General features: G+C 35.7%; 155 protein-coding genes and 1 tRNA gene (1 of these 156 only partly in view). 60 read left to right on the top strand and 96 right to left on the bottom strand.

Translation table 11 applies throughout. The features are described 5' to 3' along the window. Positions 1 to 202: 202 nt before the first annotated feature. From ACFQ0R_RS05820 to ACFQ0R_RS05790, 7 genes are all read left to right on the top strand, one after another. Positions 203 to 418: a hypothetical protein gene (locus ACFQ0R_RS05820; RefSeq protein ID WP_379657435.1), complete on the top strand. Its 216-nt coding sequence runs from the start codon at positions 203 to 205 to the stop codon at positions 416 to 418. Then, positions 408 to 818: a putative toxin-antitoxin system toxin component, PIN family gene (locus ACFQ0R_RS05815; RefSeq protein ID WP_379657434.1), complete on the top strand. Its 411-nt coding sequence runs from the start codon at positions 408 to 410 to the stop codon at positions 816 to 818. The genes ACFQ0R_RS05820 and ACFQ0R_RS05815 overlap by 11 nt, the downstream gene beginning before the upstream one ends. Positions 819 to 988: 170 nt before the next feature. Next, entirely contained in the window at positions 989 to 1,663 is a 675-nt protein-coding gene (locus ACFQ0R_RS05810; RefSeq protein WP_379657433.1) for a hypothetical protein, read from the top strand. Positions 1,664 to 1,724: 61 nt separating this feature from the next. Next, positions 1,725 to 1,979 (top strand): hypothetical protein, encoded by a 255-nt coding sequence (locus ACFQ0R_RS05805; RefSeq protein ID WP_379657432.1) that lies wholly within the window; start codon positions 1,725 to 1,727, stop codon positions 1,977 to 1,979. 149 nt (positions 1,980 to 2,128) lie between these two features. Next, positions 2,129 to 3,367 carry a T9SS type A sorting domain-containing protein gene (locus tag ACFQ0R_RS05800; protein WP_379657431.1) on the top strand — a complete coding sequence of 413 codons (1,239 nt, stop codon included), beginning with the start codon at positions 2,129 to 2,131 and terminating at the stop codon, positions 3,365 to 3,367. A gap of 211 nt (positions 3,368 to 3,578) precedes the next feature. After that, the gene (locus tag ACFQ0R_RS05795; protein WP_379657430.1) at positions 3,579 to 3,875 is read left to right on the top strand and encodes a type II toxin-antitoxin system HigB family toxin; all 297 of its coding nucleotides are present in this window, start codon (positions 3,579 to 3,581) and stop codon (positions 3,873 to 3,875) included. Between the two features lie 10 nt (positions 3,876 to 3,885). Beyond that, positions 3,886 to 4,266 carry a helix-turn-helix domain-containing protein gene (locus ACFQ0R_RS05790; protein WP_379657429.1) on the top strand — a complete coding sequence of 127 codons (381 nt, stop codon included), beginning with the start codon at positions 3,886 to 3,888 and terminating at the stop codon, positions 4,264 to 4,266. Between the two features lie 101 nt (positions 4,267 to 4,367). Here the strand turns inward: ACFQ0R_RS05790 and ACFQ0R_RS05785 are convergent, their stop codons facing one another. Next, positions 4,368 to 4,514: a hypothetical protein gene (locus ACFQ0R_RS05785; protein ID WP_379657428.1), complete on the bottom strand. Its 147-nt coding sequence runs from the start codon at positions 4,512 to 4,514 to the stop codon at positions 4,368 to 4,370. A 270-nt stretch (positions 4,515 to 4,784) separates the two neighbouring features. Continuing rightward, positions 4,785 to 4,973 carry a hypothetical protein gene (locus ACFQ0R_RS05780; protein WP_379657427.1) on the bottom strand — a complete coding sequence of 63 codons (189 nt, stop codon included), beginning with the start codon at positions 4,971 to 4,973 and terminating at the stop codon, positions 4,785 to 4,787. Between the two features lie 232 nt (positions 4,974 to 5,205). Between ACFQ0R_RS05780 and ACFQ0R_RS05775 the strand changes: the two genes are divergently transcribed. From ACFQ0R_RS05775 to ACFQ0R_RS05755, 5 genes are all read left to right on the top strand, one after another. Continuing rightward, positions 5,206 to 6,291, top strand: coding sequence for an efflux RND transporter periplasmic adaptor subunit (locus tag ACFQ0R_RS05775; RefSeq protein WP_379657426.1), 1,086 nt, complete (start codon positions 5,206 to 5,208; stop codon positions 6,289 to 6,291). After that, positions 6,288 to 7,547 carry an ABC transporter permease gene (locus tag ACFQ0R_RS05770; protein WP_379657425.1) on the top strand — a complete coding sequence of 420 codons (1,260 nt, stop codon included), beginning with the start codon at positions 6,288 to 6,290 and terminating at the stop codon, positions 7,545 to 7,547. Before ACFQ0R_RS05775 ends, ACFQ0R_RS05770 begins: the two co-directional genes overlap by 4 nt. 1 nt (position 7,548) lies before the next feature. Next, positions 7,549 to 8,226: an ABC transporter ATP-binding protein gene (locus tag ACFQ0R_RS05765; protein WP_379657424.1), complete on the top strand. Its 678-nt coding sequence runs from the start codon at positions 7,549 to 7,551 to the stop codon at positions 8,224 to 8,226. Positions 8,227 to 8,592: 366 nt separating this feature from the next. Continuing rightward, positions 8,593 to 9,450, top strand: a complete 858-nt coding sequence (locus ACFQ0R_RS05760) for a hypothetical protein (protein ID WP_379657423.1) — start codon at positions 8,593 to 8,595, stop codon at positions 9,448 to 9,450. Positions 9,451 to 9,558: 108 nt separating this feature from the next. Next, entirely contained in the window at positions 9,559 to 11,406 is a 1,848-nt protein-coding gene (locus ACFQ0R_RS05755; RefSeq protein ID WP_379657422.1) for a cystathionine beta-synthase, read from the top strand. A 104-nt stretch (positions 11,407 to 11,510) separates the two neighbouring features. Here the strand turns inward: ACFQ0R_RS05755 and ACFQ0R_RS05750 are convergent, their stop codons facing one another. Then, positions 11,511 to 12,275, bottom strand: a complete 765-nt coding sequence (locus ACFQ0R_RS05750) for a hypothetical protein (protein WP_379657421.1) — start codon at positions 12,273 to 12,275, stop codon at positions 11,511 to 11,513. A 244-nt stretch (positions 12,276 to 12,519) separates the two neighbouring features. Between ACFQ0R_RS05750 and ACFQ0R_RS05745 the strand changes: the two genes are divergently transcribed. Beyond that, positions 12,520 to 14,259, top strand: a complete 1,740-nt coding sequence (locus ACFQ0R_RS05745) for a T9SS type A sorting domain-containing protein (protein WP_379657420.1) — start codon at positions 12,520 to 12,522, stop codon at positions 14,257 to 14,259. A 94-nt stretch (positions 14,260 to 14,353) separates the two neighbouring features. Here ACFQ0R_RS05745 and ACFQ0R_RS05740 read toward each other — a convergent pair whose 3' ends face one another. Continuing rightward, positions 14,354 to 15,253, bottom strand: a complete 900-nt coding sequence (locus tag ACFQ0R_RS05740; protein WP_379657419.1) for a zinc-dependent metalloprotease — start codon at positions 15,251 to 15,253, stop codon at positions 14,354 to 14,356. Between the two features lie 355 nt (positions 15,254 to 15,608). Here ACFQ0R_RS05740 and ACFQ0R_RS05735 point away from each other — a divergent pair, with 355 nt between their 5' ends. The 3 genes from ACFQ0R_RS05735 to ACFQ0R_RS05725 all read left to right on the top strand — a co-directional run bounded on the left by ACFQ0R_RS05735 (position 15,609) and on the right by ACFQ0R_RS05725 (position 18,462). Next, a complete protein-coding gene (locus ACFQ0R_RS05735; protein ID WP_379657418.1) occupies positions 15,609 to 16,010 on the top strand; it encodes a DUF2059 domain-containing protein in 402 nt (133 codons plus the stop codon). Between the two features lie 145 nt (positions 16,011 to 16,155). Next, on the top strand, positions 16,156 to 17,988 hold the full coding sequence (locus ACFQ0R_RS05730; protein WP_379657417.1) for a DUF885 domain-containing protein: 1,833 nt from the start codon (positions 16,156 to 16,158) through the stop codon (positions 17,986 to 17,988). A 75-nt stretch (positions 17,989 to 18,063) separates the two neighbouring features. After that, positions 18,064 to 18,462 (top strand): VOC family protein, encoded by a 399-nt coding sequence (locus tag ACFQ0R_RS05725; protein ID WP_379657416.1) that lies wholly within the window; start codon positions 18,064 to 18,066, stop codon positions 18,460 to 18,462. Positions 18,463 to 18,568: 106 nt separating this feature from the next. Here ACFQ0R_RS05725 and ACFQ0R_RS05720 read toward each other — a convergent pair whose 3' ends face one another. Further along, positions 18,569 to 19,795 (bottom strand): metallophosphoesterase, encoded by a 1,227-nt coding sequence (locus ACFQ0R_RS05720; RefSeq protein WP_379657415.1) that lies wholly within the window; start codon positions 19,793 to 19,795, stop codon positions 18,569 to 18,571. A 652-nt stretch (positions 19,796 to 20,447) separates the two neighbouring features. On the opposite strand from ACFQ0R_RS05720, the gene polA reads away from it, so the two are divergent. Continuing rightward, positions 20,448 to 23,267 (top strand): DNA polymerase I, encoded by a 2,820-nt coding sequence (gene polA, locus ACFQ0R_RS05715; protein ID WP_379657414.1) that lies wholly within the window; start codon positions 20,448 to 20,450, stop codon positions 23,265 to 23,267. A 41-nt stretch (positions 23,268 to 23,308) separates the two neighbouring features. Here polA and ACFQ0R_RS05710 read toward each other — a convergent pair whose 3' ends face one another. Both ACFQ0R_RS05710 and ACFQ0R_RS05705 read right to left on the bottom strand, forming a co-directional pair. Further along, positions 23,309 to 26,356, bottom strand: coding sequence for a leucine--tRNA ligase (locus ACFQ0R_RS05710; RefSeq protein WP_379657413.1), 3,048 nt, complete (start codon positions 26,354 to 26,356; stop codon positions 23,309 to 23,311). Between the two features lie 131 nt (positions 26,357 to 26,487). After that, the gene (locus ACFQ0R_RS05705; RefSeq protein ID WP_379657412.1) at positions 26,488 to 27,039 is read right to left on the bottom strand and encodes a hypothetical protein; all 552 of its coding nucleotides are present in this window, start codon (positions 27,037 to 27,039) and stop codon (positions 26,488 to 26,490) included. Between the two features lie 301 nt (positions 27,040 to 27,340). Here ACFQ0R_RS05705 and ACFQ0R_RS05700 point away from each other — a divergent pair, with 301 nt between their 5' ends. The 4 genes from ACFQ0R_RS05700 to truB are packed head-to-tail and all read left to right on the top strand — an operon-like array spanning position 27,341 to position 29,974. Continuing rightward, the gene (locus ACFQ0R_RS05700) at positions 27,341 to 28,219 is read left to right on the top strand and encodes a cell division protein FtsX (RefSeq protein WP_379657411.1); all 879 of its coding nucleotides are present in this window, start codon (positions 27,341 to 27,343) and stop codon (positions 28,217 to 28,219) included. Positions 28,220 to 28,222: 3 nt separating this feature from the next. Continuing rightward, a complete protein-coding gene (locus tag ACFQ0R_RS05695) occupies positions 28,223 to 28,486 on the top strand; it encodes a DUF3098 domain-containing protein (protein ID WP_379657410.1) in 264 nt (87 codons plus the stop codon). Continuing rightward, positions 28,486 to 29,283 (top strand): undecaprenyl-diphosphate phosphatase, encoded by a 798-nt coding sequence (locus ACFQ0R_RS05690; protein ID WP_379657409.1) that lies wholly within the window; start codon positions 28,486 to 28,488, stop codon positions 29,281 to 29,283. Before ACFQ0R_RS05695 ends, ACFQ0R_RS05690 begins: the two co-directional genes overlap by 1 nt. Continuing rightward, positions 29,276 to 29,974 carry a tRNA pseudouridine(55) synthase TruB gene (gene truB / locus ACFQ0R_RS05685; RefSeq protein WP_379657408.1) on the top strand — a complete coding sequence of 233 codons (699 nt, stop codon included), beginning with the start codon at positions 29,276 to 29,278 and terminating at the stop codon, positions 29,972 to 29,974. Before ACFQ0R_RS05690 ends, truB begins: the two co-directional genes overlap by 8 nt. On the opposite strand, the gene ACFQ0R_RS05680 is transcribed toward truB, so the two are convergent. Beyond that, positions 29,971 to 30,588: a thioredoxin family protein gene (locus tag ACFQ0R_RS05680; RefSeq protein WP_379657407.1), complete on the bottom strand. Its 618-nt coding sequence runs from the start codon at positions 30,586 to 30,588 to the stop codon at positions 29,971 to 29,973. The two genes, truB and ACFQ0R_RS05680, sit on opposite strands and share 4 nt — an antisense overlap. Before the next feature lie 46 nt (positions 30,589 to 30,634). Here ACFQ0R_RS05680 and ACFQ0R_RS05675 point away from each other — a divergent pair, with 46 nt between their 5' ends. Further along, the gene (locus ACFQ0R_RS05675) at positions 30,635 to 31,201 is read left to right on the top strand and encodes a DNA-3-methyladenine glycosylase I (RefSeq protein ID WP_379657406.1); all 567 of its coding nucleotides are present in this window, start codon (positions 30,635 to 30,637) and stop codon (positions 31,199 to 31,201) included. A 39-nt stretch (positions 31,202 to 31,240) separates the two neighbouring features. On the opposite strand, the gene ACFQ0R_RS05670 is transcribed toward ACFQ0R_RS05675, so the two are convergent. After that, positions 31,241 to 31,600, bottom strand: a complete 360-nt coding sequence (locus ACFQ0R_RS05670; protein ID WP_379657405.1) for a toxin-antitoxin system YwqK family antitoxin — start codon at positions 31,598 to 31,600, stop codon at positions 31,241 to 31,243. Between the two features lie 222 nt (positions 31,601 to 31,822). On the opposite strand from ACFQ0R_RS05670, the gene aspS reads away from it, so the two are divergent. From aspS to ACFQ0R_RS05650, 4 genes are all read left to right on the top strand, one after another. Further along, positions 31,823 to 33,571: an aspartate--tRNA ligase gene (aspS, locus tag ACFQ0R_RS05665; RefSeq protein ID WP_379657404.1), complete on the top strand. Its 1,749-nt coding sequence runs from the start codon at positions 31,823 to 31,825 to the stop codon at positions 33,569 to 33,571. A gap of 45 nt (positions 33,572 to 33,616) precedes the next feature. After that, positions 33,617 to 35,404, top strand: coding sequence for a chloride channel protein (locus tag ACFQ0R_RS05660; protein WP_379657403.1), 1,788 nt, complete (start codon positions 33,617 to 33,619; stop codon positions 35,402 to 35,404). 9 nt (positions 35,405 to 35,413) lie between these two features. Further along, the gene (locus ACFQ0R_RS05655) at positions 35,414 to 35,695 is read left to right on the top strand and encodes a hypothetical protein (RefSeq protein ID WP_379657402.1); all 282 of its coding nucleotides are present in this window, start codon (positions 35,414 to 35,416) and stop codon (positions 35,693 to 35,695) included. Between the two features lie 112 nt (positions 35,696 to 35,807). Continuing rightward, a complete protein-coding gene (locus tag ACFQ0R_RS05650) occupies positions 35,808 to 35,999 on the top strand; it encodes a cold-shock protein (protein WP_262901867.1) in 192 nt (63 codons plus the stop codon). A 387-nt stretch (positions 36,000 to 36,386) separates the two neighbouring features. On the opposite strand, the gene rpmF is transcribed toward ACFQ0R_RS05650, so the two are convergent. The 3 genes from rpmF to pdxA all read right to left on the bottom strand — a co-directional run bounded on the left by rpmF (position 36,387) and on the right by pdxA (position 38,242). After that, positions 36,387 to 36,590: a 50S ribosomal protein L32 gene (gene rpmF / locus ACFQ0R_RS05645; RefSeq protein WP_379657401.1), complete on the bottom strand. Its 204-nt coding sequence runs from the start codon at positions 36,588 to 36,590 to the stop codon at positions 36,387 to 36,389. 15 nt (positions 36,591 to 36,605) lie between these two features. Further along, positions 36,606 to 37,145, bottom strand: a complete 540-nt coding sequence (locus ACFQ0R_RS05640; protein ID WP_379657400.1) for a YceD family protein — start codon at positions 37,143 to 37,145, stop codon at positions 36,606 to 36,608. A gap of 71 nt (positions 37,146 to 37,216) precedes the next feature. Next, on the bottom strand, positions 37,217 to 38,242 hold the full coding sequence (gene pdxA / locus ACFQ0R_RS05635) for a 4-hydroxythreonine-4-phosphate dehydrogenase PdxA (protein ID WP_379657399.1): 1,026 nt from the start codon (positions 38,240 to 38,242) through the stop codon (positions 37,217 to 37,219). A 51-nt stretch (positions 38,243 to 38,293) separates the two neighbouring features. On the opposite strand from pdxA, the gene ACFQ0R_RS05630 reads away from it, so the two are divergent. Further along, on the top strand, positions 38,294 to 38,884 hold the full coding sequence (locus tag ACFQ0R_RS05630; protein WP_379657398.1) for a riboflavin synthase: 591 nt from the start codon (positions 38,294 to 38,296) through the stop codon (positions 38,882 to 38,884). A gap of 8 nt (positions 38,885 to 38,892) precedes the next feature. Here the strand turns inward: ACFQ0R_RS05630 and ACFQ0R_RS05625 are convergent, their stop codons facing one another. Genes ACFQ0R_RS05625 through ACFQ0R_RS05610 form a run of 4 tightly spaced genes read right to left on the bottom strand, consistent with a single transcriptional unit; the run spans position 38,893 to position 44,019 of the window. Continuing rightward, positions 38,893 to 40,311 carry a TolC family protein gene (locus ACFQ0R_RS05625; protein WP_379657397.1) on the bottom strand — a complete coding sequence of 473 codons (1,419 nt, stop codon included), beginning with the start codon at positions 40,309 to 40,311 and terminating at the stop codon, positions 38,893 to 38,895. Continuing rightward, complete coding sequence (locus tag ACFQ0R_RS05620; protein ID WP_379657396.1) at positions 40,308 to 41,678, bottom strand: HlyD family secretion protein; 1,371 nt, start codon at positions 41,676 to 41,678, stop codon at positions 40,308 to 40,310. The genes ACFQ0R_RS05625 and ACFQ0R_RS05620 overlap by 4 nt, the downstream gene beginning before the upstream one ends. Before the next feature lies 1 nt (position 41,679). Further along, positions 41,680 to 43,341: a peptidase domain-containing ABC transporter gene (locus tag ACFQ0R_RS05615; protein ID WP_379657395.1), complete on the bottom strand. Its 1,662-nt coding sequence runs from the start codon at positions 43,339 to 43,341 to the stop codon at positions 41,680 to 41,682. A gap of 3 nt (positions 43,342 to 43,344) precedes the next feature. Next, positions 43,345 to 44,019, bottom strand: a complete 675-nt coding sequence (locus tag ACFQ0R_RS05610) for a TetR/AcrR family transcriptional regulator (RefSeq protein WP_379657394.1) — start codon at positions 44,017 to 44,019, stop codon at positions 43,345 to 43,347. Positions 44,020 to 44,162: 143 nt separating this feature from the next. Here ACFQ0R_RS05610 and ACFQ0R_RS05605 point away from each other — a divergent pair, with 143 nt between their 5' ends. Further along, positions 44,163 to 45,119: a DUF3667 domain-containing protein gene (locus ACFQ0R_RS05605; RefSeq protein ID WP_379657393.1), complete on the top strand. Its 957-nt coding sequence runs from the start codon at positions 44,163 to 44,165 to the stop codon at positions 45,117 to 45,119. Here the strand turns inward: ACFQ0R_RS05605 and ACFQ0R_RS05600 are convergent. Genes ACFQ0R_RS05600 through ACFQ0R_RS05585 form a run of 4 tightly spaced genes read right to left on the bottom strand, consistent with a single transcriptional unit; the run spans position 45,090 to position 47,623 of the window. Beyond that, positions 45,090 to 45,731, bottom strand: a complete 642-nt coding sequence (locus ACFQ0R_RS05600) for a hypothetical protein (protein WP_379657392.1) — start codon at positions 45,729 to 45,731, stop codon at positions 45,090 to 45,092. The two genes, ACFQ0R_RS05605 and ACFQ0R_RS05600, sit on opposite strands and share 30 nt — an antisense overlap. Before the next feature lie 37 nt (positions 45,732 to 45,768). Beyond that, positions 45,769 to 46,779, bottom strand: a complete 1,011-nt coding sequence (arsB, locus tag ACFQ0R_RS05595; protein ID WP_379657391.1) for an ACR3 family arsenite efflux transporter — start codon at positions 46,777 to 46,779, stop codon at positions 45,769 to 45,771. 32 nt (positions 46,780 to 46,811) lie between these two features. Continuing rightward, positions 46,812 to 47,264: a DUF6428 family protein gene (locus ACFQ0R_RS05590; protein ID WP_379657390.1), complete on the bottom strand. Its 453-nt coding sequence runs from the start codon at positions 47,262 to 47,264 to the stop codon at positions 46,812 to 46,814. 29 nt (positions 47,265 to 47,293) lie between these two features. Further along, positions 47,294 to 47,623, bottom strand: coding sequence for an ArsR/SmtB family transcription factor (locus ACFQ0R_RS05585; protein ID WP_379657389.1), 330 nt, complete (start codon positions 47,621 to 47,623; stop codon positions 47,294 to 47,296). A gap of 129 nt (positions 47,624 to 47,752) precedes the next feature. Between ACFQ0R_RS05585 and ACFQ0R_RS05580 the strand changes: the two genes are divergently transcribed. Beyond that, positions 47,753 to 50,185 carry a DUF5916 domain-containing protein gene (locus ACFQ0R_RS05580; protein WP_379657388.1) on the top strand — a complete coding sequence of 811 codons (2,433 nt, stop codon included), beginning with the start codon at positions 47,753 to 47,755 and terminating at the stop codon, positions 50,183 to 50,185. Here ACFQ0R_RS05580 and ACFQ0R_RS05575 read toward each other — a convergent pair. From ACFQ0R_RS05575 to ACFQ0R_RS05435, 29 genes are all read right to left on the bottom strand, one after another. After that, positions 50,182 to 51,240, bottom strand: a complete 1,059-nt coding sequence (locus ACFQ0R_RS05575; protein WP_379657387.1) for an ArsO family NAD(P)H-dependent flavin-containing monooxygenase — start codon at positions 51,238 to 51,240, stop codon at positions 50,182 to 50,184. The two genes, ACFQ0R_RS05580 and ACFQ0R_RS05575, sit on opposite strands and share 4 nt — an antisense overlap. Positions 51,241 to 51,446: 206 nt before the next feature. Continuing rightward, positions 51,447 to 52,349 carry a DMT family transporter gene (locus tag ACFQ0R_RS05570; RefSeq protein WP_379657386.1) on the bottom strand — a complete coding sequence of 301 codons (903 nt, stop codon included), beginning with the start codon at positions 52,347 to 52,349 and terminating at the stop codon, positions 51,447 to 51,449. Then, positions 52,342 to 52,695, bottom strand: coding sequence for an arsenate reductase family protein (locus ACFQ0R_RS05565; protein ID WP_379657385.1), 354 nt, complete (start codon positions 52,693 to 52,695; stop codon positions 52,342 to 52,344). The genes ACFQ0R_RS05570 and ACFQ0R_RS05565 overlap by 8 nt, the downstream gene beginning before the upstream one ends. After that, positions 52,696 to 52,926: a hypothetical protein gene (locus tag ACFQ0R_RS05560; protein WP_379657384.1), complete on the bottom strand. Its 231-nt coding sequence runs from the start codon at positions 52,924 to 52,926 to the stop codon at positions 52,696 to 52,698. Between the two features lie 17 nt (positions 52,927 to 52,943). After that, on the bottom strand, positions 52,944 to 53,483 hold the full coding sequence (locus tag ACFQ0R_RS05555; protein ID WP_379657383.1) for a DUF420 domain-containing protein: 540 nt from the start codon (positions 53,481 to 53,483) through the stop codon (positions 52,944 to 52,946). Beyond that, positions 53,480 to 54,154: an SCO family protein gene (locus ACFQ0R_RS05550; protein WP_379657382.1), complete on the bottom strand. Its 675-nt coding sequence runs from the start codon at positions 54,152 to 54,154 to the stop codon at positions 53,480 to 53,482. Before ACFQ0R_RS05550 ends, ACFQ0R_RS05555 begins: the two co-directional genes overlap by 4 nt. Then, positions 54,154 to 54,792, bottom strand: a complete 639-nt coding sequence (locus tag ACFQ0R_RS05545) for a hypothetical protein (protein ID WP_379657381.1) — start codon at positions 54,790 to 54,792, stop codon at positions 54,154 to 54,156. Before ACFQ0R_RS05545 ends, ACFQ0R_RS05550 begins: the two co-directional genes overlap by 1 nt. A 74-nt stretch (positions 54,793 to 54,866) precedes the next feature. Beyond that, entirely contained in the window at positions 54,867 to 55,232 is a 366-nt protein-coding gene (locus ACFQ0R_RS05540; protein WP_379657380.1) for a cytochrome C oxidase subunit IV family protein, read from the bottom strand. 27 nt (positions 55,233 to 55,259) lie between these two features. Next, positions 55,260 to 56,246, bottom strand: a complete 987-nt coding sequence (locus ACFQ0R_RS05535) for a cytochrome c oxidase subunit 3 (RefSeq protein WP_379657379.1) — start codon at positions 56,244 to 56,246, stop codon at positions 55,260 to 55,262. Between the two features lie 44 nt (positions 56,247 to 56,290). Next, entirely contained in the window at positions 56,291 to 56,857 is a 567-nt protein-coding gene (locus ACFQ0R_RS05530) for a cytochrome c oxidase subunit 3 (RefSeq protein WP_379657378.1), read from the bottom strand. Beyond that, entirely contained in the window at positions 56,848 to 57,750 is a 903-nt protein-coding gene (cyoE, locus tag ACFQ0R_RS05525; RefSeq protein ID WP_379657377.1) for a heme o synthase, read from the bottom strand. Before cyoE ends, ACFQ0R_RS05530 begins: the two co-directional genes overlap by 10 nt. A gap of 80 nt (positions 57,751 to 57,830) precedes the next feature. After that, the gene (locus ACFQ0R_RS05520) at positions 57,831 to 59,900 is read right to left on the bottom strand and encodes a gliding motility protein RemB (RefSeq protein ID WP_379657376.1); all 2,070 of its coding nucleotides are present in this window, start codon (positions 59,898 to 59,900) and stop codon (positions 57,831 to 57,833) included. 102 nt (positions 59,901 to 60,002) lie between these two features. After that, entirely contained in the window at positions 60,003 to 60,722 is a 720-nt protein-coding gene (locus ACFQ0R_RS05515; RefSeq protein WP_379657375.1) for an energy transducer TonB, read from the bottom strand. A 50-nt stretch (positions 60,723 to 60,772) separates the two neighbouring features. Then, a complete protein-coding gene (locus ACFQ0R_RS05510) occupies positions 60,773 to 61,180 on the bottom strand; it encodes a VanZ family protein (protein ID WP_379657374.1) in 408 nt (135 codons plus the stop codon). Beyond that, entirely contained in the window at positions 61,149 to 61,526 is a 378-nt protein-coding gene (gene gcvH / locus ACFQ0R_RS05505) for a glycine cleavage system protein GcvH (protein WP_379657373.1), read from the bottom strand. Before gcvH ends, ACFQ0R_RS05510 begins: the two co-directional genes overlap by 32 nt. A 16-nt stretch (positions 61,527 to 61,542) precedes the next feature. Next, positions 61,543 to 68,757: a T9SS outer membrane translocon Sov/SprA gene (gene sov / locus ACFQ0R_RS05500; protein ID WP_449314342.1), complete on the bottom strand. Its 7,215-nt coding sequence runs from the start codon at positions 68,755 to 68,757 to the stop codon at positions 61,543 to 61,545. A 31-nt stretch (positions 68,758 to 68,788) separates the two neighbouring features. Beyond that, on the bottom strand, positions 68,789 to 69,370 hold the full coding sequence (gene ruvA, locus ACFQ0R_RS05495; RefSeq protein WP_379657372.1) for a Holliday junction branch migration protein RuvA: 582 nt from the start codon (positions 69,368 to 69,370) through the stop codon (positions 68,789 to 68,791). Between the two features lie 92 nt (positions 69,371 to 69,462). After that, positions 69,463 to 71,748, bottom strand: a complete 2,286-nt coding sequence (locus ACFQ0R_RS05490; protein ID WP_379657371.1) for an NADP-dependent malic enzyme — start codon at positions 71,746 to 71,748, stop codon at positions 69,463 to 69,465. 191 nt (positions 71,749 to 71,939) lie between these two features. Further along, complete coding sequence (gene queG, locus ACFQ0R_RS05485; RefSeq protein WP_379657448.1) at positions 71,940 to 72,866, bottom strand: tRNA epoxyqueuosine(34) reductase QueG; 927 nt, start codon at positions 72,864 to 72,866, stop codon at positions 71,940 to 71,942. Positions 72,867 to 72,869: 3 nt separating this feature from the next. Next, entirely contained in the window at positions 72,870 to 74,192 is a 1,323-nt protein-coding gene (locus ACFQ0R_RS05480; protein ID WP_379657370.1) for a cytochrome P450, read from the bottom strand. A 9-nt stretch (positions 74,193 to 74,201) separates the two neighbouring features. After that, positions 74,202 to 75,224 (bottom strand): Holliday junction branch migration DNA helicase RuvB, encoded by a 1,023-nt coding sequence (gene ruvB / locus ACFQ0R_RS05475; protein WP_379657369.1) that lies wholly within the window; start codon positions 75,222 to 75,224, stop codon positions 74,202 to 74,204. A 69-nt stretch (positions 75,225 to 75,293) separates the two neighbouring features. Further along, the gene (locus tag ACFQ0R_RS05470) at positions 75,294 to 77,114 is read right to left on the bottom strand and encodes a cytochrome c oxidase subunit I (protein ID WP_379657368.1); all 1,821 of its coding nucleotides are present in this window, start codon (positions 77,112 to 77,114) and stop codon (positions 75,294 to 75,296) included. A gap of 22 nt (positions 77,115 to 77,136) precedes the next feature. Next, positions 77,137 to 78,183, bottom strand: a complete 1,047-nt coding sequence (locus tag ACFQ0R_RS05465; protein ID WP_379657367.1) for a cytochrome c oxidase subunit II — start codon at positions 78,181 to 78,183, stop codon at positions 77,137 to 77,139. 24 nt (positions 78,184 to 78,207) lie between these two features. Beyond that, positions 78,208 to 79,515 carry a quinol:cytochrome C oxidoreductase gene (locus ACFQ0R_RS05460; RefSeq protein WP_379657366.1) on the bottom strand — a complete coding sequence of 436 codons (1,308 nt, stop codon included), beginning with the start codon at positions 79,513 to 79,515 and terminating at the stop codon, positions 78,208 to 78,210. Positions 79,516 to 79,544: 29 nt separating this feature from the next. Then, positions 79,545 to 80,132 (bottom strand): c-type cytochrome, encoded by a 588-nt coding sequence (locus ACFQ0R_RS05455; protein ID WP_379657365.1) that lies wholly within the window; start codon positions 80,130 to 80,132, stop codon positions 79,545 to 79,547. 4 nt (positions 80,133 to 80,136) lie between these two features. After that, entirely contained in the window at positions 80,137 to 80,664 is a 528-nt protein-coding gene (locus ACFQ0R_RS05450) for a DUF3341 domain-containing protein (protein ID WP_379657364.1), read from the bottom strand. Further along, positions 80,664 to 82,130, bottom strand: a complete 1,467-nt coding sequence (nrfD, locus tag ACFQ0R_RS05445) for an NrfD/PsrC family molybdoenzyme membrane anchor subunit (protein ID WP_379657363.1) — start codon at positions 82,128 to 82,130, stop codon at positions 80,664 to 80,666. Before nrfD ends, ACFQ0R_RS05450 begins: the two co-directional genes overlap by 1 nt. Positions 82,131 to 82,162: 32 nt before the next feature. Beyond that, the gene (locus ACFQ0R_RS05440) at positions 82,163 to 85,237 is read right to left on the bottom strand and encodes a TAT-variant-translocated molybdopterin oxidoreductase (protein ID WP_379657362.1); all 3,075 of its coding nucleotides are present in this window, start codon (positions 85,235 to 85,237) and stop codon (positions 82,163 to 82,165) included. Positions 85,238 to 85,264: 27 nt separating this feature from the next. After that, positions 85,265 to 86,593, bottom strand: a complete 1,329-nt coding sequence (locus ACFQ0R_RS05435) for a c-type cytochrome (protein ID WP_379657361.1) — start codon at positions 86,591 to 86,593, stop codon at positions 85,265 to 85,267. A 199-nt stretch (positions 86,594 to 86,792) separates the two neighbouring features. On the opposite strand from ACFQ0R_RS05435, the gene ACFQ0R_RS05430 reads away from it, so the two are divergent. From ACFQ0R_RS05430 to ACFQ0R_RS05385, 10 genes are all read left to right on the top strand, one after another. After that, on the top strand, positions 86,793 to 87,176 hold the full coding sequence (locus ACFQ0R_RS05430; protein ID WP_379657360.1) for an SPOR domain-containing protein: 384 nt from the start codon (positions 86,793 to 86,795) through the stop codon (positions 87,174 to 87,176). 99 nt (positions 87,177 to 87,275) lie between these two features. Next, positions 87,276 to 87,968, top strand: coding sequence for a DUF2064 domain-containing protein (locus tag ACFQ0R_RS05425; RefSeq protein WP_379657359.1), 693 nt, complete (start codon positions 87,276 to 87,278; stop codon positions 87,966 to 87,968). A 61-nt stretch (positions 87,969 to 88,029) separates the two neighbouring features. Continuing rightward, positions 88,030 to 88,365 (top strand): arsenosugar biosynthesis-associated peroxidase-like protein, encoded by a 336-nt coding sequence (locus ACFQ0R_RS05420; RefSeq protein ID WP_379657358.1) that lies wholly within the window; start codon positions 88,030 to 88,032, stop codon positions 88,363 to 88,365. Between the two features lie 46 nt (positions 88,366 to 88,411). Next, positions 88,412 to 89,464 (top strand): arsenosugar biosynthesis radical SAM (seleno)protein ArsS, encoded by a 1,053-nt coding sequence (gene arsS / locus ACFQ0R_RS05415; protein WP_379657357.1) that lies wholly within the window; start codon positions 88,412 to 88,414, stop codon positions 89,462 to 89,464. Between the two features lie 21 nt (positions 89,465 to 89,485). After that, positions 89,486 to 90,454: an arsenosugar biosynthesis arsenite methyltransferase ArsM gene (gene arsM / locus ACFQ0R_RS05410; RefSeq protein WP_379657356.1), complete on the top strand. Its 969-nt coding sequence runs from the start codon at positions 89,486 to 89,488 to the stop codon at positions 90,452 to 90,454. Between the two features lie 86 nt (positions 90,455 to 90,540). Then, positions 90,541 to 91,038 carry a rhodanese-like domain-containing protein gene (locus ACFQ0R_RS05405; protein WP_379657355.1) on the top strand — a complete coding sequence of 166 codons (498 nt, stop codon included), beginning with the start codon at positions 90,541 to 90,543 and terminating at the stop codon, positions 91,036 to 91,038. Beyond that, positions 91,038 to 91,661 (top strand): TIGR04282 family arsenosugar biosynthesis glycosyltransferase, encoded by a 624-nt coding sequence (locus ACFQ0R_RS05400; protein ID WP_379657354.1) that lies wholly within the window; start codon positions 91,038 to 91,040, stop codon positions 91,659 to 91,661. The genes ACFQ0R_RS05405 and ACFQ0R_RS05400 overlap by 1 nt, the downstream gene beginning before the upstream one ends. Positions 91,662 to 91,665: 4 nt before the next feature. Next, complete coding sequence (locus tag ACFQ0R_RS05395; protein ID WP_379657353.1) at positions 91,666 to 92,478, top strand: purine-nucleoside phosphorylase; 813 nt, start codon at positions 91,666 to 91,668, stop codon at positions 92,476 to 92,478. A 318-nt stretch (positions 92,479 to 92,796) separates the two neighbouring features. After that, positions 92,797 to 93,783, top strand: coding sequence for an acyloxyacyl hydrolase (locus ACFQ0R_RS05390; protein WP_379657352.1), 987 nt, complete (start codon positions 92,797 to 92,799; stop codon positions 93,781 to 93,783). A 31-nt stretch (positions 93,784 to 93,814) separates the two neighbouring features. Further along, positions 93,815 to 94,564, top strand: a complete 750-nt coding sequence (locus tag ACFQ0R_RS05385) for a GIN domain-containing protein (RefSeq protein ID WP_379657351.1) — start codon at positions 93,815 to 93,817, stop codon at positions 94,562 to 94,564. 12 nt (positions 94,565 to 94,576) lie between these two features. Here ACFQ0R_RS05385 and greA read toward each other — a convergent pair whose 3' ends face one another. Continuing rightward, on the bottom strand, positions 94,577 to 95,053 hold the full coding sequence (greA, locus tag ACFQ0R_RS05380; protein ID WP_379657350.1) for a transcription elongation factor GreA: 477 nt from the start codon (positions 95,051 to 95,053) through the stop codon (positions 94,577 to 94,579). Between the two features lie 109 nt (positions 95,054 to 95,162). On the opposite strand from greA, the gene ACFQ0R_RS05375 reads away from it, so the two are divergent. Next, the gene (locus ACFQ0R_RS05375) at positions 95,163 to 95,588 is read left to right on the top strand and encodes a hypothetical protein (RefSeq protein WP_379657349.1); all 426 of its coding nucleotides are present in this window, start codon (positions 95,163 to 95,165) and stop codon (positions 95,586 to 95,588) included. On the opposite strand, the gene ACFQ0R_RS05370 is transcribed toward ACFQ0R_RS05375, so the two are convergent. From ACFQ0R_RS05370 to ACFQ0R_RS05345, 6 genes are all read right to left on the bottom strand, one after another. Next, the gene (locus ACFQ0R_RS05370) at positions 95,581 to 96,549 is read right to left on the bottom strand and encodes an ABC transporter ATP-binding protein (protein ID WP_379657348.1); all 969 of its coding nucleotides are present in this window, start codon (positions 96,547 to 96,549) and stop codon (positions 95,581 to 95,583) included. The two genes, ACFQ0R_RS05375 and ACFQ0R_RS05370, sit on opposite strands and share 8 nt — an antisense overlap. A gap of 84 nt (positions 96,550 to 96,633) precedes the next feature. Then, the gene (locus tag ACFQ0R_RS05365) at positions 96,634 to 99,228 is read right to left on the bottom strand and encodes a T9SS-dependent M36 family metallopeptidase (RefSeq protein ID WP_379657347.1); all 2,595 of its coding nucleotides are present in this window, start codon (positions 99,226 to 99,228) and stop codon (positions 96,634 to 96,636) included. Positions 99,229 to 99,364: 136 nt separating this feature from the next. Further along, positions 99,365 to 99,949: a DUF3332 domain-containing protein gene (locus ACFQ0R_RS05360; RefSeq protein WP_379657346.1), complete on the bottom strand. Its 585-nt coding sequence runs from the start codon at positions 99,947 to 99,949 to the stop codon at positions 99,365 to 99,367. An 84-nt stretch (positions 99,950 to 100,033) separates the two neighbouring features. Continuing rightward, on the bottom strand, positions 100,034 to 101,296 hold the full coding sequence (locus ACFQ0R_RS05355; protein WP_379657345.1) for a BaiN/RdsA family NAD(P)/FAD-dependent oxidoreductase: 1,263 nt from the start codon (positions 101,294 to 101,296) through the stop codon (positions 100,034 to 100,036). Between the two features lie 94 nt (positions 101,297 to 101,390). After that, positions 101,391 to 101,987 (bottom strand): N-acetylmuramoyl-L-alanine amidase family protein, encoded by a 597-nt coding sequence (locus ACFQ0R_RS05350; protein ID WP_379657344.1) that lies wholly within the window; start codon positions 101,985 to 101,987, stop codon positions 101,391 to 101,393. 227 nt (positions 101,988 to 102,214) lie between these two features. Beyond that, a tRNA-Leu gene (locus ACFQ0R_RS05345) sits at positions 102,215 to 102,296 on the bottom strand. Between the two features lie 105 nt (positions 102,297 to 102,401). On the opposite strand from ACFQ0R_RS05345, the gene ACFQ0R_RS05340 reads away from it, so the two are divergent. After that, positions 102,402 to 103,799, top strand: coding sequence for a dipeptidase (locus tag ACFQ0R_RS05340; RefSeq protein WP_379657343.1), 1,398 nt, complete (start codon positions 102,402 to 102,404; stop codon positions 103,797 to 103,799). 252 nt (positions 103,800 to 104,051) lie between these two features. On the opposite strand, the gene ACFQ0R_RS05335 is transcribed toward ACFQ0R_RS05340, so the two are convergent. From ACFQ0R_RS05335 to ACFQ0R_RS05290, 10 genes are all read right to left on the bottom strand, one after another. Then, positions 104,052 to 106,016, bottom strand: coding sequence for a BspA family leucine-rich repeat surface protein (locus ACFQ0R_RS05335; protein WP_379657342.1), 1,965 nt, complete (start codon positions 106,014 to 106,016; stop codon positions 104,052 to 104,054). 250 nt (positions 106,017 to 106,266) lie between these two features. Then, positions 106,267 to 109,635, bottom strand: coding sequence for a GEVED domain-containing protein (locus ACFQ0R_RS05330; RefSeq protein WP_379657341.1), 3,369 nt, complete (start codon positions 109,633 to 109,635; stop codon positions 106,267 to 106,269). Between the two features lie 558 nt (positions 109,636 to 110,193). Further along, complete coding sequence (gene hemE / locus ACFQ0R_RS05325; RefSeq protein ID WP_379657340.1) at positions 110,194 to 111,216, bottom strand: uroporphyrinogen decarboxylase; 1,023 nt, start codon at positions 111,214 to 111,216, stop codon at positions 110,194 to 110,196. Positions 111,217 to 111,265: 49 nt separating this feature from the next. Further along, positions 111,266 to 112,252 (bottom strand): porphobilinogen synthase, encoded by a 987-nt coding sequence (gene hemB, locus ACFQ0R_RS05320; protein WP_379657339.1) that lies wholly within the window; start codon positions 112,250 to 112,252, stop codon positions 111,266 to 111,268. 4 nt (positions 112,253 to 112,256) lie between these two features. Beyond that, positions 112,257 to 113,033 (bottom strand): enoyl-CoA hydratase/isomerase family protein, encoded by a 777-nt coding sequence (locus ACFQ0R_RS05315; RefSeq protein WP_379657338.1) that lies wholly within the window; start codon positions 113,031 to 113,033, stop codon positions 112,257 to 112,259. Beyond that, positions 113,023 to 114,489: a sensor histidine kinase gene (locus tag ACFQ0R_RS05310; RefSeq protein ID WP_379657447.1), complete on the bottom strand. Its 1,467-nt coding sequence runs from the start codon at positions 114,487 to 114,489 to the stop codon at positions 113,023 to 113,025. Before ACFQ0R_RS05310 ends, ACFQ0R_RS05315 begins: the two co-directional genes overlap by 11 nt. Then, on the bottom strand, positions 114,489 to 115,034 hold the full coding sequence (locus ACFQ0R_RS05305; protein ID WP_379657337.1) for a CopD family protein: 546 nt from the start codon (positions 115,032 to 115,034) through the stop codon (positions 114,489 to 114,491). Before ACFQ0R_RS05305 ends, ACFQ0R_RS05310 begins: the two co-directional genes overlap by 1 nt. Before the next feature lie 56 nt (positions 115,035 to 115,090). Further along, positions 115,091 to 116,464, bottom strand: a complete 1,374-nt coding sequence (locus ACFQ0R_RS05300; protein ID WP_379657336.1) for an MATE family efflux transporter — start codon at positions 116,462 to 116,464, stop codon at positions 115,091 to 115,093. Positions 116,465 to 116,468: 4 nt separating this feature from the next. Beyond that, positions 116,469 to 117,503, bottom strand: a complete 1,035-nt coding sequence (hemH, locus tag ACFQ0R_RS05295) for a ferrochelatase (RefSeq protein WP_379657335.1) — start codon at positions 117,501 to 117,503, stop codon at positions 116,469 to 116,471. 235 nt (positions 117,504 to 117,738) lie between these two features. Beyond that, positions 117,739 to 118,218: a peroxiredoxin family protein gene (locus ACFQ0R_RS05290; protein WP_379657334.1), complete on the bottom strand. Its 480-nt coding sequence runs from the start codon at positions 118,216 to 118,218 to the stop codon at positions 117,739 to 117,741. 154 nt (positions 118,219 to 118,372) lie between these two features. Between ACFQ0R_RS05290 and ACFQ0R_RS05285 the strand changes: the two genes are divergently transcribed. Together ACFQ0R_RS05285 and ACFQ0R_RS05280 are read left to right on the top strand one after the other, a co-directional pair. Continuing rightward, the gene (locus ACFQ0R_RS05285) at positions 118,373 to 120,841 is read left to right on the top strand and encodes a ligase-associated DNA damage response DEXH box helicase (protein ID WP_379657333.1); all 2,469 of its coding nucleotides are present in this window, start codon (positions 118,373 to 118,375) and stop codon (positions 120,839 to 120,841) included. A 1,141-nt stretch (positions 120,842 to 121,982) separates the two neighbouring features. After that, on the top strand, positions 121,983 to 122,144 hold the full coding sequence (locus ACFQ0R_RS05280) for a hypothetical protein (protein WP_379657332.1): 162 nt from the start codon (positions 121,983 to 121,985) through the stop codon (positions 122,142 to 122,144). A gap of 146 nt (positions 122,145 to 122,290) precedes the next feature. Here ACFQ0R_RS05280 and pncA read toward each other — a convergent pair whose 3' ends face one another. The 21 genes from pncA to purN form a co-directional block, all read right to left on the bottom strand. Beyond that, the gene (gene pncA / locus ACFQ0R_RS05275; protein ID WP_379657331.1) at positions 122,291 to 122,881 is read right to left on the bottom strand and encodes a bifunctional nicotinamidase/pyrazinamidase; all 591 of its coding nucleotides are present in this window, start codon (positions 122,879 to 122,881) and stop codon (positions 122,291 to 122,293) included. After that, entirely contained in the window at positions 122,878 to 124,290 is a 1,413-nt protein-coding gene (locus tag ACFQ0R_RS05270; protein ID WP_379657330.1) for a nicotinate phosphoribosyltransferase, read from the bottom strand. Before ACFQ0R_RS05270 ends, pncA begins: the two co-directional genes overlap by 4 nt. 82 nt (positions 124,291 to 124,372) lie before the next feature. Continuing rightward, entirely contained in the window at positions 124,373 to 126,757 is a 2,385-nt protein-coding gene (locus ACFQ0R_RS05265) for a tetratricopeptide repeat-containing sensor histidine kinase (RefSeq protein WP_379657329.1), read from the bottom strand. A 64-nt stretch (positions 126,758 to 126,821) separates the two neighbouring features. Beyond that, the gene (locus tag ACFQ0R_RS05260) at positions 126,822 to 127,574 is read right to left on the bottom strand and encodes a glycosyltransferase family 2 protein (RefSeq protein ID WP_379657328.1); all 753 of its coding nucleotides are present in this window, start codon (positions 127,572 to 127,574) and stop codon (positions 126,822 to 126,824) included. Continuing rightward, positions 127,574 to 128,923, bottom strand: coding sequence for an undecaprenyl-phosphate glucose phosphotransferase (locus ACFQ0R_RS05255; RefSeq protein ID WP_379657327.1), 1,350 nt, complete (start codon positions 128,921 to 128,923; stop codon positions 127,574 to 127,576). Before ACFQ0R_RS05255 ends, ACFQ0R_RS05260 begins: the two co-directional genes overlap by 1 nt. 3 nt (positions 128,924 to 128,926) lie before the next feature. Further along, positions 128,927 to 129,913, bottom strand: a complete 987-nt coding sequence (locus tag ACFQ0R_RS05250; RefSeq protein ID WP_379657326.1) for a UDP-glucuronic acid decarboxylase family protein — start codon at positions 129,911 to 129,913, stop codon at positions 128,927 to 128,929. A 161-nt stretch (positions 129,914 to 130,074) separates the two neighbouring features. After that, on the bottom strand, positions 130,075 to 131,382 hold the full coding sequence (locus ACFQ0R_RS05245; protein WP_379657325.1) for a UDP-glucose dehydrogenase family protein: 1,308 nt from the start codon (positions 131,380 to 131,382) through the stop codon (positions 130,075 to 130,077). Positions 131,383 to 131,438: 56 nt separating this feature from the next. Then, positions 131,439 to 132,176, bottom strand: a complete 738-nt coding sequence (locus tag ACFQ0R_RS05240; protein WP_379657324.1) for a WecB/TagA/CpsF family glycosyltransferase — start codon at positions 132,174 to 132,176, stop codon at positions 131,439 to 131,441. A 117-nt stretch (positions 132,177 to 132,293) separates the two neighbouring features. Continuing rightward, positions 132,294 to 133,499, bottom strand: coding sequence for an O-antigen ligase family protein (locus ACFQ0R_RS05235; RefSeq protein ID WP_379657323.1), 1,206 nt, complete (start codon positions 133,497 to 133,499; stop codon positions 132,294 to 132,296). Next, the gene (locus ACFQ0R_RS05230; protein ID WP_379657322.1) at positions 133,465 to 134,259 is read right to left on the bottom strand and encodes an O-antigen ligase family protein; all 795 of its coding nucleotides are present in this window, start codon (positions 134,257 to 134,259) and stop codon (positions 133,465 to 133,467) included. Before ACFQ0R_RS05230 ends, ACFQ0R_RS05235 begins: the two co-directional genes overlap by 35 nt. 350 nt (positions 134,260 to 134,609) lie before the next feature. Then, a complete protein-coding gene (locus tag ACFQ0R_RS05225; protein WP_379657321.1) occupies positions 134,610 to 135,473 on the bottom strand; it encodes a glycosyltransferase in 864 nt (287 codons plus the stop codon). Further along, positions 135,466 to 135,954, bottom strand: a complete 489-nt coding sequence (locus ACFQ0R_RS05220) for a hypothetical protein (protein WP_379657320.1) — start codon at positions 135,952 to 135,954, stop codon at positions 135,466 to 135,468. The genes ACFQ0R_RS05225 and ACFQ0R_RS05220 overlap by 8 nt, the downstream gene beginning before the upstream one ends. 11 nt (positions 135,955 to 135,965) lie before the next feature. After that, on the bottom strand, positions 135,966 to 136,907 hold the full coding sequence (locus ACFQ0R_RS05215) for a sulfotransferase family protein (protein ID WP_379657319.1): 942 nt from the start codon (positions 136,905 to 136,907) through the stop codon (positions 135,966 to 135,968). A 155-nt stretch (positions 136,908 to 137,062) separates the two neighbouring features. Next, positions 137,063 to 138,361 carry an oligosaccharide flippase family protein gene (locus ACFQ0R_RS05210; RefSeq protein ID WP_379657318.1) on the bottom strand — a complete coding sequence of 433 codons (1,299 nt, stop codon included), beginning with the start codon at positions 138,359 to 138,361 and terminating at the stop codon, positions 137,063 to 137,065. 15 nt (positions 138,362 to 138,376) lie between these two features. Next, positions 138,377 to 139,588, bottom strand: coding sequence for a UDP-N-acetyl-D-mannosamine dehydrogenase (gene wecC, locus ACFQ0R_RS05205; RefSeq protein WP_379657317.1), 1,212 nt, complete (start codon positions 139,586 to 139,588; stop codon positions 138,377 to 138,379). After that, positions 139,585 to 140,721, bottom strand: a complete 1,137-nt coding sequence (gene wecB, locus ACFQ0R_RS05200; RefSeq protein ID WP_379657316.1) for a non-hydrolyzing UDP-N-acetylglucosamine 2-epimerase — start codon at positions 140,719 to 140,721, stop codon at positions 139,585 to 139,587. Before wecB ends, wecC begins: the two co-directional genes overlap by 4 nt. A 67-nt stretch (positions 140,722 to 140,788) precedes the next feature. Next, entirely contained in the window at positions 140,789 to 141,766 is a 978-nt protein-coding gene (locus ACFQ0R_RS05195; RefSeq protein ID WP_379657315.1) for a hypothetical protein, read from the bottom strand. A gap of 102 nt (positions 141,767 to 141,868) precedes the next feature. Then, positions 141,869 to 143,770 (bottom strand): amidophosphoribosyltransferase, encoded by a 1,902-nt coding sequence (locus tag ACFQ0R_RS05190; RefSeq protein WP_379657314.1) that lies wholly within the window; start codon positions 143,768 to 143,770, stop codon positions 141,869 to 141,871. A gap of 45 nt (positions 143,771 to 143,815) precedes the next feature. Beyond that, the gene (locus ACFQ0R_RS05185) at positions 143,816 to 144,739 is read right to left on the bottom strand and encodes a PfkB family carbohydrate kinase (RefSeq protein ID WP_379657313.1); all 924 of its coding nucleotides are present in this window, start codon (positions 144,737 to 144,739) and stop codon (positions 143,816 to 143,818) included. Between the two features lie 573 nt (positions 144,740 to 145,312). Continuing rightward, positions 145,313 to 145,933: a ribonuclease H1 domain-containing protein gene (locus ACFQ0R_RS05180; protein WP_379657312.1), complete on the bottom strand. Its 621-nt coding sequence runs from the start codon at positions 145,931 to 145,933 to the stop codon at positions 145,313 to 145,315. A gap of 3 nt (positions 145,934 to 145,936) precedes the next feature. Next, complete coding sequence (gene purN / locus ACFQ0R_RS05175; RefSeq protein ID WP_379657311.1) at positions 145,937 to 146,524, bottom strand: phosphoribosylglycinamide formyltransferase; 588 nt, start codon at positions 146,522 to 146,524, stop codon at positions 145,937 to 145,939. 153 nt (positions 146,525 to 146,677) lie between these two features. On the opposite strand from purN, the gene ACFQ0R_RS05170 reads away from it, so the two are divergent. From ACFQ0R_RS05170 to pyk, 5 genes are all read left to right on the top strand, one after another. Further along, positions 146,678 to 146,914: an acyl carrier protein gene (locus tag ACFQ0R_RS05170; RefSeq protein WP_093364943.1), complete on the top strand. Its 237-nt coding sequence runs from the start codon at positions 146,678 to 146,680 to the stop codon at positions 146,912 to 146,914. 13 nt (positions 146,915 to 146,927) lie between these two features. Further along, the gene (fabF, locus tag ACFQ0R_RS05165; RefSeq protein ID WP_379657310.1) at positions 146,928 to 148,181 is read left to right on the top strand and encodes a beta-ketoacyl-ACP synthase II; all 1,254 of its coding nucleotides are present in this window, start codon (positions 146,928 to 146,930) and stop codon (positions 148,179 to 148,181) included. A gap of 14 nt (positions 148,182 to 148,195) precedes the next feature. Then, positions 148,196 to 148,933, top strand: a complete 738-nt coding sequence (gene rnc / locus ACFQ0R_RS05160; RefSeq protein ID WP_379657309.1) for a ribonuclease III — start codon at positions 148,196 to 148,198, stop codon at positions 148,931 to 148,933. Positions 148,934 to 149,069: 136 nt separating this feature from the next. Next, entirely contained in the window at positions 149,070 to 149,552 is a 483-nt protein-coding gene (locus tag ACFQ0R_RS05155; protein WP_379657308.1) for an IPExxxVDY family protein, read from the top strand. Next, positions 149,552 to 150,982 carry a pyruvate kinase gene (gene pyk / locus ACFQ0R_RS05150; RefSeq protein WP_379657307.1) on the top strand — a complete coding sequence of 477 codons (1,431 nt, stop codon included), beginning with the start codon at positions 149,552 to 149,554 and terminating at the stop codon, positions 150,980 to 150,982. The genes ACFQ0R_RS05155 and pyk overlap by 1 nt, the downstream gene beginning before the upstream one ends. Before the next feature lie 175 nt (positions 150,983 to 151,157). Here the strand turns inward: pyk and rsmI are convergent, their stop codons facing one another. Both rsmI and ACFQ0R_RS05140 read right to left on the bottom strand, forming a co-directional pair. Next, positions 151,158 to 151,838 carry a 16S rRNA (cytidine(1402)-2'-O)-methyltransferase gene (rsmI, locus tag ACFQ0R_RS05145; protein WP_379657306.1) on the bottom strand — a complete coding sequence of 227 codons (681 nt, stop codon included), beginning with the start codon at positions 151,836 to 151,838 and terminating at the stop codon, positions 151,158 to 151,160. A 2-nt stretch (positions 151,839 to 151,840) separates the two neighbouring features. After that, positions 151,841 to 152,806: a hypothetical protein gene (locus ACFQ0R_RS05140; protein WP_379657305.1), complete on the bottom strand. Its 966-nt coding sequence runs from the start codon at positions 152,804 to 152,806 to the stop codon at positions 151,841 to 151,843. A 100-nt stretch (positions 152,807 to 152,906) separates the two neighbouring features. On the opposite strand from ACFQ0R_RS05140, the gene ACFQ0R_RS05135 reads away from it, so the two are divergent. The 8 genes from ACFQ0R_RS05135 to ACFQ0R_RS05100 all read left to right on the top strand — a co-directional run bounded on the left by ACFQ0R_RS05135 (position 152,907) and on the right by ACFQ0R_RS05100 (position 162,900). Then, the gene (locus ACFQ0R_RS05135; protein WP_379657304.1) at positions 152,907 to 153,545 is read left to right on the top strand and encodes a thymidine kinase; all 639 of its coding nucleotides are present in this window, start codon (positions 152,907 to 152,909) and stop codon (positions 153,543 to 153,545) included. Continuing rightward, positions 153,545 to 154,648 (top strand): alanine racemase, encoded by a 1,104-nt coding sequence (gene alr / locus ACFQ0R_RS05130; protein WP_379657303.1) that lies wholly within the window; start codon positions 153,545 to 153,547, stop codon positions 154,646 to 154,648. The genes ACFQ0R_RS05135 and alr overlap by 1 nt, the downstream gene beginning before the upstream one ends. A gap of 187 nt (positions 154,649 to 154,835) precedes the next feature. Further along, positions 154,836 to 156,641 (top strand): excinuclease ABC subunit UvrC, encoded by a 1,806-nt coding sequence (gene uvrC / locus ACFQ0R_RS05125; protein ID WP_379657302.1) that lies wholly within the window; start codon positions 154,836 to 154,838, stop codon positions 156,639 to 156,641. After that, the gene (locus ACFQ0R_RS05120; RefSeq protein ID WP_379657301.1) at positions 156,631 to 158,874 is read left to right on the top strand and encodes a patatin-like phospholipase family protein; all 2,244 of its coding nucleotides are present in this window, start codon (positions 156,631 to 156,633) and stop codon (positions 158,872 to 158,874) included. The genes uvrC and ACFQ0R_RS05120 overlap by 11 nt, the downstream gene beginning before the upstream one ends. Positions 158,875 to 158,991: 117 nt before the next feature. After that, positions 158,992 to 160,158, top strand: coding sequence for a homogentisate 1,2-dioxygenase (locus ACFQ0R_RS05115; protein WP_379657300.1), 1,167 nt, complete (start codon positions 158,992 to 158,994; stop codon positions 160,156 to 160,158). Positions 160,159 to 160,323: 165 nt separating this feature from the next. Then, the gene (hppD, locus tag ACFQ0R_RS05110; RefSeq protein WP_379657299.1) at positions 160,324 to 161,463 is read left to right on the top strand and encodes a 4-hydroxyphenylpyruvate dioxygenase; all 1,140 of its coding nucleotides are present in this window, start codon (positions 160,324 to 160,326) and stop codon (positions 161,461 to 161,463) included. A 143-nt stretch (positions 161,464 to 161,606) separates the two neighbouring features. Continuing rightward, positions 161,607 to 162,374: a DUF3108 domain-containing protein gene (locus tag ACFQ0R_RS05105; protein WP_379657298.1), complete on the top strand. Its 768-nt coding sequence runs from the start codon at positions 161,607 to 161,609 to the stop codon at positions 162,372 to 162,374. A gap of 37 nt (positions 162,375 to 162,411) precedes the next feature. Continuing rightward, positions 162,412 to 162,900 (top strand): UpxY family transcription antiterminator, encoded by a 489-nt coding sequence (locus ACFQ0R_RS05100; protein WP_379657297.1) that lies wholly within the window; start codon positions 162,412 to 162,414, stop codon positions 162,898 to 162,900. On the opposite strand, the gene ACFQ0R_RS05095 is transcribed toward ACFQ0R_RS05100, so the two are convergent. Both ACFQ0R_RS05095 and ACFQ0R_RS05090 read right to left on the bottom strand, forming a co-directional pair. Then, positions 162,897 to 164,258: a DUF5723 family protein gene (locus ACFQ0R_RS05095; protein WP_379657296.1), complete on the bottom strand. Its 1,362-nt coding sequence runs from the start codon at positions 164,256 to 164,258 to the stop codon at positions 162,897 to 162,899. The two genes, ACFQ0R_RS05100 and ACFQ0R_RS05095, sit on opposite strands and share 4 nt — an antisense overlap. After that, entirely contained in the window at positions 164,255 to 164,785 is a 531-nt protein-coding gene (locus ACFQ0R_RS05090) for a hypothetical protein (protein WP_379657295.1), read from the bottom strand. Before ACFQ0R_RS05090 ends, ACFQ0R_RS05095 begins: the two co-directional genes overlap by 4 nt. A 378-nt stretch (positions 164,786 to 165,163) precedes the next feature. On the opposite strand from ACFQ0R_RS05090, the gene ACFQ0R_RS05085 reads away from it, so the two are divergent. After that, positions 165,164 to 165,661 (top strand): hypothetical protein, encoded by a 498-nt coding sequence (locus ACFQ0R_RS05085; protein WP_379657294.1) that lies wholly within the window; start codon positions 165,164 to 165,166, stop codon positions 165,659 to 165,661. 246 nt (positions 165,662 to 165,907) lie between these two features. Here ACFQ0R_RS05085 and katG read toward each other — a convergent pair whose 3' ends face one another. Beyond that, on the bottom strand, positions 165,908 to 168,151 hold the full coding sequence (gene katG, locus ACFQ0R_RS05080; protein ID WP_379657446.1) for a catalase/peroxidase HPI: 2,244 nt from the start codon (positions 168,149 to 168,151) through the stop codon (positions 165,908 to 165,910). A 333-nt stretch (positions 168,152 to 168,484) separates the two neighbouring features. Here katG and ACFQ0R_RS05075 point away from each other — a divergent pair, with 333 nt between their 5' ends. Continuing rightward, the gene (locus ACFQ0R_RS05075) at positions 168,485 to 169,642 is read left to right on the top strand and encodes a serine hydrolase domain-containing protein (RefSeq protein WP_379657293.1); all 1,158 of its coding nucleotides are present in this window, start codon (positions 168,485 to 168,487) and stop codon (positions 169,640 to 169,642) included. Between the two features lie 166 nt (positions 169,643 to 169,808). On the opposite strand, the gene ACFQ0R_RS05070 is transcribed toward ACFQ0R_RS05075, so the two are convergent. The 4 genes from ACFQ0R_RS05070 to ACFQ0R_RS05055 all read right to left on the bottom strand — a co-directional run bounded on the left by ACFQ0R_RS05070 (position 169,809) and on the right by ACFQ0R_RS05055 (position 174,222). Continuing rightward, complete coding sequence (locus tag ACFQ0R_RS05070; protein ID WP_379657292.1) at positions 169,809 to 171,395, bottom strand: 4Fe-4S binding protein; 1,587 nt, start codon at positions 171,393 to 171,395, stop codon at positions 169,809 to 169,811. Continuing rightward, positions 171,392 to 172,702 (bottom strand): NAD(P)/FAD-dependent oxidoreductase, encoded by a 1,311-nt coding sequence (locus tag ACFQ0R_RS05065; RefSeq protein WP_379657291.1) that lies wholly within the window; start codon positions 172,700 to 172,702, stop codon positions 171,392 to 171,394. Before ACFQ0R_RS05065 ends, ACFQ0R_RS05070 begins: the two co-directional genes overlap by 4 nt. A gap of 78 nt (positions 172,703 to 172,780) precedes the next feature. Then, a complete protein-coding gene (locus ACFQ0R_RS05060) occupies positions 172,781 to 173,488 on the bottom strand; it encodes a TIGR04283 family arsenosugar biosynthesis glycosyltransferase (protein ID WP_379657290.1) in 708 nt (235 codons plus the stop codon). 5 nt (positions 173,489 to 173,493) lie between these two features. After that, complete coding sequence (locus tag ACFQ0R_RS05055) at positions 173,494 to 174,222, bottom strand: DUF547 domain-containing protein (protein ID WP_379657289.1); 729 nt, start codon at positions 174,220 to 174,222, stop codon at positions 173,494 to 173,496. Between the two features lie 251 nt (positions 174,223 to 174,473). On the opposite strand from ACFQ0R_RS05055, the gene cysQ reads away from it, so the two are divergent. Both cysQ and cysC read left to right on the top strand, forming a co-directional pair. After that, positions 174,474 to 175,274, top strand: a complete 801-nt coding sequence (cysQ, locus tag ACFQ0R_RS05050) for a 3'(2'),5'-bisphosphate nucleotidase CysQ (RefSeq protein WP_379657288.1) — start codon at positions 174,474 to 174,476, stop codon at positions 175,272 to 175,274. Next, positions 175,271 to 175,341, top strand: the 5' end (the start) of a protein-coding gene (gene cysC, locus ACFQ0R_RS05045; protein WP_379657287.1) for an adenylyl-sulfate kinase. The gene runs 523 nt beyond the window's last position; the window shows 71 of its 594 coding nt (coding positions 1–71); its start codon is at positions 175,271 to 175,273; its stop codon lies beyond the right edge, outside the window. The genes cysQ and cysC overlap by 4 nt, the downstream gene beginning before the upstream one ends.

The following is a 175,341-nucleotide window of genomic DNA, read 5'->3' as shown; positions in this document are numbered from 1 at the left end:
GTGCTTTTTCATGAATGCTAACAAAAATGGCGAGATTTGTGCAGAAACGAGAGTTTTGTGTATTTTTAGAAAATTAAAAGTTTAACCGAAAAACTTGCGCATTTTTGCCCGCCTCAAACCATATGCGCGAGACGTTGTACTACATACTGAAATAAACCCTAGTTTAAATTAATTTTCTTAGATTTAAACAAAATTTCTGGTCATGGAAACTATACAAATTGATATCCTAAATCCAAAGGCAAAAAAACTTTTGAGAGATTTAGCTGATTTAAATCTAATTAAAATCAATAAGCAAAAAAAGAAATCTGATTTTTCATCTCTTCTCCAGAAATTGAGATCTAAATCGACTGACGAAATTTCACTCGATGAAATTACAGATGAAGTCGAGCAAGTGAGAAAAGAACGCTATGAAAAATAAGAAAATAATCCTTGATACCAATCTATGGATTAGCTTTCTGATTTCAAAAAAATTCAATCAACTTGACCAATTGATTGAAGATAAAAAAATAACTTTAGTTTTTTCTGATGAGTTAATTGAAGAATTTATTGATGTTGTAAGTCGACCTAAATTCCAAAAATATTTCTCTAGAAAAGACATCGAAAAAATACTTAACTATTTTGACCAATTTGGAATATTAGTGAAAGTCAAGTCTACTATCGAAATTTGTCGCGATGAAAAAGACAATTTTCTATTAAATCTATCAGTTGATTCAAAAGCCAATTATCTAATAACAGGAGATAAAGATTTATTAGTTTTGAAAAAAATTGAGGCCACTGAAATAGTCACATTTACCGATTTTATTGAGCATATCGGCTAGGAGTACGTAGTACAACATCGCATATGTTTTATGGCTAAAGTTCTTGCTGAATGGAAAATTTTGATATGTTTATAAAAGAAAAAGTTTAACCGAATAACTTGCACTTGTTTACCCGCCACAAATACATATGCAAGCCCGTTGGGCTTAATTAAAACGACACCTGGAAAAGAATGGAATTATTAGTTTTATCTGATTATGGTTCAAGAGAAAATCTGAAAAAGAAAAATCCATCTGAATCGGACATCCTTGAGGCTATGAATTCTATTGATTGGAATTTATTTCATCAAGTTTGTCTAAGTAAAAATGGCTACGATTGGATTGAAGTTGGAGGAAATCTAAAAGAAGACGGACTTTCAGCTATGTACGAAAAAAACAATGAGCAATTTGTTATTGAGAAAGCTCCTTCTTCCATAAATCAACTGACTGAAATATTATTATCTTATTTCAACAATGATGGTAAGTTCAATAAAAAACACAAATTTACTGGAGAAAATAACAATTCGGAATCAACCTATGACGCTGAAAAAGTATACAAGATTTTTTTTGAAAATGAACGAAAAGAATCTTTTGAGAAAAACAGAACAGAAAGTTATTCAACGTGGGAAATGATTTTAATTTTCGTCTTTGGACCTTTAAAATTTTTTCGTCGTTATGATGATGTATTTACATCAAGAAAAGAAAATTATTTTTTAAAATTTAAACAGCGGATTGTAATTTTAACTTTAGGATTTATCAGTTGGTTTGTTCTTATTTATATCACATTTAATAATTATGAACAAAAAAGACTTGAAGAAATTGAAAAAATTGATATCTCTGATTGGAAGAAAAAACACGGATATGAATAAAAATAACTAAGCCCGCAGAATCTACATTGATGCCCATTAAAGTTTTGGGCTTTGTAAAGATGTGCTTACTTACCCGAGCAACTATGCCTCGTATCCTGTTCCTGCTTGGTTTATCCTGAGCCTAGACGAAGGGTCGGTTCAGACTTTTGTAGACTCGCTTACTTCACTTCTAAGGTCACCCTTAACAAGCTTGCGACTTATTAATGCTTCAGAGCGTTACCTCAGCGCATTGGGGACTTTCACCCGTTGGGACATTCTTGTAAAAGAACTATATTTACCATTCAAGGCACACACATCGCATATGTTTTATGCCTAAAGTTCTTGCTGAATCGAAATTTTCGGTATGTTTATAAAAGAAAAAGTTTAACCGAATAACTTGCGTTTGTTTTCCCATCACAAACACATATGCAAGCCCGTTGGCAGAAAGCTAAAAAAAAAACGTAACTAATTAAAATATAAATAAATATGAAAAGAATTCTATCTTTAATAATACTTGGAACTAGCTCAATGGCATTTGCGCAATTACAAGTAAACACTTTGAATTTAACTACAAATGATTTAGTTTATGATTCAGTAACTAACAAAATTTATGCAAGTATTCCGAGTGCTAATGGTTCAAATGGAAACAGTATTGGTGTTATAAATCCAAATACATACTTATTAGAAAATACAATATTCATTGGAAGTGAACCAACAATTCTTGCAATTTCAGATAATGGACAATATATATATTCTGGATTTAGTGGCTCTTCAACTGTAAGACGATTTGATGTTGCAAGTCAAACGGCAGGTCTCCAATTTAGTTTAGGAAGTGATTCCTCAACTGGGTCTTACTATGCCGAAGATATTGAAGTTATGCCTAGCCAGCCAACAACTATTGCTATTTCTAGAAAAAACAATGGCTTTTCTCCAAGACATGAAGGAGTCGTAATATACGACAATAATGTTATGAGACCGACAACAACTCCTGACCATACAGGAAGTAACAGAATAGAATTTACTAGTCAAAATTCATTAATCGGATACAATAATGAAACAACTGAATTTGGAATTAGAAGATTATCAGTAAATAGTAGCGGAGTTAGTAATGTTAGTGTAACTCAAAATGTGTTATCAAACTTTTATCTAGATTTTATATATAAAGACAATTATATGTATTCATTTGATGGTAAAGTTGTTGATGTTACAACAGCACCGTTTGTTATTGGTCAATTTTCAAATGCAACTGGTCCAGTAGTATATGATAGTTATTATAATCGTGTATGTTTTGGTAGTTATGATTTTTCTGGAAACATTACATTTAAGAGATTTAATCCAAATACTTTTTTGTTGTACGATAGTTTACCAATTTCACAAGCCTTTGGTTCAGTAAAAAACATAATCACTTGTGGAAATGGTTGTTATGCTTTTAACACAACTGACAACAAAGTAATTATTATAAAGGATTCAACTTTGGGCTTATCAGAATCAGAAGAAAAAAACAACATATCAATATATCCAAATCCAACTACTGATTATTTATTTTTAAAAAGTGGTTTTGACATAAAAGATGTACAAATTTCTGACTTGAACGGTAGAATAATAAATAATTTGGAATTTCAAGATAATAAAATGAACTTAACTAGTTTACAGACTGGTATTTATTTTGCAAAAATAAGTGATATAAATGGAAAAATATTAACTAAGAAAATCATCAAAAAATAGCCTTCTTCCAACAGCAGTTTGTAAAAATGCCGGGTTTTGGACTTAATTTAAAGTTGGTTTTGTACTTGCAAAGTCGGTGTTTAATTGAAAGTTTTGGAATCCTTAATCCGCCACTTCTGCAAGCTGCAAAACGTTACCCTTTATTATAAAAAAGATTCCCTTTAGTTCTAAATTAGAGAACTGATTGTATATTTGTTACATAATTTGATGAATGAAACAAATAATTGCGAAAAGTACGCTACGAGAATATTGGGAAAAACACGCTGACTCTGAACAGTATTTGAAAACTTGGTTCGATACAGCAAAAAGCGCAAAATGGTTTTCTCCAAACGATGTTAAACAAACTTACATTTCCGCAAGTATTCTAAAAAATGGTCGGGTTGTTTTCAATATTAAAGGAAACTCTCATCGACTTATTGTTAAATTTAATTACGAAAAGCAGTGGGCGTTTATCCGTTTTATTGGCACACACGCTGAATATGACAAAATAAACGCTGACACCATTTAAAAAAAGAATAATGAATTTAAGACCTATTAAAACCGAAAAAGATTACCGAAACGCTCTTGAACGATTGGAAGTGATTTTTGATGCACCTGTTGACACAAAAGAAGGTGATGAAGCAGAAATTCTCTCATTGATGATTGAAAATTATGAAAATGAGCATTATCCGATAGAAGCTCCAGATCCAATAGAAGCGATTAAAATCAGAATGGAAGAATTGAATCTACGCCAAAAAGATTTGGTAGGTGTAATTGGCGGTAAAAGTCGAGTATCCGAAATTTTAAATCGAAAAAAGAAATTGACTGTTGATATGATAAGAGAGTTAGAAAGATTACTTCAAATTTCTGCTTCAGTCTTAGTCAACAATTATCAACTCGCAAAAAATAACAAAGGGTAACAGCGCATCCTATGAAAAGCAATCGTCCTGATCTTAGTTCACATTTATGATATTTTTCTTTTAAGCCCTATCTCATTTATTACTAATTTTTAAATCATGTTTTATAAGCTTCGCATCTTGCTCTCCAGGCTTCCTTTGCCTGTCGGGTAATCAAACTCAAGGTTATCTATCCAGTTTCTAAAATCAAGGCTCCAATTACTATTATCGTACTTTTTTGGTATTGTAATGCCATAGAATAGAAACTTCATCTTTAACCGGCTCTTGATTTGACGGTAATGCTGAACCAGTTCATTACGCCTTCTAAATAAACTTCGGAACTCTTCACGTTCTTTATCTGGAATTACAATGCTTGTGAGCCGTCCATCTTTAAGCTCTCAGCTGATAAGTTGAGCATCTATCTTATCGGTCTTGGTAAAGCGTTCCTTGCCCTTACGGTGAATATCTGCCGGGTTAACTAACAATGAAGTCCAGCCATAACTTTCAAAACTCCTGTGAGCCTTGTATCCACAACACCCAGCTTAATAAGCTGTGGTAACTTCATGGCCTGGAAAGTGTTTAATGACATACTCATAAAGCTGGTCTGGAGAAGGTTCCATGCTAAAGGATTTGCCTGAAAACAAATCGGTGGAACAATGCACTTTCCAGCTTCGCTTGTGGATGTCAATTCCAATATATAACTTTAACTCGGCACTAAGTTCAGTTTTCATACTTTATATGTTTTAGTGAACTTTAAGGATACTGGACTTAGTGCTTTTTCATGGATGCTATGTTTTATGGCTAATTATCTCGCTGAATCCAGAAATTTAGTAAATTTATTATAGTAAAAGTTCAACCTGCCTTTGCCGGCAGGCAGGCTTAATAACTTGCGCTTGTTTCTCTTCTTAAAAATTTATACAAGCCCGTTATACGTCATATTATTAGTTCTTAAAAAGTTAATACATGAAAATTAGAATTTGGATAATTATTTTTTCTTCAATTTTCCTCTTTTTTTCATGCAATCGAAATAAAGAGACTATAACTCCTGAGATAAAAAACATTACAGAAAGTGTTTATGCTTCTGGTATTGTTTTGAGTAAAAATCAATATGAAGTATATACTAAAGTCAATGGAATAGTAGACGAAATAGTGATAAAAGAAGGCGCGCAAATAGAAAAAGATGACTTACTTTTTAAAATAGAGAATGAAAACTCTAAGCTATCTGCAGACAATGCAAGGCTGATTGCTGCTGCAAATGACTACACAGAAAACCTTGAAAAGCTGGATGATGCCCGTCACAGCATTAAGCTTTATCATAAGAGATTTCTAAATGATTCTTTGATGTATGAGAGACAGAAAAACCTATGGAAACAAAATATTGGCTCAAAAATGGAGCTCGAACAAAGAGAAATTAGTTTTGAAAAGTCCAAACTCAACTTAAATCAAGCCAAATCTGTTTTTGAAGACTTGCAACGCCAGTTAGACCTTGCTTCCAAACAAAGCAAAAATAATTTGAAAATTGCCCAAACCTTAGAAAAAGATCTGGAAATACGAAGTGCTGTAGATGGTATTGTTTATAAAATAAATATTGAAGAAGGTGAACTGGCTACTGCTAATAAACCTTTAGCTGTAATTGGAGAAAAAGAATTTATTATAGAACTCGATATTGACGAATTGGATATTGTGAAAATAGAGCAAGGCCAAAAGGTATTTGTCAGAATGGATAGTTACAAATCTCGAGTTTTTGAAGCTGTGATAACCGATATCTATCCGATGATGAACGATCGCACCCGAACTTTAAAGGTACAGGCTGTATTTACTCAGATACCCGAAGTACTTTACCCCAATTTAACTTTGGAAGCTAATATTGTTATCAATGAAAAACAAGACGTCCTAACCATTCCTACACGTTTCCTGCTGACAGATTCTACTGTAATGCTTAAAGATGAGAGCATAAAGAAAGTGAAAATTGGACTTAGTGATTATAACCTAACTGAAATTAAAAGTGGCATAAATATAAATTCTAAAATAATAAAGCCTAAAAAATGAGGGTTAAGCATATTTTCGAAATAGCTAAATCGCTTTTAATCGCAAGGTCTAAGCAAACACTAATAGCCGCAATCGGTGTGGCCCTGAGTGTAGCTTTTTTTATTTCACTATTAGGGTTTATGGAAGGACTAAATACTTTATTGGATGACCTGGTCTTGAATAGAACACCACATATAAGACTCTACAACGGCATTCGCCCTTCAGATTTTCAGCCCATTGACTTGTCTGCAACCTATACTGATCATTATAATTTTATAAGTTCTGTAAAACCTATAAATGCTAGAAAAGAGATACACAATGCTCTAGCCATTATTCCCTATCTTAATTCAGACAAAAGAGTACTTGGAGTGGCCCCCAAAGTGACAGCACAAGTATTTTTCAATCTCGGAAACATTGATCTAAATGGGGTTATAAATGGGGTGGACATTTTACAAGAAACCAAACTATTCAACTTTAAAGATTATGTAATTGGCGGTGATTTTATGGATCTGAAAAACAGGTCGAACAGTATTATCTTAGGAATTGATCTTGCTAAAAAAATGCTTGCTGAAAAAGAGGATATTATTACCATAACGACAGCGGATGGAAACCAATTCTCATTGAAAGTAATCGGTTTTTTTCAATCTGGTATTGCCGAATTGGATAAGGTACAAAGCTTCGTGAGCTTATCTACCGGACAAAAATTACTAGGAAAGTCTGGTAATTTCATAAGCGATATTCAGATAAAATTGAATGATATAAAAGAAGCGCCAGTAATTGCCAAAGAATATAGACAGCTTTTTGGTATCGATGCAGAAGATATCCAAACGGCCAATGCACAGTTTGAAACAGGAAGTAGCGTTCGTTCACTTATATCTTATGCAGTAGGCCTAACTTTACTTGTTGTGGCAGGATTTGGTATTTACAACATTCTCAATATGATGATTTATGAAAAAATGGATACTATTGCCATTTTGAAAGCTACAGGTTTTGCTGGCAGTGATGTAAAACAAATATTTATGGTTATTTCTTTAAGCATTGGTATAGGAGGAGCATTTGCCGGGGCACTTTTAGGCTACCTTTTCTCATTGATTATAGATGCCATTCCTTTCATTTCGGCTGCATTACCCACGATAGATACTTATCCTGTAGATTATGGACTGCAATACTATTCAATAGCGGTTTTATTTGCAGTAGCAACCACTTATTTTGCAGGGTGGTTTCCTGCTAAGAAAGCAAGTCAAGTAGATCCTGTAGAAATTATTAGAGGGAAATAACATGAAAGATAAAACTGCTTTAGTTGTTCAGTCGATATACAAGTCATTTTATGATCCTGTCAAAATTGATGTTCTAAAAGATATTTCATTTAGCATCAATAGAGGCGAATTTGTTTCCATTACAGGTAAATCCGGATGTGGAAAATCTACTTTGCTTTATATCTTATCAACTATGGACACCGACTACAAAGGAGAGCTTTTTATAGACGAAGAATCGATGGCTAATAAGACTGAAAAAGAATTGGCTTTTGTTCGAAATGAAAAAATTGGTTTTGTTTTTCAATTTCATTATTTGCTAAATGAGTTTAGTGTGCTCAAAAATGTGATGGTTCCAGGATTTAAATCCAGTAAAATAACGGAAGAAGAACTGGAGCATAAAGCTTATGAACTTTTAAAAAAACTGGGGATAGAAAAATTAGCTTCTAAAATGGCCAATCAAGTTTCTGGAGGAGAGAAACAACGAATAGCTATTGCCCGTTCCATGATAAACGACCCTATAATGTTAATGTGCGATGAACCCACAGGCAACTTGGATAGTAAGAATTCTGATATTGTGTTTGAAATATTCAATGAATTGGTGGATACTTTTCAAAAAACAATTTTGGTTGTGACCCACGATGAAAATTTTGCCAATAATACCCACCGGATTATTACAATGCAAGATGGAAAAATAGTATAGTGATTTAGAGTAAGACTTTCTTTTTTTCTGATTGAGCATTTCAAATCAAAATAGTGAATTGATAAAAAATAATTACGGCTGGTGGTTCTTAACCAAAAGTTGCGATTCTGTAGTTAAATCAAGCTTTGTAAGTCTATCGATGATTGCGCCTCACTGGGAAGTAAAGTGCTTCGAAATTACTGCTTTCGACTAACTATAAAGACCTCTTCCTATTCCGAAAAGATAAAATTATACAGTATTAAGATCCCAGGACTGAATGAAATAAGGAAAGAATATTTTAGGGATTAATACTTAAACTCCCTATTTTACGCTTTTTCCTGGCCACTTAATAATAAGTAGACCTGTTATTAATTTAATTCTTAACCAATGAAACCAAACTTTAGATTGATATTTACATTTATCCTTGCAATAAAATTTAGTTGTTTTTTCGGACAGAACTTTAAGACTTTGAACAATTTACCTCCAACAATTGAAGTAAGAGCTCCAGAATTTAATACAAGTAAAACCTTTTATTTCAAAGTTGACTCAATACATAATAATGTAATAATTCAGGATTTAAGAAGTTCAAAAAATGGAAAGGTTCATTTTTATCAGTGGCTTTATGAAATTCCGATTGAGGAGTTAGATAAAACTAGCTTCGAAGTTTCAAAGAGTTTTGAAAATGAATTACAATTGGTTATTAACACTAAATCTAATTCAATACTTAAGTATATGTTTCAAAACGGAAAAGTCGTATCCATAAGTACCGATAATAAATTAATTTTAGGTGACTGGAATAGTTCTCCTGATTTTCTTAATTTATTAAAAAGTAATGTTGAATCTGTTTTAGGCAACCTCCCTTTAGCTAAATCGAGTTTAGAAAAATCAAAGAATACAGATGTGAAATTTAAATATGTTGGAAATAAAGTTCGAGCAATAAATGCAGAAATGGATGAAGATCTATCTATTGGAAATGACTATTATTTTGGACAAATAGATGATATTAATTTTAATATGAGAAAATTTAAGAGGGCTTTGAAAGATCAAAATATAGATTATAAAGACCCTTTACCAATTATCATATATGCTGATAAAGAAGGAGGTATTGAATCAGTTTTTATAGGTAGCAAAAATGACAAAAAACATCCTCTAATAGATTTATCCAGCATTAAACCAATAAAGCCTCTAAGCTTTGAAAACAAAAATGTTCCAGCCAAATATGTTTTTTTAATAACTAATAATTAATGTACTGCAAAAACATGGCTCGACTAAGAACTTAGACAAAACATCTTGTTAAGACGTCTGGCATAAGCTTATTTAATCTTTATTTTCGTCCTTACAAAAGTCAAAAAGATGAAAAAAAATAAAGTGCTTAATTACGTTGAAGATGTATTGGAACACACCCCTTTGGATTGGTTAAAACTAACTACCCATCGGCTAGATATTTATGATGAAAGTTTAGCTAAAACCCAATTCATAGATCGGTTTGAAGACTTATACAAGGATAATGATTCATCAACATCTGCACTTAGTAAATTACCTACAGCTTTTGACTACATAAGATTAGGCCACCCGCTTTCTTCAGTTTTGGAATGGGCTATTGCTCATTTACATCGCCTCAAACCCGAAGAAGTCATCAGTTTTTCATCTCAAACTATGCCGATTTTAGCTGTACTTAGGAAGAATTTATTTGAAAATAAAAATACTCAAATCACGTACACCGGTGAGTTACCAGATTATTTTGATTTTGAAGCCTTAAGACAAGTTTACGGATACAACTTCGAGTTAAATCAAGTTGATAGTGTAGACCATATTCCTGACTTCAATGGTAGTACTGTTTATATTTCACAAGAAGATAACGTTGGAGAAGCTATCTTAAGCCCAACAATTGATTTCTTTATCACTATTCATCCAGGTTTAGGAAGTATTATACTGGTCAATGGAGAGCAAAACGACAGCTATATTTCTGAAATTCAACATGTCCGTAGAAGAGAATCTATCGCAATGACGCCTGCAGATTCTTTTTCAGCTTTACAAAGACTAATTGGAAAATCACCTTCTGTTCATGTAAAGAGTGATAAGGAAACGAATAAAGCAAGCGCCGTTGAGTCCGTTCAAAAAATTACGGCTACCAAATCGAATGTTCTACTAGGTTCCTGCGGACTCTCAGTTCAATACGCTATTATGATGGGGCTTATTGACGACGCCATGCAGAAACATCCCGGAAAAGCAATCAAAATTATAGTTCCACCAAATTGTTATGGCGGAACCAACGACCAGGCGAGGCGTGTTGTCGCAGCGGTAGGCAATGTGGATATTTTAGATTTACCAGTGGATAAGGATAATGATATGGTACAAAGCACTGATCAGGTCTTGGAACAAGTAGCACAAGAAGACGCCGTCCCTCTTATTATTGCTGAAATTCCGACCAATCCCAGAGTTGAAGTTCCAGACTTAGAGAAACTAAGGGATGCTTTGAGTAAATCCCGTAAAACACCTTCTGGTGAGTTAGCAGTTGATCCTGTTTTTATTTTGGATCAAACTTTTTGTCCAAATGTTCAGTTCTTAAGTAAGGACGGAATTTTTTCATCAATCAGAACAATTTCTTATGTAAGTGGGTCCAAATTTCCTAGTGGTGGAAAATGTACCGCAGGTTATTGTGTTGCCAACGAAAAAGCTGAAAATCTAATGTCAGCTATTGAAAAACATTTTAAGATTTGTGATAATGAAGCTACAGATTTGCAAGTTGAAATACTCGCAAAGCAACTACCTTCCATGAATCAACGCATTATTGATGCTTATAAAAATACACGTGAATTTGTTGATTTTATCGAAAAGACTTTACCTGAAGCTAAAATCAATTTTGTTTCTGAAGAAGTTGTTCGACAAGGATTTACACCCTCAGTTTTTTCCCTTGACCTTCCTACTAAAGGAAGTACAGATGAAGAAAAAGAAGCCTACAAAAGAGCTTTAAATCAGAAGCTGATCAACATGATGATAAGTAAAATACCAAACGAAAGTAAACACTGTGTAAGTTATGGCCAGTTGAAAGGATGCTACTGGACAATTCCTGCAACATCTACTCAAGGCACAACCAAGGAGGAGGACAAAGATTATATTGCTCGTGTGTCTGTATCACCAGATTTGAATCTTGAACTTCATAAAAAGGTTTTTTCAGATTTTGTTGAGGAAATTAAGTAAGTATCAAACTGAGAGTGGTTAAAATATTATTATATAATTACTCTCAGTACTTTAAATTCAAAATCTAGCCAGAAAATCCAGCTTTGTAAACTATACTTTTACTATTAATTTTTACTCAATCTTTCATCTATCTGTTGCTCTCTAAATTGAATCCCTAAATCATGGATAAAAAACTGAAGTTGAGAGTTATTATTTGATTTTATAGAATCCTGGATACGGCTATCGCTGATTAAGAAATAAACGAATCTACTGAATTCTTCTTCTGAAATTTCTAGTTCTTTTTTAATAAGATTTTCATGATGGTCTTTAATAAAATCGAAATAATCTTCATCCTTATCAAATTTGACGAGTTTTTTGATTCTATCTGTCTTCCCTGAAATTTTGTTGATAATTGGATCAACAGGTAATGAGCCTGCCAATAAACCTAATAAATGGATTGGCTTAAAATCTCCTGCAGTGCTTAGACGCCTCTGATTGGTTGTCAACTGTTCTGGTTGGTGGTCTAAAATCCCCAGACTCACTGCATTGATGTTTGGAAAAGCATTAACTTTTACTTCATCAAGCCTATTGACTTTGTCGGAAACCTGGATTTCAATAAGTTCCATATTCAAAATTTGACTGGATACTGTTTCCATAAATGTTTGAAAAGATAAATGGGTAAAACTAAGAGTATCCCCTGCTTTAGCCTTAATACTAAAAATGCCTTTACTATTTGTTTTAGAAAACTCACCTGTTGTTGAATTTGAAACTAAAACATCATCAATGGGTATGTTTTCATTTTGAACCTTACCATTTATCATTTTCAGTGATATAGATTGAGAATATAGCCCTATTGATATCAAGAAAAATAAGTAATAAATGGATTTCATTCTGTTTTAAAATAAAAATACTTAGATAAAGACCAAAACAGACATAATCAACTACATCTTAACTAAAAAAATTAAGTCTCATTTATATTATTAACTGAATGTGAGTAATCACTAATAAACAATCTCATCTCTACTAAAATATAATGCTTTAAAAACGTAGAATTAAATAAGTAAGATTACAAATTATAATAATTTCATAAATTTTTACTACCTTTCATCAATATTAACATATAAATTAGGCACTATGAAATTAAAACTACTTTTTATTTGTTATTTACTATTTTCAGTAACTGCAAATTGTCAACTACTGCAAAAAAATATTGAGTTTGCACAAGGACATCTTATCGATGCTAATTTAGCTCAGATCAATGATGGTAGTAACGATGTTATTATAGCTAGTAATGTGCAAAGTACGGCATCACCGGTACCAGTCCTAAAACGTCTGGAAGACGATGGCACTATAGTGTGGTCAAAAACCTATGATGATCCGACTCTGACAAATGCCAGAATATTTGATATTACCAATTATTTTGATCTCATTTTTATGACTGGCTCTATTGATGTAGGTGGTGTGAAAAAAGTATTTATAGCCAAAATAGAGGCTGCAACGGGAAATCTACTGGATGACCGATACTATGACATTGTCAATTCAAATTTCAATTCCACTGGATTTAAAGTTATTATCTCTGAGACTGATGCCAATGGAGACAACATCCTTGATGAAGGTTTATTGGTTACCGGTTTTTTCGGAAGTTGTCCGAATGCTGATCCAGGCTGCAACCTTAACATAGGGTTTGCCTTGAGAACAGATTTAAACTTAAACAATATATGGGTTGCTGAAGTTGATTCTTTTGTCTCTGGAGCTAATATTGACTATGATTTTGTGAATGGAGTTATCGAAACTAGCGACGGGTTTGTGCTTACAGGAAGCGCTACAGGACAAGGCAATACAAGTACCCAGGCTGGAGTTTTAGCTCACAAAATAGATTTTGAAGGACAATTTATTTGGGATAGCAGCTATATTTTTGGCAACTCCAGAGATGTAAGTGTAGATGCGTATTATGACACTACAACTGACGAAGTTTTTATACTCAATAATTATTCAAGCATACACCATTTTGGAGTAACTGTTCTGGATAACGCAAACGGAGCCATAAACAATACAAAATCATGGTACGCAAATGAATCAAATAACTCTCTGGATTTCTATGGATTCTCATTAGTGGAATCATTATCCTCACCCGGTAATTTAATCATTTATGGATACCGCAGAGGCTATTTCAATGGAACAAATACTGACCAGACTAATATATTTGTACACGAATTTGATAAAGCAACAGGAAATCAGGTTGGAACAAGTTATCAATATACTTTACCCTATCAGGAGCCGATGGGCGGTGTTTACGGGTTTTGGAGTTCACAATTGCCTTTAATCTATTACCCTGATATGGCTTTATATGACACTAGCGCTACAACTCCTACTCATTATGCTGTAGGATACAGAAATGGAGATCCTGCTAACGGTTCTTTTTCTAATATTGAGTTCATGAATGTAGATGCTCAAAAAATGAATGCTTGTGATAATTTGATATTAAATTTCAATACAAATACATTAGGAACTATAAATTCAATAGCAAACGTAACATCGGCACTAGCTTCTGCAAATGAAACCGTAATGGCTTTGGACGGGACATCAGTAACTTTAAATGAAGATTCTTGTAGCACGCAATTGTCTGTAAGAGATCAAAATAAATTCAACCTGGAGATTTATCCAAATCCAGCTTCTGATTATGTTTACTTAAACCAGAATACCGATGTGAACAAAATTCTTATAAGGGATATTACAGGAAAAACAGTATTTGAAACTAATGTTTACAATAAAAATGAAGGAATTTTTGTCGGTAATCTAAGTAAAGGTGTTTACTTTATTAGAATTAGAACTTCTGATAATGCAACCGGTAATCTAAAACTTATTAAAAACTAATTTCATAAACCACCTCTTAAATACAGTAGTTGTAGTCAAAAAAAATCACCTCCATGGCTTGGAGGTGATTTTAAGCTAAAACAAATATTCAATATTAGTAAAGGTAATTTAACGCAGTCACATCATTGGAGTTAAACTCTCCATCTTCATTATTGCTAAAGCAAGCCAGCATTATTGAAGTAGAATCATAACCACTAGGTGTTCCCGGGATATAGTTTGCACCTACACCAGCTGTTCCTTCATTAGTGTTTTGTCCACAACTTTGTCTACTAAAATAATCTGTATGTCTAAAGCCGACTGAGTGTCCAATTTCATGAGTCATTACATGCTCAATTACATTGGTATTGTAATTACTCAAGCCATAAATTTGAACAAATTTAAACGGTCTCCCATTACTTGGAAATCCTGCAGAACCTCCTGCCCCATTTGGATTGTTAACAGTATTGTTATAGACGACCATATCTTTATTTTGATAATTGGTGCCAAAAGTCAAATTGAAATTGATATTTAAATTCAATCGATTATAATTGGCAACTGCCCAGCTCAATGCCGTTCTTTCAGATGAAGTTAAAGCCTGACTTCCTCCTGTATAACCAATTACGTTTATGGTTCGCGGACTTACCAACGCATTGGTACTGTATTGTTTTTGATGGATGTCTTCATAACCATCAAAATCAAGTTGTTCCAGGTCTTCAGGAAACATAACAATATCACCTTCGACTCTTATAACCTCGCGCTTTTCTCCACCTGGAAGAACCATTTCTTCACGTTGAGCGCCCAAAGGACTTAGGTGGTTTTTTGAAATCAAGTCCAGTGTTTTCTGATCAAGATTAGTAGGTGTTTCAGAGGTATTGACTCCCAATACAATTCTTTCTGAGTTGTCAATTTGGTTGGTGTCTGCAACCTCATCTGTAACAGGTTTTTCATTTTCACATGAAGTGATAAACAATAATCCCAAAAATGCTGGAACTATAAATTTTTTAGTAATTGTCATAAAATTTAGATTAAGGGTTAGTAATACTTGCGCAAGTATTCATTTATTTTGCTTAAAGTTCATTTTTAGTGTTTAAATAGAGTTAATGGATGTGTTTTTTTAATATTTTATTAACTATCGTTAGTTAAAATGCGTCCGCCAGGTTTGATTATAAAGTTGAGTTATCTAAAAAATGTTAGTTAAGAAACGAGATTCTAAAACTGATTTTTAAAATACCTCTCTTTATGAGTTTGATCTTAATTAGGTGATCAAAAAGAAGTCTTATATGGCCAAGTTCTATATACCTTTGAAATATTATATAATCTATTGATTGTATATATTTATACCCTAAAAACTAACTTTTAATTTATCAATTATGAAAAAAACACTTTTAGTACTATTAATTTGTCTTGGAAATTACAGTATCAGTTTAGCACAAGATGATGCATTTAAAGAAGATGCCCTGAAACTAACTAAGTTGTCTAACGATGCTGTTGAAGCATCATTCGGGCAATTATATGCGATGATTCCCGCGGAGAATTTAGAAGCTTTCAAAAATGATTTAAAACCTATTATGAATGATTATTATTCAAAAGTCGCTGAAATGTCGATGGAATATTATAGCCATGAAGATGTTAAACGACTCTTAGAATTTTATAATTCAGAGCTGGGACAAAAGTTGCTAGATACCCAATCAAAGCTTACAGTTAAAACTTTACAAATGGGACAAGAACTTGGTATGAAATTAATGCCTTTGGTACAAAAGCACTCGAACTAGTTCTTTAATCAATCACCACTTCGATATATAGTCAATTCAAAGTAAATAATATCAAAACCAGGCGGTTCTCGCCTGGTTTTGATATCTAAAATCTATAAGTTGTGAAAAAATCTTAGTTTTAAATACTTAAACCTAAAACATCATTATGTCAACAAAATCACATTTATCTTCCCTTTTCATGCTATTCCTACTTATTGGGATATCGTGTCAAGAAGCTTCAGAAAAAGACGAAGACATCAACCAGGAATTAACCTCCTGGTTAGACGAAAAACATGAAGAATCTCTTCAGAAAAGCCCGCTTAGACTTACAGCTCTCGGAAGAAAAGATCGCTACGGAGAACTTGACGATATGAGTTTGGAAGCTTTAAAAGAAGAGGCTGAATGGATGCAGAAAAGCGTCGAAGAGCTCAAGACAGAATTTGATTATGAACAACTCGACCAGCAGGGTCAATTGTCTTACAATTTGTGGATTTATCAAAATGAAAGAAAACAAAAAGAAGTCAAATACGCCCCGATGGAATATGTGTTTGACCAGATGACTTCTATTCATACCCGCTTACCCAATATGCTTATCAACTTGCATAAAGTTGATAGCTTAGAAGATATGCAAGCCTATATAAGTCGTGTAGAAAAAATAGATCGAGCTACAAATCAATTGCTAGATCGTGCAAAATCTCAGGCCGAAAATAACATTCTCCCACCTCGCTTTGCCCTGGAAATAGTTCAAAAACAAAGCGAATCCCTTATTACGGGTCAACCTTTTGAAGAAGGCGAAGAGGTCTCTGCTATTTACAAAGACATGCTGAAAAAGATTGATGATTTAGTTGTAAATGAATCAATTTCTGAAGAGAAGGCAGATGAACTTGATATCGCATCCAGAAAAGCTTTACTGGAATCCTTTAAACCTTCTTACGAAAAACTCATAGCCTGGACAGAGAAAGAATTACCAAATACCGAAGAAACCCCAACGGGTGTAAGCCGTCACGAAAATGGTACTGAATATTACAGTTATAAATTGAATGCTTCTACCACAACAGATTTAACTGCAGACGAAATCCACAACATTGGCCTAAAAGAAGTAAAACGTATCAAAGAAGAAATGAAACTGATCAAGGATGAAGTCGGTTTTGAAGGCGATCTACAGGCATTTTTCAAATTTGTAGATGAAGATGATCAGTTTTATTTTCCAAATACAGATGAAGGACGACAGGCTTACCTTGATTTAGCCACCAAATACATCGATGAAATCACCAAAAAACTTCCAGACTATTTTGGGATCTTACCAAAAGCTGAGCTTCAAGTTAAACGAGTGGAGTCTTTCCGTGAACAAGATGGCGCACCTCAGCATTATATGGCAGGAACTCCAGACGGTTCAATACCTGGAACTTATTATGTTCATCTTTCTGACATGACTTCTATGGATAAAACTACTTTAGAAGGTGTGGCTTATCATGAAGGAAATCCAGGACACCACATGCAGATTTCAATAGCTCAGGAATTAGAAGATATTCCTAAATTCAGAACACAAGGAGGCTATAATGCTTATGTAGAAGGCTGGGCTTTATATTCAGAAAAACTGGCCAAAGAAATGGGGCAGTATGAAAATCCTTATTACGATTTTGGTCGATTGGTCAATGAAATTTGGAGAGCAATCCGATTAGTTGTCGATACTGGACTTCACTCCAAAGGCTGGAAAGAAGCAGATGCCATTCAGTATTTCAAGGAGAATTCATCCATTTCAGACAACGCCATAAAAGCAGAAGTCAGACGCTATATGGTCATACCTGGACAAGCTACAGGTTACAAAATCGGTATGCTAAAGATTGGTGAACTAAGACAAAAAGCTGAACAGGAATTGGGAGAAAACTTCGATATCAAAAGTTTTCACGACCTTATTCTTGGCAATGGTGCTTTGCCTTTGATCTACCTGGAAAAACAGGTCGACACTTGGATAGAAAAAAATAAAAAACAGGCTTAAGTCAAGTTTTAGGATAGATTTAAAAAAATTGAATCTTTAAAATTTTAAATTGACTTGAATCAAAAAATAAAACTAATGAAAATTCAAGCATATTTATCATTTAAAGGACAATGTCAGGACGCCTTAGATTTTTATCAATCCATTTTTGGTGGAGAAATTATCAACAGGCAAACCTACGATAATCAAAAAATGGACATTCCAGATCATTATAGAGACAAGCTGCAACACGCCGAGTTGAAAGGTAGTGGTTTTCATATTATGGGATACGACGCAGCGCCAGATACACCTATAACCAATGGAACTAATGTCCAAATGAGTATTGATCTGGAAAATGAAGAAAAAGGTAGTGAACTTTTTAAAGCCTTAGGAAAAGGTGGAAAAGTGCACTCCGAATTTCAAAAAACCAATTGGGGAGCCTATTATGGTCGCCTTACAGACCAATATGGCATCAATTGGATGATAAATGCTAAATAAAATTGATTAAAAGTATAATTCTAAAGCTGTCTTAAAACCTATCTGATTGATTGTCATTCTGAGTTTATTTCAAAGTGACAACCTAAAGGTTTTAAGACAGTTTTTTTTAAGCTTCAGATATGGATTTACGTTTCAGTTTGATCACTGTCACTTCTGGCCAAATCCCTACTCGACCTGGATACGCTAAGTAACCAAACCCACGATTCACATTGATGAAGCGCTTGGCATTTTGATAAATACCAGCCCATTGTTCGTAGCGGTATTGCACAGGACTCCACTTAAACCAACCTGGAATTTCAATCCCAAATTGCATTCCATGTGTGTGCCCGCTTAAAGTTAATTGAACATCTTTTTCGTGATGTTTGATTACTTCATCCCAGTGGGAGGGATCGTGACTCATCAAAATTTTAAAATCTTTAGAGTCTACACCTTCAGCTGCTTTTTCAAAATCTCCAGCTTTTTTAAAACCGCCTTTACCCCAGTTTTCAACACCAATAAGCTGCAGCTTACTTTCTCCTCTCTTTATTTCTCTATGCTCATTTCTAAGCAAATCCCAGCCTAAATTAGAATGAACTTTCACGAGGCTTTCAAAATTCTCCTGTTTTTCAACTTTGCTTTTAAAGTCATAGTAATCTCCATAATCGTGATTTCCAAGTATGGAATAAACACCATCCTTAGCCTTCAATTGAGAAAAAATTGGTGTCCAGGGCTTCATTTCTTCAGCTAAATTGTTGACCAAATCTCCAGTGAATAAAATCATATCAGAGCCTTGTTCATTGACTAAATCTATTGCATATTCAATTTCTTCTGTGTTGCCAAAACTTCCACTGTGAATATCACTAATGTGCGTCACGGTATAACCATCAAATTCCTCCGGCAGGTTGTCGAATTCCAACTCATAGGACAAGACTTTAAAGTTATATTTCCCCCGATACATACCATAAAGTAAGGACAGAAAAGGAATGGCGCCAAGTCCTATAGCAATCGTACTTATAAATTTGCGACGGGATGGAAGGTTTTCCACAGAAGATGTAAACAGTTTACTGTAGGCAAACATAAAAAGCCTCACGATATCCTCACCAAACATCCATACAATAACGCTAAGTTTCATGGCTACAACACTCAAGAAAATCCCAATCATATAGGCTCGAAATCCCGTCAAAGAACCATGCGGACTAGGTTGATAAAACGAATATATCATCAAGCCAACCACTACAACCGTAATAACTACATAAGCTGAAAGGCTCCACCAAAATTTAAAAAGTGTCTTAAACGCCTGAAAAGCATAAACTTCCAATGCCAGTAAAATGACAACAGTAATGATCCACCGCATCTTTTTTTTTGTGCAAATATAGACTTGGCGAAACAGCATGAGTCCTGTTTATATAAAGTTTTAGAAGTATTTATTCTGAGTTTAATCCTGCTAGATGAAATGTGTAGAAGACCATTTCATATTACTCTATAACTGATGCGGATGTCTGCCTCCGTATCTTACTGAAGGATACGATACGACTCTCAACTTTATAAAATGAAATAATACGTCAAATAAATAAGATGTCAGGGCTACGCCCCTTAATCCTAAAGGCTAATTCCAAGAATCAAGTTTTGAAGCAGAGCACAAAACATATGTAATAATTCCGCCATCTTACTTTAAAGGCTGGCAACCAAAAATCTTCGTAATACGTCCAGGAAATGATTAAACGACGTAACCCTAACACATTCCTAACTTTACTACATAACACATTTGAGGGGGCGTAGCCCATATATCTTCTTAACTCCTCTGCGAAATGATTAAAAAAAGAGCAGAGCCCTGACATCAAATCACCGCTCATCATTCACAAAGGATCACTTAAAACCAATCGTTTGTGAACTTATACTGATGTTAATCCAGATACTTTAGTCAGTAAATTGGCAAAACAAACACGAGCTTCAATTTTGGCTAAGCAATTATTTCAACTAAATTTACATTCAACAAAAATTGACTTATGGCTTCCAAAAAACGACTTTTCCTTGTAGATGCGTATGCAATGATTTTCCGTGGCTATTATGCCCTCATCAAGAATCCCAGAATCAATTCCAAAGGTCAGGATACTTCCGCCATCATGGGATTTATGAATTCCTTGTTTGATGTCATTAAACGAGAAAATCCTGACCATCTGGCGGTATGTTTCGATAAAGATGGGAGCAAGGAAAGAAAGGAAATGTACGAAGACTACAAAGCCAATCGCGACGAAACGCCAAAAGTTATCAAGGAATCTATTCCTATTATTCACGACATACTTTATGCTATGGAAATTCCTGTCATAGAAATCTCAGGCATGGAAGCCGATGATATTATAGGAACCCTCGCCAAGCAAGCCGAAGCAGAAGGTTACGAAGTCCACATGGTCACTCCAGATAAAGATTTTGCTCAGCTTGTGACCGAAAACATATTCATGCAACGTCCAGCCAGAATGGGTAATGGTGTTGAGAAATGGGGAATTCCGGAAGTGCAAAAGAAATTTGGTGTTGAACGCCCAGAACAAGTCATCGACTTTTTGGGAATGATGGGTGATGCCTCAGATAATATTCCAGGATTGCCAGGCGTAGGGGAGAAAACAGCCAAAAAGTTCCTCAAGCAGTTTGGTTCTATGGAAGCATTATTGGAAAATACCGACCAGCTAAAAGGTAAAATGAAAGAAAAAGTAGAAGCCAACGCCGAACTTGGTCGCATTTCCAGAAAACTTGCTACGATCATCACCGATTGTGATGTGGTATTTGATGAGGCAAAATATGAAGTCTCCCCTCCCAATGTTGAAAAAGTACTGGAGATATTTAAAGATTTGGAATTCAGAAGATTGACGGAACAATTTGTCAAGATGTACAACAAAGGAGAGGCTGCCACAGAAGAATCGCCTTCAAAAGCATCTTCCAAAACTGCAGGTGCAGGCCAGTTTTCATTGTTTGGAAACGATACCGATGCTTCCAACGTCGATCCAGCTGATTTTGACGGGTATAAAACTTTAGATAATACCGATCACCATTACCAGTATGTAAAAGGCAAAATGTCCGTCAAGTTATTTATGGACAGGCTGATGAAACAAAGCTCCGTGTGTTTTGATACCGAAACCACCAGTCTGAAAACGCTAGATGCTGAGCTGGTGGGTATCGCCTTTTCCTGGGAAGCTCACAAGGGGTATTATGTTGTCTTTCCAGAAGATCAAGACGAAGCTCAGGAGCTTATTGAATTGCTGAGGACCTTCTTTGAGTCTGAAGACATTGAGAAAATTGGCCAGAACTTGAAGTATGACATCAAAGTTTTAGCCAATTATAATCTAAAAGTAAAAGGCCCTCTGTTTGATACCATGCTGGCGCATTACATCATTAATCCAGACATGCGCCATAACATGAATATACTGGCGGAGACTTACCTCAACTATTCTCCGCAGCCCATTGAAGACTTGATAGGTAAAGGAAAAAATCAAAAATCCATGCGCACGGTAGATCTGGAAGACCAGACGCAATACGCCGTAGAAGATTCAGATATTACATTTCAGCTGAAGACCTTCTTTGAAAAGGAACTGAAAGAAGCCTCCAACGAACCTTTGTTTAAAGACATGGAAATTCCATTGCTTCGAGTTCTCGCCGCTATGGAAATTGAAGGCATCAACCTCGATAAATCCGCTTTAGAAAATATTTCAGAAAAGCTAAATGAAGATATCGAACGCTTAGAAAAATCGGTCTATGAAGCTGCTCAGGAAGAATTTAATATTGGCTCTCCTAAGCAACTTGGTGAAATCCTTTTTGGCAAACTAGAAATTGCTAAAAAACCTAAAAAAACCAAATCAGGTCAGTTTTCAACAGCCGAAGATGTTTTATCTCAATATACGAAAGAACACAAAATCGTGAGAGAGGTTTTGGAGTGGAGGCAACTTTCTAAACTGAAAAGCACTTATGTAGATGCGTTGCCCAAGCAAATTCATCCTAAAACTAAACGTGTACATACAGAGTTTATGCAGACGGTGGCAGCGACAGGACGATTGAGCTCCAACAACCCCAACTTACAAAACATTCCTATCCGCACCGAACGTGGGCGTGAGGTACGGAAAGCCTTTGTGCCAAGAGATGAAAATTATGTCTTACTTGCTGCCGATTATTCTCAGATAGAACTAAGAATTATCGCTTCTTTGAGTCAGGAAGAAACCATGATAGAGGCCTTTAAAAACGGTGAAGATATTCACGCTTCCACAGCTGCCAGAGTCTTTGGGGTTGACATAAAAGACGTCACCAGAGCACAGCGTAGCAATGCGAAGACCGTTAACTTTGGGATTATTTATGGAGTCTCAGCCTTTGGCTTAAGCAATCAAACTGACCTGAACAGAACCGAATCCAAGGAACTGATTGAAACTTACTACAAAACCTACCCTAAACTTAGAGATTACATTGACGAGCAAGTCGAATTTGCCAAAGAAAACGGCTATGTCAAAACAGTGATGGGCAGAAGACGCTATCTCAAAGACATCAACGCCAAAAATAATGTGGTTCGAAGCGCCGCAGAGCGAAATGCCGTTAATGCTCCAGTACAGGGAAGCGCTGCTGACATCATCAAAGTAGCAATGATCAATATTTATGAAGCGATGGAAGCCAAAAACTTCAAGTCCAAGATGCTGCTTCAAGTGCATGATGAATTGATTTTCGATGCCCATAAAGACGAATTGGAAGAACTTAAAACTTTAGTCAAAGACAAAATGGAAAACGCCTTCAAACTCGACGTTCCTCTGGATGTCGATATGGGTACCGGGCAGAATTGGCTGGAAGCGCATTAAAATATCATAGCCCACGATTTAAATCGAAGGCTATGAGAAATTTAACCCACAATATTAACAATCTTACCAGGGACAATAATTATCTTTTTAGGGGTTCTGCCGTCCAGTTGTTTTTGGGTGCGTTCGTCTTTCATAACGATTTCTTCGATCTGGTCTTTGCTCAAGTCTAAAGATAAATCCATGGTAAACCTCATCTTTCCGTTGAAGGAAATCGGATAGGTTTTGGAATCTTCTTTTAGGTATTTTTCCTCAAATTTAGGATAAAGAACTTCTGAAATACTTCCTGAATGACCCAAACCTTCCCATAGTTCTTCAGCAATATGTGGCGCATAAGGGGAAATCAAAACCGCCAGCGGCTCAAGAATTTCTCTTGCATTGCACTTCTGCTGAGTCAGTTCATTCACACAAATCATAAAGGTAGACACCGAGGTATTGAAACTAAAGTCTTCAATATCCTGAGTGACTTTTTTGATGGTTTTGTGCAAAGTTTTTAAAGACTCCTTGCTTGCAGGCTCATCGGAGACTAAAAGTTGGTCTTCATCCTGATACAACTTCCAGAGTTTTTTCAAGAAGTTATGCACGCCAGAAAGTCCTGCCGTATTCCAGGGCTTGGCTTGCTCCAGCGGACCTAAAAACATTTCGTAAAGGCGTAGACTATCCGCCCCGTATTCCTCACACACATCGTCTGGATTGACCACGTTGAATTTGGATTTAGACATTTTTTCGACTTCGCGTGAGACAAGGAATTTACCTGATTCATTATAAACTACCTCAGCTTCTTCAAATTGTTTTCCGAAAGGAGATTCCTTAAAGGCTTCTATTTTCAATTCGTTTGAAACATTTACAAAAGAGACATCTGCACGAGTAACAATTTTTGACGGATTCAAATATTCAATAATTCCGTGTTTATCGCTTTGCATTTGATTTTCTTTATCACAAATCTCTTGAGCTTTTTTCTTAATTCTATCAACTTCATTCTGAATATAGTCTGAGTCAATGTACTCCACTCCCATGTGAAAAGATTCAGCTATATCATTACTTAAAAGCACTTTAATTGGCTTAGGGATATCTTTTAGATTCATATCACTTTCAATGCTTCCTAAATTATTAGTAAAATTGATATTTAAATAAGTAACAAAAGCACTTTCTCCTAAAATCATTCCTTGATTAATCAGCTTTTTAAAAGGTTCATCCACCGGTAAAACGCCTCTGTCGTTAAGGAATTTGGTCCAGAAACGCGAATATAATAAGTGACCTGTAGCATGTTCACTTCCTCCAATGTATAGATCCACATTGTTCCAGTACTTCAAAGCTTCATCTGAAGCGATGTGCTGGTCGCGGTTGTTTTGCTCTTCCATATAACGGAACAAGTACCAGGAACTTCCCGCCCAACCCGGCATAGTATTTAATTCTAAAGGAAAAACAGTGTTGTGGTCGATCTTTTCATTAGACACTACCTGATTGGCTTCTGTATCCCATGCCCATTCGATAGCTCTGCCTAAAGGCGGTGCACCATCTTCGGTGGGAAGGTATTTTTCTACTTCGGGTAATTCTAAAGGTAGATGTTGTTCATCTATCATTTTAGGCAAGCCGTTCACATAATAAACTGGAAAAGGTTCTCCCCAGTAGCGCTGTCTGGAGAACACCGCATCCCGTAATCTGTAGTTGATTTTCTTCTCACCGGCACCAATTTTGGATAGGGCTTCAATCGCTTTGGGAATAGCTTCCAGAACGCCCAAACCATCCAGAAAATCGGAGTTGGCGATTTTGGTAGCATTGGTTTTATCTGCATAAGCTTCTTTAGAAATGTCGATGCCTTCAAAAACGTTAGGAATAGGAATGCCAAAATGCTTTGCAAAATCATGATCCCGTTGATCACCGCATGGCACGGCCATCACTGCCCCGGTTCCGTAGCTGGCCAGGACATAATCTCCAATCCAAATCGGAATAGGTTTTTTAGTCAGAGGATGCTCGGCATAAGCCCCAGTGAAAACACCTGTGATGCTTTTCACATCCGCCATACGATCACGTTCGCTTCGCTTGGCAGCGGCTTTGATGTAGTTATCCACCTCTTCTTTTTGCTCAAGGGTCGTGATTTGAGTGACTAAATCATGTTCTGGTGCCAGCGTGACAAAAGAAACTCCAAAAATAGTATCGGGACGAGTCGTAAACGCCGAAATGCCAAATTTTGAATTTTGAATTTTGAATTTCACCAGCGCTCCAACCGATTTTCCGATCCAGTTTTTTTGAGTTTCTTTAAGGCTTTCGCTCCAGTCTAAGTTATCTAATCCAGACAGCAGGCGTTCCGCAAAAGCTGAAATTCGCATGCTCCACTGCTTCATTTTCTTTCTGACGACAGGATGACCTCCACGTTCGGAGACGCCATTCACGATTTCGTCGTTAGCTAACACGGTTCCTAAAGCAGGACACCAGTTGACTTCGGTTTCTGCGAGATAGGTTAGTCTGTAATTGAGTAAATGCTGTTCTTTTTCGTCGTTTGAAAATCCATTCCAGTCTTTAGCTGTAAATTGAGCAGAATCTTCATTGCAAACGGCTTGTACTTTTGAATTCCCTTCCTTTTCAAAAATCTGAATTAAGTCTGAAATCGGCTTTGACTTTTGCTCTGCTAAATCGTACCAGCTCTCAAACAACTGAATAAAAATCCATTGCGTCCATTTGTAATACTTGGGATCGCTGGTGCGCACTTCCCGACTCCAATCGAAAGAAAACCCGATTTTGTCGAGTTGCTCTCTGTAGCGTTTAATATTCGTTTCGGTAGTTTTAGCAGGATGCTGACCGGTTTGGATCGCATATTGTTCTGCGGGAAGACCAAAAGAATCATAGCCCTGCGGATGCAGGACATTATAACCTGAATGTCGTTTATAACGTGCATAGATATCACTGGCGATATAACCGAGGGGGTGGCCCACATGCAGCCCCGCTCCCGAGGGATAAGGAAACATGTCCAACACGTAAAAGGGTGGCTTGGGATCTCCCTCAAACTCTTGTGGTTGTTTGGCTTTGAAGGTTTGTTCCTCTGCCCAATACTTTTGCCACTTCTGCTCTATTGCCTTATAATTGTATGCCATACTAATATCTTATTTGCAAATGGCAAAACTAATATATATGCGTTTAACTCCTAAGGAAGAATGAAATTAAAAGTTGAAGTCGTTTTTGAGTCGGGAGTCGGGAGTCGGGAGTCGGGTAATTAAAATACATTCTAAAATCTATAACCGATATAGAAATCTCCTTTAAATAAAGCCTGGAACTCTGATGCGCCAAACAAATTCCTTCCGGCACCAGCTTTAATCTCAAATACAAATCCTGCTGTATTGATCCACTTTTTACCCAGAGCCAAACCTATGGAAGCATCTACAAAATTTTCTTCTTCGTACATTCCTGTATTAGTATCGTAGGTATCGTAATTTTTACCAGCAAAGACCGAGGTAAATCCTTCGACAAAAAAGCCTTTCGCTCCATAGTCTTCATAAGTTTGAAAATACATTCTATAAAAAGGAGTAAGTGAATAATTTTCTAAATACTCGTTGGATTGATTCATATTGATAAGCAGACTTACACCGTAACCGGAATTACTGCTAAGAACTCTTTCGTAGGAGGTTTCAAAAATGACTGAACTCAGCATTTTTATTGCACCGAGTTTAAGCTCATGTTTGCGATCAAAAATAGAAGATGGTTCAGTTTTAGATTTTACAGCCTGAGCAGATCCTAAACTAAAGACAAAAAGACTCAAGAGGATTAAAAAGTGTTTCATGATAGGTATTGTTAGTTTCAGTCAACTAAAATAGACTTTATTTTGTTTTTAAATATACGCACTTATAAACTAAATGTTAAGTTTTAATTGCGCTCCCGATAGAAATGGAAAGCCCGGAAGGAGACAGATTTGCAAAACCTAGGCTCAAAAAGCGACCAAAGGAAGCTCTTTTGAGTCTTATGGTTTTGCAAGTTGACGAGTGAGGACTTGAAATGTATAGCGGGTAAAGGCGCCCATAAAATTAATCTCGCGCTTCAGCGTTATAATGCTATAGTTTTATATTTTTACCAAAATTTATAAAGTGGCTTCATCTTTTGAAAAATATCAAAAACGACGATTGATTACCTCCTACTTTTCGGTGGTCATCAGCATTGCTTTGGTGCTGTTTTTGGTTGGGTTATTGGCTTTATTGGTGCTTAATACCAAAAAAGTTGCCGATCATTTCAAAGAACAAATCGCCTTGTCTATCTACTTAAAAGACACGGCCAAAGAAGTTGAAATTGATCAATTACAGAAGTCGCTAGCCCTTTCTGAATATACCAAAAGCATAGAATTTGTTTCCAAAGAAGAGGCTGCCAGGGCTTATAGTAAGGAGATTGGTGAGGATTTTATGGAGTTTCTGGGATACAACCCGCTACAAAACTCGATTGATGTATATTTTAATGCAGACTATGTATCTGAGACGAAGATTGCCGAAATTTCCAGAGATTTGGGAGAAAAGGAGTTTGTGGACGAAATCATCTACGACAAACCGCTGATTGCCCTGTTGAATGACAACATTAAACGACTGAGCTTTTGGATTTTGGCCGTGAGCGGATTACTAACTTTTATTGCTGTATTGCTCATCAATAGTTCGATTCGTCTTTCGGTTTACGCTAAACGATTTACGATAAAAACCATGCAAATGGTAGGAGCCACTAAACGCTTTATACGACGACCATTTATCCTAAAGAGTGTAAAGCTTGGGATTATAGGTTCCTCGATTTCCTTGATTGGAATGGCTGTCGTTTTATATTACCTAGACAGGAGCTTTCCAGAACTGAAACTCATAAGCGACGAAATTTTGTTAGCAGCAATTTTTGCAGGTGTTCTGGTTCTTGGTATCCTGATTTCCTGGTTGAGCACATTCTTTGCGACTCAGCGCTTTTTAAATTTAAAAACTGACGAATTGTATTATTAAAATATGGGAGAAAGTAAACGTAAAAAAGAAGCTAAGGCGAACGAAAAGTTCATTTTCGAAAAGGAAAATTACAAGTTCATGATTATAGGTTTGGCTGTAATTGCCCTTGGATTTATACTTATGGCTGGTGGTGGTAGTGATGATCCTAATGTGTTTAACCCTGAAATATTTAGCTGGAGACGGATTCGTCTTGCACCAACTGTAGTTTTGATTGGTTTTGCTATTGAGATTTATGCTATCCTATTAAAGCCTAAATCTTCTAATTAATGGATGTTTGGGATGTGAGTATCCTTGGGATTATCCAAGGCTTGACAGAATTTTTACCCGTTTCCTCCAGTGGACATTTAGAGCTGGGAAAAGCGATTTTAGGAGATAATAGTTTACCAAAAGAGTCTTTATTATTGACTGTTATTCTTCATTTTGCGACGGCTCTAAGCACAATTGTTATTTTCAGAAAAGATATTGTTGAAATTCTAAAAGGCTTATTTTCTTTTAAATGGAATGAAGAAACTCGGTTTTCGTTAAAAATTATCATATCTATGATACCTGCTGGGTTGGTAGGCTACTTTTTTGAGTCTGAAATGGAAATGCTTTTTGGAGAAAACATAATTCTGGTTGGATTTATGCTAATTTTTACGGCGCTTCTCCTGTGGCTTACCGACAAAGCCAAGGCAACTCGAAAGCCTGTTTCTTACAGCAATTCTTTTGTGATTGGGGTTGCTCAGGCCATAGCCATTTTGCCTGGGATTTCACGAAGCGGGTCTACAATTGCTACCTCGGTTTTGCTGGGTAATGATAAGCCCAAAGCTGCTCGATTTTCATTTTTGATGGTGATTCCTCTTATTTTAGGAAAAATAGCAAAAGACATCACTGGAGGTGAAATTTCTTTAGAAAATACCAATATATTGATTTATGGTGTTGGATTTGTCACAGCCTTTGTCTCGGGATTATTTGCTTGTACCTGGATGATTTCTATTGTAAAGAAAAGCAAACTCAAATATTTTGCTATCTACTGTTTTGTAGTAGGTGTTGGAGCCATCATTTTCACTCAAGTCAATGGATAAACTTACTCTTGAACATATAAAAGAAGGACAGGTCTTATTATTTGACAAGCCTTTGCACTGGACATCTTTCCAAGTAGTCAATAAAGTAAGATGGCTTATCAAGCAAAAATTTGGACTTAAGAAAATAAAAGTGGGCCATGCAGGAACCTTAGATCCTTTAGCGACCGGACTTGTTATTTTATGTACAGGAAAAGCGACAAAAACCATTGAAACATTAATGGGACAAACCAAAGTATACACAGGTGAATTCACTCTTGGGGCCACCACTCCATCTTATGATATGGAAACGGAAGTTGATAATACTTTTGATATTTCACACATTAACGATGAGCTAATTGAAAAAGCACTCATCCAATTTCAAGGCGAAATAATGCAGCGACCTCCTATTTTTTCAGCATTGAAAAAAGAGGGAAAACGGCTCTATGAATTTGCCAGAAAAGGCGAGGAAGTTGACATCCCAAAGCGCCAAGTGAAGATTGATAATTTTGAAATCATTAAAAACAGCTTACCACAACTACAGTTTGAAGTCCAGTGTAGTAAAGGGACTTACATCAGAAGTTTAGCTTACGATTTCGGAATAGCATTAGATTCTGGAGCTTACCTTTCTGAATTGAGGCGAACTCAAATTGGTGACTATCAAGTTGAAAATGCTTTGTCTATTGAAGATTTTGAGAAGTTATTGAATAATTAGTCTGTTTGAACTAAGCAGTTCACTAAATCTTCTGCTATATTTTTTCCTTTGTCTTGATTATACCATTTCTGAAGCCTGATTTTAAATTCATCTCTTAATTCTCCAAATTCTGCTTTTTCATTAGTCACCATATCTGCTGCTTCCTGTGGTCTTGGCCCCCAAGTAAAAAATATTTTTTCTTCTTCGAGATTGAAGGAAATCAATTTTGGTATAGACTTGCCGCCATTGGTTAAGAACTCATCCATCAGCTCATCATTTTCATCTCTCAAAATCAGTCTGAAGTCTATAAGCGAGTTGTTTTCTGTAATTTTTTTTATGATTGGGAGAACAGGGGCTGCATCTCCACACCAACCTTCAGTGATGACTAGCCATGCTTGTTTCTGATCTACTCCCTGAATTTTATGAACTTGTTCTGAAGTTAATTCTGAAGTTTTTTCCCATCGTTTCATTCGGTTAAGACCTAGTTTGGAATAGTTAAGATAAGCCTCATTTTGAGTAAAGCCTGTTGACTTGCCTTCTAGTAGAAGATCTTCAACGAGCTTTTTATATTCAGAATATGAAAGAGTTTTATCTAGATGTTTTTTTATTATTTCAAGTTTATTCTGCTGGGACATAATCTGTATTTTTACTGAAGTAGTCAAAAATTAATTTTAATTAAAGATGGCAAAAGTAAGGTGTGACTGGTGCAATAATTCTGAAATCTATGTGAAATATCACGATGAAGAATGGGGAGAACCTATAATTGAGGATCACAAGCTTTTTGAAATGATTGTGCTTGAAAGTTTCCAAGCAGGCTTAAATTGGTTAACCATTTTAAAGAAGAGAGAAGGCTTTAGAACTGCCTTTGATAATTTTGATTATCAAGTAATCTCAAATTATTCTGAAGAGAAGATTTTAGAATTACTTCAAAATAAAGACATTATAAGACACCGAGGGAAAATTGAAGCTGCTATCAATAATGCTAATGCATTTATAAAAATTCAGAATGAATTTAATTCATTTTCGAAATACATCTGGGGTTTTGTAGCACACACTCCTAAAATCAATTCTTATACAAGTCTTGATCAAGTTCCTGCACAATCTCAACTAAGCATAGCTATATCCAAAGATTTGAAAAAAAGAGGGTTTAAATTTCTTGGACCTACCACAGTTTATGCGTTTATGCAAGCTGTAGGACTTGTGAATGACCATCTTACCTATTGTTTTAAGCATAAAAAAAGTGTTTGAGAAATCAAACACTTTTAAATTTATAGAATGTAAACTTAATTAGTTACTAACCAATTGAGTCTCTAATTTATCCCAAGTACTTACTTGAACAATTCTATTATTGCTGTAGTCTACTTCAGAAAGAATTCCATCATTCCAAAAAAACCATTTTCCAACTTTATTACCGTTTTCGTAATTTGCCTTGGCAAGTTTGTTTCCTTCTTTATCATAAGACTTCCATTCACCATGAAGTTTATCATTTAAAATATAACCAATTTGGTGTAATTCACCACTATCATAAAATATAGTCACCTTTTCTAAATCTCCGACTTTCTCTTTCTTCACTAGGTTATTTTCAGTCTGAGCAAAAAGTGTAAAACTCATTAAAAATACCATTAAAAGTGTGCTAAGTGCTTTCATATCTTTTTTATTTAGACACAAATATAAACATAATTTACGTTTAAAAAACATTTAGTTAACATTAAATTTACATACAACTCCTTAACCCCTTTACAAGCTCATTAGGTGCAAAACATATATGGAAGTATTCTTGACAATACTTTATTCAAAAATTTCTTTTACATATCTTAAATAAGACCTCTAACTTCTTATTTTTGCAAATCGTTTCATAAAACAGTTGACATGTATAGAGATCACAATAACAGCGAGTTAAACATCTTATCTTTGAATAAAAAGGTGACTTTATCTGGTTGGGTTCAGAAAATAAGAGATAAAGGATTTATCATTTGGGTAGACTTGAGAGATCGCTATGGTATTACTCAACTTGTGTTTGACTCTGAGCGGACTTCCAAAGAAATCATGGAGCAGGCTAGAGAATTGGGGCGAGAATTTGTGATCCAGGTCGAAGGACAAGTTTTGGAAAGAGAATCCAAAAATGAAAATATTGCAACAGGAGAAATTGAAGTTTTAGTAGAAAAACTTACAGTTTTAAATGCCTCTGAAACTCCTCCTTTTACTATTGAAGACAAGACAGATGGTGGTGAAGATTTGAGGATGAAATACCGTTACCTAGACATTAGAAGAAATCCAGTTAAAAACAAACTGATTTTCCGCAGCAAAGTCTCAATGGCCGTTAGAAACTATCTTTCACAACAAGATTTTGTAGAAGTTGAAACGCCATATTTGATCAAGTCCACTCCTGAAGGTGCCAGGGATTTTGTCGTCCCAAGTAGAATGAACGCTGGGCAGTTTTACGCCTTGCCTCAATCCCCACAGACCTTTAAACAATTGCTGATGGTTGGAGGTTTGGATAAGTATTTTCAGATTGTAAAATGCTTTAGAGATGAAGATTTGAGAGCAGACAGACAGCCTGAGTTTACTCAGATAGACTGCGAAATGACTTTTGTAGAACAGGAAGATATTTTAAACACTTTTGAAGGGTTGACCAAGCATTTGCTCAAAGAAATCAACGGTGTGGAGGTTCAAGAGTTTCCTCGTATGACTTATGATGAGGCTATGAAAACTTATGGAAATGACAAACCAGACATCAGGTTTGGGATGAAGTTTGGCGAATTGAACGCGGTTGCTCAACATAAAGAATTTAAAGTTTTTAATGAAGCTGAATTGGTTGTGGGTATTTCCATTCCAGGCGCTGCTTCTTATTCAAGAAAAGAAATCGATAAGCTTATAGACTGGGTTAAACGCCCACAAGTTGGCGCTAAAGGCATGGTTTACGTTAAATATAATGAAGATGGAAGCCTAAAGTCTTCTGTAGATAAATTTTATGACGAAGCTGATCTCAAAGCATGGGTAGACAAAACCAATGCTAAACCGAGTGATTTAATTTGTATTTTATCTGGCGATGCTAATGCTACTCGAGCACAATTGAGTGCTTTACGCATGGAGATGGGTAATCGACTTGGATTGAGAAAGCCAAACGAATTTGCTCCTTTATGGGTGATAGATTTCCCATTACTGGAATGGGATGAAGATACCAAGCGTTATCATGCTATGCACCACCCGTTTACATCACCAAAAGTTGGACAAATTCCATTACTAGCTACAGATCCAGGCGCTGTAAAGGCAAATGCTTACGATTTGGTTTTGAACGGAAATGAAATTGGCGGAGGTTCCATCAGAATTCATGACCAGAAAACACAAGCCTTGATGTTCGATTATCTTGGTTTTACCAAAGAAGAAGCTGAAGCTCAATTTGGATTTTTGATGAAAGCTTTTACTTATGGAGCTCCACCTCACGGTGGAATTGCATTTGGTTTGGATAGACTTGTAGCTATTTTAGGAGGTCAAGAAAGCATACGGGATTTTATAGCATTTCCAAAAAATAATTCTGGAAGAGATATCATGATAGATGCACCTGCACCTATTGATGAGGAACAATTGAAAGAACTTGACCTTAAGTTGAGAAGTTAAGTTTGAAGCTGAAACTTCTGAAGAACAGTTTTAATTAAAAAGTTGATGAAGTTTAATTTATCGCACTTGCTCACTAAAGTCACAAATTGGCTTGAAAAAAGCCTGTCTAAACAGCAGTTACTCATTCTTATAAGTGCTATTGTTGGTTTGCTTTCTGGACTTGTTGCGGTTCTATTAAAAAACCTAACTTATTTAATTCAATCCTTACTTGGTGGTGGTTATATTTCAAATTACCATAACGCCTATTATTTTGTTTTCCCTCTCATAGGGCTTCTCCTTGTTTATCTATTTTCAAAATACATTTTAAAAAAGGAGATTGGTCAAGGTATATCGACTACACTGTATGCCATATCGAGGAGAAATGGTTTTATGCGTAAGTTTCAAAATTACGCGTCTCTGATTACGGCTCCTATTACTTTGGGGTTTGGAGGGTCTGCAGGTCTGGAGGCACCAACTGTGGTTTCTAGCGCAGCCTTGAGCACAAGCTTTTCAAAATTTCTGAACCTGACTCAGGCTTCTAGAACCCTCATGATTGGTTGTGCAGCAGCTGGTGCGATGTCATCTATTTTTCAGGCACCTATTGCAGGAATTATTTTTGCGATCGAAATTTTTAGTCTGGATTTGACCTTAGTGTCCATGATTCCCTTACTAGTAGCTTCTGTATCTTCGATTCTAACTTCTTATTTTTTCTTTGGTTCAGATATTATTCTTCATACTCAACTAGGTGAAGCTTTTGAAATAAGTGATGTTCCGTTCTACATCGCTCTGGGAATTTTTACAGCGTTTGCATCCATTACATTTACCAAAGTTTACATCTATACCTTCAAAAGATTTAAAACATTCAAAAGTAAGTTCAATAAAATAATTGTTGGAGGTCTTATTTTGAGCGGAATTTTATTTCTAGTCCCACAGATTTATGGTGAAGGGTATTCAACCATCAATGAATTGCTGGCAGGAAATCATGAACTCGTTACCAAAAATAAATTTCTACAAGGCTGGGACATGACTTGGATGGTTATCGTCTTTTTATTACTGCTCATTATTTTCAAAATGATTGCGACCTCAGTTACCATAGCCGCAGGTGGTATTGGAGGTATTTTTGCACCAGTCCTATTTATAGGAAGCATGATTGGCCATTGTTATGGGCTTGTGATCAATGCGCTAGGCATCACAAAAGTACCAGTTTCTGTCAGTCAATTTACCCTGGTTGGTATGGCAGGACTTATGGCTGGTGTCATGCATGCTCCTCTCACCGCTATTTTCCTTATTGCTGAAATCACTAGTGGTTATAGCCTTTTTGTTCCTTTAATGATTACGGCAGCTATATCATACGGAATTACTAGTCGATTCCAACCAAATTCTGTTTATACTATGGAGTTGGCCGAACGAGGTGACTTGGTGACTCACAACAAAGATCAGGCTGTGCTAACCTTAATGGACATTCAGCAAGTGATAGAAGATAATTTCAAGGTACTTACTAATGACATGAATCTTGAACAAATCGTTAATGAAGGAGTTATCAAATCAAATCGAAATATTTTTCCAGTGGTAGATGAAAATCATATCTTTAAGGGAATCATTCTTTTGGATGACATCCGTACAATAATGTTTGACCAAAGTCTTTATCAAGAGATGACTGTTATAGAATTAATGCAAAAGGCACCAGACATCATTGAGATGAATGAATGTAAAATGAAAGATATCATGAAAAAATTTCAAGAGACAGGAGCTTGGAACTTACCTGTGGTAAAAGATGGAAAGTATGTAGGTTTTATTTCAAAATCTAAACTACTGACCGCCTACAGACAAAAATTAATAGAAGTAACTGTTTAGAAATACACTATGAGAGCATTAATAAAATTAGTTTTTATATTAATAGCAGCTGGCTTTGTACTAGGTGCCTACTATAAACTATATGATAACGAAATAATTGGAGAGCGAATTATCGGGATAAGTGTTTTAGCGAGTGCCTTTGTATTGATGCCTCTGTTTTTAGCTCATCGATGGAAAGGGAAACGCCTTCAAGACTATACTTTAACAAAAGAAAATATGGATAGGATGAATAAAAATAATTCTAACAAAGCCCCTGAAAACGGGCATGATAAGGATAAGGCATCTAATTAAATCTTCTACCCTATTGAAAATGATTTATTTAAGATAAAGTTTTTTAATAAAATGAATGCAGAACATTATTTTTGTTTACTTTTGTATTAATTATTAATTATTATTTATTATTATGCAAGGTAAAGTAAAATTTTTCAATGAGTCTAAAGGTTATGGATTCATTACAAACGACGAGACAGGAGAAGATATTTTTGTTCACGTCACAGGACTAAACGGAGAATCTCTAAATGAAGGAGACGAAGTTGAGTACACAGAAGAAGAAGGAAGAAAAGGAATGAACGCTACAGATGTACGTTTGATCTAATCATATAACATTTTTTTTTCAAAACCTTAAAATGCCACTCTTTCGAGTGGCATTTTTTTTATATCAATTTCTTATCGGGGGTTAGTCAATTTTGTTAGTCTGGAAAATGAATAATTTTCAAAAATCAATTATTCCTTAAGATTTTATTCAAAGACGGGATGCATTATATGATCAAAGCTCTAAGTTCAATACAACCTAACTTGGTAAAACTAACCTTTCAACTCTTATCTATTGATAAACAAGCTCATACCTAGAAAATTTGACTTTGGTATATTTTAAGTCTAGGTTGAGAACTTATTTATAGATAATCATCTTCACATTTCAGAAAACAAAAAAACTCCTTTAACTTAATAAAGGAGTGATAGTGATATCTTAAGACTCATAGATTTACTCTACAACCTCAGCATCTTCAGTATTGTCAATCAGAACCTGACCTCTGTAAAACATTTTACCTTCATGCCAGTGTGCTCTGTGAAATAAGTGCGCTTCGCCAGTTGTAGTATCTGTTGCGATTTGAGGCATTTTAGCCTTATCATGCGTTCTTCTCTTATCCCTTCTTGTCTTCGATATTTTTCTCTTTGGATGTGCCATTGCTCAAATATATATTTATTCGTTTAGTAATTCTTTTAATTTATCCCAACGAGGATCAATTTCCTCTTGTTTTTTCTCTTCTTCTTTAATTGATTTAGGCTTCAACTCTTCTAATTTTTCAAGAATATCAGATTTAATTGAACCATCTTCTAAACCTGGATGTATTCTCTTGGCTGGAAGACCTAAAACAACTCCTTCATAAATATACTGCTGCACTTCTACTTGATGATCTCCATGAGGTAATATTAATAATTCTTCGTTATCATCATTATATACATCACCAAACTTAATTACCAAAGATAAATGATTATCTATTTCCTGGTTATAAGGCTCGAGAGTTACATCGCAATTGATATTGACGTAGCCAGAAAAATTGAATTCCAGTTCAAGCATATTCGCTTTCTTGGTAAATTCTAAATCTACAGCAACTTCAGAACTATTAAATTCTTGAAAATCATAAAGGTCAAAGAACGCATTATCAATTTTATAATCAAATCTGTGCTGCCCTTCCTTCAACCCTACAAAGGGTATAGCATAAGCTTTAAACTTCCTCATACAACATCAGTTTTGAGCCTGCAAATATATTAAAAATTCGTAATAATCCTCACAAAAATTCAATAATGATTTTACAGTGGATTTTTAGTAAGCTCTAGGTATTCCATTCTATTCTTAAAAATCGAAATACCCATGAAAATAGCTTGAGTGAACGAGCTGCTTTCTGCAATGCCTTTACCAGCAATATCAAAAGCTGTCCCATGATCTGGTGAAGTTCTTATGCGATTAAGACCCGCAGTGAAATTTACTCCCTTGCCAAAAGATAAAGTTTTGAATGGTATCAACCCTTGATCATGGTATGCAGCGATTATTGCATCAAAGTTTGCATTGTTCTTGGAGCCAAAAAAACTATCTGCTGCATAGGGTCCAAAAACGAATTTTCCATTTTCAACAAATTTCTTAATCGCTGGCTTTATGACCTCATCATCTTCTTTACCTATCACTCCGCCATCTCCAGAGTGGGGGTTGATTCCTAAAACTGCAATTTTTGGTTCTCTAACATTGAAATCTTTTTTAAGTGATTCGTGAATAGCACTTACCTTTTTACTGATAAGCTCTTCATTGATTTTGGAAGAGACATCTTTCACAGGCACGTGATCTGTTAAAAGTCCCACTTTAATGTTATCAGAAACCATAAACATCAAGCTATCTCCTTTAAGTTCCTGAGCTAAAAAGTCTGTATGTCCAGGAAAATTAAACTCATTTGACTGTATACTATTCTTATTTATAGGCGCTGTGACGAGCGTATCAATATCTTTTTTGATTAGTGCCTGAGTCGCAGCTTTTAGAGATTTAATTGCATAACCTCCAATCTTTTTGTCTTCTTCTCCAAAATTCACTTTTACATTTTCTTTCCAGACATTTACTACATTGATTTTACCTTCGACGGCTTCATCAGCACTAGATATTCCGTGAAATTGTAATTTGATTTTGAAATAATTCCCAAAAAAAGACATCATTTTAGAGTTTGCAAAAATCACAGGTGTAAAAAGCTCGAGAATACGGCTGTCTTGTAGAGATTTTAGAATGATTTCTGGGCCGATACCATTCATATCTCCAATACTTATTCCTACTCGTATATTTGACTTAGTTTTCATAAAATTCGTCTATTTTTGTAGTAAACAAATGTAACGAAATAATCTACAATTATGTTCACAGGTATTATTGAGGAAGTAGGAACAGTCTCAAAAATTGAGACTTCTGGAGGAAATATTGATTATACAATTAAGGCCAATCTAGCAAAAGAATTAAAGGTAGACCAAAGTGTCGCTCATAATGGTGTTTGTCTTACTGTTGTAGATATTAATAGTGATACTTATAAAGTTACAGCCATAGATGAAACATTAAATAAAACCAATCTCAAGCATTTGGAAGAAGGGCATCAAATCAATCTAGAAAGAGGAATGAAGATGAATGCTCATTTAGACGGACATATTGTACAGGGCCATGTAGATCAAATCGCCACATGTGAACGTGCTGAAACAAAAGATGGAAGCTGGGAATTTACTTTTTCATACGACCCTAAACTAATGAATGTAACTATTGAAAAAGGCTCTATTACCATTAACGGTGTTAGTCTTACAGTGGTAAATTCAAAGTTGAATGAGTTTAGTGTTGCAATTATACCTTTTACTTATGATCACACTACATTCAAAAACCTAAAAAAAGGTGATGTTGTAAACCTTGAGTTTGATGTAATTGGTAAATATGTGAAGCGTTTGATGGAAATACAATCTTAATAAACCATCTAATCTATTTCTACATCGTTAATCAGAATATTGAATAGACTTGCTTTAGATTTAAGTAATTTTTCAAAGACTTTTATTTCTTTAAGTCTGGATTCAATCAACTTAGACTCTCTGGCATTGACTAAAAACACAGAGCTTTCTCCAAAGCTGAATTTCCTTTCTTCGGCTCTAAGTAAGCTGGAATAGTCTTTCACTATAGATTGAAAGGTATTAAGCTGATTTATATAGGATAAGATTTCGCTTCTTGAGGCTTGTATTTTATTCTGAAGTTGAAGCGACTCATAATCTAAATCCAGCTGTGCTTGGTTAACTTTAATTTTTGCCAACTTCAAATTTCCACGCTCTTTCCTTAAAAATAAAGGAAGTTTAAAGTAAATTCCAGCCTTATAGTCGTTGGTATTGAAATTTTCAAACTGACCTACTCGCTCATTGATGAAGTTGTACTCAAGGTCCAACTGGGGTTTTAACATTTCAGCTTTCAACCTTTGATTGACTTCTAATTGATCTATCTTGAAGTCTAGAGCTCTTATCTTGGGGTGGTCTTCGAGTACAAAGTTCTCCAGCTGAAGTAAGTTTGTTCCTAAAACAGAATCTAGGGAATTTTCGTCTAGCTGTTCTGGTAAAACAAAAGGTCCAAGCTCTAAGGGAATATTGTCTTCGAACCATAAAAAATTGGAGAGTTGAAGTCGACTTTTGATCAATTTCAAATTGGCCTGTTCTAAACTCAGCTTTCTGTTTTGAACTATTATTCCTGCTTCTAAAGTGTCGATGGTAGGAATATCGCCAGCAAGTGCGCTTTCCTTGATACCTTCAAATCTTATCTGTGCACGTTCCTCAAAGTTGCTAAATAAACTCACTTCTCTGTTGGCTAGATACCAATCTAAATATGATAAAACAGCATCAGATAATAATTGGTTAAGACGAATATCACGTTGAGCCTGACTCAAATCTTGCATAATTTTAGACTGTTTCAAATCTGCCATTCTTTGGTTGATAAATAAACCTTGCCCAATAGGAACAGAAACTCCAGCACTATACAAACCATCATCTGGGACGTTATTCTGAGGATTTAAGTATTCGCCACTATTCTGCCCAAAACCAGCCTTTACTTCAATACCATACCAGGTTGGAATTTTAAAAGTAGAGTTGAGAATATCATAATATTCTGTTCCCTTAAATTCTTTGTTTTTCCAATCTACCATCACTTGTGGATCAAAAGCACCTCGTGATCTGAGCAGTTCTGCTTGAGCAGATGAAATTTCAAAGTTAGCGAGCTTTGCTATAGGATGGTATTCTTTTACATAAGCCAAAAACTCATTAAGACTGAGAATATTTTTATCAAAATCAACTGGTTGATCCTGAGCAGAACTAAACATGCTAAAAAATAGACTTAGCACTAAAAGATAGAAGCGAATCATTTTTTGGAATTTTGATTCTTATTTACATTTGTGTTAGATTCCTGTGGAGTGTAATAGTCTGGAGGAAAGCCATTAATCTGCCTCCACATCTCATACCATACTGGCACATCATCAAGCAAAGCCATGGTTCTGGCTCCAGAGCCAGCACGTATTACATCAGGCCAAGGTTGTTCATCCGGATCCTCCTCTATTAAAACTCTGAATTTACCTTTAGATGGATTAATAGTTCTTTCTACAGCGACAATTCTTCCTCCATAAGTACCATAAGATAAATTTGGCCATCCGGAGAAAAATATAGCTGGCCATCCATCAAAAATTATTCGGATAGGCTCTCCAGGGTGAAGTAATGGAAGGTCTATTGGATCTACATATGTTTCTACTGCAAGGTCAAAATCAATAGGCATAATACTCACAATCTGCGTTCCTTCGGAAAAAGTCTCACCTATTCCATTTTGCAGGGCTCTGTTGATGAAACCATCTTGAGGAGCAGTAATGAAACGCATGCCAGAACGAACACTATAATTCGAAAATTCTGTTTCTAACTTGGTACGCTGAGCTTCAGTATCGTACTGACCAGAAAGCGCTGTGAATTTATTGCTCTCTGCTTTAGAAATTTTTTCTTGGTAATTTGCCTTTATACTAGAAATTTCTATCTGTGCATTGATTATTTTGTTTCTGCTAGCCAGTAACTTGTTTTTCTGAGAAACAATTTTAGCCTGGCTATTTTGCAATTTGAGCCTTTTTTCTTCAAGATCTGTAACTGCTTTTAAACCTTCTTTTTCAAGACTTTCTGTTCGTTCATATTGACGTTCTGCAATAATCAATTGTGTTTTCTCTGCTTCTAAATCGATGCTATCGCTTTCAACTTGTAAATTGGCTTGTATCAATTTATTTTTAGCCTGCTCTAGTTTAAGCTTTCGCTCTTCTTTAAGGGCCTCAATTTGAAAATTTAATGCTTTCACCTTTTCGGTATAAGACTCTAAGGAAAAATTCTTAGCAGTAATTTGAGATTGAGCTCTGTCAAGTAATTGAGGGTCGAAGTATTTATCTTTAATCTCAGAAATATGTAGGATAGTGTCTCCTTTTTTCACAATCTGTCCCTCTTTAACATACCACTTTTCAATTCTACCTGCTATTGCAGATTCAATAGACTGCGCTCTTTGACCTGGATTTAATGCAGTCACATAACCTTTACCTTGAACAATTTGAGTCCATGGTAAAAAAAGTATAGCCAAGAAAACAACACCAAAGATGGTCATGATCTTATTGAACGTAAGAAAACGGTCTTTGTGAAATGTAAATTCCATTGATTTATACTTAGATAAATCAACTTTTTCGTTCAGTTTAAGTTTTGATATATCTAGCATATTATTCTTTTATTGTCATTTCACCATTATCCATATAGAAAAAACGATTGCATTTCTTTGTCCAAATTTCTTTGGTACTTATTACTACTAAAGCCCAAGGTCTATCTGGCTCTGTAAGAAAGTCTATAATTGCTTTGGATTCATCTTCCAGCAAATCTTGTGTTGGATCCTTTAGAACAAGCAACTTCGGCTTGGATGCTACCGCCCTGGCAATCATTATTTTTTTATTGACTGTGTAAGGTAACTGTAAGCCTTCAGAATAAATTATTGTCTGTAGTCCTTTCTCTTGTGACTTTACAAATTCACTCAGTTGTAGTTTTTTGACAAGCATTTGCACGTACTCCATTGATATATCAGGATTATTCAATGTGATATTCTCAAATATAGTCCCTTCAAAAGTCTGGTTACTCGGAAAATAGTGACCTGCAAAATCTCTAAAATAAGTTAGGTCTATGTTTTTCAAATTAAAATCATTTACAAATATATTGCCATCTATATTATCTATTAACCCGACCATTGTCCTTAAAAGTGTAGACTTACCAGATCCAGGTGTCCCATTCACTAGAATTAAATCTTCAGGATAAATTTTAGTGTTTATGTTACTCAGTATTTTTCCTTTATCCAATTTGAGATTAATGTCTTTGTATTCAAAAATAAACTCTTGCTGCTTATCGAAAGGTTTATCTCCTCCTTGACGCTCTATCGGAATATCGGTAACTCTTCCAAGTTTTTCTATACCAGCAATAAGTACATATAAATCCTCTAGACCTTTAATCAGTTTTTCTACAGAATTTATCATTAAAACGATAATGATTTCTGCCGCAACAAACTGACCTATATTCATTTGTTGATTAATAACCAAAAGGCCTCCAACGATAAGAAGTGCAGCAGCAACAATTACCTTAAAAGCTATCATTTTAAAAAACTGAAACCTCAAGACTCGAAAATGTTTTTCTCTGGCATTGAGATACTTTAAGCTGGTTTCATCATTTCTTTGTGAGGCGTAGGAAAAACTTTCTGACACCTTAAACCCTTCAATACTTCTTGCGACTTCTTGGATCCAGTGGGCCGTTTTATATTTATAACTAGATTCATTTAAAGACTCTTTAACACCTTCTTTCAAAGACAACTTAAAAATCACATAAAACAGTAAAATCAATAAAAATCCAAAAAACACAAAAAAAGGATGATATAAAGAGAGTAAAATAAGACCAAAGCTAATTTGAATAAAAGCACTAGAAAATTCAATAAGCAATTTTGGTAATGCTTTTTGGATGGTCATCACATCAAAAAAGCGATTAGCTAACTCTGGAGGATATTCATTCTGAAGTGCAGAATATTTCATTTTCGGAAACCTATAAATGAGCTCAAAAGAAGAACGAGCAAAAATACGTTGTTGTAAATCTTCTCCAATCCTAAGCTGCATATATCTTAAAACACCACCAAATGCAACACTGAAAAGAACAACACCAGTCAGTAAAATAACCGAGGCATTGAAACTTCCTCCCACTATTATATTTACAATCGCTTGAATACCCAAAGGAAGACCAAGTTCTACGAGACCAGCGAATACAGCATAGAAAAGAATCTTAAAAACAGACTTTCTCTCCAGACTTAATAATCGGCCTAACCTTATCCAAGGGGTTTTAGTATCTGTTGCCATAAATTAAGACTTTAGGATTTTGGTCAATATATCTTTATAAAATATGTATAAATTATCTTTAGAATGACAATCGGTTAAATTCTTAAAATGTTCTGATAAAAAATATTGATTTAACGATCCTTCTATAATTAGTGATGATAAACTATTGCTGTACATATAATTTGAATTTACTCCTACAATCATATCGGATAGCCTTGACGCGAGTCTTTTATATATACTAAAATATCCAGCTTCATTTTCCTCATCAACGAGCTTATGATGATAGGCTTTTACAAATTCAGAATTGAGAATATGTCTCAATTTCTGACCCTCAACTTCAAAAGAAGTGCATTTGGTTTGTGGAGTACTGAATAAGGTTTCAACAGCTTTTAGCAATCTCTCCAAACCTTCAGGCATGTTGTTGGTTTGCATTACCATCTGAAACTCCATGATTCCCCAATACAATGAAGAAATATACAAAAGAAGTCTGTGCTTATTTTCAAAATATCTATAAATAGAGCTTTCAGTAGAACCTATTTTTTTGGCTAGTTTCTTAAAATTAAACTCTTCGATTCCATGTAGATCAATAAGATCGATACTTGATCTGACGATATTGATCCCCAAAGAAGAGCTCTCTGGATCTTTAAGATAGAGATTAGAATTAATATCTACCCGCAAATTAGATAGCAAATTGTGCATAGTTAGTAATTAGAAGCGCAAAGTTAATAGTAATACTATCAATAATTAATCAAACAAATTACTAAACAATGTTAAATTATATTATTATTTTTAGAATAGACAAAGCGAGATTTAATGTAATTTGCATCAGTTTTTTTAAAGAAATGAAACTTAACATAAAGTTCAAACCAAGACCTAAACGCTTTCAGTACAGAACAGAAAAGTGTTTAAATTGCGAACACGCTTTAGATATTTCAGATCGATTTTGTTCAAATTGCGGACAAAAGAACTCTTCTAAAGCTTTGAACCTTAAAGAGCTTATAACTGAGTTTTTCGCAGGATTAGTTTCTTATGATTCTCACTTTAGAAAATCTGTGAGTGCGCTTGCTTGTTCTCCTGGTAAACTCAGTCGCGAGTATATTCAAGGTAAACGCATAAAGTATGTCAATCCTTTTCGATTTTTTATAAGTACCGCAATTATATTCTTTTTAGCCGTTAGTTGGATCAACCGGGATGAACTTAGGGACATTAAAATCTTATCTAGCGAAGAGTTAGAATCTAATCCTGAAATCACCGATAACAATTTGGATTTTGTAACTAATTTACCCGACTCAAAAATCACAAATTACATCAAGGAACATCCAGATGCAAAATATTCTGAAGCTATTGAATCCACAGGGTTGGAAAAAAACATAATGAATCGATTGAAGTTTGAATTTATATTTGGTTACAGTAGACTTAAAGAAGACCCTGCTGGATTTATCAATTTTCTACTCCCTAAGTTGCCTTTTTTTCTCTTCTTTTTTATCCCTATCTACACACTTTTCAGCACTTTAATTTACATCAGAAGAAAAATTCCCTACACTCATCATCTCATCTTTAATTACAACCAACAAACAGTTTTTTTGATTTTACTTTTTTTAGCCTTTATAATTGACTTTATCAGCCTATGGATTTGGCTATTGATTTATGTTTTCTACTTGTATAAATCCATTAGAAAATTTTATTCACAAGGAAGATTCAAAACCATCCTAAAGCAAATTATAATTATGAACTTCTATTTATTTAGTAGTCTTTTAGTTTTAACCAGCTTAGCTATAGTGAGCATTATCTTTTTTTGAAGTCGTTAACGATAACATATAAAACACCTCTCTTCCAATTTCCAAAGCACGTTCCAGATACTTTTCATCTTGAAGTTTTGTATTGTCAAATAGTTTGGGATCTTCATAAGGAGTAGAAAATCTTGCAGTAGCACCAGGAATAAATGGACAATTTTCATCGGCATGAGAACATGTCATTATTGCAATAAAGTCTTTGTTTGGATTTTCAGTATCATCGTAAACTTTAGAGAAACAAGTGGTCGACAACTCATCTCCAAATTTCACTTCGTAGCGAGGATTACTCTTAGAGGAATCCGGAGTTATTTTAAAGCCTAAGGTACTGAGTGCATTTATAGAGTGAGGATGAAAAGCAGTCACTTCGGTGCCTCCAGAAAAGGCTTCAATTACAGATGACATCCCGTGAAATTCAGCTACAACATTAGCCCATATTTGTCCAAAATGGCTCCTTCTAGAGTTATGTGTACAAATATAAATCAATTTTGCTTTCCCATTTTTTTCAATTTCTGCATCTATCGTGCTAGCTATATTTTTTAAAATATTTTTTCTCTCTGCTGAAATTGAATCGCGTTCAAATTCAAATTTTCGACAAAACTTTTCAATATTAGGAAACATAAAACATGGTGTTTGGTTAGGAACAAGTTTTTAAAATTTAGTACCTCCATTTATTAGCCAAGGCAACTAATGATAACATGACTGGAACTTCTATAAGAATTCCAACTACAGTTGCCAAGGAAGCGCCAGAGTTAAGGCCGAATAACGAAATTGCAACTGCAACCGCCAATTCGAAGAAGTTGCTAGCGCCAATCATAGCCGATGGAGCACAAACATTATGCTTTAGCTTCAAATATCTACCAATAAACCAGGTGATAAAAAAGATAAAATAAGTTTGAATAGTTAGCGGCACAGCAATCAATAAAATATCAAATGGATTATCTAAAATTCTCTGGCCCTGGAAAGCAAATAATAAAACTAAAGTAGTGATTAATGCAATCATGGACATTGGTTTTAACTTTGCTAAAAAGACAGAATTGAACCATTCCAGCCCATATTTATTGATTAAATATTTATTGGAGATATAGCCGGCTGTCAGTGGGATTACCACAAAAATAAGCACCGAATAAATTAAGGTATCGTAAGGGATTTCAATATTGGTCACACCCAAAAGCAGTCTTACAATCGGAATAAAAAGTACTAGCAATATCAAGTCATTAAGCGATACCTGAACAAGTGTGTAGTTCGCATCACCTTTAGTCAAATACGACCATACAAAAACCATAGCTGTACAAGGCGCTGCTCCTAAAATGATAGCACCAGCGATATATTGCTGAGCATCTTCTGGATTAAGATAGGCACTAAATATCTGGTCTAAAAATAACCATGCGAAAAAGGCCATCGTAAACGGCTTGATAAGCCAATTGATGACCAACGTCAATCCAATGCCTTTACTGTTTTTAGTGACATTTTTTAGAGATGAAAAATCGATCTGAACCATCATGGGATAGATCATCATCCACACCAAAATAGCTACTGGAATATTCACTTTAGCTATTTCCAAATCACTCAAAAATTCTATTGAATCTCCTGCAAATTTTCCAATTCCAATACCTGCAATGATGGCCAAAGCTACCCACAGGGTCAAGTATCTTTCAAACTTTCCCATTTAGTTTTTATTCTGTGTTTTAGAAAAAAGGATTAGCAACATCCAGATCCTGGAGCACAAGATGAGCTTTGCTCTACCGTTTGAGGTTCTGGAATTCCACATTTGTCTTTGGCTAAGCAGTCTGTGAGCGTACTGACTAAATGAAATTTACCATCACTAAAATCTAAATGGTATTTGCCAATAGTGTTTCCTTGATACTCCACCTCAACTTCCAGTCTATCATCGATAAAAAGTTTCTTTTCAGAAAGTTGAATTATATTTTTTAGCTTTTTGGGTTGTAATCTATGGTCAATGTCATCTGCATTCCAAAGCTGAAAATTCACCACTTTTTCATGTCTTAAAGTTCCACCACAATCAATAAAATCTTTGGAAACCTGACCAACCTCCGTCACATGAAAGTGAGATGGAACTGTACTTCCATCAGGTAATTGAAATTGCAAAGTATCAATTACTGCTAAATGTTCTTTTACTTGTCTAAGTGTCATTATTATGTGTTTTTGTGTTTATTATATTTCTAGCAACAATCATTAGGATTGGGATAGCGATCAAAAAGCTCATTAAAAATCACCTTTAGTTCGTACCACTTCTCTTCATTGATACAATAGCAAACAGAAGTCCCTTCAATATTACCTTTGATGATTTCAGCGTTCTTCAATTCTTTCAAGTGCTGGCTAATTGTAGCCTGAGCTAAACCTAGTTCTTCAACCAAATCGCCACAGATACAGGTTTGAGATTTCAATAAATACTCCAAAATTGCCAGTCGTGCTGGATGCCCAAAGACTTTGGCTATTTTGGAAAATTCATTTTGTTTTTCTGTAAAAAGATCAGATCGTGTAACTCCCATATTTCCTTATTATATATTGCAATATTACGATGAATAAATTATATCACAAAATTATCATCCAAATTTGCAACTTATTAGCCTTTGTCAAGTCCTAAGTCTGTAATTTTGCAAATTAAAATCAAGTCACTTATGATTGGACGTTTTGTCTGTCTATTTCTGTATTTAGCTATTAGTTCAGGTGTAGCTCAAGAAAAAAAACAATATAATATCTTAAGGCAAAATGAATCAGCTGAAATTGATGGTGATTTAACTGACAATGTTTGGCAAAATTTAGACGTAGCTTCAGATTTTATGCAGTTTACGCCCAATCTTAATCTAGCTGCTTCGCCAGACCGAAGAACTGAAGTGAAACTTTATTACAACGATGAGGGTATTTTTGTCTCTGCGAAATTATATGACGATCCTAATAAAATCATGAGTCAAACTACCATCAGGGATGAGTTCGGCCAAACCGATTATTTTACCTTGGTTTTAAACCCCAATAATGATGCTCAAAACGATACTCAATTTGTTGTTTTTAGCTCAGGAACTCAAGCTGATGCTTTATCGTCTCCAAGTATTGGCCAGGATTTTGGCTGGAATGCCGTATGGGAAAGTGCAGTCAAGCAAACAAGTTATGGCTGGCAACTGGAGATGAAAATTCCTTATAGAACTTTACGTTTTCCAAAAACAGAGATTCAAACTTGGGGTGTCCAATTCCGAAGGTATTTTAGACGTGAACGTTCAGAATACGCATGGAATCCTATTGACAGAACCAAAGGTTATGAAGGGCTTTACCATGGAGAGTTGAAAGGTATACAGAATCTTGAACCTCCTTTAAGATTAAATTTGTACCCTTTCACGACAGCTATTGTAAACACTACTGGAAATCAAACTTCAACGGACTTTAAGTTGGGTATGGATCTTAAATATGGCATTACAGATAACCTTACACTCGATGCTACCCTTATTCCAGATTTTAGCCAAGCTAGGTTTGATGATGTGGTATTAAATTTAGGACCGTTTGAACAAACTTTTGCAGAACAACGCCAGTTTTTTACAGAAGGAATTGATCTTTTCACCAAAGGGAATTTATTTTTCTCAAGGCGTGTAGGAAGTGCCCCTGTAGGAAATACCGATCTTGAAGAAAATGAAGTTATAGAAAACAGACCTCAAAATGTAGATCTTATCAATGCTATAAAAATGTCTGGAAGATTAAAAAGTGGTCTCGGCATAGGAGTCTTTAACGCAGTAACAGAATCCACTAAAGCAACTGTTCTAGACACCCTTCAAAATGAGACAAGACAAACGGAAATTGAGCCATTATCTAATTATAATATTTTAGTTGTGGACCAGCAATTCAATAGAAATTCCTCTGTGAGTTTAATCAATACCAATGTAACTCGTTTTGGTGATGCTAGAGATGCAAATGTGACTGGAGCCTTGTTTAACCTCATCAACAAAAGTAACTCCTACCAACTTTCTGGTGAAGTAAAGATGAGTCATATTAATGAACTATCTGAGTCTAATACTGGTTTTAGTTCTGCATTGGAAATTGCTAAGGTCAGTGACAAACATCAATTTTCAGTAGGACATGATTATGCCGATAAAGAATATGACATCAACGATCTTGGCCTTTTACTAAGAAACAACTTCAATAACTTTCAAGGTCAAGCATCTTACCGAATTTTTGAACCGACGGATAATTTCCAAAGTTATAGAATTACTTTTTCTTCGCTATATAAACAGTTAGCTTCTCCAAATACCTACACAGGATTAGAACTAGCAGCTGACTTTTTTGCAACTTCATTAAGTCTGGACACCTATGGTTTTAATATTGGCATGGAACCTGGGCGGCAATACGATTATTTTGAACCTCGTGTAGATGGACGGTTTTTTATCTACGAGAACTTCACCAATTTGGGCGGTTTCCTTTCTTCAAATTATAACAGAACATTTGCTATAGATATCAGAACTAATGTAAATACCTACTTTGAAAGTGGAAGAGAATCTTATGGCTATAATTTGAATATTGAGCCCAGAGTTAGGTTTAATGATTTTTTCTTTATGGTCTATAATTTCAATTATGACCAGCGAATCAATGACAGAGGATTCTCGACTTTCCTTGATAATGAACCTGTTTTCGGTGAGCGCGATAGACAAATCTTGACCAATAGTGTTTCAGCAAATTATAATTTTAATCCATTTCATGGCCTAAAGCTTCAGCTTCGTCACTATTGGGATACTGTACTTTATGATGAGTTCATGTATAATCTCAATCCTAACGGAAGACTTTCTGAAAATGAAAATCTACCAAAATCTGCTTTAGCTTCGAGTCCAGATATCAACTTCAGTACCTGGAATCTAGATTTGAATTATTCATGGCAATTTGCACCAGGCAGTTTTTTGACGGCTTTGTACAGGAATCAGTTATTTACCAACAACTCTGAAGCACAGAATAATTTTGAAACGACTTTTACTAATTTATTCCAGCAAGACATACAGCATACAGTTTCGGTTAGACTGCAATACTTTTTTGATGTAAATACGGTTAAGTCTGTATTTACTTCTGAAGATAGCTAATCTTTCAAATATTCACTGACTTCTTTGATGGTTTGTTTTGCATAACGGCCAACACCAATCAAAGTAGCAGAAGCAAAGCCTGTCCAACCGCCATACCCTACAAGCCACAAACCATCAGTTTCTTTGGCTTTTGTATTATCAGTTGGGATTTTCCCTTTTTTATCTATAGATACTAAATTCTCCAAAAACCCAGTCGAGTAACCAAATCCTGTACACCAAATAATGACATCCACGTCTTGATGTGAACCATCTTCCCAAATCACTCCATCTTTAGTAATGCTTTGTATTTCACCTTCAGAATGAAGTACATCTCGTTCTCTGGCTTCTTTTACTGAAGGTACCATGACGACATTTCCTAAATTGAATTTAGAACTATCGTATTCTTCTCCTTTCTTTTCAGCGTAATATTTAGCTGAAGCCATATCGAACAATACTCTTCCATCCACATCATCTGGCAAATATTCTGGCTCTTGACGAGTAGACCAGAAGGTATCTGCTACTTTGGAAGCCTCAGCCAAGATTTGTGCTCCTGAATTCCCTTCGCCCACAATAACCACTTTTTTATCTTTGAAATCTTCAGGAGAGCTATAATCTGAAGAATGTAGTTGTTTACCTTCAAATTCATCTCGGCCAGAAACCTCAGGAATAAACGGATTTTTAAAAGTTCCTGTGGCTGAAATGATCGTTTTGGACTTGAATTGACCTTCAGTTGTTTCTAAAGTGAAAATGCCACCTTTTTTTTCTACCGAATTGACTTTAACTGGACGTTGAATAGGGAAATCATATCGGTTTTCATATTGACATAGATAGTCTATGGTTTCCTCTCTGGTCGGGAATTCACCTTCAGACTCTGGCATTTGCCACCCCGGAAGTGAACTGTGTTCTGGAGGAGAAAATAGGGTTAAAGATTCCCAAGTATGTTTCCAGGAACCACCACAATCGTCTTGATCATCTAGAATAATATAATCCAATTCTTCTCTCCTTAAAAAAAATGCACATGCTAAAGCGCTTTGTCCTCCTCCTATTATGATTAAATCAAAAGTTTTTTCTACCATAAGTCAAACTTACTTTTTACAAAATGAATGGGTTAAGAGTTCACAAAACCTTAGAGAAGATACTTCTGTTTCTTGTTATTTTTATAGCACTACTTAAAAGTTTCAGTTATATCTTTTGGCTAGACTAGAGAATTAAGTTTAGTTTAAACTAGTTTAAGTGAATTTCTAAAGGAATATAGTGAACGCTATCAAATTCAAAAGAACAACTAAGTCCTAGATCTCTTTCTAGCAGGGTTTTTAGTCACCATAAATACTCCCAAGAACACCAGAATTGAAGCTAATATTTTTAGAAAATTGAGTTCATCTGCTCCAGAAATGATAGCAAAGGCTATAGCAATAACAGGTTGCAGATAGGTAAATACTCCTATAGTAGATGCCGATAAATGCTTAAGAGCAAAAATATTGAGAAGGTAAGTTGTGAATGTAGTTCCTAGAACAACAAACCCAATTCGCCAAAGTGCTGAAAATGGCATATTAACCCAATCTACAGCTTGAAATTCTGTCCACCCAATAGGAAGATTGATAATAATAGCTGTTAGAAACAACCAGCGCATAAGGGTTATGGGGTGGTAAGTTTTGGTAAGAGGTTTAGCAACTATCAGAAACATACCGTAAGAGAGTGCATTAATCAAGAGTAAAGCATTCCCTAAAGGAATGTTAGGGGCACCGACTTCTCGCTGCACTCCAAAAAGGATAAGAGCAAGTCCGCCAAACAGTCCTATGATTGCCCCAGACCCCTTTAAAATTGTAATTTTTTCTCTAATCAAAACAGCTGACAACATAAACACCAATATAGGAGTAATAGTGACGATTACAGAACTATTAATGGGTGTTGACAGGCTTAAGCCTTTGAAGAAAAAAAGCATGTTGATAACCATTCCAAAGACTGCACTCAGAAGTAGTCTTGGCCAATGTTCACGCTTTATTTTTTCGTTTTTTATAAAAAAACTTACAAACCAAAACAGAATTCCTGCGCCAAGTACTCGAATAACAATAAACCCAAAAGGCTGCACAAATTCTGGCATGAGACCTTTAGCCAGAGTATGATTAATACCAAAAATAGAGGTTGCAATAAAAGCGGCAAGAAGTGCCAATACACGTTTACTCATTGAAAAAAGACTTCAAGGCATCTACAGTTTGCTTGTCGTTACCTATAAATATTTTATCGTTAAAAATAAATATCGGTCTTTTTAAAAAAGTGTAATGAGATAAAATACAAGATTTAATTTCTTCCTCGGATAGATTTTCATCCTTTAAGCCTTCTTCTGTATATTTTTTAGCTCTTTTATTTAGCAAAATTTCATATGACCTTGTATTCTTATATAAAAAATCTAAGTCGTCTTCGGAAATATGTTCCTTCTTAATATCCTGAAGAATCATATCTTCTGGTAAAGAAAGTTTGCCTAAAATACGTTTGCATGTATCACAGGTTGAAAGATGGAAAACTTTTTTCATTTAAGTATTTTGTTGAGATTTCTTTTTTTTGAACGATCTGTAAACCACATAAAGCACTCCTCCTACAAGAATGTAAGGGAAAGCCATAAGGTAAACAATACCATCGTTGATAGCTTCTGCTTGTCCTGTATCTTGTTCAGATTCTAATACTGCCCTACACATAGAACATTGAGAGGTAGAGTCCCAGATGGTGACAAGTATTAATACTAGAGCTAAAAAATATTTTTTCATCTTCATCATCTTTCAAATTAGTAATAAGGTAACATAAATAAATAAACTAAAACTCCTGTAATTGCGACATACATCCATATAGGGAATGTCCATCTAGCAATTTTTTTATGTTTTGCGTATTCGCCTGTCAACCCTCTGTACATAGTAAATAAAACTAGAGGTATAATTATAGCAGAAAGTGCTATATGTGTAATCAAAATAAAAAAGTAAATATACTTAAAGACTCCATCTCCTCCATAAGGAACAGGATCATTACTTATTTTTGAAATCACATAGCTCACCAGAAATAAAGCAGAAAGCCCAAAGGCAGTAATCATTACAGCTCTGTGAGCTGCCTTTTTCTTTTGTTTGATAAATGTATATCCTGAAAACAACAAAGCAGCTGTAAGTCCATTAATAACCGCATGGAAAAACGGAAAAGTTCCAACGTCTAGACCTAGCAAATTATAACGTGTAGGTAGGTTCATTAAAATAATTACAACAATAGGTACGACAATAGATAACCCAATGATGATGGGGATTATTTTTTTATCAGATGGAGTTAAGCTAGCTTTCATTTCAAAAGTATTTCTATGTCTTCTATCAAGATATCAATTTGTTGCGTCTCATGGCTTTCACCTGCAGATTCATTTCTGGGAATTGAACCTTGGTAGAAAATGATTGGATTTCCAGCTTCATCTTTTCTACTCCGAAGGTATCCTTCCTGGTCGATAAGCGCAAAAAAACCTGAATGTTCAAAACCGCCTTCCGCATTTTCAGATTCCTGAGCATAAATATTAAACCCTTTATTGGCAAGTTCATAAATTTTATCCTGGTCTCCAGTTAAAAAATTCCAATGCGGATGTTTTACACCTAGCTCTTCAGCATGTTCTTTAAGAATCTTGGGAGTATCATGTTCTGGATTAATTGTAAAAGAAGCAATCCCAAAATTCATATTTCCATAAAACTCATCTTGAACTTCAAGTAAGTTTTCATTCATGATCGGACAAATCGTGGGGCAAGTCGCAAAAAAGAATTCTGCAACATATACTTTGCCTAGATAGTCTTCATTAGAAATAGTTTCTCCATTTTGATTTGTAAATTCAAACTCAGGTACTTTTTTGGGTTCACCATTGATTTCAATATACGCTAAGCTTTCTTGAGAATTACGGGAGAGCATCTCATTGACGACCCATATACCAAATACCAAGATCACTAAAGATATGCCTACGTAAGAATATTTCTTCATCAGTTTTTTTCTCTTTGTGCGTTATTTTTCTTTAAAGCAAATCTATATTCTGCCAGAATAATCTTTACATCATCATTCATCTTATCACTTACTTCTTTAATGTTACTAAGATTGTATGCGTATTTTGTTCCTTCTTCTTCATCATCGCTACGACCTCTTAAACTCATCTTCTTATCGATTATAAACGCATAAGTCGATGATAATTTGTCGTCCAGTTTGAGATCAGAATCTAGACTATTGAATAATTCTTGAATTTTTTCATCTTCAAGTTCAAGAAATAACCAATCGGAGGCATCAGATGAGCTATTGATTTCACCTCTAAAGGTTTCAATATTTTCTTCTGAATTTAATTCCGTTACAGTTACAACTTGGAAATCATCAAACTCATGATAGCGATCGTAAATCTTTTCTTTCATGTTGAACGCATGAACTTTCTTAATGTTGAAATCCTTTCCGAAGAAAGTGAGAATAGTGATTTTATTATCAAAGGTGATTTCCTCGGTTTCAAAGGATTTTAAAACAGAAAGATCTTCATTCAGAACAGGAAGCCTGCCAAAGGAATTAATTCCACTAGAAAAGAATAGGTAAGCCACTAGTGGAAGTACAAATAAGACGATAAGAACAATGTACTTTTTCATATTTATAATATTTACAAAATTAAAAAAGGCGGTTTTAAGAAACCGCCTTTTGAAGTATATTTAACCTTTCTTTTTTAGAAATCCCAGGTGATATAACCATGTTCATATATCTCTTGAATATAAGTACCTTCTATCAATAATATCGCTATCAAATACGAAATTAAAAAAACAGATGTCCAAACAACAACTCTTCTTAAACTTGCTGCTTCATGTTCCATATGCATAAAAGCCCAGACAATATAATATGCTTTTACAATAGTTAAACCTATAAATATCCAGTTAAGCAAGGATAGTGAAACAAGGTCTGTGTGTACAAGAAAGTCTGGTTTAAAAATACCAAAAACAACTTCTACTATAGTTAATATAGACAAGATAATAAATACCTGCCAGATTCTTTTCTTTGCTCCTGAGTGTGCTCCGTGAGTTGTATCGTGTGCCATTAGATTATAAATTCAATAGTTTATAAATTATACCAGATAGAAAAAGGTGAATACAAATACCCATACCAAATCAACAAAGTGCCAGTATAGCCCTACCTTTTCTACCATCTCATAACTTCCTCGCTTTTCGTAAGTTCCTATCAATACATTGAAAAACACAATGATAAGAATAAGAACACCGGACAAAACGTGAAACCCGTGAAACCCTGTGATAAAGAAAAAGAAACCACCAAATAAAGGTGCGCCATATTCGTTTTGAGTCAAATTGGCTCCTTCAATAACTCCTATTCCTGAGGTATTTAAAGTTAAAAGAGATTCTTCTCTGTTAAGCACTTCTTTTTCACCTTCATCTGTAATTTGCATTGTTCTAACTCTAAGGTCTGGATTTGCAGCAAAACCTCTTTTTACATCTTCTATTCCTAAGGGATTATAAGAATCTTCAGATTTATACCATACTCCATTTTTATTTTGATGTTCAGACCTTATACCGGGTGTTGGAGTAGCGAATTCATCTAGAGCTACCCGATTACCATCAGCATCTGCAAATTGAATTATTTTTCCACTTCTAGTCTCAACAGCGCCATATTCTCCGTTGATGAAATTGTTCCACTCCCAGGCTTGAGAGCCTAAAAATATGAAACCACCCAAGATGGTCAATGCCATATAGGTAACTACTTTGTTCTTATTCATCTGATGACCCGCATCCACAGCAAGCACCATAGTCACAGAAGAAAATATCAAAATGAATGTCATCAAAGCCACATAATACATCGGTGCATCTACACCATGTAAAAACGGAAAGTGATTGAACACCTCATCTGCTATAGGCCATTCGTTTATAAATTTAAATCTTGTAAAACCGTAAGCTGCTAGAAATCCTGAAAATGTAAGAGCATCTGAGGTGATAAAAAACCACATCATCAATTTTCCATAACTAGCTCTTAGAGGTTTTTCTTCACCCCCTCCCCAAGCTTTTCCTTCGGTACCTGTTTTTGCAACGGTAGTAGCTTCCATAAAAGTCAAATATTAATGTCTCGCAAAAATAGACAATTTTCTTATTATCTAAAGAAATATAAAAACAAAAAGAGGTAAAGCCATAGTCCATCAACGAAGTGCCAAAAGGTAACCCCTAAACGCAATCCCAACATATTTCCTTTGGAATATTTCTTTTTAAAATGATTATAAATTACAACCAATAAGACAATAAGGCCTGCAACAACGTGAACAACGTGAGCTAAAACTAATAGATACACAAAGGACATTGTAATGCTACTTGCGCTTCCTGTGAAATAATAACCTGCTTCTACAATCTCATTGAATCCAATGAATTGCATTACTATAAAGAGAACTCCTAAGATAAAAGTAGTTACAATGGCTACATTAGCCTTTTTCATATCACCTTCAGCAGTAAATTTTTTGGTCAAATGAAAAGTGATACTACTTATAAAAATGACTACCGTACTCCAAATAAAAACATCTGGCAGTTGGTAGTCTGTAAGCCAATCTGGACGGTTTTTACTGACTACATAAGCACTTGTGAGGCCAGCAAACATCATCCCCATACTTATGATGCCAAACCACATCATCATCATCCTTGCTCGTTTGTGTTTTTCGTCTAAAGCCATATTCTGATATATTTATCTAAAACGTATATAATTTGTATTAAAGTAATATAAGACACACTCGCCAGCATAAGCTGTCTAGCATCTTTAGTTTCTCTGTTTTTGAAAAGTCGGATAGCAAAATACAACATCACCAACCCAAGACTAAAAATTAATACCGCTGAAACAATTGATAGTTTGAGTTCTCCAGTGACTCCCAACACAGGAACAATAGAAACAATAAGTGTCCAAATGGTGTAAAGTATAATTTGAATAGCAGTCCCTTTATCTCTTTTACCTGTTGGCAACATAAAGAAGCCACCTTCTTTATAATCATCGTAAAGCCACCAGCCAAGCGACCAAAAATGAGGAAATTGCCAAAAAAATTGAATCATAAACAAAGTTCCCGCTTCAATTCCAAATGATCCAGTAGCAGCAACCCAGCCGAGCATAAATGGAATAGCACCAGGAAATGCGCCTACAAACACAGATAAAGGTGTCATTGTTTTCAGGGGCGTGTAAACACTTACATACAGAAAGATGGAAATAGCGCCAAACATTGCGGTGATAGGATTGATCACAAAAAGTAAAGACAAGCCTATTATAGTAAGTATGGAAGCTATTACGAAGGCTGTATTCACAGTCATTGAACCTGAAGGAATCGGACGATTTTTTGTCCTTTTCATTTTAGCATCAAGATCTTTTTCAATAATTTGGTTGAATGCATTTGATGCACCTACCATAGCGTATCCACCTAATGCTAGTAAAATTAAATTTCCCAAATGGAATTCATCTACGCCTAGTAAATAGCCTGCTATGGAAGAAAATACTACACTTACAGCTAATCTAAATTTTGTAAGTTCTTTGAAGTCTTGTAACCAGGGGTATATATATGTATATGCTAAGGAATTTGACAATACTTGAAATTTTTGCAAAGATACGGCTAAAAAGTTTTTTTAAAGGAGCAGACGTTCGTTAATATTTACTAAGTATTGACTTAGTAATCATAATACCAATTGAAGATATCTGTTCTAAATCCAAGATTTAACCAAGTGGTATTTCTGTCAAGATTTAATGAGGTACTTTCAGAAACATCAAGCTTTCGATGAATGAGGTTGAGATAAACTTTAAGGTTTGTTGTAGGATTGACAATAAAGCCAGCTTCAAGCTCACCGTAATAAGAATTTCCTCTATTACCCTGCCCAATTTCTATACCTTCATCTGCTATTCTTAATCGTTCATCCCCAAGTAAATCTGTTCCATAAAAAGGGTCACTGTTTTCGTTGGTTTCAAAACCACGTTCACCAAAGATAAATTTAGCATGACCATAAAATCTGTCTTTTTTATATCTGGTAATAAGTAAAAGCTCTCTAAAATTCGCTCCCCACAAATGCGCCATGGATTGATTATCGTTCGTATAATGAAGGTTCAGAGTATTGTGAGAATACGTATAAGGCCTTACCTGATTGTATTCTAGCTGTAAAAAAAGGTTGTCTACTTTAAAAGCATTAGCATATTTTACACCCATTTGTAAACCAAATTTATTCTTCCAGCTTTTATTTCCAGCAGTCACATCGTCCACCGAAAACTCATCAATAAGAAGTTGACCATAACTGTTGATTTGGTCTGTCCATTTGTATTTATAACTTAGGCCAATTAGAGATTTTCCAGACCGAGAACCTGTGGTATATTCAACCATATTATAAAATAAGATTGGGTTTATAAAATTCCAATCAAAACCACGGTTTGGCTCACTTTCAAATAAAACAGATTCAAAAAGACCTATATTCAAACGCTTGTTAACATTAAAACTCAAATAATGAGTGGCCATATACTTGGTCAAAAACGCACCTCCATCAGTTGATGTGTTTGGGTTTCTTAATGAAGCCCAGGTGTTTGTATACTTAAATTTCCAAAAGGTAGTGTTCATTTTCACATAAGCGTTTGGGCTTGCATTATCACTTAAAAAAAGTGAACGATAACCGTCTCCAATGAAATTATTTCCTCTCCCAAATTGAATATCTAGAAAATCTGTGGCATTATAGGAAAGATACCCTTCAACAACAGGATAATCAAAACCATCACGATAAGGCTCTCCAATTCCCCGCCCAGGAATAGTAACCTGACTCGAATTTCTTCTTCCAAGGTCTGTAGCTAAGTCATTGAAGTAGCCTGCAAACTTTCCCTGACTTTCATAGATGACCGTAAAAAAGTTGAGTCGCTCTCCAAGACCACCTTGAAAAATTCCAGCTCTAGTATTATTGTAAGTTGTGAAAGACTCTTCAAAATCTCTTCCTACTTGTAAATCTGCAGCAATATCGAAGGTAAACCAATAATCTTCGCCCTGAATTTGGACTGTATTTTCATTAAATAATTTTCTACCAAACCAAGATTCTTTATCATAAAATAAAGCTCGATTTTCTTCCTCAAAATCATAATAAGGCTCAACATCTGTATATCTATAAGGCTTTGATGCAGTATGGGCATTAGTCCCTATCCTGTCCATTTTAGTTGTAAATCTATTATACAATTCATGAGAAAGGGGAATATTAAGACCACTTTTGTATTGAGGATAATTAAAGTCTTTTGTTTTAATATTATCATATTCACTCTGATAACTTTCTAATGGTTTTTCTTTTTCAATCGACTTGTGTTGAATTGAAGATTTCGAAAGAGGAATTTGAAGTGGCATTCTAAACTGAACATAGGTTGGCCTTCCATTGTATGTTGCAGGTCTTATTTGAGGAAAGCTATTAAATACCCTTTCGAGTTCTTCATTCAGTTCATTATATTCAGAATTCACGTATAATACCTGAAACACTCCTTCACTATCAACCTCAAAAATTACTGTAGCAATCCCATTATAATTTTCTGAAGTAATGATTTGAGGCTCATTGTAGGTCGAAAAAATAAGAGATTTAAGTTGGTTCTTAAAACATTTTTCCTGATCTGCATTTGGGATATTTTCACAAGAAGGAAAAGTGGGATAGCTTTCTGTTTTTGAAACGAAGTTTTGACTAAAGGTCGAAACAGAAATCAGAAATAAAATTAAAGGAAGACATTTCATAATTAACTAGTTGGAAAAACTATGCAAATGTGATTTAAAAATAGGAATAAAAAAAATCCCGAATGTGATATTCGGGATTTTGATATATTATAATGAATTTAATTAATCCTGTACTTGAAAAGTAATTGGTAAAGAGTAGAGAACACCAACGTTTTGACCTCTCTGTTGACCAGGCTTCATTTTTGGTAATTTTTTAATTACTCTTTCTCCTTCAGACTGAAGTCTTGGATGGGGAGCTCTAGCCGCAACGTCTACAATGTTACCGTTTTTATCAATTTTAAACTGCACATAAACTCTGTTGATACCACTTAAACCTAAATCAGCAGCAAGACCAGTATCAAAATTTTTGTTTACAAATTGACTTATTTTTTTACTCATACATTGCTTACGCTCCTCGTTGTTACTCAAGCCTTCGCAACCTGGAAAAATTGGTACACTTTCAATAACAGCGAAAGGAACATCTCCAATTTCTTCTTCAACTTCTTCAACTTCTTCAACTTCGACAACCTCATTTTGATCTGTCTCAGTAGACTCAATTACTACCTCTTCCACATCTTCGTCATCTTCAACAACCTCAATTACTTCCGGGGCTGGTGGTGGCGGTGGCGGTGGTGGCGGTGGAGTTTTCTGTATTTCAGTGATTGGCACATCTTCTTCATCTAACATGTCAAGATCTACAACACCAGTATCAATAGCGTCTCTGTCATATGTTTTCCACTCAATCATTGTCAATGTAATCGCTAATACAACTACAAGACCAATTTGGAAAAACAGAAGACTTCTTCTGGAAAGATCTTTCTTCGGATTCTTTTTTGGTTCCATATTATTATTTTAAATAGGTTACTAAAGTATAAAAAAATTAAAATTTACTTTCAATTTGAATTTATATTTTCAAAAATTCTTTTTCTGAATAATTCAAAACACAAATAACTCACTAGCACTCCAACACTATTAGCTAAAATATCGTAAAAATCAAAGACTCTATAATCTGTCATGATTTCTTGAAATATTTCAATAACGATGCCAAAACTTAAAATTCCTAAAGAAATCAAAATATTTGGTAACAAAGATTTTGATGAAATATGGACAATGGCAAATAACCAAATAGTGTTCAAAACAAAATATGAGACAAAATGATAGATTTTATCTTCATGTTTTACTTCAATCTTTGGAAAAGTGCTTATGTCTGATAGTGAGAGATAGCCAATTGATAGAGTACAAATAATAGCAAGTGGTAAAACCACTTTTCTATTCAATATGAGATTTATAAGTCTGTGCATCCATTAACTCTTTAACCTCATCTTGGTTTGCTATTTTCATTTTGATCATCCACCCCTTACCGTAAGGCTCTTCATTAACCATTTCTGGCTCGTCTTCCAGTTCCTCATTAAATTCAAGGATTTCTCCGCTTAGAGGTAAATAAAGATCGGATACTGTCTTTACAGCTTCCACTGTTCCAAAAACCTCATCTTTATCCAAAGTCTCACCAACGGTTTCTACTTCAACATATACTATATCCCCTAGTTCACTTTGGGCAAAATCAGTAATACCAATAGTAGCCGTGTCTCCATCAATTTCGATCCACTCGTGATCTTTTGTGTACTTTAAGTTGTCTGGTGTGTTCATTCCTAAGTTATTTTTTTTAATTACCAAAATTATATCTCAACGTCACTCCTGTCCTAATAGTGGTTTGAGGAAATATTGTTGAAATTGCATTTTGCGAAAATACGTGATCGTAGAAAAATAATGCCGTTAAATTCTTAGTAAATGCATAATCTGCTACAAAATTTATGGACCAGATGTCCTGACCCGAAGTTACACGGTTACTCAACACATCTAGATTTCTAATAATAGTTTCATTTCTTCTCAAAGAAATGTCCGCTTTGATGTTCAGATCACTACTCAATACTCTCCTATTGCCTTCAAATTGAGTTACAACTGTAAGGTCTTTTATTCTATATCCTAATCCCACAATATATTCATCGCCCTGCATTTCTGTAAGAAGGTTATTATTGAAGCTAAGAGACAAAGCCCTATCTTTTCTTACTTCAGCGACAACACTTATCGAGTTTTTCATCTCAAAATCAAACTTCACCAAGGGACTGAACTCTTCGATAAGATTGACATTAGAAACAAATAACTCTGGTCTAAAATTACCGTTTTGATCCCTGTTGAAATCCCCATAAGGATCTCTACTATTAAATTCTAAATTAGATTGAAATTGATTTATAGTGTAGGTAGACCTATAACCATGCTGAATAGAAAAGCGGTTGAAGTTTTCTTTAAACCAGTTCAACCTCATAAAGCCTGTATATTTCATATTCCAGCCAGGTATAGGTATATCTCTTAGTATTCCTAGACTTTCACTTTCTGGACTAGATCCAGTGTATGCTGATAAGAAAGACGGCAATAACACAGCTTGACTTGTTCTACCAAACCCAACAGGAAATCCGTTTTCGTCAATATTGTTTGGATCGTTAAGGTTTACACCTGCTTGCTCTGCCAATCTGTTAGCTATAATGAATCTATTTTGTCTAAATTGTTCAAAATTTTCTGAAATATCTCTCGTACTTGTACTGAATGAAGTTCTAATCATATTAGTGGAGATACTGAAATTTCCATAAATATTTGGGATTATAGAGTTGTATTCCATAGTTTCAGGATCTACCCTAAAGTTTTCTGTATAGGTATCAGAATACATTCTATTAGCATTAAAATCTACAGTAAGTCCTGGTAGGAGTTTTAATCCTGCTTGGATATCGAGCTGCTGATTGTCTGTTCTTGTATATTGCTCATTAAAATCCTGATACATGGTAAGCCAGCCTCTTCTTGCCGCTTCTCGTCTTACATCGTTTTGACTCCCAAAAGTGAAACCAGCAGTTGGTTTCAAAGTTCCACCAAAACCAATATTATTTGTATAACCTGGTAAGAAAATACCTTTAGTATCAGAATAATTGACTTGGACTCTATCTAAGGCAGTTACAATACCAATAAGTGTGTTCAGGGCTTTATCGCCAGTACTAAGCTCTTTATCAGCGTCTTGCTGGGAGTTATTCTCGCTTTCTTCCTGATTTTCCTCCTGTCCTTGACCACCTCTTCTCCTGCTAAGGTTTCTCTTGATCTGAGCAGCTGGATTTTGGACTCTCTTTTTTGTTAATCCCAAGTAGGAATAAAAGCTAGACATATTCAAGTTTCCATTGATTTGATGTCTTGCAGAATTTTGAACAGAATTACCTAAATCTGGTATTCCTTCCAGTCCTCGTAAAATTTCTGAGCCTTTGGTCCATAAAAAATCTCCTGTGTAAGAATACTGAGTTTGAACAAATTTTAAAAAAGGAATTTTATTAAACGGTAAAGTATAGTTAAGTTGTAGTTGTTGATAATGCCTGTTAGGAATTCCTATATCAAAAAAATCATCAAAAATGCCAACACTATTGTCTTGGACATTATTTTCATCTATATAATTTCTTACAATTCTATTCGTAGAGGCATTAAAGTTAAAATTTAGAGCTTTAGTTAAGCTATAATCTATTGCATATTCCCAATCGAAAAAATAATTTCTTTGAAATAATTTTGGAGTCCCTAAGCTTCCAGGAGGAAGGTTAAATTCTCTATACCTCAACTCATTGTATTGTCTGTTCACGTTTGATCCAGCAGTAATGCTATTCGGCAAAAGATTTACATTAAAATCTTTAAAAATTGCAAAATATGGACTTTCAAAAAGACCAACATTCTCTAAAGGTTTTACTTCCAGTGGCTGGAAATTAAAACCATAGGTAAGTGCTGCATCTACATTTTGATCCAGAGATTCCCTTATTTCAAAATCTCTGTAATCCGTTTGATTATAACTTGCAGATAAAGTGAAATTCTCGATATCATAAAGCATTGGTGTTTTATCATCATTGGTCCTGTCTTTTCTTAGACCAATAACACTAATTCCTTGCCTTCTGGTATATGTCTCTGCCTGTTCCTGAAATTCTGCTGTATCATTCTCATCAACAGTATTATCTAAAAGAGTTTCCAACTCTAAATCACCATAAACTGGATCAAATTGCGGAGTGATTAACTCTTCTCCCCTATTGTAATTAAGTGGAATTTTTACACCCCATTGTTCAGGTAGGACTTGACCTAAATTAAGTCCAGTTACAACATCATATTGCTGGATATCCTCTCGGCTTCTTTGATTAGGACCTTGTTCTATAGCTCCAAAACCAACAGTAGACCTTTTTCCACTTGCAGAAACATTAGCAAAATCTGCAAAATTGGTATCTAGATTTAGAATCGCAGCCCAACCACCTTCATTTTTTAATCCTGTAAGTCTCAACTCATTAAACCAAACTTCCCCAGATACATTTTGATTACTTGAATTCTTTAACCCTAGCATCATTACCCTAACATTTCCAAAACTAGGATTACCTATTATACCCACCTTAAGCTTTTCATTGAAGCTAGCATCAACAGGATTAAGAGATTCATCAAAGTAATTAAGTTCTAGATTACTCAGGTTGTCATCACCTATTACTCTAGATTTAATTTGCTGAAGTAATTCTAAAGGAAGATTCAAATCATTTTCCAAGGGCCAAACTCCTCTGGGAGAAAAATCTTGAGGATCTGAAACTTTTAAAGGAATTTCAATTTGGTAATAGTTGTTAGTGAAATCAATACCCATTCTTATGAAGGCGGTAAGCTGGTCATCTCGGAGCTGAGTATTTGGATCTGGTAAAGATTCTGCATGTAAATACATCTCTAAACGTTCATATTGACGCATATCTATTTGGTAGTTTTTAAAAACACCTCTAGAATCCTCAGGCTGTAAGTTGCTTACTCTTAAAGCAAGTGACTTTTCATCTTCCCGTATAGCTACGTTATTATTAACTAACTCTTCTCTTAAAACTCCAGGTGGAGTCACATAATTTGAAGTGATTTCTTCGCTTACTGCTTCAGAATTGAATTGAGTATTTCCAGTGTTTGGATTCGACCCATCTGGCAAAATCGGTAAGTCATATGTAAAATAATCACCTCTCACCAACTCTAGTGTTCCAAATCTAAGAATAGTTTCCTGACTGAAGTCTGTCATGAACATCCTCATGAATCGAATAGACCTAAGGTCACTTATTCCGCCAATAGCAAAATCTTCGCTAGTCCTCAACGGAACTCTAAACTGTACCCACCTTGCTTCCATTTCTTGCCCATTTTGAAGCGTTGTGATTACTTCCTGAACATCAGTAATATAATCTGAATTTATCCCTGGCCTAGAACTAGTGTTATTTTCTACACTCATATTTGGAAAAACAGGAACTTCATATTCAAAATAACTATCGATCGTATTCATGGTGTTATCCATATTTACGTCTTCGACATCAGGAAAAGCAGAATTTCCCCGATTATTTTCAGTCACCTCAACAGGATTATTTCCTTCAGTACCGTTGAAATTTCTGTAGCGGTTTAAAATATCCCCACTGCTATCTAAATAATATTGGTAATCATCATTGGAAGGATCTTCGAAGTTAGAAAAATCAGGGAATTTTTCTGCCTCATCTTGATTATCTAATCCATCAAATCCGACATCTTGATTGATTCTTTCTTGTCCATTGGTGTCAAAAGCATAGACTAAAGATTGATTACTTGGGACTTTAGCAAAATTGGTTGATACGGTATTGGAATTCCCGCCGTCTTCTGGTAAGCCGTTTTCAAACTGCTTTCTTCCGTCTTTTAGAATATCTTCGGATATGCTTCCAAAATTAAGCACAACTTTACCTCCCGTATTCCCTGTATTTTCTGGATAAATAAAAGGATCCATAACCCAAAACTCGACGTATTCTACATTGGATTGTTCAAAATCTGTAGTTTGTAAACCTCTCATTATACCTCCAAAATTTTGATTTGGATTGGGAAGTGTATTATCGCTGGCTGCAGCTGAATTATAATTATACATTCCTCTTTCATTTGGTCTGTAAACTAGATCCAATGGAAATAAGGTTTGGATTTGTCCTGGGACAATATCTATGTTCGGAAATATTTCATTGATAAGTATTCTTCTGGAATAATACTTTGAAAGGTCCTCGTCTGAAATATCCCCTGGTCTCTGGAAACTATAAAAAATTGGATCTATTGTATACCAGTTTAACTTAGCTCTATAATCATTTGTACTAAGATCATTATTAGCATCATAGGTGCCATTCGAGTCATTAGGCCCTCTGTAACCTACAGGAGCACTAGATAATTTCCAAGCCTGCGGATCAATAACTGAAATAGACGTTTGCGACCCTTCAAAATCGTCCACATAACTTGTAGCTTCTCCTTCAAAATCACTTGCATTTGGACTGCCAGGTAACAAATAAGCAAATTCTCCTCTAAGAGAAAAATTTGACTCTACATCCGTATCAATATTTGGGAGTTTGTTTACCATTCGTGTAAAAAATGGCACAGTTGTGTTATAATTGAAATTGACACCATAAATACTATTATTCACAGGTTCAGTCCCATAATCTGCTTTTTGTGTAATCGGTCTTTCATTCAGATTTAAAAATGTACCTCCTATTAATAATTCATCGCTAAATCTATGCTGAACATCAATTCCTGTGAATCTTTTGGTTTGCCTTCCAAACAAAGCATTGTTTTCTGTTGAAACTTGGATAGGAGTATCTGAGGCAAGCAAGGCTTCATCAAGAATATTTACTCTACCCAATTCATAATCCACTGTATAATCTATCCCTTCCTGAAGAGTCCTTCCCCCTGCTGTTACTGTAACGGAACCCCTCGGAACGTTGAAAGCTCCAATGGGAATTCCTCCTGTATTTGATGCTTTATAACGACCCGATAATTTGAACTTATTCTTATCAGCTCCTTCTTGTTGAGCCTGAATTTTGGTAGTTGAATAAAGACTTCGGAAAACATATTTGGATTGGTTTTCATTATAAGTCTGGGGATTATCATAGTTTTCTGAACCACTGTTTGGATTCAAATCTAATTTGTTGAAAAGGTGTTTTCCAAAAGGTTCTACTTTAGTAAACTTCAAAATCCCATTTTGAGGATCAATGGTAATATTTGGAACAAAATCAAAAAAACCATCACCGCCATTCACAGGATCATTATTGAAATTTAAGTTATCAAGATCTAAAACCTGTAAAAGGTTAGTTTCACTTACATCATCTGGAAGAGGAGTAGTGCTTCCTGGTGCTTCAGTAATAAAGTTTACGGGCTGTGGATCTGAATATAAAATATTAAATCTAAACCCATCTTGTTCTAGCCCGGAGGCTCCTAGACTATAGAAGTTTTTCATCATCAGATCCCAAATAGGTTCTTGAACAAAGGTGACTGGACTTTTAAGAAGCTTTACTATCAAGTTTTGATTAATTGCAATTTGCTCACCCTCTTGCTCTTGATTTTCTTGAGTTTCTGTTCCTGGAGGTCCTCCATTTCCAAATTCACCAACACGAAATACCCTTCCATCTGTAGTTGTATATTCAAAAGCAACACCAAGAACTTCATCATTATTAAGACGCTGGTTTAAAGAAATATATCCGAGCTGAGTGTTTAAGTTATATTCATTTGGTTGTAATTCTCTCGCATTTTCTAAAATAGCATAATCACGACCTTCAGAAACAGAAGGCTGAGCAGAACCAAAACCTTGCTGTATTGTTGCTAGATCTCTTATTTGACTGGTCAGTACGGACTGTCCACTACCAAGCGCACTTGGATTGAATAAGTTATTGGCATTGTTTGGTCTCCCATTTGGATTCAAAATGAAATTGGGAACAGGAGAAGGTATTGGATTACCTGAGTTATCTAGAAATAATCCTAAATTATCCGGTTCGCTTTCACCAAGGTCCTGCAATGCAATTATATTTCTTGCATTTGATGTAGTTGCTGAATTATTTGTTCTGTTGGTTACCCATACTTGAAGCCTTGTAATCTGAATCTTACTATTGATGAAAGGGTAATTTTCTAAAGCCCTATTGTATTCATCCCTAAAGTAATGAGCAAGAAAAAAGTGTCTATTTTCATCATAATCCAAAGCAAACTTGTCAAATTCTCTTATAGTTGCTCCACCCTGAATATTTACACTTTGTCGCTCTGAATTTAATTCTGAAAACACCCCGGTTATCGTTGTTTTTCCAAATTGAAGTTGAGTTTTTACACCAAACAGACTCTGTGAACCTTGTATAAGCGAACTATTTAAAGGCATCTGAACATTACCTACTTCAATATTCTGGATGATATCATCTTCAGTAGGGGTGTATTCTAATTTAATTTGATTCTGAAAATCAAAAGTTGATTCTGTATCATATTCAGCATTTACCTGAAGCCGTGTCCCTACAGAAGCTTGTAAGCTCATGCTAATACGCTGATCAAAATCGAAAGTAAGATTACTTTGATTCCTAGGCGATAAAGAAGGGTTGTCTTGTTTGCTATATAGGATCCCCATATCCACAGCAACTGAACCTCTGGGTTTTACATCGATTTTATTTCCACCAAAAACCGACTGGAAAAAAGAATTGTTTACGTAAAAAATGGGAATTAAGTTCTTTTGACTTTCTTCATCTCCTTTTCCTTGAGCTGCATCAGATTTTTCTTTGAAATATGCTTTCATCTGCTCTTCCAAAACTAAATCCTCAAATTCCTTTGGGGTGAGAACTAGTGGATATTTTGTATTTACGGAACCTATTTTTTCTGTGTAAATGTACCTATCTAAAAAAGGATCATATTCATATTTTGAAACAATACTTGAAGGATTAGGCATGGATATATTACCTAAAGTTGGTCCTTCAGGAATAGAATCTTGTTCTTCCTGAGCATAAATTTTGGTTGTAAATAATACAATTACAACTAGAAAAACTATAGGACAAGAAATTATGTTAAGGAGTTTTTGAGTAATCTTCAAAAGTTTATAGATTTTTTAAGGCTAGTTTGATTATCTCTTCAACGTTAGCATTAGAATTATTATTACAAATTTTTGAAATAATTTTTCCAGATTGTTTTCTAGTATACCCCAAAGTTTCTAGAGCAGATAAGGCTTCTTCCTTGTTGGCATGACTTGGCGATTGAACAATTTCAGTAAGGGCTTCTGTGCTCTGTAGCTTGTCTTTAAGGTCCAAAATCACCCGTTGAGCTGTTTTTTTCCCAATACCTTTTACACTTTGTATTGTATCTGTATCTTCAGTAGAAATAGCCTCTATAACTTGTTCAGGCGAAAGAGAAGACAGCATAACTCTTGCAGTACTTGCACCAATACCAGACACTGAAAGTAATTGTCTAAAAACTAAACGCTCTGCTTTATCTGTAAAACCATATAGCGTATGTGAATCTTCTTTAACTTGAAGATGTGTATATATCGTTATGAGCTCCTCGTCTTTTAAACGAGAAAAAGTATGAAGTGAAATGTTCACCTCATACGCTATTCCATTGCAATCTATAACGATGTGAGTTGGATTTTTTTCTAAAAGTTTCCCCCGAAGCTGAGTAATCATCTTAACTTAATTTTTAGAATCAAATGTAACAAAATTAAGTTAAGAACTTTGAGGCTTAGCGCCATTTAAAGCTTTTCAAAAATAAAATTGTTCTAAATTATTTTTCGTTTGCTTTTTTGTTGAGCATCAACGACTGCTACTGCAGACATATTTACCATCTCGTCAACACTTGCTCCTAGCTGGAAAACGTGAGCAGGCTTATTAAGCCCCATCAAAATAGGTCCTATAGATCCCGCACTGTTAAGCTCCTTCAATAATTTGTAGGTACTATTTGCAGAATCAAGGTTTGGATAAATAAGCGTATTGACTTTTTTTCCATTCAGTTTTGAAAATGGGAATTTATCCATTCGCATTTTTTTATTAAGAGCAAAATCAATTTGTAATTCTCCGTCGACTGCGATTTCTGGATAATTTTTATGTAAATAATCCACCGCTTCTTTGACTTTTAATGCATTTGGATTTTTGGAAGAACCAAAATTTGAATAAGATGCCATAGCTATGACAGGATCTATACCAAACATCTTCACTGTTTTAGCAGTCATCTGTGCAATTTTAGCAAGTACTGTTGCATCTGGATTAATATTAATAGAAGTGTCACTTATAAAAATAGGCCCTCTCTTGGAATTCATCAAGTTTGTGGCTGCTACATTTGTGACTCCTTTTTCTTTTCCTATCAATTCTAAAATTGGCTTTAAAACAGCAGGATAAGCTCTAGAGTATCCAGATAACATAGCATCTGCATCTCCATTTTCTACCATCATCGCTGCATAATAGTTTCGCTCTCTTATCAATTTTTTAGCATCGTAAAGCGTCACCCCTTTTCTACTTCTCTTTTTCCACAAAGCTTCTGCATATTCATGCCTCTGTTGTTGCTCTTCATCAGATTTTGGATCGATGATTATGATGTCGTCTCCTTCAAATTCAATTTCACTCATCAATTCCAAAATCACATCTCTTCTACCAAGAAGTATAGGTTTTGCTATTTTCTCATCATAAACTTGCTGAGCAGCTTTCAAAACATCCAGATGATCTGCTTCAGCATAAACTATACGTTTAGGATCCTGTTTTGCACGGTTAATGAGAAGTCGTGTTATTTTATCTTCACTCCCCATACGTTCCAGAAGGTCTTCTTTGTAAGCCTCCCAGTCTTCAATTGGTGTTTGTGCTACTCCAGAATCCATAGCTGCCTTGGCAACTGCTGGAGGAATTTCAGCAATGAGTCGAGGGTCAAAAGGTTTTGGGATGATGTAATCTCGACCAAAATTAAGACGGGTTTCTGCATAAGCAATATTTACCTGCTCTGGGACCGGTTCCTTTGCAAGTCTGGCTAGCGCTTTTACCGCTGCCATTTTCATCTCTTCATTTATTTGAGTGGCACGAACATCCAGTGCTCCTCTAAAAATGTAAGGAAAACCAAGAACATTGTTCACTTGGTTAGGAAAGTCGGTTCTTCCCGTTGCCATGATAATATCACTTCGGGTCTCAAGTGCTAAATCATAATCTATTTCTGGATCTGGATTAGCCATAGCAAAGACTATTGGGTTTGGCGCCATTTTGGACAGCATTTCAGGTTTAAGAACGCCCCCTACCGAAAGCCCAAGGAATACATCTGCATTTTCTACAGCCTCTGAAAGGTCTTTTACATTTCTAGAAGTAGCAAATTCAATCTGTTTGGTTGATAAATCATTCCTTTTTTGATCTACAATACCTTGACTATCAAACATCAAAATATTCTCCTTTTTTACACCAAGAAGAACATACAGTTTTGTACAAGCAATTGCAGCAGATCCCGCACCAGAAACAACCACCTGCACCTCGTCTATTTTCTTTTCAGCAAGTTCTAAAGCATTTAAAAGCGCTGCAGCAGAAATAATTGCTGTACCGTGCTGATCATCATGCATGACAGGAATAGGCAATTCTGCTTTGAGTCTTTCTTCTATTTCAAAAGCTTCTGGAGCTTTGATATCTTCAAGGTTTATACCACCAAAGGTTGGTGCAATATTTTTTACCGTTTCAATAAATGCATCAATATTCTTGGTGTCGACTTCAATATCAAACACATCAATATCAGCAAAAATTTTAAAAAGTAAAGCTTTACCCTCCATAACGGGCTTGGAAGCTTCAGCACCTATATCTCCAAGACCTAAAACTGCAGTTCCGTTGGAAATAACAGCGACAAGATTTCCTTTATTTGTATATTTATAAGCATTTTTCTTATCTTTTTCTATTTCCTTACAAGGCTCTGCCACACCTGGGGAATAAGCAAGACCCAAATCTCGTTGTGAAGTATGCTTCTTGGTTGGCACCACTTCAATTTTACCTGGTCTTGGTTTGGCGTGATATACTAAGGCTTCTCTCCTTTTTCTTGGTGAACTCATGAATTTTAAACTTACGCTGAAGTTATTTTCACTTCAGTATATATTGAATAACAAAGGTAAGCCTTATGTCTAAATTTGAAAGAAATCCTAAGTTATATTAGAACTGGAATTGAAACTTCAATTTCTAATTGTTCACTCAGGCTAGTCTCATGATTTAAATTTTAATCTTAAAAATCACTTTCAACAAAAAACTAAGTCGACTTGATGTAGTTAATATTTCTTCTGAGACCTTCAAACTTCGTACGTTTAACAGCTGATTTTCTGAAGATTTCGTTGAAAACATCTTTTGTAATTTCCTCCCAATCTTTTTTATCAAAGGAAAGCAAGTCTGGATGAGGATTGAACAAGGGTTCATTATGTGGTTTGCTAAATCGATTCCAGGGACAGACGTCTTGACAAATATCACAGCCAAACATCCAATCCTCAAATTTATCCTGGTAGCCATTTGGAATTTCGTTCTTCAATTCTATGGTGAAATAGGAAATACACTTGCTCCCATCTACTTTATAAGGTTCGTAAATGGCATCTGTAGGACAGGCATCTATACATTTGGTACAAGAACCACAATGGTCAGTGACTGGAGTATCGGCTTCTAATTCTATGTCTAAAATTAATTCGGCTATAAAATAGAAAGAACCTGTTTGCTTTGACAGTAAATTTGAATGTTTGCCTACCCAACCAAGTCCACTTTTTGCTGCCCAAGCTTTTTCCAAAACTGGCGCTGAGTCTACAAACACCCTTCCGCCTATTTCCCCAATTTTTTCAGTAAGGGTGTGCATCATTTCTTTCAATTTCGACTTGATGACGTGATGATAATCTCTGCCATAAGCGTATTTACTTATTTTATAAGTATCATCGTTTTGAGTCTCTTCTGGAAAGTAATTATACAACAATGAAATCACACTTTTAGAGCCTTCAACCAGTTTCGTTGGATCTAGCCGCTTATCGAAGTGATTCTCCATATAATGCATCTCGCCGTGAGCATTTTGCCTAAGCCAATCCTCCAGGCGCGGCGCTTCTTCTTCTAGAAATTCTGCTTTAGATATACCGCAAGATAGAAACCCCAAGCGTTCAGCTTCAGCTTTTATGAGTTGGCTATGGATTTGTTTTCTTGAGATAGGTTATCGTTTTGAAAATTTTACAAAGGCGTTTTTAGGCTTCAAACTTATTAAAGGTTGAATTTCAATCTCTTCATTTACCTCTTCAATATTGAACTTTTTTAAAAGTTGATGAATCGTAAGAGTGATTTCATACATAGCAAAATTATTACCTATACACTTACGGGGACCGGCACCAAAAGGAAAATAAAAATTACTTATGCTTCTTGAATCTTCGAAGCGCTCAGGTCTAAAATCAGTCGGATTTTCCCAATTTTCAGGATTTCGATGGATTTGATGTACAGAGAAAAGCAGGTTGGTATGTTTAGGAATTTGAAAACCTTTGAAAGCATCTTCTTCCATATTTTGTCTATCAATAAAATATACAGGAGGAAATAAACGCATGGACTCTTCTATCACATGCTGAGTATATTTGCTTTCTTTCAGGATATCAAAATAAGATGAGCCCTCGAGCCCCTCAATTTCGGATATTAATTTATTTTGAACTTCTTCTTTTTGACCAATTAACTGAATGGTAAAAGACAAGGCATTGGAAGTTGTTTCATGTCCAGCTATAAACAGAATCAAAATTTCATCAATGAGCTTTTCTTCGCTCATTTTGGAACCGTCTTCATAAGTCAAAGCCATCAACATATCCAAAAGATCTTTTCCTTCTTGATCAGAATTTTCTCTTCTTTTAATAATTCCAGACAACAATTCTCTTGCCTCTTGACTTAAACCAAGATTTCTTTTAAGTTCTCCACTTAATAGAAACCACCATTTTTTATAAGGCTGCCTTAACTCTTTGACGAGCATCTTCTGAGTTTCTTCTGTGATATGTTGCAGTCTTGCAATTTCTTCTGAATTTATAGCGTCGCTGAATAAACTTTTCACAACAACTTTAAAAGCTAAATCATTAAATATCGGAAAAATATCAATGGTTTTATCAACTTCAATTCTTCCGAGTTCTTTATCAATAGCTTCCACCATAAAATCTAAAAGCGTATAAAGATTTTTTTTATGAAAGGCCGGCTGGATTAATTTCCGCTGAAACTTCCAATTCTCTCCTTCAGAAGTCAGTAAGCCATGACCTACATATTTAGCAAGATCTTTGGTTTGGATCTCTGTTTTTCTAAAGTTTTTTTGATTGTCCCTTAATGCGTAAATAGCAAAATCTGGATCTCGAGAAAAGACCACCGAATTTCCAAAACCCAAATTCAACCTGAAGGTATCTCCAAGGGCTTCAAAATTTTTATGATGAAATGGTAAAGGATTTTTTAAAATGCTGCCTGCATGTTTAAAGAATTCAATAGAAGGAACTTCTGGAAGTTGTTTTAAAGTTGACATAAATAATGATTAAAATAATCCGCCTTGCTTACTCTCTCTAAGTTTTCCAAGGTGCTTGTAAGCAGAATCGGTGACTTCTCTTCCACGTGGTGTTCGGTTGATAAATCCTTTCTGAATTAAAAAAGGCTCGTAAACTTCCTCGATGGTTTCTGAATTTTCGCTGACCGCCGTAGATAAGGTAGAAAGTCCCACTGGACCTCCTTTAAATTTATCTATAATAGTGAGAAGGATTTTATTATCCATATCATCTAAGCCGAAAGCGTCTACATTTAAAGCTTTTAAACTGTATTTTGAGATCTCCATATCAATTTTGCCATTTCCTTTTATTTGAGCAAAATCTCTTACCCGTCTAAGCAAAGCATTAGCAATTCTAGGAGTTCCTCTACTTCTTCCAGCAATTTCAATAGCGGCTTCTGTTGTGATGGAAACGCCAAGTATAGAGGCACTTCTTAAGACAATATCACTCAAAAGCTCTGTTGTATAATATTCAAGACGGCTAGAAATCCCAAATCTGGCTCGCATAGGTGCCGTGAGTAAACCCGAACGTGTTGTAGCGCCCACTAATGTAAAAGGATTCAGATTGATTTCTACACTTCTGGCATTAGGTCCAGACTCAATCATAATATCAATCTTAAAGTCTTCCATAGCAGAATATAGATATTCTTCTACGACGGAGCTTAGTCTGTGGATTTCATCAATAAAGAGGACATCACGGGGTTCTAGATTTGTCAATAATCCGGCAAGATCTCCAGGTTTGTCTATAACTGGTCCTGAAGTAATCTTAATACCCGTCTGCAATTCATTGGCAAGAATATGAGCCAGAGTTGTTTTCCCAAGTCCAGGAGGACCGTGAAAAAGGGTATGATCGAGGGCTTCCCCACGTAAATTAGCGGCCTTTACAAAAACTTGTAAATTTTCTAGAACATGAGACTGACCGGCAAAATCATCAAAAGAAAGAGGCCTTAAAGCTCTTTCAACTTCTTGATCTTGATTTGATAAATTATCTCCCGAAGCATCTAAGTTTTCATTCATGATACAAAGATAAATAAAAAAGCCCCCAAGAAATTGATACTTGGAGGCTTCTGATTTTATATTGACAAATTATTCGTTCATCTCTTCTTCGTTCTCCTGAATAGGAACATTTTGAGGAACAAAATCTTGACCAGGTATAACATAGTCAGAATCATCTTTATTCATTTTACTGTAATCGTAAGACCATCTATAAACTTTTGGAATCTCTCCAGGCCAGTTCCCATGAATATGCTTCACTGGTGTAGTCCATTCAAGTGTATTGGATCTCCATGGATTTTTTTCTGCTTTCTTACCATAGAATATGGAATGAATGAAATTATAAACAAAGAACAATTGTGCAGCCGCAGTAATAAAAGCAAATACAGAAATTAAAATATTCGTATCCGCTAAATCATCAAAATATGGGAACTCTGTAAATTTATAATAACGTCTTGGAAGTCCAGCCATACCAATGAAGTGCATAGGGAAAAATATTCCGTAAGCTCCAATAGCAGTAATCCAGAAATGAATATAACCTAAATTTTTGCTCATCATTCGACCAAACATTTTTGGGAACCAATGATAAACTCCAGCAAATAGTCCATATAATGCTGAAATACCCATAACTAAGTGGAAGTGAGCGATAACAAAATAAGTATCATGGACGTTGATATCTAGTGTACTATCTCCTAATATAATACCAGTTAGACCACCGGTTACAAAAGTAGACACCAATCCAATGGAAAATAACATTGCAGGATTGAGCTGCAGGTTACCTTTCCAAAGTGTAGTAATGTAATTAAAAGCTTTTACGGCTGAAGGTATAGCAATTAATAAAGTTGTAAATGTAAATACAGATCCTAAGAATGGGTTCATACCAGACACAAACATATGGTGACCCCAAACTACAGTGGATAAGAAAGCAATTGCTAAAATAGAAGCAATCATAGCTCTATACCCAAAAATTGGTTTTCTTGAATTGGTTGCAATAACTTCAGAAGTGATACCAAGAGCTGGTAATAAAACAATATATACTTCGGGATGACCTAAAAACCAAAAAAGGTGTTCATATAAAACTGGTGACCCTCCTTGGTATGATAATACTTCTCCTTGAATATAAATATCACTTAAGAAAAAAGACGTTCCAAAACTCCTGTCCATCAATAGCAATAAACCGGCTGCCAATAAAACAGGGAAAGAAACTACACCAATGATAGCCGTTACAAAGAAAGCCCAAATGGTAAGTGGAAGTCTAGTCATGGACATTCCCTCTGTTCTTAAGTTAAGAACAGTTACAATATAATTTAGTGAACCCAGTAAAGATGATGCTATAAATACAGTAATAGCTACCAACCATAAGGTCATACCAAGTCCAGAACCACCGATAGCCTGTGGCAGCGCACTTAATGGAGGGTAAACCGTCCAACCTGCCGAAGCAGGTCCTGCTTCTACAAAAAATGAGGAAACAATAATTACTGATGATATAAAAAACAACCAGTAGGATACCATGTTCAAAAATCCGGAAGCCATGTCCCTAGCTCCGATTTGAAGTGGGATTAATAGATTACTAAATGTACCACTAAGGCCAGCGGTTAACACATAGAATATCATAATAGTACCATGTATCGTAGAAAGAGCTAAATATATTCCTGGATCCATTACTCCATCTTCTCCAAATCTTCCTAGCAAAACCTCGTAAATCCAGAAGGATTCGTTAGGCCAAGCCAACTGAAGTCTCATCAACATAGACATAGCTATACCAATAAAACCCATAATTAATCCTGTGATAAGATATTGTTTAGCGATCATCTTATGATCCGTACTAAAAATATACTTTTCTATGAAAGTTGGCTCATGATGACCTTCCTCGTGTGCATGATCGTTAGCAAGTGGTTGTGCAGCTACTGACATATATTCTTATTTATTTTTATAGTTAATTTTGGGCTGTTAATTCGCCAAATGTTTGTTGTTCTTTAATCCATTCCTGATACTCCTCCTCAGTCTCAACAACAATTTTCATTTGCATGTTATAGTGGGATACACCACAAATTTTGTTACACAGCAAATAATATTCAAATTCATACGACTTCTCGTCTTCACCTAAATTGTCGTTGTTTTTGCGAATTTCGTTGATATTTCTAACTTTATCAATCATGTATTCGCTATTTCGGATTTCTTTAGAAGTTGTTGTAGGTGTAAAACCAAACTGTGTGGTCATACCGGGAACGACATTCATTTGAGATCTGAAGAAAGGGAAATAAGCTGAATGTAAAACATCCTGAGATCTGAATTTAAATAAAACTGGTCTATCAACAGGTAAATGAAGTTCAGTAGTAATGATATCATCCTTAGCGTATGGATCTGATTCATTTAAACCTAACTGATTTACACCTTCAATAAATCTAACATTTGCCTCACCTAGAGTTCCATCCTCACCAGAATATCTTGCTCTCCAATCGAATTGATAAGCATAAATTTCAACAACGAGTGTATCATCAGTTTCCTCTACATTCATGATAGAAGACCAACTGAATAATCCATAAATAATTAATGCAGCTAAAGTAATTACTGGAATGATAGTCCATATAAATTCTAGTTTATCATTATCAGCATAAAACAAAGCTTTTCTTCCTTTTTGTCCTCTGTACTTATAGGCAAACCAGTGTAATAAAAACTGAACAATTATTTGAACGAACATAATCAGACCGAGAGATATAAAAAATAGTTGATCATAATCCTCTGAGTGTGCAGATGCTCCTGGAGCGTAGAATTTGCTTAATTCCCAGAAGGAATAAATCATAAGTCCATAAAGAAAAACAATAAACACCAAAAACAATTTACCTTGTTTTTGATTATCCTCGTTAGTTGCTATTTGAGAATCATCGCTTTCAACAGGCTGAGATAATTTGAAGATTTTGGAAATCTGCCAAATCGTAATTCCTAGTAAGGCTGCGACAATGATTATAAGTAATGCGATCATCTTCTATCTTTCTTTTTAATATTTTTAGTAATGATAATGTTTACTTTCTTCTAAGAAAGCGCTGTGTTTAACTGTAAGCGGAGCTTTAGCAAGTGCGCTGAAAACAGTATATATAAATATACCAGAAACAAGTAATACTGAACTGATTTCAGGGATACCGATAAACCAGGATTCTCCAACAGTACCAGGCATAATCATGACAAAGAAATTGATATAATTTCCTAACAAAATGATGATACCTGCAAAGACAACAATCCAATTAATTCTCTTGAAATCTGAATTTATAAGAATTAGCATTGGTAGTACCCAATTCAGAATAACTGTACCGAAGAATAATACTGGATAATCTTCAAGTCTGGAAGCGTAGTAAGTAACTTCTTCAGGAATATTAGCATACCAGATTAATAGAAATTGTGAAAACCATAGGTAAGCCCAGAATATAGAAAAGCCCATCATGAATTTAGCTAAATCATGAATATGACTATTGTTGACATATTCAAGGTAGCCTTTGCTTTTCAGATAAATAGTTACCAAAGCTATTGTAGTAACAGCAGAAACTAAAATACTGGCCAAAACAAACCATCCAAACAAAGTACTAAACCAGTGAGTATCGATACTCATGATCCAATCCCAAGACATCATAGATTCAGTAACAATAAAGAATACTAGGAAACCAGCTGATAACTTGAAATTACGTTTATGAAGTCCTAAGTCAAAACCGTCATCTAACTTTCTAGAGTTTTTTATGATCAATTTTGAGAATAAAATCCAACCAATGATATAAAAAGCAGCTCTTGCTAAAAAGAAAGGTGTATTTAAATAAGCAACCTTGTTTTGAATAATTTCATCGTGAGCAACAACTTCAGGATCCATCCAAACAAATAAATGGTTTAAATGTAAACTAGATAGAACTAATAGTATATATACTATAATACCTCCTGGTACTAAGTAAGAGGAAATTCCTTCCATAACTCTAAACAGGACTGGAGACCAGCCCGCTTGTGAAGCATTTTGCAAAGCATAGAATACAAAAACTCCTAGCGAAATCAGAAATATGAATAAAGCTGGAACATAAAGAGCTGCCCATGGTTTATTTAATAATTGATGATAAACATGTTCAGCGTGTTCATCTGCATGAGTATCTTCTTCTGACGCGTGACTACCTTCCATAGCAACACTTTCTGCACCATGAGACGCCTGGTCTGAATGAAGCATTTCCTTTACCTCTTCTACTGAGGAAGGAGCATCTATGAAACTGTAAATTAGACCTATAGCTCCTATGATTACAAGGATTAAAGAGAATAATTTTATTTTACTTGACATTGTGTACATAATATCTCAGCTATGTATTATAATTGTTCTTACTCTGATTCTGTTTCGAATTCTCTAGGTGCTTTACCTTCCAATTCTGCTTTTAATTTCATGACGTAATGATCTACAAGCCAAAGTTCTTTATTGTTCATTTGAGAAGCATAAGAACCCATTGTATTGATACCATACCACATCACATGGTAAACACTACCTTCTGTAATCGCCCTACCTTGATCGTCATAGCTTGGAACTCCAAGAATTTTTTCTCGTTCAACAAGATAGCCTTTTCCGTTACCATTTTCTCCATGGCAAGTAGCGCAATATATATCATAAAGTTCTTTTCCTTTAGCTAGATTTTCTTCTGTATAAGGAACTTCATTTGTCAATTCTTCTTTTGAAGTCTGGTAACCCTCTGGGGAATCTTCATATTCATATGGAGTGAACCCTCTTGATATAGTTCCTTCAGCTATCAATAATGCTTCTTGCTCTTGAGGAAATATTTCATATTCCCCATAAGTATCATAAGGAACAGACTCGTACATGTTTGGAAAATACTGATAGTTAGGCTCTCTTTTATCGGAACAAGAGATAAAAGCAAAAGAAAAAGCTATAAGTACTATGGTAAACAAACTTTTCATAAACTTATTTATTATCTATTAATTTAATTTCAGATGCACCGTTCTCATGAAGAACTTCAGCGATAGCTTGTACATTCCCTTCATTAACTGCTATCTCCATTAAGAATTTGTCATCTGTAGTTCTCACATCTGGGTTTTCAGCTTTCTTAAATGGCCACAACTTACTTCTCATATAAAAAGTAATAACCATGAGGTGAGCAGCAAAAAAAACAGTCATTTCAAACATAATAGGCACAAATGCTGGCATGTTTTCCAAGAAACTGAAACTTGGTTTTCCACCAATATTTTGTGGCCAATCTTCTATCATTATAAAATTCATCATCCACGTTGCGACTGCTAAACCAACTAAACCGTATAGAAATGATGTTATTGCCAAACGAGTATGCGGTAAACCCATAGCCTTGTCAAGCCCGTGAACTGGAAATGGACAAAAGACTTCGTTTATACTATATTTTTTCTCACGCAAAGCTTTAACGGCCTGCATCAATATATCATCGTCTGTAAAAATCGCATGTAAAAATTTTGATGCCATTATGAGTTTGATTTTGAATTAAACTGTGCTGAAAAATCTGGCAAAGGTTCCTGTTCTGGATCTTCATACAACTTCGCATCATCACCTTTTTCAGCTCTTATTTTTTTATATTTTTCTCCCGAAGATTTTAGTATAGACTTGACCTCTGCTTGCGCTATCACTGGAAAAGTTCTAGAGTACAATAAGAACAATACAAAGAAAAATCCAATAGTACCAACAAATATCCCAATATCAACAAAAGTTGGTGAGAACATCGTCCAGGCAGATGGCATATAATCTCTATGCAATGAAGTTACAATAATAACAAATCTCTCAAACCACATACCAATATTTACAACTATCGAAATAAAGAAAGAGAACATAATACTTCTTCTCAATTTAGGGAACCACATAAACTGTGGAGAAAACACGTTACACGTCATCATAGCCCAATATGCCCATGCATAGGGACCAGTAGCTCTGTTTAAGAAAGCATACTGTTCATACTCAACTCCAGAATACCAAGCCATAAATAACTCGGTGATGTAGGCAACACCTACAATAGACCCCGTAATCATAATCACAATATTCATCAATTCGATGTGCTGAATGGTGATATAGTTTTCAAGATTGGATACTTTTCTCATAATAATAAGAAGCGTGTTCACCATCGCAAATCCTGAGAAAACAGCACCCGCAACAAAGTAAGGAGGGAATATAGTCGTGTGCCATCCTGGGATGACAGAGGTAGCAAAGTCAAAAGATACAATAGTATGAACCGACAATACAAGCGGTGTAGCTAAACCTGCAAGTACTAAAGAAACTTCCTCAAATCGTTGCCAGTCTTTAGCTCTTCCACTCCAGCCAAAAGCTAATATTCCATAAATATGCTTTTGAAAAGGCTTAACTGCTCTATCTCTAATCATTGCGAAATCAGGCAGTAATCCAGTCCACCAGAATACCAATGAAACTGACAAATATGTAGAAATCGCAAAAACATCCCATAGTAATGGAGAGTTAAAGTTAACCCATAAAGATCCAAATTGGTTTGGTATTGGTAATACCCAATAAGCTAACCAAGGACGCCCCATGTGAATAATTGGGAAAAGACCAGCTTGTACAACAGAGAAAATTGTCATAGCCTCTGCAGAACGGTTAATAGCCATTCTCCATTTTTGTCTAAAAAGTAAAAGTACAGCAGATATAAGAGTACCTGCGTGACCGATACCTACCCACCAAACAAAGTTGGTAATATCCCAGGCCCAACCAATTGTTTTGTTGAGACCCCAAGTACCAATACCTTCTGAAACAGTGTAAACAATACAGCCTAAACCCCACAAAAAGGCGATGAGTGCAATTGAAAAAACAACCCACCATGATTTATTTGCCTTCCCCTCCACAGGTCTTACCACATCCAATGTAACGTCATGGTAAGACTTATCTCCTGTAACTAAGGGTTTTCTAATAGGCGATTCGTAATGAGACATAATTTATATTAAATTTATTCCTAGTTAGTTGATTATGCTTCTGTTGTATTTCGAACTTTAGTATGATACATCACATTTGGTTTAGTACCTAGATACTCTAGCAAATGATACATTCTATCTTCTTTTGTTTTCTCGTAAACAACACTTTCTTTATCGTTAATATCTCCAAAAACCATTGCACCATTGTCACAAGCTGAAGAACATGCAGTTTGGAATTCACCGTCTTTAATAACTCTTCCTTCGCGTTTAGCATCAAGAATTGTCTTTTGTGTCATTTGAATACACATAGAACATTTCTCCATAACACCACGAGATCTTACAGTCACATCTGGGTTCAATACCATACGACCAAGGTCATTGTTCATGTGATAATCAAATTCATCATTTTGGTTATATAAGAACCAGTTGAAACGTCTTACTTTATAAGGACAGTTGTTCGCACAATATCTAGTTCCTACACAACGGTTATAAGTCATGTGGTTTTGACCCTGACGTCCGTGTGCTGATGCAGCTACAGGGCAAACCGTCTCACATGGGGCATGGTTACAGTGCTGACACATAACAGGCTGAAAAATAACCTGAACATCTTCTGCTGAAGCAACCTCAAGATCTCCGTAAGTTCCAATAGCACTACTTAAACCTGAAATATCATTTTTCAATTCGTAATCTCCCTGAATAGTTTCTTCAGAAGAGTAGTAACGGTCAATTCTTAACCAGTGCATATCCCTACTCTTACGGATTTCACTTTTACCAACCACAGGAACATTGTTTTCGCTATGACAAGCAACTACACAAGCTCCACAACCAGTACAAGCGTTCAAATCTATTGACAAGTTAAAGTGATGCCCTATAGAACGATCAAACTCATCCCAAAGATCAACATCCGGGTTAGTAACCTCAACTTCTTGATGGTTTAAAGACACTTCTGGAGTTGCGTTCCAGTGGTGCTTATCTTTTGTATTGAAAATCTCCAAAGAAGTTTCCTTTACAATATCTCTTCTTCCCATCATAGTATGATGAAGCTGGACACAAGCAAACTCATGAACTCCACTTACCTTTTCTACTTTTACAGCTTGATTAGAATCAAAATTCTGGTATAACGGATAAGCATTAACACCAACTTGCATTTCTTCTTGAATAGCTTCTTTTTTACCGTAACCTAAAGCAAGTCCAATGGAACCAGGAGCTTGTCCCGGCTGAATAATAACAGGAAGTTTTTCTATTTTTTTATCACCCAAGGCAACAGTTATGTAGTTACCGTTAAGTGCCCCATTAGCAACATTAGTATTTTCAAGATCCAAAGCCTCAGCATCCACTTTAGACATGGTCACATAATTGTCCCATGACGTTCTAGTAACCGGATCTGGCATCTCTTGCAACCAAGGGTTATTGGCATGAGAACCGTCACCCATAGAAGTTTTAGTATATAAAGTCAGTTCAAATTCTTCTGAATCACTCTTAGCAACAAGTTTTCTAGCTCCTGCAGAAATATCTATAGCAGGAGTTTCGTCAGTTGATGGTAAGCTCATGTCGTACATGAAAGTTCCATCATGAAGCGATTGATTCCAAGACAATCCGTCGAAAGTTGATTTGAAATTATCTTTTACGTATTCGTAAAATTTAGTTGAATTTCCATTCAATTTTAACAGACAGTCTTCAAATTGTCTCGTATTGAAAAGTGGTTTTATAGTAGGTTGTACTAAACTAAAATCTTTCTTAGTGAATCGGATATCACCCCAAGACTCTAAATAATGAGGAGTAGCAGCGATGTATTTGCAAAGTGTTGCCGTTTCATCTTTCTTCATAGAAAAACTCACGGTGGTTTCTACATTTTCTAGTGCAGAAACAAACTCATCAGAATTTGGAAGAGAATAAACAGGATTAACACCAGCAATCATCAAACTTCCAACATTGCCAGCTTTCATTTCAGAAATCAAAGTCTGAACTTTAGAGTTTCTACCCTGACGAATCAAACGTGGATTTTCAATATTGAAAACCTCGCTAGATAATTTATCATTTATTTCTAAAGCCATAGCCTGAGCCTCGACAGAATCTAGTCCTGTAACGAAAACAGCTCCAGATGACATAGATTTCAATTGAGAAACAGCCTTATCAACCTGGCTTTTCAAAGCATCAGGCAGGTCGGTAGAAGCTACTCTTCCAACGATTTGGTTATAAACTTCTACAACAATTTGTTTTTGTAAAGAAGGTTTTACGGGCACTCTCTTGTCAGCATTCGCACCACTCAAACTCATGTTGGCTTCAAACTGAACGTGTCGAGACATCTTTCCATTCTTAGGAACTCTGCTCTTACTGTATCCAGAATCAAATGCACCTCCTTGCCAATCTCCAAGGAAATCAGCTCCAACAGAAACAATCATTTCAGATTTTGAAAAGTCATAATTTGGAAGAGCTCTATAACCATATTTAGCTTCAAATGCATTTAAGGCAGCTTCATCAGAAACGGTATCATAAACAACATGAACTACATTAGGATATTTCGCCTGAAATTCTTTAATGAGCTTGTCTGTAGAAGGAGAAGCAAAAGTTTGCGTCAAAAGATAAGTCTTCTTATCAGCATTAACTTTCAAATCAGCTTCTAAAGAAGCAAAAAATTCAGTCCATGTCACATCTCTGTTTTCAATTTGTGGATTTTGAAGACGTTTGATGTCATACAAGTCCAACACTGAAGCATGGACTCTAGCTTTACCAGCAGACAATCCATTAGATTCTTTGTTAGTTTCAATTTTGATAGGTCGCCCCTCTCTGGTTTTTACAAGAATACTTGCAAAATCAAACCCATTAGCAATTGTTGTTGCATAATAATCAGCAACACCTGGCACTATGCGCTCTGGCTGGACAACGTAAGGAATAGACTTTATAACAGGACCTTCACAAGCTGCTAAAGAAGCAGCTGCTGTGCTAAATCCAACATACTTTAAGAAGTCTCTACGTGAAGTTTGAGAACCTTCTAACTTATCCTTATCACCTAAAAACTCATCTGCAGGAATGTGATCTGCAAATTCATTTTGTTCAAGTGCTTCAACTAAAGGATTGTTATCCTCAAGCTGCTCGGCACTTTTCCAATATTTCTTTTCTGATGACATATTGAACTTTAATTTTCTATATTAATATTAATAATGACACTTTCCGCATTCCAATCCACCCATCTCTGCAGCGGTTAGCTGATCGACATCATACTTTTTGGAAAGTTCTTCATGTATTTTTTCGTAGTAAGGGTTACCTTCAACCTTGATATTGGTTTCACGGTGACAATTGATACACCAGCCCATAGTCAACGGAGCATGTTGATACATGATTTCCATTTCCTCAACAGGTCCATGACATTGCTGACATTCAATACCAGCTACCGAAACGTGTTGCGAGTGATTAAAGTAAGCAAAATCTGGCAAATTGTGAATCCGCACCCATTTAACAGGCTTAGTTTCACCAGTATAAGATTGTGTAGATGTATCCCATCCAGTAGCTTCATAAAGCTTTTGGATTTCATTATCGTAAAATTCTTTAGAGTATTCCTCAGTTGCTGTTTCAGGAGAAACTTCAGCAACCTGCTTATGACAATTCATACACACATTTAATGAAGGTATACCTGAATGCTTAGAAACCCTAGCTGAAGAGTGACAATACTTACATTCAATTTGGTTTTCACCAGCATGAATCCTATGTGAATAATGAATTGGCTGAATTGGCTCATAACCTTGATCTACGCCAACCTGCATAAGAAAACCATATCCACCCCAAGCCACAGCAAGAAGCAAGAAAACTACAGCTACCAAAACTAAAAATTGATTTTCAGCAAAAGCTACCCAGATCGGTTTCCCTTTAGGTTTATCAGCTCTTACCGGAACTCCATTAGCTTCTGCAAAACGATTTAATGTCTTGTTTACAAGATATAGAATAACGGAAAGGACAAGAAGCACAATTGCCAAAAGACCTAGAACAATTTCAGTAGAAATACCTCCACCACCTTGAGCTTCTCCTGCTGGAGCTGCTGCTACGTCAGTTTTAGGCTCTGGTTTTGGCTCTTCCGTATAAGCCAAAATATCATCAATATCTTGGTTACTCAACTGTGGGAAAGCATTCATTGCTACTTTATTCCACTCATTGTACAATTCAACGGCTTGAGAATCTCCAGATTTTATTAACTCTTGGCTATTTTTTATCCACTTGTACAACCAATCCATATCTCTTCTTTCGGTTACACCGTGAAGGGCTGGACCAACTGCATCTTTGTAGCGCTTATGGCAAGCCGCACAAAGTGAGTTAAATAATTCTTTCCCTTTTGCTGGATCCGCACCCTCAACAGCGACCTCTTCAGTGCCTGAATCCCCTTGAGAATCAGACTCTTCTGCATCTTGACCGAATGTTGTAAAAGTGAAAAGAAAAAGAAACACTAGAAAAAAATGTTTCAGAATAAATGGGCGTTCCATCGACTTTTTCATATAAAATATATTAACCTTTTTCAATCTGACGCCCATAAAAATACAGGTTTGAGCATCAAAAAATTGACTACAAAAGTAACACTTAAAAGACGTTTCTGGAATATCTACATATGTTAAATGGCAATTTATATTCTTTCTAAATTATAATTTGAAGGCTTTATTTTGCGTTATACTGTACATTTGCTTCAAAACCAACAAGATGTTAAAAAATATATTTTTTACCTTTTTCATAGTTGTCATTTATTTTTCTGCAAACTCGTGTTTGGCTCAAGATAAATTGAACGTATCCGAACTTAACACAGTAAAAAAATTAATCAAAGAAAAGCACAATTTAGAATCTGATAACGAATTAAAAAGCACTTATAAACTACAGATCTTTTCTTCTGGTTCACTAGAAGAAGCAAAAGAGACCCAACAAGAATTTGAATCGCTTGAACTTGAAATTGAGTCAAAAATTATTTACCAAACTCCTAATTATAAAGTATGGATAGGTAATTATAGAAACAGGATACAAGCGGATAGAGTTTTCGAAAAAGTAAAGTCTGAGTATCCAAATACCCTGATCATACGACCAGGCAAATAATTCTGGCTCTGTTAATTTGGATTTATTTATTTCGCCTTTCCCTTTGATAGAAAAAGTAAACCTTAGTAAGGTTTAATTCGTAATTTTGACTAAAGGAATATGAGAGAGAAAACAGGCATATTAATTTTTTCAAGATCGACAGATATAGAATGCTCTGTCAAAAAATTTGACGGTAATCAGAGTTTCTTTGAAAGTCAAAAAGAAAGACTTGAAAATTTATGCTCCAAAACAGGTCTTGATACCATTTGGTATAATGAACACCTTCAAGTGGGCGGCAATTTTGGTGAAAGATTTTGCAATTCAATCTCTTCAGTATTTTCTAAAGGTTACAATAGCCTAATTATAATAGGTAATGATTCCCCACAATTAAAGTATTACCACCTTCAATCTAGTATCGATTCTTTGCAATCTGGCAGAGTTTCTTTGGGTAAATCATTTGATGGCGGATTTTATCTGCTTGCCATTAAAAAGCAACATTTCAATTATCCTGAGTTTCTGAATCTTTCCTGGAATACTTCGAAGGTAAGTTCTGAAATTATTCAATTGCTTCAGACAAAAGCTAAAGTCAGTTTTATATCGACTTTAAAAGATGTTGACAATCAGTTAGATTTTTCAAGTTTACTTAATTTTTCAAAACAACTCTACACCGATGTTATTTTGATATTAAAAAGAATACAAAAGTTCTTCGATTTTAATTTCCAAAACCCTTCTTTGTTTAATGAAAAAATCATTTTTGGTTCTTTTCAGAATAAAGCTCCACCAATACTTTCAAGAGTTTGTAGAACATCATAATTAAATTTATTCAATTTTTATTAACATCACAGGGCAGCATTGCCCTATAAACCTATTATACATGGCAGATTCTTATTACGATCCAAAAGACCTTAGAAAATTTCCAAAAATCACTGACTGGAGTCAAGAGCTGGGAGACAAATTTTTTGATTACTACGGTAAGGTTTTTGAAAAAGGAGCGCTTTCTGAACGCGAAAAATCACTAATTGCTTTAGCAGTTTCTCATGTGGTGAAATGTCCATATTGCATCGATGCTTATACTCAAGACGGACTACAACGCGGCATCACCAAAGAAGAAATGATGGAAGCTGTACATACTGGTGCAGCGATAGAGTCTGGAGCAACACTGGTCCATGCCACTCAAATGATGAAAAAATACGACAAGTTGAGTCATTAAGATTAATAAATTGATTCTCGACTTCAAACTTTTAAAAGATTAAGAAATGGCAACGAAATCTCTGCTAGCTAGAAAGAAATTGATGGCGAAGGCCGAAGAGCAATTGAAATTCCTTTCCAACGGAATCTTCAAGGATGAGCTTCCTACCTTCAAAGATCAATTGGAAAAGATCAACGATTTCCCGCTTAAACCAAAATCACTTGAAATCCTACAGCTTAATCTTGGTTATATGTGTAACCAGGTTTGCGAGCATTGCCACGTGGATGCTGGCCCAGACCGAAAGGAAATCATGACCAAAGAGACCATGCAGCAATGCTTGAAAGTCATCAAAACCACCAAAGCTCATACGCTGGACTTAACTGGTGGTGCTCCAGAAATGAATCCAAATTTCAGATGGTTTGTTGAGGAAGCTTCAAAACTTGGCGTAAAAGATTTTATAGTAAGATCCAACCTTACCATCATAAGAGCTAATAAAAAATATCATGACTTGCCCGAGTTTTTCAAAAAGCATAACGTCCACGTCGTTAGCTCTATGCCACATTGGACCAAAGGCAAAACTGACAAGCAAAGAGGTAGCGGTGTTTTTGACAAGTCGATAAGAGCCTTACAAGATCTTAATGCTATTGGATATGGTTTACCGGATTCTCATCTTCAGTTGGATTTGGTTTACAATCCTTCAGGGGCTTTTCTGCCTTCCAATCAAGAAGCTATGGAGCAAGATTTCAAAAAAGCACTTAAGGATGATTTTGGGATTGAATTTAATAATTTATTTACCATCACCAATTTGCCAATTTCAAGATATTTGGATTACCTAATCGCTTCGGACAATTATGAAGATTATATGTATAAATTGGTAGATGCATACAATCCAGCAGCTGTCAAAAATGTAATGTGTAGAAATACGCTTTCCATAAGCTGGGATGGATGGTTATATGATTGTGACTTTAATCAGATGCTGGAAATGAAAGTAGAAAGTCCGGTACAGCACATCAGGGATTACAACGAAGAATTACTTCAGAATAGATCAATTTGCGTGTCACAGCATTGCTATGGATGTACTGCAGGTGCAGGAAGTTCTTGCCAGGGAAGTGTGGTTTAATAAATCAATTATAAAACTAAAATGAGTTACTTAGAAACAACCTACAATCTTTATAAAGATGCAGCAGTCACTCCAGATGTTGGCTTATGTTGCACAACAAACCCTGTGTGGGAATTACCTGGATTGAAAATCCCCAAAGTCATGCAGGAAATGAATTATGGCTGCGGAAGCACTGTTCATGCCAGGGACTTATCCAACAATCCGAAAATGCTGTATGTAGGCGTTGGTGGCGGAATGGAATTGCTACAATTTGCGTATTTCAACCGTCAGAAGGATGGTGTTTTAGGAGTAGATATGGTCGATGAAATGCTGGAAGCCTCCAGAAAAAACTTTTTGGAAGCAGAAAAAGTAAATCCATGGTTCCAAAGTGATTTCGTTAGTCTAAAAAAAGGCGATGCACTCCATCTACCCGTAGAAGATAATAGTGTTGATGTAGCTGCCCAAAACTGCCTCTTCAATATTTTCAAATCTGAAGATCTTAAAAAAGCCATAGAAGAAATGTACCGTGTGCTGAAGCCTAACGGTAAATTGGTGATGAGCGATCCTACCTGCGAGCAGGAAATGAACGAGACATTAAGAAATGATGACAGATTGAGAGCACTTTGCCTGAGTGGTAGTTTACCTCTGGCAGAATATGTGAAAGCACTTACTGATGTTGGATTTGGCACTATAGAAATAAGAGCTAGAAAACCTTATCGAATTTTAGATCCAAAACACTTTCCAACAGATGAATTGATTTATATAGAATCTGAAGAAGTCGCTGCTATCAAAGATCCTATGCCGGAAGATGGGCCATGTATTTTCACAGGTAAAGCCGCAATTTATTATGGTGATGATTCCTTTTTTGATGACCAGAAAGGTCATATTTTACTAAAAAACCAACCACTGGCCATTTGTGATAAAACTGCAAAAGCTTTATCAGATTTAAAAAGAGATGATATCTATATAAGTGAATCTACGTATCATTATGATGGTGGTGGATGCTGTTAGAAATAGTAAAAAAATTACTAAGTACGGAATGAGCTAAACAAAGCTTATAACTTTGCAGGAATAACATTTTCTTCAAGTCGATTTCAATGAAAACAAAATTTAGTATATTTTTATTTATTATCCCTTTGCTTTCTTTTTGTCAAAGTGAGATGGATAAAGCAATCCATAAATATAATGAGGGTAGTGTCGAATATATAAAAGTTGATCAACTAGCTCAGCTCAAAACTACTGGGAAGAACATTAAATTATTAGACACAAGACAGGCTTCAGAATATAGCATAAGTCATATCCGAAATGCAATTTATGCTGGATATGATGATTTTAAACTAAAGTCTATTCAAGATAAAATAAACACTCAGGACACTATTGTCGTCTATTGTTCAATAGGAGTACGTTCCGAAGATATTGGAGAACAACTTCAAAAAGCTGGTTACAAAAATGTTTTCAATCTTTACGGAGGTATTTTCGACTGGGTTAACAAGGAAAATCAAGTTTACAATCAACAAGGTGAGCCTACAGAGAAAGTTCATGCTTATGATTTGTTTTGGAGTAAATACCTCAAGAAAGGTCAAAAAGTATATTGATGGAAAAACTAGTTATTGTTTTTGCTAAAAACCCAGAACTTGGTAAGTGCAAAACACGTTTAGCCAAAAGCATTGGGGACAAAAAAGCTTTAGAGGTTTATAAAGAATTGATTCAACACACCGCCAAAACCATAGGCACCGTCAATGCTAGCCGAGCAGTATTTTATTCAGAAGAAATTCAAAATCGTGACTTTTGGGACGATACTTTATTTCAAAAAAAAGTTCAGGGAGATGGACATTTAGGACAAAAAATGCAAATAGCTTTTGAGTGGGGTTTTGAACAAGGTTACTCCAAGATTTGTATTGTAGGCAGTGACTTGTTTGAGCTGAGAACATCAGATATCGAAAAAGCTTTTCAGGAATTAGACCAAACCGATATGGTATTTGGCCCTGCAAATGATGGTGGTTATTATCTGATGGGAATGTCCAAACTTCATCAAAATGCCTTTTTGAAAAAAGCCTGGAGCACCGAAACTGTTTTAGAAAAAACCATACAAGATTTGCAAGGTCTAAACTTAACTTTTCTTGAAGCTAAAACTGATATTGACACTGTTGAAGACTTGGTTATATACTCAAATTTTCATAATTATATTCCAAATCAAATATTAAAAGAACTAACATAAACATATGAAAGATAGACTAGAAAAAACGGTAAGTTATTTAAAAGAAAAAGGATTTCTAAAACCCGAAATAGGCATTATTCTCGGGACAGGTTTAGGAAAACTCATAGACCAAATTGAAATAGAAAAAGAAGTTAGTTACAATCATATCCCATATTTCCCAACGGCAACTGTAGAATTTCATCAAGGTAAATTCATCTTTGGAAATCTGTCTGGAAAAAAAGTCGTTGTCATGCAAGGACGTTTTCACTTTTATGAAGGCTACTCACTACAGGACATCACCTATCCAGTCCGTATTATGAAAGAGCTTGGTATTGATAAATTACTCGTTTCCAATGCAGCTGGAGCAATCAACAAAGACTACAAAAAAGGAGATTTGATGCTTATTGACGATCATATCAATCTCCAGGGAGGCTCACCTTTAGCTTTCAAAGGTGTTTCCCAATTTGGAAAACGTTTTGTCGATATGCTTGCACCTTATGACAAGGATATGAATTCAAAATTTGAAGAAATTGCTGATAAAAATAACATCACACTTCACAAAGGTGTTTACGCTTCTGTTGTGGGTCCTCAGCTTGAAACTCGAGCCGAATATCGCTACCTGAGCATCATTGGCGCAGACGCTGTAGGCATGAGTACCGTTCCAGAAGTGATTGTCGCCAATCACCTCAACTTGCCTGTTGCCGCTATTTCTGTGTTAACAGACGAGTGTGATCCCGACAATTTACAGCCTGTTGATGTCGAGGAAATTATCGCTGTAGCTAACAAAGCAGAGCCAAAATTGGTGAAATTGTTCAAAGGCTTTATAGAAGGTATTTAGGGCGTTTACAAGCTTTCCGCTGCAAGTCCGCCTTTGGTTTTGGAGATCTGTAAGTTATAAAAAGAGCTTCTTAACAGTCGCTTTTTTATAACAACAGCTCTATTCCAAAATCTACTTGCGGGCTTTTCACTTCAATCCCTAACGCAGCTTACGTTTAGTTTCATCAAATAAAGTTTAAGTTTGCAGCATCCAGTTGACCAATTGATGAAACTAAACTATCTATTATGCTTGTGGCTTTTCATGTGCTTCACCCAAAGCATAGCACAGGAAAAAAACTATGCCGATGCCTTTCATGTCGACTATTTGCACGGGAGAATCATGAGGCACAGTCCTCAGATTTTGCAGCTCATTCAGGGGTCAACACAAGGCCTTTTATTTTCCTGGGAGCGCAAAACCTACGGAGACAAAGACTGGCAGCAGCTCTATAATTATCCGAGTTATGGCGCTTCTTTATTGGTTCAGGATATGGGCTCCCCAGAGCTGGGGAGAGTGTATAGCCTACACGGAGAGTACAGGTTTTTCTTTTGGGAGCGACAACTCAGCCTGAAAGCCGGACTTGGTGCAGGCTATATTCCCAAGACCTACGATCCTTTAACAAACCCTAGAAATACAGCCTACGGCTCGTCACTTACGGCTTCGATTATCTTTGGCTTGGAGTACCGACTTAAGCAAATTTTCGGCTCACCCATCGATTTTAAATTTGGTGGTTTTTTGGTTCATTATTCCAACGGAAAAACAAAGTCGCCAAACACGAGTACCAATAATTATGGGGTTCAAATCGGACTGAGTCATCAGTTTTCAGAAACAGAAAAGACCTATACAACCAGCGTTTTAGAACCAATCACTAAATCCTGGTCCTGGGATCTTGTAGCGGCAACAGGAGTAAATGACAGTGGCATCTGGGGAGAAGATAATGAGGCTTTTTTGACGCTAACGACTTCGGTTAACAAACGGCTTTCACAGCGCAGCGGGATAAGCCTTGGTATGGATGTGTTTTTTACGCCATCGGTCAAAACCTTTATACAATACAGAGCTGCAGCTTATCCAGAAGAGGATCAGTTTCAAGGGGATGAAGACTGGAGACGAGTTGGTTTATTTTTAGGTCATGAACTGTATTTAGGACAATGGAGTGTGTTGTCGCAAATCGGGTATTATGTGTATTATCCTATTGATTATCTTAACAGAGAATATTTGAAAGTTGGTGTAAGACGCTACCTCACAGATCAATTCTATGCCTCACTTTTACTCAAATCCCATTATTCAAAAGCGGAAGCCATAGAATTCGGAATAGGCATACGCTTATGAAACCCCGCTTAAATACTATTAATTGAATACAATGAAAAAAATCGTTTACATATTAGCTTCTGCGCTTATTCTCGCCGCCTGTGATATAGACAGCACAAAGGATTGCTTAGGTGGAGGGGGCAAAACTGAAACTCGCGATTTATCTATTTCAGACTTAAGGCGAATCACCATCAGAGAAAACATAACCCTTGAGATTACTTATAGTGATGAAGAAAGACTTGAAGCTGTTGGTGGTGCAGATCATCTGAATCAACTGGAAATCATTCAAGATGGAAACGAATATGAATTCAAGGCCAGTAGCCTTTGTACTACCGGATTCTCTGAGGCACCCATCGTCTTAAAATTAAAAAGTTCAAAACTAACTTATGTGAGGAATTCTTCACAATTCGAGGTGGTAAGCACCAATACCTTAGAATATGAGGAACTCTCTTTGATATCTGAAGATTTTAATGATTCTGATGCTCTGAATCTTGGGAACTTCAAAATAGAAGTAAACAACAAAAGACTAAGCCTGGTGGGGAATGGCATATCCGATTTTGAAATTTCAGGAAAAACCCAACAGTTTCGATTTAATACCGCCTCCGGCTCAGGGACTATTCTGGCAAGACATTTAGTAGCACAAGAAATTACTTTTTTCCATCGCTCCTTCAGAGATGCCATTGTAACTCCAGTCCAATCTTTAAAAGGAGAGATTCGATCTAGCGGAAATATGATTAGCACAAAAAAACCCCCACTAGTGGAAGTTAAAGAATTTTATATTGGTAAACTTATTTTTGAATAAGCGTATTGATTTTTAATCTCTGGAGACTTCAAGAATTTCAAAAGTGATTTTACCATTAGGCACTTCAATTTCGGCTGTATCCCCTGTTTTTTTACCTAACAATCCTTTTCCTATAGGTGAATCCACGGAAATTTTACCTGTTTTCAAGTCAGCTTCACTTTGAGCAACCAACTTATAGGTCATTTCCTTATTCATCTTCGTATTTTTTAATCTCACTTTGCTATGGATCAAAACTTTGGATGTATCTAGTTGAGACTCGTCTATGACTCTTGCATTAGCTACAACTTCTTCAAGTTTTGCAATACGCATTTCCAGCATTCCCTGAGCTTCTTTAGCGGCATCATATTCAGCATTTTCACTTAAATCTCCTTTATCTCTTGCGTCAGCAATGTCTTGAGAAGCTTTAGGTCGTTCTACATCTCTTAAATGATCAAGTTCTGCTCTAAGCTTTTTTAGGCCTTCTTCTGTATAGTAAGATACTTTACTCATAATCTAGTCTTTTATATATAACAAAAAAAGAATCCCGGACATTTCGAGATTCTATATTACAAATATAATATTTTTGTAGGTTCAAAGTCATAAACACCTAAAAATTAATATGAAAGCTATTTTTTTTCTTATTGGACTATCATTTTTGATAAGTTGTGAAAGTGATGATAACTTGAGGAGAAACCCCAACTTATTAAATATTAACGTGAATTACGAGGTAAATCTAAGTCTTCCTCAGTTCAATAACCTCAACTTTAGTGGTAATTCAGTTTATATTCCAGGTCAAGGTAATCTGGGCCTTATTATAGTTAATTCTGGCAGTAGTTATTTAGCATGGGACGCTGCGGATCCTAACCTCGTTCCCAATGAGTGTTCAAGACTTATCATTGATGGTTTAAATGCAGCCTCCATATGTGATGAGCCTCCAAATAGTTATAGCCTGATTACAGGTCAACCTTTAGTAGAAAATTTGAGATATCCTCTTTTTGCGTACAGAATAACAGAAAGTGGGGGTGTACTCAGAATATTTAATTAAGCCTCTGCTTAATTCTTTCAAAATCAAAGTCGAAATACACCTTATCATTCAGTTTTAAGTTGACTTGTGAAGTTGCAAAAATTGACTTGGAATTGAAATCTAATTCAATGAGGTAATGTGAGCCTTTAAAGTAGGTTGATTTTATTATACCTTGATATTCAGAAACTTTCTTAAAGCTAATTTCGTGAGGAAAAATTAAAACTTTATCATCTTCAAATTCAAGATTGAATTTAGTTTTTTCTATAACATTTATATCTCCGAAAAGTGAGGCACAATATTCGTTTTTTGGCTTATTAAAAACCAGTTGTGTAGTTCTAAAATCTTGAGCTTCTCCATCTTTAAGAACCATCGTATAGTCAGAAAATGGTAAGACATCATCAGCATCATGAGTAGCAAATATGCAGGTGATATCTTCTTTTTTTAAAAATTGAAAAAGACGGCGTCTCAATCTGTGTTTCAAAAATTGATCGATATGACTAAAAGGTTCATCGAGTAAAATCAATTCTGGTGGCTTTGCTAAAGCTTGTGCAATTGCTACTCTTTGTTTTTGACCTCCACTCAAGGTTTTTACTTTTTGATGCTTAACATCATCAAGGTCGAAGAGTGATATAAGCTCATCACTCCTTTTTTTATTTTTTTCTGGTGTTTCTCTTGATAAATATTTCTGAATGTTTTCTTCTGAGGTTGTGAAAGGCATTAAATCAAACTCCTGCGACAAGTGTTTAAATTTTGGATACCCTGGAACTAAGTTATAGGCTGGTCCTAAAATTTTTTGCTCATTCCATTGAATTGAACCTTTATCAAGATCAAAAAGACCGTAAAGAGATTTTATAAGGGTGCTTTTACCACAGCCACTTTCTCCTATCAGAGCTAGATGATCTCCTTTATCTAATTCAAAATGAATGTTTGAGACTCCCTTATCATTTTCATGTAGATAAGTAAGTCCATTGACTTTTAGCATGAATAACTATTTATACAAAAGTAGCTAAAGCAAAAAGACCGAAGTCAATATCACTTCGGTCTTTTTGCTTTTTTAAACTAATCCTTATTCAACTATTAATTTTTTAGTGTATGTCTTACTTTCAGATTCTACAAGTACGATATACATTCCAGAATTTAAGGTTTGAATATCAACTTTCTGATTATTATCAGAAGTCCTGGATAGAATTAATTTCCCATTCATATCGTAAATATTGACTAGAGCGTTCGCAAGATTTCCGTTTGTCAAGCTTAAGCTAAAGCTTTCCTTGGCTGGATTTGGGTAAATACCGAAAGTATTAAACCCAAAAGTATCATTAGATAGCGAACAACTCAAAACGTCGTTTGGCGGCAAGTCAAAGGCTTCAACTTGATCACTCCTACTAAAAGAACTACCTTGATCTGCGCCCCAACCTAAACCTCTACTGGCAAAAACTTCCCAGATTAAACATTGGTTAGCACCATCATTTGCTAGCATATCAGCTTCTAATATTGCATCACGTCCGTCAATAAAACCAGGTGAACAAGACTGTAATTTCATACCATCAATGACCAACTGCATGTTGATGTTGTTTCCTCCATTCCCATTATAAAGATCGGAATCAAAACCGTAGCGCTCTATAAGTGCCCAATTTAAATCCCAAAGCATAGTTGCCCATACAAAACCTATTCCGTGTGGTCGACTCAAACTAGGGTTATTTGTTAAACCATAAGTAGCGGGATTTAAGTTTCTATCTGTCGTGTAACGAAAAGGACGAATTCCTACTCCTTCTATAGGCTGAGAAGTTGCAAATGTTCCTATTCCTCTACCTTGAGTAGCAAGATCTTCTTGAGAAATTGTCATCATCAGTCCTAACCAATCACTCCAACCTTCTCCCATTTGTTCCTCATTTGTCAAACAAGATGCTGCACTTGCACCACCTGTTAAACGATTTGAAACTCCATGACCATATTCATGAGCTATAATTCCATTATCGAAATCTCCATCGATTTGGTAAGGTCCATTATTAGCTAAAACACCTCTTACTAAGTCACCGTTTTCAATTGCTTCAATTAAAGCTTCACCATCCGTTAAACTTATCATAATAGATGGTATGGTAATTCCAGTGTCCTCACCTCCCATTGCTATGGGATTTCCCAAAACATTATTTACCATAATTACTGCGACGGCACCTGCTGCTTGAGCTTTTTCAATCTTGCTTACAAAAGTACAAGAGCCTCTTCTCATGATTACTATTTTTTGACCTAATTCGTCTGAATTAATTAAATCCTCACAAATATCATTTTCATCTGGATCTGGATTAGAATCTACAGCTATAGCAATTTCTGAAGAAATAGGTTCTGCTGTAAGAGCGGGTCCAAAAGCTGCTGGTATCCCATCGTAACCTCCAGCCAAAGCTTCTGGAGCTTCAATAGTTAAAGGCTCTATAGGAGGACCTGGAGCTGACCAAAGAAACATTTGCATCCTTGGCCTTGCACCATCTGGAGGAGTACCAAAGTTTGCATTATTTATGCCAGCACCATCTTGAGCTTCAGCTCTTACGTAATCATTGCCATTACCTTCTCCAGTATAATTGGTCTGCTGAAAATTTCCAGAAGCTTCATCAAATCCATAGTGAGCCCACATGTCATGCACTACATTATTCCAATAAAATAAATTAGTAATTGCAGCGTCTTCATATAGTTGAGCAGGCTGATTAAAATCCAGAGGAAAATCAAAATTCAATTCAGCTCCTCCATCTGGTGAATAGCCTGGTGCATTGTTATTTCCTCTATCTTCATACGCATTTACATTATTCCCTCTAGTGATGGTATATTCTGCACCTTCAGCACCATCAACATCATGCCACCCAAATGGTGAAAACTCAGTATCCGCAGGGTTCGATATAAGACTTCTCGGTCCATGACTCGGAGATTCTATTGGATAAGGAAAGACATTATAAACTGGGCTATCTATAGATTCCGAAAAACCTTGCTCTGATTGTTTCGCCACAAAAGGCACTCTTAACTTTCTATTGATGATAGATGAATGATCAAAATTACAGTTAACTATCCAATCTTGTTTTTCTAAAATCCTCCCGTTTAAGGCATCTACTCTTAAGCTCCACCAGTGAGACCCATCTATCAAGTGAATTGATAAATCCCAAGCTAAGTATAGCAATCCATTTTCAGACTTGTGATAAACTAGTTTAATTGGAATTTCATCTATAGAGATTTCAGATTTTGAAAGTATTAAGTTATTAACTGAGTTAGTTTTCAATATAGAGGCATTACCTAGTTGACCAATGCCTAATTGTATGGAAGCAGACTTTAAAGCCTCCTGTGGAGTTAAAGATGGACTTTGACTATTAATTTTCGAAACTATATTAACTTCAAAATCATATTTAGCATATACTATCTCATTATTTCTTAAAGCAAAGTTTCCTATTGCATTAAAAATTGGAATTCCTGAATACGTCTGTTGAACATAAATATGGTTTACATCTGTGCTTTTTGAAAAATGCTTTGAATTTAACTTTAAATCTGAAAAATCGTTCAATAAAAGATAATTATCAGACTGTTTTTGCTCTAAATAATTTTTGATAAACTCAACTTCTGTTTGAGCATTAAGTTGAAAAAAAATCCCTGAAACAAATAAAAAATAGAATAATTTTGAATACATGTGAAGTTCTTAATAGATTTCAAGCAATCTAATTATAAAATTTAATAACTATTAACTAACAAGTGTTAATTTTTAGGCACAAAAAAAACCACAAGAAATAAATCAAGTGGCTTTTATACATTTATTTTAATAAAGCTTACTTAGCGTCAGCCCACATAGAGCTTTCATAATCTGCTACTTTACCTTGTAGAATAGCCATATTTTGTTCTTTAGAAGCTGTAGGATCCATTTGTATAGCTTCACCTTCCGGAGTATATACCATATAAAATCCGTCTTCCATAGAAGCTAACTTAATTAACTCTTCATTTTCATCGATAGCATTCCATGTTTTATTTTCTGGTGTATAGACCATCTCTAAAGTTTTACCTTTATTTTCTCCTGACAGTACTTCTACTGTGAAATGATTTTTGGTAGCTGTCATTTTAACATCCTGTCCTTCTATATTAGCATATTGAATATCTTCTTCACCTTCTGCCATAGCTATAGGATTATCGCCTGTCCAAAACTCTAGGACATTAAAAAATAATACATCTCCTGCGATAAATAAACCATATACAGGAACAATATTTAAAGCCCAGAAAATTAAGTTATCTAAAAATTTGTTGCTAGTCACTCCATCATTCCAGTCTCTTAAAGACTTGAATGCACTGAAAGAACCCAAGCAGCTAGTACTCAATAATGTCATTGATAAAGCTCCGCAAATAAAAATCTTCTTTCTCATTTTGTTTAGGTTTTTAAGGTTAATACTTCCAATTTATATTTAAATCATAGAATTAGCCTTTGACTCAACACAAATTTAACACTATTAAGACTGACTAAGTTGCTTAGCACAAACATAAGAACTCGTCCACGCGTTTTGAAAATTGAATCCACCTGTCACAGCATCTATGTTTAAAACCTCACCTACAAAATATAAATCATTATGAAGTTTACTTTGAAAAGTCTTAAAATCAATTTCTTTAAGATCTACCCCACCAGCGGTTACAAATTCATCTTTAAAAGTACTTTTCCCATTAACATGGTATTCACCAGCACAAATTTCTTTAGCCAAAGAATGAATTTGGAGCTTACTTAGATTAGACCAGTTAAGTTCTTGGTCGATATCAATGAAATCCAGAAGACTTTGCCATAATCGCTTTGGCAATCCTTCTATAGGGTTGGAATATAAAAATTGCTTTGGATGCGATATTTTCAGTTTTTCAAAAAGAGATTTTAAAGATTCTATGTTATATTGAGGTAGCCAATTTACTCTCAATTGAAATTGATGATTTAGTTCATGAAATACTCTGGCTCCCCAGGCCGAAAGTTTCAAAATACAAGGCCCACTTAAACCCCAATGAGTGATTAATAAAGGTCCTGATGATTGAAGATATTTAAGCTTTTGCTTAGACACACCTCTATTTTTAGTCGTGAAAACCTCAATTTCTGCATCTAAGCTTATACCAGGGAGATTCTGCAAACGTTTGTCTTTCACATTAAATGTGAATAAAGATGGGACTGGGTCAATAACATGATGACCAAGGGTTTGAATCATTCGCCACATTTTTGGGCTACTTCCAGAGGCTATGATTATTTTTTTCGCAAACACATGAAAATCTTTACACTGCAATTCCCAAGAAAACTCTTGCCCCTCTAATTTTTTAATAAAATCAACTCCTGCATTGGTTTTGACCTCAACACCAAATTTATTAGCCTCATTTTCGAAACAATCAATAATGGTTTGTGAAGAATTTGAAACTGGAAACACGCGTTGATCCTCCTCAATTTTAAGCTCGATTCCTCGATCTTCCAGCCAAGCAAACATATCACCTGTCATAAATTGATGAAAAGGACCTAAGAGTTCTTTATTACCTCTAGGATAATTTTTAGCCAGAGCTTTAGGGTCAAATTCCGCATAAGTGACATTACAACGTCCACCTCCTGAAATTTTAACCTTACTTAAGACTTGCTTGCCTTTTTCTAAAATAAGTATCTTTAGTGTTGAGTTTGATTCTGCAAGATTAATACCCGCAAAAAAACCTGCTGCACCTCCACCAATAATAGCTACATCTGTTTCAGTAATTTTCATGCAACAAAAGTAATTGAATAGATGCTTCTAATTATAAAAATACTTTTAAGATGTGTCTGAACTAAGGAAGAATCTATAAATAGAAATTCGTAGATTAATTTAAAGATGAAGCTATTTGCATCGCCAAGAATTTTTGACCAAATTCTGAATTTAGATATTTCATATCTTCAGCATTAGACAGAAAGCCAAGCTCAACGATTACCGCAGGGCATTTCAAATTCTTTAGTAAGTGAAAGTTTGCAGACTGTAAGGCTGAAGTTTTAAAATCCTTACGTTTAAAAGACTCAAGAATTTTAGTTCCGAAATAAGATGATTTGACTGTAAATTCATTTTCAGCAACAAAAACCTCAACTCCATTTCTATCTCTGTCTGATGAGTAATTGGCATGGAGAGAAATAACTAAATCTGGTGAAAGAGCTTCAATTTTAGCGATCCTATCTTGAAGAGACATAAATTTATCTTCAGTTCTCAAAAGAACAATTTCGATGTTTTTATCATTACAAAGTTCTTTAAGGTGAGAAGATACATCTGATACAATTTGTTTTTCTAGTATAGAATTGCTTTGTGCGCCAGCGTCTAGTCCACCATGACCAGCATCAATAACTACCTTAATTTTACTGGGATTTGTTGGATCTGCAGTTGCAAAATTAAACCCAACACATAAAACGAATAAAAAGCAAAACAATCTCATAACTCCCAATTATTATTATCACTAATGTAAGAAAATTATTTATAAAATTTAAGACTCGTTTATGCTAAAATTTTTTTTAACATTAAAAATCAAAAATAGCCTCTCAAAATAAGAGGAGCTTTATTAGTACAGCGGAGTTCGGGTAGTTATTGGAAAGAGTTCGCAAACACTCATTTGCTTCCATCAAAAAACCCAACAATCTGAAAAGATTGTTGGGTTTTTACAAGTACGGGCGGAGAGACTCGAACTCTCACACCTCGCGGCACTAGATCCTAAGTCTAGCGTGTCTACCAATTCCACCACGCCCGCATTTAATAATGGTAATTTTTGCGATTGCAAATATAAAGAATAAATACAACTTTCAAATTAAGTTTCAAGAAAATATTTTATATTGTGAAAACTCAAATAAATACTATGAACACTAGACCTTATATCGAAAAACACAGAGAAAGATTTATAGATGAACTCATTGAGCTTCTCAAACTTCCATCCGTAAGCGCAGATCCAAGCTTCAAAAAAGAGGTTCTGATGACCGCTGGAGCTGTTAAAATAAATCTGGAAGCTGCAGGTTGTGATAAAGTTGAAATTTGTGAGACACCTGGATTTCCAATTGTTTATGCAGAAAAAATCATAGATAAAAATCTACCAACGGTTTTGGTTTACGGTCACTATGATGTGCAACCACCAGACCCTGTAGATCTGTGGAATAGTCCACCTTTTGAGCCGGTTATCCAAAACACCGAAATTCATCCAGAAGGAGCAATTTTTGCCCGTGGAGCTTGTGACGACAAAGGGCAGATGTACATGCATGTGAAAGCACTAGAAGTCATGATTCAAAATGATGAGTTGCCTTGCAACATCAAATTTATGATCGAAGGTGAAGAAGAAGTAGGGAGCATAAGTCTAGAATGGTTTCTGGAAAATAATAAAGAAAAGTTAGCTAACGATGTCATCTTGATTTCAGACACGGGAATGATAAGCAAAGAGGTGCCTTCCATTACTACTGGCTTGCGCGGAATGAGCTATGTCGAAGTGGAAGTCGAAAGCCCTAACCGTGACTTGCACTCAGGTTTATACGGCGGAGCAGTGGCTAATCCTATCAATATTTTATCTAAAATGATTGCTTCACTACACGATGAAGATAATCACATCACTATTCCTGGTTTTTACGATAAAGTCGAAGAGCTAAGCGATGAGGAACGAGAGAAAATGGCCGAAGCACCTTTTGATCTGGAAGATTATAAAAAACACATCGGCATCCCCGATGTTCATGGTGAAAAAGGCTTTACAACCAATGAGCGCAATTCCATAAGGCCTACTTTAGACGTTAACGGCATTTGGGGTGGTTATATTGGGGAAGGTGCTAAAACAGTGATACCGAGCAAGGCTTTTGCCAAAATTTCCATGCGATTGGTACCAAACCAGGATTGGAGAGAAATCACAGAACTGTTCAAAACTCATTTCGAAAACATCGCTCCCAAAAGTGTAAAAGTAAAAGTAAAACCTCATCATGGTGGCCAGGGTTATGTCACTCCTATTGATGGGATCGAGTACCAAGCGGCAGATCTTGCCTTTCAGGAAGCCTTTGGTAAAAAAGCAGTTCCCCAGCGAAGCGGTGGCAGTATTCCTATCGTTTCTTTATTCGAAAAGTACCTCAGCAGCAAAACCGTTCTTATGGGATTTGGCCTTAATTCGGATGCGATACATTCTCCAAACGAACATTTCGGAATTTGGAATTACCTCAAAGGCATAGAAACCATTCCTTATTTCTATAAGCATTTTACAGAGTTGTATAAGGAAAGTAAAAAGTAAAATTTGGGCGTTACCTCGACAAAATCATCGAGGTCGGGCTATCCGTTACAAGCCATTTCAGTACAACCCAAAAAACTATAAGCCTGGCAGGAGCTTCCGTTGGTCGCTTCGCCAGGCTTTAGTTTTAAGATGGGTTTTACTTCATGGGCTTTCCACTGCTATCCCTAACGCTATTTTATTTCTTTATAAATAAGTTTTTATAGAAAATGTATCAATAAAAAACAGACGTAAAGTTTATAACGCACGTTAAACTTATTTGACTACTACACGTTTAGTAACCTGTTTTTGATTTACTGTAAAAATAGAGATTAAATAATTTCCAGAAGCTAAATCAGACATATCAATACTGTTATCTCTTTTGTCAAAATCTGAAATGATTTTTACAAGTTGACCTTGAATGTCATAAATTTTTAGTTGTTCTATTTTTTCGATATTATCTGTATCAATTCTTAAATAATTATTGGATGGATTGGGGTAAATAGTTATTGAACCTTGATCAAATTCAGACACCAATAAAGTTTCACAATTCGAGCCCCAATTCGGCATATAATTATTTTGTAAGGCGGAGTTTAAGGCGAACTCTATAGGTTCTTGTGGTATTTGCTCCACACACCACATAGAAATATCCTGATTGAATGATGATGCGTCTCTAAACATAAAACTCATATAAATAACATTAGAAACATCCCATAAATTTAAAGGTTGATTAAAAGATTCAGCGTTGAAGAACATCAAGCCCATACCTAACACATTTGAAACATCCCAGTTATTTAGAGATTGATTAAATACCATAGATCCCGAAAACCCAGCAAACATTTCATTCATGATAACAACATTTGAAACGTCCCATGAATTTAATTGTTGATTAAAGTTAGAAGCTCCTCTAAAAGTTGAATGCATGTCAGTTACATTACCTACATTCCAATTATCTATAGGCTGATTGAAATTAGTGGCATTATTGAACATAAAAGCCATCGTAGTAACTTTACTCACATCCCAATTATCAAGAGGCTTATTAAACCTACTAGCGCCTGAGAAAACAGAAACCATATCTTCAACATTACTTGTATCCCAATTATTAATTGATTGGTTAAAAGATGTAGCTCCAGAAAAAATCGACCTCATACTCAGTACATTATTGAGATTAGGAATTTCAGACGTATTTAAAACCATTTTTTTTGCGTCTCTAAAACTACCTTGCATGTTCCTCCACTCCTGATTGCCCCAGGAATCTATACTGCTCAATTTATCATCATTCTGACATGCTAAAAACTCTGGACCTACTGCAACTTTACAAGTTTTAAAGTAAGGAAATACACCAGTTATGCTTATAGTATAAGTACCAGGGTTAGCATAATTATGAGTTATGTCTGAAGTAACATTCTGATTTATCTGCCCGTCACCCCAATCAATAGTGAAATTATAGTCATATGCATTCACCGTATAAATATCTACACTTAAATCTTCCTGAACTGTCCATGTGGTCACAAAAGGGCTTGAAGATGGAGAAAAATTTTCACCGCATTGGCCAATTAAATCTCCTACTATAGTCCATCCTTTATTATCAATTAGATTACTACGGGTTTGTATATCACAATAACCAATACCATAAGAAATAAGCCTTAAGTCGGTTATGTTCTGATTGTCAAAACTCTGTAGAAGAAAATCATAATTTTGATTTGACAAAGCAGTATTACTAATAAAGTCATTCAGAGAAATGCTTGCATTAAAAGACCAGTCGCTTAAATCTTGATTAAAAGATGTAGCTTCATAAAACATACCAGACATATTTGTAACATTACTGACATCCCAATTATTTAAAGGTTGATTAAAAGATATTGCAGCTAAAAACATTTGACTCATATCTTTAACTTGACTTACATCCCAATAATTTAAGTTTTGATTAAAGAAAATACTATAGAAGAACAGTTCACTCATGTCAGTTATTCCACTAGTACAGGTTAAAGATATTTGAGGATCATTCTCATTATTGAAAATTATAGCACCAAGCTCTTGCCTTGTCCGTTTTGTAAAAACTTTCTCTACACCATTAATGATTACAGAGCCTGAGTCTCCATACTCAGCATTTGGACACATACACGTCTCGCCGTTTGAAGCCAGGTAAAAATTTGAATTCTCTTGAGAGTAAGAGTTAGTTAAACTGATCAAAAAGAAAACAGCACAACATATGCAGTAATTATTAAGTTTATTTTTCATTTATAGATAGTTAGTTAAGGTCTAACGAAAGTATTATAAATATGTCCAATTTAAAAACACCACTTCGACTTCAGTAGGATCGTGAACCCAAGATACTGCAATACTTTAGGATAGCGCAAAAGCTGAATATCGAAATGCTTTAAGCGTACAGAGTTAAAATCAAAAAATACTGAACTAAACTTTATTCTTATAACATAAAAAACCGTCCACCTGAGGCAGACGGCTTAGTCTTGATTTAAAAAATTAAGGATTATTCTTTAATCAATTTTTTAGTGAAGGATTTTTGACCGTCATCCAATTTGATAAGGTAAACTCCACTGGATAAATTTTCTAGAGGAATGCTCTGGTTAATTACTTTCCCGTGGCTTAATTGTCTGCCGGAAATATCGTAAAGCGTATAACTCAATGAAGTTCTAGAAGACACTTTTAAGTTAACAACTTCGCCTTTCACGGGGTTGGGATACAATTCCATATCGTATGTGCCTGTCTCTGCTTGACCAAGTCCTTCCGTATCATTCAAGGTGGTGTAATTGCTGGTAGCCTGGCCAACATTCACAGTATAATCCTCCACCTCTCCATAAGAAAAACTTTCACAAGCCGTTTGCGCAGCATTGTACTTCATAGAAACTCTCATACGAGTAGAACCTGAAACTGCTGTGGTTGGCACGGAAAAAGTTGCACTTAAATTAGCAGCGCTAGAAGACGAACCACTCACAACCAATTCATTGGTTTCAAAAACACCATTTTTGTTATAATCTATCCAAACTTTCCAATACTCAGTATAGGACTGTCCTGAGAATCCTGCACTGATCTGGATGGTGTTAGAGCCATAAGGCAGATTAGCCGTTAAGTTGGTGTTATCTGCATAACCAGAGTCGTTTGCACTTGTTTTGGACACATTGTTCAGCCCTACAAAATCAATCCACTCATAAGAGGAGTTGTTTCCTTTGGATTCACAGTAAGTTACAGAAGAAGAACTTGTAGTCACACTCAAAGTAGCACTTTCTGAAGTATTTCCTGCTGCATCTTTTGCTCTTACTGCAAATGTGTAAGTTGTTCCAGCAGAAAGACCATTTACCTCCACACTTGTATTGGCTGTGGTTCCTATAACACTAGAGCCTTGCAAAATTTCATAAACATCTACACCTACATTATCTGTAGAGGCATTCCAAGATAAATTGACTGAAGTCTCTGTTACATTAGATGTTGCTAATGCTGTTGGAGTACTTGGAGCTTGAGTATCTGCAGTGGATGCACTTAGATTCACTGTATAATCTTCTACTTCTCCATAAGAAAAGGTTTCACAAGAACTTGGTATACCATTATATTTCATAGATACTCGCATTCTCGTAGAGCCTTCTACAACTGTATTTGGAACTGTAAAACTCCCCGTAATTGAACTAGTTTTAGAGGCTGTTTTTGAAAACACAAGCTCGCCAGCATCTGCAAAATCTCCATCGTTATTGTAATCTATCCAAATTGCATAGCCTTCACTATAAACCGATCCTGTCCATGTAGAAGTTATTGTAAAACTATAAGCTTGACCATTAGCTAAGTCTGTAGAGATATTAGTAAAATCTGAATATCCATTTCCACCACCAGATGAATTAGTGATAGTATTCAATTCAAAATTCCCTATATATTCATCTGCAACACTATTTCCTTTAGAATCACAATACGTTAACTGTTGGTCTGTCGTTGTAAAACTTAGAGTTGTAGAATACGTTGAGTTTTCAGTATCACATTTACTTCTTACTTGAACGTCGTAACTAGTTACTGGACTTAAACTTTGTAATGTCGCCGCAGTATTAGCTGAAGAAATAGTTGTCCAAGTTGTAGTTCCAGAAGTTCTGTATCTCACATCATAGGTCGCAGCATCAACAGCATTCCAATTCATCATTGCTGAAGTAGAACCTATTCCTGAAGCTGCAAGTCCTGTTGGTGTAGTTGGATTACAAACCACTGGAGTTGAAGTTAAACCAGTAACTACCAAGCTATAATTTTGACTTCCACTACTTAATGAGCCTTTATGGCTTACTGTTACAGTGTAAGTTCCGGAAGCATTACTTACGTCCACACGTTCAAATGTATCTCTAGCATTATCACCTCTAGCATTTGTATTCACACCGGTTAATTTCCATGGGGAGTATGAGGTCGTGTTTTTGGTCACTCGTATGTCCAAATCGTTGACTAATTTAGCAACAGTTGAATTGGTAGCTGTTGTAGAAGTCCCAGCAGGATCAGTCCAGGAGACAGAAGCCAAAAGATCGTTGATTCCATCGCTTTCTATTTCTACAGAATAAGTCTCACCAGGCATTAACGTTAATTCACTTATAAGAGCGGCTTGTCCATTTTCTGAAATCGCTTCTGCAGCTTTCTTGGTATTCATCAACCCCCAGCCAAAGATAGCATCTGGACCAGTTTGTCCTGCATCATCTGCGGTGTGTAAAGCGATTCCCTTTAATGTAGCCGCCTTTAAATAATTTCCATTCGTATTATTGGCGTGTTGCTGTAATAAAAGCAAAGAACCTGCAACGTTTGGAGAAGCCATAGAGGTCCCGGAAATACTATTGTAAGCTGTATCACTATTATCATAAGTCGAATAAACACCCTGACCGTTTCCTGTGATATCAGGCTTGATTCTAAAATCATCTGTAGGCCCTTGACTACTAAATGAACTAATATTAACTGAAATAAGATTGCCATTGTCATCTATATTGGCATCCTTAGCACTGGCGACAACCATGGTGTTTTTGGAGACCGAATGTCCTGTAAGCTTATCATACTCTGGATTGGAAGAACTTATTGGGGAACCATTAAAAGTAGCAGTCCCGTCATTACCAGCGGCTACAACCATAAGGTAATAGGGAGCATTGTATTGCAGATTGTCCCAATCTCTAGAGTCATTGATATATGCACCAAAGTAATAATCTGGAACAGACTGTGAATTGAATCCATAAGAATGATTGGAGATCAACATGCCATTACTTGCTGCAGCTGTGGCTTCGGATAAATCGTTATTCCATTTGTAAGCTCTGGCCTTTGCCTGAGGAGCCATCCCCTTTGCATTGGCAACAACTCCAGAGGCTAGAATTGTTCCGGTTACGTGAGCGGCATGAAAGTTTAACTGAACACCACCTTCTGTTGTAGCATCCTGTATAGAAACTCTATTATTACCCCCTGGACCATCATATTCCTGATGAGTCACCCTTGGATGACCACCATCCCAGACGTAAGATATCATGTTTTGTCCATCTAGATTCAGGCCTAATGCCCCACCGGAATTCACGTGATTGGCTCTGGTAGATCTCGCTGCAGCGACGTTGTAAGTCGTGTAATAAATAAGACTTCCATCTTCTTCTATGCGCTGCAGCTCTGCATAACTCCCATCTTTCATTTTTAATTCTTTCTCAAAAGAATTGGATATTGCATATTGATTGATTCTTAATTTATGTTGTTTTGATTTTGTTTTAAATTCACTTTTCAGGCTAGATAAAGCCTTCTTATTGTATCTGGATGTAATTTCTTGTTGCTGTTGCTCAGTTTGAGCTAGCCCTATAAAAGAGAACCCAACTAAAGCAGCCAAAGTCGAAACTCGAGTAAATAATTTTTGATTCATTTGTTTGTTATTAAATTAATAGAAATGCTCTCAGTTGTGAGATTCAGGTTGGTCTAAGTAAAGAAGCTAGCGTCAGCGGAAACCATGTGAAAATATGTTCTTGAAATGAAGAACATGAAATAGAAAAAGAGCGTGAATAAAACTGTTCAAAATTGCGTTTATTTTACTTTTATTGTAAAAGACGCATTTTTTATTAAATATATGTTATGGTTCGACCGTACATTTACTACGGGGAAACCGTAAATTTTAAGGTTTTATTAAAAATTTATTGAGTGAAACTGAGGACCTATAACTTAAGACCCCTATCTAAAGTAATTTGGAGTAGTATCAAGGAGAATTACATTAAAGTAATTCATATATTAGTTCTTAATTTTCTTAAGATACCATAGAATACTTTAACGCCGACTTCAGTAGGATCGTGAACCCAAGATACTGCAATACTTTAGGATAGCGCAAAAGCTGGATGTCGAAATGCTTTAAGCGTACAGAGTTAAAATCAAAAAAAATCCCTCTTCTAATTAATTAAAAGAGGGAAGTATAAATTTTATCAGTGACAATCTACTTATATTCCTTGACAGCATCCACAAAAGCTTTGGCATTTTCAACAGGAATATTTGGTAATATCCCATGACCTAAGTTAACAATATAGCGGTCTTTACCAAATTCATCTATCATTTGATGCACCATCTTTTTGATGTCTTTTGGAGGAGAAAACAATCTAGAAGGATCAAAATTACCCTGCAAAGTAATTTTTCCACCAGAAAGATATCTGGCATTTTTTGCAGAACAGGTCCAGTCCACACCAAGCGCCGAAGCACCAGATTTGGCCATAGTATCCAAAGCAAACCAACAGCCTTTTCCAAAGGGAATCACTGGGATCTCATCCTTCAAAGCATCGATAATTTGTTGAATGTAAGGCCAGGAAAATTCCTGATAATCTACTGGAGAAAGCATGCCTCCCCAGGAATCAAATACCTGAACGGCATCCACTCCGGCTTCTACTTTACCTTTTAAATAAGCTATAGTAGTATCTGTGATTTTTTGAAGTAACTCGTGTGCCATTTGAGGTTCGGTAAAGCAAAATTCTTTGGCCTTGTCAAAGTTTTTGGAACCTTGTCCTTGAACACAATAACAAAAAATTGTCCACGGAGAGCCTGCAAAACCAATAAGAGGCACCTCATCATTGAGTTCTCTTTTAGTCATCTTGATGGCGTCATAGACATAACCAAGTTCTTCGTAAACATCAGGGACAATCACTTGATCCAAGCTTTTTCTATCTCTAATTGGATTTGGTAACCAAGGTCCAACGCCTGGTCTCATCTCCACTTCTATGTTCATCGCTTGAGGAACCACAAGAATATCACTAAATAATATCGCTGCGTCCGTCCCTACCTGATGAATAGGCATGACGGTGATTTCAGTAGCAAGCTCTGGAGTTCTACAACGAGTGAAAAAATCATATTTTGCTTTTAATTTCATGAAATCAGGCAGGTACCTTCCTGCTTGTCTCATCATCCAAACCGGAGGTCTTTCTACGGTCTCGCCTTTTAAGGCTTTTAAAAATAAGTCGTTTTTAATCATTTATTCTGAATTGGTATTCGATATTATTTTAATATACAAAACTAACTGCTTAAAGCAATTTAACGGCGTCCTTTGCAAAATAACTGGCAATCATAGTCGCCCCTGCCCTTTTGATGGCTGTTAATTGCTCGAGCATCACAGCATCGTGATCTAGCCAGCCTTTTTCTGAAGCTGCTTTGATCATCGCATATTCACCACTGACTTGATAGACTGCTACAGGAACTTCTACTTCATTAGCTAAGTCTCTCACAATATCAAGATAACACAAACCTGGCTTCACCATAACGATATCCGCGCCTTCATCAATGTCTGCGAAGGATTCTTTCAAAGCTTCACTTCTATTGGCAGGATCCATCTGGTAGGTCTTTTTATCTTTTGGAATATCTTTCGCATCGACAGGTGCAGAATCGAGAGCATCTCTAAACGGTCCGTAAAACGCTGAGGCAAATTTTGCTGAATAACTCATGATTCCCACATCGGTAAAATGTGCATCTTCCAACACACTCCGTATTTCGAAAATCCTGCCATCCATCATATCACTTGGTGCCACAAAATCGGCTCCAGCCTGAGCATGGCTCAATGCCATTTGGGCTAAGAAAGAATTCGTTCTGTCATTGGCGATTTTGCCTTGATCTACAATACCATCATGACCATAAATAGAATACGGATCTAAAGCCACATCGGTCATAACCAGCATTTCAGGCACAGCTTCTTTGACGGTTTTGATGGCTTTTTGCATCAATCCGTTTGGATTGACCGCTTCTTCCCCTCTATTGTCTTTTAATTTCTGATCGACCTTTACAAAAAGTAAAACTGACTTTAAGCCCATTTGCCAAAGCTCTTTGACTTCTTTGGATAACAAGTCTAGGCTGAACCTAAAATAATTCGGCATTGAGGCAATTTCATCCTTCACGCCTTTTCCTTCGACCACAAACAGAGGTACAATAAAGTCGTTCGGACTCAAGTAATGTTCTCTTGTTAATGCTCTTATGGATTCACTTTGTCTTAAGCGTCGGTGTCTTTGTAATGGAAACATATACTTATTTAAAATTTGCTTTTCTCTTATTCAGAAAGGCTTGAGTTCCTTCTTTAAAATCTTCGGTTCCAAAGGATTTCCCGAAGTTTTTAATTTCAGTATTAAAGCCATTCACACCATCTTTGTAAGAATCGTTTATTGCCATAATAGCAGATGAAATCGCTTGCATGGAGTTGTTCAAAATCTTGTTGGCAAGTTTTTCTGCAAGTGGTATTAGCTCCTCAATAGGTGTTACGTGATTTACCAAGCCGTAATCTTTTGCCGTTTGAGCATCTATCATTCCAGCAGTCATAATCATTTCCATAGCTCTGCCTTTACCTACCAATTGTGGTAAGCGCTGAGTTCCTCCATAGCCTGGAATCACGCCCAAAGAAGTTTCCGGAAGGCCTAGTCTGGCGTTATCACTTGCAATTCTGAAATGCGCAGACATGGCTAATTCCAATCCGCCTCCAAGTGCAAAACCGTTGACGGCTGCAATAACTGGTTTTGGGAAATTGGAGATATAGTCAAAAACCATCTCCTGACCCTTAGCAGCAAGATCTTCGCCTTCAGCAACACTATATTCAGAAAATTCTGAAATGTCTGCTCCTGCTACAAAAGCTTTCTCGCCACTGCCCGTTAGAATAATGACTGCTGCCTCATCATGGTCTAAAAGAAATTTAAAAGCGTCGTGAAGTTCTTCAATGGTAGCTCTGTTAAGCGCATTGAGTTTCTTCGGCCTGTCTATGTATACGGTCGCTATACGATCGTTGATATCTACTTTAAGGTTTTCAAATGTCATAACTGTTGGATTTTGGAAATTTTAATGTAAAGGTAGTACCTTCATCAGGTTTTGAAGTCAGTTTTATATCACCTTTATAAGTTTCAACTATATTTTTGACCATTCCAAGACCAAGCCCCATTCCGCTAGATTTAGTAGTAAATCTAGGTTCGAAAATTCGCTCTTGCATGTCTTTTGGAATTCCCTCTCCATTGTCTTCAACTTTGATGATAACATTATCATCTTCAGTAGAAATGCTTACTGAAATAACTGGAGATTTCAAGTGTTCTGTAGCCTGAATAGCATTTTTAACTAAATTGGTAATAATCCTTATAAGCTGACTTCTATCAAATTTAATCTGAATATCACTTTTTTCAGAATAAAATTGAATCTTATTATCATTGAAAATATCAAGTGCTAATTTGGTGATTTCAACAGCATTTAAACTTTCTTTTTGCTGTGCCGGCATCTTAGCAAAATCTGAAAAGGCTCCTGCAATAGCACTTAAATTATCGATTTGCTGAATGATGGTTTTCGAAAATTCTTTGACTCGCATTTGGATGTTTGGGTCGTTTGGGTCAAAATTTCGTTCAAAACTTTGCATGCTCAAACGCATGGGCGTTAGTGGATTTTTGATCTCGTGAGCTACCTGCCTTGCCATCTGCCTCCAGGCTTCTTCACGTTCAGTTTTAGCTAGCTTTATGGCACTTTCTTCCAGCTCATCGATCATTTCATTGTAAGCTTTAACCAGTGGTTTTATTTCATAGCTGATTTCGTTGTAAGAAATTTTAGGGTTGCTTTGATCCAATCTTGTCTTAGTGATTTTTTTACTGATGGTTTGAAGGGAACTTGTAATGTATTTAGATAAAAAGTAAGCCAAAATAATAGCTGCAATCAGCATAAATAAATACACTTGAGACAAGAGAATTAAGAAATCTCTAAGCTCTCTTTGCAGGAAACCATCATCTTCAATATAGGGCAGATTCAGAATTCCGATGGGTTTAAAATAATTATCTAAAATATAAGTGTAAGACGACTGGTAGTTTTGATCATTGACTTTAAAGTTTTCAACATACTTTTTATCAGCTGAGTTTTGAAGCGCTTCTACCTTTTCAGGATTCATTCGAGTTTGAACAGAATCCATATAAAATGTAGCATGAGAGGATTTTAAAAGATAGCCGTCTAAATCATAAATGTTGATTTCGGTATTATGAATATCCTGAATCTCATAGATTTTTTCTTTAAAAATAAGCGATAGATTTTCAGTATCTACAGGATAGGTCGTGGTTCTTAAAACATAATTGATATTAGCTCGAATGGCATTTTCCTTACGATTAAGTTTTTCTCTATGCAATTCTTTAGCCTCTTCCGTAAACTGATAAATAGTCACCCCTGCAATCAAAACGGAAGCTCCTACAACCAGGGCTATCATTGAGATGAAAATTCGAGTTCTTAAAGATCTTCTGTAATTAAACATCATGCAGAGGTGTTTCTATCCCTAAGGCGCTTGTATAACTTAATACCGAGCATCAGCACAACACCAAGCCCAATTAAACCCACCAAACCCCAAATCCAGCTGATGGCGCTTTTCAAAATCACTAAAAAAACAATGGCAAATAAAATAAGAGTAGCGCCTTCATTCCACAGTCGCATACCATTGGAAGACCACCTGATGTCATCGTTTTGAAATTGTTTGAAAATAAAATGATTTTTGATATGATAAGCAATTAATAAAACAACAAAAGCCAACTTCACGTGCATCCATCCCTGTTCTAGCCAACCAGGAACTAAAATCAGAAGCCATATAGCGAAAATAGTCGCTAAAATTGCTGAAGGCCAGGTGATGATATACCACAGACGCTTAGCCATGATTTTGAGTTGTTCACTCAAGATATCACTGTCGGGTTGTGGTTTTTGCCTAGCTTCAATGTGATAGATAAAGAGCCTAGGAATGTAGAACAAACCAGCAAACCAAGTAATCACAAAAATGAGGTGAAGCGACTTTATATAATTGTATTCCACTTGAAACTATTGAATTTATAATTCAAAGATAAACATTACAAAAAGACTTATTTCATTTAAGTCGATTCTACTTCTGCTGTGTTCTTATCTTCAATCAAGGTTGTTTTTACTTCCCTTCTAAGGAAATACCCTGTAACGATGGTAGATAATAGATCTGCCAGTGGAAAAGATAACCATACACCAAGTTCACCAAAATAATTTGGCAGAATAAGAACCAGTGGAATAAAAGCGAAACCCTGACGTGAAATAGTGAGAAGAAATGCGGGAACTGCTTTACCTATAGCCTGAAAATAAGCACTGCCTATCAACTGAATGGAAATAATTGGTATCGCTGCAAAAACCCAGCGCATTGCACTTGGTGTGTCTCTCAACACTTGTTCGTCTGTAGTAAAAACAGAAACTATAGCTTCAGGGAAAATCATGATTACTGCAAATACCAAAATGGCAACTCCAGAGGCGTAAATAATAGCTTTATTGATACTTTCCCTAACTCGCTGATACTCATTAGCTCCATAATTATATCCAGCAATGGGAAGAAACCCTTGTGTAACTCCAAGAACAGGAAACAAAGCAAACATGAGCATTCTTGCCACAATTGCATAAACTGCAACTGAAGATTCACCACCAATATCAAAGAGAATATTATTCAAAAGTAAATAGGTCACACTAACCACAGCTTGTCGAGAAAGAGTTACAAAGCCTAGAGCTCCCATCTCTTTCAATATAGAAAGATCAATTCCAAAATCAGAAAATCTAATTTTCAATTCTGAATTTTTTGAAAGAAAAAACCAAAGAATATAGCCCATGCACAATATGTAGGAGCCTGTCGTCGCCCATGCTGCACCAAGCATTCCATAATCTAGAACGTTTATGAACACATAGTCCATTATTAAGTTTCCAACCGATGGAATAATCATTGCCACCATGGCAAATTTAGGTTTGCCTTCTGCTCGTATTACCGTGTTTCCCATCATGGCTAAAGCCAATACTGGGACTCCATAAAGAACCACTCTGTAGTAAATTTTGGCAGGATCAAAAATTTCACCCTTACCTCCAAAGGCCGGGATCAATTCATTGATAAAGGTTAAGCCAATCACTACCATACTGATGGTAACCAAAAGCGTGATCGTGATTTGATTACCAAAAGTCTTTAAAGCCTTCTTGTCATCGTTTGAGCCTAATGCTCGAGAAATGATAGAAGAGCCTCCAATCCCAATTGCCATACCCAAAGCAGCAATAAAAAAAGATACGGGTAAAACGACATTAATCGCTGCAATTGCAGTAGAACCAATCCAGTTTCCTACAAAAATAGTGTCCACCAAAATATTGATGGACATGACCAAAATCCCTATAGATGCAGGAACAGCCTGCTGTATTAAAAGCTTGCCAATAGGTTTTTTACCTAATTCCTCTGAATTGGCTTTGTTCATTTTCTTATGCGTTTACCTTTTCGGATTGATGAGCCCATTCATCAATCCATCGGCTCATAGTTTTGACCCAGTCTTCACGATCATTTAGACATGGAATAAACATAAAATCATCACCGCCAGATTCTTCAAAAATCTCACGGGCTTCCATATTTATTTCTTCTAAAGTCTCTAAACAATCCGAAACAAAGGCTGGAGAAACCACTGCTAATTTTTTGGTACCTTCTAGTCCCAGTTTCTCAACGGTTCTATCTGTATAGGGTTTCAACCATGGATCAAAACCTAAACGAGATTGAAACGAGGTACTATAAGTGCCTTCTTTAAGACCTAGAGTTTTTGCAACTCCGCGTGTGGTTTCAAAACATTGGTGCCTGTAGCAAAACTGGTGAGCTTTGGAAGGTGTTTGGCAACAAGAGCCATCAATTTTGCAATGTGAGTTGGTAATATCACTTTTTCTAATGTGACGTTCAGGAACTCCGTGATAACTAAATAAGAGATGATCATAATCAAACTCATCTAATTTTTCTCCAATACTTCTGGATAAAACCGTCACGTAATCGGGATGATTATAAAACGGTGGTAAGGTGGTGAACGCCATTTCCGGGAAATGCTCTCTCCTTAATTCTTCCGCTAAGACCAAAATAGTTTCGGTCGTCGCCATGGCAAACTGCGGGTATAACGGCACCAATAAAACCTCATCCACACCTTTGTCGTGCAATTCCTGTAAACCAGATTTTATAGTGGGTTGTCCGTAGCGCATGGCAAGCGAAACAGGAACACTTGTTTGCTTATCAATTCCCTCCTGAAGACGCTCTGATAATACAATAAGCGGTGAACCTTCATCCCACCATATTTTAGAATAGGCCTCTGCTGATTTTTTAGGTCTTGTATTTAAAACAATTCCTTTTACGAGAATGGTTCTGAAAAACTTTGGTAAATCGATGACGCGCTCGTCCATCAAAAACTCTCCCAAGTAAGTTTTTACATCTTTGGGGTCTGTTGATTTGGGCGAACCTAAATTGACTAATAAAACTCCTTTCATAACATTTAATAATATGTTTCAAAATTAAAGCACTAAATTTTAACAATAGCCAATTTTGATAGAATGTTATGATAGGTGTAGTAGAAAGGGTTATTTGTAGAACTATATTTAATTGAATGAAGTAATATCAAACAATGCAGAAATGCGATAATAGAGAAAACCAATTATAAAGCAAAAGACTTAAAACTAGCCTGTCATAAATTATTAATCAAACGACTTAATTATTTTGTAATCGCTATTCTAATTCGTTTAGAAAAAGAACAGCTTCTGAAGCACCTTCAAATACTTTAACCAATTTACCATCTTGATCGTATAAGTATGAGGTAGGAAATGACAACACATCAAAGATTTCAGCAAACTTAAAATCGATATCTCTCAGGATATGAATATTTTCAAGGTTCTGGATTTTTGAAGCATAGGTACTAAAAAACTTGAGAGTTTCTTTTTCAGTATTAGAAGAGACTGGGTAAACTTGAACATCTGCACTTTCTAACTGATCCGCCTTGAGATTCAGAAATTTAAACGCGTCCTGACAATGTCCACAGGTTGGACTGAAGTATATAAAGTAAATATAAGAGTTCTTTTCAACTTGCTCTTGAGTGAACTTATCTCCTTCTAAAGTCCAGATTTCGAAATCTGGTATATTCTCAGGATAGTCTTGTACAAAACTTGTTTGAATAGTTATAAATGCTAAAAAAAGGAAACAATACTTCATTTGAATTAAGCTTAAAAATGCATGTAAAGTTAATTTAATTTCTAAAACCATTTCACTGATATTTACTTTTTGAAAATATCCTATTGAGTCCTATTTATGGTTAAAAATTTCTTTTGATAAAGACACAGATATAAGTTGATGGTGAAATATACTTATGTTTGTAAGTATGCTGAACTCCCCAGACATTTCCCTGTTTACCAATTGGTTTGTTTCCAAGGGCTGGACACCTTTTCAATTTCAAACGGAAACCTGGCAGGCCTACGCCGAAGGCAAACATGGCTTACTGAATGCACCGACAGGTAGTGGAAAAACTTACGCACTATGGGTGCCGATTTTTCTCGAAATTCTAAAACTTAAAGCGCAACAAAAACGAAAAACTTCCAGTCTAAAAGCAGTTTGGATCACACCACTTCGCGCCCTTTCTATTGAAATACAACAAGCCGCTGAACAACTTATCCTCGATCTGGATCTTGACATGAGCATTGGTATACGAACTGGTGACACACCCCAGAAAGAGCGAGCGAAGCAAAAGCGGAAAATGCCTGATCTTTTGGTTACCACTCCGGAAAGTCTTCAACTTTTACTGGCTTCTAAAGACTATCCGAAAACCTTAAAAGATTGCCAGGCCATAGTAGTTGACGAATGGCATGAATTACTGGGTACTAAACGTGGTGTCCAGATGGAATTGGCGCTTTCCAGATTCAAGACTATAAACCCTCAATTGAGGGTTTGGGGTATTTCTGCCACCATTGGAAATTTAGAACAGGCATGTGATGTGCTTTTAGGCGTGAATCCAAAAATGCTGGATAATTCAATCCTAATCAAAGCTGATCTTGATAAAAAAATCCATGTTCAAAGCATTATTCCCGAAACCATGGATAAGTTTCCATGGCGAGGACATCTGGGCTTGCACTTGCTGGAAGATGTTATTCCAATTATAAAAGCTTCCAAAACGACTTTACTGTTTACAAATACACGATCTCAATGTGAAATTTGGTTTCAAAAGATTTTGGAAAAACACCCAGAGTTTGCTGGAGAACTCGCCATGCATCACGGCAGCATCAATAAAGAAACACGCCTTTGGGTGGAAAGTGCTATAAGAAATGAAAGTCTTAAAGCTGTGGTTTGTACCTCAAGTTTAGATTTAGGTGTTGACTTTGCGCCTGTAGAAACTATCATACAAATCGGTGGTCCTAAAGGAGTAGCCAGATTTTTACAACGCGCCGGCAGGAGTGGTCACCAGCCTGGTAAAACCAGTGTAATTTATTTTTTACCAACTCATGCCATAGAATTGATTGAAGCCTCAGCTTTACAAAAAGCAGTAGAAAGTAAGACGGTAGAAGATCGCTTGCCTTACCTCAACAGTTTTGACGTATTGGTGCAATACTTAACCACTTTAGCTGTATCTGACGGGTTTTTTCCTCAAGATATTTTGCCTGAAATACAATCAACCTTTTGCTTCCAGACTCTTACTGAAGAGCAATGGAACTGGGCTTTAAATTTCATTACTAAAGGTGGTGAAGCACTTCAAACTTATGATGAATACAGAAAAGTAGAGGTTGAAGACGATGGACTCTACAAAGTCAACAGAAAAGGCATTGCCATGCGGCATCGCTTGCAAATTGGTACGATCGTGAGTGATGCCGTACTTACCGTGAAATACATAACTGGCGGTTTTATTGGTTCTATTGAAGAATGGTTTATATCCAAATTAAAACCTGGGGATGTGTTCACTTTTGCTGGTCGAAATCTGGAACTGGTGCGCATAAAGCAAATGCAGGTTTTGGTGAGAAAATCGAAATCCAAAACTTCCAAAGTGCCGAGCTGGATGGGTGGTCGATTGACGTTAACTTCGCAAATGAGTGAATTGCTAAGAGAAGAGCTTTACAATAGTGATGCTGAAGAGAAAAGCCCCGAATTGAAAGCCCTTGAACCCATTTTTGAACGCCAAAATCTGGAGTCCATCGTCCCAAAACCTCATCAGTTTTTGATCGAAACTTTTAAAACCCGGGATGGTTATCATCATATTTTTTACCCATTTGAGGGGCGATTTGTGCACGAGGCTATGGGAAGTCTTCTGGCCTATCGCATAAGTTTGTTATCCCCGATTTCGTTTTCACTGGCCTTCAATGATTATGGTTTTGAACTGCTGTCTGACCAAGCTGTGGATATGCAATCTGTTTTAGATAATGACCTGTTTACAGCAGATTATCTTTTGGATGATTTATCCAAAAGTTTGAATGCTTCAGAAATGGCAAGGAGAAAATTCAGAGACATTGCTGTGATCGCAGGTTTGGTATTTACTGGTTATCCTAACAAACTGATCAAAAACAAGCACCTGCAATCCAGTTCACAATTGATATTTGACGTGTTCAAAGATTTTGATCCTGATAATCCATTGTATCAGCAAGCTTTTACAGAAACTTTTGAACATTCATTGGAACAGGGTCGTTTACAAAAAGCTTTGGAGCGAATCGCCACTCAGGAAATCGTTTGGAAATGCTGCCAAAAACCAACGCCTTTTTCGTTTCCTATTATCACCGACCGACTGAGGGAAAAATTGTCTTCTGAAAAACTGAATGATCGCATTCAGAAGATGATTAAGAAGTTGCAGAAGAATTAGGTTTTAGGCTGTAGGTATTAGGTTGTAGGAAAAAAAATGAGCTTCCCTAAATAGCGTTGACCGCTTTTGAACTATAGTCAATATCTGATTATTTAAAATTGATGAATTTAAAAATTTACCATCTTAACTTTTATCAAAGGGAAAGTTTGGATGACATAGCTCTTAGATTTATACATAAGTTGGCTCCAGTTCAAATTGAGATGTCAGGGTTACACCCCTTTTTCCTCTATCCTACTGTTTTTTATGAAGATATCAGGGCTAACGCCCCTAATTGGAAATAATTTGAGAATTAAAGCATAAAATCTATAGGAGGATTAAACAAGATGATTTGAGGGAAGCGCTCTGAAATCTATGTATTCAATCAGATGTGTCTTGGCTACTTTCATCGATTAATAACTTAAGACTATAGACTGTCTTTTTGATGAGTCAAAACCATAAACCTACAAAGCTTCATTAAATTAATTTGACTCTTATCTTTAGACTACAAATGGTCAACCTATATCAGGGAGTGACAAGTTTGTGAGTTATGAGGGTTTAGGTCGTAGAGATTAGGCTTGAGGGGGCACTTTCAGTATTAGGTACTAAGTAAAAGAGAAAAGAAAATAGAACAAAGACTGGTCAAGGGGTCAAAAATTAAATTATCTGTGGTGAACTGGCAAATTTTGAAAGTTGAAATTCTGTGCCCAGTATTCGATATCTAATGGCTTTGAAGCTGTGTCCCGTTAGGGACTAAATTCGGGTAAAACAGTAAGTGAATCTCTCAACCTGCGTGCCGTTAGGTACGCCATATGTTTTAAGGTTTTGCCTTAACGAGCAATCTCCTATTTTTTAGACAGGTAAAGATTCATAAAGTGCTGGAAAAGCTGCTTTTTAGGTGGAAAGTCGTTATTCTACATTCATCAAAAAAGAGAAAAGAAAATAGAACAAAGACTGGTTAACTGGTCAAGGGGTTAAACTATCTGTGGTGAACTGGCAAATTTTGAAAGTTGAAATTCGGCGTTCGGTATTCAGTATTCAGTAGTTGGTGAGTGTTGAGCCTGCCTGCGTTTCCTTGGCAAAGGCAGGTCGTGAGTCGTGAGTCGTGAGCCTGCGCCTGCGTTCCTTAGCAAAGGTAGGTCGTGAGTCGAAAATAAAAATTGAAATGAGAAGAATAAAGAGAAAAGAAAATAGAAGAACAACTGGTCAACTGGTCAACTGGTCAACTGGTCAACTGGTCAACTGGTCAACTGGTCAACTGGTCAACTGGTCAACTGGTCAACTGGTCAACTGGTCAACTGGTCAAAAATTAAATTTTCTGAGGTAAACAAAAAAATAAAAATCCTGAAACCTAAACTTCACGCCGACTTCAGTTGAAACTTTACATTCAGGACGCTATTTGAGAAAAACGCGAATTATTAAGCTGGATATCGAAAAAAAAAATAAAATTTGCAGTAATAAAATCAAAAGAAGTTAAACAAACTCTACTCCTTCCGCTTTCAATTCTTCTTTCTGCTGATTGAATTTGTCCTGGTCTAAAGATTTAGTTGCTTTTTCTATAACTCGAACATGAAAGTTTTCCTTGAGTGCATCTTTTATGGTAAAATACACGCAGATATCACCCGCCAATCCACAAATATCTATGGTTTTGCAAGCCTTTTCTTTTAAAAAGCCCGCTAAGCCCGTAGATTTTTTATGGTGATTGTCATAGAATGCACTGTAGCTGTCGATGCCGGCATCGGTACCTTTTCTAAAAATGGCTTCGATACAATTGGTTCTCATGTGGGGATGAAATTCTGCGCCTTTACTGCCTTGGACACAGTGATCTGGCCATAAAGTTTGCTCGTAGCCATCGATTTCTTTGTTTTCAAAAGGCTTATGATTATCGTGGTTGGAGGCGAAACTCATGTGGTGTTGTGGATGCCAATCTTGGGTAGCTAAAACAAGGTCGTATTGAGGTTGAATCAGGTTGATGTGCGACACGATCTGGTCACCATTTTCTACTGCCAAACCACCGCCTGGCATAAAGTCGAGTTGTGCGTCTACGATGAGTAAGGTTTTCATGATGTTTTGTTTTTGTAATGATTTCTGAGTTGATCTCGCTCTTGCTTCAATTGATCTGTAATACCGATTTTATAAATATGTGGGTTTTCAAAACGTTGAAATTCCTCTGTCAATTCTGCCAGTCGCTCTCTTGAATAGGCTTTGATATCTTCCAAACTTTTGGGCGGTTCGGTTCGCTTACCGTCTTTCATGACGTAATGCAGTAAAGGTTCTTCACTACAATTGTTGAAACTCAAGGATTTTGAAGTTTCGAAAGGATGGTTCATGTGTTTTATATCGGTTTCCTCCCTCATGGTGACAGCATCTGATCCGGCGAGTTTGCCTTCTGAATTTCGTATTCTATACACTTGTTTTTTATGCGGTAGCGTCAGTTTAGCCAAATTCTCTGACAGTTTTATTCTGGGTTTATCGTTGGCAAAGGCTAGTTTATAAACGCCATCTAAAGCGGCATCGGGATCGCCGATGACTAAATTGGTGCCCACACCAAACACATCGATGGGCCCTTTTTGCTCCTTCAAACTTCTGATGACGTTTTCATCCAACTGGTTGGAGGCTGCAATCTTAACCTGTTCCAGCCCAGCCTCATCGAAGGCTTCTCTGCATTTTTTGGCGAGATAGGATAAATCGCCACTATCCAGGCGAACTCCTTTTAATTCCTCACCTCGAGATTTCATTTCTTTGCCTACGGTAATCGCATTGGGTAAACCAATTTTGAGGGTGTCGTAAGTATCGATAAGCAAAATCGTGTTATCAGGATGACTCTGGGCAAAATCACGGAAAGCAGTCAACTCATCATCATAACTCTGAACAAAGGAGTGCGCCATCGTTCCAGAGATTGGGATGTTGAAATCTTTGCCTGCCACGACATTACTCGTAGCTTCAAAACCCCCAATAAAGGCTGCTCTGCTGGCATGGTAAGCACCAGAGCTCTGTGCTCGGCGCATCCCAAAATCGATAAGCATTTGTTCTCCTGCAGATTTTCTGATTCGGCTGGCTTTGGTGGCGATAAGGGTTTGAAAGTTTAATATATTAAGTAAGATCGTTTCTACCAGCTGGGCTTCTACCATATTGGCTTCAACCTGCAGGACAGGCCTGGTAGGGAATACGATATCGCCTTCAGTTGTACTGAAAATGTTTCCTTTAAATTTGAAGGTTTTGAGGTAATCTAAAAATTCAGGATCTAAACCTTGGCCTTTTAGAAATTCTAAATCCTCTTTAGAAAACCGAAAATCTTCCAAAACTTCAAGCAAAGTTTCTAAGCCTGCAAATATGGCGTAACCTCCTTCAAAAGGTAGTTTTCTAAAGAAGTAATCGAAGACTGCTTCATGCTCATGTTTTCCTTGCTGGAAGTAGACCTGAGCCATATTTATTTGGTACAAATCCGTATACGTTGCCGTAAAGTTATGCATAGCTTAGAGTTTCTCAAATTTAAGAATAGTTATCCTTGAAACTTAGCCAGGGCTGATAAATAAATGCTAAAAACTTTTTTGATTATTCTTTTACCGGAACTTCAAAACATATGCGAGTGCCTAAATGTTCTTCAGAATAATCCACCCATATAGTTCCTCCGTTTTCTTCAACAAAAGTTCTGCAAAGCACGGTTCCTATTCCTTTTCCTTCCTCCTTTTGAGTACCTACTGAAGAAATTATTGAAGAGTTATTGAAAAGTCTTCTTGCTTGGTCTTGTTTCATCCCAACTCCAGTATCTTGAATGCATATTCTATCGTAACCACCTTGTCTTAGAGCTGAAACTGAAATTTCATCTTCGGGATTACAAAATTTTATAGCGTTTGAAATAAGATTTCGAATCACCAATTTTAAGGCATTTGAATCCATATAGATTTCTAAATCTTCTGGAACTTTATTTTTTAAAGTAATGTTTTTGTTTTTCAATGATGAGCTAAAGAATTCTTTCATGCTTTCAACCTCTTGTTGCAAAGGAATCACTGTTTTTTCCACTTGTGATTCGTTCAAGGATTCACTTGCCCATTTAAGTAAATTATCAATCAAATGCCTTGTTGAAGTCAAATTCTTATTGATCTCTGGTAACCAATCTTTGAATTCCTCTTCTGAAATCTGACCTGATACATACATGTCAAAGATTTGACTCAGACTATTCACCGGACTTCTTAAATCATGAGATATGATGGAAAACAGTTTGTTCTTTTGAAGATTGGACTCGTTTAGTTTGATGTTTTGGGTTTCAATCTCTTTGTTTTTAAGATGAAGTAAACGATTCGTTTTTGTCTTATTTTTCCTGATGTATAGTAATAAAACAACGAAAAGAATTAAGGCGAGAGAAGAAATACTAAGGCCAATTATAAAATCCTCCCTTTGATCGACCTTATATTTATTTTCTAAATTTTGTTTTTGTGTTTCCAGTTCCATTTGTTCCTTAAGACTTTTGAAGCTTAATTCTGCTTCCAGCTTTCCCAGAGCTTTGCTCTTCTCCTCATCGAAGAGGCTGTCTTTAAGCTTTGTGAAAATTTCGAGATAGTTAAGGGCCTCAGAATCATTTCCTTCAGATTTAGAAATGTTATAAAGCAGTTCTGCAGCTGAATATTCTTCTGGCAGAGCTTCTATTTCCCTGGAAATTGCAAGCGCTTTTTCAGCATAAAAATAGGCAGAGTCTAATTTGTTTTCTTTTAAAGAAACTTCTCCTAAACCATTATAAATAGATGTACAGGTGTATTTATCATCCATTTCTTCAGCTATAAATTTCCCTTCTTTATAAAAGTTCTTAGCTTCTGAAAGATTTTCCAGTTTGAGGTGATTGTAGGCTATATTAGATAAAGCATTGGCAATGTATATTTTATTGCCTTGTTCTCTATAAATAGTAAGCGAAGAATCTAAAGATTGTAGAGCTGTATGATATTGTTTTTGATTGGTCTGGATAATGGCAAGATTGGCCAACAAATTGGCGTAAGTCGTCCTGTCTACATCTTTAATAACCCCAATAGCTTCTTTATAGAGAGAGGCCGCCTTATCATCGTCATCAAGATCTAAATATGCATTGGCGAGGTTATTGAGAATAATGCCCTGAAGCCTGGGATTGTTCATCTCCTTGGCTGTTGATAAAGCATTCTCAAAATATTCTATAGCTACTAAATAATTCCCTTGCTTTCTGGACACATTTGCCAGATTATTATACATCCCCAATACCAGCCTGGTTTCTCCTAAGGCTTTGAAAAGTTCCAGACTTTCTGATAATTTTTGAACCGCAATATTAAAATTACCTTTATTTTCTGCTATAACCCCTTCTCCTGTTAGTATGCTGGCTCTAATGCCAAGATCCTCTAATTCTTTGTTGACTTCTTTTGCGTCAGAATACACCGCTAGAGCTTTATCGAATTCTCCTTGATTTTGGTAAACGTTACCAAGGTTGATAAGGTTATCTGCAATACTATTTTGATCATTTATTTTTTCAAAATAACCGATAGCCGTTTGGTATTTGTCTATGGCTTCATTGGTGTTTCCATAGTTTTTGAGTAACAACCCGTACCTCTGATAGGCTTCGCCAAGAAGATGATCATTTTCAATTTCCTTAAAAACAAGAATGGCTTCTTCAATTTTTTTTCTGCTTTCGGCTTGATTTCCGGCAAAAAAATAATAGATAGATTGATTTTTTAAGGCTATGCCTTTTCCTTTTGGGAACTTGATTTTTTTAGATAAGTTGAGCGCCTTTTGTGAATAAGGCAGGATGCTGTCATAGCTTACATCAATAAACTGAACAGCGATTTCATTATAAATATTAACCTTGGTAGTGTCTAATTTTACTTTGGCTAATTCTGTTTTTAAGCTATCTATTTTGGAATTATTTCCATAACAACTAATGCTTAAAAATAAACAAATTGTAAGTGTATATAATGACTTCATTTTCCTTTATTGGAGGGTGAGCAATATATACTTAATTTTAAAAATTAAGAAGGATTTAAGAAACTTAGTTTTTGTATTTCTTGTATCCAAAATAAGTCCATAATGCTAGATAGTAAAATGATTTATAAACAGAAAGCTCTTCTACTTTTCTATAAAACTCCCATTGGTATTTAATCAGATGAAGCTTATTCCTGGAAAGCGAGTTTTCTCTTATTCTATAGATAGCATGAGGTCTTTGAATCCCGTAAGCATATTCGGTTTCTTTTAAATATTTCAACCACAAACCCATATCCTGGCGCTTCCGTATAAGAGGCATTTCTTTTTTACCTAAAGCCAAAGTATCTACAACAGCCGTAAGACAACTTATAGAATTTGATTTTAAGATGTCTGTATAAGACACTTTAGCTGGAACCTCAAAATCTGAATAAACAAAATCAAGGTCTTCATTGGAGCGTTTATAAGAAGCAAAAACAAACTCACACTTATTTTCAGTCAGGAAATTTAAAGAATCCTTCAAGTGAAAATCAAACCAGATATCGTCTGCATCTAAGAATGCCAGATATCGTCCTTTGGCTAAATGAATAGCTTTATTTCTAGCGACCGCCGGACCTGAATTTTCAGAGAGCTTGACAAGCTTGATTCTGGGATCGTTTTTCGAAAATTCTTCTATAACTTCAGTAGAATTATCTGAGGAACTGTCATCAACTAGGATGTGCTCCCAGTTCTCGTAAGATTGATTTTGAACGGATTGAATCGTTTCCTGAATAAATTTTTCAGCGTTATAAACTGGTGTAACTATAGAGACCAAATCTGACATTAGTAGGCTTTTTTCTCTCCTTTAATAGCATTGATAACTGTTTGAAAAACAATTTTCATATCTAATAATAGAGACCAGTTTTCCAAATAAAAGATATCATATTTAACTCGGTTTATTATATCCTGATCTGTTTCTACTTCCCCTCTATAACCACTTACTTGAGCGAGACCAGTAATTCCAGGTTTGATAAAATGTCTAACCATAAACTTATCTACATTTTCTGCATACATATGAGTATGACTTACCATATGCGGTCTTGGACCTACAACACTCATATCACCAAGCAATACGTTGTAAAATTGAGGGAGTTCATCTATGCTCGTTTTTCTCAAAAATCGACCAATTTTAGTAATACGCTTATCATTTTTACTTACTTGATGCAAATCTGCTTCTGGATTAGGCTTCATCGACCTAAACTTGTAACAATAAAACTCCTTATAATCGAGACCATTTCTTTTTTGCTTAAAGAAAACCCCGCCTTTGCTTTCTATTTTAATTAAAATAGCTATTAGAGGGGTAAGCCAAGATAGAATGAATACTAAGACAAATAAGCTAACAGAAATATCAAAAATTCGCTTCAAAAATTTATTCAATGTATCGTCAAAAGGAATTTTTCTCAATGATAAAATTGGTAAAAACCCATAATATTCATATTTCAATTTCCTTGAATACACATCTTTATTGTCTGGAAGAAATTTTAGAACTTTCAGATTATTATCCGCAAAATTAACAATTGAATTAAGTTGATTATTTTTAACCTCTGACACAGAACAATAAATTTCATCAACATCATTAACTAAAACGTATTCAAAGATTTCACGTAAGTTGTCTCGCTTTTGCTTTAAATCAAATATCTGTAAACATTTGTAACCAAAGTCAGGAGTAGTTTCAAAAAAATGCAACAACTGTCTAGTTTTAGGAGAATCTCCAATGATGACAGTTTTTCGATAATTACCGCCAAGATCTTTTCTATAGCGCTTTAATAAGTAGTAAATTGAAACTTTAATTAAGAAAATAAGTCCAAAAGATTTTCCTAAATAAAGAAAAATCCTGGAGGAATTTCTTCCATATTCATAATAGTATCCAAAAAAAGCAAAGATTATTAAAGTAAATATAATAATCTGTAAAATCGTTAAGGAAACAATTTTAGTGATTTTGGTATATCTATAAACCTCATAAAAATTGGACTTAATAGAAAGTGAAATCCAAGTGATGATGATATACAAAAAAAAGGTCAGGTTCAAGATAGGATCGAAGTCGAATTGAAGCGCAAAAAAAATAAGAACTGCAATATCCATTGCATAGGATAAAGGTCTTATGTAGGCAGAATATCTTCCTGATTTGGCCATTAACTATCTTCTATTGTGATCTGAGAAATCCTTGTGTTCGCTTCTTTCTAATTCTTCTTTTGTGAGTGACTTAAAATAATCATAGGTTAACTTCATGCCTTCTTCTCTATCCACTTTAGGTTCCCAGCCCAATATTGATTTGGCTTTAGAAATATTGGGTTGCCTTTGCATCGGATCATCTTTGGGTAATGGCTTAAAAACTATTTTCTGATCGGTCCCTGTCAATTTTATAATTTCTTCAGCGAAATCTAAAATTGAAATTTCATACGGATTACCGATATTCACAGGTTCTGCATAGTCGCTCATTAATAATCTGTAAATACCTTCCACCTGGTCGTCTACATAACAAAACGAACGGGTTTGTGATCCGTCGCCAAAAACAGTGAGGTCTTCTCCTCTTAGCGCCTGACCGATAAATGCCGGAATCACCCGACCGTCATTTAAACGCATCCTGGGGCCATACGTATTAAAAATTCTAACGATTCTGGTTTCCAGTCCGTGAAACCGATGGTATGCCATCGTTAGTGACTCCTGGAAGCGTTTGGCTTCATCATAAACTCCTCTGGGTCCAATGGTGTTGACGTTCCCGTAGTAGTCTTCGGTTTGAGGATGCACCTGAGGATCGCCATAAACTTCACTTGTAGAGGCGATCAAAAGCCTGGCACCTTTGGCTTTGGCTAAACCTAGTAAATTATGTGTTCCTAAAGATCCCACTTTAAGGGTCTGGATAGGTATTTTCAAATAATCGATTGGACTAGCAGGGGAGGCGAAATGAAGGATATAATCTAAATCATCAGTCACATGAACGAATTTGCTAACGTCGTGGTGGTAAAACTCAAAATTATCTAGTTTAAAAAGATGCTCAATATTCTTTAAATCTCCTGTGATTAGATTGTCCATACCAATCACCTTAAAGCCTTCATCAATAAATTTATCGCAAAGGTGAGACCCTAAAAATCCAGCAGCACCAGTGATTAAAATTGTTTTCATAAGTATAGATTGTTTAGGGCTATCATTCGATATTTGAATTTGCAAAGTTATAAGTTTTAAGCATATGAGCGCTAAAACTTTTATGTAATTAAAAATGCAAAGGTTTAGAGTTGAACTCTGAAACTATGCAGTTAACTTCTCCGTGAATCTTATAAAAACACTTAAACTTTTTGTCTTCCTATGGAAATATAGTGTACTCCTTCTTTAGCTAGCTCCACCGTTGGATATAAATTTCGACCATCGAAAATAACGGGCTGCTTTAAGTTTGATTTTAAGCGCTTGTAGTCTGGTGTTCTGAAAATACTCCATTCTGTACAGATCAATAGGGCATCTGCGCCTTCTGTCACTTCATACATGTCTTTACCAAAACCTATTTTATCCCCATACTTCTGTTCTACATTCTCCATAGCTTCAGGATCAAAAGCTTTTACTTTAGCGCCTGCTTCCAATAATTTATCAATCATATACAAAGCTGGGGCTTCACGAATATCATCGGTTTCTGGTTTGAACGCCAGTCCCCAAATGGAAATGGTTTTACCTTTTAAATCACCATCAAAAAATGATGAAATTTCCGGGTATAATATCGTTTTTTGCTTTTCGTTGACGTCTACGACAGCCTCTAAAATTTTGAAGTCATAGTTAATGTCTTTTCCTGACTTATGCAATGCTTTTACATCTTTAGGGAAGCAAGAGCCCCCATAGCCTATGCCTGGAAACAGAAAGCGCTTTCCTATTCTGGAGTCTGTTCCCATACCGATTCTAACCTTATCGACATCTGCACCTACTTTCTGACAGTAATTCGCGATCTCATTCATAAAGGTAATTTTGGTCGCCAGGAAGGAATTGGAGGCATACTTAGTCAGCTCAGCTGACTTTTCATCCATGATGATGATAGGATTACCAGATCTCACGAAAGGCTGATACAAACGCTGCATCACTTCGTTCGCTCTTTCGCTACTTGAGCCAATCACAATACGTTCTGGCTTGAGGAAATCGTCCACCGCAAAACCTTCTCTCAGGAATTCGGGGTTGGACACCACATCAAAGTTTGTTTTACAGTCTTTGGCAATTGTAGAATGTACGAGATCTGCAGTTCCCACAGGGACCGTGCTTTTATCCACAATCACTTTATAGGAGGTGATGTATTCACCAATTTCTTTAGCCACGCCCAACACATATTTTAAATCTGCAGAGCCATCCCCTCCGTCTGGAGTCGGTAAAGCCAGAAAAATCACTTCTCCAAAGTCCAACCCTTCTTTTAAGTCAGTAGTAAAGTTGAGTCTACCCGCTTCGATATTTCTATCGAACAGCACGTCCAGGTGAGGTTCATATATAGGCACCACACCTGCCTTCATTTGATCCACTTTGTTTTTATCGATATCGACACAAAGGACTTCATTACCGTTTTCTGCTAAACATGTTCCTGTAACAAGGCCGACGTAACCTGTTCCGATGACTGCTATTTTCATAGGGTGGGGTTAATTATAGTTTTGAATTACTATGAAGCAACATTAAAAGATGAAAATTATTTTTTTAATTTTTCTTTAAAAGTCAGAAATATGAATTTAGTGTTTCCGATGAGGTATCTTTTCCACATTCTTTTGGGCTCTTGAAGAAATCTGTAGAACCACTCCAATCCAGATTTTTGCATCCATTTGGGAGCACGCTTTGTTTTGCCTGAAATCACATCAAAACTTCCGCCAACGCCCATTATGAAGTTTACTTTTTTTAAGACTTCTCTATTTTCGTAAAGAAAGTTTTCTTTTTTGGGGGAGGAAATGGCGACAAACAGCATATTTGCTCCACTATTGGCAATATCCTGAGCTATTCCTTGCTCTTCCTCTTTTGAGAAATAGCCGTTTCTATAACCAGCTATGAGTTCTTCAGAATAGTTGCGTTTATAGTCCTGAACAACTTTACCTACGATGTCTTCTTCAGCCCCTAAGCAATATATTTTATACCCTTTATGATGAGCTAATTCAACAAGATTCTCCATCAAATCTATACCTGCCACACGTTCTTTGATGGGCTGATTTAAAATTTTTGAAGCCCATATTACGGCCTGCCCATCTGCATTGATAATATCTGCATTATTAACACTTTCTCTCAGCTGGACATCGTCTTGCATCAAAACTATTTTACCAGCATTGACTACAGAATGATGAATGTGTTTACAACTTTGGACGGATTCATCAACCAAATCTAAAGTTTCTTGCATCGTTAAGTTGTCAATATTTGTTTTAAGTATGCTTGTTCTTTTCATTTAAGTAACTTATTTATCATTTAAGCTAAAATGCTTTTGAAATCAAAAATAACTAGTAACACCTATCATAATGAGTGTAATTTTTAAGACCTTTAATAATTAATTTTGAATGATTGTTCATTTGCATCTACTAAAGGTTAATTTATCCTGGATAATAGAACTTAACATAAGTGTAACAAAAAACACATAAAAGGTTATACCTTTATGAGTATCTAAAATTGATTCTGTTAAGCTCACTCCTGCAACTATAATTGTAAACGCGAGCAAAAGTTTATCTTTATTTCTTATTGAAATATAAAAAGGCAATAAGTAAATAGCGAACAAGCTAATAATACCACCTATTATCCCGTTTCTTATTAAATTATCTAAATATTGATTGTGAGGGTTATACTTCCTCTTATACCCCATAGTAAAGTTCATTTTTTTGTACTCTTCCACAAGTTTATCTTTAGCATCTCCTGTACCTGTTCCTATCCAAATATTATCCTTCAACACATTTAAAGAAGCTTCAAGTTTGCCAAATCTGGAAGATATGCTACGGTAATTGTTTTTATCAAAGCTTAATGTATCTAGCTCCAGAAATTGATTGAATTTTTGCTTATATGAAGGGATATTAATTAAGGCTGTAGTACTAAACAAAGCTATCAAAACAAGAGCAGCAAATCTTTTACCATCAGACTTTGTCGTTGACATCAATGATACCCCAGCAGACAAGATAGAAAGTAAAAAAATAATCCGAGCTGAAGTAACGACGGCAGATAAAAAGAAGAATATTGCTAAAAATAAATAGACTTTACTATTGTTTTTATTGTAGAAAATAAAGCAAATCCAATATGCAAATAGTGAATACATTCCAAGGTAGGTAGAATGATAAACATCTATTGTAACTATCTTATAAAATCTCAAACCGAAATTAAAATAATACACAAATAGATATAATAAATAAAGATTAGTCACAAAAAGCCCTAGTAAATAAAACTTAAAAAGTAGATCTTTATTTATATATTTACTCAAGCTAAAAAAAATCAAAGGAAAAGCTAAAAAACTCGCATTTTTAGATACAAACCCTAATCCATAATCAATGTTTGTTGAATTTATAAGTCCTAATGCGTAAATAACGATAGGGATACTAATACTGAAAATAGAGTACTTTAATCTTTTAAAACTATTATTCTTTAAAATTAGTAAGTTTACTAGACTTAAAATAACCAAAATTACAATTGTAATACTACTATAATTCAATTTAACAGGTAATACCGTAAATAGAATAAATAATATTAGAAAAAAATTAGTCAATTGCGGTATTAACTTTCTTATACTCATACATTAAAATTAAAATTAAGGTCATGCTAACTGAAAAATTTACCGTTGGATTTCCAAAAAAAGCAGGTACAATCATTATTAAAATAATATTGAAATTTTTCTTGACAACTTCGAAGACTCTCCAAAAAAAGCTTAAAAACAACAGTAGACCTATTACTCCAAACTCTAGTAAGGCCTTAACAAAATCGTTATGCGGATCTTGGCTCATAAACTTGTAAGGCATGTTCCCTTGGGTTAAATGGTCAACGCCTAGTCCAAAAGTTATTTTTAAGAAAGACTCTGAGAGAAACTCATAAACTATTGCGGACCAATATATGATTCGCCATATAAAAGAACCATGACCACCAGCTCTGACAACACCATCTTTAGAGAATTGTGTAGCTCTACTCTCTATAAATTCCCAATTTAAAAAATTTATAGATTCAAATTGAAAGGCAATTTTTTCAGAGAGATTTATAGCTAATATAATTCCAATAATAGGCAAGATTGAAAATAAAATTTTATTTAAAAACGATATTCTTTTAGACATGATTCCATTATACCCCAATATCGCAAGAATAACTAATAACCCTCCTGTTGATTTCGTCAAAATTAAAGAAGCAAGAAGCACAATTATACATGCAATGTTAATTTTCTTACTTTTAAAAGGTCTATTAAAAAGTAAAAAGTAAATAATCATTGATAGCACGTAAGCTAAATGATTTGAATGCCCCAAAACATTACGATAACGTCCTAAATAATTGATTTGGTCATAGCTCATTGGTAATGTTAAAATGAAATATACAACTAGTATGACAAAAAAGTATTTAATGTTTTTCCTTGTTAAATAGGATGCAAATACTGTAAAAGAAAAATAAGCAAAATACCTTAAACACCCTTTTATCGAAAAGATTTTTATGTCGTAATACAGTATAGATTGTGTTATAAAAAGAGCTAAAGCTACTAAAAAAAAGTATAAATAAATTTTGCTAATAGGGTTTAACACTAACCTGGATTCTTTTTGGTATAAAATGTATACTAATGTGAGAATTGGAAATATTAAATAGAGTCCTTGATGAAAAAAACCTGAAAGGATAAAACAAACAAATATTATTAAGACATTAGCATTCACTATAAATATTTTTTAATCAGTTTATTAAACATATAATACTTAAAATATTTCCTTAGTTTATCATCATCAATTCTAGGCCTTCTGCTAAGCATACTTTTCATGTAACCAACCAAAAGCGTTGAACCTGTTTTAACTTTTCTTTTTATCAGAATTGTATACAAAGATTTTAAAGTCATGTAAAGCAAAGTATGCCCCCTATAATAGGCGTGATATCCTTTTTCAGATGAGTTAGAAAATCGTACGTCTACTTCTCTGGAAATTACTTTAGCAGATTTTAAAGTTTCTGTTTTCCATCCTTTCAAATGGGCTAGGGCTACTGATACAGTATCAGCTGTATAAGCAATACGGTAACCTGCCTGATCAAAACAATCTTTTTTCCAAATTCGACATCCTCCTCTTACCCAATTTTGATTTGCAATATGCTGTTTCCCTTCATTGGTAAATATTAGCCCACTGGAAATCCCAATTTCAGGATTATTCATTAAAAATCCTGTTAGCTTTTTGTAGTAATCCATTTCTGGGAACACATCACAATCTAAAATGCCAATATAGTCTAATTCATCATAGAAAGGTTCTTCCCTTAGATTTTCAAACCCAGTATTAATAATGGTTGCATATTTTTTCCCTACACGGTAGGTGGTATCTTCAAAATTTATATTAATAACTTTAAATTGTTCAATGTTTTCTAGTTCAGTAATTCTATCCAAATATTCTTTACTACCGTCAATGCTATCATTCTCTACAATTATTAAAGTTTTTATTGGAATGCTTTGGTTCTTGACAGAGTCTAAGAACTTATCAATATTATTTAGCTCATCTTTCAATGGAGTTACCAGAGCAATATTAGGTCTATTATTAGTCATTGTAAGTATATATTTTATGTAAAAGTATCGAAGAACCTATTTCACGCTTCTCTCCATCTAAATTTTGATAAGCATATATTTTCATCTTTTTTATTTTATCTTCTTTAATATTTATTTTGTTCACAAAGTAATTATAACCATTTGACTTAATAAGTTCAGGTCTAAAGTCCCAGTTTTCTTTTCTTTCTTTATTATTTTCATCCATAATCCAAGCTTTTAGCCCAATAACATAATTATTTTTAAAAGTCTCTTCATTAGCGTTATTATCTAATTTAAACACAAGTGTTTTAGTCTCTTCTTTTTGATCCCTAATAACTCCAATTTCTTTTATAACAATATCCTGGTATATATTAAACTCAACTTCTTTGACATTACTTAATATGTCTAAACCTCTTTCTAAATAAAGCTCCGTTTTCGGCTTGCAAGAAAAGATTGCAACAAGACCAAAAAAAAGGAAATAATAAGAGTGTTTTTTTATCATTTTTATATCATTTATAATTTGCTCTCTCTATTCTTTTTCCTGATCTTATTCGGAAAATAATAATAAATTTCTTTGAAAAGTTCTTTCAATTTATCACGTTTGGTTATTTTATATTTACTATCAAATAAATTTTCATAACCTAAAGCATTTAGAATAGCATCACATTGGGACTCTATAATTTTGATATCCTGTTTTTGAAGCTCATTTTTCCATTTATTTATTCTACTCTTGTCTAAAGCTTTACCAACCAAAGCGTGTTGAGAAAATGTATAGTCAGGCACTTTAAATCCACTTCCCTCTTCTAATAATGAGTTTCTATATTCAATCTCAATGAAATCACATAGCTTCTTAACTTGCGTTGAAGGAGTTTTAATAATATCTTCGTATTTAATTAGACAAACCCGGTTAGGATAAAGTCTTTGAACAGCAAAAAAGGCTGCAGTGTATTCAATCCAGAGTTGACTTAATTTCAATGAGGAATTGGGTCCCCAATCTAAGTCTTTTATGGAAGCATAGACTGCTCTTGGATCTCTTACAATAAAAACAAATTTAGACCCAGGAAAGAGTTTGTTTATAATATTGAAAGATTTAATGTTACTCGGTGTGTGATCAATTCTTATTAGTTCCTTTTCTTGTGATTTTGAATGTCGTTCTGCGAATAATTTTATGGTGTTTTCAATTACAATATTGTAAGATTTATTAGTTATTATCTTCGGAAGATTTTCAATATTATTTGCATCTATCTCCCATTGTTTAAACCTGTAATGATCATTAAAAAAAATAACTAAGTCTTTTTTTTCTGATTTGGAAGAATTCTCTGGCAGGTATTTATAAATAAAGTCGTTAAAAAAATGTGATTCTGGCGTAGCCACGCAAGATTCTCCATTACCTAAAATGTTAGCTAGCATTGTTGTACCACTTCTTGGACAGCCTGTTATAAATACATGTTTCATTTTATTTTACCTGAGTTTTAATTTTTTGTCTACAGAATATTGTTTTGTCAAAATTACAATTTATAAAAGCTCTGCACTAGTAAGGCTTAAATGATTTAGTTATATAACTGTAATGAATATAATACAAGAACCTTAGGCCACTTGAATTCAACAAATTAAAAAGGCTTAAAGTATGTTTGTATATTTTTCTTTTTCTTCAAATAAGTTGCACCTGCTATATTCCAAAAAATCATACTTAACACAGTGGCTGTAGCAGCACCACTACCTCCATATTTAGGTGTCAAAATCAAAGTCAATATCAAATTGATAATGAGCGCTGAAACCATAAAGTTTTGAAACATCTTTTGCTCACCAATCATCTGCATAACGACACCTACAGAACCTGATAATGAATTAATCATTTGACCAGCACACAAAATAATTAAAACACTTACACCAGCTTCAAAGCCTTGACCAAATAATCCAAGTAGATATGGACTTAGAATAACAATGAAACCAACAACAACAAACGTCATTATAAAATTTATCTTAGTAGAAAATTGGATGAATTTCTTATAGTTGATTGTTTCATTATTAGCGTAACTTTTAGCAATTTTTGGAGCTAAAATAGAATTAATAGCTTGTAAACTGAAAGTAGTTAAGGTAGTGATCTTTACTGCAACACTATATATACCAACGTCAGCTTCATTTTCGTAAACACCCATGACAAAAGTGTCCATCCAACTCATCAAAACAAGTATTGAACTGCTCAACATCATAGGTAAAGCCTCCTTGACAAACCCCCAAGTATTCTGATCAGTTTTAAAAGTAGGTTTTTTTAAAATTAAAATTGCATGAACTAAACTCATCATCGATAAACAAATAAGACCAAAAAAATGAGATTTAATAATGAATAAGACATTATCATGAGCCATCAATAAAATAATCAGCAATAAAATTCCAAACCTCCCTACTAATGTGTAAAATGCAAAGGCTCTATTCATTTTTCTTGCTCGCATTATAGCAGCAGAAACAAAAACAGTTGTCCAAAATGGTATAGAAGGGAGTAGCCAATTAAGGTATGGTAATAATTCAGGTTTTGGCTTTAGAAAAACATCTGTAACTAGAGCTTCACCAAAATTGTATACAATTAAAGATAATAAAGTAGAAAACAAAAAAACTTTAAGCCATGCCCAATAAAAAACACCTGTATCTTGAAGGTTTTCATATTGAGAATAAAATTTAACCAAATTTGAGTCTAATCCTAGTCGCCCAAAAATACTGATGATAGTAAAAATTGAAAAACCTAATGCGATCAAGCCCCACTCAACTTTGCCATAGGTATTAGTAATATAAAATGTAAATGCAAAACTTAAAAGGGTTCCCACAATACGAATCAATAGAAAAGAAAACCCTTTAGTAAGGATTTCTTTGAAATCTGAGTCTTTAAGAGTATTTTGAAGTCTTCGTATCAATTTATTTTATCTGCTTTAAGTTAACACCCCACAAAAATCCAATATTACTTTATCTTTAAGTTTTAGATTCTTAAACTCGTTGTGCGCCACAAGAAAAACAACTATATCGGCTTTATCTGCAGCCGTTTGATAATTAGTCAGTTTAAAAATCTTATGTGACTCTATGTTTGGCTCAACAATAAAATATTCTTCGTTGTTGGCATTTTGTAAGACCTTTTGAGCAATGTATTTAGCTGGTGACTCTCTCAGGTCATCTATATTGGGCTTAAACGCCAACCCCATAATGGCAATGCTTGGTTTACGACCATGTTTTAATTCGAATTCTAGCTTTGCGGTTTGAACTTTCTCTGCACACCAAAATGATTTATAATTATTAATCTCTCGTGCAGCTCCTATAATTTTAGATTCCATAGGATAATCCGCCACAATAAAATAAGGGTCTACTGCAATACAATGGCCACCAACTCCACAGCCGGGCTGTAAGATGTTTACTCTTGGATGTTTATTGGCCAGCTTGATGAGTTCCCATACATCAATATCTGCTTTGTCACAAATCAGCGATAACTCATTTGCGAAGGCAATTTGAACATCTCTTGATGAATTTTCAACCAATTTACACATTTCTGCAGTACGTGCATTGGTCCGGTGTAAATCACCTTTAATAAATTCTTTATAAAAACTTATGGCCTTATCTGTAGATTTTTCATTAACACCTCCAATTACTCTATCATTATGAACTAACTCATGCATCACATTCCCGGGTAAAACTCGTTCAGGGCAATAGGCGGCATTAAGCTTGCCCTTAAGTTCTGGTCGCTCCTGATAGATGAAATCTACCATCTTTTCAGTGGTCCCGATAGGTGAGGTGGACTCAATGATATATAAATCACCTTCTTTCAATAAAGGGATAATAGATTTTGTTGCTGCCTCTACAAAAGATATATCAGGTTCGTTTTTGGCTTTAAAAGGTGTCGGTACAACAATCAGATAGGTATTGGCCTGTACAGGTTTAGTATCTGCTTGAAGAAAGCCTTCTGAAACGGCATCAGAAACAGCCTTGTCAAGGTCTGGTTCTACGATATGAACTTTGCCTTTGTTTATGGTTTCTACTACGTCAGCGTTAATGTCAACACCATGGACATAGGTTTTATTTTGAGCGATAAGAGCTGCTGTGGGAAGACCGATATAGCCTAGTCCTATCATGACAACTTTTGGTTCTGATATCATTGAGGAAGTTTTTTTATAAATTTTACAATTTTATCGCAAGCTAAGCCATCACCATAAGGATTATGTAGTAAGCTCATTTGATTATAGAAAAGATCGTCGCTTAATAACTTATTAGTTTCAGAAACTATTTTTTCTTTGTCAGTTCCAACCAACAAAACTGTCTCAGCATCCACAGCTTCCGGACGTTCTGTGGTTTCACGCATAACCAGGACTGGTTTACCAAGACTAGGGGCTTCTTCCTGGACTCCTCCGCTGTCTGTAATGATGATATAAGACTGGCTCATTAGCCAAATAAAAGCAGGATAGGATAAAGGATTTATTAACGAGATATTCGGCACATCGCCTAAAATGTCAAAAACTGGTTTTTTCACATTCGGATTGAGATGAACGGGATAGATAATTTGCACATCCTCATTTGTTCCCACTATTTCTTTTAAAGCACTACAGATATCTATAAACCCTTGACCATGATTTTCTCGTCTATGTCCTGTGACTAGAATTAACTTTTTATTGGACTCTAAAAGAGGTTTCAAAGATTCTATTTCCTCGTCGGTATATTCTGAAGAATTAACTCTTGCATTACTAAACTTCAGCGCATCTATGACAGTATTTCCAGTGACTAGAATATGGTCATCATCTATATTTTCTTTTAATAAATTTTCTTTTGAAGTCTGAGTGGGTGAAAAATGATAGTCGGCTATACGGCCAGTAACAGATCTATTGATTTCTTCAGGAAAAGGGGAGCGCTTGTTGAAGGTTCTTAAGCCTGCTTCTACATGACAAACCTTCGCCCCGGAATAGAACGCAGCAATACTCGCTGCCATGGTTGTGGTAGTGTCGCCGTGAACATAAACATAGTCTGGCTTAAACTCTTCTAAAACAGACTTTAATGAAGTCAGTATATCAGCTGTTAAAGTGTATAAATTTTGATTTACTTTCATTAAATCCAAATCAAAATCTGGTTTGATTTGGAAAAAGTCAAGTACCTGATCCAACATCTCTCTATGCTGGGCGGTAATACAAACCTTAGTTTCAAAAGAATTCTTTTCACCTTCAAAAGCTTTTACCAGTGGTGCCATCTTGATAGCCTCAGGACGAGTCCCAAAAATGATTAGGTTTTTTATTTTGACCATAAATTTAATTCAGAAATTAAAATCTTTTAAAAAGCAGAATAAACTATTAAACTAGGTGCATTAAAAACTAATCCTTTTTCACAAATCTTGAAATATTTCTACTTAAGTATTTAAAAAAAAAGAAAAATGAGTATAAGATTAATAAAGATATAGGGATAACAAATAATGAAATATTATGTTTTTTACTCAAAACTCGAAAAGAAGAGTCTATTATCTTTAAAACCTCATCCTCTGAAGATATACGGTTTCTTAAAAACAAATCATTGGACAATAACTCCTTCTTTTGTACTAATAACTCATTTAAATCTTGACTAACTGTAAAAGTTACACCACTATTATCTAATTTCGGCGAAGTACCACTACTTTTTTGCTCTTGAACAATACTATCAATTTGAGTTCTAATTGCTTTATTTTCGTATAACTGTTCTTTATAACTTTCTAAAGTAATTTGCTTTAAATTATTGTAATAAGTGTTATTAGACAAAAAAGTATATAAATTATTTGCTATGCTTTCATTATCATCTTGCCCTTTTATGTAAACTCTTAATTTGTGAGTAGGATATTCATTAATGTTTATTTCTTCTTCCAAGAAAGATATTCCCCCATATTCATCTAACAACAATTCAAAAGTTTCCATGTTTTCTTCTGAACTATTGACCAAATTATACACATCCACCACAGGCACCACTTCCAATTCATCAACTCTTTCATATTGCTTGCCAAAGACATCTTTGAGATAAAGTGAATCTTCAGATTTGAGCTTAGTATTAATAGACTTAACTTTACTGTATAAATATTCAGTACTTTCGTAGTTGGTTTTAACTAAGTACTCATTGGTATAAATTTTATTCAACTGCTTTGATAAATAAAACTGTAGAACAAGCCCTAAAACCGCAAGAACAATCAATTGAAATTTATGCTTCCAGAGAAATTGGAAAATTTGGACAATCCCAATTAAAATAGATTTGAAAATTGATCTTATTTTTTCGAAAACAACACCTAAGTCGATTTCGTCTGATGAGGATTGAGTTTGATGATTTTGCATGATATTGATTAGTGATAATTTTAATTTTCCAAATTTAAGAAATAGTTCACACTAAGTAGATGTGAAATCTTACCCGAAGGTTGCGTTGAAATGACGTAAATTTTAATACGCCCTGTCGTTTTTACCTTCGTAAAAGTTCATAAACGCCTTATTAACTACCTTATTGCCTCCTTGTGTTGGGTAGTCTCCTGTAAAGTACCAGTCACCCAGATTTTTGGGGCAGGCTTCATGGAGTTTATCTACAGTTTGATAAATGACTTTGACTTCTGAAGAGATGCTCTCATCGCTTAGAAGCTGAGCAATGCGATCTGAAACTTCTTCGTAAGTAAATGGCTCGTACATGGCTTTGACGTGATTTTGTTCCGCTTGTGAAGCAAATTCAGATTGGTTTTTACACTTATCATAAACAGCATCCACAGTTTCCTGATAGATGCCACGCTCTTTTAACAATGAAACTGCAGCCTGAAACGCCACAAAATCTTCCAGTTTGGCCATATCAATGCCGTAGCAGTCGGGATAGCGAATCTGAGGTGCTGAAGAGACAATAATGATTTTCTTTGGCGACAAACGGTCAAGCATTTTCAAAATACTCTTCTTCAGTGTGGTTCCACGAACAATACTGTCATCGATCACGACTAAATTATCGGTTGGTTTGACGACTCCATAGGTCACATCATACACGTGAGCAACCAGGTCATCTCTGCTGCTGTCTTCTGTAATAAAGGTGCGAAGTTTCACATCTTTGACGGCAATTTTTTCAGTTCTCAACCTTAGGTTGAGAATATTTGCAAGCCTTTCGTCTGTCAGACTTTCTTTTTCTTTAAGGATCGCCTGATTTTTCTGTCTGTTCAATTCATCCTGAGCCGCTTCTACCATGCCGTAAAACGAAGTTTCCGCGGTATTGGGAATGTAAGAAAAGACGGAATTCATGGTGTCATAGTCGATAGCCTTTAAAACTTCTGGCATCAATAAACGACCAAGATTTTTTCGTTCTTTATAAATTTCAGCATCACTGCCTCTGGAAAAATAAATACGTTCGAAAGAACAGGCTTTACGTTCTCTTGGTTTAAGTATGGTTTTGAAATGAACCGAACCGTCTTTCTTGGTAATGATCGCTTCACCTGGCATCAGCTCATGTACATCTTCGTAAGCGACATTGAAGGCCGTCTGTATCACAGGACGTTCAGAAGCCACTACTACGACCTCATCATCTTTATAATAGTAAGCTGGCCTTATCCCATTAGGATCTCTCAACACAAAAGAATCCCCATGACCCAGCATTCCGGCAATGACGTACCCACCATCCCAGTCTTTAGATGATTTTCTTAGTATTTTGTGTACTTTTAGTTGTTCAACTATATGAGGAGAAGCTTCTTTTTTGTTGTAACCTTCGCTTTTTAGTTTCTTATAAAGCTTGCCAACTTCAGAATCCAGGAAGTGGCCTATTTTCTCCATCACTGTCACCGTATCTGCTTTCTCCTTGGGGTGCTGACCTAACTCCACTAAATTTTGGAATAGCTCGTTGACATTGGTCATATTGAAATTTCCAGCAACGATAAGATTACGATGCATCCAGTTGTTTTGTCTCAAAAACGGATGAACATTCTCAATACTGTTTTTCCCAAAAGTACCGTAACGCACATGACCTAAAAACACTTCTCCTAAGTAAGGGAGGTTTTTCTTCTGCGCATCGATATCATCAAGGATTTCAGGGTTCAATTCTAGCTGAGTGTTGATTCTTTCATTAATCTGAGCAAAAATATCCTGTATAGGCTGTGCAGCATTGGAACGAACCCGACTTATATATCTGTTGCCTGGCTCCACATCCAGCTTCACACTCGCTAAGCCAGCACCATCCTGACCTCTGTTGTGCTGCTTTTCCATCATCAAATACATCTTGTTGATGCCGTAAAATGCACTCCCATATTTCTTTTGATAAAAAGAAAGCGGCTTGAGAAGTCTTAGTGTGGCAATACCACATTCGTGTTTAATCAGTTCACTCATTATTGTATTCTATAAAAATGCCCTGAATTTTCAGGGCATTAGGTATTAAGCTAAATTTATTTCAAATTGAGTTAACGCCTGAAAGCTTTCAAGACGCTTATCTACTTCATATTTATCGAGTTCCAACATCTTTTCTGTACCAAATTTTTCAACGCAGAAAGAGGCCAAGTTCGATCCGTAAATCACCGCATTTTTCATATTTCCGAAAGAAATATCTTTAGAGTTGGCCAGATAACCAACAAAACCACCAGCAAAGGTATCTCCGGCTCCTGTTGGGTCAAAAACTTCCTCCAGCGGAAGTGCTGGCGCAAAGAACATCTCTTCATTATGAAACAACAAAGCACCGTGTTCTCCTTTTTTAATCACCACATAATCCGGTCCCATATCTCTTATTTTTCTGGCTGCTTTGACTAACGAATATTCACCAGAAAGCTGTCTTGCTTCTTCGTCGTTGATGGTAATCACATCCACTTTAGAAATGACCTGTTTGAGCAAATCAAGTTCTGAATCCATCCAGAAATTCATCGTATCCAAAACAATCAATTTTGGATTCTTCACCTGGTCGATGACACTCAGCTGAACAGCCGGGTGCAGGTTTCCAAGCATTACGATATCGGAATCCTTAAAATATTCCGGGACATTTGGAGTGAAATCTGCCAACACATTCAGTTGTGTATCCAGGGTATCTCTTGTGTTCATATCATTATGATAACGACCACTCCAAAAGAATGTTTTACCTCCCTTGACGATTTCTAATCCGTCTAAATTGACATTTCTATCAGTAAGCAAATCCAAATAATCTTGTGGGAAATCATCTCCAACAACAGAAACTACTCCAGATTCCACATCAAACTGAGAAGCACTTAAGGCTATAAAAGTACCAGCACCACCAAGAATTTTATCTGTTTTTCCAAAAGGAGTTTCAATAGCATCAAAAGCTACTGTCCCTACAATCAATAATTTGCTCATATCAATAATTTAATTTTTTGCAAATATAGGCTTTCTATAAGAATTTAATCGGCTGAAGGTTTTATTTCAAAGCCTATAAAAATCAATGAGTAAAAACCATATAAAGACTTAGCGGAATTTGATTTTATACTTCTTGAAAAGAAACTTTTTAATTGAAGACTTTTGTTTTTTTATCCACAAAGCCATTTGTAAATATATGAAGAAGACCTCCTGCTTTCAAGGGCTTCAAATTTGGAGCTTAACAAATGGTCCTTTTAATTTAAAGTAGATTAAAAAATAAATAATGTACATTGTTTTATAAAGTAATGTACATTATTTAAAAAGACACAGAGGTTGAAATTTAAAACCAAGCTTTAGGTTTAATAGTTTACACATGTTGATGTTCATGCTACAGGCTCTGGTTACTTTAAATAGTTTATGAAGCAGTTAAAACGATATCTGTCTAGTCTTTTGTTTTCAAAAACGATTAATGGAACACCCTTAAGTGTATTGGACTAGATTTTACTTTTAAAGCAGGTCACATAGACTTAGGATTTCAACCTGTTTAGAGCCTGAGATAGCTCAAAAAAAAGTTTACTTTCTCCCAAAATCAGCAGGAATCTCACCCCAGCTTTTGGTTTCCCATTTCAGAATAGGATTTTTAAAGGTGTTTTTTGAAAGCCAGATTTCAGCCCTTTTGATCAATTCAAATAGTTTTTCATTTTTTGAATTCTTACTGAGCTTGGTCTTGCATTTTTTCTGTCGGATCCAGGACATCGCAATTCTGGAATCGGTATAAACGGGAAGTTCACTTTTCTTATCCTTCAAAAAAGCCAGGCCATGCACCAGGGCTAAAAACTCTCCAATATTATTGGTTCCGTTAGGAAAAGGCCCCATATGAAACAACACCTGTTTAGTCTTGGTAACAACACCTCTGTACTCCATCTTCCCAGGATTTCCACTTGAAGCAGCATCTACAGCAATAGAGTTCCATTCAATACCTTCAGTAGATAAAGGTTTAGAAATAAGCTTTTTTTGTTTTTGATAGCCAAAAAAACCCATAGCATAAGCATCTTTAGCTTCTTCCAGGCTTGAAAATGATTTGTATTTGGCATTTGGATAATTTTGAATTTTCAGTTTGCATTCCTTCCAGGATGAATAAATTCCGGGTTCATACCCTTCCCAAACGACATAATACTTAGAGGATTTTGCCATAAACTAAAACAACAGCTTTTCTATAACTTTAGGGTAATGTTCATATTCCAGGCTATGAATTTTTTCTTCTAAAGAATTTAAGTCTTCATTACTATCCAAATCAATTTTGAACTGAGCGATAATTTCTCCCTCATCATACTCTTCATTTACATAATGTATCGTGATACCACTTTCTTTTTCTTTATTTTTTAGTGTTTTTCTGAAAACGCGCTCACCATACATACCTTCTCCGCCGTATTTTGGAAGTAAAGAGGGATGAATGTTCACTATTTGATCTGGAAAAGCAGCCAGGAAAGATTCTGGAACTTTTAAAAGAAAACCAGCAAATGCTATTAAACTTGGGTTGATGTCTTTTATAACTTCAATCAATGTTCGTGAATCATACAGGTCATCTTTTTCAAAATGTATACACTTTATACCCAGATCGTGAGCTCTGCGTAAAACCCTGGACCTTTTATTGTTTGATAAAATATGAGAAACCTCTATTTCTTCATTATCTCTAAAATAATGATATATATTGATCGCATTTGTGCCGTTTCCGGAGGCAAAAACGATTATCTTTTTTTTTGAATTTGACTTCGATTCTTCCATTTTTATTGATTTGAATTTGAAACTTAAATAATTTCAAAACTAATTCATAAAATATAATTACGTAAATTTAAACACATTTTCACCTTTAAAACTTGTTTTAAACTAAAGTTTTATATTTTTGCGCACTGAATTTAAACATAAAAAATTATAATCATGTCAGACATTGCATCAAGAGTAAAAGCCATTATCGTTGATAAGTTAGGCGTTGACGAAAACGAAGTTGTTACAGAAGCAAGCTTTACAAACGATTTGGGAGCAGATTCTTTGGATACAGTTGAGCTAATCATGGAATTCGAAAAAGAATTTGATATTCAAATACCTGATGACCAAGCAGAGAACATCTCTACAGTAGGTCAAGCTGTCTCTTATATCGAAGAAGCTAAAAAATAAATAGTCTTATTTCATGGAATTAAAGCGAGTTGTAGTTACTGGATTAGGTGCACTTACACCTATTGGAAATAATATATCAGAATATTGGGAAGGCCTTAAACACGGTAAAAGTGGAGCGGCTCCTATTACCTATTTTGATACTAGCCTGTTCAAAACAAAATTCGCTTGTGAAATAAAAAACTTTAATGCCAACGATTATTTCGACAGAAAAGAAGTCAGACGTCTAGACAGGTTTGCACAGTATGCATTAGTAGCTTCAGATGAAGCCATCTTGGATTCTGGCGTAGATCTTAATGTTGTAGACAAATATCGAGTTGGTGTGATTTGGGGTGCAGGAATCGGTGGACTGGAAACTTTCCAAAACGAAGTTATTGACTTCGCTAAGGGAGATGGTACTCCTCGTTTCAACCCTTTCTTTATTCCAAAAATGATTGCTGATATTGCTCCAGGAAATATCTCCATCAAGCATGGATTTATGGGGCCCAATTATGCTACAGTTTCTGCATGCGCCTCTTCTGCAAATGCAATGATAGATGCCCTAAACTATATACGTCTAGGCTACAGCGACATCATGGTAACTGGAGGAAGTGAAGCAGCGGTAACTCAGGCTGGTATGGGTGGATTCAACTCCATGCATGCCCTTTCAACAAGAAACGATGATCCTGAAAAAGCATCCAGACCATTTGATGCTAATAGAGATGGTTTCGTATTAGGCGAAGGTGGCGGCGCTCTTATTCTTGAAGAATATGAGCATGCCAAAGCAAGGGGAGCAAAAATCTATGCTGAAGTTATTGGAGGAGGAATGTCTTCTGATGCTTATCATATGACTGCTCCGCATCCGGAAGGTATTGGCGTGATAGCTGTAATGAAAAATTGCCTGGAGAATTCTGGCTTAAAACCTGAAGATGTAGATACTATCAACACGCATGGTACTTCTACTCCTCTTGGAGATGTGGCAGAATTGAAAGCAATCAAAAAAGTTTTTGGTGAACATGCCAAGAACATCAATATCAATTCTACAAAATCCATGACTGGTCACTTACTTGGTGCAGCGGGAGCTGTTGAAGCTATCGCTTCCATACTTGCTATGCAAAACAGTTTAGTCCCCCCAACCATCAATCATGATACTGCAGATGAAAATATTGACTCAGAGCTAAATCTTACACTGAATAAACCTCAGGAACGAGAGATCAAAGTGGCCATGAGTAATACTTTTGGCTTTGGAGGACACAATGCCTGTGTAGCGTTCAAAAAGTTGGATGAGTAGCTTATTTGTTTTGAATGAAATTTTTTAAACATATACTAAATGAATCCCGTTCTCATAGAGACGGGATTTTTTTTAAAAAAATTCAGAAGATTGTAAAAGTTAAGCCCAGTAGCTTACCGATTTACAAACAAGCTTTTACGCATATTTCTTTAAAATCGAAAAGTGAAGAAGGCCAGACAATAAGTTACGAACGCCTGGAGTTCCTTGGGGATTCCATCCTTGGAGCTATTATTTCAACCTACCTCTTTGAAAATGCACCCCATGGAGACGAGGGCTACCTAACCAAGATGCGCTCAAAAATTGTAAGTCGTAAAAACCTTAATTTATTGGGAGAACGTTTTAACCTTACAGACTTAATTCTATCAGGCATACCTGCAGAAAGGCTTGGGAAAAACATCAATGGCAATCTGTTTGAATCACTTATAGGCGCTATCTACGTTGACAAAGGATTCAAGGCCTGCGAAACTTTTATTTATAAAAAAGTTATTCAAAAAGACGTTGACCTGGCCAAACTGGAAAAAAGGGTGGTTAGCTATAAAAGTTTAATGATAGAATGGTGCCAAAAAAATAAATTCCCGTTTGAATATATTATTGAAGATGATTTTGGTAAAGATGAAGAGAAGCATTTTTCTGTAAAATTATTCATCAACAATGAAATTTGTGGAAAGGCCAGGGAAACTTCAAAAAAAAGAGCGGAAGAGAAAGCTTCTCAAAGAGCCTATTTTACATTTCAAAACCACATTAATACCTAAAATTCTTTCCACGAAAACGTTTTCTTAATTTTTAGAACTGTATTAAGCTAGCCAAGAGTTGATGCATCTTGTTTTGTTTCATATATTTACATGCAGTTCTGTCAAAAAACGGAGATGATTTTTGTAAATTATGATCATGAAAAAAAAGAAATTCAGTTTATCTGATTTTGAGATTTGTGATTTTAAACTTATTGGTATTCATTCTCAGCAGGAACCCCATAAACTAGCTTACCTTATAAATACTGCTCTTAATGCTAATTTCAAGAGAATGGAAAATGACCTTGATATTAAAATAAAGGGGCGCCTTATAGGTTTTCCAGTTTTCGACTATTATAATATGGAATGGGATACCAAATCTCATTTAATTTGTAATCGAGTAAGCATAGAGCAGGAACTTGTAGCCGCTGAAAATTTGTTCGGGACTGAAGATTTCATAAAGACAGAATTCTTATTAAAAGACTATAAACGTGTAGATTATCTTTTAAAGATAGAAGACGAGCTTGATATTTTCAACCCTCAACTCGTTATACAAAGACTAACAAAGATGCATCAAATTTCTATGGTGTACACCATAGACAGCGATGCAATAAAACACCCAGAAAATTTAATTTTAGACTAATGAAAACATCAAAGAAAACAAAAATAGTTTCAACACTAGGACCTGCAACCAGCAAAAAAGAAGTCCTAAAAGACATGCTTGATGCGGGCGTAAATATCTTTAGAATCAACTTTTCGCATGCTGATCATGATGATGTGAGAGATCGCGTGAAAATGATTCGCGACCTTAATGAAGAGTTCGGCTACAATGCTGGTATTCTTGGCGATTTGCAAGGCCCAAAACTTCGTGTAGGAGTTATGAAAGATGAGGTGATTGTAGAGCCAGGTGATGAAATCATCTTTGCTACTGGTGAAGAATTTGAAGGTACAAAAACTCGTGTTTTCATGAATTATGATACCTTCCCTCAGGATGTAAAAGCAGGAGAACGAATTCTGCTTGATGACGGAAAACTTATTTTTGAAGTTGTCAAAACTGATAAAAAAAGTGAAGTTAAAACTAAAGTCATACAAGGAGGACCTCTAAAATCTCGAAAAGGAGTAAACCTTCCAAATACTAACATCTCCCTTCCCGCCCTTACAGAAAAAGATGTAGAAGATGCAATTTTTGCCTGTGAGCTTAAAGTTGACTGGATTGCATTATCTTTTGTAAGGTTTGCAAGTGATCTAAAACAACTTCAGAAAATAATTAGTAAACACAGCGAACATAAAATTCCAATTATATCAAAAATTGAAAAACCTGAAGGTGTTAAAAACATCGATGAAATTATCGCCTATTGTGACGGGCTGATGGTCGCTCGTGGAGATCTTGGTGTGGAAGTCCCGGCACATGAAGTTCCTTTAATTCAGAAACAACTTGTTTTGAAAGCTAAACAAGCCAGAATTCCAGTTATCATTGCTACGCAAATGATGGAGACCATGATCGACAGCCTTACGCCAACAAGGGCTGAGGTAAATGATGTGGCCAACTCGGTTATGGATGGTGCTGATGCTGTGATGTTATCTGGAGAAACTTCAGTAGGAAAATATCCTGTACAAGTCATCCAAAAGATGTCTCAAATTCTTCATAGTGTTGAAAATTCACCACTTATAAGAGTTCCACATGAAGCGCCTCATGTTAAGACTAAAAGATATGTTACAAAATCTGTTTGCTATCACGCCGCCTTAATGGCAAATGAAATAGATGCAAGTACTATCTGTACATTGACCAATAGTGGCTACACCGCATTTCAAATTTCTGCCTGGAGACCAGCTTCTCATATTTTGGCCTTTACTTCCAATAAACGAATACTTACACAACTGAGTTTGTTGTGGGGAGTCAAAGCTTTTTATTACGATAAGTTTGATAGTACTGATGTAACTATTGATGACATCAATTCTATTGCAAAAGCTGAAAAGTATGTTGAAAAAGGGGACTTTGCTATCAATCTTGCGGCAATGCCTATTGAAGATAAAGGTATGGTAAATACGTTGAGAGTTTCGGAGATAAAATAATTATCCTTACAGATCTTTTATTTAAAAGCACTCCAAAATTGGAGTGCTTTTTTTTATGCTTTTAAGCTGAGTTCAATAAATATGAACTAATTGCCTTTCTACTCCGCTCAAAAAGGTGATGCGTCGTTTGAATTTAATTTAAACACAAAGAAGTAAAGCTTTTATTTATCAAAGCTCAGTTTTTTAATCCAGAGCCTGCAAGCACAATGACGAATTCTCCCTTTGGTTTTTTGGTTTCAAAATGAGCTATGACTTCAGTCAAAGTTCCGCGAACTGTTTCCTCATAGAGTTTAGAAATCTCCCGAGAAATACTTACTTGACGGTCTTCACCAAAATGTTCTATACACTGCTGAAGCGTTTTCAGAAGTTTATAGGGCGATTCATAAAATATCATAGTCCGATCTTCTTCAGCTAAAGCTTTTAATCGCTTTTGCCTGCCTTTCTTGGCAGGAAGAAAACCTTCAAAAACAAATTTATCATTGGGTAAACCGCTGTTGACAAGTGCAGGAACAAAAGCAGTAGCACCTGGCAAACATTCTATATTTACTCCAGCTGCAACACAAGCTCTTGTAAGTAAAAATCCAGGATCTGAAATCCCGGGAGTGCCTGCGTCTGTTATTATCGCTGTTTCCCTACCATTTTTGATTTGCTTGACTACAGAACTTGTATGCGAGTGCTCGTTATGTTGATGGTAACTTTGCATCGGCGTTTCGATACCATAATGTTTCAACAAAATTCCGCTAACCCGTGTATCTTCTGCAAGGATGACATCAACAGATTTGAGAACTTCAACGGCTCTATAAGTCATATCTGCGAGGTTACCAACAGGTGTTGGTACCAAAATTAATTTTGACATGCTTACTCGAATTTAAGTTCAATAATCATCATAAATCTAGCTTCTGTAACTTCTTTTCCCTCCCAGGAGTTATAATCTGGTTTAATCTGTTGTTCTATAAACTGTTTTGCTTCCCGGAATGAAGACATCGTATTCAATTGAGAAAGCACACGGTTATAATCATCTGTACTGCCGCCAAACAAATGATTGGTGAAGGCAATTCTGTCGTTCAGTCCGATTTTGATACCGCTTTTGAGTTTATCATTAAGTGATCTTTTTTCTTGCTGAGATGAATTCAAATTAGACCTAACCTCATCTGGAGATGGTGCCTCAGACTTTGATTCCTCTTTGGGCACTTCAGGATTCGTTTTAGGATATTCTTGTTTTGGTGGGGTCGAATGATTTTCTTCTTCAGACTTAGGTTCAAAATCTGGCAGATCATCGAAGTGTACGCCATAACTTTTGAAGTCATCTTCCGTTGGGTAATGCTTATCTGAGGAAGGTTTTTTCTCTTCACGTGAAGATTCAGTCGATGGTTTATCCTCTTCAGTTTTAGGTTCTCTATCTGGTTTGTTTTCTTCTGAATTTGATTCTGAGCTTGACTTTGATTTATTAGTCAGCTTTTCAAACTCAGCCAGAAGCAAATCTACCTGCTCAGATTCTGGTGGCATTTGAGAAACAATATCTTTAATTTTTTCGGTATTGGGTTCAGAAATAGGATTTGGGTTATAATCCATACCATCTGGTGATTTGTAGTGCCCGCTTTCTTCATCGATGTCACTAAATTGTTCTGAAAATACTTGCTTAAATTCACTTTTGGAAACTTCAGATTTTAAGCCTCCAAAATGCAATTCAGCAAAAGCTAAAATACTCAGCTTCTCATATAGTACAGCGGTTTCCTTTTTCAATTGATGAATATCAGCTCTATTTTTTAATTTCAAAATTCGTTCGGCTAGACTTATCAATTCGTCTTCTAAGACTCTCTTCATAATATTTGTGATTTTCTTTTTTAAAGACCCTATATTTTTTGCTAATTTTAGCCTTATTATTCTGTAGTGTAAACTATTTATTAACGCCCTAAATTACAAAATGTTTCTCGAAAACACTGTTAATCATAAAGAGCAATTTGGATGGATCGAAGTGATCTGTGGAAGTATGTTTTCCGGAAAAACGGAAGAATTGATCAGACGACTGAAGCGTGCAAAATTCGCTAAACAAAAAGTAGAGATCTTTAAGCCACAAATCGATCGTCGCTATGACGATGAAGAAGTGGTTTCTCATGACGAAAACTCTATCCGTTCCACTCCTGTTCCTGCAGCCGCAAATATTCGCCTTTTAGCAGACAGCTGTGATGTAGTAGGTATTGATGAAGCTCAGTTTTTTGACGATGAGATCGTCTCGGTTTGCAACGATTTGGCCAACAGAGGCGTGAGAGTAATAGTGGCTGGATTGGATATGGATTTTAAAGGAAATCCATTTGGACCGATGCCCAATTTGATGGCTACTGCAGAGTATGTGACCAAGGTTCACGCCGTTTGTACCAGAACTGGAAATTTAGCTCAGTATAGCTTTAGAAAGTCCACTAAAGAAGACCTTGTTTTACTTGGCGAAACCGATGAGTACGAACCATTGAGCAGAGCTGCTTACTTCAAAGCTATGCTCAATGAAAAGGTGAAACATATTGACGTAAAGGATTCTGAAGTGCTAACCCCAAAAAAAGCAGATTGATGTCCAAAGTTTTAGAAACCCGTCTTGAAATAGACCTCGGTGCTTTGGAAACAAATTTCAATTTACTGAAAAGTTATCTGAGCCCAAAGACCAAAATGATGGGAGTCGTGAAAGCTTCTGCATACGGGACAGACTCCATTATCATTGGAAAGCATTTAGTAAAATTGGGAGCTCAACATCTCGCTGTAGCTTATATTGATGAGGGCGTAAGATTACGAAAAGCTGGGGTTGAAGTTCCAATTTTAGTGTTTTATCCACAGCTAGAAGAAATTCAAAATCTTGTAGGCTATCAACTCACACCTAGTGTGTATACACATCACTTCCTGGAAGGTCTGTGTCAAGAATTAAAGCATCATCAAGTAGATTCTGTAGGAATTCATATTAAAATCAATACAGGACTTAACCGACTTGGTTTTGAGCTCACAGAGCTGGATTCAATTTTAGAACATATCCATTCTGAGAAAAAAATAAAAGTTGCAGGCGTGTTTTCTCACCTGGCGGCCTCTGGAAATAAAGATGAAGTTGAATTTACGAAAGCTCAAATTTCAAAATTTGAAGAAGCCAGAAGTTATTTTAAAACGCATCTGAATTATACTTTTAAAAGTCACATCTGCAACTCCAGCGGCATCCTGAATTTCCCTGAAGCTGAATTTGATATGGTAAGAGCAGGAATTGCTTTGTACGGCTACGGAAACAATCCTACAGAACACAAAATGCTAAAAGCGGTTGCTAGCCTTAAAACAGTGATTGCTCAGCTTAGAACTATTCAGAAAGGCGATAGCGTAGGTTATGAGCGAAAGTTCAAGGCCGAAAAAACCTCTAAAATAGCCACTTTACCCTTAGGCTATGCCGATGGAATTTCAAGAATTTTCGGAAATGGAAAAGCCCATGTACTTATCAACGGGAAAAAAGCTCCAATTGTAGGCAATGTCTGTATGGATACGTTGATGATCAATGTGACAGGTATTGACTGCGAAGAGGGTGATGAAGTTGAAGTGTTTGGAAAAAACCACACGGTTTTGGATTTTGATATTGAGCAACAAACCATCCCTTACGAAGTTATTACAAGAATCTCTCAGCGAGTGACACGGGTTTTGGTTTAAGATTTCAGATTTTGCATTCGAAAATTTTGCATTAAAGAATTTATTATTTTCAGAATTATGTTGGTATGTTTTAGCTTTCAAGTCTAGTCAAATAAAAGTTTTTTATTTTTATTAAAAACTCTTCTCATAAGTTTAAAATTCTATAAATCCTCACGCATATCCCTTAACTTTGTAGGGAGATTGATTTATGGAAACCACAGACCTAGACATACAAGTAAAGACGCTTCCAGAACAACCTGGGGTATATCAGTATTACGATAAAGATGACAGGATTTTGTATGTCGGTAAAGCAAAGAACCTAAAGAAAAGAGTGTCTTCCTATTTCAACAGAGAACACGACAGTCATCGCATTGGGGTGATGGTGAAAAAGATCAGGAACATCAAGCACATCGTGGTCGACTCCGAGATGGATGCGCTGTTACTGGAGAATAACCTCATCAAAAAACACCAGCCACGCTTCAACATTATGCTGAGAGATGATAAGACTTATCCCTGGCTTTGCATAAAAAAAGAAAGATTTCCGAGAGTTTTCTTAACTCGACAGGTTATTAAAGACGGCAGTGAATATTATGGTCCCTACCCCAGTGTCCGCACCGTAAAAACACTTATGGGTTTGATTAAAGGACTTTACCAACTTAGGACGTGTAACTACGATTTGTCTCAAGCCAAAATTAATCAGGGGAAATATAAAGTCTGTTTGGAATACCATTTGGGCAATTGCAAAGGCCCTTGTGAAGACTATCAAGATGAAGAAGAATACCTCAAGCAGATTGATGCCATTCGGAATATTGTCAAAGGAAATTTAAAAGATTCGCTGAAGGATTTTAGAGATCAGATGCATACTTTGGCTGAAGAAATGCGGTATGAAGAGGCTGAGAAAGTAAAGCGTAAAATTAATACTTTAGAAAAATATCAATCCAAATCTACCGTTGTTAATCCTAAAATCAGCAATGTCGATGTTTTTTCTGTAGTAAGTGATGAAGGTTATGGTTATGTCAATTTTATGCAATTGTCTCATGGAGCAATCATACGTTCGCATACCATTGAAATGAAGAAAAAACTGGATGAGACGGATGAAGAACTTTTAGAATTAGGTATTACAGAAATCAGACAGCGTTTTGAATCCATGTCTCCAGAAATTTATGTCCCTTTTGAAGTTAAAGCAGGAGAAAACGTGAGAGTTACTGTTCCCAAATTAGGTGATAAAAAGGCAATAGTAGATCTTTCTACACGAAATGCCAAGTATTTCCGCATGGAGCGCTTCAAGCAAATGAAAATTGTGGATCCAGACCGGCATACGAACCGCTTGATGGCGCAGATGAAAGAAGATTTAAGATTAAGCGAAGAACCACGCCATATCGAATGTTTCGATAATTCCAACATTCAGGGTTCCAATCCTGTTGCTGCCTGTGTCGTCTTCAAAAACGGTAAACCGAGCAAAAAAGACTATAGAAAATTCAATATCAAAACGGTAGAAGGACCAGACGATTTTGCGTCTATGGAAGAGGTTGTTTACAGACGCTACAGAAGACTTCTGGAAGAAGATGAGCCGTTACCCCAACTCGTGATTGTAGATGGCGGAAAAGGTCAGCTATCTTCAGGGGTTACAGCTTTGGAACGTTTAGGTTTAAGAGGGAAAATTCCTATCATAGGCATTGCCAAACGACTTGAAGAATTGTTTTATCCAGGCGATAAATATCCTTTGTATCTTGATAAAAAGACAGAGACTTTAAAGATCATTCAGCAACTAAGAAATGAAGCGCACCGATTTGGTATAACTTTTCATAGAAACAAAAGAAGTAAGAGTGCCATAGGCACAGAACTAGAAGAAATTACAGGAATTGGTGAAAAAACTTCTATAGAATTATTGCAACATTTTAGATCTATAACTAAAGTAAAAAAAGCGAGCCTGAAAGATCTGGAAGAGGTTATAGGCACTTCTAAAGCGAATCTCATTTATACACATTACCACAACAATCTAGATGAAACTTAATTTTTTACTATTACTTTTTCCTGTATTTGTTTGGAGCCAAAATTTGGATCTGAACAGACTTGATAGTTTACAACAATCCGGAAAAGACATCAAAGTTGGTTTGGTCTTAAGCGGTGGCGGGGCTAAAGGATTGGCTCATATAGGAGTTTTGAAAATCATTGAAGATGCAGGTATTAAAATTGACTACATCGGTGGAACAAGTATGGGCGCTATTATAGGTGGTCTCTACGCATCGGGTTACACAACAAAGCAGCTTGACTCAATTTTTAAAAAAACTGATTTTGGCACGTTAATTCAGGATGATTTACCCCGTGAGTCCAAAAGTTTTAATGAAAGAAAAGACTCTGAACGTTATGTTGTAAAACTGCCCTTTGATAATTTCAAAATCAGATTTCCATCTGGATTGTCCAAAGGTCAAAATGTCTATAATCTTTACGCTCAACTTTTGTCTCATGTAAAAGATAAGGATTTCTCTCAACTTCCTATCCCTTTTTTATGCGTTGCAACGAACATAGAAACTGGAAAAGAAATCATAATTGAAAGTGGTGATTTGGCGACATCCTTAAGTGCTAGTGGTGCAATCCCTACCTTGTTCAGTCCTGTTTATATTGACGATATGATGCTAACCGATGGAGGTGTTCTCAACAATTTTCCTGTTGATGAAGTTAGAGCTAAAGGAATGGATATCATCATAGGAGTAGATGTACAGGACGACTTGAGGGAGAGAGAAAATTTAAAAAGTGGATTTGAGATTTTAGCTCAGGTAAACAATTTTAGAACAATTAGAGCTGCTGAAGAAAAAAGCCAAAAAACAGATATCTATATAAAACCGGATATCAAAAACTTCACTGTTCTTTCTTTTGACCAAGGAGATAAGATAATTGATAACGGACAAATCGCAGCAAAGGAAAAATTTGAATCTCTCAGAAAAGTGGCTGAGGCTCAAGACAGAAAAATGAATCGTCCTTCTATAAAAGTAAAGGATAGCATCTCTATTGGAAACATAAGCATTATTGGTAGTGAAACTTTTCCCAGAAATTATATTCGTGGAAAATTAAAAATTGGATCGTTTGAAAAAACTAGCTTCGAAGAATTGAATGCAGGGCTTAACAACTTATCTGCAACAGGAAGTTTCCAAAAAATCAATTACTCACTAACTAAAAATGGTAATTATCAAGACCTCACATTGGATATATATGAGAGTGATCAAAATACTCAGTTAAAATTTGGTATACATTACGACCAACTCTACAAAACTAGTTTCTTGGCGAATCTTACGCAAAAGAGCTTGTTTTTCACCAATGATGTAGCTTCCCTGGATCTCATTATAGGGGATAACCTTAGGTATAATTTCAATTACTACATAGATAAAGGTCGCTATTGGAGTATTGGGATCTCTTCCAGGTTCAACCAGTTTGAAGATGATGTCAATTTTGAATTTATACAACAAAATGTAGGTACTCAAAATCCTCTAAATTTGAATCAGGTTAGATTAAAAAATGATGACTTCACCAATCAGATTTTTGCCGAAACCTTCCTTAATAAGGATTTTAAATTTGGAATAGGAGCAGAATATAAATTCTTAGAAGCCACTACAGAAACCTTTATTGAAGATCCAGAAGTGAACGAAGCCGAAACTATAATAGAAAAAAGTAATTTATTCAGCACCTTTGGATACCTAAGAATTGACACCTTAAACGATAAGTTTTACCCAAGCTCCGGCTACTTTTTCTCTGGTCAATTAAATATTTATTTTCCCTTTTTTGACGACTATTCTGAATTTGCTATTGCCAAAGGCGAAGTAGGTTTTGCACAACCTATCTTCGATAAGGTTTCTGGTTATATTGGTTCAGAATTGGGTTTTAGAACGGGAACCGAAGAGCTGGCAGGTCTTAACTTTTTCTTGGGTGGGTTTGGAAATCAAACCATCAACAACTTCAGACATTTCCTGGGTTATGATTTTTTCACGCTTTCTGCCAACTCATACATCAAAGGTATTTTACAGGTAGACTATAACTTTTACAAAAAAAATCACTTGATTTTTACTGCCAATTATGCGAATGTAGAAGACGATTTGCTATCTAGCGGAAACTGGCTGAGTCTTCCGGATTTTTCCGGATATGGAATCGGGTTTGGCTCCCAAACCATCCTCGGCCCCATTGATCTCAAGTATTCTTATTCACCGGAAACCAATGATAGTATCTGGTATATAAGTATTGGTTACTGGTTCTAATTTGATTTTTCTTTAAAAAAATCAAAAGCAATTTACAGCCCAACAAATTGAGATTATTTTTAGGTTTGGTTTAGGAATACATCTATTTTCACGATATTTGATAAAATCGTAAAAAACATGCCTTTCTATCATAAACTTGGTAAAATTCCACATAAAAGACATACCGTCTTTAAGAAACCTGATGGCTCTTTATATAGAGAACAGCTTTTTGGAACTATTGGTTTTGACGGAATGTCAACCAATAGCTATCATGAACATCACCCAACTCAAGTTAAAGAAATTTTGGGCCATAAGGATGTTACTCCAAAGATTGCAGTAGATACGAATTTGAAATCTTACAGGTTTCATGGGTTTAAAACTGTGCCTCAACCCGATTATCTAAAAAGTAGAACAACAGTCCTTCACAATACTGACGTGAACATTATCCTCGCTGCACCGACACAGTCTCAAGGGGACTATTTTTATAAAAATGCAGATGCAGATGAGCTGCTATTTATACACAAAGGGAAAGGAAAACTAAGAACTCATCTGGGAAATCTTGATTTTGAATACGGTGACTACCTTCTCATTCCTAGAGGTGTTATCTATAAAATTGATTTCGAAACAGAGGATAATCGCATGTTTATTGTAGAGTCCAGAAGACCTATTTACACGCCGAAACGCTACAGAAATCACTTTGGACAATTGCTGGAACATGCACCATTTTGCGAAAGAGATCTAAGACAACCTTATGAGCTGGAAACCAATGATGAAAAGGGAGATTTCTTGATTAAAGTCAAGAAAGAAAATCAGCTGTTTGATATGGTGTATGCCACACACCCATTTGATGTGGTTGGCTATGATGGTTATAACTATCCTTATGCGTTTTCAATTCATGACTTTGAACCCATCACAGGAAGAATACATCAACCACCCCCTGTGCATCAAACGTTTGAAACCGATGCATTTGTTGTGTGTTCCTTCTGCCCCAGATTATATGACTACCATCCAGAAAGCATACCAGCACCTTACAATCACAGCAATATAGATAGTGATGAGGTTTTATATTATGTTGATGGAGATTTTATGAGCAGAAATGATATTGAAGCTGGACATATTTCTCTACATCCTGCCGGAATTCCACATGGACCACACCCTGGTGCAGTAGAACGAAGTATAGGACAAACCAAAACAGAAGAACTTGCTGTGATGGTAGACACCTTCAAACCTTTAAAAATTACAGAAGAAGGCATGGCTATTGCAGATGATAGTTATCACAAGTCATGGATAGAAGATGATCGCTAGCAAGTGAAGTCAGCGCAAGGAATTCACGTGGAAGCCCTGCTGAACAAAGCTCTGGAGATCGTATTTTGACTTGGACTACTAGATGAAGCTAAAGAACAACACTAGACTTTATAAGGTAGTCTTAAAGCAGGACTAAATAAAGAAATGAATTAAAAATTAAAACCAATGAGTACAGATACCACCAGCCAAAACTTAAAAAAAGTAAACCCTAAAGCGGAAGATTTCTTACCGATTTTAGGAACTGATTTCGTAGAACTCTATGTTGGAAATGCAAAACAAGCTGCGTATTACTACCAGACTGCCTGGGGCTTCCAACCTGTAGCTTATGCTGGTCTCGAGACAGGTAAAAAAGACACGACTTCTTATGTATTGCAACAAGGCAAAATAAGATTGGTGCTCACTAGTCCAATGAGTGACGGTGGAGACATCAACAGACACATCAACGAACATGGAGATGGAGTAAAGTTTGTCTCTTTATGGGTGGATGATGCTACCAAAAGCTTTGAAGAAACGGTAAAGCGAGGAGCCAAACCTTATGCTGAGCCGTACACAATTGAAGACGATAATGGTAAAGCAATAATCTCTGGAATACATACTTACGGAGAAACCATTCATTTATTCATAGAACGCAAAGAATATGAAGGTCCGTTTTTACCCGGCTATAAAGCCTGGACTAAAGGCTACAAAACTGAAGGCGTTGGTCTCAAATATATCGACCACATGGTTGGAAATGTGGGCTGGAATGAAATGAACAAATGGGTTGATTTCTATGCGGATGTGATGGGATTTGCTCAACTGCTTTCCTTTGATGACAAGGATATTTCTACGGACTATACCGCGCTTATGAGTAAAGTAATGAGCAATGGAAATGGACGCATAAAATTTCCTATAAATGAGCCCGCGGAAGGTAAAAAGAAATCTCAGATTGAGGAATATATCGATTTTTATAATGGTGCAGGAGTACAACATATTGCTGTAGCAACCGACAACATTATTGAAACCGTAAGTGAATTACAACGCAGAGGTGTTGAATTTTTGAATATTCCTGAAACTTATTACGATACTGTTTTGGATCGTGTAGGTGAAATTGATGAAGATTTGGCTCCACTAAGAGAACTTGGTATATTGATAGATAGCGACGATGAAGGCTATTTACTACAAATTTTCACAAAACCAGTGCTGGACAGACCGACAATGTTTTTTGAAATCATACAGCGTAAGGGCGCACAATCTTTCGGAAAGGGAAATTTTAAAGCTTTATTTGAAGCCATCGAACGCGAGCAGGATCTTAGAGGAACTTTATAATTACATGCTGTTTCTATTATTTAAGCTAAAACCTCTTCCGCAACAGGAGAGGTTTTAGTCTTTAAAGACATTATTATAAAGTCATCATAAAATAAAGGCATGTTAATTGATAATATTGAAATTTGAACAAACGTTACGTATTTATGAAACTCATACTCAGCTTTTTATTTTTTTTATTGACTTTTGCTGGATTTAGCCAATCTGCGTATGAAGAAGGCGAATGGCTAGACTTTAAGATCAAATACGGTTGGTTTAATACCAGCAAAGCCAGTCTCGAAATAAAAAAAACCAAACTTGGTGACGAAGATGTGTTTCATGTAATTGGTAACGGAAAGAGCGTAGGCTTGCTGGACGTGTTTTTTAAGGTTAGAGATAGATATGAAACCTATATTACAACAAAGGAAGGTCAACCAATAAAATTTATAAGAGATATTAATGAAGGCGGTTATAAGAAACACAAAGAATTGTTTTTTAATCATAATACCAATCGCGTAAAAGTTGTCGATTTCAAGCATAATACTACAGAGTCTTTTGATTTGAAACCTAACTCACAAGATATGCTTTCTGCTTTCTACAAACTTAGAAACACAATTGATATCGATAATTTGGAAGTAGGACAAGAATTTAATATCAATATGTTCTTCGATAACGATAACTATGATTTCAAGACTAAATTTTTAGGCTATGAAACGCTTGATACTAAATTTGGAGAAATAGCCTGCTTAAAATTTAGGCCTTATGTAATGGCAGATCGCGTTTTCGAAGAGAGTGAAAGTCTCACATTCTGGGTGACTGCAGATGAAAATAAAATTCCTATAAAAATTGAAGCTGAATTAGCCGTCGGTTCACTTGTAGCTGAACTTCATGAATTTAAAGGACTAAAACATCCTTTTAGAATAATCATGAACTAATTGAACCTGAGGTTTCAAATTAATCAAATTTAATTTTATGACTGCTTCTCTTAAAACGCAATCGCACTGGTTTGTGCTTTATACTAAACCCAGGGCCGAAAAAAAGCTTGCAGAACAGCTGCGAGAGGATGGTATTGAATCTTACTGCCCTACTCAGATAAAAGTAAAACAATGGAGTGATCGCAAGAAGAAAATAGAAATTCCAATATTACCTTCGATGATTTTGGTGAATATTAAGGACGACGAAAGAGATAAAGTTTTCAACAGAAGACACGCAGTAAGGTATTTGTATTGGCTTGGCCAACCAGCCAAAGTTACATCTGAAGAAGTTGAAAGCTTAAGATCTATGCTTGAAGATAGTCAGTTTGAAAGTCAAGGTTTGGAAAAGCTAAAACCAGGGGAGAAGTTGGATATGACAGCATTAGGTTTTGAACACATTCAAGGAACTGTTAAGTTTGTAACTGCCCAGGAGTGCTGGATAGTTTTAGAAAACTTAGGCTATGTACTAAAGTTCAAAAGAAATTAAAACTTTAGGTTCAGACCAAACTGATAAGCCAAGGCTTCAGCATTGTAGATATTACTAAAATGGTTGAGGCGATCTACATTCGCAAAAATATTGAATTTCCACACATCCAGAGCAACCCCTCCGCCGTAATTGGGTCTATTAAATTGATCTATCCCTATGCTTACTTTGGCGTAAAACGTTTTCCAGAAACTTCGTTCATACATTGCATTAATACTATAAAAAAGATTTCCAGCGCTTAGCATACTAAATGCATGTACGCTCAAAGTTTGATTTCCATCTTGCTTGCCTGAAGATTTCAATCTGCAATTACAAAGGTTTGCGTTACCCCCAAAATTATAGCTCAAACCTACATTCAGTTTTGTAGGTTGTACATAAGTGTAAGAGTCGGATGAGGTTTCTGTTGGTAGATTTTCCTCAATTTCATCTCCAAGGTTTTGATAATAGGATATGAGATCATCTCCATCCGCAAAATCAGGAAACTCTATCCCAAGACCATCATACTCAAAAAATCCTTGCGATATATCTCTTCTAGTATCTTTGGAGAAATGTATAAAGCCTAAGTCCAAAATACTCGCGGTGATTTCAACTCTATCGTTAAAATAATAAGACAGCCCCAAATCGAATCCTAAACCATAATTAGAACCCATCAGGATATTGCCAGCAGAAAAATCCTCAGAATTATCCAAACCAGTACTATCAAATCTTAAATCCAAATTACTAATGCTTTGATCTAGTAAAAGCCCTGAAGCAGACTGCCTGGTGTTGAATTGTCCAGAATTTCTTACCGATCTTATATTCACACTAGAAGTATAAAGTTTTACCCTCGCCCCTAAATGTAAGTCTTCACTTACTTGATCATTGATACCAAAATGAAAAACGGTCTGCAAATTAGCTCTAAAATTAATTTCACCAATATCATAGCTTCTATTCTGACCTGCATTGCCATAATAAGCCAATTCTATTAAATCTTTAGGGAAATTTGTCACTCCATCGCTTTCTTGATAGACTCCTGCAGAATAGTATCGCTTTTCATTTCTCCACCCAATACTGATGAGATCCAACTTTTGATTGAAAGCCCCAAAATCTTTAGGTGAAATTCTATCTATCGCTAAAGCTATATTGGAGTTAAAATCATTTGCGTTAAAAAAATTATCCACATTGAAAGCGGTATTGCCTGCTGAAGCATAAAAATTAGAAAGGGCTGGAACCCCTACATGAAAATTAGTTTTTTCGTAAGCCGCACCAGGATTCAGCATCAGTGATTGAGGATTATGAGTTTGATTGTAAAGCAAATGCTTATCCTGACCCCATAAAGAATTTGCAGCAACCAATAAAATAATAATTATTTTATATCTCATTCTCCTGTAAATAAATAACCAGCTTCCACAATGCATTCTAAGCGCATATTACCAGAATTGGTTGCAGCAGATGGTTGATTTACAAAAAACTCGGCTCGTATGCTTGATGTGATAATCTCAATCTCTTCAGGGGATAAAACCACTGAAAAGCTTTTGATGGTTGGACTACTTTCTGTGCCTGGTGGAATTGGTTCTGTCACTCTAAAGGTTTCAGAATTATTCCTGTCAAAAAAGACAAAATCGATCGTCTGTCTTCTATTGATGCTATTTTCAGCTAGAAATTTAAACTCTAAGCTTTCTAAATAATCGTTATTAAACTGTTCATTCAAAAAATCAACATCTATATAATCACGAATATTATTTGGGTTAGGAATAGAATCATTACCTGTATTGATTAATTCAGCTGAATATTGAGTTTGAAAAACATTGACTTCAAAAGTAGGTGTTGCTTCAAAGTCATCATGCTCTAAAGATCTATCATCCGTACAGCTAAAGAAGGCTAAACAAATTATTATAAAGTATTTCATATTTTTAAAACAAATCAAATTAAGATTACCCTAATTGTATATTTATAAACGAAAGCGAATAAACAAAAATTATAGCAATATCAATAAATATCTTTTAACCATTTATAATGTACTGCTATTCAATGTGTTATGAATTTACGAAATATATTCTTCTGTTGGTCAGCACTTTAAAATATTTTGGGTGTGATCCAGAAAATCCAATAATTAACGGGAATAAGGGCAGGACTATTTGCTTTAATTCTTTTTTCCCAATTGAGGACTGGTGACTACAGGGCTTTCCCTTCTATCCATCACATTGGAGTTTCCAATTAATAGTTGGAATTGCATTTAAATTTTCAATAAAAAGTGTAGTTTTAGAGAAATCAACTATGCTTTACTATGAAATTTCTAAAAATTAAATCTTTCAAGAATGCTCTCTTTATAATATTAATACTTTCAACCTCCATAAGTTGTTTTGCTCAAGAAATCACTATCCGTCAAGATTTTTGGGGTTATGAATTTAAAAAAGGAGATCAAGAACTGAACTGGAAACAACTTCTAAAAGAAACTAAATCCCATACTGAAAGCTACAACCTCATCAAAAGAGGTCAATCTCAAAATACCTTGTCCACTATTTTTAGTTTTGCCGGCGGCGCGCTTGTCGGGATTCCTATTGGACAAACGATTGGCAGCGGAGATCCCAACTGGGTTTTGGCGATTGTTGGCGGCGCCTTAATCACGGTAGCTATTCCCCTATCCACCAGTTCCAAAAGAAATCTAAACAACGGCATTTCAAACTACAATTCTAAAAACAACATCACTTTTTCTGATGACTTTCAACCTGAAATCAGCCTGATTGGAAATGCTAGTGGATTGGGGTTGAGGATGAGGTTCTGAATAAAGCACAAATTCGTAATATACTTTCAATCCATTCATCTAGATTCTAATCTTGATCTGTCAATTTATCTCTAGCGCTTTGAAACTTTCAATTACCTAAAGTCATCAGAACATGTATCAATGTGAATCAAGTCAACAGAGACAAATTCAGCATAAACCCTTTTAAAAATCAGCTTTCATTTTTGAGCATAAAAAAGGTGATTTGTTTCCAAACCACCTTCCAACTAATCAATCTATCCTCAAAACTTAATCCAAATCAAATCGGTCTAAATTCATCACTTTATTCCAGGCTTTGGCGAAATCTTTCACAAATTTCTCATCAGAATCTGAACAGGCGTAAACTTCTGCTAGCGCTCTCAATTCTGAATTGGATCCAAAAATAAGATCTGCTCTAGTTCCTGTCCATTTTCTTTCCCCTGTTTTACGATCCTTACCTTCAAACAGAGTTTGCTCTTCGTTTATAGCTTTCCAGGTCGTTCCTAGATCCAATAAATTGGTAAAAAAATCATTGGTTAACACTTCTGGGTTATCTGTAAAGACACCATGGCTTGAATGGTCATAATTGGCATTCAAAGCTCTCATGCCTCCCATAAGAACTGTCATCTCTGGAGCTGTGAGTGTCAATAAGTTTGCTCTGTCTATCAACAGTTCTTCGTCTGAAACTTTGCTATAGCCTTTGGTATAATTTCTGAAACCATCGGCTAAAGGTTCTAAAGCATCAAAAGAATCTATTTCGGTATTCTCTGCTTTGGCGTCGGTTCTTCCAGGGTAAAATGGAATATGGATTTCATGCCCTGCTTCTTCCGCGGCTTTTTCTACGGCCGAGTTACCTCCAAGAACAATTAGGTCTGCAAGAGATACTTTTTTATTCCCTTTTTGAATAGCATTAAACTCGGTCTGAACATCTTTAAAAACTCCAAGAACTTTTGATAACTGATTTGGGTTATTGACTTTCCAGTTTCTCTGTGGTTCTAGTCTGATGTGAGCCCCATTGGCTCCTCCACGCTTGTCTGAATGTCTAAATGTTGATGCTGATGCCCAGGCTGTAGAAACCAATTCTGAAATGGATAATTCAGAGTCTAATATCTTTGCTTTCAGATCTTCAATATCTTTATCATTGATTAAATCATGATCTACTGCTGGAACTGGATCCTGCCAGTTAAATTGTTCTTTTGGAACATCTGAACCAAGATATCTTTCGATAGGACCCATATCACGGTGAGTCAATTTGTACCAGGCTTTTGAGTAAGCTTCTGCAAATTCTTCTGGATTCTCATAAAAATGTCTTGATATTTTCTCGTATGCTGGATCTTCTTTTAAAGAAAGGTCTGTAGTCAACATGAATGGTGCATGTTTTTTATCTGGATTGTGAGCATCTGGTATAGTTCCTGCACCGGCATCACCTTTTGGCTTCCATTGATAAGCTCCCGCTGGGCTTTTTGTCAATTCCCACTCATATTCAAACAAATTCTTAAAATAGGTATTACTCCATTTGGTTGGTGTGTCAGTCCATGCACCTTCCAGTCCGCTTGTGATAGTATGTTCACCTTTACCGGATTTATAGTTGTTTTTCCAACCCATACTTTGCATTTCGATTGGAGCTGCTGCTGGTTCGGCTTCTACATAATCTAGATCGCTTGCTGCACCGTGCGTTTTGCCAAAGGTGTGTCCACCTGCAATAAGGGCCACCGTTTCATAATCATTCATCGCCATACGACCAAAAGTTACACGTATATCGTGTGCAGCACCTATAGGATCTGGTTTACCATTTGGTCCTTCTGGATTTACATAAATTAGTCCCATATGTGAAGCAGCGAGTGGATTTTCTAATTCGCCTTCAGAATAACGAGATTCATTCTCCAGCCATTCTTTCTCAGATCCCCAATACACATCTTCTTCTGTTTGCCAAATATCTTCTCGACCTCCACCAAATCCTTGCATCTTGAGTCCCATAGATTCATGAGCCATATTACCTGCTAGCACAATTAAATCTGCCCAGGAGAGTTTTTTACCATATTTTTTCTTGATTGGCCATAGCAACAATCTTGCTTTGTCCAAGTTGGCATTATCTGGCCATGAGTTGAGCGGCGCAAAGCGTTGAGAGCCAGAACCAGCACCGCCTCTACCATCCTGAATTCTGTAAGTACCTGCTGCGTGCCAGGCCATACGAATGAAAAATGGACCGTAATGTCCATAATCTGCTGGCCACCAGTCTTGACTTGTAGTCATAAGCTCTTCCAAGTCTTTTTTCACCTCCTTAAGGTCTAGAGTCTTGAACTCTTCGACATAATCAAAATTTTCATCCATAGGATTTACCATGGATGAATTTTGCCTGAGTATATTTATATTTAAAGAATTGGGCCACCAATCTTTGTTGTCGTAACCACCACCTGCAGCAGCTTTCATGTCTCCATTCAAAAACGGACAGCTAGCAGAAGAGTCATTTACATCCCAAACTTGTGCTTTATTTTCATTATTAGGTTCTTTCATGTCTTTCATAGTAAGCTTATTTTAATTTGATTATAAAGAAAATATATTGCGATCTTTATTTTGCATAAGTTTTATCTATAAAACTAATTTAATTATAAGTAAAGTTGATTTTTAAATTTAGTTCATTTAAAACTAAGGAATAATCAAATAATTTTAAAATTATTTATAGTTTGTTTATAAATCCTGATTGTGTTTATAAAAACCCAAAAAGACTTTTTAATTAAAAAAAAATTGAGAAGAATCTGTCTTCATTTTTAAGATAGTCGAAACAGGTTGGATTTCATCTAAATTGAGTTTACACCTAAACCTTTATTTTTACTGAAATTTATCACCATGAAAACCTTAGGCAGACTTTTAAAATGGATCATTAGCATTATCATACTTATTGTAATTGGACTTTATCTGTCTGGTTACGGCTATATTTTTAAAGGAATTCGCGTAGTATATATGACTGGTCATGATACCGCATTTATTGACGATTATCTCTATTTTGATAATCGAAGTATCGAAAATGGATCTCCGGAACCACTTCCGAAACATCAAAATTACAACAGTGCTGAGGTTCCTCAAAAACTAAAAGATGCGCACGAAACTTATGGAACTATTGGCTTTTTAATTTTCAAAGATGGAAAATTATGGCACGAAGATTACGCAGATGGCTATGGCCCAAAATCGCACACCAATTCCTTTTCCATGGCAAAAAGCATCACTACTTTACTTTTAGGAAAAACTATTGAAGAGGGTTTCATTGAAAGCTTAGACCAAAAGGTAATAGATTTCTATCCAGAATTAAAAGGTGAATATGCCGACCAGATGACAGTTGGAGATTTAGCATCAATGGCTTCAGGTTTGAACTGGAACGAAGATTATTATTCGCCTTTTTCGATCACAGCACAGGCTTATTATGACGAGAATTTACGAGATTTAATATTGAATCTAGCTGTCAAAGAACAACCTGGGCAAGAATTTGATTACCTCAGCGGGAATACTCAATTACTGGGTATGGTTATCGAAAAAGCTACGGGTCAAGAACTTTCCAACTATTTAGGCGAAAAGTTTTGGAAGCCTATGGGTATGGAAAATAATGCGTACTGGCAGGTGGATAGTGAAGAAAACGGCATGGAAAAGACCTATTGCTGTATATCTTCAAATGCAAGAGATTTTGCCAGAATGGGGTTATTAGTATTGAACAAAGGTAAGTGGAATGGGAAACAATTATTGAATGAAAACTTTATTGAAAAATGCATCAATCCCCGCTTTGAAGAAGATCCACAGTATGGATATGGGTTTTGGCTTGAGGAAAGTGGCGGCAGACCTTTTTTTGTAATGCAAGGTATTTTAGGGCAATATGTTATTGGCGACCCCCAAAAAAATATCTTGATTGTACGCTTGGGTCACGAGAGAGAATCCAAATCTAGCGAGCAAGTTTTTCCATCCGACTTTTATAAATATCTGAATGGTGCTTATCAAATGATGAGAGAAGCCTCTTAAAAGTTGAATTTTAGACTTAGCTTTAAAATGCTTATTTTTTTTTGGGCCTTCGCATCTGTATCTACCTTCCAAACAGAACGAAGGCAGGACTGCAATTTTTAAAACCATGACCGAGGATTTATTAATACATTTTAAAAGCTGATTTTTGTTTAGTTTGGAAAAAAAATTACTTATTCTGATTCACCAAATCCATCAAATCCACATCGTTTCCTAAGAGAATTTCTTTAGAATTGATTCTGCCTTTTGGATCATCGTTTTCAAGTTTTAAAACACCTCGCGGACAAACCGACGCACAAATCCCACAGCCCACGCAGGAAGACCTTACAATGTTCTCCCCTTTTTGGGCGTAAGCTCTTACGTCGATGCCCATTTCGCAGTAGGTAGAACAATTTCCACAGGAGATACACTGACCGCCATTGGTGGTGATTCTGAATTTAGAAAACAAACGCTGCTGAAAGCCTAAAATAGCCGCCATAGGACAGCCAAATCTACACCAAACACGGTTTCCAAAGATCGGATAGAATCCTACGCCAACCACTCCAGAGAAAATCGCACCTATCACAAAACCATAAGTAGAACGTAAAGTTTCAGCTTCAAAAAGAAAAACTTTACTGGTCATTCCAGAGAAATAAAGCGCAATTAAAGAAAGAATTAATATAAAAAACCCTATCGCGGCATATTTGGCATCCTTCTGCAATTGCTCCCTTTTATAAATCATCGTCCAGGCAAACACGATCGTTAATAAACTACCTACACTTATCAAAAAAGCATTTCCTGACAGCCAGTAGCCTCCCCCATTCAAATATGAATAGACCACTGCTGTGGTCATCACCACCACAAATACAACTACAGAATGGACCAACCAGCGTTCCAGTTTCCACGCATTTTGAGATTTATCACTTAAATGGCGAAACGGATCTCCGGCAGTTTCTGCCAAACCTCCGCAGCCACATACCCAAGAGCAATACCAGCGTTTACCATATTTATAAGTCAAGATTGGAGTAATCACCAAAATAGAAAGCACTCCAAAAATCAGTAAGACAATACCGACAGTTCCAGCGCTGATGAATTCATCTACTCTGTATTGCTCGAAGTTGTAATAATTCAGTGGCCAGATATTGACCAGGTTATAATAAGGTAATGAAAAATCATCGTTGTTGAGTCTGGCCATCACTTCGGGAATGATAAAAGCGAATCCCAATTGAAAAAACATCACCGAAAAGGTTCTTAAACGCTGATAGCTATTGTGTCGATATTTCCAAAGGAATTTAAAACCAAATCCAAGAATGGCCAACGTATATAAAGTCCCGTAGACAAACCACTGGCTTGCAGGATTCCCACTCAAGGCTTTACTCAAGGGGTCAAACAGTGCAACGATTCCTGTGTTTTCTCCATCGCTATTCAATCCAAGCAGACTTGGATAAAAATAAAGAACGATATAAAATCCTGTAAACACCAGGCCTACGATATAAGCCCAGAATCCACGATTGGTTAAGGATTTAAAATACACCCCATCATTTTTGATACCGGCAGTTTTACCAGCATAACTGGCTTTCGTGTACCATATTATTCCTGCAGCAACCATGACTAAAGATAAAGTTAGCCAAAGTACCTGAGGCTGAAATCCTATATTAAATGCCGATAAAGTCAGGATAAAAATTCCGGCTAGGCCTAGTGCTGCAGATAGTTTTTGTTGAACATTTAAAGCTTCCGGCGCATTTCCTGTGACTGACATATTCACATCTAAACTCATAACTCTATTGTATTAAATTCCTGTTCAAATTTCTTCTGAATTTGGTCCTCGTAAGCTTCAAAAAATTCGGGATCAAAATTGGCTTTCTTCAGGTTTTTTATAACCTCGTCCACTATTGCTTCTTTGGTTAACCAGTAATCAAAAACCTCATGCCTTAATCGAATTCCAAAGGTGTTGATGCCTTTAAAAATTCTCGATTCCTCTTCAAAATGAATATGAATGCATTTTCTACCATCTTCATGTTCCCAGTAAAAATCAGTCTGACCATCTTTAGGTGTGTTGAACACCCAGCCGTAGGTCTGGTATTCTATATCGAAGAACTTCGCAGAATTAAACCAATGTCCAGGCTTATATTCCATAGGGTTTCCGCAAAGTGTTTGCGCTAAAGTCTCTCCCATCATCCGCCCTGTATACCAAACTGCTTCGACAGATGGTCGATTGCCGATAGTTTCACGCTGTTCTGCACAGTCCCCAATGGCATACACATCCGGCTCGCTAGTTTCCAGCATTCTGTTCACCAAAACCCCACGATTTAATTCAATAGAGCTTGATTTCAAAAACTCAATATTAGGCGAGACACCAGGCGTCAATCCCACTAAATCACAATCCACAATTTCTCCGTTTTCTTTGATTTTGACGGCTTTTACTTTACCATTTTCATCACTTATGATTTCGTCAAGATTAGTATCGAGTCTTAAATCTATATGATGCTCATGAATGTGTCGTTCTAAAAGTTGAGCTTCTTCATCTGGCAAAACATTGTTCCAAAAATGTTTTTCACGCACCAAAAAAGTCACAGGAATATTTCTTGTCGACAGCATTTCTGCCAGTTCAATTCCTATCAAACCTCCACCTAAAATTACCGCTCGTTTACAAACTTTATTATTGGGAGCGTAATGTTCTAGCTTCTCTAAATCTTGTTTACTGTACAATCCTATAACGCCTTTAGAATCCTGACCTTTCCAACCAAATTTATTGGGTTTGGAACCACAAGCGATGACTAATTTATCATAAGAAAATTCTTCTCCTGACTCAAATTTTAACTGCTTTAGCTCAGTATCGACATGCTTCACATGAGCTTGTTTCAACTCCAGTCTGTTTTTCTTCCAGAATTTATCTTCGTAAGGCTTCAAATGGTTCCATTTCATATGCCCCATATAAACGTACATCAATGCTGTCCGAGAAAAGAAATGTTCACTTTCAGAAGAAATCAACGTGATTCGTTTGTCGGATAGTTTGCGGACATGCCGAGCCAAGGTCACTCCAGAAATGCCGTTCCCTATAATGACAATATGCTCTTGTTTCAAACTACTCAGGTTTTAATTATACACTAGTCAGAAGAATAATGTTGAAATTACTAAAGTTTATTCAAAAGTAACGCAATCTCAAACTTTAGTTGGTTTATTGTTGATATGCTTTTCATAAAATCTGTAAAGTTCTTCTGAATTTGTTCCTAACCATTTCTTGAGGTAAATCGCCCAAAACATCAATTGCAATTTCAAGATTCCTTTCTCCTCAAATCGCCTTGCAGATGTTGAAATCCATTTCGGAATCACATCAAAATTGGTGTGTTCATAAATGGGTTTCAGGATTTCGTGATCTTCATAAATCAGAAAGTCTTCGTTGTAACCACCAACCTTTTCAAAAAGAGATTTAGTTATAAATAGACTTTGATCGCCGCCTCTACAGGATCTTGCCTTAAACTTTGTCAACCAACTTATGAACTTCAACCAAGGATGTTTGCTTCTGAATTTCATTTGGAAACACCCCGCTTCATGTCCATTTTTGATAGAATTTACAATCAGTTCATCAAATTTTCTCGGGGGTAAAGAATCAATGTGCAAGAAATATAAGATGTCACTTTTGGCTTTTTTGGCACCAAAATTCATCTGTTTAGGTCTTCCTTTTGGGCTTACAAAAACCTGAATGCCTTCTACTGATTTAGCTTTCTCAGCCGTATCATCAGCACTTCCCCCATCGATGACTAGGATTTCTTTCACCAGTGAAGACGCGCTAATTCTCTTCTGAATTTCTTGCAAATTAGCTTCAATAATTTCAGCTTCATTATAAACAGGGATGATAATACTAAGCATTCAGTCTACTTTTCGTTCAATTTCCAGGAATACGGCAAATAACTAATAGAAGCGTCTTCATTAATTTTTTCTTTTGAATATTGATTAATAAAATCAATCACAGATTGGCCATTTTTTTCAAAATCTGAAGCATACCATTTGAAAATTTTTGAGAGCTCAACTTTGGTTTTAGACAGTTTGTTTTTATCGGAATTCACAAATGACTTTGATGCAGTATTTAATTGTTCATCCAATTTGTCAGCTACATAAGCCTCGTTTACCAACTTTGGACAAGACTCTGAAGCACAATTCACAGCAAAATGAACTCTGGGATCACCCATTTTCAAAAGCATTCCTTTTTCGATATCGTCTAGAGAATAGCCTTTCCCTCCAATTTTAGCAAACTCCATACTAAATGGGTTGCTGAAAAATCCACCAATATCTCTGATGCTTTCCAATGGATAATTATCGATGATTAATTTGACGGTGAATGCATTGTAAGCATTAATGAGATAAGCCTTCTTTTGATTATCAGTCCACGATTTTTCTGGTAAATTTTTGTTGAGTAAATCCAGATAAGCATCAAGCTTATTTTCATTTTCCCTGAAAGCTTTATAGTCTACGTTGCCTTTTTCATTTACATAAGTTTTAAGTAATTTCTCCCATTGTTGATGCTTATGAATGTCTTGAGCACGAAGTTGATCAAGGCCTAAAATAAATATAGTGACTAAAAGGATATGGTAGAATGTTCTCATAAGTTTTTGTTTACGTACGACCTTCGATAATACGAAGTTCACTATTAGTTTATAAACATGAGTCCAACTTGTATCAAATTCAGAATAAATTTAACAGAGAAATAATTTGATTACAATTTGAATAGTCTACTAAAATGGTAGAAATTATATACTTTTACCAAATATTTTATTTAGAGTTAGCTAAATGCTTGTAAAATAGGCTTAAAGATAACTTTAAAAGCATGAGATTTAAATATATAACCAACAAATTAATGAACGAAAACCATCTAAAAGCTATTAAAGCTTCTATAAAAGCAGGAGATGCTATCATGGAAATCTACCAAGAAGATTTTGATGTTGAATATAAGGATGATGCCTCTCCGCTCACGCAAGCCGATAAAAATGCAAATGCGGTGATTATGTCTTATTTAGAGACGACATCTATACCTATCATAAGCGAAGAGAATAAAGAAATTGACTACTCAGAAAGAAAGTCCTGGACGAAATGCTGGATTGTAGATCCACTAGATGGCACCAAAGAATTTGTAAAGAAAAACGGTGAATTTACCGTTAATATAGCCTTGATAGATCAGCAAAAACCTGTGTTTGGAGTTATTTATGTTCCTGCTCAGCGCCTGCTTTACGTAGGTGATGTTGAAGCTAAACAAGCTTTTAAGGTTGCAATTTCTGAAGACGACTCTGATATCGTTTATCTTTTGGAAAAGGCGTCAACTTTGAGACCTAGCAAAAATTCGAATCCGCTGAGGGTAGTTGGCAGTCGTTCTCACATGAATCAGGATACCCTGGATTATGTTGATGGATTAAAAGATAAGTATCAAAAACCAGTTGAAATCGTTTCCAAAGGAAGCTCCCTAAAATTTTGTTTGGTTGCAGAAGGAGAAGCCGATGTTTATCCGCGTTACGCCCCCACTATGGAATGGGACACAGCCGCCGGGCAAGCCATTTGCAAAGCAGTAGGACTGGAAGTGATAAGCCTGGACACGAACAAAGAAATGCTTTACAATCGTGAAAATTTATTGAACGGATACTTTCACGTAAAAACTGAATTATGAGCAAAAACATCGTCATTCACGATTACGACATTTCCAGATCCAAAAGGAATAAAGTGAACGGCCACGA

The sequence above is a fragment of the Psychroflexus salinarum genome (assembly GCF_042677225.1).
Classification (GTDB): Bacteria; Bacteroidota; Bacteroidia; order Flavobacteriales; family Flavobacteriaceae; genus Psychroflexus; species Psychroflexus salinarum.
Note: the sequence above shows the minus strand (reverse complement) of the source record. Positions and strands in the feature narration are given on the sequence as shown.

What these genes read in the sequence shown, in the direction of transcription:
- ACFQ0R_RS05820 (WP_379657435.1), top strand. Translation starts at nt 203, where the DNA reads ATGGAAACTATACAAATTGATATCCTAAATCCAAAGGCAAAAAAACTT.
- ACFQ0R_RS05815 (WP_379657434.1), top strand. Translation starts at nt 408, where the DNA reads ATGAAAAATAAGAAAATAATCCTTGATACCAATCTATGGATTAGCTTT.
- ACFQ0R_RS05810 (WP_379657433.1), top strand. Translation starts at nt 989, where the DNA reads ATGGAATTATTAGTTTTATCTGATTATGGTTCAAGAGAAAATCTGAAA.
- ACFQ0R_RS05800 (WP_379657431.1), top strand. Translation starts at nt 2,129, where the DNA reads ATGAAAAGAATTCTATCTTTAATAATACTTGGAACTAGCTCAATGGCA.
- ACFQ0R_RS05795 (WP_379657430.1), top strand. Translation starts at nt 3,579, where the DNA reads ATGAAACAAATAATTGCGAAAAGTACGCTACGAGAATATTGGGAAAAA.
- ACFQ0R_RS05790 (WP_379657429.1), top strand. Translation starts at nt 3,886, where the DNA reads ATGAATTTAAGACCTATTAAAACCGAAAAAGATTACCGAAACGCTCTT.
- ACFQ0R_RS05785 (WP_379657428.1), bottom strand. Translation starts at nt 4,514, where the DNA reads ATGAAGTTTCTATTCTATGGCATTACAATACCAAAAAAGTACGATAAT.
- ACFQ0R_RS05780 (WP_379657427.1), bottom strand. Translation starts at nt 4,973, where the DNA reads ATGAAAACTGAACTTAGTGCCGAGTTAAAGTTATATATTGGAATTGAC.
- ACFQ0R_RS05775 (WP_379657426.1), top strand. Translation starts at nt 5,206, where the DNA reads ATGAAAATTAGAATTTGGATAATTATTTTTTCTTCAATTTTCCTCTTT.
- ACFQ0R_RS05770 (WP_379657425.1), top strand. Translation starts at nt 6,288, where the DNA reads ATGAGGGTTAAGCATATTTTCGAAATAGCTAAATCGCTTTTAATCGCA.
- ACFQ0R_RS05765 (WP_379657424.1), top strand. Translation starts at nt 7,549, where the DNA reads ATGAAAGATAAAACTGCTTTAGTTGTTCAGTCGATATACAAGTCATTT.
- ACFQ0R_RS05760 (WP_379657423.1), top strand. Translation starts at nt 8,593, where the DNA reads ATGAAACCAAACTTTAGATTGATATTTACATTTATCCTTGCAATAAAA.
- ACFQ0R_RS05755 (WP_379657422.1), top strand. Translation starts at nt 9,559, where the DNA reads ATGAAAAAAAATAAAGTGCTTAATTACGTTGAAGATGTATTGGAACAC.
- ACFQ0R_RS05750 (WP_379657421.1), bottom strand. Translation starts at nt 12,275, where the DNA reads ATGAAATCCATTTATTACTTATTTTTCTTGATATCAATAGGGCTATAT.
- ACFQ0R_RS05745 (WP_379657420.1), top strand. Translation starts at nt 12,520, where the DNA reads ATGAAATTAAAACTACTTTTTATTTGTTATTTACTATTTTCAGTAACT.
- ACFQ0R_RS05740 (WP_379657419.1), bottom strand. Translation starts at nt 15,253, where the DNA reads ATGACAATTACTAAAAAATTTATAGTTCCAGCATTTTTGGGATTATTG.
- ACFQ0R_RS05735 (WP_379657418.1), top strand. Translation starts at nt 15,609, where the DNA reads ATGAAAAAAACACTTTTAGTACTATTAATTTGTCTTGGAAATTACAGT.
- ACFQ0R_RS05730 (WP_379657417.1), top strand. Translation starts at nt 16,156, where the DNA reads ATGTCAACAAAATCACATTTATCTTCCCTTTTCATGCTATTCCTACTT.
- ACFQ0R_RS05725 (WP_379657416.1), top strand. Translation starts at nt 18,064, where the DNA reads ATGAAAATTCAAGCATATTTATCATTTAAAGGACAATGTCAGGACGCC.
- ACFQ0R_RS05720 (WP_379657415.1), bottom strand. Translation starts at nt 19,795, where the DNA reads ATGCGGTGGATCATTACTGTTGTCATTTTACTGGCATTGGAAGTTTAT.
- polA (WP_379657414.1), top strand. Translation starts at nt 20,448, where the DNA reads ATGGCTTCCAAAAAACGACTTTTCCTTGTAGATGCGTATGCAATGATT.
- ACFQ0R_RS05710 (WP_379657413.1), bottom strand. Translation starts at nt 26,356, where the DNA reads ATGGCATACAATTATAAGGCAATAGAGCAGAAGTGGCAAAAGTATTGG.
- ACFQ0R_RS05705 (WP_379657412.1), bottom strand. Translation starts at nt 27,039, where the DNA reads ATGAAACACTTTTTAATCCTCTTGAGTCTTTTTGTCTTTAGTTTAGGA.
- ACFQ0R_RS05695 (WP_379657410.1), top strand. Translation starts at nt 28,223, where the DNA reads ATGGGAGAAAGTAAACGTAAAAAAGAAGCTAAGGCGAACGAAAAGTTC.
- ACFQ0R_RS05690 (WP_379657409.1), top strand. Translation starts at nt 28,486, where the DNA reads ATGGATGTTTGGGATGTGAGTATCCTTGGGATTATCCAAGGCTTGACA.
- truB (WP_379657408.1), top strand. Translation starts at nt 29,276, where the DNA reads ATGGATAAACTTACTCTTGAACATATAAAAGAAGGACAGGTCTTATTA.
- ACFQ0R_RS05680 (WP_379657407.1), bottom strand. Translation starts at nt 30,588, where the DNA reads ATGTCCCAGCAGAATAAACTTGAAATAATAAAAAAACATCTAGATAAA.
- ACFQ0R_RS05675 (WP_379657406.1), top strand. Translation starts at nt 30,635, where the DNA reads ATGGCAAAAGTAAGGTGTGACTGGTGCAATAATTCTGAAATCTATGTG.
- ACFQ0R_RS05670 (WP_379657405.1), bottom strand. Translation starts at nt 31,600, where the DNA reads ATGAAAGCACTTAGCACACTTTTAATGGTATTTTTAATGAGTTTTACA.
- aspS (WP_379657404.1), top strand. Translation starts at nt 31,823, where the DNA reads ATGTATAGAGATCACAATAACAGCGAGTTAAACATCTTATCTTTGAAT.
- ACFQ0R_RS05660 (WP_379657403.1), top strand. Translation starts at nt 33,617, where the DNA reads ATGAAGTTTAATTTATCGCACTTGCTCACTAAAGTCACAAATTGGCTT.
- ACFQ0R_RS05655 (WP_379657402.1), top strand. Translation starts at nt 35,414, where the DNA reads ATGAGAGCATTAATAAAATTAGTTTTTATATTAATAGCAGCTGGCTTT.
- ACFQ0R_RS05650 (WP_262901867.1), top strand. Translation starts at nt 35,808, where the DNA reads ATGCAAGGTAAAGTAAAATTTTTCAATGAGTCTAAAGGTTATGGATTC.
- rpmF (WP_379657401.1), bottom strand. Translation starts at nt 36,590, where the DNA reads ATGGCACATCCAAAGAGAAAAATATCGAAGACAAGAAGGGATAAGAGA.
- ACFQ0R_RS05640 (WP_379657400.1), bottom strand. Translation starts at nt 37,145, where the DNA reads ATGAGGAAGTTTAAAGCTTATGCTATACCCTTTGTAGGGTTGAAGGAA.
- pdxA (WP_379657399.1), bottom strand. Translation starts at nt 38,242, where the DNA reads ATGAAAACTAAGTCAAATATACGAGTAGGAATAAGTATTGGAGATATG.
- ACFQ0R_RS05630 (WP_379657398.1), top strand. Translation starts at nt 38,294, where the DNA reads ATGTTCACAGGTATTATTGAGGAAGTAGGAACAGTCTCAAAAATTGAG.
- ACFQ0R_RS05625 (WP_379657397.1), bottom strand. Translation starts at nt 40,311, where the DNA reads ATGATTCGCTTCTATCTTTTAGTGCTAAGTCTATTTTTTAGCATGTTT.
- ACFQ0R_RS05620 (WP_379657396.1), bottom strand. Translation starts at nt 41,678, where the DNA reads ATGCTAGATATATCAAAACTTAAACTGAACGAAAAAGTTGATTTATCT.
- ACFQ0R_RS05615 (WP_379657395.1), bottom strand. Translation starts at nt 43,341, where the DNA reads ATGGCAACAGATACTAAAACCCCTTGGATAAGGTTAGGCCGATTATTA.
- ACFQ0R_RS05610 (WP_379657394.1), bottom strand. Translation starts at nt 44,019, where the DNA reads ATGCACAATTTGCTATCTAATTTGCGGGTAGATATTAATTCTAATCTC.
- ACFQ0R_RS05605 (WP_379657393.1), top strand. Translation starts at nt 44,163, where the DNA reads ATGAAACTTAACATAAAGTTCAAACCAAGACCTAAACGCTTTCAGTAC.
- ACFQ0R_RS05600 (WP_379657392.1), bottom strand. Translation starts at nt 45,731, where the DNA reads ATGTTTCCTAATATTGAAAAGTTTTGTCGAAAATTTGAATTTGAACGC.
- arsB (WP_379657391.1), bottom strand. Translation starts at nt 46,779, where the DNA reads ATGGGAAAGTTTGAAAGATACTTGACCCTGTGGGTAGCTTTGGCCATC.
- ACFQ0R_RS05590 (WP_379657390.1), bottom strand. Translation starts at nt 47,264, where the DNA reads ATGACACTTAGACAAGTAAAAGAACATTTAGCAGTAATTGATACTTTG.
- ACFQ0R_RS05585 (WP_379657389.1), bottom strand. Translation starts at nt 47,623, where the DNA reads ATGGGAGTTACACGATCTGATCTTTTTACAGAAAAACAAAATGAATTT.
- ACFQ0R_RS05580 (WP_379657388.1), top strand. Translation starts at nt 47,753, where the DNA reads ATGATTGGACGTTTTGTCTGTCTATTTCTGTATTTAGCTATTAGTTCA.
- ACFQ0R_RS05575 (WP_379657387.1), bottom strand. Translation starts at nt 51,240, where the DNA reads ATGGTAGAAAAAACTTTTGATTTAATCATAATAGGAGGAGGACAAAGC.
- ACFQ0R_RS05570 (WP_379657386.1), bottom strand. Translation starts at nt 52,349, where the DNA reads ATGAGTAAACGTGTATTGGCACTTCTTGCCGCTTTTATTGCAACCTCT.
- ACFQ0R_RS05565 (WP_379657385.1), bottom strand. Translation starts at nt 52,695, where the DNA reads ATGAAAAAAGTTTTCCATCTTTCAACCTGTGATACATGCAAACGTATT.
- ACFQ0R_RS05560 (WP_379657384.1), bottom strand. Translation starts at nt 52,926, where the DNA reads ATGAAAAAATATTTTTTAGCTCTAGTATTAATACTTGTCACCATCTGG.
- ACFQ0R_RS05555 (WP_379657383.1), bottom strand. Translation starts at nt 53,483, where the DNA reads ATGAAAGCTAGCTTAACTCCATCTGATAAAAAAATAATCCCCATCATC.
- ACFQ0R_RS05550 (WP_379657382.1), bottom strand. Translation starts at nt 54,154, where the DNA reads ATGAAGAAATATTCTTACGTAGGCATATCTTTAGTGATCTTGGTATTT.
- ACFQ0R_RS05545 (WP_379657381.1), bottom strand. Translation starts at nt 54,792, where the DNA reads ATGAAAAAGTACATTGTTCTTATCGTCTTATTTGTACTTCCACTAGTG.
- ACFQ0R_RS05540 (WP_379657380.1), bottom strand. Translation starts at nt 55,232, where the DNA reads ATGGCACACGATACAACTCACGGAGCACACTCAGGAGCAAAGAAAAGA.
- ACFQ0R_RS05535 (WP_379657379.1), bottom strand. Translation starts at nt 56,246, where the DNA reads ATGGAAGCTACTACCGTTGCAAAAACAGGTACCGAAGGAAAAGCTTGG.
- ACFQ0R_RS05530 (WP_379657378.1), bottom strand. Translation starts at nt 56,857, where the DNA reads ATGGCTTTAGACGAAAAACACAAACGAGCAAGGATGATGATGATGTGG.
- ACFQ0R_RS05520 (WP_379657376.1), bottom strand. Translation starts at nt 59,900, where the DNA reads ATGAAATGTCTTCCTTTAATTTTATTTCTGATTTCTGTTTCGACCTTT.
- ACFQ0R_RS05515 (WP_379657375.1), bottom strand. Translation starts at nt 60,722, where the DNA reads ATGGAACCAAAAAAGAATCCGAAGAAAGATCTTTCCAGAAGAAGTCTT.
- ACFQ0R_RS05510 (WP_379657374.1), bottom strand. Translation starts at nt 61,180, where the DNA reads ATGCACAGACTTATAAATCTCATATTGAATAGAAAAGTGGTTTTACCA.
- gcvH (WP_379657373.1), bottom strand. Translation starts at nt 61,526, where the DNA reads ATGAACACACCAGACAACTTAAAGTACACAAAAGATCACGAGTGGATC.
- ruvA (WP_379657372.1), bottom strand. Translation starts at nt 69,370, where the DNA reads ATGATTACTCAGCTTCGGGGGAAACTTTTAGAAAAAAATCCAACTCAC.
- ACFQ0R_RS05490 (WP_379657371.1), bottom strand. Translation starts at nt 71,748, where the DNA reads ATGAGTTCACCAAGAAAAAGGAGAGAAGCCTTAGTATATCACGCCAAA.
- ACFQ0R_RS05480 (WP_379657370.1), bottom strand. Translation starts at nt 74,192, where the DNA reads ATGTCAACTTTAAAACAACTTCCAGAAGTTCCTTCTATTGAATTCTTT.
- ruvB (WP_379657369.1), bottom strand. Translation starts at nt 75,224, where the DNA reads ATGAATGAAAACTTAGATGCTTCGGGAGATAATTTATCAAATCAAGAT.
- ACFQ0R_RS05470 (WP_379657368.1), bottom strand. Translation starts at nt 77,114, where the DNA reads ATGTCAGTAGCTGCACAACCACTTGCTAACGATCATGCACACGAGGAA.
- ACFQ0R_RS05465 (WP_379657367.1), bottom strand. Translation starts at nt 78,183, where the DNA reads ATGATCGCATTACTTATAATCATTGTCGCAGCCTTACTAGGAATTACG.
- ACFQ0R_RS05460 (WP_379657366.1), bottom strand. Translation starts at nt 79,515, where the DNA reads ATGTACACAATGTCAAGTAAAATAAAATTATTCTCTTTAATCCTTGTA.
- ACFQ0R_RS05455 (WP_379657365.1), bottom strand. Translation starts at nt 80,132, where the DNA reads ATGAAAAGTTTGTTTACCATAGTACTTATAGCTTTTTCTTTTGCTTTT.
- ACFQ0R_RS05450 (WP_379657364.1), bottom strand. Translation starts at nt 80,664, where the DNA reads ATGGCATCAAAATTTTTACATGCGATTTTTACAGACGATGATATATTG.
- nrfD (WP_379657363.1), bottom strand. Translation starts at nt 82,130, where the DNA reads ATGTCTCATTACGAATCGCCTATTAGAAAACCCTTAGTTACAGGAGAT.
- ACFQ0R_RS05440 (WP_379657362.1), bottom strand. Translation starts at nt 85,237, where the DNA reads ATGTCATCAGAAAAGAAATATTGGAAAAGTGCCGAGCAGCTTGAGGAT.
- ACFQ0R_RS05435 (WP_379657361.1), bottom strand. Translation starts at nt 86,593, where the DNA reads ATGAAAAAGTCGATGGAACGCCCATTTATTCTGAAACATTTTTTTCTA.
- ACFQ0R_RS05430 (WP_379657360.1), top strand. Translation starts at nt 86,793, where the DNA reads ATGTTAAAAAATATATTTTTTACCTTTTTCATAGTTGTCATTTATTTT.
- ACFQ0R_RS05425 (WP_379657359.1), top strand. Translation starts at nt 87,276, where the DNA reads ATGAGAGAGAAAACAGGCATATTAATTTTTTCAAGATCGACAGATATA.
- ACFQ0R_RS05420 (WP_379657358.1), top strand. Translation starts at nt 88,030, where the DNA reads ATGGCAGATTCTTATTACGATCCAAAAGACCTTAGAAAATTTCCAAAA.
- arsS (WP_379657357.1), top strand. Translation starts at nt 88,412, where the DNA reads ATGGCAACGAAATCTCTGCTAGCTAGAAAGAAATTGATGGCGAAGGCC.
- arsM (WP_379657356.1), top strand. Translation starts at nt 89,486, where the DNA reads ATGAGTTACTTAGAAACAACCTACAATCTTTATAAAGATGCAGCAGTC.
- ACFQ0R_RS05405 (WP_379657355.1), top strand. Translation starts at nt 90,541, where the DNA reads ATGAAAACAAAATTTAGTATATTTTTATTTATTATCCCTTTGCTTTCT.
- ACFQ0R_RS05400 (WP_379657354.1), top strand. Translation starts at nt 91,038, where the DNA reads ATGGAAAAACTAGTTATTGTTTTTGCTAAAAACCCAGAACTTGGTAAG.
- ACFQ0R_RS05395 (WP_379657353.1), top strand. Translation starts at nt 91,666, where the DNA reads ATGAAAGATAGACTAGAAAAAACGGTAAGTTATTTAAAAGAAAAAGGA.
- ACFQ0R_RS05390 (WP_379657352.1), top strand. Translation starts at nt 92,797, where the DNA reads ATGAGGCACAGTCCTCAGATTTTGCAGCTCATTCAGGGGTCAACACAA.
- ACFQ0R_RS05385 (WP_379657351.1), top strand. Translation starts at nt 93,815, where the DNA reads ATGAAAAAAATCGTTTACATATTAGCTTCTGCGCTTATTCTCGCCGCC.
- greA (WP_379657350.1), bottom strand. Translation starts at nt 95,053, where the DNA reads ATGAGTAAAGTATCTTACTATACAGAAGAAGGCCTAAAAAAGCTTAGA.
- ACFQ0R_RS05375 (WP_379657349.1), top strand. Translation starts at nt 95,163, where the DNA reads ATGAAAGCTATTTTTTTTCTTATTGGACTATCATTTTTGATAAGTTGT.
- ACFQ0R_RS05370 (WP_379657348.1), bottom strand. Translation starts at nt 96,549, where the DNA reads ATGCTAAAAGTCAATGGACTTACTTATCTACATGAAAATGATAAGGGA.
- ACFQ0R_RS05365 (WP_379657347.1), bottom strand. Translation starts at nt 99,228, where the DNA reads ATGTATTCAAAATTATTCTATTTTTTATTTGTTTCAGGGATTTTTTTT.
- ACFQ0R_RS05360 (WP_379657346.1), bottom strand. Translation starts at nt 99,949, where the DNA reads ATGAGAAAGAAGATTTTTATTTGCGGAGCTTTATCAATGACATTATTG.
- ACFQ0R_RS05355 (WP_379657345.1), bottom strand. Translation starts at nt 101,296, where the DNA reads ATGAAAATTACTGAAACAGATGTAGCTATTATTGGTGGAGGTGCAGCA.
- ACFQ0R_RS05350 (WP_379657344.1), bottom strand. Translation starts at nt 101,987, where the DNA reads ATGAGATTGTTTTGCTTTTTATTCGTTTTATGTGTTGGGTTTAATTTT.
- ACFQ0R_RS05340 (WP_379657343.1), top strand. Translation starts at nt 102,402, where the DNA reads ATGAACACTAGACCTTATATCGAAAAACACAGAGAAAGATTTATAGAT.
- ACFQ0R_RS05335 (WP_379657342.1), bottom strand. Translation starts at nt 106,016, where the DNA reads ATGAAAAATAAACTTAATAATTACTGCATATGTTGTGCTGTTTTCTTT.
- ACFQ0R_RS05330 (WP_379657341.1), bottom strand. Translation starts at nt 109,635, where the DNA reads ATGAATCAAAAATTATTTACTCGAGTTTCGACTTTGGCTGCTTTAGTT.
- hemE (WP_379657340.1), bottom strand. Translation starts at nt 111,216, where the DNA reads ATGATTAAAAACGACTTATTTTTAAAAGCCTTAAAAGGCGAGACCGTA.
- hemB (WP_379657339.1), bottom strand. Translation starts at nt 112,252, where the DNA reads ATGTTTCCATTACAAAGACACCGACGCTTAAGACAAAGTGAATCCATA.
- ACFQ0R_RS05315 (WP_379657338.1), bottom strand. Translation starts at nt 113,033, where the DNA reads ATGACATTTGAAAACCTTAAAGTAGATATCAACGATCGTATAGCGACC.
- ACFQ0R_RS05310 (WP_379657447.1), bottom strand. Translation starts at nt 114,489, where the DNA reads ATGTTTAATTACAGAAGATCTTTAAGAACTCGAATTTTCATCTCAATG.
- ACFQ0R_RS05300 (WP_379657336.1), bottom strand. Translation starts at nt 116,464, where the DNA reads ATGAACAAAGCCAATTCAGAGGAATTAGGTAAAAAACCTATTGGCAAG.
- hemH (WP_379657335.1), bottom strand. Translation starts at nt 117,503, where the DNA reads ATGAAAGGAGTTTTATTAGTCAATTTAGGTTCGCCCAAATCAACAGAC.
- ACFQ0R_RS05290 (WP_379657334.1), bottom strand. Translation starts at nt 118,218, where the DNA reads ATGAAGTATTGTTTCCTTTTTTTAGCATTTATAACTATTCAAACAAGT.
- ACFQ0R_RS05285 (WP_379657333.1), top strand. Translation starts at nt 118,373, where the DNA reads ATGTTTGTAAGTATGCTGAACTCCCCAGACATTTCCCTGTTTACCAAT.
- ACFQ0R_RS05280 (WP_379657332.1), top strand. Translation starts at nt 121,983, where the DNA reads ATGAGAAGAATAAAGAGAAAAGAAAATAGAAGAACAACTGGTCAACTG.
- pncA (WP_379657331.1), bottom strand. Translation starts at nt 122,881, where the DNA reads ATGAAAACCTTACTCATCGTAGACGCACAACTCGACTTTATGCCAGGC.
- ACFQ0R_RS05270 (WP_379657330.1), bottom strand. Translation starts at nt 124,290, where the DNA reads ATGCATAACTTTACGGCAACGTATACGGATTTGTACCAAATAAATATG.
- ACFQ0R_RS05265 (WP_379657329.1), bottom strand. Translation starts at nt 126,757, where the DNA reads ATGAAGTCATTATATACACTTACAATTTGTTTATTTTTAAGCATTAGT.
- ACFQ0R_RS05260 (WP_379657328.1), bottom strand. Translation starts at nt 127,574, where the DNA reads ATGTCAGATTTGGTCTCTATAGTTACACCAGTTTATAACGCTGAAAAA.
- ACFQ0R_RS05255 (WP_379657327.1), bottom strand. Translation starts at nt 128,923, where the DNA reads ATGGCCAAATCAGGAAGATATTCTGCCTACATAAGACCTTTATCCTAT.
- ACFQ0R_RS05250 (WP_379657326.1), bottom strand. Translation starts at nt 129,913, where the DNA reads ATGAAAACAATTTTAATCACTGGTGCTGCTGGATTTTTAGGGTCTCAC.
- ACFQ0R_RS05245 (WP_379657325.1), bottom strand. Translation starts at nt 131,382, where the DNA reads ATGAAAATAGCAGTCATCGGAACAGGTTACGTCGGCCTTGTTACAGGA.
- ACFQ0R_RS05240 (WP_379657324.1), bottom strand. Translation starts at nt 132,176, where the DNA reads ATGAAAAGAACAAGCATACTTAAAACAAATATTGACAACTTAACGATG.
- ACFQ0R_RS05235 (WP_379657323.1), bottom strand. Translation starts at nt 133,499, where the DNA reads ATGAGTATAAGAAAGTTAATACCGCAATTGACTAATTTTTTTCTAATA.
- ACFQ0R_RS05230 (WP_379657322.1), bottom strand. Translation starts at nt 134,259, where the DNA reads ATGAGCTATGACCAAATCAATTATTTAGGACGTTATCGTAATGTTTTG.
- ACFQ0R_RS05225 (WP_379657321.1), bottom strand. Translation starts at nt 135,473, where the DNA reads ATGACTAATAATAGACCTAATATTGCTCTGGTAACTCCATTGAAAGAT.
- ACFQ0R_RS05220 (WP_379657320.1), bottom strand. Translation starts at nt 135,954, where the DNA reads ATGATAAAAAAACACTCTTATTATTTCCTTTTTTTTGGTCTTGTTGCA.
- ACFQ0R_RS05215 (WP_379657319.1), bottom strand. Translation starts at nt 136,907, where the DNA reads ATGAAACATGTATTTATAACAGGCTGTCCAAGAAGTGGTACAACAATG.
- wecC (WP_379657317.1), bottom strand. Translation starts at nt 139,588, where the DNA reads ATGATATCAGAACCAAAAGTTGTCATGATAGGACTAGGCTATATCGGT.
- wecB (WP_379657316.1), bottom strand. Translation starts at nt 140,721, where the DNA reads ATGGTCAAAATAAAAAACCTAATCATTTTTGGGACTCGTCCTGAGGCT.
- ACFQ0R_RS05195 (WP_379657315.1), bottom strand. Translation starts at nt 141,766, where the DNA reads ATGCAAAATCATCAAACTCAATCCTCATCAGACGAAATCGACTTAGGT.
- ACFQ0R_RS05190 (WP_379657314.1), bottom strand. Translation starts at nt 143,770, where the DNA reads ATGAGTGAACTGATTAAACACGAATGTGGTATTGCCACACTAAGACTT.
- ACFQ0R_RS05185 (WP_379657313.1), bottom strand. Translation starts at nt 144,739, where the DNA reads ATGAGCAAATTATTGATTGTAGGGACAGTAGCTTTTGATGCTATTGAA.
- ACFQ0R_RS05180 (WP_379657312.1), bottom strand. Translation starts at nt 145,933, where the DNA reads ATGGCAAAATCCTCTAAGTATTATGTCGTTTGGGAAGGGTATGAACCC.
- purN (WP_379657311.1), bottom strand. Translation starts at nt 146,524, where the DNA reads ATGGAAGAATCGAAGTCAAATTCAAAAAAAAAGATAATCGTTTTTGCC.
- ACFQ0R_RS05170 (WP_093364943.1), top strand. Translation starts at nt 146,678, where the DNA reads ATGTCAGACATTGCATCAAGAGTAAAAGCCATTATCGTTGATAAGTTA.
- fabF (WP_379657310.1), top strand. Translation starts at nt 146,928, where the DNA reads ATGGAATTAAAGCGAGTTGTAGTTACTGGATTAGGTGCACTTACACCT.
- rnc (WP_379657309.1), top strand. Translation starts at nt 148,196, where the DNA reads ATGAAATTTTTTAAACATATACTAAATGAATCCCGTTCTCATAGAGAC.
- ACFQ0R_RS05155 (WP_379657308.1), top strand. Translation starts at nt 149,070, where the DNA reads ATGAAAAAAAAGAAATTCAGTTTATCTGATTTTGAGATTTGTGATTTT.
- pyk (WP_379657307.1), top strand. Translation starts at nt 149,552, where the DNA reads ATGAAAACATCAAAGAAAACAAAAATAGTTTCAACACTAGGACCTGCA.
- rsmI (WP_379657306.1), bottom strand. Translation starts at nt 151,838, where the DNA reads ATGTCAAAATTAATTTTGGTACCAACACCTGTTGGTAACCTCGCAGAT.
- ACFQ0R_RS05140 (WP_379657305.1), bottom strand. Translation starts at nt 152,806, where the DNA reads ATGAAGAGAGTCTTAGAAGACGAATTGATAAGTCTAGCCGAACGAATT.
- ACFQ0R_RS05135 (WP_379657304.1), top strand. Translation starts at nt 152,907, where the DNA reads ATGTTTCTCGAAAACACTGTTAATCATAAAGAGCAATTTGGATGGATC.
- alr (WP_379657303.1), top strand. Translation starts at nt 153,545, where the DNA reads ATGTCCAAAGTTTTAGAAACCCGTCTTGAAATAGACCTCGGTGCTTTG.
- uvrC (WP_379657302.1), top strand. Translation starts at nt 154,836, where the DNA reads ATGGAAACCACAGACCTAGACATACAAGTAAAGACGCTTCCAGAACAA.
- ACFQ0R_RS05120 (WP_379657301.1), top strand. Translation starts at nt 156,631, where the DNA reads ATGAAACTTAATTTTTTACTATTACTTTTTCCTGTATTTGTTTGGAGC.
- ACFQ0R_RS05115 (WP_379657300.1), top strand. Translation starts at nt 158,992, where the DNA reads ATGCCTTTCTATCATAAACTTGGTAAAATTCCACATAAAAGACATACC.
- hppD (WP_379657299.1), top strand. Translation starts at nt 160,324, where the DNA reads ATGAGTACAGATACCACCAGCCAAAACTTAAAAAAAGTAAACCCTAAA.
- ACFQ0R_RS05105 (WP_379657298.1), top strand. Translation starts at nt 161,607, where the DNA reads ATGAAACTCATACTCAGCTTTTTATTTTTTTTATTGACTTTTGCTGGA.
- ACFQ0R_RS05100 (WP_379657297.1), top strand. Translation starts at nt 162,412, where the DNA reads ATGACTGCTTCTCTTAAAACGCAATCGCACTGGTTTGTGCTTTATACT.
- ACFQ0R_RS05095 (WP_379657296.1), bottom strand. Translation starts at nt 164,258, where the DNA reads ATGAGATATAAAATAATTATTATTTTATTGGTTGCTGCAAATTCTTTA.
- ACFQ0R_RS05090 (WP_379657295.1), bottom strand. Translation starts at nt 164,785, where the DNA reads ATGAAATACTTTATAATAATTTGTTTAGCCTTCTTTAGCTGTACGGAT.
- ACFQ0R_RS05085 (WP_379657294.1), top strand. Translation starts at nt 165,164, where the DNA reads ATGAAATTTCTAAAAATTAAATCTTTCAAGAATGCTCTCTTTATAATA.
- katG (WP_379657446.1), bottom strand. Translation starts at nt 168,151, where the DNA reads ATGAAAGAACCTAATAATGAAAATAAAGCACAAGTTTGGGATGTAAAT.
- ACFQ0R_RS05075 (WP_379657293.1), top strand. Translation starts at nt 168,485, where the DNA reads ATGAAAACCTTAGGCAGACTTTTAAAATGGATCATTAGCATTATCATA.
- ACFQ0R_RS05070 (WP_379657292.1), bottom strand. Translation starts at nt 171,395, where the DNA reads ATGAGTTTAGATGTGAATATGTCAGTCACAGGAAATGCGCCGGAAGCT.
- ACFQ0R_RS05060 (WP_379657290.1), bottom strand. Translation starts at nt 173,488, where the DNA reads ATGCTTAGTATTATCATCCCTGTTTATAATGAAGCTGAAATTATTGAA.
- ACFQ0R_RS05055 (WP_379657289.1), bottom strand. Translation starts at nt 174,222, where the DNA reads ATGAGAACATTCTACCATATCCTTTTAGTCACTATATTTATTTTAGGC.
- cysQ (WP_379657288.1), top strand. Translation starts at nt 174,474, where the DNA reads ATGAACGAAAACCATCTAAAAGCTATTAAAGCTTCTATAAAAGCAGGA.